The organism is Streptomyces sp. UC4497 (assembly GCF_054871485.1).
In genome coordinates this window covers 57,672-287,273 of record NZ_JBTYHB010000002.1, presented here as the reverse complement: position 1 = coordinate 287,273, position 229,602 = coordinate 57,672, and the positions used below count along the sequence as shown (strand labels likewise).

Sequence of the window (229,602 nt, the reverse complement as noted above, 5' to 3'; positions counted from 1 at the left end):
TCGGAAAATGATCCAAACCGTGCCGTCGAACCCCGTTTCAGCTCGGGGGATCGGGCGTAATGTTCAGTCATGGACCGCCGCATTTTCGGGCTGGAGAACGAGTACGGCGTCACGTGTACGTTCAGGGGACAGCGCCGCCTGTCTCCTGACGAGGTGGCGCGGTACCTCTTCCGCCGTGTCGTGTCATGGGGCCGCAGCAGCAATGTCTTTCTGCGGAACGGCGCCCGCCTTTACCTCGATGTCGGGTCGCATCCGGAATACGCAACTCCCGAATGCGACAACGTGACCGAGTTGGTCACGCACGACAAGGCGGGCGAGCGCATTCTGGAAGGCCTGCTCGTCGACGCCGAACGCCGCCTGCACGAGGAGGGAATCGCAGGCGACGTATACCTGTTCAAGAACAACACCGACTCGGCGGGTAACTCCTACGGCTGCCATGAGAACTACTTGGTGGCGCGGCACGGGGAGTTCTCGCGGCTCGCGGACATTCTCATCCCCTTCCTGGTCACGCGTCAGTTGCTGTGCGGCGCGGGCAAGGTGCTGCAGACGCCGCGCGGTGCGGTGTACTGCGTGAGCCAGCGTGCCGAGCACATCTGGGAGGGCGTCAGCTCCGCGACGACGCGTTCCCGGCCGATCATCAACACCAGGGACGAACCGCACGCGGACGCCGAGCGCTATCGCCGTCTGCACGTCATCGTCGGCGACTCCAACATGTCGGAGACGACGATGCTGTTGAAGGTCGGCGCCACCGACCTCGTGCTGCGCATGATCGAGGCGGGCACGGTGATGCGCGACCTCACCCTGGAGAACCCGATCCGGGCGATCCGCGAGGTGAGTCACGACATCACGGGCCGCCGCAAGGTGCGGCTCGCCAGTGGCCGTGAGGCCTCGGCCCTCGAGGTGCAGCGCGAGTACTACGAGAAGGCCGTGGACTTCTGCGAGCGCAGGGGCATCCGCAGCGGCACCGTGGAGCAGGTTCTGGAGCTGTGGGGTCGCACGCTCGACGCCATCGAGTCCGAGGATCTGGACCGGGTGGGCACCGAGATCGACTGGGTCATGAAGTACAAGCTCATCGAGCGTTATCGCGCGAAGCACAACATGACGATGTCGCACCCGAGGGTCGCGCAGATAGACCTCGCGTATCACGACATCCACCGGCAGCGCGGTCTCTACTACCTCCTGGAGAAGAAGGGCCAGGCCAAGCGGATCTGCAACGATCTGAAGATCTTCGAGGGCAAGTCGGTGCCGCCGCAGACCACGCGCGCGAGGTTGCGCGGTGACTTCATTCGCCGTGCCCAGGAGCAGCGCCGTGACTTCACGGTCGACTGGGTGCATCTGAAGTTGAACGATCAGGCGCAGCGCACGGTGCTGTGCAAGGACCCGTTCCGCAGTGTGGACGACCGGGTGGAGAAGTTGATCGCCGGTATGTGATCGCCGGTAGGTATGCGCACACGCTGAGCAATCCGGCCAGGGGCCTCGTACGAATCATTCGTACGAGGCCCCTGGCCGTCCCTTGGAATGTCGGGGCGAAGGCCTAGAGTGGCCGGACCATATTCGAGCGACTTGAGGACCACTGTGCGACGCCGACTTGCAGCTCTACTGATCGTGCCGGCACTGGCGCTGACCGCGACGGCCTGCGGCAGCGACGACAGCAAGGATTCGGCGGACAAGGCCGACTCGTCGTCCTCCTCGCCGAAGGCGGCCGCGGTACCGAAGGCGGTCGACAAGGCCGACCCGATGCCGAAGGTCTCGGGCGCGTACGGCAAGCAGGCGAAGATCTCGCTGCCGAAGGGCGACCCGAGCGACAAGTTCGTCGTGCACACGCTGTCCCAGGGCGATGGTCCGGCGGTGAAGAAGAACGACCTGGTGTCGATGAACTTCACCGGCAAGGTCTGGAAGGGCGGCAAGGACCTCGGTTCCACGTACGGCTCGCAGGGCGGTGGCGACCAGATGGTGACCGCGGGCGCGGAGGGTCAGCTTCCGGCGTTCTCGCAGGCCGTGCTCGGGCAGAAGGAGGGCAGCCGGGTCCTCGTCGTGGCGCCGCCGGCCGCGGGCTTCGGCAGCCAGGGCAACCAGCAGGTGGGCATCAAGGGCTCGGACACGCTCGTCTTCGCCCTGGACGTCGGCAAGGTCATCCCGAAGAAGGCCGAGGGCAAGCAGGCCTCGATCCCGTCGAACCTGCCGCAGATCCAGGCCGACAAGGAAGAGCCGGCGACGATCTCGATCCCGAAGGGCGACCCGCCGAAGGACCTGGTCGACAAGGTCCTCATCCAGGGCAAGGGTGCCGAGGTCAAGAAGGGCCAGACGGTCACCATGCAGTACAGCGGTGCCGCCTGGAAGGTCAACGAGGGCAAGAAGAAGGCCGAGCTGTTCGACTCGTCCTGGAAGAGCGGCCAGCCGTTCACGACGCCGATCGGCGCCGGTCAGGTCATCAAGGGCTGGGACAACGGGCTCGTCGGCAAGCACGTCGGTGACCGGGTGCTCCTGGTGATCCCGCCGGAGCAGGCGTACGGCAAGAAGGCGCAGGGCAAGACGCTGCCGGCCAACTCGACGCTGGTCTTCACGGTCGACATCCTCGCCGCGCACTGAGCCGTCGCGCAGCGCGCCGGTGAAGATGGCAGACTGTCCCGGTTGCAGAGCAGTCAACAAGCAGGAGCACTTCACGTGAACATCGACAAGCCCGAGGTCGACTTCCCGATCGGCGACCCGCCGGCGGACCTTCAGATCAAGGACCTCTGGGAGGGCGACGGCGCCGTGGCCAAGGCCGGCGACTTCGTGAAGGTCCACTACGTGGGCGTGTCCTTCTCCACCGGCGAGGAGTTCGACGCCTCCTGGAACCGGGGCAAGCCGCTGGAGTTCCAGCTCGGCGCCGGTCAGGTCATCGCGGGCTGGGACAAGGGCGTGCAGGGCATGAAGGTCGGTGGCCGTCGTGAGCTGACCATCCCGGCGCACCTCGCGTACGGCGACAGCGGCGCCGGTGGCGGCCGCATCGCCCCCGGCGAGACGCTGATCTTCGTGTGTGACCTGATGGGCGTCTGAGCCAGTCACACTCCGACCGCAAGCGGTCAACCGAAGGCCCATGCCGTCTGGCATGGGCCTTCGGCTTTTGCCAGGACACGCCCGAGCGGTACGGTCGTCCGTCGGGAGTCACCTTCAGGAAAGGGCGTCGATGGCGATTGCCAAGGCCGAGCGGCTGATGAATCTGGCGCTGTGTCTGCTCGGGACGCGGCGTCCGCTCAGCAAGCGTGAGCTGCGCGGCTCGATCGAGGCCTACCTCGAAGCGGGCAGCGACGATTCCTTCAACCGGATGTTCGAGCGCGACAAGGACGATCTGCGCGAACTCGGCCTGGTCATCGAGACCGTGGAGAACCTGGACGGCGAGGTCGGCTATCTGGCAGGACGCGACAGCAACCGCCTGCCGCCCGTCACGCTCGACGCCGAGGAGGCCGCCGCCCTCGGTCTCGCCGCGAAGGTCTGGCAGCAGGCCCGCCTCGCCGGTGCCGCGAGCGGCGCCCTGCAGAAGCTGCGCGCGGCCGGGATGCCCGAGGACGTGGACCCGTACGAGAGCCATGGCGCGCTCGAACCGAGGATCCCGGCGCACGAGGCGTCCTTCGAGCCGCTGATGCTGGCCTGCCGCGACCGGCGCCCCGTCGTCTTCGACTACCGCAAGGCCACGGCCGCGCGGCCCGGGCAGCGGCACGTGGAGCCGTGGGCCCTGGAGTGCTGGCGCGGCCACTGGTACCTCGCGGGCTGGGACCGCGACCGGCAGGCCGAGCGTGTCTTCCGGCTGTCCCGGATCACCGGCAAGGTGCGCTCGCGGGCGGGTCAGTTCAAGGTGCCGGTGCCGGATGTGGTGACCGTGCGGGAGACCGTCGCGAGCTGGGCGGGGGAGACCGCCGACCGCTCCGCGCTGATCAAGCTCCGGGCGGGTGCCGGTTTCCCGCTGCGCTCCAAGGCCGCCTCCGTGCGCGAGCTCGGCGACGGCTGGGACGAGGTGGAGATCCCGTACGGGCACGGGCTCGACGCCTGGCTGGTGGAGTTCGGCCCGGACGTGGTGGTGCTGGAGCCCGCCGAGCTGCGGGCCGATGTCGTGGACCGGCTGCGCGCCGTGGCCAAGGGCTGAGGGGGAGTACGTACAAGCATGGCTTCCAACGCCATTGACCAGACCCGGCGGATGTTGTCCCTGGTGACGTATCTGCGTGAGCGCCCCGGCGCGCGCGTGGAGGATGTCGCGCGGGCCTTCGGCATCACCGAGGACGAGCTGATCTCCGACCTGGACGTGCTGCCGCTGTGCGGGACGAGCTTCCGCGGCGGCGATCTGCTCGACATCGACACCGACGGCGACCGCATCTGGTGGCACAACCCGGACGATGTCGCGGAGCCGCTGCGGATCGCCGCGGACGAGGCGACCGCGCTTCTGGTGGCCGCCCGCGCGGTGGCGACGCTGCCCGGACTGCGCGAGAGCGACCGTCTTGCGCTGCTGCGGGCGACCGCGAAGCTGGAGACCGCGGCCGGTGAGGTGGCCGGTGCCAGCGCGCGCCTGAGCGTGACCTTCGAGTCGGAGGGCGGCGTCTTCGCGGACGTCGACCGGGCGATCTCGGAGCGGCGCCGGCTGTGGATCCGCTACTACTCGCCCGCGCGTGACGAGGTCACCGAGCGGGAGATCGACCCGATCCGGCTCGTGAGCGTGGGCCACACCTACGTAGAGGCGTGGTGTCGTCGGTCCGAGGCGCGGCGGACGTTCCGGCTCGACCGGGTCGCCGAGATCAAGGTCCTGGACGAGCCGTCGGCGCCGCCGCAGGTCGAACTGCGGGACCTGTCCGAGGGGCTCGTGCAGCCCGCGGCCGAGGACCCCGAGGTGGTCGTCGAGGTCGGGCCCGGTGGGCGCTGGGTCGCCGAGTACTACCCGCACGACAGCGCCGAGGAGTTGCCGGACGGCGGGCTGCGGATCACGCTGCGCACGCCGGACCCGTCCTCGCTGCGCAGGCTCGCGCTGCGGCTCGGCCGGGACGGGCACATCGTGTCGCCCGCCGAGCTGGCGACCAGTGCGCGGGCCGCGGCGCGCGAGGCGCTTTTGGCGTACGACGGGGCGGCGTGAGGGAGTTGGACGCGCCCCCGGATCCCCGGCGACGTATCACGACGTACGGTGCACAACGGACAAATGGTGTGAGGTGTGTGACATGACTGGTGTGGCCGGTTTCACTGACATTGCCGAAATGCCCGCCACGGCGACCACCGTGGCGCCCATCGTCTTCCGGGCCGGCTGCCCCGACTGTCGCGCCCGCTTCGAACTGGCCGCCTCGGCGATCCGGTTGGCGATCGGGGCCAGCAGCCGCACCACGTTCTACTCGTTCACCTGCCCCGAGTGCGAGACCTCGGTCCGCAAGCCCGCCGGTGAGCGCATCATCGAACTCCTCACCGGTGGCGGGGTGCGCACGCTGCGCCTCCACCAGACCGTCTAGGCTCGGCGCATGTTCTGGGCGATGCTGGCGGTTGCTGTGGGGTTCGTGGGGCTCGCCGTGCTGGCGGTCCTCGCGGTGAAGGTCTTCGTCGAGGCGCAGCGCCTCGGCCGTCAAGTGGCCGACACCACACAGCGGATCAACAGTGCGGCGGAGGATCTCGAGCGGGCCGCCGTGGGGGTCGCGAAGGCCGGCGGCGACGTGGTCTGACGCTCCGTCGGCGCACGTGGCGGGAGTGTGGAAAGCGCTTTACCGCCGCGGCCTGTCCCGTTGTCGGGGTCGGCGGGTACGCTCCCTTTGGCGGCCCGGTAGTGAGGCGCGGTCCGCAATTGGGAGGACGCACGGGCATTGCCTCGTGTTTACCCCCACGGGATACGATCGCTGCCAGCACGGTGGTCGGACAACAGTCCGAGGTCCGATCGGTACCGGCAGCCCCGCCCCTGCCGCCTCAGTGAGAAGGTAAACGGATATGTTCGGAAGGCTCGGTGCACCCGAGATCATCCTGATCCTCGTAGTGGTCATTCTGCTGTTCGGCGCGAAGAAGCTTCCCGACATGGCGCGTTCGCTGGGCAAGTCGGCCCGCATCCTCAAGAGCGAGGCCAAGGCCATGAAGAGCGAGGGCGGCGACAAGTCGGCCGCTCCCTCGGACCCGCCGCAGGACGCCACGACGCCTCCGGCGCAGCGCACCATCAAGGCGGCCCCCGGTGACGTGGACAGCTCGCGTCCCGTGAACGAGCAGACGAACCAGACGACCAAGAGCTGATCGAAGGCCGCCCCTGCCATGGCGGCCTGCCGCACGAGATGAGGACGTGGGTTGCTCAAGTCTGCCCGCAAAGAGGAGAAGGATCCCGAGGGGCGGATGCCGCTCGCGGAGCACCTGCGCGAGCTCCGCAACCGGCTCGCGAAGGCGCTCCTTGCCATCGTCGCGATCACCGTCGTCGCCGCGTTCTTCTACAACGACATCATCAACCTGATCACCCGGCCGATCCTCGACTCGGTCGGCTGTGAGCAGTCGTTCTCCGAGCTGGCCAGGTCCACGTCGGACAAGCCCTGCGCCCAGATCACCCTCAACGGTCTGCTCACCCCCTTCACGCTGGCGCTGAAGGTGTCGCTGATGGCCGGTGTCGTGGCCGCCTCCCCGGTCTGGCTGTTCCAGCTCTGGGGCTTCGTGGCGCCCGGACTGCACCGGCACGAGAAGAAGTACGCGTACGCGTTCGTGGGCACGGGTGCCCCGCTCTTCGTGGCCGGCGCCTACTTCGCCTACTCGGTGCTGCCGACGACGGCGAAGGTCCTCATCGAGTTCACTCCGGGCAACGCCCAGAACCTGCTGCCGCTCGACGACCTGCTCGACCTCGTGCTGCGCATGGTGCTCGTCTTCGGCCTCGCCTTCGAGCTGCCGCTGCTGCTCATCTTCCTCAACCTCATCGGGGCGATCACCGGCAGGCGGATGCTCGGCTGGTGGCGCGCGATGATCATGGGCATCACCGTGTTCGCCGCCGTCGCGACGCCGAGCACGGACCCGCTGACGATGCTGGCGCTCGCCGGCCCCATCTGGGTCCTCTACTTCGCAGCGGTGTGCTTCTCGCTCCTCAACGACCGGCGCAGGCGGCTCAGCGAGGCCGCGGGGCCCGATGACGACGAGGCCTCCGAGCTCGACCTGACGCCCGAGGACATCGGCGAGATCGAGTCCGTCCCGGCGAGCCGGGCGCTCCCTGAGCAGGCGACATCCGACGGGGCGGCGCGACCGGAGCGGGTCAACGGTTACGACGATGTGACCTGAGGTAACTCCAGTTCGGGGCGGGGCACTTGTTAGTGTCCGCCCGTGAGCCGTGAGATCACCCTCTTCGTCAATCCCACCGCGGGACGCGGCCGGGGCGCACATGCTGCGCAGCCGGCCGCTTCCGCTTTGCGGGCAGCCGGTTTCCAGGTGCGCACCGTCGTCGGCGAGGACGCCGACGACGCCCTCGCACGCGCGCGTGAAGCGGTGGCGGAGGGGACCGGGGCGCTGGTGGCCGTCGGCGGGGACGGCCTCGTGAACCTCGCGCTGCAGGCCGTCGCGGGGACCGAGACACCGCTCGGGATCGTCGCCGTCGGTACCGGCAACGACTTCGCCCGCGCCCTCGGACTTCCGATACGGGACCCGGCCACGGCCGGGAGACTCGTCGCCGATGCGCTGAAGGGCTCGGGGACCCGCGAGATCGACCTCGGCAGGATCGGCGACCACTGGTTCGGCACCGTGCTCGCCTCCGGCTTCGACTCCCGCGTCAACGACCGCGGCAACCGGATGCGGCTTCCGCTCGGCCGCTTCAAGTACGACCTGGCGATCGCGCTGGAACTGGCCACCTTCAAGGCCGTGCCGTTCAAGCTGACCCTCGACGACGGCTCCGTGCGCGAGGTCGCGGCGACCCTGATCGCCGTCGGCAACGGGACCTCGTACGGGGGCGGCATGCGGATCTGCGCGGAGGCCGACATGAGCGACGGGCTGTTCGACGTGACCGTGGTCGGGGACTGCTCCCGTACGACCCTGCTGAAGGTGTTCCCGCGGGTCTACAAGGGGACCCACCTCGACCACCCGGCGGTCACCGTGTACCGGGCCGCGCGTGTCGAGCTGGCCGCCGAGGCCACCACGGGCTACGCGGACGGGGAGCCGGTCGGCGCGTTGCCGCTGGTCGCGCAGTGCGTGCCGGGAGCGGTGCGGATCCTCGCCTGAGGCCCTACCTGAGGCCTTACCGGATAATGATCGTCCGATGTCAGTGGTCGTCGGTAGGCTGGAAAGCACGATGACAGAGGACCTCTCCCCGGCCGAGCGGTATGCGGCAGCCCGTCAGCGGGCCGCCGAGCAGGCCACCGCGCTCGCGGACTTCCGCGAGATGTACGACTTCGGCCTCGACCCCTTCCAGATCGAGGCGTGCCAGGCGCTGGAGGCGGGCAAGGGCGTCCTGGTCGCGGCGCCCACCGGCTCCGGCAAGACGATCGTCGGCGAGTTCGCCGTCCACCTCGCCCTCCAGCAGGGCAAGAAGTGTTTCTACACGACCCCCATCAAGGCGCTGTCGAACCAGAAGTACCAGGACCTCTCGAAGCGCTACGGCGCGGACAAGGTCGGCCTGCTCACGGGCGACAACAGTGTGAACAGTGACGCGCCGGTGGTCGTGATGACCACCGAAGTGCTGCGCAACATGCTGTACGCGGGCTCGCAGTCCCTCCTCGGTCTCGGCTACGTGGTCATGGACGAGGTGCACTACCTCTCCGACCGCTTCCGTGGCGCCGTCTGGGAAGAGGTGATCATTCACCTCCAGGAGTCCGTGACACTCGTCTCCCTTTCGGCGACGGTGTCGAACGCGGAGGAGTTCGGCGACTGGCTCGACACCGTGCGAGGCGACACCGAGGTGATCGTCTCCGAGCACCGGCCCGTACCGCTGTTCCAGCACGTGCTCGCCGGGCGCCGGATGTACGACCTCTTCGAGGAGGGCGAGGGCAGCAAGAAGGCCGTCAACCCCGACCTGACGCGGATGGCGCGCATGGAGGCCAGCCGCCCCTCGTACCAGGACCGCAGACGCGGCCGGCACATGCGCGAGGCCGACAGGGAGCGGGAGCGCAGGCAGCGCTCCCGGATCTGGACGCCGGGCCGCCCCGAGGTCATCGAGCGCCTCGACAACGAGGGGCTGCTGCCCGCCATCACGTTCATCTTCAGCCGGGCCGCCTGCGAGGCCGCCGTCCAGCAGTGCCTGTACGCGGGCCTCAGGCTCAACGACGAGGACGCGCGGGCCGAGGTCCGTTCGATAGTCGAGGAGCGCACGGCGGCCATTCCCGACGAGGATCTGCACGTCCTCGGCTACTTCGAATGGCTCGAAGGCCTCGAGCGCGGCATCGCCGCGCACCACGCGGGCATGCTGCCGACCTTCAAGGAGGTCGTCGAGGAGCTGTTCGTGCGCGGCCTGGTGAAGGCCGTGTTCGCGACGGAGACGCTCGCGCTCGGCATCAACATGCCTGCCAGGTCGGTGGTGTTGGAGAAGCTCGTCAAGTGGAACGGCGAGCAGCACGCGGACATCACGCCCGGCGAGTACACACAGCTCACAGGCCGCGCCGGCCGGCGCGGCATCGATGTCGAGGGCCACGCCGTGGTGCTGTGGCAGCGCGGCTTCAGCCCCGAGTACCTGGCGGGGCTCGCGGGCACGCGCACGTACCCGCTCAAGTCCAGCTTCCGGCCGTCGTACAACATGGCGGTCAACCTGGTGGAGCAGTTCGGCCGGCACCGGTCGAGGGAACTGCTCGAGACGTCCTTCGCCCAGTTCCAGGCGGACCGCTCGGTCGTGGGCATCTCGCGTCAGGTGCAGAAGAACGAGGAGGGGCTCGAGGGCTACAAGGAGTCCATGACCTGCCACCTCGGGGACTTCGAGGAGTACGCCCGGCTGCGGCGCGAACTCAAGGACCGTGAGACCGAGTTGGCCAAGCAGGGCGCCGCGCAGCGGCGCGCGCAGGCGGCGGCCGCCCTCGAGAAGCTGAAGCCCGGTGACGTCATCCACGTGCCGACGGGGAAGTTCGCGGGCCTCGCGCTCGTGCTCGACCCGGGCATCCCGGCCGGCCGGTCCAACGGGCATCGCGGTTTCGAGCACCACGACGGGCCGAGACCGCTCGTGCTGACCGCCGAGCGCCAGGTCAAGCGGCTCGCCTCGATCGACTTCCCGGTGCCCGTGGAGGCGCTGGAGCGGATGCGCATCCCGAAGTCGTTCAACCCGCGCTCGCCGCAGTCCCGGCGCGACCTCGCCTCCGCGCTGCGCACCAAGGCCGGCCACATCGTGCCGGACCGGCACAAGAAGAAGGGCCGCGCGCAGGCCGCGGACGACCGGGAGATCTCGCGCCTGCGGACCGAGCTGCGGGCACATCCGTGCCACGGCTGCTCCGACCGCGAGGACCACGCGCGGTGGGCCGAGCGCTACTACCGCCTCAAGCGGGACACCGGGCAGCTGGAGCGGCGGATCGAGGGGCGCACGAACACGATCGCGCGCACCTTCGACCGCATCGTCAAGCTGCTCACCGAAATGGACTATCTGCGCGGCGACGAGGTGACCGAGCACGGCAAGCGGCTCGCCCGCCTCTACGGCGAGCTGGACCTGCTGGCCAGCGAGTGCCTGCGGGACGGCGTCTGGGAGGACCTGAGCCCGGCCGAACTCGCGGCGTGTGTCTCGGCGTTGGTGTTCGAGGCTCGGGTCGCGGACGACGCGCTCGCGCCCAAGCTGCCCGCGGGCAGGGCCAAGGCGGCGCTCGGCGAGATGGTGCGGATCTGGGGCCGGCTCGACGCCCTGGAGGAGGAGTTCCGGATCAACCAGGCGGAGGGCGTCGGCCAGCGCGAGCCGGACCTCGGCTTCGCCTGGATCGCGTACCAGTGGGCGTCCGGCAAGGGCCTCGACGAGGTGCTGCGGGAGGCCGAGATGCCGGCCGGTGACTTCGTGCGCTGGTGCAAGCAGGTCATCGACGTGCTGGGGCAGATCGCGGCGGCCGCGCCGACGGAGGGCTCCACGGTCGGGCGCAACGCGCGAAAGGCCGTGGACGCCGTGCGCAGGGGAGTCGTGGCCTACTCGTCCGTCGGATAGCGCGACGGTCAAGACCTGACGGGGTCTCACACAGTTCCCCGCGCCCCTTCGAGGGACGCGGGGAACTGTGCGTTCGCGTGCGCGGACGTCATTGCTCCACGTGTGCGAATCGCGACCGAGCGTGTAAATGGAGCGAGTGTATTCCTGTCGCGGGGCCGATTTCAGGGCCTTGCTGAATATGACCCGGCGATGATCCGGTCGGACTAAGCTCGCTCACAGCGCACCGAGTTGAGATGGATTCGGCCGCTTGTTCCCTTCTGCGCTGAAGCTCCCAGATGCGGCGCAATTGAAGCGTGACGAACCATCCCGAATCTCCGACGTTCCCAGACCCGACCGTTCAGAGGGCATACATGGTGAGTGTTCAATCGCCTCCCGGTGGCCGAGAAGTTCCCTATCTGCGCGTGCTGTTGCTGCCCGCCATGGTCATGGCGGCCGCCACCGGAGCAGCCGCCGCCCTGGTCGCGGAGCCCGCTCGGCCGGCCGTCGCCCTGTGCGGCGTGCTCGGCATGCTCCTCGTGCTCGCCGTCTCCGCCGAGGCCGTCCGCCGCGGCCGCGTGAACCGGGCGCAGCGCGCCCAATACACCCGGCACGTAGCCGAGTTGGAAGCCCATATAGCCGCTCAGGAACACCGCACGATGCGGGTGGCCAAGGAGGTCTTCCCGCACGCGCTGTACCGGATGCACGCCGGTGACAGGCCGCACGACGCCGTCCGCAACACCTGCGACGCCGAGCCCGCCTTCCGTGATGTCACGCCCGGCGAGCGGGACTTGATGAGCGTGGCCCTCAAGGAGATCGACCGAGAGATCACGATGCGGGACGCCGCGCAGCGCGCCTTCGTCTCCGTCGCCCGTCGCGTCCAGGCCATCGTGCACAAGCAGGCCGAGGAACTCCGCGAGATGGAGGAGGACCACGGCCGCAACCCCGAGGTCTTCGACGACCTGCTGCGCGTCGACCACGGCACGGCCCTGATCGGCCGCCTCGCCGACTCCGTCACCGTCCTCGGCGGCGCCCGCCCCGGGCGGCAGTGGCCCAAGCCCGTCAAGCTCTACAGCGTGCTGCGCGGCGCCATGTCGCGCATCCTCGAGTACCCGCGCATCGACCTGCACGCCATCTGCGACGTGGCCATCAGGGGCGTCTCGGTCGAGCCCGTCATCCACGCCTGCGCCGAACTCCTCGACAACGCGACCCGCTACTCGCCGCCGACGACCCGCGTGCACGTCACCGCGGTCGAGGTGCAGACCGGCGTCGCCATCGAGATCGAGGACGGCGGCGTCAGCCTCAGCGAGGACCAGCGCCGCAAGACCGAGGCGATGCTGGACAAGGCCAAGGCCGGCTACGACCTCAACGACCTCGGCGAGAACCCGCGGCTCGGTCTCGCGATCGTGGGCCGGCTCTGCGCGATGTACGACATGCAGATCTCGCTGCGCCAGTCCGCGTACGGCGGCGTGCGCGCGGTGCTCGTCGTGCCGCGCGCCATGATGAGCACCCAGCACGCCCCGGGCCTCGCCCACGGCATCGGCGCCTCCGCCGTGCCGCGCGTCGACCACAAGGGCCTGCCGGTCAAGGAGGAGCCGAGGCTGAAGAAGACGCGCCGCCCCACCACGGGACCGCGTCCCGTCACCGGCCCGCGCCCTTCCGCCCCGCTCGTCGCCGCGATGGAGGACGACGTTCCCGTGGTCACGGAATGGCGGCCCAACGGCCTGCCGCAGCGGCGCAGGAAGTACGACACGAAGGTCATCGAGGACCAGATCATCGTGACCCCCCGCAACCCGGACCTCTCGACGCCGCCACCCGCGGCGGAGCCCGCCCCGGCGGCGTACGGGAATCCGGCACCGGCCACCGCCCCACCCGGGCAGCCGGACCGACACGGCGGGGCCGAACAGCCCGAACCCGGCCTGTGGGTCGAGGCGTTCATGAACGGACTGAAGCCCGAGGGGGGCCAGGCCGAGGCGGCCGACGCGGTGGGGGAGACCGCGCAGGACCCGGAGGGTTCGGCCAAGCCGCATGACGACGCGTACAACCAGCAGGTCGACGAGGGAGACCACCAGTGATCCAGCAAAGGGCCAATTTCGACTGGATGCTCAAGGAGCTCGCCGAGTGCGTGCCCAATGTGAAGCAGGTGGTCGTGCTCTCCTCGGACGGGCTGCGCATCGCCCGCTACGGCGGTGATCCCGACGCCGCCGACCGGATCGCCGCCGCCTGCGCGGGACTTCAGTCCCTGGCCTCCGCAGTCGCCACGGAGATCCCGGAGAGCAGCGGCAAGATGAACATGGTCATCATCGAGGTCGACGGCGGCTTCTTCTATCTGATGGCCGCGGGCAAGGGCGCGTATCTCGCCGTGCTCGCCGACCAGTTCGTCGACGCCGGCCTCGTCAGTCACCAGATGCGCGATCTCGTCATCCGGATCGGCGCGCACCTGACGAGCCCGCCACGGCGCAACGGCCAGACCGTATGACGCACCGTCCTCCCGAACCCCCGTTCAGGGAACCGCCGCCGAAACGGGAGCGGCGGGCGCAGCAGAGCGACGGAAAGCCCGACCCGGAGCGTCTCTACGTCATCACGGGCGGCACCGACGGAAGCGACCGCGCGCCGCTCGACCTGGTGTCCCTGATCGTGGCGCGCGGCGATCCGCCGCCGTCCTCGCCGCCCGAGCAGGCCGCCGTCATCCGCCTGTGCAAGACGCCCCTGTCGACGGCTGAGATCTCGGCCTACCTCCAACTGCCGTTCAGCGTGGTCACCGTGCTGCTCGGCGAACTCCTCGCGGCCGAGCTGGTGCAGGCGCGCGCGCCCGTGATCCGAGGCGCGGTCGCGGACCGTTCCCTTCTCGAAGCGGTGATGCATGGACTACAGAAGCTCTGACAGCACGGCCGGGGACACCGCGATGAGCGTGCACATTCCTGGGCCCCGGGCCGAGGAACGACTGCCCGACACCGTCACGTCCGCCGTCAAGATCGTCATCGTGGGCGGCTTCGGAGTCGGCAAGACCACGATGGTCGGCTCCGTCAGCGAGATCCGGCCGCTCACCACCGAAGAGACCATGACGCAGGCGGGCATCGGCGTCGACGACAACTACGGTTCGGAGACCAAGACCGCCACGACCGTGGCCATGGACTTCGGCCGGATCGGCATCACCGAGGAACTCGTCCTGTACCTCTTCGGCACGCCGGGGCAGGAGCGGTTCTGGTTCCTGTGGAACGGCCTGTTCGAGGGCGCGCTCGGCGCCGTCGTCCTCGTCGACACCCGCCGCCTCGAAGTCAGCTTCGACGTGATCGGGCGGCTCGAGGAGCGCGGGGTGCCGTTCGTGATCGCCAACAACACCTTCCCCGACGGGCCGCGCTATCCCACGGAGGAGCTGCGCAAGGCCCTCGACCTGGACCCCCACGTCCCCATCGTCGAGTGCGACGTGCGCCGCCGGGCGTCGAGCCGCGAGGTGCTGCTCACGCTGATGCGATTCCTGCACGAGATGGCGCTGCACCACGCCTGAGTGCCGCTCGACCGAATTCCCGTTGACCACACCGACCGGAGCGAACCCGTGACGTCACCCTCCCAACCCCCGCAGTCACCAGCCGGATTCGACGCCCCCGGAGACTCCGCGCTCGCGCCGCCGCCCGGCTGCCCCGCACACGCCTTCGGCCCCGACGGCCTTCGCCGGCTCTACGGACCCGAGGCCGACGCCGACCTCGCCGGTGTCTACGAGAAGCTCCGCGCCGAGTACGGCCCGGTCGCCCCGGCGCTCATCCACGAGGACGTCCCCATGTGGGCGGTCCTCGGGCACAGCGAGAACCTCCAGATGGTGAGCACCACGGCCCTGTTCAACCGGGACTCCCGGAACTGGACCGCCGTCAGGGACGGCACCGTCAAGCCCACGCACCCGCTCGCCCCGGTCTTCACCTGGCAGCCCATGTGCGCGATGGAGGAGGGCGCCGAGCATCTGCGGCTGCGCAGCGCGGTCAACGAAGCCGTCGAGACCGTCGAGCACCGTGATCTGCGCCGCGCCATCAACCGGTCCACGCAGGAGATCATCAACCGGTTCTCCGAGCGCGGCCGCTGCGAGGTCGTCAGCGAGTTCGCCGAGCATCTCCCGATGATGGTGATGCTGGAGCTGCTCGGCGCACCCGAGGCCTACAGCGAGCGCATCGTGCAGGCGACCCGCGATCTGCTCAAGGGTGGCGAGACGGCCATCGCGTGCAACGAGTACCTGATGGGGATCCTGATGGACCTCGCCGTGCGGCGCCGCGCCGAGCCGCTCGAGGACGACTTCACCAGCACCCTCATCACCTCCTCCTCCGCGCTCTCCGACGACGAGGTGGCGCAGACTCTGCGGCTCATCCTCATCGCCACGTACGAGGGTTCGGCCAACCTCATGGTGAACGTGCTGCGCGTGGTGCTCACCGACCCCCGGTTCCGCGCGCGGCTCAATGGCGGGCAGATGACGGTGCCGGAGGCGGTCGAGCAGTCACTGTGGGACGAGCCGCCGTTCAGTGCCAACGTCGGCTACTTCGCCAAGGCGGACACGGAGCTGGGCGGGCAGCGCATCCGCGCGGGAGACGGCCTGATCTTCGGCATCCAGCCGGGCAACGCGGACCCGAGGGTGCGCCCCGAACCCGGCGCGCACATGCAGGGCAACCGCTCGCACCTCGCGTTCGGCGGCGGCCCGCACGAGTGCCCCGGGCAGGATATCGGGCGCGCCCTGGCGGAGATCGGGGTCGACGCGTTCCTGATGCGCCTGCCCGATGCCGAACTCGAGATTCCCGAGAGCGATTTGCGGTGGGTCTCGACGATCATGGGGCGGCATCTGGTGGAGCTGCCGGTGGACTTCACGCCGCGGCCGCCGCAGGACGTGAAGTCCCAGCCGGGCAGGCTGCCTTCGCAACGGCCGGACTGGAAGATCTCTTCGGACCTGCCGCCCGTGACGCCGTCGGCCGCGATGCCCGAGGCCGTGCCCGCCGCGTCGGCCGCTCCTGACCCGGCCGCGCAGCCGTCGCACCCGCACGCCCATGCGCACCGGCAGGAGTCGGCCAAGCTCGGCGCCTGGCAGCGCTTCCTGCGCTGGTGGCGCGGTGAGTGAGGCGGTTGCCTAACCCGGACCCTGCTCCCACTCCTCGTACGAGGTCCAGGCCGTGAGTTCCCTCCGGCTCACGAAGCGGTGCTCGCGGCCGCTCACCGGGTCCGTGAACTCCAGGGTCCGGGAGAGGAGTTGGAGGGGGCGCCGGAAGTCGTCGTCCGCCGCCCGGTCGGCGACCTCCGGGAAGAGCGGGTCGCCGAGGATCGGCAGGCCGACGCGGTTCATGTGGACGCGCAGCTGGTGCGTGCGGCCGGTGTGCGGGGTGAGGCGGTAAAGCGCCAAGTCCCCCTTGCGCTCGGCGAGTTCGATGCGGCTCTCGGCGTTCGGCTCACCGCCCGGCACCTCGAACGCGGCGAGCCGCCCTGGCACCTTCTCGATCCGGCCGCGCAGGGTCACGGGGAGCTCAACCCCCGGGTCGTACGCGGCCACGGCCTCGTACTCCTTGGTGACCCGGCGGTCCCGGAAGAGGGTCTGGTAGTGGCCGCGCTCCTCGGGCCGCACCACGAACAGGACGAGCCCGGCCGTGAGCCGGTCGAGGCGGTGGGCCGGGCTCAGCCGCTCGATGCCGAGGTCGCGGCGGAGCCGGGCGAGCGCGGTCTCGGTGACATGGCTGCCGCGCGGCGTCGTGGCGAGGAAGTGCGGCTTGTCGGCGACCACGATGTGCTCGTCGCGGTACACGACCTCGACGGGGAACGGCACGGGGACCTCGGGCGCGAGCTCCCGGTGGAACCACACGGTGCCGCCCGCCTCGTAGGGGCTGTCGGCGGAGACCGGGCGCCCGTCCGCGGTCACGAACGCACCCTGCGCGATCATCCGGTCGATCACCGTGTCCTCGGCAGGGAGCCGGTGCACGAGGTGGTCCCGGACGGTGCGCCCCGGGCCGCCTTCCGGCATCCGTACGCGGACGGCGTCGATGCCTTCGCGCTGCGGGAGCGGGGAGGGCGGCGGGGCGGGGCGCTTGCGTCTTCTCACAGAGGGAAAGGGTACGGCGGCAGGGACGCCGGATCAGGCCTCCTGCTCGGCCTCCACCTGCGCGTTCCAGTCGCGCTTCGAGGCCTGCCAGCCGTCCTCGTTGTGCCCGAGGCGCCAGTAGCCGGAGATCGACAGGTCCTCGCGCGGGATCGCGCGGTCGATCCGCAGGTGCCGGCGCAGCTCCTTCACGAAGCCCGCCTCGCCGTGCACGAACACGTGCGGGCGGCCCTCGGGGAAGTCGAGCCCGGTCACCGCGGAGATGAGCGCCTGCCCGACCGGGCGGCCCGCGCGGTGCAGCCAGGTGACCTCGACGGGGGAGTCGATCTTCTGCTCCTCCTCGGGGCCCTCGACCTCGATGAAGGCGTGCGCCCGCGAGCCCTCGGGCAGCGCTTCGAGGGCGGCGGCGATCGCCGGCAGGGCGCTCTCGTCACCGGCGATGAGGTGCCAGTCCGCCGTGGTGTCGGGGTGGTAGGCGCCGCCGGGGCCCATCAGGTGGATGGTCTCGCCCCCTTCGACGCCCGCGGCCCAGGGCCCGGCCAGGCCCTGGTCGCCGTGCACCACGAAGTCGAGCGTCAGCTCGAGGGTCTTCGGGTCCCAATAGCGCACCGTGTACGTACGCGTCACGGGCCACTGGTCGCGGGGCAGCTCCTCGCGGATCCTGGCCACGTCGAAGGGCTCTTCGTAGGTCACCCCGGCCGGGGTGAAGAGCAACTTCACGTAGTGGTCGGTGTGTTCGAGCTCTTGCGGGAAGTCCGCGAGCCCCTCACCGCCGAGCACCACCCGTCGCATGTGGGGCGTGATGCTCTCGGCGCGCACGACCTGCGCGGAGCGGGCCTTGCGGGGCGGGCGTGCGGGGCGCTCGGCCATGGGCGGTCTCCCTGGATTCACAGTTAGTTAGGTATACCTAAGCTAACACCTCATTCTGAGAGGGTGGTGAGGAGGCGCTGCAAAGAACCTCCCAAGCCCCAGCGGGCCGCCAACTCGTCGAGCGCCGCGGCGTCGTGCGGCTCGCGCGGCAGGGCCGTGTCCACCTCCGGCAGCGGTACGTCCCCGGCGACCAGCACCACCGTCGGCGCCACCGCCAGATACGGGCGCGCCTCGTCGAGCCGCCTGCGCTGCGTCGGCGTCAGCTTCGACTTCGGGTCGTCGACGGCCGCCATGATCCCGGCCAGGTCCCCGTACTGCGCGAGCAGCTTCGCCGCCGTCTTCTCGCCGATGCCGGGCACGCCCGGCAGCCCGTCGCTCGGGTCGCCCCGCATCAGCGCCATGTCCGCATAGCCGGAGCCGTCCACCCCGTACTTCTCGCGGAGCAGGTCCTCGTCCGTCACCTGCAGCGTGCCGACGCCCTTCAGCGGGTACAGCACGCGGCGCTCCAGCTTGTCGTCGACCAACTGGAAGAGGTCGCGGTCGCCGGTGACGATGTCGACAGGCCCCTCGGCCCGGCCCGTGAACGTACCGATGACGTCGTCCGCCTCGTACCCCTCCACGCCCACGCGCGCGATGCCCACCGCGTCGAGCACGGCCTCGATGATCGGGACCTGCGGGGAGAGGGTGTCGGGGATCTCCTCCTCGTCCGGCGTGCCGGCCGCCGTCTCCTCGGCGACGCGATGCGCCTTGTACGAAGGGATGAGGTCGACGCGCCACTGGGGGCGCCAGTCCGCGTCCATGCATGCCACCAGGTGGGTGGGTCGGTGGTCGTGCACGAGGCGGGTGATGAATTCGAGGAGCCCGCGCACCGCGTTCACCGGGGTGCCGTCCGGGGCCTTCACTGAGTCCGGCACCCCGAAGTAGGCCCGGAAGTACAGAGATGCGGTGTCGAGCAGCATCAGGCGCCGGTCGGCCGATCCTGTCGTGGATGTCGTCTGGGTCACGTTCGCATCATGCCGCACCCCACTGACAGTCACCGACCGTAAGTACGCGATCAGTATGAGTGAACTCACTGTGAACTGGGTAACTCCCCCGTTTGTTTGAGATAAACGGGGGCAGGCGCCGCCACGGAGCGGTGCCGGTACGTACTTCAACTAATGGGGTCGACCGGTCAAGCGGACGGATCCGTATCGCTCTACGGCCCGCCGGCGGGGGAGGCGGGCCGTGTTGTTTCGACCCGAGAGGTGTATGTGTCCAGGCTTGAAGCCGAAGACCTGTACAAGGTGTTCGGCAGACGACCCGATGAGGCGGTGGAGAAGCTCCGCGGCGGTGCAGACCGCGAGGAGCTGCGCGCCGAAGGAACCACCGCCGCCGTGATCGACGCGTCGTTCACGGTGGAGTCCGGCCAGATCTTCGTCGTCATGGGTCTGTCGGGATCCGGTAAGTCCACGCTCCTGCGGATGCTGAACGGACTCCTGGAGCCCACCGCGGGACACGTGCGCTTCGACGGGCAGGACCTGACGACGCTGGCTCCCAAGGAGCTGCGCGAGGTCCGCTCGCACAAGATCAGCATGGTGTTCCAGCACTTCGCGCTGTTCCCGCACCGCTCCGTGATGGAGAACGCGGGCTACGGCCTGGAGGTGCAGGGCGTTCCGCGTGCGGAGCGTGAGGAGCGGGCGGTCGAGGCGCTGCGTCTGGCGGGGCTCGAGGGGTGGGAGAAGTCCTTCCCCGACGAGCTGTCCGGCGGTATGCAGCAGCGTGTGGGCCTGGCCCGCGCGCTCGCGACCGACGCGGATCTGCTGCTGATGGACGAGTCGTTCAGTGCGCTCGACCCGCTGATCCGGCGCGACATGCAGGATCAGCTGCTTGAGCTGCAGAAGACGCTGAAGAAGACGATCGTCTTCATCACGCACGACCTCAACGAGGCCATGCGTCTGGGCGACAACATCGCGGTCATGCGCGATGGTCGTATCGTCCAGATCGGTTCGGCCGAGGACATTCTCGTCACGCCGGCCAACGATTACGTGGCCTCCTTCACGCAGGACGTCGACCGCTCCCGAGTGCTCAGCGCACGGGCGATCATGGCCGACGCGGAAGACGGCTACGACATGGCCGACGCCCCGGCGAAGATCCACCAGGACGCGCCGATCATCGACCTGTTCACGCCGTGCTCGACGAGCGAGATACCCGTCGCCGTCGTCGACGACGAGGGCGAACTCCAGGGCGTGGTCCCGCGCGAGCGGCTGCTGGCCGTGCTCGGCGAGCCGATGAAGACCGTCGAGAACGGTACGGACGGTGAGGCCACCGGCCTCACGAAGGACAAGAAGGACGCCGTCCCGTCGCCGCGTGGCGAGGGCGACGAGCCGGCGGAGAAGGTGAATGCCGGTGCCTAGGATCCCCTTTGGTGACTGGGTCAACAGCATCGTTCAGTGGATGCTGACCCATCTCGACTGGCTGTTCGGCTTCTTCGAGAGCATCTTCAACGGTGTCTACAACGGCCTGAGCGAGGTTCTTCAGGCGCCCGAGCCGCTGCTGCTCGCGGGCATCTTCGCCGTCATCGCCTTCTGGCTGCGCGGCACGCTCGGCGGTGTACTGACCTTCATCGGGTTCTGGTTCATCCAGAACCTGGAGCTGTGGGACGACGCGATGCTCACGCTGTCGCTCGTCCTCGTGTCGACGATCATCGCGCTCATCATCGGTGTGCCGCTGGGTATCTGGGCGGCGCGTTCGAACCGGGTCAGCAACCTGTTCCGTCCGGTCCTCGACCTGATGCAGACGCTGCCGGCGATGGTCTATCTGATCCCCGCCATCCTGTTCTTCGGCTCGGGTGCCCCGGCCGGTATCGTCGCGACGCTGATCTTCGCGGTGCCGCCGGGCGTGCGCATGACCGAGCTGGGCATCCGGCAGGTCGACAAGGAGCTGGTCGAGGCCGCCGACGCGTTCGGCACCAAGCCCAGCAACACGCTGTGGCGCGTCCAGCTCCCGCTGGCCCTGCCGACGATCATGGCGGGTGTCAACCAGGTCATCATGCTGGGCCTGTCGATGGCCGCGATCGCGGGCATGGTCGGCACCGGCGGTCTCGGTGGCGCGGTCAACGAGGCCATCGGCCAGCTGAACGTCGGCCTGGGTGCCGAGGCCGGTATCTCGATCGTGATCCTCGCGGTCTACCTGGACCGCATGACCAGCTCGCTCGGCCAGCAGGTCTCCCCGCTCGGCCGCCGCGCGCTGGCGAAGCTGCGCTCCGCGCACGGCCTGAAGATCTGGTCGTACCGTCCCCGTCCGGCCGTCGCCGTGGTCGGTGTCGTCGTCCTCGCGCTCGTCGCGGGCGGCATGGGCATGTTCGGCCAGAACAGCGGTGGGGCCACCCCGACCGCCGCGTCCACGAACGTGGGCCAGGGCAAGAAGATCTCCATCGGCTACATCCCGTGGGACGAGGGCGTCGCCTCCACGTTCCTGTGGAAGGAGATCCTCGAGCAGCGCGGCTTCGACGTCGAGACCAAGCAGTTCGACGCCGGCCCCCTCTACACGTCGCTCGCCGACGGCAGCGTCGACTTCCAGACCGACTCGTGGCTGCCGACGACGCACGCCCAGTACTGGAAGAAGTACGGCAAGGACCTCGAGGACCTGGGCTCCTGGTACGGCCCCACCTCGCTCGAACTGGCCGTGCCGTCCTACATGAAGGACATCAAGTCCATGGAGGACTTGAAGGGCCAGGCGGACAAGTTCGGTGGCAAGATCACCGGCATCGAGGCCAGCGCCGGTGAGATGGGGCTGCTCAAGAGCAAGGTGCTCAAGGAGTACGGCCTCGACAAGGAGTACAAGGTCGTCGACAGCTCGACGCCGGCGATGCTGGCGCAGCTGAAGCGTGCCTACGCGGCGAAGAAGCCGATCGTCGTGCCGCTGTGGTCGCCGCACTGGGCGTACAACGACTACAAGCTCACCAAGCTCAAGGACCCGAAGGGCGCCTGGGGCAAGGGCGACGGGGTGCACTCGCTGGCCCGCAAGGGCTTCGGCAAGGAGTTCCCCGAGGTCAACAAGTGGGTCAAGAACTTCAAGATGAGCGAGAAGCAGCTCACGAGTCTTGAGGCCGAGATCAACAAGGTCGGCAAGGGCAAGCAGCCCGAGGCCGTCAAGGCGTGGCTGAAGAAGAACCCCGGCTTCGTCAACAAGGTCGCCCCGGTCAAGCAGGGCACTCCGGCCGAGGCCAAGCGCCCGGTGAACGTGGCCTGGTTCCCCTGGGACGAGGACATCGCGGTCACGCACCTCTGGAAGCACGTTCTGGAGAAGAAGGGCTACAAGCTCAACCTGAAGCAGATGGACGTCGGCCCGGTCTACACCGGCCTCGCCAGCGGTGACCTGGACGTCAACTTCGACGCCTGGCTCCCGCACGCGCAGTCCAACTACTGGGACAAGAACAAGAAGAACCTCAAGGACCTGGGCAGCTGGTACAGCCCGACCTCCCTCGAGGTCTCCGTTCCGTCCTACGTGAAGGGCATCAAGTCCTACGAGGACCTGAAGGGGCAGGCGTCGAAGTTCGACGGCAAGATCATCGGTATCGAGGCCGGTACCGGCGAGATGAGCCTGCTGAAGAAGGACGTGCTCCCGGCCTACGGCCTGGACAAGGAGTACAAGGTCGTCGACGGCTCCACGCCGGCGATGCTGGCGCAGCTCAAGCGCGCGTACGCCAAGAAGGAGCCGATCGCGGTCGTGCTCTGGTCCCCGCACTGGGCGTACAGCGACTACAAGCTGACGAAGCTCAAGGACTCGAAGAAGGCCTGGGGTCCGGGCGACAAGATCCGCACCATCTCGAACAAGGACTTCCCCAGCAAGTACCCGCAGCTCACGAAGTGGTTCAAGAACTTCAAGATGAGCGAGGACGAGCTGGCGGGCCTGGAGTCCGAGATCAAGAAGCAGGGTCAGGGGCACGAGGAGGACGCCGTCTCCAAGTGGCTCGAGACGCACCAGGACGTCGAGAAGCGGATGACCGCTTCCTGACCACCGCCTGAGGCGTGACCGATCGTGAGGGGCGGGTTCCCGAGAGGGGGCCCGCCCCTCACGGCGTTTGTGGCGCTCACATGAAACCGCGGGGTGAACATGCGTAGGGTGCATTCAAACGAATCGGGCACATGAGGCACCGGGCGCATGAAGTACCGGATTCATGAACATGGAATCGCACAGGGCGACCGGCGGGAGGGAGCGGAAGTCATGGACGAACACAAGGAATCACTTCGCGTGGGCGCGGCCGTCCGCCGCCGCCGTCGCTCCCTCGAACTGACGCTGTCGGCCGTCGCCGGGCGCAGCGGTCTGTCGGTGCCGTTCCTCAGCCAGGTCGAGAACGAGCGGGCGCGGCCCAGCCGCCGCTCCCTGGAGAAGGTCGCCGACGCGCTGGGCACGACAGCCGTCGAGCTCCTCGCCGCCGCCGACCCGGCCCGCACCGTGGACCTGGTGCGCGCGGACGACACGGATGTGTCCGACCATCCGGAGGGCGCGGACTTCGTCGTACGGTCCCTGGTCCGCGGCCACCACCAGATGCACGCCCAGGAGTTCGTCGGGGACCACGACCCGGGCCGCGAGTTCCAGCTCCGCAACGACGTGCTGATGCATGTGACGGAGGGCGCCGTCGAGGTCGAGGCGGAGGGGCGCGCGTACCGGCTCGTCCGCGGTGACACGCTGTACCTGACCGGTGGCGTGCGGCACCGGTGGCGGGCGACCGTGCCGGACGCGCGGGTGGTCGTCGTGGCGGTCGCCGAGCACATCGACGCGGTCGACGAGCCGGGCCCGAAGTAGGCCCGCCGCCGTGCGTGTCGTCTCGCTCGTGCCGTCCCTGACGGAGGCGGTCGCCGTGACGTTGCCGGGGGTGCTCGTCGGCGCGACCGACTGGTGCACACATCCGGCGGACCTCGACGTGGCCCGGATCGGCGGCACCAAGAACCCCGACGTGCGGGCGGTCGTCGCGCTGCGCCCGGATCTGGTCGTCGCCAACGAGGAGGAGAACCGGCCGGTTGACATCGCCGATCTGCGGGCGGCGGGCGTCGAGGTGCTGGTCACCGAGGTACGTGAACTGCCGCAGGCGGTACGGGAGTTGGACCGGCTGCTGCGGGCGTGCGGGGCGGTGGCGCGGCCGCGGTGGCTGGACGAGGCGGAGGAGGCCTGGGCCCAACTGCCTTTTCCCGGGCGCCGGTTGACGGCCGTCGTGCCGATCTGGAGGCGGCCGTGGATGGTGCTCGGCCGGGACACCTTCGCGGGCGATCTTCTGGCCCGGCTCGGCGTCGACAACGTGTACGCGGGCCACGCCGAGCGCTATCCGCGCATCGCGCTCGACGAACTCCGCGACCGGAACCCGGACGTCGTGGTCCTGCCGGATGAGCCGTACCGCTTCACGGCGGACGACGGCCCGGAGTGCTTCGAGGGGCCGAGCGCGCTGGTCTCCGGGCGCCATCTCACCTGGTACGGGCCCTCGTTGGCGCAGGCCGCGGGGGAGCTCAGCGCGGCGCTGCGAGCAGCCGTCCGCTGAGCAGGCCGCGCGCCGTGTGGGCCGCGGCGACCGCCCAGACCGCCACCAGCCCCACGTAGAGGACGATCGCGAGGCCGTCGAACACGGCGAGGCCCGTGTGCTTGCCCAGGCCCTCCGCGCCGGTCACGCAGGTGCCGACGGGGAAGGTGAACGCCCACCACGTCATCGCGAAGCCCATGCCCCGGCGGCGCGCACGCAGGGCCATCGCGAGGGCGAGCGCCAGCCACAGCAGGGCGAAGCCCATCACCGGGACCCCGTACAGGACGGCGAACGCGGTGAAACCGTGCGCGTACGAGGCGGGGAGCACGCCGCCCGCGACGTCGGCGAACTTGTTGGCGGCCGTCGTCGACTGGCCGAGCGGGCCCAGCACGAGGAACAGCGTCGGGGTCAGCAGCAGCGGCAGGGGGCCCGCCGTGACGAGTCGCGCGAAGATCACCGGCAGCATGACCAGGGTCGCGAGCAGGCTCAGTCCGAACATGGCGTAGCAGGCGAACAGCAGGGTCTGCTGCGCCTGCCCGGCCGGCAGGTGCGGCAGCAGCAGAGGTCCCACGGCCGCGGACACCATCGGCGCGACGACCGGCAGCAGCCACACCGGCGAGGCCTCGTCGGCGGCGATGCGGTGGCGGACCACCATCAGGTAGGGGATGGTGACCGCCGCGGCGAGCCCGATGACGGTGCCCGCCGTGAACAGCACGGCGTCCACGGCGACGGCCGCTTCGAGGCCGATCCAGTCCTGTCCCACGAGGATCGTGCCCGCGCCCACCGCGAGGAGCGCCATCGAGAGGCAGCCGTAGAACGGCGCGGCCGTCGGGTCGAGCAGCTGCTGCCTGGCGCGGTCGCGGTGGTGCGTCCAGTGCAGGGCGCGGGCGCCGAGGAGGACGAGGAGCAGCGCGAACGACAGCGCCCACACCGCCGTGAGGGTGGTGCGCAGGCCCGTGAACTGGACGGGCAGCGTGGCGCCGGCGTTGGCGATGATCGCGGTGCCCATGACGGCGGCGTACCAGTTGGGGCCGAGCTGCCGGACGGCGGCGCGGACGCCGGTCAGGGGAAGGGGGAGGGGACGGGGCGCGGGGTGGGCGGCAGTGACCATGGTTCAACGATCACGCCGGCCGACGGCCCCTAGTAGGGATGACCTCGCTATGAGGGCATAACCTGGCCTTATGAGCCAGGAGCAGCAGACAGGGATCACGGAGCAGGCGCCGGACGCGGGGCTCGCGCACCGCGTGCCCGAACTCGGCGCGCTGCAGCTGCTCCTCGCGGTGGCCCGCCTCGGCAGCCTCGGCGCGGCCGCCCGTGCCCTCGGCATCACGCAGCCCGCCGCGAGCAGCCGGATCCGGTCGATGGAGCGGCAGCTCGGGCTGGCCCTCGTCGACCGCTCGCCGCGCGGCTCCCGGCTCACCGACAGCGGGGCGCTCGTCACGGACTGGGCGCGGCCCATCGTGGAGGCGGCCGAGCAGTTCGACGCGGGGGCGTCCGCGCTGCGGGACCGGCGGGATTCGCGGCTGCGGGTGGCGGCGAGCATGACGATCGCGGAGTATCTGCTGCCGAGGTGGCTGATCGCGTTGCGCGCCGAGCGGCCCGACACGGCGGTGTCGTTGCTGGCCGGGAACTCGACGGCGGTGGCGGAGCGGCTGCTCGGGGGTGAGGCGGACCTCGGGTTCGTGGAGGGGCGCACGGTTCCGGCGGGGCTCGACTCGGCGGTCATCGCGCACGACCGGCTGGTCGTGGTGACGGCGCCGGGGCATCCGTGGGCGCGTCGCCGCAAGCCGCTGGCCGCGGGGGAGCTGGCCGTTACGCCGCTCATCCTGCGGGAGGAGGGGTCGGGGACGCGGCAGGTGCTTGACGCGGCGCTGGGTGGGTTGGCGCGGCCGTTGATCGAGTTGTCGTCGACGACGGCGGTGAAGTCGGCGGCGGTGAGTGGGGCGGGGCCCTCCGTGCTGAGCGAGTTGGCGGTGGGGGAGGAGTTGGGGGCGCGGCGACTCGTGGAGATTCCGTTGGAGGGGGCGGAGTTGGGGCGGGAGTTGCGGGCGGTGTGGCCGACGGGGCACCGTCCGGTGGGGCCGGCGCGTGACCTGCTGTCGCTGACCCGTTCTGGGTGAGGCCCCCACGGGGGGTGTGACGGGGGTGTGGTGGGGCGGCGACGGGGTTGCGGTCGCGGGGCTCTGCCCCGGGCCCCGCGCCTCAATCGCCGGCGGGGCTTGAAAGATCGGGGCTCTGCCCCGGACCCCGCGGGCTCTCGTCCAAGAGCGGGGCTTGATTTGGTCACTCGCCGTCGAGCGAGGCGTGGCGGAATTGGGTGGCGGTGGGTGGGGCGTGGCGGGAGTATCGGGGGATGGGGTCAGTGCCTTCTGCCGTCGGTGTGCGTACTCCGTGGAGTGCGCTCCCCGGGTCTGTTCGGCGGGGTGTCGAGGAGGTGCTCGGGGCCGGGGTTGTTGAGGCTGTGACGCAGGGTGGGGGGTTTTCGCCGGGGGTTGCTGCGCGGGTCGTGCTTGATGATGGGCGGCGGGCGTTCGTGAAGGCTGTCAGTGCCGAGGTGAACCCTGTCAGTCCCCGGTTCCATCGGTGGGAGGCCAGGAACGCTGCCGCGCTGCCGGCCGAGGTGCCCGCTCCGCGGTTGCTCGGTGCGTACGACGACGGGACCTGGGTCGCCCTCGCCTTCGAGGACGTGGTGGGGTGGCAGCCTCATGTGCCGTGGAAGGGAGGGGAGTTGGAGCAGGTACTGGAAGCTGTGGGGGAGCTTGCTCGGGTTCTTACGCCCGCTCCGTTCCCCGCGCGTGGCGTCGGGGACGAGCTCGGTGCGGGGTTCAATGGGTGGCGGGTGCTGCTCGACGAGGGGCGGGTGGCGGACGCCGGGCTCGATCCGTGGGCCGTGCGTCATGTCGAGTGGCTCGCCGAACTGGCCGCTCCCTGGGGTACGTTCGCGTCCGGTGACACGCTCGCGCACGCCGATCTGCGGGCCGACAACATGCTGCTCACCGAGCGCGGTGTCGTTTTCGTGGACTGGCCGCATGCTCTGCGCGCCGCCCCTTGGTTCGACCTGCTGATCATGCTGCCGTGCGTACGGGCGCAGGGCGGGCCCGACCCTGAGGGGGTCTTCGCGGGGCATCCGTTGGGGCGTGAGGTCGATCCGGAGGGTGTCACGCGGACGCTCGCCGCGCTCGCCGGGTTCTTCCTGGAGCATGCGGCCCGGCCCGCGCCACCCGGCCTGCCCACGCTCCGGCCCTTCCAGCGCGCGCAGGGCGACGCCGCCCTGGCCTGGCTGCTGACCCGGCTCAGAAGCCGTGCGGCGTACCCGCGGCCCGTACCAGACCTTCCGTGACCCGCGCGTCCTCGCCCATCTCGGGGTGCCACTGCACACCCATCACCCAGGACATGCCGGGGAGTTCGACCGCCTCCACCGTGCCGTCGTCCGCGTGGGCCGAGGCGACCAGGCCCCTGCCGAGGCGGTCGACCGCCTGGTGGTGGTAGGTCGGGACCTCGGTGGGCTCCGGGACGAGGTCGCCGTAGCGGGTGCCCGGCAGCGGAGTGACGGTGTGCGTGCCGAAGGTGCCGATCTCCTTCACGTGGCCCTCGATGTGCTGCGTGAGCGTGCCACCGAGCGCGACGTTGAGAAGCTGCATGCCGCGGCAGATGCCGAGCAGCGGCGTGCCGGACGTCAACGCGGCCCGGATCAGGGCGAGTTCCCACGCGTCCCGCTCCCCGGCGGCCGGCCCCGTGCGCGGATCGCGCTCCGCGCCGTACCGGCCGGGGTCCACGTCGGGGCCGCCCGCCACGATCACCCCGTCGAGCCGGGCCACCACCGACGGCGCGTGCTTCGGGTCGTCCGGGGGAGTCATCGCGGCGAGCCCGCCGGATTGCTGCACGAGCCGGGGGTAGCCGATGGGCAGCAGCGCCGCGGGCAGCTCCCAGATGCCCCAACTGGCCCTGTCCTCCAGGTAGGTGCTGATGCCGATCAGCGGCCTGCTCACCATGGTGTCGCGCTCCCCGATGCCGTTCCCCGATGCCGTACGTACCGAGCACCCGAGCGTACGAGATCACGGCACACGCCACCGGGGCGTTCAGCATGCGGGCAGCGCCACCGGGGCAGTGTCCACTCGGCGTGCCCCGTGGCTGCTTCCCTGGTGGCTGCCCGGCGATTACGTTGTGGTTCCGGTTGACCTGAGGAGGATCTTCCCGTGGCAGACCGACCGTCCCCGCTGACCGTCGAGGAGCTGCACGCCCTCGTCAGAAGCGGAGAGATCGACACCGTGGTCCTGGCGTTCCCCGACATGCAGGGCCGCCTCCAGGGCAAGCGCTTCGCCGCCCGCTTCTTTCTCGACGAGGTACTCGAGCACGGCACGGAGGGCTGCAACTACCTGCTCGCCGTCGACACCGAGATGAACACCGTCGACGGCTACGCGATGTCCTCCTGGGACCGCGGCTACGGCGACTTCGCCATGCACCCCGACCTGTCCACCCTGCGCCGCCTCCCGTGGAACGCGGGCACGGCCATGCTCACCGCCGACCTCGCCTGGGACGACGGCTCCCCGGTCGTCGCCGCGCCCCGGCAGATACTGCGCCGCCAGCTGGAGCGCCTCGCCGATCTTGGGCTCACCGCCCAGGTCGGCACCGAACTCGAGTTCATCGTCTTCAAGGACACGTACGAGCAGGCCTGGGACACCAACTACCGGGGGCTCACACCGGCCAATCAGTACAACATCGACTACTCCGTCCTCGGCACCGGCCGCATCGAGCCGCTGCTGCGCCGCATCCGCAACGAGATGGCGGGCGCGGGCCTCACCGTCGAGTCCGCCAAGGGGGAGTGCAACCCCGGGCAGCACGAGATCGCGTTCCGCTACGACGAGGCCCTCACCACCTGCGACCAGCACGCGATCTACAAGACCGGCGCCAAGGAGATCGCCGCGCAGGAGGGCTGCTCGCTCACCTTCATGGCGAAGTACAACGAGCGGGAGGGGAACTCCTGCCACATCCATCTCTCGCTCGCCGACGCCGAGGGCAAGAACGTCATGGCGGGGTCCGGCGGTGACGGGATGTCCGAGCTCATGCGGCACTTCCTCGCCGGGCAGCTCGCCGCGCTGCGCGACTTCTCCCTGCTGTATGCCCCCAATATCAACTCCTACAAGCGGTTCCAGCCGGGCTCCTTCGCGCCGACCGCCGTCGCCTGGGGCCACGACAACCGCACCTGCTCGCTGCGCGTCGTCGGCCACGGCCGCTCCACCCGCTTCGAGAACCGGCTCCCCGGCGGGGACGTCAACCCGTATCTCGCGGTGGCCGGGCTCGTCGCGGCGGGCCTGTACGGGGTCGAGAACAAGCTGGAGCTCCCCGAGGCCTGCGCCGGGAACGCCTACACCGCCGACTACGCGCACGTCCCCTCCACCCTGCGCGAGGCCGCCGAACTCTGGGAGAACAGCCCGCTCGCCAAGGCCGCCTTCGGTGACGAGGTCGTCGCCCACTACCGCAACATGGCGCGCGTCGAGCTGGACGCGTACGACGCCGCCGTGACCGACTGGGAACTCCGCCGGGGATTCGAGAGGCTGTGAAAGGGAGCGCTTTGCTGCACGTACTGAACCCGGCCACGGAAGAACTCGTGGCCACCGTCGAGCCCGTCACCCGTGAGGACGTCGACACCGCCGTCGTCCGCGCCACCGGCGCGCAGCGCGCCTGGGCGGCGGTCGCCCCCGCCGACCGGGCCCGCCTGCTGCGCCGCTTCGCCGCCACCGTCGACCAACACCTCGAAGAACTCGCCGAGTTGGAGGTGCGTGAGGCCGGGCACCTCATCGGCAACGCCCGCTGGGAGGCCGGCAACGTACGCGATCTGCTGGAGTACGCGGCCGGAGGCGTCGAGCGGCTGACCGGACGTCAGATCCCGGTGGCGGGCGGCCTCGACGTCACCCTCCTCGAACCGCTCGGTGTCGTCGGTGTCATCGCGCCGTGGAACTTCCCGATGCCGATCGCCGCCTGGGGCACGGCCCCGGCCCTCGCGGCGGGCAACGCGGTGCTCCTCAAGCCCGCGGAGACCACCCCGCTGACCGCCCTGCGGCTCGCCGAACTCGCCCTGGAGGCAGGGCTTCCCGAGGGCCTCTTCCAGGTGCTCCCGGGGGAGGGGCCTGTCGCCGGGGACGCCCTCGTCGAGCATCCGGGCGTGGCGAAGATCGTGTTCACCGGCTCCGCCCGCGTCGGCAAGCAGGTCATGGCCAAGTGCGCGGACCGCGTCAAGCGCGTGACCCTCGAACTCGGCGGCAAGAGCCCGAACATCGTGTTCGCCGACGCGGACGTCGAGGCCGCGGCCCTCGCCACCCCCATGTCCTTCCTCGACAACTCGGGCCAGGACTGCTGCGCCCGCACCCGCATCCTCGTACAGCGGTCCGTGTACGAGCGATACCTGGAGCTGCTCGCCCCGGCCGTGGAATCGGTCGTCGTCGGCGATCCGTCCGACGAGAAGACGCAGATGGGACCGCTCATCTCCAAGTCACAACTGGCGCGGGTGCGTTCGTACGTTCCGGCGGGCGCGTCCGCGATCAGGGGCGCGATCCCTGAGGGGGCGGGCTTCTGGTTCCCGCCCACCGTCCTCACCGACACCGCCCCCGACGCGCCCGCCGCCGTCGATGAGGTCTTCGGCCCGGTCGCCGTCGTCCTCCCCTTCGAGGACGAGGCGGACGCCGTGCGCCTCGCCAACGCCCCCGAGTACGGCCTCTCCGGTTCGATCTGGACCCGCGACGTGGGCCGCGCCCTGCGGGTGTCCGGGGCCGTCCGCGCCGGCAACCTGTCCGTCAACTCGCATGCCAGCGTGCGCTATTCGACCCCGTTCGGCGGCTACAAGCAGTCCGGGTTCGGCCGTGAACTCGGCCCCGACGCCCTCGCCGCGTTCACCGAGACCAAGAACGTCTTCATCAGCACGGAGGCCTGAACACCTTATGAGCGAAGACATCATCTGCCGCCGCCTCGTCGGCCGCACCGCCGTCATCACCGGCGCCGGCAGCGGCATCGGCCTCGCCACCGCGCGCCGGCTCGCCTCCGAGGGCGCGCACGTCGTCTGCGGAGACATCGACGAGAGCGCGGGCAAGAAGGCGGCCGAGGACGTCGGCGGCACCTTCGTCCAGGTCGACGTCACCGACGCCGAGCAGGTCGAGGCGCTGTTCAGGACCGCGTACGACACCTACGGCAGCGTCGACATCGCCTTCAACAACGCGGGCATCTCGCCGCCGGACGACGACTCGATCCTCGACACCGGCCTGGAGGCCTGGAAGCGGGTCCAGGACGTCAACCTGACCTCCGTGTACCTGTGCTGCAAGGCGGCCATCCCGTACATGCGCCGCCAGGGCCGGGGCTCCATCATCAACACCGCGTCGTTCGTGGCGAGGATGGGCGCCGCCACCTCGCAGATCTCGTACACCGCGTCCAAGGGCGGCGTCCTCGCCATGTCCCGCGAGCTGGGCGTGCAGTTCGCGCGGGAGGGCATCCGGGTCAACGCCCTGTGCCCCGGCCCGGTCAACACCCCGCTGCTGCAGGAGCTGTTCGCCAAGGACCCGGAGCGGGCGGCGCGCCGGCTCGTGCACATTCCGGTCGGCCGGTTCGCCGAGGCGACGGAGATCGCGGCGGCCGTCGCCTTCCTCGCCAGCGACGACGCGGCGTTCGTGAACGCCACCGACTTCCTGGTCGATGGCGGGATCTCAGGCGCGTACGTGACACCGGCGTGAGAACCCTGTGAGCAACGCGCTCACGCGTGTACGGTCCACTCACATGCGTAACAGACATGTTGCCGCGTGGACCTCGGTCGCGGCCGCCGCCCTCATGGCGGCCGCGAGCCTGACCACTCCTGCGGCCGCCGCCACGTCCGCACAGCCCGCCGGCTCCGCCGCGAAGTGCCCCCAGCTGTCGACGAAACTGCCCTGGTACGGCCAGAACCGGGCCAAGCTCCAGCGCATGATCGACGAACGGGGAATCTGCGGGGGACACAAGGGCCCGCGTCCCGTCGCCGCGTTCGACTGGGACAACACCGTCGCCAAGAACGACGTCACCGACGCGACCATCGCCTGGTCGCTCAAGCACGACAAGATCCTGCGGCCCGCGAGCTGGAAGAAGACCAGCAAGTGGATGACCGACGACGCCGACAAGGCGCTCACCGCCGCCTGCGGCACGGACGTCCCGGTCGGCGCCCCGCTGCCGACGTCCACCGACACCGACTGCACGGACGAGATCTTCAACATCCGTGAGTCCGGCAAGACGATGAGCGGCGCCGCCGCCTTCGCGGGCGAGTGGAACCACCGCCGCACCGTGCCCCAGTACGCCTGGGTGCCGCAGTTGTTCGCGGGCAGCACCGTCCCCGAACTGGAGTCGTACGCCGCCGCCGCCCGCGCCGAGGCGCTCGCCGCACCCGTCGGCTCCACGCAGAAGCTGGGCACGCACACCATCCCCGGCTACGTGCGCTATTACGACCAGCAGCGCAACCTGATCCGTACGCTGCAGCGGGCGGGCTTCGACGTCTACATCGTGTCCGCCGGGTCCGAGCCGGTGACCGAGGTGTGGTCGCGGGGCGTCGGCATCGACCGCAAGCACACCATCGCGATCCGCTCGATCCTCGACCGCGAGGGCCGCATCACCACGTACAACGAGGGCTGCGGCGGCGTCGGGGTGAACCAGGGCGAGGCCATCCCGTACATCGACGGCAAGCGGTGCTGGGTCAACCAGGACATCTTCCACGTCAAGGGGAAGTCGGCCTGGGAGAAGCAGCGCTGGGACAAGCGCATCGCGCTCGGCGGCGGTGACGCCGACACCGACGTGACCTTCGTCGGCGACGCGACCGGCGCGCACCTCGTCCTCAACCGCAACAAGCCCGAGATCATGTGCCGGGCCTACGACAACGCCGACGGACGCTGGGTCGCCAACCCGATGTTCATCGAGCCGATGCCGCAGAAGACGGGCACGTACCCGTGCTCCACGGCCGGGTACAACAAGCCGGAGGGCGGCTTCGGGCCGCTGCTCAGGGACGACGGTTCGGTCGTCCCCGACCAGGTGGACTCGATCTACTGAGCCCTACGTCGGTGGGTGAGGGCTACAAGAACGCGTAGCCCTCGCCCCGGTACGTCGGCACCGTCTCCACGACCCGGTCGCCCGACACCAGGTGCAGCGTCTCGAACCGCTCGCACAGCTCCCCGGCCTTCGCGTGCCGGAACCACACCTTGTCCCCGATGAGCAGATCGTCGGCGGCAGAGCCGAGCAGCGGCGTCTGCACCTCGCCGGGGCCCTCCTGTGCGTCGTAGCGCAGCCCCTCCGGCAGATACGGCACCGGCAGCCGGTCGGTGCCCGCCGCGCCCGAGGCCGGATAGCCGCCACCGAGCACGGTGACCACACCGACGCCCGGCCTGCGCACCACGGGCTGCGCGAACAGCGCGGCCGGACGCCCCGTGAACGACGTGTAGTTGTCGAAGAGCCGTGGCACGTAAAGCCCGGACCCCGCCGCGATCTCGGTCACGGCCGCCTCCGCCGCCGTGTGCTGCACGCTCCCTGTGCCGCCCCCGTTCACGAACTCCAGGTCGGGCGCCACGGACCGCACCGCACGCACCACTTCCGCCCGCCGCACCGCCAGCTCCTTGCGCGCCGCGGCCTGCATGAGGCGGATCGCCCGCGAGCGCACCGGCCGCCCCGCGAGCGAGTCCCCCACGCCCGCCACATGACCCTCGTACGCCATGATCCCCGCGAGCCGGAAGCCCGGGCGGCGGGTCACGACGCGCGCCAGCTCGGCGAGTTGGGAGGGCGTACGCAGGGGTGACCTGAGCGCGCCGACCCGGACCCGGCCGCCGAGCGTCCGCCACGAGGTGTCCAGCTCCACGCAGACCCGGATCTCCTCGCGGCCCCCTTCCCGCGCGCCCTCGATGAGCCGCAACTGGGCCGGGTCGTCGACCATCACGGTCACGGCCGCCGCCAGCTTCGGGTCGTGCGCGAGCTCCGCGAAGCCGGAACGGTCGGCCGAGGGGTAGGCGAGGAGCACGTCGTCGAACCCGGACCGCGCGAGCCACAGCGACTCGGCGAGGGTGAACGACATGATCCCGGCGAAGCCCGGCCTCGCGAGCACCCGTTCCAACAGGGCGCGGGAGCGCACGGACTTGCTGGCGACGCGGATCGGCTTTCCGGCGGCCCGGCGCACCAGGTCGTCGGCGTTGGCGTCGAACGCGTCCAGGTCCACGATCGCCAGTGGGGCGTCGAGATGAGCGGTGGCCCGGTCGTACCGGGCCCGATCGGCGGCGCGCGGTGTCATGGCCGAAGCCTGCCAGACAGGATTACCGCAGGGTAGGGGGACGGATGGTGATGGATCGGTCGATCCCGTGTGCGGAGTACGCGGTGACCTGGCCGGGCCCGTTAGAGTGACGCGCACGTTGGCTTGAGAAGACGGGGGAGGCATGAGTACGGAAGCCCGACGCGTCCCTCCGCGCCCCACGACGCCTCCCCCCTCCACCCAACTTCCCCCCACGGCCCCACCGTTGCCCTCCACGCCTCCGCAGCCGGACCCGACCACGCCGTCGCCGTCGTCGCCTGCCACGCCGCCGCCCCCGGCCCCGTCGTCCCGCCTCCCGGACGGCCCGCCGCCTGCCGAACCCACCAAGGGCTCGGGCGCGCCGCTACCGCCTGCCAAGATCTCGGGCGCGCCCTTGCCGCCCGCCAAGAGTTCTGGTGCGCCGCTGCCGCCCGCCAGGAGTTCGAGCGCGCCGTTGCCGCCGGCCAAGGGCTCCGGTGCGCCGTTGCCGCCCGCGCGTGTTCCCGGTGCGCCGAAGGAAACCCCCGCCGAATCCACCACCCGGCTGCGACCCGTGCCGCCCACCCCTGGTGGGCAAAATCAAGCCCCTGCGGCGATTGAGCAGCGGGGTCCGGGGCAGAGCCCCGCGACCGCACCCCTGGTGCCGCCCATGCCACCCGTGCCACCGCAACCGTCCCGCCGCCCGATAGGCGCCGTCGACCTCACCCCCCACCCGGAGACCGCCGGACGGCCCTTCGTACGGTTCGCGCGCCCGGAGCACTACGACGACAGCACCACGCTCCTGCGCCCCGTCGGCCCCCGCCTCAAGCCGCGGACCGCGGCCATCGCCGCCTGCCTCGTGCTCGGCCTCGGCCTGATCGGCGGCGCCACCACGGGCACCCTGCTCACCGGCGACGACAGCGGCCCGCCCTCCGTGCAGACCGCGTACCGCGAGGCGGGCCAGCTCTGGCACGGCGTCCCGGTCGACCAGCTGTTCCCGCGCACGCTCAAGGGCGAGGGCGCGGGCCCCGGCCGCGCCGACCGCACCTGGACGCGGATAGCGGTCGCCCCCGATACGAGCTGCGCGAACGCCTTCGACCCGCTGCTGCACAAGGCGCTGCGCTCGGCCGGCTGTCTGCGCCTGCTGCGTGCCACGTACACCGACGCCACACAGAGCAGCGTCACCACGGTCGGCCTGATGTTCACCAAGGCCGACGCGGAGGCCACGAAGGCGCTGCGCTCCCGCTTCATGGAGCAGGGCCTGGACCGGCGCGACGACCTCATGCCCCGGCCCTACGCCGCCAAGGGCACCCTCGCCGCCGGCTTCGGAGACCGCCAGCGCGCGTCCTGGGCGATCAACATCCTCACCGACGCCCCCGTCGTCGTCTACGCGGTCTCCGGCTTCGCCGACGGCCGCACCGTCAGCGAGCCGCAACCCGCCGCCGACGCCATGAAGTCCGGTGCCACCAGCGCCCCCGCCCAGGCGGGACTCGGCCACGACGCGCAGGGCGTCGCCGACCGGATCGAACGCGACCTGCGCAAGACGGTCAAGAAGGCCGCGGACCGGGACACGGAGCAGTAGCCATGAACCGCCAGCACACGATCGCCGCGATCGGCACCGCGGCCGTCCTCACGCTGCTCCCCGCCACCGCCGCCCACGCCGACTCGGTCCGCTCCCAGCAGTGGGGCCTCACCGCGCTGCACACCGACGAGGCCTGGGAGACGACCCGCGGCAAGGGCATCACGGTCGCCGTCCTGGACACGGGCGTCGATGACGAGCACCCGGACCTCAAGGGCAGCGTGCTGCCCGGCAAGGACCTCATCGGCTTCGGCGCCGGGCGCGGCGACCGCCCCTGGGCCCGGCACGGCACCGCGATGGCCGGGATCATCGCGGGCCACGGACACGGCAAGGACGACGGCGACGGCGTCATGGGCGTGGCACCCGAGGCGAAGATCCTGCCGGTCCGGGTGATCCTGGAGGACGGCGACCCGTCCCGCGCCAAGGCCAGGGAGAGCCGTGGCAACGCGCTCTCCGAGGGCATCCGCTGGGCCGCCGACCACGGCGCCGACGTCATCAACCTGTCCCTCGGCGACGACTCGAACACCGCCCACCCCGAGGCGAGCGAGGACGCGGCCGTCCAGTACGCGCTGAAGAAGGGCGTCTCCGTCGTCGCCTCCGCGGGCAACGGCGGCGAGCAGGGCGACCACGCCTCCTACCCGGCCGCGTACCCCGGCGTCATCACCGCCACGGCCGTCGACTCGACCGGCGCCCGCGCCTCGTTCTCCACCCGCCGCTGGTACGCCTCCGTCGCCGCGCCGGGCCGGGGCATCGTCACGGCCGACCCCGACCGCAAGTACTACTCGGCGTGGGGGACGAGCGCCGCCTCCGCGTTCGTGTCCGGAGCCGTCGCCCTGGTCCGCGGCGCCCACCCCGGCCTGAGCCCCGCGCAGATCAAGAAGCTCATGGAGGACACGGCCGACGATCCGCCCTCCGGCGGCCGCGACGACTCCCGCGGCTTCGGTCTCGTCGACCCGGCCGCCGCGATCACCGCGGGCGAGAAGCTGAAACCGCAGCGCCTGACCTCGGCCGCGTACGGCGAGAAGTACTTCGGCCCGGGACCCGACGACGACTCGAGCGGTTCCCTCACCACCTGGGTGGGCGTGCTCGCGGGCACCGTCGGGGTGCTGCTGCTCGGCGCGGCCGGCTACCTGTGGCGCGGCCACCGCCTCACGCGCCGCCGCTGACCACCGGCACGGCGGCCTTCGCCACGTCCTCGACGAGATCGATGCCCGCGGCCTTGGTGGCGCTGCCGTTGGAGACGACGGCCACCAGATACCGCCGCCCGTCCACGGTGACCTGCCCGATGCTGTTGATGTCCCACAGCCCCGTGGTGCTGCGCTGGAGCCACCCGTTCTTCAGCGCGGCGCCGCCGTCCCCGGCCGCGGACACGCCCCACGCCTGATCGCTCTCCACGTCGCCCATGAGCCCCTGGACGTACGACCGCGATTCCTTGCTCAGTGCGAGATCGTCGCCGACCCCGAACACCTGCTTGAGCAGGGCGAGTTGATCGTCGGCGGTGGTCTGCGTGAGTCCCCACAGCGATCCGTCGCCACCGCTGGTCCCGGTGAGTCCGAGCCGCTCGTTCGCCGCGTCGAGCCCGTCGGCCCGGCCCAGCTCGTTCCAGAGTGCGGTCGTCGCGTCGTTGTCGCTGCTCACGATCATCGCGGTGGCGTACGTCCGCTCCTGCGCGGTCAGCGCCCGCCCCTCGTCCTGCGCCCGCAGCAGCAGCATGGCGAGCACGTCGACCTTCACGATGCTCGCGGTGTCGTACGTCCCGTCCCCGGACGCGTACGAGGCGCTCGTCCCGTCGGTCTCGTTCAGGACGGTGACGGAGACCTCACCCTCATGCTCCTGAGCGGCCGCCTTCACCGCCTCGGCCAGCTCGGCGTTCGTATCCACGGGTGCACTCTCCTTGGGCGCCGAAGCGGCGTGCGAGACGAGGGCGGCCGCGGGGTGCGGCTGCGTCCGGGCACAGACCGTAGTGCCGGCGATCGCGGCGGCGAGCACGACCGAGGTGACGGCGGCGCAGACGCGGGGGCGCCGACGGGACGGACGGGGCTCTGCGGAACGGGGGGACATGCCGCGATGCTCGGCGGCCACCCTGTGCGGACCATGAGTCGCGGCCCAGGGTCCGCTGAGAATCCGGCCCCGGCCGCTCGGTAGGCTCGGTGAACGTGGCGAACAAGAACATTCCCGACCCCGGCTTCTCCGACGACGACGGTACGGCGGACCCGCGCCTGACCGAGGCCCTGGCCGCGTGGTCGCAGGACCGCACGGCCCACGGCCCGGTCCTGGCGGCGCTCAAGGACACCCGGCTGCTCGTCCCCATCGTCGCGGTGCTCGGCGAGGTCGAGGAGGACGAGAACGGACTTCGCCGCGAGAAGACGAGCGACATGGCGGTCCCGACCCTGAAGGCGGCGGGCCGCAAGGCGCTCCCGGCCTTCACCTCGATCGAGTCGCTCGCCCTCTGGGACCCCGAGGCCCGCCCGGTGGCCGTCCCGCTGCACCAGGCGCTCCAGGCCGCCGCCCACGAGAAGGCCGACACCGTCGTCCTCGACGTCGCGGGCCCCGTCCCGTACGAGCTGACGGGCCCGGCCCTGTACGCCCTCGCGGAGGGCCGCACCGACACCGACCCGCTCGCCGACCCCGCCGTCAGGGAGGCCGCGCGCACGGCGGTCGCCGCCGAGCCGGCCGTGGCCCGCGCCTACCTGGGCCCCGGCCAGGCGGACGGCACCCTGGCCCTGGTCCTCGACGCGGACGCCGACGTCCAGGCCACGGCCCAGGCCCTCGCCGGCCGCATCGCCGCCGACGAAACACTGAGGGCCCGCCTGGTGCGCGGCCTCGATCTGGCACTCCTGCCGACCGAGGCGACGCCGCCGGGCGAGCCCCTCTACGTACGTCAGTGATTTCGGCTACGTACGTAGTACGTAGCCCTTTGATGCTCAGCCGTACACGGCACCCGTGTACTTCTCGCCCGGGCCCTTGCCCGGCTCGTCCGGCACGACCGAGGCCTCGCGGAACGCGAGCTGCAGCGACTTCAGGCCGTCGCGCAGGGGAGCGGCGTGGAAGGAGCTGATCTCCGTGGCGCTGCCGTCGAGCAGGCCGGCCAGGGCGTGGATCAGCTTCCGCGCCTCGTCGAGGTCCTTGTGGGCGTCGCCCTCCTCGGTGAGGCCGAGCTTCACCGCGGCGGCGCTCATCAGGTTCACCGCGACCGTCACGATGACTTCTACGGCGGGCACCTCGGCGATGTCGCGGGTCAGCGCGTCGTAGTCGGGGTTGTCGGTTGCGGGGGTCGCGTCACTCATGGGCCCCACGATATGTCGCGCGCACCCGATTGGGCGCACCCCCCAAGTCCTGCTAACCTTGTGTAACGACCGGCCGGACACACGTCCTCGCGGATGAAGTGACCGGCCCACAAGTGGAGGCTCCGATCTCCCACCTGACCGCCCGACCAGGGCGGTGGGTCACCGGTCAGACGGTCACCGTCGTTCCGTACGGACGACGGAACCGTCCGAGTCTGCGCCCCGCGGTCCACCGTGGTGGTGCTCCGGTAATTCTTGGAGCCCCGCCTGTGTACCGTCCGGGGCATTTTTTGTGTTTCGGCGCGGTTGGTACTTACGTCAAAATACGCGGCGGTCCGCCAGGCCGTCGTGTGGTGCTACCGAGGAGGATCCATCAGCGCCGAGCCCCGCATCAACGACCGGATTCGCGTTCCCGAAGTGCGACTTGTCGGTCCCAGCGGCGAGCAGGTCGGGATTGTTCCGCTTGCCAAGGCCCTTGAGCTTGCTCAGGAGTACGACCTCGACCTGGTCGAGGTGGCGGCGAACGCCCGTCCGCCCGTATGCAAGCTCATGGACTACGGGAAGTTCAAGTACGAGTCGGCCATGAAGGCCCGTGAGGCGCGTAAGAACCAGGCGCACACGGTCATCAAGGAGATGAAGCTCCGGCCGAAGATCGACCCGCACGACTATGACACCAAGAAGGGTCACGTCGTTCGGTTCCTCAAGCAGGGCGACAAGGTCAAGATCACGATCATGTTCCGTGGTCGCGAGCAGTCCCGTCCGGAGCTCGGCTTCCGGCTGCTGCAGCGTCTCGCGAACGACGTCCAGGACCTCGGGTTCATCGAGTCGAACCCGAAGCAGGACGGCCGAAACATGATCATGGTCCTCGGTCCGCACAAGAAGAAGACCGAGGCGATGGCCGAGGCCCGCGAGGCGCAGGCCGCCCGTAAGGCCGACGCGAAGGCCAACCCCGGCAAGTCGCAGAACGTTGCCGAGGACCAGGCCGACGAGGACGTCGCCGAGGCACCCGCGGAAACCCCCGCCGAGGCTCCGGCCGAGGCATGATCCGTGCCGCGCACAGCCCGTGCGCCACGGATGCCAACTGACACAACTGACGTTCCAATACGGCCGGTTCGCGCCATGCACGGACCGGCCGGGAGCGCCACTGACGAGGAGAGAACGGCGCCATGCCGAAGAACAAGTCGCACAGCGGTGCCAGCAAGCGCTTCAAGATCACCGGCTCCGGCAAGGTGATGCGTGAGCGCGCCGGCAAGCGCCACCTGCTCGAGCACAAGTCGTCCCGCGTGACGCGTCGCCTCACCGGCAACGCCGAGATGGCCCCGGGCGACGCCGCGAAGATCAAGAAGCTTCTCGGCAAGTGATGTACGGGCGTCTGCACGCCCTGTACGTCGGCTAGACCGGGACCTATTCGAATTCGGGCCGGGTGACAACAACCCCGGCCCCGCTACAAGGAGTTAACAGTGGCACGCGTCAAGCGCGCGGTGAACGCGCACAAGAAGCGTCGGGCGATCCTCGAGCAGGCCAGCGGCTACCGCGGTCAGCGTTCGCGCCTGTACCGCAAGGCGAAGGAGCAGGTCACCCACTCCCTCGTCTACAACTACAACGACCGCAAGAAGCGCAAGGGCGACTTCCGTCAGCTGTGGATCCAGCGCATCAACGCCGCTGCCCGCCAGAACGGCATGACGTACAACCGCCTCATCCAGGGTCTGAAGGCCGCCAACATCGAGGTGGACCGCAAGATGCTGGCCGAGCTGGCCGTGAACGACATCAACGCGTTCGCCGCCCTCGTCGAGGTTGCGCAGAAGGCGCTGCCGGCTGACGTGAACGCGCCCAAGGCTGCGTGAACGCTCCGCTGAGCCGCATGTGACGTGGGACCCGCAAGCCGGTCGGCTTGCGGGTCCCACGTTGTTCGGGGGCGTCCGTCCCCACGCCACGGGGCTCCGCCCCGGACCCCGCTGCTCAATCGCCGCAGGGGCTTGAAATGCCCACCCGCCACGGGGCTGACAGTGCCGCTCCCGCCTTGCGCAGTCTGCCGCCTGGGGCGGCAGGGTGGGCAAGGCGGCCCACGGTGCCGCGCATCGCTCGTCAGGCCCCAACCCCGTTATCCCGTCCGAAAGTTAGGCGCATGGTCGCAACGCCCGAGTTGATCTCTCCCAAGTCGCCCCGCGTGAGCGCCGCCCGGCGGCTTGCCAAGCGGAATTTCCGGGGGAAGGAGCGGCTGTTTCTGGCCGAGGGGCCGCAGGCGGTGCGGGAGGCTGCCGCGCACGGTGGGCTCGTCGAGATGTTCGCGACCGTGGACGCCGCCGAGCGGTACGCCGACATCGTCGGAGAGGCCAGGGACGCGGGCGCCCGGGTGCACCTCGCCGAAGAGGACGTCATCGCCGACATCTCCACCACCGTCACCCCGCAGGGCCTCGTGGGGGTGTGCCGGTTCCTGGACACGCCGTTCGAGGAGATCCTCGCCGCGCGGCCCAAGCTCGTCGCCGTCCTCGCGCATGTGCGCGACCCCGGGAACGCCGGAACCGTGCTGCGGTGCGCCGACGCCGCGGGCGCCGAGGCCGTCGTGCTGACCGACGCCTCCGTGGACCTGTACAACCCCAAGGCGGTGCGGGCTTCCGTGGGATCGCTGTTCCACTTGCCCGTCGCCGTGGGCGTACCCGTCGAGGAGGCCGTCGCCGGGCTCAAGGAGGCGGGCGTTCGGATCCTCGCCGCCGACGGAGCGGGCGAGGACGACCTCGACGCCGAGCTGGACCAGGGCACCATGGGCGCCGCGACCGCCTGGGTGTTCGGCAACGAAGCCTGGGGCCTGCCGGAGGAGATCCGCGCACTCGCCGACGCCGTCGTGCGCGTGCCCATCCATGGCAAGGCCGAGAGCCTCAACCTCGCGACGGCGGCCGCCGTTTGCCTGTACGCCTCCGCGCGTGCGCAGCGTGCCCCCGGAGGGTGCCGCTCCGTCACTCCCGGCTAGTAGGGTGACTCTTCCGGATCGACCGCCGGGAGGGGGAGCGCGGGAGATGAGCGTCGTCAACGGCAGCGGATCACGCGGCCTGACCGGGTCCGACGCGTCCGGTCCCGACGGGCTCGCGGCGCTCGGCGTGCACCCCGACGACCTGCCCGACGGACTCGTCGTCGCGGACGAGCGCGGCCGTGTCATCTGCTTCAACGCCGCCGCGGAGCGCATCACCGCGGTCCGCGCGGGCACCGCGCTTGACGCCCCGCTCGAGCGCGTCCTCCCGCTGGAGGACCTCGAGGGCCGGCGCTGGTGGCAGCTCACCGATCCGTACGGCGGCCTCGCCATCCGCGGCGGACAGCCCGAGCGGAACCTGCTGCTGCCGGGCGGCCGGGAGGTCCTGGTCACCGCGCGTTACGTGCGCACCCGGCCGAGGGGACCCGTGCGCCGCGTCGTCGTGTCGCTGAGGGACACCGAGGCCCGGCGCCGTACCGAACGCAGCCACGCCGAGCTGATCGCCACCGTCGCCCACGAGCTGCGCTCCCCGCTGACCTCGGTCAAGGGCTTCACCGCGACGCTGCTCGCCAAGTGGGAACGGTTCACCGACGAGCAGAAGCGGCTCATGCTGGAGACGGTCGACGCCGACGCGAACCGGGTGACCCGGCTCATCGCCGAGCTGCTCGACATCTCCCGCATCGACTCAGGGCGGCTCGAACTGCGACGTCAGCCCGTCGACATCGCCGCCGCCGTCTCCCGGCACATCCAGGCGCACGTCGCCGCAGGGCAGTCGGCCGACCGGTTCCTGCTGCGCGTCAAGCATCCGCTGCCCGATCCGTGGGCCGACCCGGACAAGGTCGACCAGGTCCTGAGCAACTTGCTGGAAAACGCCGTGCGTCATGGCGAGGGAACCGTCACCATTGACGTCGAGCCAACCCGGCCCACCGGCACGTCGGTCACCGTGAGCGACGAGGGCCCCGGCATCCCGGAGGAGTCCATGAACCGCGTCTTCACCCGCTTCTGGCGGGGCAGCAAGCGCGGCGGGACGGGCCTCGGGCTTTACATCGTCAAGGGCATCGTCGAGGCCCACGGCGGGTCGATCACCGTCGGGCGGGCGCCCGGTGGCGGCGCCGAGTTCCGATTTACGTTGCCCGTGGCGACGCCGGCGTATCTCACCAGCTGACCGGCCAGGCACCACGGGCGCATTCGCACACCTCACCCCCGTTAGACTCGTCCTTTGGCACGTTTGCGTCCCCGCCACTCGACGGCCGTCGAACGCGTCTGCGGGACCATCAGCCACGCCAATCGGAAGCACGGGAAGAGATGTCGGCACCGAACAAGTCGTACGACCCTGTCGAGGTCGAGGCACTGAAACCGGAAGAGATCGAGCGCGTGCAGGGGGAGGCGCTCGCCGCCTTCGCCGCCGCGGACTCGCTCGAGGCGCTTCAGGAGGCCAAGGTCGCGCACACCGGCGGCACCTCGCCGCTGGCGCTCGCCAACCGCGAGATCGGCGCGCTGCCGCCGCAGGCCAAGGCCGCGGCGGGCAAGCTCGTCGGGCAGGCGCGCGCCGCCGTCGGCCGGGGCCTCGCCGCCCGCCAGGCCGAGCTGGAGGCCGAGCGCGACGCGCGCGTCCTCGTCGAGGAGGCCGTGGACGTCACGCTGCCCCACGACCGCGAGCAGGCCGGCGCCCGGCACCCGCTCACCACGCTCTCCGAGCGCATCGAGGACGTCTTCGTGGCCATGGGCTACGAGGTCGCCGAGGGCCCGGAGATCGAGGCCGAGTGGTTCAACTTCGACGCGCTCAACATCGGCCCGGACCACCCCGCCCGCGGCACCCAGGACACCTTCTTCGTCCAGGGCGCCCAAGAGGCGCGAGGCGCCGGGGATGATGCCGAGGCCGGTCTCGTGCTGCGCACGCACACCTCTCCCGTGCAGATCCGCTCGATGCTGGACCGCGAGCCGCCGGTCTACGTGATCTGCCCCGGCCGCGTGTACCGCTCCGACGAGCTGGACGCCACGCACACCCCCGTCTTCAACCAGGTCGAGCTGCTCGCCATCGACGAGGGCCTGACCATGGCGGACCTCAAGGGCACCCTCGACCACATGGTCCAGGCGCTCTTCGGCCAGGGCATGAAGACGCGGCTGCGCCCGAACTTCTTCCCGTTCACCGAGCCGTCCGCCGAGATGGACATGGTCTGCTACGTGTGCCGCGGCGAGTCCGTGGGCAACGCCGACCGCCCCTGCCGCACCTGCTCCTCCGAGGGCTGGATCGAGCTGGGTGGCTGCGGCATGGTCAACCCGAAGGTGCTCGTCGCCTGCGGTGTGGACCCCGAGAAGTACAGCGGATTCGCCTTCGGGTTCGGCATCGAACGGATGCTGATGTTCCGCCACAACGTCGAAGACATGCGAGACATGGTCGAGGGTGACGTCCGCTTCACCCGGCCGTTCGGGATGGAGATCTGATGCGTATCCCGCTTTCCTGGCTGCGGGAGTACGTCGACCTCCCCGCCTCCGAGACCGGCCGCGACGTGCAGGCCAAGCTCGTGTCCGCCGGCCTCGAGGTCGAGACGGTCGAGCAGCTCGGCGCAGGCCTCAAGGGCCCCCTCGTCGTCGGTCAGGTCAAGACCATCGAGGAGCTGGAGGGCTTCAAGAAGCCCATCCGCTTCTGCACCGTCGACGTCGGGCAGGCCAACGGCACCGGTGAGCCGCAGGAGATCGTCTGCGGCGCCCGGAACTTCGCCGTCGGCGACAAGGTCGTCGTGGTCCTGCCGGGCGCTGTGCTGCCCGGCGACTTCGCGATCGCCGCGCGCAAGACGTACGGCAAGACCTCGCACGGCATGATCTGCTCCACCGACGAGCTCGGCATGGGCGACGACGGCACGCACGGCATCATCGTGCTGCCGCCGGAGCACGAGGTCGGCACCGACGCGATCGAGCTGCTCGAGCTGGTCGACGAGGTGCTGGACATCGCGGTGACCGCCAACCGCGGCGACTGCCTGTCCATCCGCGGTGTCGCCCGCGAGACCGCCATCGCCTACGGTCTGCCGCTGCGCGACCCGGCCCTCCTCGATGTGCCGACGCCGAACGCCGACGGCTACCCGGTGCAGATCACCGACCGTCTCGGCTGCGACCGCTTCACCGCGCGCACCGTCGCCGGTCTGTCGCCCGAGTACCGCTCCCCGATCTGGCTGCAGCGCCGTCTGCAGAAGGTCGGCATGCGCCCGATCTCGCTCGCCGTCGACGTCACGAACTACGTGATGATGGAGCTCGGCCAGCCGCTGCACGCCTACGACCGCACCCTGGTCCAGGGCGCGATCGGCGTCCGCCGCGCCGAGCAGGGCGAGCAGCTCACCACCCTCGACGGCACCAAGCGCAAGCTCGACGCCGAGGACCTGGTCATCACCGACGAGCGCGGCCCGATCGGCCTCGCCGGCGTGATGGGCGGCGCCAACACGGAGATCGCGGACCACGCCGAGGACGCCGGTACCACCGACGTCGTCATCGAGGCCGCGCACTTCGACGCCGTCTCCATCGCCCGCACCGCGCGCCGCCACAAGCTGTCCTCCGAGGCGTCCAAGCGCTTCGAGCGCGGCGTCGACCCGCAGGCCGCCTCGGCCGCCGCCCAGCGCGCCGTCGACCTTCTCGTGCTGCTCGCGGGCGGCAAGGCCGAGCCCGGTGTCACCGAGGTCGTCGCCCCGTCCGGGCCGCACACCATCACCGTCCCGGCCGACCACCCGGACAAGGTGGCGGGCGTGACGTACGGCCGCGAGACCGTGGTGCGCCGCCTCCAGCAGGTCGGCTGCGACGCGTACGGGCAGGACGTCCTGACGGTCACCGTGCCGTCCTGGCGCCCCGACCTCGTGGACCCGAACGACCTCGCCGAAGAGGTCATCCGCCTGGAGGGCTACGAGAACCTGCCCTCCACGCTGCCGAAGCCCCCGGCGGGCCGCGGCCTGACCGCGCGCCAGCGCCTGCACCGCCGTGTCGGCCGTGCGCTGGCCGGTGCCGGGTACGTCGAGGCGCTCAACTACCCGTTCCTGAGCGAGGGCGTCTTCGACCAGCTCGGCCTGGAGGCGGACGACGCCCGCCGCAACGTGGTCAAGCTGATCAACCCGCTCAACGACGAGGAGCCCGCGCTCCGTACGACGCTGCTGCCGGGGCTGTTGAACGCGCTGCGCCGCAACGACGGCCGCGGGAGTCACGACCTGGCGCTCTTCGAGACCGGCCTGGTGTTCCGGCCGACCGGCGAGGAGATCGCCCCGGTCCGCCTCCCCGTCGACCGCCGCCCGACCGACGAGGAGATCGCCGGTCTGAACGCCGCGCTGCCCGCGCAGCCGCGCCGTGCCGCCGTCGTCCTCGCGGGCGCCCGCGAGCAGGCCGGCTGGTGGGGCAAGGGCCGCCCGGCCGACTGGGCCGACGCCATCGAGGCCGCGCGCACCCTCGCCCGCGAGGCGCACGCGGAGCTCACGGTCCGCGCCGACCGGCACGAGCCGTGGCACCCCGGCCGCTGCGCCGCCCTGTACGTCGACATCGACGGCACGGAGACGCTCGTCGGCCACGCCGGTGAGCTGCACCCGCGCGTCGTCAAGGCGCTGAGCCTGCCCGAGCGCACCTGCGCGATGGAGCTGGACCTCGACGTCCTGGAGCGGGCCGGCACCGGCCTGATCGAGGCGCCGCGGATCTCCACGTTCCCCGTCGCCACGCAGGACGTCGCGCTGATCGTCGACAAGACGGTTCCGGCCGCAGAGGTCGAGAAGGCGCTGCGCGAGGGCGCCGGTGAACTCCTGGAGTCCATCCGCCTGTTCGACGTGTACGAGAACGCGGAGCAGCTCGGCGACGACAAGAAGTCGCTCGCCTATGCGCTGTGCTTCCGGGCCGGCGACCGCACGCTGAAGGCCGACGAGGCGTCGGCCGCCCGCGACGCCGCGGTGGCGCTCGCCGCCGAGCGTACGGGCGCGGTGCTGCGCGGCGCGTAACAACGCAGGCGCGTATCAGTGCCGGCGCGTGACAGCGCGCAAAGCCGCACCTGAGGGGTGCATCCGGGAGACCGGGTGCACCCCTCACTCATTCGAGTGACGATTCGCGATGATCCGGTCCCGAACGGGCAGGCGGTGGACAGAATCGATGCGGTCGCCGGGCCGACCGGCGAGCGCGCTGCAGTGGGAGGCCTAGGGGGCCGTCGGCATGATCCGTATCAAGACCAAGGCGCCCACGGGACTCCAACCGAGGCGCGCCCGGCGCACGTTGATGCTGGGCCTGCCGACCGTGTGGGGCGCGGTCGCCATGACGTACAAGTTCGTCTGTCCGCTCGCGCAGTTGGACGGGTTGGGTGCGCGGATCGCGACCAGCGCCGTCTTCTTCGCCGTCGGCACCGGGCTGATATTGCGCGTGCGGCACACCCTGATGCGGGAGTTGAGCGAGGCGCGGGCCGTCGCGGACGCCGCGCAGTCCGCGCTGCTGCGCCCGCTGCCCTCCCGGCTCGACGGTCTCGCGCTCGCCGCGGGACAGCTCTCCGCCGACCGCGGCGCCAGCATCGGCGGCGACCTGTACGACGTCGTCGCCACCGACCACGGCGTCCGCGTGGTCATGGGCGACGTACGAGGGCACGGGATCGCGGCGCTCGGCACCGTCGGCGCCGTCCTCGGCAGCTTTCGCGAGGCCGCGCACGACGAGGACGAACTCGGGGCGCTGCTGCGGCGGTTGGAGCGCGCACACGCCCGCTATCTGCGACAGCGCGCCCGGGAGGAGCATCCCGCGGCCGGGGGAGGGGAGCCGGAGAACCCGGTCGCGGAGGAGTTCGTGACGGTGCTGCTCCTGGAGATCCGGCGGGACGGCGCGGTGCACGCCCTCAACTGCGGTCACCCGTGGCCGTATCTGCTGCGCCCCGGCACCGTGCGCTCCGTGGAGCCCATGAGCGGTGGCGACCCGATGCCTCCGCTCGGCCCGTTCCCGCTGCCCGCCGAGCTGCCGGCCGTGCGCTGCGGGCGGATCCTGCCCGGCGAGGGCCTCCTGCTGCACACCGACGGCATCGAGGACGCCCGCGATCACCACGGCCGGTTCTTCCCGCTGCGCTCCACGCTCGACGGGGCCCTGCGCCGCGGCCCCATCACGCCCCAGGCCGTCATCCACGCCGTCTACAGCCGGCTCCTGTGTCACGTCGGCGGCCCGCTCTGCGACGACGCCGCGCTGCTCGTGCTGCGCAACGACCGGAGCCGGGTGCCCGCCCAGCACCCCGGGCCCGTCGTCCGCGCCGCCCACAAGGTGCTCTGAAATCCCGGCCGTTCACGACCGTACGAGGGCGTGACCATACGAGGCCGGGTGCCGCGTCGTCCGCCCGTCGCGGAGTGTGTCGGGCAGGCGAGCGGGCGGACGACGCGGGGTTCGGGCCGCCGCGCTGTACGAGGGGGAGCCGACGGCCCGGCCGGCCTCTTGCGAGGCAGTTCAGTCAAGCGGGTCCCAACCAGCCACAACAGCGCGCACACGCCACGGACTTGGGCATTCCGATCACACCCCGTGTGAACGCTGCTCGACTAGGCTGGCGGCACCGGGCCAATGCCGGGCGACGGAGGCTCTCCATGCAGCCCAACACCCTGCTCGACGCGATTCTCGACGAGGCCGGGATCTCCCACGCGGGACTCGCGGCGCACGTCAACCAGGTGGGCAAGGCGCGCGGCCTCGCCCTCCGCTACGAACACACCGCGGTCGCCCGCTGGTTGAAGGGCCAGCGGCCGCGCGGCCAGGTGCCCGACCTGATCTGCGAAGTGCTGGCGGCGCGGCTCCAGCGGCACGTCACCCTCGACGACATCGGACTCGGCATCTCCTGCGAGCCCGCCACGGCGCACGTGACGACGCTGTCCGGCTTCGTGGAGCGGGCCACCGCTCTGTGGCGCTCCGACGAGCAGCAGCGCCGGCACATCCTGGACGCGCCCGCGGTCACCGGCACACCGGCCGTGATGCCGGTGTGGGAGTGGGAGAACCCGCCCGAGGACAACGACGTGTCGCGCGGTGGCCGCCACCCGGTCAGCGTCGCCGACCTGGAGATGATGCGCTCGGCCCGCGCCCACTACGAGCAGATGTACCGCAAGGCGGGCGGCATCGCGACGCGCAGCCGCATCGTCGGCTTCCTCAACACCGAGGCGGCGCCCCTGCTGCGCGGCAGCTACACCGACGACACCGGACGCCAACTGCACCGCGCCACGGGCGGGTTGGTGGCCATCGCGGGCATCTGCGCGTACGACTCCGACGCGCACGGGCTCGCGCAGCGCTACTTCCACCAGGCGCTGCGGCTCGCGAAGGCCAGTGGCGACAGGGGACTTGGTGCCTATGTCATCGCGCTGCTCGTCAACCAGTCGCTGCACATGCGCGACCACCGGCAGGCCGTCGCCTTCGCGGAGGCCGCGCTGCGCGCCGCGGGGCGGCACATCACGCCCGCGCTCGCGTCCGATCTGTACGCGATGCAGGCGAAGGCGTACGCACACCTCGGTGACGGCACGAGCGCCCTGGAGTGCATCCGGCGTGCCGAGTCCGCCGCCGATCGCATCCGGCGCGGGCACGAGCCGGACGAGACGGGTTACGTGCAGCCGGGATTCGTCAACGTACAGGTGGCGGAGGCCCTGTTGAGTCTCGGGGACTACGCGGCCGCCAAGGAGCACGCGCAGGAGGCGGTGCACACTCCGGCGCACGATCGGGGTCGGGTGCACCGGCTCGCCGTACTCAGCCAGATCCAGCTCAGACAGGGGAACGCGGAACAGGCCGTGGCCACCGCCGTGGAAATGGCCGAGACCGCTCGGGGCATGGAGTCGCAGCGCTTGCGCGACAGACTCCGGGCCGTCCGCGAACACCTCGTGCGCAGCGGATGCGCAGGTACGGCCGAGGCCGCCGAACTCATCGATGGAGCGTTGCGCGTACCACTGTGAGCCTTTACGCGGGGAGCCCGCGGACGCCACTGCTGCGATATTGCCAGCAACTCGGCGGAAGGTGGCAGAACCGTGCAGTGGACGAAACAGAACGAACAAACTGTGTATGCAAACCGATGGTTCAGCGTCAACCTGGCAGACGTCGCTCTGCCGGACGGCCGGCACCTCGATCACTTCGTGATACGCCTGCGCCCCGTGGCCGTCGCCACGATCGTCAATGAGGCGCACGAAGTGCTCCTGCTGTGGCGGCACCGCTTCATCACCGACAGCTGGGGCTGGGAACTCGCCGCGGGTGTCGTCGAGGACGGGGAGGACATCGCGTACGCGGCGGCAAGGGAATTGGAGGAGGAGACCGGCTGGCGGCCGGGACCGCTGCGGCACCTGATGAGCGTCGAACCGTCCAACGGCCTCACGGACGCCCGGCACCACATCTACTGGACCGACGAGGGAACGTACATCGGCCACCCCCAGGACGATTTCGAGTCGGACCGCAGGGAATGGGTCCCGCTCAAACTCGTCCCCGACATGATCGCTCGCGGAGAGGTCCCGGCCGCCAACATGGCGGCGGCACTACTTCTCCTGCACCACCAAAACCTCGGCTAGCACCCTTCGGGGGCTAGTGTCCGAGGGCCTGCCACACCGTGATGGCCAACGCGCCGACCGAGGTCAGCGCGGCCACCGTGGGCAGCGGCCAGCGGGTGTTCTCGAGCGCGCTGAGCCGGGTACTGAGGTCGTCCTGATCCTTGGCGGTCTGGTCGTCGCGGTGTGTGTGCAGGGCCAGTTGACCGTCGATACGGGCCAGTTGAACCTCGAAGACCCGTCGTAACTCTGCGAGTTCTTCCGGGACCACGGGATTATCCGGGTCGGTGGTCACGAGTTGGCTCCTTTCTCGATCGTGGCATCAGTCGTGTCTTCACTGATGTACAGCCGGAAGTCAACTCGCCTGGTGGACGCGGCGGGAGCGTGTGCGAACGGCATATGCGGGTCAGCCGCGCACTCCCCGTGCGAACGCAGTGGGCCCGGTGCTCCGAAGAACACCGGGCCCACTTACGGATTACGCTGCGTGGTCAGGCGTAGGTGTAGAAGCCCGAACCGCTCTTGCGGCCGAGCCGGCCCGCGTCGACCATCCGCTGCAGCAGCGGGGGAGCGGCGTACAGCGGCTCCTTGTACTCGTCGTACATCGAGTCCGCGATGGAGACGATGGTGTCGAGGCCGATCAGGTCGGAGAGCTTGAGCGGGCCCATCGGGTGGGCGCAGCCGAGCTCCATCCCGTTGTCGATGTCCTCGCGGCTCGCGATGCCCGACTCGAACATCCGGATGGAGGAGAGCAGGTACGGCACGAGCAGCGCGTTCACCACGAAGCCCGAGCGGTCCTGGGCGCGGATCGCGTGCTTGCCGAGGATCTTCTCCACCATGACCTGGGCGCGGCTGATCGTGCCCTCGGACGTGGTCAGCGCCGGGATCAGCTCGACGAGCTTCTGCACCGGCGCCGGGTTGAAGAAGTGGATGCCGACCACGTGGTCCGGGCGGGACGTCGCCACGGCCAGCTTCACCAGTGGGATGGAGGAGGTGTTCGACGCGAGGATCGCGTCGGGCCGGGTCACGACCTGGTCGAGGACCTGGAAGATCTCCGTCTTCACCTGCTCGTTCTCGACGACCGCCTCGATGACGAGGTCGCGGTCGGAGAACTCGCCCAGGTCCGTGGTGAACGTGAGGCGCTCCTGCGTCTCGGCCAGCTCCTCCTCGGTGATCTTGCCGCGCGAGGCCGCCTTCGAGAGGGAGCTCAGCAGTCGCGTGCGCCCGTACTCCAGGGCCTCGCCGGTGGTCTCGGCCACCTTCACGTCGAGTCCCGCACGGGCGCAGACCTCCGCGATTCCGGCGCCCATCTGGCCGCAACCCACCACGCCGACGCGTTGGATGTCACTCAAGGGGTCCGTCACCTCGTGCCTTTCGCTCTTCTTCCGGGGATCACCGATGCCAGGGCACAGTGTCTCGCCGGGGGCTTCCGGATCCGCACGTTACCCCGTAGACATGAGTGGGGTGGAGCCCGGGTTAACGGCTGTTCATGCCGTCAACACCGTGTCACACGAGGTTGGGGGGAACCTATGGGACGTATCTCACGTATTTCGCGGCGCGGTTTCACGCTCGGGGCGGTCCTCGCGCTGACCGCGGCGACGGCGGCGGACGCCGCCGCCTCGGCGCCGGTGCGGCCGCGGCGGCGGGAACTTCGGGGGATGTGGCTGGCCACAGTGGCCAACCGGGACTGGCCCTCGCGGGCGGGTCTTGGCGCCGCCGAGCAGCGCGCCGAACTGATCGCGCACCTGGACACGGCCGTTCGCCGCCGGCTCAACGCCGTGATCTTCCAGATCCGGCCGACGGCCGACGCCCTGTGGCCGTCCGATCACGAGCCGTGGTCCGCCGTCCTCACCGGAACGCAGGGGCAGGACCCCGGCTGGGACCCGCTGGGCACGGCGGTGGCAGAGGCGCACGCGCGGGGCCTGGAGCTGCACGCCTGGTGCAATCCGTACCGGATCGCCAACCACACGGACCCGGGCCGGCTGATCCCCACCCATCCGGCGCGGCTGCACCCCGAGTGGGTCGTGCCCTACGGCGGCAAGCTCTACTACAACCCCGGTCTGCCGGAGGTCCGCCGCTTCGTCGTGGACGCGATGCTGGACGCGGTCGAGAAGTACCCCGTCGACGCCGTGCACTTCGACGACTACTTCTACCCGTACCCCGTCGCGGGCCAGACCTTCGACGACGACGCGGCCTACGCCACGTACGGCGGCGACTTCCCGGACCGGGCGGCCTGGCGGCGCGACAACATCGACCGGCTGATCCGGGAGATGGCGGCGCGCATCAGGAAGACCCGGCCTCGGACCCGGTTCGGCATCAGCCCCTTCGGGGTGTGGCGCAACAAGGCCACCGACCCGAAGGGTTCCGACACCACGGCCGGTGTGCAGACCTACGACGACCTGCACGCGGACACCCGTAAGTGGGTGCGCGAGCGGTGGATCGACTACGTGGTGCCGCAGGTGTACTGGAACATCGGCTTCGCGGCCGCCGACTACGCGAAGCTCGTGCCGTGGTGGGCCCGGGTCGTACGGGGGACGGGCGTGCGCCTCTACATAGGCGAGGCGCTCTACAAGGCGGGCGATCCGGCGCAGCCCGCCGCCTGGCAGGACCCCGCCGAGCTGTCCCGCCACCTCACGCTGGCGGACCGCTACCCGGAGGTGCGCGGGCACGTCTTCTTCTCGGCCAAGGAGGTCGGGCAGGACAGGAACGGTGCGATGGCCCGCGTGGTGGCGGACCACTACAGCTGACCGACAGGCCCTACGCCGGGGTCAGGCCTTCTTTGTGGCCGAGTGCTTTGTGGTCGGGTGCCGGACGACCGCGTCCGGGCCCGGCGACATGATCGCCTCGTGGCCGTCCTCGAACCGCACGCGGAACGGTGGATCGCCGTCCGCGCCGAGCACTTCGATGACCTGCGCCACCCGGTCGTGCTGTCCGACGATCCGGCCGTGGACCAGGAGCTGATCCCCTACGGTTGCGCGCATCAGGAGTGACCTCCTCAACGTGCCGTTGCGTTGCGGCAAGTGTACGGCGGTACAAGGAACTTGGACCCGTCCTCAGCCACGCGCGCGTTGGGTGGCCGCGATGCACAGCAGGACCGCCACCGCGGTGAGCGGCGCCGCGACCGGCAGCGCCTCGCCGAGCAGGGCGACCGACCAGACGAGGGTCAACAGCGGCTGCGCGAGCTGGAGTTGGCTCGCCTTCGGGATACCGATCAGCGCCATGCCCTTGTACCAGACGACCAGTCCGAGGAACTGCGAGCCGACCGCCACCCACAGCAGCCCGGCCACGGCGTGCCCGGTCAGGTGCACCGGCTCGTACGGGAGGGAGATCGCCGCGCCCGCCACGGCGAGGGGCAGGCACAGGACGAGCGCCCACGCGATGACCTGCCAGCCCGGCATCACGGACGCGAGTCGGCCGCCCTCGGTGTAGCCCGCCGCGCAGATCAGCAGCGCACCGAACAGGAGCAGGTCGGCCCGGGTGAGGGCGCCGCCGCTCTGCTGCACCGTGAACGCGATGACGGCGGCAGCGCCCACACACGCGGCGACCCAGAACGTGCGCGAGGGCCGGGTCCCGGTGCGTATCGACGAGAAGACGGCGGTGGTCAGCGGCAGCAGGCCGACCACCACCGCGGAGTGCGCGGTCGTCGCCGTCTCCAGCGCGAGCGTGGTGAGCAGCGGGAAGCCGACCACCACTCCGGCGGCGACGACGGCGAGGCCCGCCCAGTGCCGCCGCTCGGGGACGCGGACGCGCAGGGCCAGCAGACAGGCGCCCGCGACGAGCGCGGCCAGGGCGCAGCGCACGCTGATCAGCGAGTAGGGGCCGAAGCCTTCGAGACCCCAGGCCGTGGCGGGGAAGGTAAGTGAGAAGGACGTGACGCCGATGGCGGCGAGCACGGTCCCGGCGAGCCTGCCCGGCCGGACCTGGGGTGCGAGCGGGGCCGCCGCGGTGGCCGCGGCGGTCTGCCGGTCGGCAACTGCTACCCGGTCCGGCTCGATAGCGCTATTCTGTGCTCTCATGCAACAGAGTAGCAGTGTGGGCGAACTGGCGAAACGGCTCCGAACCGAGCTGAACCGCTACTCGCCGGGTGAAAAGCTGCCGTCGAGCCGCGCCCTCGTCGACCGCTTCAAGGTGAGCCCGGTGACGGTCTCCCGCGCGCTCGCCCAGCTCGCCGCCGAGGGCCTCGTCGTCACCCGCCCCGGCGCCGGCGCCTACCGGGCCGAGGCGCGGGCCTCGGCCGGGCCCGTCGGCGACACCTCCTGGCAGGAGGTCGCGCTGAGCGCCGACGCCGCGACGGAGGTCGTGCCGCGCGCGGTCGACGCGGCGGGCGTCCTCGTGACGCTCTCGTCGCCGCCACCCGGCGTCATCGAGCTCAACACCGGCTATCTGCACCCGGTCCTGCAGCCGGGCGCCGCCATGTCCGCCGCCCTCGCGCGCGCCGGACGGCGCCCCGGGGCCTGGGCCAAGCCGCCCGTCGACGGTCTGCCCGAACTGCGTGAGTGGTTCGCGCGCGGCATCGGCGGGGCGGTCTCCGCCTCGGACGTTCTGATCACGTTCGGCGGGCAGTCGGCGCTCACCACCGCGCTGCGCGCACTCGCGCCGCCCGGCGCCCCCGTCCTCGTCGAATCGCCCACGTATCCGGGCATGTTGGCGATCGCGCGGGCGGCCGGGCTCCGGCCGGTGCCGGTGCCCGTGGACCGGGACGGTGTGCGCCCCGAACTCCTCGCGCAGGCGTTCAGGGCGACCGGCGCCAGACTCTTCGTGTGCCAGCCGCTGTTCCAGAACCCGACGGGGGCGGTGCTCTCCTCCGACCGGCGGCCCGAGGTGCTGCGGATCGCGCGGGAGGCCGGGGCGTTCATCGTCGAGGACGACTTCGTGCGCCGCCTCGTCCACGAGGACGCGGGACCGCTGCCCCGGCCCCTCGCGTCCGACGACCCCGACGGCGTCGTCGTGCACGTCTGCTCGCTCACCAAGGCGACGTCCCCGAGCCTGCGCATCGGCTGCCTCGCCGCGCGCGGGCCGGTCCTGGAGCGGCTGCGCGCGATCCAGGTCGTCGACCACCTCTTCGTCCCGCGCCCCCTCCAGGAGGCCACGCTCGAACTCGTCGGTTCCCCGGCCTGGCCGCGCCATCTGCGCACGCTGGCGGGGGAGTTGAGGGGGCGCCGCGACATCCTGGTGGCCGCGATCACCACGGACCTCCCTGCGCTCGACCTCACGCACATCCCGGCCGGCGGCTACCACCTGTGGTTGCGCCTGCCGGAGGGCAGCGACGAGGCGGCGCTGGTTGCGGGCGCCCTGCGCGCGGGCGTCGCGGTCGCCCCGGGCCGCCCGTACTTCTCGGCCGAACCCCCGGCGCCGCACATCCGGCTGAGCTTCGTGGGCGTCGCGACGACCGCGGAGCTCACCGAGGGCGTACGCCGCCTGAAGGCGGCCTGCGCGGAGCTGCTGCCCCCGAATCCGCTCGACGCGCCCGCGTCCGACCTGTGAGGATCCCCGCATGACCAGCCCACTGCCCGACGGCTACGAGATATCCACCGACCCCGCCCGCATCGACACGGACCGTGTCCACGCGTGGCTCTCGGAGGACGCGTACTGGGCGCTCGGTCGCCCGCGCGCCCAGCAGGACAAGGCGCTCGCCGGTTCCCTCAACTTCGGTGTGTACGACGCCGCTTCGGGCGAACAGGTCGCCTACGCGCGCGTGATCACGGACGGGGCCACGTTCGCCTGGCTCTGCGACGTGTACGTCGACCGCTCGGTACGCGGCAAGGGCATCGGCAAGGCGATGGTGACGACGGCCCGCGACCACCTGGAGCCGCTCGGCATCCGCCGCATCCTCCTGGCGACGCAGGACGCGCACGGGGTGTACGAGGAGGTGGGCTTCAAGCCCTTGGAGCATCCGGATCAGTGGATGGCGTTGTACTTCACCTGATCAAGCCCCTGCGGCGGTAATCCGTCGTGAGCAGCAGGTCCTTGGCCGGCCCCTTCACTCGCCACACGGTCCGCCACCGCTCCGCGTCGTACACGGAGAACTCGCCCCGGTAGAGGTCGGCCGAACAGGGATGGTCGGCGACGTGGTGCCCGGTCCGCAGGTCCAGGTCGTGGAAGAACCGCCCGTCGGCGAACCGCACGACCGCGGTACCGGCCTCCTCGCCCGGCAGGTACCGCAGCGTGCGCTCGGCGGGCCGGGCGACCCCGTGCCACTCGAACGTCCCGGACTCGAAGTGCAGCAGCCCTTCACCCTCGTCCGTGAACGCCGTGGTCCCGCTGAACACCCCGGTCACATCCTCGGAGAGGTCCCGCACGGTCCGCTCGACCTGCCAGCGCCCCGCCAGGAACGCCAACACGTCGGAAACCGGCCAGAGTTCACTCGTCACGCACACCACTCCCGCTCACCTCTGCGCGAACCGTTGACGCGCGTACCGCTGCTTCCTATGTTGCCGTTCGCAGTTTAGGACGCCGTACGAAATCCCGAACAATCCGAGGGAGTGCGCATGACGCGTGGACGACGCAGAGGCTGGAGACTGGGGCTCGGGGCGGCGGTGGGATCCCTGCTGGTGGGCACGGCCGTCCTGCCGTCATCAGCCGCTGGGGCCGACACGAAGGCCGACGCCACCGACTACTCCGTCACCGTCGACCCGAGCCGCTCGGGCGCGGCCATCGACGACACGATGTACGGCGTCTTCTTCGAGGACATCAACCGGGCCGCCGACGGTGGGCTCTACGCCGAGCTCGTACAGAACAGGTCCTTCGAGTACTCCACCGCCGACAACGCCGCGTACACCCCGCTCACCGCCTGGAGGACGAGCGGCACGGCGAAGGTCGCCGACGACGACGGGCGGCTCAACGCCCGCAACCGCAACTACCTCTCCCTGTCGGCCGGTTCGAGCGTCACCAACTCCGGCTACGGCACCGGCTACACCCTCAAGAAGGGCGCCACGTACGACTTCTCGGTCTGGGCGCGCGGCGACTCCGAGCTCACCGTGACCCTCGGCGACGCCGACGGTGCCCTCGCCACGCCGCGCAAGATCCGGACGCGCGGCGGCTGGGCCCAGTACAAGGTGACGTTCACGCCGGCCCAGGACACCACCACGGGCCGCCTCTCCGTCGCCACCGCGAAGGACGCCGCGCTCGACATGGTGTCGCTGTTCCCGCGCGACACCTACAAGGGACGCAAGAACGGCCTGCGCAAGGACCTCGCCCAGAAGGTCGCCGACCTCAAGCCGGGCTTTGTCCGCTTCCCCGGTGGCTGTCTCGTCAACACCGGCTCCATGAAGGGGTACGACGAGGCCTCCGGCTACGAGCGCAAGCGTTCGTACCAGTGGAAGGACACGGTCGGCCCGGTCGAGCAGCGTGCCACCAACTCCAACTTCTGGGGCTACAACCAGAGTTATGGCCTCGGCTACTACGAGTACTTCCAGTTCGCCGAGGACACCGGCGCGATGCCGCTGCCCGTCGTCCCGGCCCTCGTCACCGGCTGCGGCCAGAACAAGGCCACCGACGATGATGCGCTCCTGAAGCGGCACATCCAGGACACGCTCGACCTCATCGAGTTCGCCAACGGCCCCACGAGTACCAAGTGGGGCAAGCTCCGCGCCGACATGGGCCACCCGAAGCCGTTCCACCTGACGCACCTCGAAGTCGGTAACGAGGAGAACCTTCCGAAGGAGTTCTTCGCGCGCTTCAAGCAGTTCCGCGCCGCCATCGAGGCCAAGTACCCCGACGTCACGATCATCTCCAACTCCGGCCCCGACGACAGCGGTTCGGTCTTCGACGAGGCCTGGAAGCTCAACAAGGACGCAGCAGTCGACATGGTCGACGAGCACTACTACAACAGCCCGCAGTGGTTCCTCCAGAACAACGACCGCTACGACTCCTACGACCGGCAGGGCCCCAAGGTCTTCCTCGGCGAGTACGCCTCGCTCGGCAACCAGTGGTCCAACGCCATGTCCGAGGCCTCCTACATGACGGGCCTCGAACGCAACGCGGACGTCGTCAAACTCGCCTCGTACGCCCCGCTGTTCGCCCGCACAGACACCGTGCAGTGGAAGCCCGACATGATCTGGTTCGACGACCAGAAGTCGTGGGGCTCGGCCGACTACGAGGTGCAGAAACTCTTCATGCGCAACGTCGGCGACCGCGTCGTCCCCTCGAAGGCCACCGCCACGGCGTCGACGCTGGAGCCGATCACCGGCGCCGTGGGCCTGTCCACGTGGGCGACCAGCGCCGCGTACGACGACGTGAAGGTGACGGACGCCGACGGGAAGACGCTGCTGAGCGACGACTTCAGCGGTGACGCCTCGAAGTGGACCGGTACCGGAAGCGGCAGCTGGAGCGTCCAGGACGGCCAGTACGTGCAGTCCGACGCCGCCGCCGAGAACACCCTGGTCACAGCGGGCGACCCGAGCTGGTCGAACTACGACCTGCATGTGAAGGCCACCAAGAAGTCCGGCAAGGAGGGCTTCCTCGTCGCCTTCGGCGTCAAGGACACCGGCAACTACTACTGGTGGAACCTCGGCGGCTGGAACAACACCCAGTCCGCCGTCGAACAGGCCGTGAGCGGCGGCAAGTCGACGCTCATGTCCAAGGCCGGATCCATCGAGACCGGCCGCGCCTACGACGTCGACATCAAGGTGCGCGGCCGCCAGGTGACCCTGTACCTCGACGGCCAGGAGTGGGGCTCCTTCAAGGACGACAAGCCGGCCGAGCCGTTCCGCCAGGTCGTCACCAAGGACAAGGAGACCGGCGACCTGATCGTCAAGGTCGTCAACGCGCAGGACTCCGCGGCCCGTACGAAGGTCGACCTCGGCGGCGCCGACGTCGCGGACTCGGCGGCGGTGACGACGCTGACCGCGGCGCCCGACGCCGAGAACACGGCGACCGACCGTCCCGTGAAACCGGTGACGTCGACCTTCGACGGCGTCGCCGACAGGTTCACGTACACGTTTCCGGGGAACTCGGTGACGTTCCTGAGGATCAAGAAGGGCTGAGCCCTTCCGATCCCGAGGTAGAGGTACGCGCGCGGTGCCCGGCGGCCAGGAGGGGAGCACCCGGGACCCCCGTCACCGCGCGCGTCACCCTCGCCGTACGGCCGGGGGGCCTCAATCCCGTGGCTCCGCTCCTGGCGGTCGAGCGCCACCGCCTTGGGCAATCTGCCGCCTTGGGCGGCAGGGTGGGCAAGGCGGCCCCCGGTGCCGCGAATGCATCGGGGAGGCGCTCACCCCGCCTCGCGTACCCGTTCTACGGCTCGTCTCAGCGTCGCCGGCCGGGCGTGGGTGGCACTCGACTTGCCGGCGCCGGGCGCGCCGCCCAGCCACAGGACGTGAGCCACCCGCTCAGCCGTTCACGAACTTCATGCTGCCCGCGTCGTAGCGGTCACCGGCCACCTCGCCCGCCGGAGCCACCGCGTCGATCGCGGCCAGCTCGTCCGCCGACAGCTCCAGCGTCGCCGCCGCCACGTTCTCCTCCAGGTACTTCTGGCGGCGCGTGCCGGGGATCGGCACCACGTCGTCGCCCTGGTGCTGCACCCAGGCGAGCGCCAACTGGCCCGCCGTGACGCCCTTCTGAGCCGCAAGCTCCTCCAGCCGCGCGACGATCGCGAGATTGCGCTCCAGGTTCCCGTCCGTGAAACGCGGCTGGGAGCGGCGCACATCGCCCTCCTTGAACTGCTCCGTCGACTTGTAGGCGCCGGTGAGGAAGCCGCGCCCCAGCGGCGAGAACGGCACGAGCCCGATGCCCAGCTCCCGGCACACCGGCAGGATCTCCGCCTCCAGGTCGCGCGTCCACAGCGAGAACTCGCTCTGCAACGCCGCGATGGGATGCGTCGCGTACGCCTTGCGCAGCGTGTCCGCGCCTGCCTCCGAGAGGCCGAGGTGGCGCACCTTGCCCTCCTTCACCAGCTCCGCCATGGCGCCCACGGTCTCCTCGATAGGCACGCTCCGATCGACGCGGTGCAGGTAGTACAGGTCGATGTGGTCGACGCCGAGCCGGCGCAGCGAGGCCTCGCAGGCCTGGCGTACGTAGGCGGCGTCACCGCGGATCTCGGTGGGCTCGCCGAGCTTGTTGGCGAAGCCGAACTTCGTGGCGAGGACGGCCTGTTCGCGGCGGCCCGGCGCGGCGAGGGCGCGGCCGATCAGCTCCTCGTTGTGCCCGGTCCCGTAGAAGTCCGAGGTGTCGAGCAGGGTGACACCGAGGTCGAGTGCGCGGTGGATCGTGCCGATCGACTGCTCGTCGTCGGACGGGCCGAAGCCGTGGCTCATGCCCATGCAGCCGAGGCCCTGCGCGGAGACGGTGAGCGCGCCCAGGCGGCGAGTGGGAAGGTTCGACATGGGGTGCTGCCTCCTGTGATGGTGCGGGTGCCGTACGCGTGTAATGGTGCCGGTGCCGTACGCGCTCGACGGTATGACCTGGAGTGCGCTCCAGGGCAAGCGCCGCACCTCCGGGTACGCTGCCCGCGCGTCGGGCGGGCCGGCGGGCGACAAGGGGGAGCGGTCATGAGCGCAGCGCGGATCCGGTGCCGAGGGGCGGCGGTGTGCGCCGCTTTCGTGGCCTCCTTGCTGGCCGTCGCGGGGTGCGGGACGCCAGGCGGGCAGGCCAAAGCCCCGGCTCCGTCGAAGGCCCAAAAGGCGGAACTCTCCTGGAAGTTCGAGCACATCGCGGACTTCAACGGCGAGCTGACCGATGTCGCGGTCCTCGCCGAGGACGACATCTGGGCGACCGGAGCCGAGAACGACGGCAACTACGCGTCCCTGCTCCTGCACTACGACGGCCAGCGGTGGAGCCGCGAGCCCCTGCCCGACGCGCTCGGCACAGGTGAGGGCTACCCGCCGATGCTCGAAGAGATCGGCGACAAGGGCCTGTGGATGCGGTCGATGCCGCGCAAGGAAGGCGTTCCGCAGGCGGACGCGGCGGCCGCCAAGTGGGCGCAGTGGGACGGCACCCGCTGGTCCCCGGTGCCGAACCCACCGCCCGGAGCGGCGGGCGACCTCGACGCCACGTCGCCCGACGACATCTGGACGCTCACCGGCGAGCAGACCGCCGCCCATTGGGACGGCACGCGCTGGACCACGACCCGGCTCCCGTACAAGGTGAGTGACCTGGCCGTCGCGGGCCCCGACGACGTCTGGGCGGTCGGCAGCCGTTCCACCGGACCCGGCACCGAGACCGTGCACGGCGAGCCGTACCCCCAGCCCGCTTCCGCGCACTGGGACGGCACGACCTGGAAGCCGGTGGACACGCCGCAGGCCCGCTTCGAGGAGCCGACCCCTCCCGAGCCCGCCGCGGGTCTGGGCCGGGTCGTCGCACTCGAAGGCGGGGAGGTACGCGCGTACGGCGGCAACTCCTTCAACCACGGCGAGGGCGGGCCCGAACCGGAGGAGCAGCACATCCGGCTGCGCTGGGACGGCGCGAAGTGGGCCGACCAGGACCCGGCCCCCGGCCAATGCGAGCTGCGCACCCCGGTCGGTCAGGAAAAGGGCGGCCTCTTCCTCGACGGCAACTGGTACCTGACCGACGACAACCGCTGCGTGAAGATCAAACGCGAGCGGCTGCCCCTGTCGACCGGCGCCCGCAAGGCCTCGAACCAGATGCTGTGGCTGAAGGAGCTCCACCGGATCCCGGGCACCGACGAATGGATCGGCGCCGGAAAGGTGGAGGTCATGCAGAGCGGCGACCCGTTCGGCGCGCCCGTCGTCGTACGCCTGGAGCGCGGCTGAGCGGCGGGCGCCGCCTCCCACGGCCACCCGGTACCGGTCACCCCACTCGTTGCATAAACGTGCACAGCGACGTATAGTCATGCCATCCAAGAGGAGGGTTCCATGGCGGTACGCGCAGCAGTGGCGGGAGCGAGTGGATATGCGGGCGGCGAAGTGCTGCGCCTGCTGCTCGCCCACCCCGAGGTGGAGATCGGCGCCCTGACGGGCAACTCGAACGCGGGGCAGCGCCTGGGCGCGCTCCAGCCCCACCTCTTCCCGCTCGCCGACCGAGTCCTCCAGGAGACCACGACGGAGGTGCTCGCGGGGCACGAGGTCGTCTTCCTGGCGCTGCCGCACGGGCAGTCCGCCGCCGTCGCCGAGCAGCTCGGCCCGGACGTCCTCGTCGTCGACATGGGCGCCGACTTCCGGCTGAAGGACGCCGCCGACTGGGAGACGTTCTACGGCTCGCCGCACGCCGGCACGTGGCCGTACGGCCTTCCCGAACTGCCGGGTGGCCGCGCCGCGCTGGAGGGGTCCAAGCGCATCGCGGTGCCCGGTTGCTACCCGACGGCCGTCTCGCTCGCCCTCGTCCCCGCGTACGCGGCGGGGCTCGTGGAGAGCGAGGCCGTGATCGTCGCCTCCTCCGGCACCTCCGGCGCGGGCAAGGCGGCCAAGCCGCACCTGCTCGGCAGCGAGGTCATGGGGAACATGTCGCCGTACGGGGTGGGCGGCGGTCACCGGCACACCCCCGAGATGATTCAGAACTTCAGCGCCGCGGCGGGGGAGCGGGTCTCCGTCTCCTTCACGCCGACGCTCGCGCCGATGCCCCGCGGCATCCTCGCCACGTGCAGCGCCAAGGCGAAGCCCGGCGTCACCTCCGAGCAGGTGCGGGCCGCGTACGAGAAGGCGTACGGCGAGGAGCCGTTCGTCCATCTGCTGCCTGAGGGCCAGTGGCCGCAGACGGCCGCGGTGTACGGGTCGAACGCGGCGCAGATCCAGGTCGCCCACGACGAGGCCGCGGGTCGCGTCATCGTCATCAGCGCGATCGACAACCTGACCAAGGGCACCGCCGGCGGTGCCATCCAGTCCATGAACATCGCCCTCGGTCTCGACGAGACCACCGGGCTCTCGACGATCGGAGTCGCGCCGTGAGTGTGACGGCAGCCAAGGGATTCCAGGCCGCGGGCATCGCCGCCGGAATCAAGAACAGCGGGAACCCGGACCTGGCCCTCGTGGTCAACCGCGGCCCCCGCCTGGCGGCCGCGGGCGTCTTCACCTCCAACCGCGTCAAGGCCGCCCCGGTCCTCTGGTCCGAGCAGGTCCTCAAGGGTGGCCTCGTCTCCGCCGTCGTCCTCAACTCCGGTGGCGCCAACGCCTGCACGGGCCCCAAGGGCTTCCAGGACACGCACGCGACGGCCGAGAAGGTCGCCGAGGTCCTCGAGGTGAACGCCGGGGAGGTCGCCGTCGCGTCGACGGGCCTCATCGGCGAGCTGTTGCCCATGGACAAGGTGCTGCCCGGCGTGGACAAGGTCGCGGCCCAGCTCTCCGAGCACGGCGGCGAGAAGGCCGCCATCGCCATCAAGACCACCGACACCGTGCACAAGACGGCGGTGTACGAGGGCGAGGGCTGGACCGTCGGCGGCATGGCGAAGGGCGCCGGCATGCTGGCCCCCGGCCTCGCCACCATGCTGGTCGTCCTCACCACGGACGCCGACCTCGACACCGAGGTCCTGGACAAGGCGCTGCGCGACGCCACCCGCGTCACCTTCGACCGGGTCGACTCCGACGGCTGCATGTCGACGAACGACACGGTGCTGCTGCTCGCCTCCGGCGCCGCCGAAGTCACCCCGGAGTACGAGGAGTTCGCCAAGGCCGTCCGCCTCGTCTGCGACGACCTCGGCCGGCAGCTCATCGGCGACGCCGAGGGCGCCAGCAAGGACATCAAGGTCGAGGTGATCAACGCCGCGAGCGAGGACGAGGCCGTCGAGGTGGGCCGCTCCATCGCGCGGAACAACCTCCTCAAGTGCGCCATCCACGGCGAGGACCCCAACTGGGGCCGGGTCCTCTCCGCGATCGGCACCACGAAGGCCACCTTCGAGCCGGACGAGCTGAACGTCGCGATCAACGGCGTGTGGGTCTGCAAGAACGGCGGCGTGGGCGAGGACCGCGACAAGGTCGACATGCGCTACCGGGAGGTCGTCATCACCGCCGACCTCGCCGCGGGCACCGAGACCGCGACGATCTGGACGAACGACCTGACCGCCGACTACGTCCACGAGAACAGCGCGTACTCCTCATGAGCGAGACGAACGACACCAAGCAGGCCACCGCGCGGAAACACACCGCGCTCCCCAAGGCCCAGACGCTCATCGAGGCGCTGCCCTGGCTGACCCGGCACAACGGCAAGACGGTCGTCATCAAGTTCGGCGGCAACGCCATGGTCGACGAGGACCTGAAGGCCGCCTTCGCCCAGGACGTCGTCTTCCTGCACCACGCGGGGCTCAAGCCCGTCGTGGTGCACGGCGGCGGCCCGCAGATCAGCAGGGCGCTGGACCGGCACGGCATCGTCAGCGAGTTCAAGGCGGGCCTGCGGGTCACCACCGAGGACGCCATGGACGTCGTACGGATGGTGCTCGCCGGACAGGTGCAGCGCGAGCTGGTCGGCCTGCTCAACCAGCACGGGCCGCTCGCCGTCGGCATCACCGGCGAGGACGCGCACACCATCACCGCCACCAAGCACCAGCCCCGCATCGAGGGCGAGCTGGTCGACATCGGCCGGGTCGGCGAGATCACCGAGATCGACACCGGCGCCATCGAGGCCCTGCTCGCCGACGGCCGGATCCCGGTCGTCTCCTCGATCGCCCGTTCCCAGGACGATTCGCATGTCTACAACGTCAATGCTGATACGGCGGCTGCGGCACTCGCTGCTGCGCTGGACGCCGAGACGCTGATGGTGCTGACCGACGTCGAGGGCCTCTACGAGGACTGGCCGAACTCCGACGAGGTCATCAGCCGGCTCACCGCCACCGAGCTCGAGAAGCTGCTCCCGGAGCTGGCGAGCGGCATGGTCCCGAAGATGGAGGGCTGCCTGCACGCCGTGCGCAACGGGGTGCACACCGCCCGCGTCATCGACGGGCGGGTCCAGCACTCGATCCTGCTGGAGATCTTCACCGACGAGGGCATCGGCACGATGGTCATCGCCGACAAAGAGGTCGACAAAGAGGTCGTGAAAGAGGGGGAGGACAACTCGTGACGGATAACCAGGAGTTGACGGAGCGCTGGCAGGGCGCCCTGATGAACAACTACGGCACCCCGAGGCTGCCGCTGGTCAAGGGCGCGGGCGCCAAGCTGTGGGACGCCGACGGCAAGGAGTACCTGGACTTCGTCGGCGGCATCGCGGTCAATGCGCTCGGCCATGCCCACCCGGCGATCGTCGAAGCGGTCTCCACGCAGATCGCCTCCCTCGGCCACGTCTCGAACCTCTTCGTCGCCGAGCCGCCCGTCGCACTCGCCGAGCGCCTCCTCCAGCTCTTCGGCCGGGACGGCGCGGTCTTCTTCTGCAACTCGGGCGCCGAGGCCAACGAGGGCGCGTTCAAGATCGGCCGGCTCACGGGCCGGACACACATGGTCGCCACGACCGGCGGCTTCCACGGCCGCACCATGGGCTCCCTCTCGCTGACCGGCCAGGCCGGCAAACAGGACGGCTTCACCCCGCTCCCCGGCGACGTCACCCACGTCCCGTACGGAGACGTGGAAGCGCTGAGGACAGCGGTCACCGACGAGACCGCCTTCGTCATCATCGAACCGATCCAGGGGGAGAACGGCGTGGTCGTACCCCCCGCCGGCTACCTCAAGGCGGCCCGCGAGATCACCCGGGCCACCGGCACCCTGCTCGTGCTCGACGAGGTGCAGACCGGCGTCGGCAGGACCGGGCACTGGTTCGCGTACCAGGCGGAGGAGGGCATCGAGCCCGACGTCGTCACGCTCGCCAAGGGCCTCGGCGGCGGCCTCCCGCTCGGCGCGACGGTGGCCTTCGGCGAGACGGCGAAGCTCCTCAAGCCCGGCCAGCACGGCACGACGTTCGGCGGCAACCCGGTGGCCTGCGCGGCCGGCCTCGCGGTCCTCGACACGATCGCGGGCGAGGGCCTCCTGGAGAACACCAAGGCGGTCGGCGAGCGCATCAAGTCCGGCGTCGAGGCCCTCGGCCACCCGCTGGTCGGCCACGTCAGGGGCGAAGGCCTGCTGCTGGGTATCGTGCTCACCGGGCCCCGCGCACCGCAGGTGCAGCAGGCGGCCCAGGACGCGGGCTTCCTGGTGAACGCGCCCGCACCCGACGTCGTCCGGCTCATGCCGCCGCTGAACCTGAGCGACGCCGAGGCGGACGCGTTCCTCGCGGCACTGCCCGCCGTACTGGACACGGCATCGACCGACGCGGAAGGGCGATCCTGAGGAGAATGGGACGACGATGAGCAGCAAAGCGGAGAGAGACGTATCCGCGGCCACGAACCTGGCGCACGCGGCGTCGGCCGTACCGCAGACCCGTGCCGCGCGGCACCGCCGGATAGTGGACATCCTCAACCGTCAACCCGTGCGCTCCCAGAGCCAGTTGGCGAAGCTGTTGTCCGACGACGGGCTGACGGTCACGCAGGCGACGCTCTCCCGCGACCTGGACGAGCTGGGCGCGGTCAAGATCCGCAACACCGGTGGTGAGCTGATCTACGCCGTGCCCAGCGAGGGCGGCTTCCGCACCCCGCAGGCCCCGCTCGGCGAATCGGCCAAGGAGGAGCGGATGCGCCGCCTGGCCGGCGAGCTGCTCATCTCGGCGGAAGCCTCGGCGAACCTCGTGGTCCTGCGCACGCCCCCGGGCGCAGCCCAGTTCCTCGCCTCCGCCATCGACCAGGCCGAACTCCACGTCATCCTCGGCACGATCGCGGGCGACGACACGGTCATGCTGATCAGCCGCGACCCGGCCGGCGGCCAGTCCCTGGCAGACCACATGCTCCGCGTGGCCCAGAACGACCACTAATCTCAGCCCCGCCGGCGTTTGAGGCGCGGGGTCCGGGGCGGAGCCCCGGTTTTCGGGAAGGGGCGGGTTGGGGGAAAGAATCCCCTCAGCCCACCCCCACCGAACGCGCCCCGTCCTCCCCAAGAAACGCCACCAACTCCTCCACGGTGGGCCCGGTCGCAGGCCCCCTCCGCGTCACCGCCAACGCAGCAGCCGCATTGGCCCCCCGGGCAGCGTCATACGCCGACACCCCCCGCCCAAGCAGCGCCAGAAACGCCCCGACATGCGCATCCCCCGCGCCATTGCTGTCCACGGCCTCCACCGCAAACCCGGGCACGTGCACCACATCCCCCGCCCCCGGCGCAGCCAACCAGCACCCATCCTTGTCGGCCCGCACCAACACCCCCGCCCCCTCCCGCAACCGCCCCCGCAAGGCCTCCGCCGCCTCCCGCGGCTCGGCACCCCCGGCCAGGATCCCGGCCTCACGCGCATTGCAGCTCAACCAGTCCGTCCGAGCGAGAACCGGCTCAAGGGCCTCGGCCGGAATGTCCGCCACCAACGGCGCCGGATCGAAACAAACCCGTACGTCATCGGGGAGACCCGCCACAAGGGCGGCCAGCAACGGCCCATTGACCTCCATGACCAGCCCGTACCCGGACACCTGCACCAGGTCACCACCGCGCACGGCTCCCGCGATCGCCGCCGCCTCGTCCGCCGTCATCCGCGCGTCGACCCCGAAACTGGTCACGAACGTCCGCTCGCCACCCCCGTCGACGAGGGCCACACAGAACCCGGTGTCGCCGTCCGTCCGCGCCGCAAGCACCGTCCCGATACCCTCCGCGGCGAGCGCGGAACGCACCAACTCCCCGTAGGGGCCCGTGCCGTGAACCCCCGCGTACACCGCCTCGGCGCCCAGCCGCCGCGCCGCCGTGAGCGCGTTGAAGCCGCCGCCCGCGTACAACTCCGTACGCGTACCGATGACATCGCCACCCCGCTCCGGCAGGGCGGGCACGTCGATGACGAGATCGGCGATGACGTTCCCGGCGAGAACGACACGGGAGTCGGCGGTCATCGTGTGGCCTCCTTGAAAGCGGCGGAATCGGTGTCGGGGGAGTCGAGGGTCACCTTCGTGCGGCGCCCGAGCAGCGCGTACAGCACACCGCCCACGACGATCGCGACGAGCCAGCCGAGCCCGTTGGCGCCGAGCCAGGACCCGGCCAGCGGGCCCTTGAACCACACGTCGTCCGCGCTGGTCGAGGCCGTGGTGAACAGCAGCCCGGCCACGATCGCCACCACCCACGCGACGACGGCGGGCAGATGGAAACCGCCGGTGTACCAGTAGCGGCTGGTGCGGCCGGTGTTCATCACGGCTTCGGTGTCGTACTGCCGGCCTCGGGCCATGTCGACGACGATGATCCCGATCCACGCCGAGATCGGCACGGCGAGCAGCGTCAGGAACGTACTGAACGGGCCGTAGAAGTCGCCCGCGATCAGCATGAAGTAGACGCCGCCGAGGAACATCAGGGCGACATCGATGCAGACCGCCCAGGCCCGCGGCACCCGCAGACCGAGCGTGATCATCGTCAACCCGGCCGAGTACGTGGACAGGTGATTGGACATCAGCAGTCCGCCGAACGCCGCGATCAGATACGGCACGGCCATCCACGACGGCAGCATCGCGTTGATCGCCGCGACCGGGTCGGACGAGGTCGCGAGCGTCGGATCGCCCGCCGTGAGCAGCGAGCCCAGCGAGATCAGCAGCACCAGCGGGATGCCCGCGCCGAACGCGGAGGCCTGCACGAGCCGCCCGCCCGGGATGGACCGCGGCAGGTAACGGGCATAGTCCGCACCGGCGTTGGCCCAGCCGATGCCGGTGCCCGCGGCGATGAAGCCGATGCCCGCGATGACACCGCTGAGTGGTCCGGCCGGGGCGTCGAGGACCTTCGACCAGTCGACGGTCGCGACGAGGAAGCCCATCACGACCAGGTTCAGGATCCCGAAGGCCACCGTCGCCCACTTGTTGATCCACATGATCGTGGCGTGCCCGAGCCCGCTGATCAGCAGCGTGCAGGCGATGAAGACCAGCAGACAGATCAGGGTGAGTACGGTGCCCTGGCCGAACCCGAAGAGCGTGTTGAGCAGAGCGAGCAGCGCGTACGCCGCCGTGGTCGTGGTGATCGTCTCCCAGCCGACCCGGCTGAGCCAGCTGATCAGCGTGGGCCCGTGGTTGCCGCGCTGGCCGAACACCGCGCGCGACAGGGTCAGGGCGGGCGCGCCGCCCTTCTTGCCGGCCAGGCTGAGGGCGCCGACGAGCGCGAAGGAGCCCACCGAGCCGACGATCGCGACGATCACAGCCTGCCAGATGTTCAGGCCGCGGAAGGCGACGAGCGTCGCGCCGAGCGGCAGCCCGAGGATCGAGATGTTGGCGGCGAACCACGTCCAGAACATCTGGCTGGCGTGGCCGTGCCGCTCGCTGTCGGGGACCGGTTCGATCCCCCGGGTCTCCACGGTGCCGACGCGGTCGTTCTTCGTTGAATCGGCCATGGCGGAACCTCCTTGCTCTTGCTCGGTGCGGACGGGTCTCGGTACAGGCGGGTGAGGTCCGTCAGCGGTTGGTCCGGTAGGTGAGCAGCTGCCTGGTCAGCGGCTCCAGGTCGAGCCCGTTGACCTCGCGCAGGGTGCGTACGGCGTCGGCGGGCAGGGCGGTGAGGCCGTGCAGGGAACCGGCGATCGCGCCGGCGATCGCGGCGATCGTGTCGCTGTCGCCGCCGAGGTTCGCCGAGAGGAGCGTGGAGCGCCACGGGTCGCCGCCGGTCAGCGCGAGCACCGCGAACGCCGCGGGGACCGACTCCTGGCTGGCGACGCTGGTGCCGATGAGCGCGACGACACGGTCGAGCGCCGCGGTCTCGTCGAGGCCCGCGACCAGCTCGCGCACGGAGGCGATCCGTGCCGAGATGCTGGCGCCCGCGACCCAGTGACCGCGCCGCGCACCGGCCGCGGAGGCGGCGATCGCGGCGTCAAAGACGTCGTCGAGGGTGCCGCCCGCGACACCGGTGGAGACCGCCGCGGCGACGGCCGCCGCGCCCGCGATGCCGATGTTCGTGTCGTGCGTGACCTGGCAGGACTCGACGACCCGGTCCAGGAAGGCCTCAGTGCCGCCAGGGGTGTAGGAGAAGGCGATGCCGACCGGCGCGACGCGCATCGCGGAACCGTTCGTCGTGCCGTACTTTCCGGCCTCCTTGGGGTCGGCGCCCCGGTCCACGGCGTCGAGCGCCGCCTTGGTCGAGGGGCCCAGCAGGTCGAACGACCCCTTGGCCTTCATCTCCCGCTCCCAGGACAGGAGTTCCTCGGCGAACCGCAGCGGGTCCACGTGCCCGCCGCCCTCCACGATCAGCCGCGCCACGATGACGGCCTGGTCGGTGTCGTCCGTGACGGACCCGGCGGGCATCCCGGCGCTGACCGGGTTGTCGGGCCGCGCGGGCTCGAAGCCGCTCAGCGTGCCGTAGACGCGGACGACGTCCTCACGGGACATGACCTGGGTCGGCATGCCGAGCGCGTCGCCGAGCGCGAGCCCGTAGAAGGCACCGGCGGCACGGTCGAAGAGGGCGGGATCGGGGGTGGTACTCACGGTTGGCCTCCTCGGCCGGTACGTACGTGCAGTTGGAACCGGGACGGATCGAGCAGGCTCGTGACCTGCTCGACCACGCCCCCGTCCGCGTCGCGGAACACCTGGGCGACGCGGAGGAAGGAATCGCCGGGGGAGCGGCGCAGGGCCGCGGCGTCGGCGTCGTCGAGTCCGGCGACGGCGATGTGCGCGTCACTGGAGGCGCGGACCCGGCCCGCCGCGGCGAGCGTCTGGTCCAGGGAGCCGCCGTCGAGCCCGCGCTCGACCAGATCGGCCAGCGGCCCGACGGCGGGCACCCGGCTGAACTCCAGCGAGACGCCGTGCCCGTCGGGCAGTCGGCGTACGCGGTCGAGAGCGATGAACTCCGGGAAGTCCAGGCCGAGTTCGGCGGCGAGCGCCGCATCCTGTATCCGCTCGAAGCGCAGGGTCTGCGTCGTCAGCTCGGTGCCCTGTGCGGCCAGCGCCCTGGTCCAGCCGAGATGCTGGTCGAGCGGGGCGCCGTCGAACGTGACGATCGACCCGATCCCGGCGTGCGTCTCGATGAGCCCCTGCTCGCCGAGGACGCCGAGGGCCTGCCGCACGGTCGTCCGGCTGACCCCGAAGCGCTCCCGCAGCGCGTGCTCACCGGGCAGCTTGCTGCCGTCGGCGTGCACGCCCGTACGGATCTCCTCGGCGAGGACGTGGGCGACGCGGTGATGCTTGTGAACCTGTCCAGGCATGTCTAGAAGGTAGACACGAAGAAGCCGACCTGTCTACACCTGTCCAGTCACCTTTTCGGTTACCTGGTCGGTGTCGACCTGGTCGGCTTCTTGAATGCGTGCGCGGGGCCTACTTCTTCTCGGCCGCCCTCGCCCGGTATGACATCCACGCCGCGACCAGCGCGCCCGACACGTTGTGCCAGACCGAGAACACGGCGGCGGGCAGCGCGGCCAGCGGGCTGAAGTGGGCCGTGGCCAGGGAGGCCGCGAGGCCCGAGTTCTGCATGCCGACCTCGAAGGCCATGGCGCGCGACGCGGGCTTGCCGAGCCGGCCGAGCTTTCCCGCGCCGTAGCCGAGCGCGAGACCGAGGCCGTTGTGCAGCACCACCGCGACCACGACGAGGGCGGCGGCCGACTTGATGGCGTCGGCGCTGCCCGCCACCACCACGGCCACGATCACCGCGATGGTCAGCGCGGACAGCCACGGCAGCACCTTGAGCAGCCGGTCGACGTAGCGGCCGAGCGCGAGACGCACGACCAGGCCCGCGATCACGGGGAGCAGCACGGTCTTCAGGATGTCCGTCATCATCGACCCGGCGTCCACCGGCAGGTACGCACCCGCGAGCAGCAGCGTCAGCGGCGGCGTGATCAGCGGCGCGAGCACCGTGGAGACGGTCGCCACGGACACCGAAAGGGCGACGTCGCCGCGCGCCAGATACGTCACGACGTTGGACGCGGTGCCGCTGGGCGCGCAGCCGACGAGGATGACACCGGCCGCCAACTGCGGGGACAGGCCGAGAGCGTGGGCGATCGCCCAGCCGAGCCCCGGCATGATCACGTAGTGCGCGACGAGCCCGAGTCCCACGGCCCACGGCCGCTGCGCGACGCCCTTGAAGTCCGTGAGGGTCATGGTGAGGCCCATGCAGAACATCACGACGCCCAGCAGGTAGGGCACGTTGGTGCCCCAGCCGGCGAACGTGCCGGGGGAGGCGAGCCCCCAGGCGCCCGCGACGAGGACGAGCGCGGGGAAGACGGTGACCGCCAGTCGGGCGGCGCGGTCGGTGGCCCCGCTCGTCGTGGGGGAGGTGGGGCTCGTGTGTTCGGTTTCGCTTCGCACCGGGCGATGCAACGCCCCGGCGGCGAATCCACGCAACCCCGTCTCGTTATGTGGTCCCTACACGAGAGCCGGTACCGGCATAGGTGTCCATGTCCGTATACGTATCAGTACCGGGCGATTGGTAGTACCCGGCGATTGTCAGTACCTGGTGATCGCCGTCGCTCCGCCAGCCGTCCCGATCGCGATGTGCGGGGACTGCCCGGGGTTCGCCCAGGTCAGGATCCGGCGCATGGCGTCCTTCGGTACGGACACGCAACCGGCCGTAGCCCCGCGCCCGTTGACGTGCAGGAAGATTCCGGCTCCGCGGCCGTGCACGGGACGGTAGTAGTTGAAGCCGACCACGAGCGCATGCGCGTACTGCGTCGCGTAGTCGGCGAGGCGCTCGGACTCGGCGGCGCGGCAGTCGCGGGGGCGCGGCTCGGTCCAGCGGTTGTACGAGCGGGAGGCGTTGTCCTGGCACCACCAGGAGTCGCGGTGCACGCGCCGGTACGTCGTCCGGGTCCCCTCGGGTGCCGCCTTGACGCCGAACGCGAAGGGCAGGTCGTAGAGGCCGGTCGGCGTCGTGTTGGTGCCCTGCTTGCGCTTGCTCCCCGCCACGAGCCCCTTCGCCCCGAACCGCGCGGGCGCCGAACCGGCCTTCACCCAGCGGCCGTTCGCGCCCCGGTCCCACCAGGTGACGGTGCCGGTGGTCGAGGACGTGCGGGGCGCCTGCGCGGTGATCAGCTGGCGGCCGCCGCCCGTGTCCGCCATGCGGGCGGGCAGCGGGTCGGCGGCGGAGGCGGGGGTGGAGGGGGCCGCACCGAGGGCGGCGCAGGCGGCGACGGCGGTGGCGATACCTGCTCGAATAGGGCGCATGGGTCAGAACGTAGCGGGCGGCAGCGGCAACGGCAGCCCGGGCAGTCCGTCCAGGCTCTTCGCGATGTACTCCTTCTTCTGGAAGTACGCGTCGAGCCCCGCGTCGTCCTCGCGCTCGAAGCGCCTGCCGTGCAGGTCGCGGTCCTCGTCGTACGTCATGAAGGGCACGGCGTAGCCGCAGGTGTCGCGGATGTGTTCGGCGTGCACGACGATGATCGCGCGCAGGCCGTTGCGGGTCGGGTCGATGTCCGGGAAGCGGCCGACCAGCTCGGCGAAGCGCGGGTCGTCGCGGAACACGGGCTCGCCGCGGCCGTGCACCCGGACGATGTTCGGCGGGCCCTGGAACGCGCACCACATCAGCGTGATCCGGCCGTTCTCGCGCAGGTGCGCGATGGTCTCCGCGTTGGAACCGGCGAAGTCCAGGTACGCGACGGTCCGTTCGTCGAGCACGGCGAAGGAGCCCTTGAGGCCCTTGGGGGAGAGGTTGACCGTTCCGTCGTCGGAGAGCGGTGCCGTCGCGGTGAAGAAGACCGGCTGGTCCTCGATGAACGTGCGCAGCCGCCCGTCTATGCGTTCATGACTTTTTCCCATAGCGGGATGATGCCCGGTTCACGCTTCCTTCGGGGGAGGTGTCCGTACGGCGAAATATCCGCCGGCCAACAGGAGGGCGCATCCGGCGAGTTGGAGCGGCGTGGGGCGCTCGCCGAGGGCGACGGCACCGAAGGCGAGTGCGCCGACCGGAGTGAGCAGAAGCAGCACGGCGCCGACGTGGCTCGCCAGGCGCGGCGAGTACACCGCGACGAGCAGCCACCCGATCACGCCGCTGGTCAGCGAGGCCGCCGCCAGCCAGCCGAGGGCCGCCCACCCCGGCGCGAACGTCACACCGCTCCACAGCGCACCGCCCGCCAGCGAGACCAGGGCGGCCGACGCGGTGACCACGAGATACGTCTGCCGGATCTGCCCGGAGAGCCCGCCGCGGCGCAGCAGGAACAGGAAGCCCGAGTAGCAGAGGGCGGCGAGCAGCGCGTGCACGGTCCCCAGGAAGGGGTCGGCGCCGACCGCCTTGGACAGCACGCCGCCGGTGAGCGCGACGCCGACGACGAGCGGCGGCAGCCACAGCAGGAAGCGCCGCGCGACCCGCTCCCCGTCCACCAGCCACGCCAGCAGCGGTACGAGCACCACCTGGACATTGACCAGGACCGTGGACAGGCCGGCCCCGACCTCCCCGATGGCCGCCGTCCACAGCAGCATGTCGCCCGCGAACAGTGCCCCTGCCAGTACCGCGAGCGCGAGGTGGCGCGCGCCCGGCGCTCCCTCCTTGCGCCGCTCCGGCGCGCACAGGAGGGCGAGCAGTGGCAGGGCCAGCGCGCAGCGCAGATAGGAGGCCGTGCCCGGCGACGTGCCGGAGAGGTCGATGAAGACGGGCGCGAGGGAGAGCGAGAGCGCGCCGACACCCATGCCGATCAGGGCGCGGGCGCGCGTCGGGGCAGCGGGCCGCTTGATCATGACGCTGCCGGGTACCCCTCCGACCGGCCGGCCATGCGGTGTCCGTATCGGTAGCGCCGTATCGGTGGCGCTGTATCGCCGTCCCCGAACCGGCGGCCCGAGGCACGATTGACGAATCATGCAGAACCCTGCATAATCATGCACAACGACGAACGCACCGGCATTCAGATCCACCGGCCCGAGGAGCAGAGCACGTGAGCAGCAACACCGGCGATGTCCGCCTCTGGGGCGGCCGGTTCGCCGACGGCCCGGCCGAGGCCCTGGCGAAACTCTCCGCCTCCGTCCACTTCGACTGGCGCCTCGCCCCGTACGACATCGCGGGCTCCCGTGCCCACGCGCGCGTGCTCAACAAGGCGGGACTGCTCACCGAGGACGAGCTGACCCGCATGATCGCCGGCCTCGACCAGCTGGAGACGGACGTCGCGGACGGCTCCTTCGTCGGCACGATCGCCGACGAGGACGTGCACACCGCCCTCGAGCGTGGCCTCCTCGAGCGCCTCGGCCCGGACCTCGGCGGCAAGCTGCGTGCGGGCCGCTCGCGCAACGACCAGGTGGCGACGCTCTTCCGGATGTACCTGCGCGACGAGGCCCGCGCCATCGGCGGCCTGATCGCCGACCTCCAGGAGGCCCTCGTCGGCCTCGCGGAGGCGCACCCCGACGTCGCGATGCCGGGTCGTACGCACCTCCAGCACGCCCAGCCGGTGCTCTTCGCCCACCACGTCCTGGCGCACGTCCAGTCCCTGTCCCGGGACGCGGAGCGGCTGCGGCAGTGGGACGAGCGGACGGCCGTCTCGCCGTACGGCTCCGGCGCCCTGGCCGGCAGCAGCCTCGGCCTCGACCCGGAGGCGGTGGCGCGCGACCTCGGCTTCGAGCACGGCAGCTCCGCCAACTCCATCGACGGCACGGCCTCCCGTGACTTCGTCGCCGAGTTCTCCTTCATCACCGCGATGATCGGCGTGAACCTCTCCCGGATCGCCGAGGAGGTCATCCTGTGGAACACGAAGGAGTTCTCCTTCGTCACGCTCCACGACGCCTTCTCCACCGGCTCGTCGATCATGCCGCAGAAGAAGAACCCGGACATCGCGGAGCTGGCGCGCGGCAAGTCGGGCCGCCTCATCGGCAACCTCACGGGCCTGATGGCGACGCTCAAGGCGCTGCCGCTCGCGTACAACCGTGACCTCCAGGAGGACAAGGAGCCGGTCTTCGACTCCTGCGACCAGCTGGCTCTCCTGCTCCCGGCGTTCACCGGCATGCTGGCCACGCTCACGGTCAACCGGGAGCGCATGGAGGAGCTGGCCCCGGCCGGCTTCTCGCTCGCCACGGACATCGCCGAGTGGCTCGTGAAGCAGGGCGTCCCGTTCCGGGTCGCGCACGATGTCGCGGGGGAGTGCGTCAAGGTGGCGGAGTCCGAGGGCAAGGAGCTCGACGACCTCACCGATGACCAGTTCGCGAAGATCTCCGAGCACCTCACCCCCGAGGTCCGCACGGTGCTCAACGTTCCGGGCGCCCTGGCCTCCCGCTCGGGCCGCGGTGGTACGGCGCCGAGCGCGGTCGCCGTCCAGCTCGCCGAGGTCAAGCAGGACCTGACGGTGCAGCGCACCTGGGCCGACGCGAAGAAGTAGGCCCACGCGGGTACCGAGAAGGGCCCGGTTCGTCCATCCGTGGACGAACCGGGCCCTTCGGCGTGTACGCGTATGTGCCCGGGTGGGGCGTCAGCGGCGCGCCCGCGCCCCGCCTCCGTAGCTCGACAGGTCGAGCAGCAGACCGAAGACGATGACCACCCAGCCGATCCCGCGGACACCGACCACGGGGGCGTACGCGAGGACGTACCCCAAGGTCGTCCACGGCAGCAGGATCAGGCCGGCGAGCGGCAGCAGAACGCCGGTGAAGGCGCGGTCCACGAGGTTGGTGAACAGCCACGTGATGACCAGGGCCACCCGTGGCCCGATGGCGGCCATCGCCGCGAAGATGCAGCACCCCATGCCGGTACCTCCAGAGAGTCGGACGTCCCGACAGTCGTAACACTGGGTGAGGGCGACGGCTACTGGAGTACCGGCCAGGCGTGACGACCTCCCCTCGAAGGGCCGCCCCCTCGGATGGCCGCCCCGCAAACCAATGAGACATTCATGTCTCATGTGACGTACTCTTGTCTCATGACAGTCGATCGCGCTCAGGTACTGCACAGCGCTGCCGCCCTGCTGACCCGCAGGTCCACGGCCACGATGGACGAGGTGGCGCGGGCCGCCGGCATCAGCCGGGCGACGCTGCACCGCCAGTTCGCGGGCCGGGACGCGCTGGTCCGCGCGCTGGAGGAACTCGGTATCGCCGAGTGCGAATCGGCGCTCGACCGTGCCCGGCTCGACGAGGGGCCGGCCGCGGACGCGTTGCGGCGTCTCGTCCGTGAGGTCGAACCGTCGGCGCCGCTCCTCGCCTTCCTCGTCACGGAGAACCAGCTCTTCGAGGGGGAGCAGCAGCACGAGGGCTGGGCCCATCTGGACTCCCGCATGGAGGCACTGTTCCGGCGCGGGCAGGAGGCGGGCGAGTTCCGGATCGATCTGACACCCACCTGGCTGACCGAGGCGCTCTACGGCCTCATCGGCAGCGGCGCGTGGGCCGTACAGGACGGCCGCGTCGCGGCGAAGGACTTCCAATTCATGATCGTCGAGCTGCTGCTCGGCGGCGCACTTCGGAGAGTGGAACCATGACCAGCACATCACAGCGCACCCCTGCGGCGGAGGTGGTGGAGTCCCGTCCCGCGCGGTGGCTCGCCCTCTCCGTCCTCGTGCTGGCCGTGCTGCTCGTCGCCGTGGACGCGACCGTCCTCGGCCTCGCGACCCCGTACATCAGTGAGGACCTGAAGCCTTCCGGCACGCAGCTGCTCTGGATCGGTGACGTCTACTCGTTCGTCATCGCCGGACTGCTGGTGTCGATGGGCAGCCTCGGCGACCGCATCGGCCGCAAGAAGCTGCTCCTTGTGGGAGCGGTCGCGTTCGGTGCGGTCTCGGTGCTCAACGCGTACGCGACGACGCCCGAGCTGATGATTTTGGCGCGCGCCCTGCTGGGTGTCGCGGGCGCGACCCTGATGCCGTCCACGCTGGCGCTGATCCGCAACATCTTCCACGACCCGCGCGAGCGGTCGCTGGCCATCGGCATCTGGGGTGCGATGGCCTCGGCGGGTGCGGCGGTCGGTCCTGTCGTCGGCGGGTTCCTCCTCGAGCACTTCTGGTGGGGCTCGGTCTTTCTGATCAACCTGCCCGTGATGGCGATCCTGGTGGTCGTCGGCGTGAAGCTCATCCCTGAGTCGAAGAACCCGGTGCCGGGTCCGTGGGACCTGCTGAGCGTGGTGCTGTCCCTCGTCGGCATGATCGGCGTCGTCTACGCGGTGAAGGAGGCGGCCGCGCACGGCCTCGGCCTCGGTGTGGGCGCGTCGGGGGTGGTCGGCGTGGCGGCGCTCGTCTGGTTCGTCCGGCGCCAACTCACACTCAAGGCGCCCCTGTTGAACATGCACCTGTTCCGCAACCGCGGCTTCTCGGGCGCGGTCCTGGCCGACCTCCTGACGATCCTCGGCCTCGCGGGCCTGGTCTTCTTCCTCTCCCAGTTCCTGCAACTGGTGCAGGGGCGTGCGCCGTTCGAGGCGGGCCTCGCCGAACTCCCCGCAGCGGTGGGGGCGGTGGCGGCCGGTCTGGTCGCCGGTACGGTGGCGCGGCGCTTCTCGGTACGTTCCGTGGTCGCGGGCGGGCTCGCGGCGGTGGGCCTGGCGCTTGCCGCGCTCACCACGCTGAGCCAGTCGACCGGGTATCCGCTGCTGGGTGTGGTGCTGCTCGTCGTCGGTGTCGGCGCGGGCTTCTCGTTCACGGTGACGGCGGACGTGATCCTCTCCAGCGTGCCGAAGGAGCAGGCGGGTGCGGCGTCGGCGGTGTCCGAGACGGCGTACGAACTCGGTACGGCGCTGGGTATCGCGCTGCTCGGCTCGATCGTGACCGGCGTCTACTCGGGGTTCACGGTTCCGGCGGGCACGCCGGAGGACGTCGCGGTGGCGGCGCACGACTCGCTCGGCGGAGCGGTCGAGGCGTCGGCCGGCCTCCCGGCGGCCCAGGGCGAGGCCCTCCTCACCGGCGCGCAGTCCGCCTTCGTGGACGGCCTCCAGGTGGCGGCGGGCGTCGGCGCGGTGGTCCTGCTGGCGACGTCGGTGGCGGCCTGGTTCCTCCTGCGCGGCCAACGCCTGGAACAGTAACCCGTCCGCCACTCACGGGGCTCCGCCCCGGACCCCGCGCCTCAATCGCCGGCGGGGCTTGATTGACCGGCACCGGCCCACCCCGGCCGCCTTGGGCAATCTGCCGCCTGGGGCGGCAGGGTGGGCAAGGCGGCACCCCGGTGCGGCGTGTCGAGAAGTCAGGGGCCGGCCCCCGCCGCGGCAATGGGCCCCCCGGTGCCGCGCGCCCACCAGGACGGCCCCGCCCCGGCGCAGCAAAAAACCCGGTCGACCGGAAAGATCCGGTCGGCCGGGCCCACGCACCCGTAAAAAGGACTACGCCGCCTTCGCCTTCGAGGCGTACATGTCCACGTACTCCTGGCCGGACAGCCGCATCACCTCGGTCATGACCGAGTCCGTCACGGCCCGCAGGACGTAGCGGTCACGCCCCATCCCGTCGTAGCGGGAGAACTCCATCGGCTCGCCGAACCGCACCGTCACCTTGCCCGGCCGCGGAATCCCCGCACCCCCGGGCTGCAACTTGTCCGTGCCGATCATGGCGAAGGGCACGACGGGCGCACCCGTCATCAACGTCAGACGGGCGATACCCGTCCGACCGCGGTACAGGCGGCCGTCGGGGGAGCGCGTGCCCTCGGGGTAGATACCGAAGATGTTGCCCTCCTCCAGGATCCGACGGCCGGTCATCAGCGCGGCCACACCGCCGTTCGCCCCGTCGCGGTCGACCGGAATCATGCCGACCCCGGTGAAGAACCACGCCATGAGGCGGCCCTTGAGGGACTTCCCGGTGACGTACTCGTCCTTGCCGATGAAGAAGACCTGCCGGTCACAGACGAGCGGCAGCAGCATCGAGTCGATGAACGTCAGGTGGTTGCCCGCCAGAATGACGGGACCGCTCCCCGGGATCTTCTCTGCGCCTTCCACACGCAGGCGGAACATCAGGCGCATGATCGGACCGAGCACTGCCTTGATGAGCGCGAAGCGGGACAACGAGCCCTCCGATGTCAAGGAATGAGCAGGGATGGGTACCTGTTTTGGACTGAGGAGTCTGTGCAGGTGAGGACGATACTCGCGGACGAGTACCCGTTGCACATCGGGTTCACCGACTGGATACGCGGAGTTGACCGAAGTTTGCGCCCCGTTGATGCGCGTGCAACGCCCGGACGCCATGCCGCATCACCCTGACGTTCCGTCCAGGGTCTCCCACTCGTCACTTCCCCACGCCTACGATCGGTCTCGCTTTGACAGGTGCAAGGCAGTACTTGGTGGGAGGAGTGCTTCATGGGGAACAAGGGGAACGAGCAGTCACAGGCCGCACAGGGGGAGCAGCAGCCGCGGGGCATCGCGGCGCTCGGCCGGCGCTCGCTGCTCGGCGCGGCGGTCCTCGGCGCGGGAGTCACGGCACTCGGAGCGGCCGGAACGGCGAGAGCCGCGGACAGAGAAAGTGGCGCGAATAACATGAACAAGGGCCTCGCAGGTCTCCCCGTGCCCACGGTCATCGCGCACCGCGGCACCAGTGGCTACCGGCCGGAGCACACCCTCGGCTCGTACCAGCTGGCGCTCGACATGGGCGCGCACATCATCGAGGCCGGCGACCTCTGTCCGACCAAGGACGGGCATCTCGTATGCCGTCACGAACCGGAAATCGGGGGCACGACAAATGTGTCCGAACACCCCGAGTTCGCCGACCGCAAGACGACGAAGAGCCTCGACGGCGTGGCCACCACCGGCTGGTTCACCGAGGACTTCACGCTCGCCGAGCTGAAGACGCTGCGGGCCAAGGAGCGCATCCCGGGCACCCGCCAGCACAACACGATCTACGACGGCCGCTGGGAGATCCCCACCTTCGAGGAGGTCCTGCGCTGGCGCGCCGAGCAGAGCAAGAAGCTCGGCCGCGAGGTGTGGATCTACCCGGAGCTCAAGCACCCCACCTACTTCCGCAAGCAGAACCTCGCCCTGGAGGAGCGCATCGCGAAGGTGCTGCGGGCGCACAAGCTGAACAGGCGCAACTCGCCCGTCATCATCCAGTCCTTCGAGCCGACGAGCATCCAGCGCATGAACAAGCTGGTCGACAACCCGCTGGCCGTCCTCCTGTCCACGGCGAAGTCGCGCCCGTACGACTTCGTGGACAGCGGTGACCCGCGCACCGTCGCCGACCTGATCACGCCCAAGGGCCTCGCGGAGATCGCGACGTACGCGAACGGCATCGGTCCGACCCTCGACCTGATCATCCCGAAGGACGCGTCGGGCAAGCTGACCCAGCCCACGACCCTGGTCAGGGACGCGCACAAGGCGGGCCTCGTCCTGCACCCGTACACGATGCGCAACGAGAACACCTTCCTGCCGGCCGACTTCAAGAAGGGCACCGACCCCAACGCGTACGGCGACGCGTTCGGCGCCTTCAAGGCGTACTACGAGACCGGCATCGACGGCATCTTCTCGGACAACTGCGACACGGCGCTCCTCGCCCGCGAGGACTTCGTCAACGGGTGACCCCCGGCGTCAACGGGTGACCCCCGGGCGCCGGTTGGAGTGAGACCCGGCCGCCCCGGCAACCGGCCGCCGGGGCGGCCCCGTCCCGCCGTACATGACGTACGACACCGTGATCGAGCCCCTGCGGCCCCTCCTCGCGGCCGAGGTCCGCGCCGAACTCCCGGGCGGCGCCGCCGACCCGGGCGACCTCGAACAGGCCGTCTGGGTCCGCCTCCTGGAACACCTCGGCACCCGGGGCGCACCGGACGACCCGGCCGCCTGGCTGCGCGAGGCGGTCCGCGCCGAGGCCCGCCTCCAACGGAGTACGGAACTGCGCGAGCTTCCGTACGGCCTGCGGCCCGCCCCAGACCCGGCCGCCGTCGATCCCGAGTGCCGCGCGCTCGCCCGCGAACGCGACCGGGCGCTGCGGAGTGCGGTGCGCCGGCTGCCCGGCCGCTGTCGGCGCCTCATCGACGCGCTGCTGTCGCCGCAAGACCTCACTTACCGTGAGATCGCGGGCGAGTTGGGTATCTCACAGGGCAGCCTTGGGCCGGAACGTTCCAGATGTCTGGGATGCCTGCGCAGAATCCTGCCCTCCGAGGTTGCGCTCACGGCCCGCCGGGGAAAAGGGTGAAGGACAACCGGCGAACAGGTGAGCGGGAGGCATGCACACATGGGCATGAGCGTGACCATCTCTGCGGCGACCGAAGCGGATGCCGAACAGATCCTCAAGCTGCAGTACCTCTGCTACCAGAGTGAGGCGCAGCTCTACGGGGACTACTCGATCGAGCCGCTCACACAGTCCCTGACCTCGATCAGGGCCGAACTCGACAGCGGCACCGTGCTCGTGGCGCGCCTCGGCGACGAGGTGGTGGCGTCCGTGCGCGGCACGGTCGACGCCGACGGCACGGCGCACATCAACAAGCTGATCGTCCATCCGCGCATGCAGCGGCACGGCCTGGGCGGCCGACTGCTCTCCGCCGTGGAGAACGCGCTGGGCGAGAAGGGCACCGCCAAGCGCTTCCAGCTGTTCACCGGGCACCGCAGCGACCACAATCTGCGCCTGTACCGCCAGCACGGCTACGCGGCCGTGTCCACGCAGCGGGTCGACGACCGCCTCACGGTGGTGACGCTCGCCAAGGACACCGAGGGCCAGGGCGCCACGGCGAACGCGTTCGCGGCGAGCGCCTGAGGGTCAGCTCTCCGGCTGCTGCCGCTGCAGCACACCCTTGCGCAGCCAGTACATCGCGCTCAGCGGCAGCAGCACCGGGATGAACAGATAGCCGACCCCGAAGTCCGACCACACGGTCGCGTCCGGGAACGCGGACGGCTCCACCAGCGTCCACGTACCGACGATCAGCACGCCCGCCAACTCCAGGGCGCAGCACACGAACGCGGCCCTGCGCGCCGTGTCCCCGCCGCGCACCAGCGAGTACGTGATGAAGGCGTACACGAGCCCCGCCACCGCCGACAGCGAGTACGCCAGCGGTGCCTTGTCGAACTCCGTGGAGATCTGCACCGCCGAGCGCGACACGGCGCCGACGACCATCACGCCGTACAGCCACACGAGCAGCATGCCGGGTCCGCTGATGAGGCGGCTCCGCTTGTTGTCCTTCTCTTCAGCGGTCACAGCCACCTCAGCCTCCCCAGATGTCAAAGAGCCGCACCTCGAGAACGGCGAGCACCACGCCGCCCGCGGCGACCGTCACCGAACCCCAGCGGGTCCGCTCGGCGAGCGACATGAAGCCCGCGGCCGGAACGCAGGCGAACGCCCCGATCAGATACGCGACGAAGATCGTCGTGCCCTGGTCCGGCTTCTCGCCACGGGCGAGCTGCACGATCCCGACCACCAGCTGCACCAGCGCGAGCACCGACACCACGGCCATGCCGATGAAGTGCCAGTCCTTGGTCGGCTGGTCGCGATACGCGGCGAAACCGCACCAGGCCGCGAGCGCCAGCGCGGCGAGACCCGTCACCAGGGTCAGGACATCAAGCATGGCCGTGAGCCTATTACGGGCCAAAAGACCCGATGCGCTCGACCCCGGTATGGCCCGTACCCTCGGTGACCATGAAGATCACCGCTGAAGCCCTGCTGTTCGACAACGACGGAACCCTGCTCTCGTCGATGGAGTCGGTGTACCGCTGCTGGACCCGCTGGGCCGAGGAGTACGGGATCACCGCCGAGGCCTTCGCAGCCGTCGAGCTGCACGGCCGCCCCGCCGCCGAGATCGCGGCCGACCTGCTGCCCGCCGAGAAGGTCCCGGGCGCCGTCGCCCGCATCGAGGAGCTGGAGGTCGAGGACGTGCCCAACGGCGGCACCCACGTCCTGCCCGGCACGCTCGACCTGCTCACCTCGCTCCCCGACGAGCGCTGGGCCGTCGTCACCTCCGCCACCCGCCGCCTCGCCGAGGCCCGCCTCGCGGCCGTCGGGATCAGGACGCCGCTGCTGATCGCCGCGGACGACATCACGCACGGCAAGCCCAACCCCGAGCCGTTCCTGCTCGCCGCGGGAAAGCTGGGCGTGGACCCGGAGCGCTGCGTCGTCTTCGAGGACGCCCCGGCCGGTCTCACCGCGGGCCGCGCCGGCGGCATGAAGACCGTGGCGTTGACCACAACGCACGAGGCGGACGAGCTCTCCGCCGACGTCGTGGTGAAGGACCTCTCCGCGGTGTCCGCGCAGGTCACGGACGCGGGCGTGGAGATCTCCGCCGAACTCTGAACCCACCCGGAACACCGGCCCCTGCTGTCCGAATAGCGGACAGCGGGGGCCTGGCGCGTCCTCACGTCTGCTTTACTTGCCCGCATGACCACGACGAGCAGCCGCACCCTTGCGACCGAGGCGACCATGACGCCCGGTGCTGCTTGTATGTGTCGAATGTGCGCCTTCTGAGGGCCCCCACCACGCCTGTACTCGCGCCCCGAAGCGAGACCCGCGCGCCCTGTTCCGTAGGGAGTGACTCCGCAGGGAGAAACCGTCCGCCTACGTGACCGGGCCTGCCCCGCGCACAGCTTCTCCTCACCGGTTCAACCGCCTCTGTGAGACCTGTCGCGCGCCCGGAAACTCCGAAAGTTCCCGAACGAATGCCCCGTGCCCGGCGCCACCCGTGCCGCGCACTCGACAGCTACGGAAACCCACGTGATCACCACCAAGGGCCTCACCAAGGTCTACCGCTCGCGCGGCCGAGAGGTCACCGCCCTCGACGGCGTCGATCTGCACGTGCGCGAAGGCGAGGTGTACGGCGTCATCGGACAGTCGGGCGCCGGCAAGTCCTCGCTGATCCGCTGCGTGAACCTGCTGGAGCGTCCGACCTCCGGCACCGTGACCGTCGCAGGACAGGACCTCACCGCCCTCGTCGGCCGCGGCTCGCGCGCCGGCAAGGAACTGCGCGAGGCGCGCAGCCGTATCGGCATGGTCTTCCAGCACTTCAACCTGCTGTCCTCGCGCACCGTGCAGGACAACATCGAGCTACCGCTGGAAATCCTCGGCAAGTCGGGGAAGGAACGTTCCACCAAGGCGCTGGAACTCCTCGACCTGGTCGGCCTCGCCGACAAGGCCAAGTCCTACCCCGCCCAGCTCTCCGGCGGCCAGAAGCAGCGCGTCGGCATCGCCCGCGCGCTCGCCGGCGACCCGAAAGTGCTGCTCTCCGACGAGGCGACCAGCGCCCTCGACCCGGAGACCACCCGCTCGATCCTCCAGCTGCTGCGCGACCTCAACCGGCAGCTCGGCCTGACCGTGCTGCTCATCACGCACGAGATGGACGTCGTCAAGACCGTCTGCGACTCCGCCGCCCTCATGGAGCGCGGGCAGATCGTCGAGTCCGGCACCGTCAGCGAGCTCCTCGCGACCCCCGGCTCCGAACTCGCCTCCGCGCTCTTCCCGGTCAGCGGCGAGGCCTCCGGCGACGACCGCACCGTCATCGACGTCACCTTCCACGGCGAGTCGACGACCCAGCCGGTCATCTCGCAGCTCTCCCGCACGTACAACGTCGACATCTCGATCCTCGGCGCCGCGATGGACACCGTCGCGGGCAAGCAGGTCGGCCGCATGCGCATCGAACTGCCCGGCCGCTACGACGACAACGTCGTGCCGATCGGCTTCCTGCGCGAACAGGGCCTCCAGGTCGAGATCCAGGGCGCCGCGCCCGCCGCTCTGCAGAAGGAAGGTGTCACCAAGTGACCTGGTCGGAGATGCAGCCGCTGCTGTCCCAGGCGTGTTGGGACACCTTTTACATGGTCGGCTGGTCCACGCTGATCGCGATCGTCGGCGGACTCCCGCTCGGCGTGCTCCTCGTCCTCACGGACCGCGGCGGACTGCTGCAGAACGCGTTCGTGAACAAGGTCATCGGGCAGGTCGTGAACATCGTCCGCTCGATGCCCTTCATCATCCTGATGGTCGCCCTGATGGGCTTCACGCGCGCGGTCGTCGGCACCACGATCGGCCGCGAGGCCGCCATCGTGCCGCTCGCCATCGGCGCCATCCCGTTCTTCGCGCGGCTCGTCGAGACGTCCGTGCGCGAGGTCGACGGCGGCCTGATCGAGGCCGTGCAGTCGATGGGCGGCAACACCTGGACCGTCGTACGCAAGGTCCTCGTGCCCGAGTCGCTGCCCTCGCTGATCTCGGCGACCACCACGACGATCGTCGCGCTCATCGGCTACTCGGCCATGGCCGGCACCGTCGGCGCGGGCGGCCTCGGCGACATCGCGATCCGCTACGGCTACCAGCGCTTCGAGGCCAACCTGATGTGGATCACGGTGGCGATCCTCGCCGTCGTCATCTCGCTCATCCAGTTCGCGGGCGACAGCGGCGCGCGCGTGCTGCACCGCCGCGCGGGCAAGGGCGGCGACCCGATCCGCTTCAACCTGTTCGCCGGCCGTACGGCGGTCACCGCCACCAAGTCCGGCTGAATCCTGTTCTCCCCGTCCTACCGGCGGGTTGCACCACTGATGGAAAGGCACTTTTCGTGCGTAACACCACCAAGATCACCGCAGCTGTCCTCGCCACCGGCGCCCTCACCCTGGGCCTGACCGCGTGCGGCTCCGACAAGGCCGACACCAAGGCCAAGGCCTCCGACCCGCTGGTCGTCGCCGCGACTCCCGTTCCGCACGCCGAGATCCTCAACTTCATCAAGAAGGACCTGGCGAAGAAGGAAGGCCTCAAGCTCGAGGTCAAGGAGTTCACCGACTACGTCACGCCGAACAACGCCACCGAGGACGGTTCGGTCGACGCCAACTACTTCCAGACCACGCCCTACCTGGAAGACTTCAACAAGAAGAACGGCACGCACCTCAAGTCGGTCGCCACCGTGCACCTGGAGCCGCTCGGCCTCTACTCCCAGAAGGCCAAGAAGCTCGACGGCATCAAGAAGGGCGGCACCGTCGCCCTCCCGAACGACGCCGACAACGAGAGCCGCGCCCTGCGCTTCCTCGCCGCCAACGACCTCATCACCCTCAAGAAGGGCTCCGAGGCCACCGCGACCCCGCAGGACGTCGCGAAGAACCCGAAGGACCTCCAGTTCAAGGAGGTCGAGGCGGCGCAGACCCCGCGCTCCCTCAAGGACGTCGACGCCGCGGTGATCAACGGCAACTACGCCATCGGTGCCGACCTCAACCCGGCCAAGGACGCCCTCGCCCTGGAGTCGACGAAGAACAACGAGTACAACAACGTGCTCGCCATCAAGGACGGCAACCAGGACGACCCGCGCATCAAGAAGCTCGCGAAGCTCCTGACGTCGCCCGAGGTGAAGAAGTTCATCGAGACCAAGTACAAGGGCTCGGTGCTCCCCTCCTTCTGATGCCGAATCCGTTGAAGTCCACGATTCCCGCCGCCGTGATCGCCGGGGCACTCGTCCTCGGCCTCACGGCCTGCGGCAGCGACAAGGCGGACGCGAGCGAGAAGCTGGTCGTCGGAGCCACCCCGACCCCGGCCGGCGAAGTCCTCACGTACGTACAGAAGAAGCTGGCCAAGAAGGCCGGACTCGACCTGGAGATCAAGGAGTTCACGGACTACGTCCTGCCGAACACCGCGCTCCAGCAGGGCGAGCTCGACGCCAACCTGTTCCAGCACACGCCGTACCTGAAGGACTTCAACAAGTCCAAGGGCACGACGCTCACGCCGGTCACGCAGGTCTATCTGCCGCCGCTCGGCTTCTACTCGAAGAAGACGAAGGACGTCACCAAGCTGCGCGCCGGGGCGACCGTCGCGCTGCCGAACGACATCACCAACGAAGGCAGGGCGCTCGAACTCCTCGCCTCCCAGGGCGTGATCGGGCTCAAGAAGGGCGCCGGGATCAACGCGACGCCCAAGGATGTCGCGAAGAACCCCAAGGGCCTGAAGTTCAAGGAGCTCGAAGCGGCCCAGCTGCCGCGCTCGTTGGACGACGTCGACGTGGCCGCGGTCAACAACAACTTCGCGATGGACGCGGGACTGAACCCCAAGAAGGACGCCATCCTTCTGGAGTCCGTCCAGGACAATCCGTACAACAACATTCTCGCCGTCAAGAAGGGCGACGAGAACGATCCGCGGGTCAAGAAGCTGGCGAAGCTGCTGACTTCACCCGAGGTCAAGAAGTTCATCGAGACCAAGTACAAGGGTTCGGTGCTCCCCGTCTGAGGGACCCGACCGACGCCCTTCCATGGGGGCCGCACCTGGCAACAGGGGCGGCCCCCATGTGCAGTTACGTGTCTTCATGCTGCATGCTGGGCAGTTCACGAGGCCCGACGCGAAGGTAGAAGGCCAACGAAGGTTACGGAGCGGCGCATGACGAACACCTTCCCCGAGATCTCCATCAGCACGGAGCGCTTGGTCTTGCGTCCACTCGACGAGGACGACGTACCCGCGCTCGCGGAGATGATGAACGACGAGCTGGTCACCGCCTGGACCTCGGTGCCGCAGCCGTTCACGGAGGAGGGTGCCCGCCGTTGGATCGCCGAGGGCGTGCCGAGGCGGCGGGTGCGCGGCGCCGGACTCGACCTCGCCGTCACCGAGTTCCTCACCCAGCGGCTCGTCGGCACCATCCGCCTCACCAAGACCAACTGGCACGTGCGCTCCACCGAGCTCTCGTACATCATCGCCCCCTGGGCGCGCGGCGAGGGCTATGCGTCGGAGGCCGCGCTCGCCACGGCCCAGTGGCTCTTCCGCGACCAGCGCCTGGAGCGCATCGAACTGCGCACCGCCGCCGACAACACCGCGGCCCAGCAGGTCGCCCAGAAGATCGGCTGCATCAGCGAGGGCGTGCTGCGCAACGCGTGCATAGCGCGTACGCGCACCGAGGACGGCGGCCTGGCCGAGGCCCGCACGGACTTCATCGTGTGGAGCCTGCTGCCCGAGGACCTGGAGGGCGTCACCGAGCAACTGGCGGAGGCCGGGGGTTTCACCGCCTTCTCGGACTGGAACTGACCTCACGGGTGATCGCGGGGCCGGGCAGGTACGCTCACGGTGCCCCGACACCGGCGGCACCCCCGACCTCCGTGCCGCATGGGCACGTACGTACCCGAGCACACCCAGGAGACTGACGACGATGGCCGACCGGGTCACGGTGATCGGCTGGGACGGTTCGCCGCTGACGGACGCGGCCCGCTCAGCACTCGGCGCGGCCACGCTCGTGGCGGGCGCCGCGCACCACCTGGCGCTGCCCGAGGTGCCCGAGCGCGCCGAGCGCGTCCGGCTCGGCAGCGTGGCCCTCGCCGCCCGCCGCATCGCGGGCCACCGCGGCACGGCCGTCGTGCTCGCGGACGGCGACCCCGGCTTCTTCGGCGTCGTACGCACCCTGCGCGCGCCCCAGTACGGCCTCGAGGTCGAGGTCGTGCCCGCCGTGTCCTCGGTCGCCCAGGCGTTCGCCCGCGCGGGCATGCCCTGGGACGACGCACAGGTGGTCGTCGCACATCGCCGCACCCTGCGACGCGCGGTGAATGTGTGCCGCGCCCACACCAAGGTCGCCGTCCTCACCTCACCGGGCGCAGGACCCGCCGAACTCGGCCTGCTCCTGGAAGGCGTCCACCGCACCTTCGTCATCTGCGAGGAACTCGGCACCGACCGCGAACAGGTCACCGTCGTCACCTCCGACAAGGCCGCCGACCACGCGTGGCGCGACCCCAACGTCGTCATCGTCATCGGAGGGCCCGTCACCGGCGCCCCCGCGAGCGGCAACTGGCTGGCCGGCGGCGACCCCGACGCGGGGCCGCGCGGCTGGGCGCTGCCCGCCGAGGAGTACGCGGGCCCCTTCGGCGAGGGCGAGACCGAACAGCTGCGCGCCGCCCAACTCGCCCGCCTGGGACCGCGCGCGGGCGACCTCGTGTGGGACATCGGCTGCGGCAGCGGGGCGTTCACGACGGAGGCCGGGCGGTTCGGCGCCGCCGTCATCGCCGTCGACCGGGACGCCGACGCCTGCGCCCGCACCCTCGCCGTCGCCCGCCGCTTCGGCATCCAGGTCCAGATCGTCCACGGCACGGCGCCGCACGCCCTCGAAGACCTCCCGGAGCCCGACGTCGTACGCGTCGGGGGCGGGGGAGCGGCCGTCGTCTCGGCCGTCGCGGACCGGCGCCCCGCCCGCATCGTCACGCACGCCGCGACACGCGACGACGCCGAACTCATCGGCAGGGACCTGACGGAGCACGGATACGAGGTCGAGTGCGCCCTCCTGCAATCCGTCGAACTGGACACTCGCGCCTGGACGGAGAAGGAGCGGACCGTGGGGTTCCTCCTCTCGGGGCGGCTTCCCGTCCGCCACCCGTGACCCTGGCGGCGCGCCGCGCGCGGTAGGCTGGCCGATCGTTGTACCGCACCGGGACGTTCGGTTCTTCGTACGCCAATGTCCCGAAAACGCACCACTTTTGAGGTGCGTGTGGTACGGCAGCGACCGGAGGACGCGCAACGTGGCGCAGTCCACAGAAGGCCATGGTCGAACTACGTTCCGTGGCCGCGGTCCGACCGGGACAATGCCTGTTGTCCGGAGCGGTTCGTGCCGCGTGGCACGCACGCTCGTTCTTGTTGACGGGCGGTCGACGCGTCGCCCCGGACAGCGAAACAGTGATGCATGAAGGTGCTCGCAGTTCCGGCGGACGGCCGGGGGCGGCCAGGAAGTTCTCATTCGATGGGCGAGGGGTAGGCATGACCGACACCGGTCAGGTTCCGGGCGAAGGGCTGCCGGAGGACGCAGGCACGGCGGAGCCGCCGGGCGTTCCCGCACCCGGCGCGTACACCTACCTCGATCCCACCGACGCCGCGCCCGAGGACGACGAGATCCTCCTGATGCCCGGTTCGCAGGGCGCCTGGGGCCAGCAGCCCACGGACCACAGCCAGGGCCACGGCCAGCAGTACGCCAGCCAGGGCCAGGGCCAGCAGTACGCCCAGGCCCAGCCCCGTCGTCCGCTGCACATGGGACCGGCCGTCCCGGACACCAACGGCAGCCCCGTCCGCTCGCTCGCCGACCGCGGCCCCGCCCAGCAGAACCCGATGCCGACCCGCCAGTCGGGCCCGCCCACCACCGGCCCGGAGTACCTGGACATCCCGCCGCAGGGCGCGGCCCCGTGGCAGCCGGCCCAGGCGCAGCAGCAGTCGGCCCCCGCAGAAACGGTCGCTCCGCAGTACGGGCAGCCCGAAACGCCCGCGCACGCCCAGGAGTTCGCCCAGGTCGGCGCTTACGCGGGCCAGGCCCCGTACGCCGGACACGAGCAGGGCCAGGGCGGCTACGACTACCCGCAGCAGCAGGACTACGCCCCGCACGGCTACGCCCAGCAGCCCGCCGCGGACCAGACGCTCGGCCAGTTCGTCCCGGTGGACGGCATCGTCCCCACGACCCCGCACCTGGCCCCCACCCCGCCGCAGGCGATGGTGGTCCCGCCGCTCCCGGAGGAGCAGGTGGCGCAGCAGGAGGGCGTGGCGGAGCAGTACGCCGACGTCGACGAGCAGTACGCCGCGTCCGGGCATCAGGGTGCCGCCGCGCAGGCGGCGGACGCCGGTCAGCAGGCAGCAGCCGATCAGCTGGGTGCCGTCGGGCCGCAGGGCACCGCGGCGCAGCAGCCCGGTGCCGCGGAGCAGGGCGTTCCCGGGCAGCCGGGCGGCCCTGGCCAGCAGGTCGGAGCCGACCACGAGGCCGTGGCCGAGCAGCAGGGCGCGGGTGTGCAGGAGACCGGCACGGGCCAGCACGCTGTGGCCGAGCACGAGGGTGCCGCCCAGCAGGGCGTTGCCGCACAGCCCGCCGCTGCGGAGCAGGTCGGTACCGGTCAGGTGGCCGGCCAGCAGGACACGGCCGAGCAGCAGGCCGGCACCGGCGAGCAGCCTTTCCCCGGCACACCGGGCGCGGTCGACCAGCAGGCCGCTGCGGACGAGCAGGGAATGGTCGACCCGCAGGCCGCTGCCGGTCAGCAAGTCCTCGGCGACCCGCAAGGTGTGGCGGACCAGGAAGCCGTGGGCGACCACCACGTAGTGGCCGACGCGCAGGACCCGCACGCCATGGCCGAACCGCAGCCCGCCGAACAGGCCGCTGCCGGTCAGCAGGTGCTGGGCGACCAGCAAGCCGTAGGCGATCACGGAGACCCGCAGGCCGCTGCCGACCAGCAGGCCCCGGCCGACCAGCAAGCCGCAGGCGATCACGCTGCCGTGATGGACCCGCAGACCGCTGCCGATCCGCAGGCCGTCGGCGACCAGCAGTCTGCTGCCGGTCAGCAGGCCGTTGGCGACCCACAGATCGCTGCCGACCCGCAGGCCACCGCCAGCCAGCAGGCCGCCGGCGACCAGCCGGCCCCCGCCGCCCCCCACGCCGTGGCCGACCAGCCCGCCCCCGGCCAGCAGGACGTTGCCCACCCCCAGGCCACGGCCGACCCGCAGGCCGCAGCCGACCCCCAGGCGGCAGCCGATGCGCAGGCCACCGCCGACCCCCAGTTCATCGCGGCCCCCCAGGCCGTTACCGATACGCAGGACCCGCACGCCATGGCCAACCAGCAGTCCGCCGAACAGGCACCCACGGTCGACGAGTCGGCCACCCCGGCGCACACCGCGGAGTCCGTCGTCGCACATCCCGGCACCGTTCCGGGCCCCGAGTCCGCCGAGGTCCTCCCGGAGGAGGCCGCGAGCGTTCCCGCCCCGCGCGAAGGCGAATCCGGCGCGATCCCGCTGCCCGAGTCCGCCCACCCCGAGGACCCCGCGGAGCAGACCGTCGCGCCCGCCGAGCTGACGGGCGAGCCCGAACACCTGACGCCGGAGCCCGAGGCCGCCGAGGCGCACCCCGCCGCTCCCGCCTACGACGACACCGAGCGCGAGGCGGTGCTGCGCGTGATGCGCGAGCGCCGCGACATCCGCAACGGCTTCCGCAGCGACCCGATCCCGCACGAGGTGCTGCTGCGCGTCCTGGAGGCGGCCCACACGGCGCCGTCCGTGGGCCACTCGCAGCCCTGGGACTTCGTGGTCATCCGTTCCGCGGACACCCGCCGCGCGATGCACGAACTGGCCATGCGCCAGAAGGACGCGTACGCCAAGTCGCTCCCCAAGGGCCGCGCGAAGCAGTTCAAGGAACTGAAGATCGAGGCCATCCTCGACACCCCGGTGAACATCGTCGTCACCGCCGACCCGACCCGCGGCGGCCGCCACACGCTGGGCCGCCACACGCAGCCGCAGATGGCCCCGTACTCCTCCGCGCTCGCGGTCGAGAACCTGTGGCTCGCGGCCCGCGCCGAGGGCCTCGGCGTCGGCTGGGTCAGCTTCTTCGACGAGCGCGAGATGGTCCGCTCCCTCGGCCTGCCCGAGCACCTGGAGGTCGTGGCCTACCTCTGCGTCGGGTACGTCGACGAGTTCCCGGAGGAGCCGGAGCTGATGCAGGCCGGCTGGTCCAAGCGCCGCCCGCTGTCGTGGGTCGTGCACGAGGAGACGTACGGCCGCCGCGCCCTGCCCGGCGAGGACCCGCACGACCTGCTCGCGGAGACCGTCTCCAACATCCGCCCGCTGGACGCCAAGGCGCTCGGCGAGGCGTGGGAGCGGCAGAAGCGGATGACGAAGCCGCCGGGCGCGCTCGGCATGCTGGAGATCATCTCCGCCCAGCTGTCCGGCCTGTCCCGCGTGTGTCCGCCGCCGATCCCGGAGCCCGCAGCCGTCGCGATCTTCGCCGGTGACCACGGCGTGCACGCCCAGGGCGTCACCCCCTGGCCGCAGGAGGTCACCGGCCAGATGGTCGCCAACTTCCTGGGCGGCGGCGCGGTCTGCAACGCGTTCGCGAACCAGGTCGGCGCCGAGGTCTGCGTCATCGACGTCGGTGTGGCCGGCGAACTCCCCGCCACGCCCGGCCTGTTGCCCCGCAAGGTGCGCGCCGGTACCGCCGACATGACGACCGGTCCCGCCCTGACCCGTGAAGAGGTCAAGGAGGCCATCGAGGTCGGCATCGAGACGGCCCGCGACCTCGTGGCGGCCGGCAACAAGGCGCTGCTCACCGGCGAGATGGGCATCGCGAACACGACGGCGTCCGCGGCCCTCATCTCGGTCTACACCGAGGTCGACCCCTCCGAGGTCACCGGCCGCGGCACCGGTATCAACGACGAGACGCACGCCCGCAAGGTCGAGGTCGTGCGCCGCGCCCTGGACCTGCACAAGCCCGACCCGGCCGACCCGCTCGGTGTCCTCGCGGCGGTCGGCGGCCTGGAGCACGCGGCGATGGTCGGCCTCCTCCTCGGCGGCGCGTCGCTGCGCACCCCGGTCATCCTCGACGGTGTCAGCGCCGGTGCGGCCGCCCTGGTCGCCCGCGCCATCGCCCCCGAGGTCCTCGCGGCCTGCATCGCGGGCCACCGCAGCGCCGAGCCCGGCCACGTGGCGGCCCTCAACAAGCTGGGCCTGCGCCCCCTGGTCGACCTCGACCTCCGCCTCGGCGAGGGCACGGGCGCCCTCCTGGCCCTCCCGATCGTCCAGAGCGCGGCCCGCGCCATGCACGAGGTCGCCACGTTCGACTCGGCCGGCGTCACGGAGAAGTAGCCCCACCCCACCCCTTCCCGAAACTCCTCAAACGCCGGAGGGGCTGAATATTCAGCCCCTCCGGTGTTTGAGGAGCGGGGGTCTGGGGGCGGAGCCCCCCCCAGTTTCGGGAAGGGGCGGGGCGGGGGAAACCTCCTCGTTACGCCCACGACGTACGCTCACACCAAACCCGCCGCACGCCAGAGGACACCGCATGCCCGCCGCCGACCACCCCGCCTACCCCGTAGGCCTCCGCCTCACCGGCCGCCGAGTCGTCGTCCTCGGCGGCGGCCAGGTGGCCCAGCGCAGGCTCCCCGCCCTGATCGCCGCGGGCGCGGACATCACCCTGATCTCCCCCTCCGCGACCCCTTCGGTCGAGGCGATGGCGGACGCCGGTGAGATCACCTGGACCCGGCGCCGCTACGAGGCGGGCGACCTCGCCGACACCTGGTACGCCCTGGTCGCCACCAGCGATCGTCAGACGAACGACGCGGCCTCGCGGGAGGCGGAGGAGACCCGCACCTGGTGCGTCCGCTCCGACGACGCCGACGAGGCGACCGCCTGGACCCCGGCGACGGGCCGCGCGGACGGCGTGACCGTCGCCGTCCTGACGACCTCGGCCGCGGACCGCGACCCCCGCCGCACCGCCGCCGTCCGCGACGCGATCGTCGAGGCCCTCCACGACGGCACCGTCGCCGTGCAGCGCGACCACAAGCCGGGCGTGGCCCTGGTCGGCGGCGGCCCCGGCGATCCGGACCTGATCACGGTGCGCGGCCGCCGCCTCCTCGCCGAGGCCGACGTCGTGATCGCCGACCGCCTCGGCCCGCGCGACCTCCTCGACGAGCTCCCGCCGCACGTCGAGGTGATAGACGCCGCGAAGATCCCGTACGGCCGCCAGATGGTCCAGGAGGCCATCAACCAGGCGCTGATCGACCACGCCAAGCAGGGCAAGGCCGTGGTCCGCCTCAAGGGCGGCGACCCGTTCGTCTTCGGTCGCGGCATGGAGGAGGCCCAGGCGCTGGCCGCCGAGGGCATCCCGGTCACGGTCGTGCCCGGCATCTCCAGCTCCATCAGCGTCCCCGGCGCCGTCGGCATCCCGGTCACGCACCGCGGCGTCGCCCACGAGTTCACCGTCGTCAGCGGCCACGTGGCGCCGGACGACGAGCGCTCCCTGGTCGACTGGGAGGCGATGGCGAAGCTGACCGGCACCCTCGTGATCCTCATGGGAGTCGACAAGATCGCAAAGATCGCCGAGGCCCTCGTCTCGTACGGCAAGGCCCCGGAGACCCCCGTCGCCCTCGTCCAGGAAGGCACGACGGCGGCCCAGCGCCGCGTCGACGCCACCCTCGCGACGGTCGGCGAACGGGCCGTCTCCGAAGGGGTCAAGCCCCCGGCCGTCATCGTGATCGGCGACGTGGTGAACGAGAACCCGCAGAAGCAACAGAAGTAACCAGCGGTAACGCAACTCGTTCCGAGCCGTTGGCACCACACCCAGAACAAGGCAGTATCGACCCGTGGCTGAAGCTGAATCTCGAGGGCTCATCACCATCGAGGACCCCGACGACCCGCGCCTGTCCGACTACACGGGCCTGACCGACGTAGAACTGCGTCGCAAACGCGAACCGGCCGAGGGCCTGTTCATCGCCGAGGGCGAGAAGGTGATCCGGCGCGCGAAGCTCGCCGGGTACGAGATGCGCTCGATGCTGCTGTCCGCGAAGTGGGTCGACGTCATGCGCGACGTCATCGACGAGGTCCCCGCCCCGGTCTACGCGGTCGCCCCGGACCTCGCCGAGCAGGTCACCGGCTACCACGTGCACCGCGGCGCCCTCGCGTCCATGCAGCGCAAGCCGCTCCCCACGGCCGACGAGCTGCTCACCACCGCCCGTCGCGTCGTCGTCATGGAGTCGGTCAACGACCACACCAACATCGGCGCGATCTTCCGCAGCGCCGCCGCCCTCGGCATGGACGCGGTCCTGCTCTCCCCGGACTGCGCCGACCCGCTCTACCGCCGCTCCGTGAAGGTCTCGATGGGCGCGGTCTTCTCGGTGCCGTACGCGCGTCTGGACGCCTGGCCGAAGTCCCTGGAGACGGTCCGCGACGCCGGCTTCGAACTCCTCGCGCTGACCCCGGCCGAGCAGGCCAAGTCCCTGGACGAGGTGGCGCCGCACCGCATGGACCGCGTCGCGCTGATGCTCGGCGCGGAGGGCGACGGCCTGTCGACCAAGGCCCTGATGGCGGCCGACGAATGGGTCCGCATCCCGATGGCCCACGGAGTCGACTCGCTCAACGTGGGCGCGGCGGCCGCCGTCGCGTTCTACGCCGTGGCGACGGGCCGCCCCGAACTCTGACGCTCAGCCTTCTTCGGCAAGGCTCTGCGGCAGCGCCCGCGCGGACGTCGTCTTCTGTACGTCGCTGTCACCGAGGCCGCGCGTCGGCCCCTGGCAGCCCTGCGCCGCCGCGATGGCCAGCGCCACGAGCAGCGTCACGACGACGAACACGAAGAGCCGCTGCCGCAGCAGCCGCGGATTCGCGGGCCGCAGCTTCTTGCCACTGCCCGTGCCGTTCGTCCGCGGCGCCGGGCGCCCCGCACCACTGCGCGGCCCCGACCTGCTGTTGCCGGAACGGCTGTTCGTGTTCCGGCCGGGCGCCGACCCGTGGTTGCTCCTGCCGTTGCTGGGGCGCGACGTCGGAGTTCCCGGCTGCGTACGCCGCTGGGTGCGCTGCCCCTCGTACGTGTCGGAGAGCCGTCCGGTCGGCCGGTCCTGCTCCGCGGTGCGCGGCGCGGGCGGGCGCGGCTCCGCGACGATGCCCTGCGCCTCACGGGCCGCGATCTCCTTGAGCCGCAGCGACAGTTGCAGCGTGCTGGGCCGCTCCTCCGGGTCCTTCGCGAGACACGCGCGCAGCAGCGGCGCGAGCGCGTCCGGCACCCCGGCCAGCTGCGCCTCCTCGTGCACCACCCGGTAGAGCATGACCTCGGAACTGCCGTGCCCGAAGGGCGAGTCGCCCATGGCCGTGTACGCGAGCGTGGCCCCCAGGGCGAACACGTCGGTCGCGGGGGTCACGGCGGCGCCCCGCACCTGCTCGGGCGCGAGGAAGCCGGGGGAGCCGACGGCGGTGCCCACGTGCGTCAGCGTCGAGGCGCCGGTCGCCCACGCGATACCGAAGTCGATGATCCGCGGCCCCTTCGGGGACAGCAGGATGTTCGACGGCTTGAGATCCCGGTGGACCACGCCCGCCTCATGGACGGCGACGAGCCCCTCCGACAGCGCGGCGCCCACGGCTGCCACGTCCGAGGCCGCCAGCGGACCTTCCTCCGCCACCTTGTCGTGCAGCGAGGGACCCGGCACGTACTGCGTCGCGAACCACGGCCGCTCGGCCTCCAGATCGGCGGCGACGAGCCGGGCCGTGCAGCCGCCGCGGATCCGCCGGGCGGCGGACACCTCGCGCGCGAACCGCGACCTGAACTCCTGGTCCTCCGCCAGATCCGGCCTGATCACCTTGAGCGCGACCCGCTGGCCACGCCGGTCGGACCCGAGATAGACCACGCCCATCCCGCCGGCTCCGAGGCGTCTGTGAAGCCTGAACGAGCCGACGACGCGCGGGTCCTCGCGCCTGAGGCGCATCATCGCCATGTTCATCCCCGCTGCTGCCCGGTCCGTCTGACGAGCCACAGCTTACGTTTTCGCGCACGGCGGCGCGCAAAGGCCGCGCCCTCGCGGCCGATTCGATTGTCAGTGCCCGGTGGGAAACTTGAAGGGTGGTCAGGGAGCGCGGGAGCAGGGCGGCTTGCCGCGGGCCCGCGGGCCAACACGGCGGCGTCAAAGGGGGATTGGACCCATGAAGGGTGACCGGGTCGAGATAGTCGTGGATGCCGGGGACACGACGCGTACGTACGAGGTGACGGCGGGCCGGGCGGGCCGCAGGGTGGAGACGGCGGTGCGCAGAGGGGTGGTGGAAGTGAGCGAAGTCACCCGATCCGGATCCGTGGTGCGCACCGCGCGCTTCATGGCCACCAGGGTGCTCGCCCTGGTAGAACACCCGGTTCCGCGCGAGGAGCCCGCCGAGCGCGAGGCCCGCATCGGCCGCCCCCTCCGGGATGACCCCGAGGCCTAGGTCCTCTTCTCCACCCAGGGGAGTACGCCGACCGCAGGTGGTCATCCTCGGGGAGGCCCGGCAATCGGTACGAGGGCATGACGTCTCGGGCGCCCGCCACTCATAGATTTGAGGTCAAGCGGCGGGTGCAGCACTCGTCCCCCGAGGTCAGGCACTCGCCGCTTGCCAAAGACGCAAGAACCCACGACGCACTTCACGAAGCAAGAACTCAAGATTTCGACCGGGGAGAGGACCATGGCGGACACGGCACCGCGGACGACAGCGTTCCGCACAGTGGCCCGCAGGGCGGGTCTTTTCGGTGGCCCCGCGACCGAGCGCCGGCATCCGCTGGTGGCCGCGGCCATGGTCCTCCCTCTCGCGGCCCTGCTCGTCGTCGTATTCGGCGGCTGGGACGCGATGGTCACACAGGCGTCGTCCGTGGGCGTGATGCTGGGGCGCTGAGCGGCGCTCCCAGGCCCGGATGAGCGGTCCGGGCGGGGACATCCGGCCATGAAACCCCGTGGGGACGGGGGTGCGGCGGACGGCACAGATGCTGCGCGCAGCTGGGGAGCTGCGCGCAGCATTATTTTGTGCCCGCGGCACCCGTAGGCTGCGGCCGTGACCACGCTCATCGTTCCCGCGCTCAGGGCCGAGGCCCGGGACGCGGCCCATCCGCCGGGGATCGCCTGCGTCTGCGGCGCCACGACCCTCGCCGACCGCCCCGACGCCACGGTGGTCAGGCACGGCGACACCGTCGTCAAGGCGCACGCTCCCGACACCGACCCGGCCGAGCTGGACCTGCGCCTGGCCGTGGCCGCCCACCCGGCCCTGGCCGGCGTACTGCTGCGTCCGCTGCGCCCGGCGGCGGCAGCCCTGGATGACCGGCTTGTCACGTTCTGGCCGCACGGCACCCCCGTGGACCCCGAGCACCCTGAGCACGCCCCCTGGGAAGCCGTGGGCGCCCTCCTCGCCCGTCTGCACTGCACGCCGGCGCACGAACTCCCGCCCGCGCTCCCGCCCATGCGCGGCCCGCTCAAGGCGGCCCACGCCGTGGCCCGCCTCCAGGCCTCGGCCCCCGACCACCGGGCCGCACGGCCGATTCTCGACGCCTGGCGCACCCTGCCGCCCTGGGCCCGCGCCGAAGCCCCGTACGCGCACGCGAGCACCCTGTGCCACGGCGATCTGCACCTCGGCCAGCTGGTCCGCCACCCCGCCGACTCGGCCGACCCCGACGCATGGACGCTGATCGACGTCGACGACCTCGGAATCGGCGACCCCGCCTGGGACTTGGCCCGCCCCGCCGCCTGGTTCGCCTGCGGCCTGCTCTCCGCCGAGGACTGGACCCGCTTCCTCGGCGCCTACCAACGCACAGGCGGCGCAAAGGAACTGTGCGTCCCCGACCCCTGGCCCGTCCTGGACGTACCGGCCCGCGCCCTCACCGTGCAGACCGCCGCGCTCGCCGTCGCGAAGGCCACCGACGCGGGCCGCTCGCTCGACGAGGTGGAGGAATCGGTCGTCGACGCCTGCGCCCGAATGGCATCAGTGCCGCCGCAGTTCGAGGAAGAACCGGCCAAGTAGGGTGCGGGGGACGGAAGCCGGGAAGTGTTCCGGCGAAGCAGCACCGAACGGCGAGGAGTTGAGCCGAGCATGCAGTGTCCGAAGTGTCACGCACCGATGCACACGTACAACCGCAATGGCGTCCAGATCGAGCAGTGCAGCGGGTGCCGCGGGATATTCCTGGACTACGGCGAGCTGGAGTCGCTGACCCGCATGGAGTCGCAGTGGCAGCAGCAGGCCCCGCCGCCCCCGCCCGCCCCGCAGGGCTACCCGGCCCCGGCGGCCCCGGCGTGGGGAGCCCCGCAGCACGGCGGTCACCACGGTGGGCACCACGGCCACCACGGTCACCACAACCGTGGCTTCGGCCGGATGCTGTTCTCCTCCTGAGGCGCTGAGCGGCTCTTCTCGCGAAGAGCCGCCCCGCTCGCCCAAGAGCCGTTCGACACGAAGAAGCCCCCGGCCACGAGGACCGGGGGCTTCTTGATGGTGCGCGATACTGGGATTGAACCAGTGACCTCTTCCGTGTCAGGGAAGCGCTCTCCCGCTGAGCTAATCGCGCGGGAACCCACAGGGGGCAGTGGACGATACTGGGATTGAACCAGTGACCTCTTCCGTGTCAGGGAAGCGCTCTCCCGCTGAGCTAATCGTCCGGGATGGAAGCCTTGCGGCCTCAGTGCGCGATACTGGGATTGAACCAGTGACCTCTTCCGTGTCAGGGAAGCGCTCTCCCGCTGAGCTAATCGCGCTTGGAGGTGGAGACGGGATTTGAACCCGTGTAGACGGCTTTGCAGGCCGTTGCCTCGCCTCTCGGCCACTCCACCAGGAGCGTAGGGGTTCGGGAAGATCCCCCACATCCTGAGCGAACGACCGGGTTCGAACCGGCGACCTCAACCTTGGCAAGGTTGCGCTCTACCAACTGAGCTACGTTCGCGTGTCTTTCCGGTCCGCTTGCGCGTCCCGGCGACGTGTTGAACTCTAGCGGATTCCTGGGGGAGGTCCAAAACGCGTTTGCGCAGCGTGCTGCGGTGCGACCGACGAAGGTCCTGCTCAGGTGGGCCCGTCGTCATCAGCCATAGACTCGAAGGTGTGCACGACCTCCCTGCTCTGGCCCGCTTCGGCGGGCTCGTCGCGACCGATCTGCGCGACGTCACCAGCGATCCCGCGGCCCTCGACTCCACCGGCTTCTGGGCCGTCTGCGCCGATTTCGAGGGCCGCCTCGTCTGTGCCCGCTTCGGACACGTGCGTGAGGAGGCGGTGCCCGCCCCGCGGCCCGGCTCCTGGCCCGGACCTGCAACGACGGACTGGACGTCGTCGCTCGACCACGCCGCGTACACGGGTGGCGTGCGGCGCATCCGCGCGCACATAGCGACCGGCGAGGTCTACCAGGCCAACCTCTGCCGTGTGCTCTCCGCGCCCATATCCCCGGACGCGGACGTGGACGCCCTCACCGCCTTCCTCGCGCGCGGGAACCCGGCGCCGTACGCGGGCACCATCCGGCTCCCGGACCACGGCGTGGAGGTCGCGACGGCGTCGCCCGAGCTGTTCCTGCGCAGGGACGGCCGGGTCGTCGAGTCCGGGCCGATCAAGGGGACCGGGCGCACCGAGGCGGACCTCCTCGACAAGGACCACGCCGAGAACGTGATGATCGTCGACCTGGTCCGCAACGACCTGGGCGTCGTCTGCGCCACCGGCAGCGTGACCGTGCCCGAACTGTGCGTGGTCGAGAAGCACCCCGGCCTCGTCCACCTCGTCTCCACCGTGCGCGGCGAGCTGCCCGAGGCGGCCGGCTGGCCGGAACTGCTCGACGCCGCGTTCCCGCCCGGCTCCGTCACCGGCGCCCCGAAGTCCAGCGCCCTGCGGATCATCGACGAGCTGGAGACGGCGCCGCGCGGCCCCTACTGCGGGGGCATCGGCTGGGTGGACGCGGACCGGGGGAGAGGGGAACTGGCCGTCGGGATCCGCACGTTCTGGATCGACCGCGGACCGGACGGCGACTTCCTGCGCTTCGGTACCGGCGCCGGGATCACCTGGGGCTCGGATCCGGAGCGGGAATGGCGGGAGACCGAGCTGAAGGCGGCGCGGCTGTTGGCGGTAGCGTCGGGAACGTACACGGACTCATGAGGAACAGCGGTCCGGGCAAGTTGGAGGGAACGTAGTGAAGATCTGGCTCGACGGCCGACTGCAGGACACCGAGGCGGCGCGCGTCTCCGTCTTCGATCACGGGCTCACCGTGGGCGACGGCATCTTCGAGACGGTGAAGGCCGTCGAAGGGAAGCCGTTCGCGCTCACCCGCCACCTCGACCGACTCGCCCGCTCGGCCCGCGGGCTCGGCCTGCCCGAGCCCGACCTCGACGAGGTGCGCCGCGCCTGCGCCGCCGTCCTCGAGGCCAACCCGATGGCCCTCGGCCGGCTGCGCATCACCTACACCGGCGGCCTCTCGCCGCTCGGCTCCGACCGCGGCGACCAGGGCACCACGCTCGTCGTCGCCCTCGGCGAGGTCAAGCGGCGCCCCGACACCACCGCCGTGATCACCGTCCCCTGGACCCGCAACGAGCGCGGCGCCCTCGCGGGCCTGAAGACCACCTCGTACGCGGAGAACGTCGTCGCCCTGGCCCGCGCCCACGAACACGGCGCGTCCGAGGCCCTGTTCGCGAACACGGTGGGGCAGCTGTGCGAGGGCACGGGCTCCAACGTCTTCGTCGTCCTCGACGGCGAGATCCACACGCCGCCGCTCACGGCGGGCCCGCTCGCCGGCATCACGCGCGCCCTCGCCGTCGAGTGGACCGGCGCCAAGGAGACGGACCTGCCGCTGTCCGTGCTGTCGGAGGCCGACGAGGTGTTCCTGACGTCGACGCTGCGCGACATCCAGGCCGTGCACCGCGTCGACGACCGGGACCTGACGGACGCACCGGGCCCCGTCACCGCGAAGGCGATGCGCGTGTGGGACGAGCGGGCAGCAGACCGCCTCGACCCGTGCTGATTTCTTTCGGGGGGCAACCCCCGAACCCCCGGCCGGAACGGCAACTCACCCGGAGCGGCCGGGACGGGTCGTCAGCAGACCGACCGGACCCGTAAATCCGTTGTCGCGTTGGGGGCACGTACGGGTACAACACCCGTGATGACCACGACCCTGCGGCCGACCGAGCCGCTCCAGCGCACCCCCGACGGCTCGCGCTCCCGCCACTACGCGGTGTGTGTGAACAGCCGCCCCGTCGGCGCCCTGCACCTCGCCACGCACCCGGTCTTCGGCCCGTCCGTCGCCCAGATACTCGAACTGCGCATCGACGAGAAGGACCGGGGGCGCGGCCGTGGCACGGTCGCGGCGCTCGCCGCCGAGGAGGTCGCCCGCTCCTGGAACTGCCGCCGCCTCGAGCTGACCGTCCCCGCCGACGCACAGGGCATGCTCCGCCTCGCGGGCGCCCTCGGCTACGTGGAGCGCAACCGCAACATGGCGAAGGCGCTGCCCGAACAGCCGCCCGCCCTGCCCGGAGGCAGCGTGGGGCGGCGCATGACGGAGGCCGAGTACGGGCCGTGGCTCGCGCACACCAAGGCGGGGTACGCGCGCACCTGGGTCGAGCGCGGCGCCACCGAGGAGGAGGCGCGGCGGAAGGCCGAGCGCGATCACGCCGCGCTGCTCCCGGACGGCGTCGCCACCCCGGACGTCCTGCTCAGCGTGCTGGAGCACGACGCCGAGCGGGTCGGAACGCTCTGGGTGGCGCAGCGCCCCGACGGGGCGTTCGTCTTCGACGTCGAGGTGTCGGCCGAGCACCGGGGGCGCGGCCACGGGCGCTCGCTGATGCTGCTCGCCGAGGCCGACTCGATCGCCGCGGGCGCCACCCGGATCGGCCTCAACGTCTTCGCGCGCAACGCGACCGCACAGTGCCTGTACGACTCGCTCGGCTACGAGCCGACCGGCTACTACCTCTACAAACAGCTGCTGTGAGGGTTATGCCTGCTCGGCGAGCAGGCGGTCCGCGATCGCCTCGATCCGCTCGCGCAGCCCCTCCTGGCTCTTGCCGCCGTGCAGCAGCTCCCCGCCGATCTCGTACGTGGGCGTGCCGGTCACGCCGATGACCTTGCCCTCGGCCTGGTCGGCGTCGACGATCAGGATGTGCCGGCCGTCGACGAGCGCGGTGTCGAACTCCTCGGCGTCCAGGCCGAGTTCGCCCGCCACCTCGACGAGGAACTGCTCGCCCTTGCGGTCGAACTCCTCGACCCGGCCGAGCACGGCCTCCACGTACGGCCACCCCTTGCCCTGCGCGAACGCCTCCTCGGCGGCCTGCGCACCGGCGAAGGAGTGCTTGTGCTTCTCGAGCGGGAAGTGCCGCAGGCGCAGCTCGACGCGGTCGCCGTAGCGCTCGCGCAGCGCGCGGAGGTCGTCCAGGGCCGAGCGGCAGTCGGGGCACTGCAGCTCGCACCACACGTCAAGGATGGGGTTCGGGGCGTTCATGGGGGTCAGTCTCCCAGGACCGTCCGCCGGGCCCAACCTGGACCTGCGGAGGAGCCCCGACCCCGAGATGTCCCCCAGATGTGGCCGAGGTGGGCCCGGGGCGTGGCCCGCGGACCCCCGGTCGGTGCAGGATGGGAGAAGGGGGGAAGCGCCCCACGATGTCCGAACTCGGGAGGACCGGATGATTGCCGAGACCGTGTGTTCCGCCGTTGCCGTGGCGGGCCTGGGCATCGCCGGGGTTCTCGCCTTCCGCAAGCGGTTCCTCAAAGCCGCCCGCACCGCCGCCTACGCCCTCGTACCGCTGGGCCTGGTGATGACGGGCGCGGTCGAGTGGGCCGTGGACACGGCGTTCAGTCCGACCGCCTGGGCCGGCTTCGGCGTGCTCGGCGCCGCCTGGCTGATGTTCATGGGAACGCGGGCAGTCGAGCGGCGCCGCTCCGGCCGCCCCGCCAAGGAGAGCGAGGCCGCCATCGCCCCCGCGGCGTCCGCGCCCTCGCTCGGGGAGAGCCGGCGCCCCACGCCCGCGGCGCAGCCCAAGCAGGCGAAGCAGCCGAAGGCCGAGCCCGCGGAGGACTTCAGCGACATCGAGGCGATCCTCAAGAAGCACGGCATCTGAGGGGGCACAGCATGTGACAGCAGCACGGCATCTGGCGTCAACCGGCGCCCGCGCCACGCTGTCACGGGTTCCCGCCAACTACCCCTCGAAAGTGGTCGGTTGAGTGCCCATCACCCGATAAGTGCGCCATCATCGCGACGAGATGCTGGACACACCGCAGCTGCCCGACCAGCTGGACGCCGACCAGGGGCAGGCGCTCCACAGCGAGCCCGCGCCGCCCGTGCCCGTACGAACCGAGGAGCGGACCGAGAGCCCGCGAGGCTGCCTCTTCGCGCTCTCCCAACCCCCGCTGATGATCTTCCTGGGGGTGATCGGCAGCCTGCTCCTGATGGCCGCGCTGCACGACCTCCTGCTGCTGTGAATGCTGCCGGGGCGCCGCCTGGAACGCCGCTGTGAACGGTTTCAGCCCGTGGCTTCCTTGCGGCGCGCCCGGTACGCCGCGACATGCAGCCGGTTCCCGCACGTACGGCTGTCGCAGTAGCGGCGCGAACGGTTGCGGGACAGATCGACGAACGCGAACCGGCAGTCGGGCGCCTCGCAGCGCCGCAGTCGCTCCTGCTCGCCGGCGACCACGAAGAACGCCAGGGCCATCCCGCAGTCGGCCGCCAGGTGGTCGGCGACGGAGGCACCGGGCGCGAAGTAGTGCATGTGCCAGTCGTAGCCATCGTGGTCCGTAAGGCGGGGAGTGGTGCCCGCCTCCGCGACCAGTTCGTTGATCACCGTCGCCGCCGCCCGCTGGTCACTCGCCGCGAACACGGCCGCGAAGCGGTCACGCACAGCACGCACCGACTGGAGATCATTTTCTGCGATCACGCCAACATCGCTGACATCGTTCCTTCGTACGAAATCCGTCAGCGCGGCCAGACTCGCGAGCCCGTCCGCCTTCGCGTCGCCGTCCGGTGTCGTGTTCACCAGATCGACCACGGTGTCGAGCGCGCACCGGGTGTCGTGGGTGATCAGCACGATTCGCTCCCTGGCCTGGGGTAGGGCTCCCGCCCACCGATGCCGCACGAGCCTAGTACCTGCGGGCCGCCAGGAACGCACCTGCGCCGCCACCGTGGAAACTCCCACGGCGGCGGCGCCGGTGTATGCCGTATGCGGTTGTCCCGACCGTTGTGCCGTGCCGTTCCCCGAGTGGACGGCACGGCATGCTCTCGCGCTGCTCACGCCGACCGGGTGCCGGCGCGGGCTCCTCGTTCCGCGGCGCTAGTTTTCCGCGAGGATGTGCGACAGCTCCTGGTCGAGGTCGAAATGGCGGTGTTCCGTGCCGGGTGGCACGGCGGCGTCCGTCCGCTTGAGGAACGACTCCAGAGCCCGCGCCGGGGCCTCGAGCAGAGCCTCGCCCTCGGGAGAGCTCAGGGCGATGCAGACAACGCCCTGACCGTGGCTACGGGACGGCCAGACTCGGACGTCTCCGGTGCCGGTCGGCCGGTGAAGGCCTTCGGCGAGGAGGTCGCGGGCAAACACCCATTCGACTGTCTCCTCGGCTCCGGTGTGGAAGGTGGCGTGCACGGCATAGGGATCGGCCGTGTCATACCGCAGACCTGCGGGAACGGGCAGTGAGGACTCGCTCGACACAACGAGGCGCAGGTGCAGCTCGCAGCTGACCGTGGTGTTCATAAGCGCCAGGGCCTTTCGCTCAGTGTGCGCTCGGGGATTCGCACGTCGGCGAAATCGACATGCCACCTACGGTGCCGTTGTAAACCCCTCTGAGTGTTTTGAGCGTCTTTAGGTAGCTCGTACGGCCGAGTCTTATCTGTGGGAGAACGGCCATTCCGGTGACGAGAAAGAGTCGGGTAGGTTTGAGCGTATGAATACGGGGAGTGACAAGGGGGCCAAGGAGCCCGAGGCGCCCGAGACGGCCGATGCGGCCTCCGGGGCCGGTGTCGACGGTGCGGCTTCCGAGGGGAAGCCGCTCGGATCGCGGGCGCCGGGGTTCATCCAGGCCAGGCGGACGCTGCATCTGAGCTGGCAGGTCGGCGTCTTCATCGTGGGGCTCGCGGTCGTCGTGGGTGGCGTGATCATGCTGCCGCTGCCGGGGCCCGGCTGGCTGGTGATCTTCGGCGGCATGGCGATCTGGGCGACCGAGTTCGTCTGGGCGCAGCTGGTCCTGCGCTGGACGAAGCGGAAGGTCACGGAGGCGACGCAGCGGGCGCTCGACCCGAAGGTGCGGCGGCGGAACATCATCCTGACGACGATCGGCGTCGTGATCATCGCCGTGCTCGGCGGGGTCTACGTATGGAAGTTCGGGCTCGAGATGCCGTGGAACATCAAGCAGTGACCGCAGGGGGCGCAGAGTGGTCCCAGGCACCCCCTGACATGGGGTAATGTTCTTCCTGCGCCCGGGCGATTAGCTCAGTGGGAGAGCGCTTCGTTCACACCGAAGAGGTCACTGGTTCGAACCCAGTATCGCCCACCCGGACCGACGGCCCCGGAGACATCGAGTCTCCGGGGCCGTCGGCGTTTTTCGTGGCTGACCTGGGCGTTCGAGGCGCTCCGGCCCAAATCTTTGTCCGAACTGTTGACGCACCCCCCACCCGTCTCTACTTTTGCTCGGCAAGCGCTTACCTAAAACGATTCAATGCACGGGTGGAGGGGCTGGCTGTGCCTATGAACAGGGATCTTGGTCGAAGAGGCGTACTGAAGGCGACCGGGGCTTCGGTCGCGGTGCTCGGCCTGACGGCGGCCGGCTGCGGTGGTGACGGTGGGTCAGGAGACGCGGGGAACGCGGACGGTCCGGCGACCCTGCGGTTCGCCTGGTGGGGCGGCGAACCGCGTGCCGTGAAAATCAAGAAGGCGATCGCGCTCTTCGAGAAGAAGAATCCGAAGATCAAAATCAAGCCGGAATTCACCGATTACCAGGCATTCTGGGAGAAGTTCCAGACGCAGGCCTCGGGCGGAAATCCTCCGGATGTATTCCTCAACTCCGTTGCCTTCCTTGCGAAGTACGACAAGCGCGGAGTTCTGCTCGACCTCAAGTCCCAGGTGGACGCGGGGAATCTGAGCCTGAAGAACTTCCGCGGCGGCGTCGAGACGGCCGGACAGGTCTCCGGCGGCAAGCAGGTCGCGGTTCCGGTCGGCGCCAACACCATGTCGCTCGTCATCGACAAGAAGGCCTGGGACAAGGCGGGCGTGGAGCCGAAGTTCGGCTGGACCTGGGACGAGTACTTCAAGTCGCTCCAGACCATCCAGGACAAGCTGAAGATCGCGGGCGACACGGGCTACGCAGGGGTCATGTACCTCTACGACCTGTATCTCCGTCAGAACGGCAAGGCCTTCTTCAAGGACGGCAAACTCGGCTTCACCCAGGACGATCTGACGCAGTGGTGGGCGGACTACTTCAAGCGCGTGAAGTCCGGGATCGTCGCCGACCCCAAGAAGATCGAACAGGTCAAGCCGAAGTCCGGGCTCTCGGCCGGGCTCGCGGGCGCCGAGTTCACCTGGGACAACTTCTCGGTGCGCTACGAGGGCGAGGGCGACTCCGACTACGCGCTCGCGCCGATCCCGACCACCGACGGCAAGGACACCGGGCAGTACCTCGGCTCGCTGATGCTGTCGATCTCCACCAAGTGCAAGGCCCAGGCGCAGGCCGCCAAGTTCATCGACTTCATGGTCCACGACCCCGAGGTCGGCAAGGTCATGGGCTACGACATGGGTGTGCTCGCCACCGACGAGCAGTTCGAGGCGTACAAGCCGGGCGCGGAGGCCGACAAGGCGGTCGTCGAGGCCAACAAGGGCATCGCCGCGTACGAGGACGAGGTCGAGAAGGCCGGTGTGCTCGGCAAGATCACGCCGCACCCGTCGGGCGCGGATGTCGTGGAGGCCGCGTTCCTGCGCATCGCCGGTGACGTCGCCAACGCCAAGCAGAAGGTCCCGGCAGCGGTGAAGCAGTTCTTCAGCGAGGCCGAGGCAGCCTTCCAGGCCTGACAGCCCCTACGTTTCCGAGGGGAAACAGCACCATGTCGCTCGTCAAGGACCCCACAGTCCTGGCCGAAGAGGTGAACGTTGTCCGACCCGTCGCACAAAAGCGACGGGGGCGGCGCGACAACCTCGCCGGCTATCTGTTCATGTCGCCGTGGCTCGCGGGGTTCCTGCTGCTCACGGCGGGGCCGATGATCGCCTCGCTCTACTACGCGTTCACGGACTACAACCTGTTCGCGGCGCCGAAGTGGATCGGGTTCGACAACTTCACGGCCATGTTCGACGACCCGCGCTGGCAGAAGTCCGTGCAGGTCACGCTCAAGTACGTGGTCATCGGCACCCCGTTGAAGCTGCTGCTCGCGCTCGGCGTCGCGCTGCTGCTCAACCAGAGCCGACGCGGCCAGGGCCTGTACCGGGCCGCGTTCTACGCGCCGTCGCTGATCGGCGCCAGCGTTTCGGTCGGCTTCGTCTGGCGGGCGCTGTTCTCCGACAACGCCGTCGTCGACAAGGGGCTCGGCTCCCTCGGCCTGAACCTCGGCGGCTGGATCGGCGACCCGGACATGATTCTCTACTCGCTGGTGGCGCTCACCGTCTGGCAGTTCGGCGCCCCGATGGTCATCTTCCTGGCCGGCCTCAAGCAGGTGCCGCGCGAGCTGTACGAGGCCGCCGCCGTCGACGGGGCGGGACCGCTGCGCCGGTTCTGGAACATCACCCTGCCGATGATTTCCCCGGTGCTCTTCTTCAACGTCCTGCTGGAGTCGATCCACTCGTTCCAGATCTTCGGCTCCGCGTACGTCGTCTCCAACACGTTCTGCGGACCGGCCGACGCCACCCTCGTCTACACCTGCTACCTGTACCAAAAGGGCTTCCAGCAGTCGCAGATGGGCTTCGCGTCCGCCATGGCGTGGATGCTGCTGCTGGCCGTCGCGCTCGTCACCGTCGTCCTGTTCTGGTCCCAGAAGAAGTGGGTGCACTACGAGGAGGACGTCAAGTGACCACCCTGACACCCCAGTTGAAGAGTGGCGCCAACCCGCGCAAGCGCACCGGCTCCCTCGTCTGGCACGTCTTCGCGATCGCCGTGCTCTGCGTCGTCCTCTACCCGGTCGTCTGGGTGATCGGCGCCGCCTTCAAGCCCGGCAAGAAGATCGTCGGCTCGCTCGACCTCTTCCCCGCCGACCCGATCCTCGACAACGTCAAGGGCCTCGCCGACGGCATCGCGGGCATCTCCATCAGCACGTTCTTCACCAACTCGCTGTTCTACGCGGGCATGGCCGTCATCGGCGTCGTCATCTCCAGCTCGCTCACCGCATACGCCTTCGCCAAGATCCCCTTCCGCGGGCGGAAGCTGCTCTTCGCGCTGATGATCGGCACGCTGCTGCTGCCGTACCACGTGCTGCTCATCCCGCAGTACGTGATGTTCCAGAAGCTGGAGCTCATCAACACGTACGTGCCGCTCCTCGCGGGCAAGTTCCTGGCGACCGAGGCGTTCTTCGTCTTCCTCATGGTGCAGTTCATGCGCGGCCTGCCGAAGGAACTGGACGAGGCGGCGCGGCTCGACGGCTGCGGCCATCTGCGGATCTACTGGTCGATCGTGCTGCCGCTGTGCCGGCCCGCCCTGATCACCAGCGCGATCTTCACGTTCATCAACGCCTGGAACGACTTCATGGGCCCGCTGATCTACCTCAACGAGCCCTCCAAATACACCGTCTCGCTCGGCCTGATGATGTTCCGCGACCAGCAGGGCATCTCCGACTACGGCGGTCAGATCGCCATGGCGATGATGGCGCTCATCCCGGTGATCGCCTTCTTCATGGCCTTCCAGCGGTATCTGATCGACGGCATGGCCACGTCGGGGCTCAAGTGAGGGCCCCCGCCCGCGGCGTTGCCCGGAGCGCCGCACGCGGCGGCCCGCGCGTCGAATCGCGGCGGCGGATCGGGTTCTCCGTCTTCGCCGAGTGCCTGCTCACCGGGGTGTGGATCGCGCTCGCGTCCGTGCCCGTCGTCACCGCTCCGGCCGCCTTCGCGGCCGGCGCCCGGCACCTGCGGCGCCGGATCGGTGAACAGAGCGGCGGCTGGCGGGAGTTCGCGGCCGACGTCCGTGTCGCGGCGCGCCGCGGCTGGCTCGTCGGACTCGCCGGGGTGGCCGCCTGGGCCGCCGTCTGGATCGATCTGCGGATGGCGCGAGCCGGGCTCCCGGGCGGTCGACTCGCCGCGGCCGTCGGCATCTTCGCGCTCATCGCGGGTGCCGTGATCGTGCTGCGGGCCGCCGCCGTCTGGGAGCCGGGCCGGTCCTGGCGGTCCCTGCTCGGCGACGCCGCCCGGCGCACCGTACGGACACCCGGCGGGTCCCTGCTCCTGGTGTGCGGGATCGCGCTCGTGCTCCTCAGCGCGGAGTTCCTCGCGCCGCTCGCGGTCCCGGTGCTCGGCATCCTCGCCGCGGCGGCGGTCGCGGTGGAGGAACGCGGCCGCGCCCGCTGAACCGGCGTTATACGTAGAACGCAATCCCGTTATACGTATGACGGAATCCGGTTATACGTAACACCCCCACCCGTCCCCATCTGCCCCACCCCCCCCTTCTCGTACAGCACGTTTGGCATGCACGGAAAGGAACGACGATGTCCCCCATTCCCCGCAGGTCCCTCCTCAAGGCCGCCGCGGTCGCCGGTGCGGCCGCGCAGTTCAGCTGGGCGCTCGGCGGCAAGGAGGCGAAGGCCGCGCAGGCCGCCGCACCCGCAGAGGCCGAGCCGGTCACGCTCGGCTGGCTGGAGGACGGCGGGCTCGGCGCGGCCCCCGGCTCCACCGTCGGCGTGCCCTGGCCCAAGGGCGCGTACGAGAAGGGGCAGGAGTTCGCCCTCACCACCGAGGACGGCAAGCAGGTCCCCGTCCAGACCTGGCCGCTCGCCCAGTGGCCCGACGGCTCACTGAAGTGGACCGCGCACGCCGTGGGCCCCGGCGCCGGGAACGGGAAGCTCTCGCTGAAGGCCGGGAGCGCCGCCGCGCCCGACAAGAAGGTGAGCGTCCAGGCGAGCGGGGGAGTCGTCACCGTCGACACCGGCGTCGTCGTCGCCAAGCTCGGCAAGAGCGGATCGAGCCTGGTCAAGTCCGTCGCCCGCGGATCCACCGAGATCGCCAAGGACGGCCGCCTCGTCCTCCTGCGCCAGGGCGAGATCGAGGACGGCGACCAGGGCACGCAGAAGTACGAGCGGTTCGAGAGTGTCATCGAGGAGACGAAGGTCGAGCAGGAGGGCCCGGTCCGCGCCGTCGTCCGCATCGACGGCAAGCACCGCAAGGGCAGCCGGAGTTGGCTCCCGTTCTCCATCCGGTTCTACTTCTACGCGGGCGCCGAATCGTTCCGCATGGTGCACACCATCACGTACGACGGCACCCAGGAACCCGGCAAGGCCTCGGGGGACTTCATCCGCGGGCTCGGCGTCCGGTTCACCGTGCCGATGCGCGACAAGGCGTACGACCGGCACATCCGGATCGGCGGCGAGGGCACCGGAATGCTGCGGGAGGCGGTCCAGGGCATCACGGGACTGCGCCGCGACCCGGGAGCGGCCGTGCAGGCGGCGCAGTTCGCCGGCGAGAAGCTGCCCGACCCCTCGACCTGGGACCAGCGCGTCACGACCCGCCTCCAGTACATCCCCGAGTGGGGCGACTACTCCCTCTCCCAGCTGTCCGCGGACGGCTTCACCCTCAAGAAGCGCACCAAGAAGGGGCACGGCTGGATCGGCGCCGGCGGCGGCCGACGAGCCAGCGGATTCGGCTACGTCGGCGGCGCGAGCGGCGGACTCTCCTTCGGCCTTCGCGACTTCTGGGAGAAGCACCCGGCCGGCCTCGACATCCGCAATGCACAGACCGACGAGGCCGAGGTCACCCTCTGGCTCTGGTCGCCCGAGGCCCAGCCCATGGACCTGCGCTTCTACCACGACGGCATGGGCCAGGACACGTACGCGGAACAGCTCGAAGGCCTCAACATCACGTACGAGGACTACGAGCCCGAGTTCGGCACCCCGTACGGCATCGCCCGCACCAGCGAGCTGATGTTCTGGGCGAACGGCGCGACACCGAAGCCCGAGGTGTTCGCCCAGCAGGTCGAGGCCGTGCGCGTGCTGCCGCAGCTGGCCGCTCCGCCGAAGCAGCTCATCAAGGCGAAGGCGTTCGGACCCGGCCTGTACTCGGAGCCCGACCGCTCCACCCCCGCCAAGGCCAAGATCGAGGACCACCTCGACTTCCTCTTCACCTACTACAAGGACCAGGTGGAGATGCGCCGTTGGTACGGCTTCTGGGACTACGGCGATGTGATGCACTCCTACGACCCGGCACGCCACCAGTGGCGCTACGACGTCGGCGGCTACGCCTGGGACAACTCCGAGCTGTCGCCGGACATCTGGCTCTGGTTCGCGTATCTGCGCTCCGGCCGCGCCGACATCTTCCGCTTCGCCGAGGCCATGACCCGGCACACCGGCGAGGTCGACGTCTACCACCTCGGCAAGTGGGCCGGGCTCGGCACCCGGCACGGCGTCCAGCACTACGCCGACTCCGCGAAGCAGCAGCGCATCGCCAACACCACGTACCGCCGCTACTACTACTTCCTCACCGGTGACGAGCGCGTCGGCGATCTCATGCACGCCAACGTCGACTCCGACGAGACCTTCCTCGTGCTCGACCCGCAGCGCAAGGTCCGCCCCGACCCGGACTACAAGCCCGACCCGCACGCCCTGTCCATCGGCTTCGGCACCGACTGGAGCGGGCTCGTCTCCGCCTGGCTCACCGAGTGGGAGCGGCGCGGGCCGAAGTGGGAGAAGGCCAAGGCGAGAGTCCTGTCGACGATGGAGACGATCGCCGCCCAGCCGAACGGATTCGTGCAGGGCAGCGGTCTGTACGACCTCGACACCGGCAAGTTCGCCATCGCCGACAAGCCCGTCGTCGGCGTCTCCCACCTGTCGGCGGTCTTCGGCCTCAACGAGCTGTGCGCGGAGCTGATCGACCAGGTCGACATGCCGAAGTTCGAGGAGGCGTACTACGACTACTGCCGCTACTTCAACGCCACGAAGGCGGAACAGAAGGCGCGGTACGGCTCGGACTTCGGCTCGCTCATCCTCTTCCAGGGCCACTCCCGGCTCGACGCGTACGCCGCCGTGCGCACCGGCGACGACAAGCTGGCCAAGCGTGCCTGGGAGAAGTTCTTCAAGAGCGACGGCTACACCGAGGCGTCGCCCTGGAAGACCGAGAAGGTCGACGGTCCTGTCACGCTCGTCGCGGGCACCGAGGCGAACTGGGTCTACACCAACGACACGGCCCTGTACGGACTCGCGGCCATCGAGAACCTGGCGCTGGTCGGGGACAAGATGCCCTGATCCCGGCAGACTCTTGGCATGGACTGGAACCATTACCGCTTTCGCAGCGTGTGGGAACTGCCCGCCCCGCCGGGCGCCGTGTACGCGGTGCTCGAGCGGGCCGAGGAGTATCCGCGGTGGTGGCCCCAGGTCCGCTCGGTGACGCCGCTGGACGGGAGCGCGACCAGCGGCGTCGCCGTCTTCCGGTCCTTTCTTCCCTACGAGCTGCACGTCACGGCGCGCGAGAGGCGTCGTGACCCGGCCGCGGGGGTCCTGGAGATCGCGATGGCCGGGGACCTGGAGGGCTGGGCGCGCTGGACGCTGACGCCGCGGCCCGGCGGCGGCACCCGTGCCGTCTACGACCAGGAGGTCGAGGTGAGCAAACCGCTGATGCGACGGTTCGCGCTGCCCGGCCGTCCGGTGTTCCTGGCCAACCACGCGTGGATGATGCGCGGCGGGCGGCGGGGTCTTGCCGCGCATCTGCAACCGGTTTGAACACAGGGCGCCGCGACCTGTATTGTTCAACGCGTTCCCGGGCGATTAGCTCAGTGGGAGAGCGCTTCGTTCACACCGAAGAGGTCACTGGTTCGAACCCAGTATCGCCCACCCGGAGAATGACCGGTCCGCCGTACAGGCGGGCCGGTTTTTCGTTGTGCCGGTTTTTTCGTTGTGCCGGTACGGAACCGGTGGGCGAGGTGTCGTTTCTGCCTTCGGGGCCCCGACGGGGGAACGATCAGGCCGCCGCCGGAAGTTCCGGGCGCAGCGGCCACGCCGGGTCCACCGTCTCCGGGTTGCCGCTGCGGGCGAACCAGGCCTGCAGTCCGCGGGCCTGCGCCGCGTGCCAGACCGCCTGCAAGGTGTGCAGCTCGGCGGGGGAGAGGCGCTCCAGGCGGGACGCGAACCTGCGGCCCACCTCACGCACCAGGTCGAGGGACGCCTGAGCGTCCGCCGCCGCGTCGTGCGCGTCCGCCAGTTCCACGTCGTAGTGCGCGCACAGATCCGTCAGCGTGCGACGGCCCTTGCGGTAGCGGTCCAGGTGCTTGTCCAGGACGCGCGGGTCGATCACGCACAGGGACGCCGTCGCCAAGTAGAGGGAGAGCGACGAGGCCCGGTGCCGCTTCAACTCGCGGTCCAGCAGCGTCAGATCGAACGGGGCGTTCATCACGACCAGCGGGCGGCCCGCCGCGGCCTGCTCGGCGAGCGCCCGCCCGACTTCCTCCATCACCGGCGCCGGCCAGCGCCCGTTGAGCTGCAGATGTTCGTCGGTAAGCCCGTGCACCTCGGTGGCGCCCGGCGGCACCGGCACCCCGGGGTTCACCAGCCAGCGTGATACCCGTGGGCGTGTTCCCGCCGCGTCCTGCACCACGATCGCGGCGGACACAATGCGATCGTTCTCCACGTCCACGCCGGTCGTCTCGGTGTCGAAGGCGGCCAGTGGACCCTCGTACCAGCACGTCATGATCTCTCAACTCCTGGTTCCCGCGCGGCAGATGACGTCCCGTCGACGTGTTGTCCCTGCCCCAAGCGGTGATACCCGCGCTGTTTGCGTCGTACGCCGAGCGGTGACAACACAGGTACGAGTCATGGCAGTTCAGCGGGGTGCCATCGGCGTGAACCCGCATTCCCGGAAGGTCATTCGGCCCATGGCGCTCGCGCGGCCCGAACAAGGCGGGCTGCTGCCCGAGCGGATCGCACCGCCGCGCGGCACACTCGCCACCACCGCCTGCATGGAGACCCTGCAGGTGGGTTATCTGCACGCCGTGGCCGCCGCCGCGGGGTGCTCACTCTCGCAGCCCTTTCCGGACAACGGCATCGACTGGCACGTCAGCCACAGTTCGCCCGGGCATGCGATCGACGACGAGGTCACCATCAAGGTGCAGCTCAAGGCGACGTACCAGGTCGCGCCCGATCCGCCGGGCCCTTCCTTCGCGTTCACGCTCGACAACGCGCACCTGGAGAAGCTCGCCCGCACCCCGGTCTCGGTGCACAAGATCCTCGTCGTGATGCTCGTGCCGCGCTCCCAGGACGACTGGCTGCGGGCCGCCCACGACCGGCTCGACCTGCGGCACTGCTGCTACTGGATGAACCTCGCCGGACACCCGGTCACCGGGCGGCGCAGAACCACCGTGCGCGTCCCGACGACGCGGATCTTCGACGACCGCGCGCTCTGCGAGATCATGGCCAGGGTGGGCGCGGGTGGACGGCCCTGACGGTCCAACTCGGCCCGGGCCGAAGGGAGTTGTGTGATGCAGCATCGCCCGATCGAGGAATCCCTGCGCCCGCTCGGCGCGGGCCGCGGCCACCCCGTCGACCTCGTCGGACCCGAGCCGGGGCAGGTCGATCCCGCGGTGCTCGGCGCCCTGCTCGACCGGCACGGCTGGCGGCGGCGCGGCGGGGCCGCCGGGCGGTACGCGCGCTGGACGCTGCCGGGGGCCGGGAGCCGGACCAGCCTGCTCGTGCCGGAGAGCCGGGCCTTCCCGGACAGCGAGGAACTGCTCGGAGAGGCGATCATCGCCCTCGAACGCAGCGGTACGCCGTCCGCGCGCGAGGTGCTGGTCTCGCTCGCCGTGCCGAGTGACGAGATCCGCTGGACGCGCGATGTCCCGGCGGGTCCCGCGGGCGCCTCGACCTGGCCCGCCGAGGAGCAACTGCGGGGCGCGGCGCGGCAGATGATGCTCGCGGGCGCCCTCGCCGCGCGCGGCCGCGCCGGGTACTACGGGGCCAGGCATCGGCGGCCCGCGGCCGCGGCCCTGGAGAACGTACTGGTGCAGACGGCGTCCGGCGGGCGCCGTCTCACCGCGTTCGTGCCCGTCGCCACGGGGCGGGCGCTCGCCGTACGGCTGCACCAGGCGCTGTACGCGGTGCGCGAGGCCATCGACTACCGGCGGGCCACCGGCGGCATGGACGCGTTCGACGGCGCGATCGAGGCGGGCGTCAGCCATGAACTGACCGAGGCGCTCGTCGCGCTGGTGCGGGGCACCGAGGGCGCGCGCGTCGGCGTGGCCTGGGCGCCCGCCGCCGGGGTGCCCGAGGAGTGCACGGACGGCGACGCCCCCGTCGAGTTCTCACCCGGCGACCTCGACGTACTGCGCGAGGCCGGCGCCCGCTTCCTGCACGCCGAACCCGCCGTCTCCGTCCGCGTCACCGGCACCGTCGTCCGCATGCGCAGGACGGGGCCGCGCGGCGCGGGCACGGTGCGGATGCGGGTGCTCGCGGGCGTCGAGGTGCCGCACGTACGGATGACGCTGGACGAGGAGGCGTACCGGATCGCGGGGCACGCGCACCTGGTGGGCCTGCCGATCCGTGTGCACGGGCGCCTGGAGAGCCGGGGCGGATTCCGCCGCCTCACCGGCGCGACCGGAGTCGTACCCGTACAGGTGGAGGAGGCCGAGCGGGACCGGATGATGAAGTCGCTCCAGGAGAACCTGGACTTCTTCGAGGAGGCGTGCGCGGGGGAGGACTAGCGGGGCCGGTCAGTTGCTGGAGCGGTGCGCGTACAGGTCTCTGAGCAGGGCGATCTCCGCGCCGTGGTGCAGCATCTCGCGGTTGATGTGGAGGATGAGCCGCGCCATCGGATCCTTGGCGAACTCGCCCTCCGCCGGCCCGCACGGGCGGGCGAGCCCCTCCTCGCCGAGGCCGCGCACGCCGTCGGCCCACTGCGCGTACGCCGCGTCGAGCCGGTCGAGGGCGTCCGCCGCCGTCCCCGGATACACGTACGACTCGTAGTCGACGGGCGCCGCCCCGAAGTGCGACGCGTTCCGCGCGCCGAGCACGCCCACCAGGATGTGGCCGAGGCGCCAGGCGATCGTCGTCACCGGCGCGGGGACCGGCTCCGGGTACGCGAAGTCGATCGTGAACTCGCCGGAGCCGACCTGCATGGGTGCGGTGCCGGTGCCGCGCGGGCGGACGTTCCAGCAGTCCGCCACCGGTTCCCAGAAGTACTCGTCGTCGGTGAGCCCCGCCAGGCGGTCGCGGAGCTGGTGTCGCCAGTGCCAGTCGAGCTGGTCGGCGAGGAGCGGATTCCAGTCGAGTGTCATACGTCTCACGCTAGAGCCCGGCACTGACAGTCGCCCGGCCTGCGGGCCGTCCCCGCGGTTAACCGTTTCGCGAGCGGCCCTGGTGACTCGGTACGATCGTGGCTGCGCGCGTCACAGGTAATGGCGCGGCGTTCCATCTTCAGGTAGGAGAAGACCGGTGTCTGACGTCCGTGTGGCCATCCAACGCGATTCCGAGCGGGAAGAGCGCGTGGTGACGACGGGCACTACGGCCGCCGAGCTCTTCCCCGGCGAGCGCAGCATCGTCGCGGTCCGCGTGGCCGGTGAGCTGAAGGACCTCGCGTACGAGGTCGTCGACGGCGAGACCGTCGAGCCCGTGGAGATCTCCTCCGAGGACGGCCTGAACATCCTGCGGCACTCGACCGCGCACGTCATGGCGCAGGCCGTGCAGGAGCTGTTCCCCGAGGCCAAGCTCGGCATCGGCCCGCCCATCAAGGACGGCTTCTACTACGACTTCGACGTCAAGGAGCCGTTCACCCCCGAGGACATCAAGCGCATCGAGAAGAAGATGCAGGAGATCCAGAAGCGGGGGCAGCGCTTCTCGCGCCGTGTCACCACTGACGCGGACGCGGCGGTCGAGCTGGCCGACGAGCCGTACAAGCTGGAGCTCATCGGCCTCAAGGGCAACGCGGCGCAGGCCGCCGACGGCGCGGACGCCGAGGTGGGCGGCGGCGAGCTGACCATCTACGACAACCTCGACGCCAAGACCGGCGAGCTGTGCTGGAAGGACCTCTGCCGGGGCCCGCACCTGCCGACCACCCGCGTCATCCCCGCGTTCAAGCTGATGCGCTCGGCCGCCGCCTACTGGCGCGGCAGCGAGAAGAACCCGCAGCTCCAGCGCATCTACGGCACCGCGTGGCCGTCGAAGGACGAGCTGAAGGCGTACCTGGAGTTCCTCGCCGAGGCCGAGAAGCGCGACCACAGGAAGCTCGGCGCCGAGCTGGACCTGTTCTCCTTCCCGGACGAGCTGGGCCCGGGCCTCGCGGTCTTCCACCCCAAGGGCGGCGTGATCCGCAAGGTCATGGAGGACTACTCGCGGCGCCGCCACGAGGCCTCCGGCTACGAGTTCGTGAACACCCCGCACATCTCGAAGGAAGCGCTCTTCGAGACCTCGGGCCACCTGCCGCACTACGCGGAGGGCATGTTCCCGCCCATCCAGTTCGACGAGCAGAACTACCGCCTCAAGGCGATGAACTGCCCGATGCACAACCTGATCTTCAAGTCCCGCGGGCGTTCCTACCGTGAACTGCCGCTGCGGCTCTTCGAGTTCGGCACCGTGTACCGGTACGAGAAGTCGGGCGTCGTGCACGGCCTGACCCGCTCGCGCGGCTTCACCCAGGACGACTCGCACATCTACTGCACCAAGGAGCAGATGGCGGAGGAGCTCGACAAGCTCCTCACCTTCGTCCTCGACCTGCTGCGCGACTACGGCCTGACCGAGTTCGAGCTGGAGCTGTCGACCCGCGACGACTCCGACAAGTTCATCGGCACGGACGAGGACTGGGCCGAGGCCACCGAGGCGCTGCGCTTGGCCGCCGAGAAGCAGGGTCTGCCGCTCGTGCCCGACCCGGGCGGCGCCGCGTACTACGGCCCGAAGATCTCCGTGCAGGCCAAGGACGCCATCGGCCGCTCCTGGCAGATGTCGACCCTCCAGGTCGACTTCAACCAGCCCAAGCGGTTCGGCCTCGAGTACACCGCGGCCGACGGCTCGCGTCAGCAGCCCGTCATGCTGCACCGCGCCCTCTTCGGTTCGATCGAGCGGTTCTTCGGCGTGCTCCTGGAGCACTACGCGGGCGCGTTCCCGGCGTGGCTCGCCCCGGTCCAGGCCGTCGGCATCCCGATCGGCGACGGCCACGTGACGTACCTGGAGGAGTTCGCCGAGAAGGCGCGCGCCCAGGGGCTGCGCGTCGAGGTCGACAAGTCCTCGGACCGCATGCAGAAGAAGATCCGCAACCAGCAGAAGGCCAAGGTGCCCTTCATGGTCATCGCGGGCGACGAGGACATGAACGCCGGTTCGGTGTCCTTCCGTTACCGCGACGGCTCGCAGGAGAACGGCATCCCGGTCGACGAGGCCATCGCGAAGATCGTGAAGGTCGTCGAGGAGCGGGCGCAGGTCTGACGCCCGGTCCACGGGTCTGACGCCAGGTCCGCAGGCCTGACGCCCGGTCCTTCAGACCTGGCCGTCCTTGTTGTCGAAGGCCCCTGGGGAGTTCCCCGGGGGCCTTTCCGCTTCCCGTTCCCCCTCCCGCGCGAACACCTGAAGCAGCCAGGAGGAGAACGAACCGGTGACCGCGCCGAGCAGGGCGAGGCCGCAGGCCATCACGCCCACCGCCACCAGCCGGCCGATCGGGGTCACCGGCGCCAGGTCGCCGTAGCCCACGGTCGACAGCGTCGTGCAGGTGAACCACACCGCGTCGCCGTACGTACGAATGTCCGCGCCGGGCGCCGCGTGCTCGTGCTGGTAGAGCGCCAGCGACCCGGCGAAGCCGAGCAGCGTCACCGAAAGGCCCGCGTACGCGATCACGCGCGCGTGCAGCGAGAGCCGCGGCTCGTTCTGCCGGCGCTGCACCGCCTCGTAGGCCTGCACGATCCGTACCGGGCGCAGCAGCGGAAGCAGCAGGACCAGCGTGTCCAGCCAGTGCGTGCGGATGAAGCGCGGCCAGCGCTGTCCGCTCAGGTGCCAACGGGTCACGTAGTCGACGAGGAACACCGCCCACGCGGCGAGCGCGAGCGCCAGGCAGAGGGTCCGCACGGCGCCGGGCAGGCCGTGGCCGAGGACCCGGACCGCGTACGCGGCGAGGAAGACGAGCGAGGCCACCGCCAGGACGGCGCCGTTGTGCCGCTCCCAGCGGGCGAGTGGGGTGTCGGTCATCCCGACAGCATCGCCCGCGCCGACCTGGGGTGGTACCCGCCGACACGCCTCCGTGAGGTGACGCAATATGCTGCATTGCATGACGAGTGAGCCGGAGCAGCAGGTCGGTCCAGTGGGTGAGCCGGACGGATTCGGGCGTCTGTGGACCCCGCACCGCATCGCGTACATCCAGGGCGAGGGCAAACCGAGCGGCCCCGGGGCCGACGACGGCTGTCCCTTCTGCACGGCTCCCGGCAAGTCCGACGAGGATGCGCTGATCGTGGCCCGCGGCGAACACGTCTTCGCGATCCTCAACCTGTACCCGTACAACGGCGGGCACATGATGGTGCTGCCCTACCGGCACGTCGCCGACTACACCGACCTCGGCCTGAACGAGACCGCGGAGCTCGCCGACTTCACCAAGCGCGCCATGGCGGCACTGCGCTCCGCCTCGGGCGCGCACGGGTTCAACATCGGCATGAACCAGGGCGCGGTCGCGGGCGCCGGCATCGCGGCCCATCTGCACCAGCACATCGTTCCGCGCTGGGGCGGCGACACGAACTTCATGCCGGTCGTCGGCCACACCAAGGTGCTGCCGCAGATGCTCGCCGACACCCGCACCGCCCTGGCGAAGGCCTGGCCGAGCGAATAGGGCAGCGAATAGTAGGGCCCCGTCGGCGCAGGGCCGGCGCGTCCCTACGCGTCGTACGTGTCGGCCTTGCCCGGTGACGGGTCCTGAACCGCGCCGCTGAGGAAGCCCGAGCGGGCGCCGAACTTCTCGGTGTCCACGCCGTTCTCATCGAGCACCCTGATCGCCGCCGCGTGCACCACGCGCAGGACGGGCGTGGCCGTGCGCAGCGCGTCGTCCGCCATGAAGCGGTGCCGCCACGGCTGGTCCGCCCAGGCGTGGCGCAGGCCGAACGGCTCGGGCAGGACGAGCTTGCCGCCGAGGTGGTCCAGGAGCGGCGGATACCAGGTGAAGGGGGCGCGGACCGCGATCCGCACCGCTTCGTCCGAGGTGATCAGCGGGAGCGTCTTCTCCGTGGTCTCCCAGAACCGTATGGGCTTGGAGATCACCTTCGTCCTCGGCTCGGGCTTCGACGTGAACAGGGAGTGCACCGGACCGAGCGCGTGCCCGGTGACTTCTATCCGCAGTGTCTGGTGCAGCACCGTCACCGTGATCAGCATCGTGATCACCAACTGGCCGTCCCAGAGCGTGAACTGGCAGCCCAGGTAGTGGCGGCTGCCGCCGCCGAACTGCTGCTCGTTGCAGATCCGCTCTATCTCGTGCGTCCTGGTCTCGAAGGCGTCCACGGTCACGCCCGAGGGGCGGGTCACGCTCTTCGCGTTCTCCCCGACCGGCGAGACGATCCAGTGCTTCACCGAAGGCGTGGGGAAGCCGCCCGTGTGGATGGGCTTGCGCTCCAGGAGGCGGAGCTGGTCGTGGATCGCGCGGATCACGTCCCAGCTGCGGAACGGGTGGATGTCCTTGCCGGGCTCCTTGGACACCAGGTCCTCGGCCAACTGCCAGCCGCCCCAGCGCGTGCCCATGCCCAGAATGCCCTTGGGGCCCGCGTAGAACACGGAGTTCGACTGCTGCTCGGCGGACAACTTGGCCAGATTCTGCCGCAGTTGCTCGGCGGCGGTCTCGCCGGGACTGCCGGGGACGGCCTCCGGGATCTTCGCTCCGATCCCGCCGCCGGACAGCAGGCCGCCCCACCGGTCCCGCAGGTCGTGCGCGGTGCGCTCGCAGATTCGCCGCGCCCAGAAGCCGCCTATCACGGGCGCGATGAACGAGGCGCGCAGATACCAGGTCCAGCCGCTGCTGGACGGAAGCTTGACGAGCACGATGATGACGGCGACGAACACGACGGCCAGCACCGCCATGGTGAAGGCGGACCGGCCGCGCACCGCGCGCTCGTGCTTCTTCGCCTCGCGCTTCTCCTTGGTGCTCTTGCCCTCGGCCTCCTTGACCTCTTTCTCGGCCACGGCCACGCGGATGGCGTCCCTGCGGCGGATCTCGAACGCGGTCACCCACAGCAGGAAACCGGGCAGGAACAGGAAGCCGAACACCACCGTCACCAGCGTGAGCAGGCTGTCGCGCTGGCGCCGGATCCGGTTGGCCGCGAGGCAGTGCTCCACGACGACCTGCGGTTCCGTGCCGAACGACTGGATGAGCGGCTTGCGCGCGCCACCCAGCATCCGCACCTGCACCGCACGCGCGAACGCCTCACCGAGGTTCGGCGCGAACAGTGACCACATCCCCTTCTTCACCTGGGACTTGTGCCACTCGTTGTTGGTCTCCTCGATCTTCACCGCCGGGTCGTCCCGGTACGCGGCCGAGGCGATGGCGAACGTCGCGGCGGTCTGGCCCGCGGAACCCTGCAGCGGGATCTGCGCGCCCGGTCGGAAGTCGAATGCTCCGTCGGCCGAAGCCGGCTTCATCGTGTCCGCCACTGCCACCCCCATCACCGCACGCCGTCGCTGCGGCTTTTCCCGACTTGCCCGCCCCGCACACCTGTTGGGCGCGCCGTCGGCCGGATCCGGCTGATCTTCGACCAGCGTAGCGGCCGCCACCGACACCGGCCCCGAGGAACGGGAAGCCGGTGCCGGTGAGCGGTCCGATGCGCGGTCCGGGCCCGACTACGGGACGTCCTGGGCCTGTTCGCGGATCCGCTCGCTCAACTGGGCGGGCATCGGCTCGTGCCGGGCGTACGCACGGCTGAAGCGCGCGGTGCCGTGCGACAGCGAGCGCAGGTCCACCGCGTACCGGCCGATCTCGATCTCCGGCACCTCGGCCCGGATCAACGTCCGCCCGCCCGAAGCCTGTTCGGTGCCGACGACGCGGCCGCGCCGCCCGGACAGATCGCTCATCATGGTTCCCACATAGTCGTCGCCGACGAGGATCTCGACCTCGGCCACCGGCTCCAGGAGATGGATCCGGGCGTCGGCCGCCGCCTCGCGCAGCGCGAGCGCCCCCGCCGTCTGGAACGCCGCGTCGGACGAGTCCACCGAGTGCGCCTTGCCGTCGAGCAGCGTCACCCGCACGTCGATGAGCGGATATCCGGCCGCGACGCCCTTCGCCGCCTGCGCCCGCACGCCCTTCTCCACGGACGGGATGAACTGCCGGGGCACCGCGCCGCCGACGACCTTGTCCACGAACTCGATGCCCGAGCCGCCGGGCAGCGGCTCCACCTCGATCTCGCAGATCGCGTACTGACCGTGGCCACCGGACTGCTTCACGTGCCGGCCGCGCCCCGCCGACTTGCCCGCGAACGTCTCCCGAAGGGAGACCTTGTGCGCGATGACGTCGACCTGCACCCCGTACCGGCTGCGCAGCCGTTCCAGGGCGACGTCCGCGTGGGCCTCGCCGAGGCACCACAGCACCACTTGGTGGGTGTCCTGGTTCTGTTCGAGGCGCATCGTCGGGTCCTCGGCGACCAGGCGTGAGAGACCTTGCGAGAGCTTGTCCTCGTCGGCCTTGCTGTGCGCCTGGATGGCCAGCGGCAGCAGGGGATCGGGCATCTCCCACGGCGACATGAGCAGCGGCGCCTCCTTCGACGAGAGCGTGTCCCCGGTCTCCGCCCGGCTCAGCTTCGCGACACACGCCAGATCGCCGGCGATGCAGTGGGTCAGCGTGCGCTGCTGCTTCCCGAAGGGAGCCGAGAGCGCGCCGATCCGTTCGTCCGCCTCGTGCAGGGCCCGGGTCTCGTGCCCGTGGTCGGAGAGCCCGTGGCCCGACACGTGCACCGTCTCGTCGGGCCGCAGCGTGCCGGAGAAGACGCGGACGAGCGAGACCCGCCCCACGTACGGGTCGGACGCGGTCTTCACGACCTCCGCCACCAGCGGCCCTTCCGGGTCGCAGGCGTGGATGTCGAGCTCCTTCCCGTCGCGCCCGCGCACGTCGGGAGCGGTCCGCTCCAGGGGGGTCGGGAAGCCGCCGGTGATCAGCTCGAGGAGTTCGACGGTGCCGATGCCCTGCCGTGCGCCCTCCGCCGCCGGAGCCGCCGCGAGGACGGGGTGGAAGACGCCGCGCGCGACGGCCCGCTCCAGGTCGTCGACGAGCGTCTTGACGTCGATCTCCTCGCCGCCGAGATAGCGGTCCATGAGGGTCTCGTCCTCGCTCTCCGAGATGATCCCCTCGATGAGCCGGTTGCGGGCCTCCTCGATCAACGAGGCCTGGTCGGCGCCCGGTTCCGACTCCTTGCGTTCGCCCGACGCGTAGTCGAAGAGGCGCTGCGAGAGCAGCCCGATCAGGCCCGTCACGGGCGCGTGCCCGTCCGGCGCCTGTGCGCCGCGCAGCGGCAGGTACAGCGGGAGCACGGCGTCCGGGTCGTCGCCGCCGAAGACCTCGGCGCAGGTCCGCGTCATGTCCTCGAAGTCGGCGCGCGCCGCCTCCAGGTGCGTGATCACGATGGCCCGCGGCATGCCGACCGCCGCGCACTCCTCCCACACCATGCGTGTCGCGCCCGCCATCGTCTCGGGCCCGTCGGCCGCCGAAACGATGAAAAGGGCCGCGTCCGCAGCCCGCAGACCGGCCCTCAACTCCCCGACGAAATCCGCGTAGCCGGGGGTGTCCAGGAGATTGATCTTGAATCCGTCCCACTCCAAAGGGACGAGCGAGAGCTGGACCGAGCGCTGCTGGCGATGCTCGATCTCGTCGTAGTCCGAGACGCTGGTGCCGTCCTCGACGCGCCCGGCCCTGTTCACCGCCCCCGCGGTCAGCGCGAGGGCCTCCACCAGGGTGGTCTTGCCCGATCCGCTGTGGCCGACCAGCACCACATTCCGTACGGACGCGGGATGGTCGGCCGTCGCTGCCCTGCCGGCGGCTCCGGGGTGTCCGTTGCTCTTGTCGCCCATGCCTTGGCCTCCCGGTTGCTTGCTGCTCGGTGAGGTGGTCCTAGGTCCTTGTCGGCCTATGGGCGCGGACACGCGAATCCGCGTGCGGAGGCGGCTTCGGCGACGCCCGCGGTGTCTTCGAGCTTTCCACTCGGGTCACTGTGCGTCCATACGTCGTACCGGATCGCACGCCCACGCGAGCGGCCCGTCGGCGGTTCGCACGTGTGCGTGGCTACGATGGGCCAGCCGGTGGCCAGAGGGGCCGCGCGGCCACCGACCATCGGGAAGGCCATGCTGAACAAGTACGCGCGTGCATTCTTCACGCGTGTCCTCACACCGTTCGCCGCGTTTCTCATCCGCCGCGGAGTCAGCCCCGACGCGGTCACGCTCCTGGGCACCGCCGGAGTCGTGGCCGGTGCGCTGGTCTTCTATCCGCGCGGTGAGTTCTTCTGGGGAACCGTCGTCATCACGCTGTTCGTCTTCTCGGACCTCGTGGACGGCAATATGGCGCGCCAGCTGGGCCGCTCCAGCCGCTGGGGCGCCTTCCTGGACTCCACGCTCGACCGTGTCGCGGACAGCGCCATCTTCGGCGGCCTCGCGCTCTGGTACGCGGGTGGGGGCGACGACAACGTCCTGTGCGCCGTGTCGATCTTCTGCCTCGCCAGCGGCCAGGTCGTGTCCTACACGAAGGCACGTGGCGAATCGATCGGCCTGCCCGTCGCCGTGAACGGTCTGGTGGAGCGCGCCGAGCGGCTCGTCATCTCGCTCGTCGCCGCGGGCTTCGCCGGGCTGCACAAGTTCGGGGTGCCCGGCATCCAGTACCTGCTGCCGGTCGCCCTGTGGATCGTCGCCGTGGGCAGCCTCGTCACGCTGATCCAGCGCGTCGTCACGGTCCGCCGTGAGGCCGCAGAGGCCGACGCGGCGGCCCAGGAGGGGGCCACCTCGTGAGCGGGACGCAGGAGCGGATCACCGACGCGCTGTACGGGCTCGGCTGGGCGGGCGTCAAGAAGCTTCCCGAGCCGGTGGCACAGCGCCTGGGCCGCACGATCGCCGACGCCGCCTGGAAGAAGCGCGGCAAGGGCGTGCAGCGTCTGGAGGCCAACCTCGCGCGCGTGGTGCCCGACGCCACTCCACAGCGCCTGCAACAGCTCTCCAGGAAGAACATGCGCTCGTACCTGCGCTACTGGATGGAGTCTTTCCGGCTCCCCACGTGGAGCAAGGAGCGCATCAGCGACGGCGTCTCGGTCAAGGACATTCACTACCTCACCGAGGGCCTGGACGCCGGCAAGGGCGTCGTCCTCGCGCTGCCCCACATGGGCAATTACGACCTGGCGGGCGCCTGGGTCACCACCAAGCTGGACACCCCGTTCACGACCGTCGCCGAGCGGCTCAAGCCGGAGACCCTGTACGACCGTTTCGTCGCCTACAGGGAGGGCCTCGGCATGGAGGTGCTGCCGCACACGGGTGGCGCCGCCTTCGGGACGCTCGCACGGCGGCTGCGCGCGGGCGGCCTGGTCTGCCTGGTCGCGGACCGCGACCTGTCGTCCTCCGGTGTGGAGGTCAAGTTCTTCGGCGAGACGACCCGGATGCCCGCGGGGCCCGCGATGCTCGCCCAGCAGACCGGGGCGCTGCTGCTCCCGGTCACCCTCTGGTACGACGACTCGCCCGTCATGCGGGGTCGTGTCCACCCACCCGTCGACGTGCCGGAGACAGGCACGCGGGCCGAGAAGACGTCTGTCATGACGCAGGCGCTGGCCGATGCCTTCGCCACGGGGATCGCGGACCATCCGGAGGACTGGCACATGCTGCAGCGGTTGTGGCTCGAAGACCTCGGGACCGCCGACAAATCCGAAGAGAGGTCGGCGTGAGGATCGGAATCGTCTGCCCGTACTCCTGGGACGTGCCGGGCGGCGTCCAGTTCCACATCCGCGATCTGGCGGAGCACCTCATCCGCCTGGGGCACGAGGTGTCCGTCCTCGCGCCCGCGGACGACGAGACCCCGCTGCCGCCGTACGTCGTGTCGGCAGGCCGCGCGGTTCCCGTGCCGTACAACGGCTCGGTGGCGCGCCTGAACTTCGGCTTCCTGAGCGCCGCGCGCGTGCGCAGGTGGCTGCACGACGGCACGTTCGACGTGATCCACATCCACGAACCGGCGTCCCCGTCGCTCGGCCTCCTGACGTGCTGGGCCGCGCAGGGCCCGATCGTCGCGACCTTCCACACGTCCAACCCGCGCTCGCGCGCGATGATCGCCGCGTATCCGATCCTGCAGCCCGCCCTGGAGAAGATCAGCGCGCGCATCGCGGTGAGCGAGTACGCGCGCCGCACCCTGGTCGAGCACCTGGGCGGCGACGCGGTCGTCATCCCGAACGGTGTCGATGTCGACTTCTTCGCCCGCGCCGAGCCCAAGCCCGAGTGGCAGGGCGACACGATCGGCTTCATCGGCCGCATCGACGAGCCCCGCAAGGGGCTTCCGGTGCTCATGAAGGCGCTGCCCAAGATCCTCGCGGAGCGCCCGCAGACCCGGCTCCTGGTCGCGGGGCGCGGCGACGAGAACGAGGCGGTGGCCTCGCTGCCCAAGGAGATGCGCGACCGGGTCGAATTCCTCGGCATGGTCAGCGACGAGGACAAGGCGCGCCTCCTGGCGAGCGTCGACGTCTACGTCGCGCCCAACACCGGGGGCGAGAGCTTCGGCATCATCCTGGTGGAGGCGATGTCGGCGGGCGCCCCCGTGCTCGCCTCCGACCTGGACGCCTTCGCGCAGGTCCTCGACCAGGGCGCCGCCGGTGAACTCTTCACCAACGAGGACGCGGACACCCTCTCCGTCGCCGCCCTGCGCCTCCTGGGCGACCCGGAGCGCCGCGCCGAACTACGCGCGCGTGGCAGCAAGCACGTCCGCCGCTTCGACTGGTCCACGGTCGCCGCGGACATCCTCTCGGTCTACGAGACGGTGACCCAGGGCGCGGCCGCGGTCGCGGCGGACGAGCGGACGGGCCTCAGGGCGCGCTTCGGCTTGGCGCGGGACTGAGGCCCTGTCGTCACACTCCCGTCTGCCTGGCGACGCCTGGCACGCACGCTCGCGGCGTTGCCGAAAAGCCCGAGTAGCTCCGCTACGAGGACTCTCCGGCGCCTTGCGATCGCACGCACCAGACGCCGCCAGGCCGCCCTCCGGGCGACGACGCGAGTGTGACGACAGGACCTGGGCCCGCCGCGACCCCGGTAGCCTTGCCGCCCGTGACCGTCACCCTCATCTGGATCGCCGTAGCCCTCTTCGCGATCGGGCTCTACCTGAGCTGGACCGCAGGAAGGCTCGACCGCCTGCACGCCCGTATCGACGCGGCCCGCGCCGCCCTCGACGCCCAACTCCTGCGCCGGGCTTCGGTCGCCCAGGAACTGGCCACGTCGGGCGTGCTCGACCCGGCCGCGTCGATCGTGCTGTACGAGGCGGCGCACGCCGCGCGCCAGGCCGAGGAGGAGCAGCGCGAGGTCGCGGAGAGCGAGCTCAGTCAGGCGCTCAGGGCGATCTTCAACGAGCCCGACCAGGTCGAGGTGGTCCGCGAGGCCCCCGGCGGCGAGGAGGCCGCCGAGGAGCTCGCCCAGGCGGTCCGCCGCGTCCCCATGGCCCGCCGCTTCCACAACGACGCCGTACGTGCCGCCCGCGCGCTGCGCCGCCACCGCACGGTCCGCTGGTTCCGGCTCGCCGGGCACGCCCCGTTCCCGCTGGCCTTCGAGATGGACGACGAGGCGCCGGTGGCGCTGGCCGACCGCGCCACCAACTAGATCCACCCGGATCCACCAGACCTGGATCCACTGGATCCCAGGCCAAAAGGAGCCACCGGCTGTCCATTGGCCCTTGTAGTGGCCTGCTGTCCAGAGGTTTCCTCGGTGCTGCAAAAGCTTTCTTCACCGAGTGAGGTCACCCGTGTCCACTTCTGAAAACACCGCCACCGGCACCGCCCGCGTCAAGCGAGGCATGGCCGAGCAGCTCAAGGGCGGCGTCATCATGGACGTCGTCACGCCCGAGCAGGCGAAGATCGCCGAGGACGCCGGCGCCGTCGCGGTGATGGCACTGGAGCGGGTGCCGGCCGACATCCGCAAGGACGGCGGCGTGGCCCGGATGTCCGACCCGGACATGATCGAGGGCATCATCGGCGCGGTCTCGATCCCGGTGATGGCCAAGTCCCGCATCGGCCACTTCGTCGAGGCCCAGGTGCTCCAGTCGCTCGGCGTCGACTACATCGACGAGTCCGAGGTCCTCACCCCGGCCGACGAGGTCAACCACAGCGACAAGTTCGCGTTCACGACCCCGTTCGTCTGTGGCGCCACCAACCTGGGCGAGGCCCTGCGCCGCATCGCCGAGGGCGCCGCGATGATCCGCTCCAAGGGCGAGGCCGGCACCGGCAACGTCGTGGAGGCCGTGCGCCACCTGCGCCAGATCAAGAACGAGATCGCCAAGCTGCGCGGCTTCGACAACAACGAGCTGTACGCCGCCGCCAAGGACCTGCGCGCCCCGTACGAGCTGGTCAAGGAGGTCTCCGAGCTGGGCAAGCTGCCGGTGGTCCTCTTCTCCGCCGGTGGCGTCGCGACCCCCGCCGACGCCGCGCTGATGCGCCAGCTCGGCGCCGAGGGCGTCTTCGTCGGCTCGGGCATCTTCAAGTCCGGCGACCCGGCCAAGCGCGCCGCCGCCATCGTGAAGGCCACCACCTTCTTCGACGACCCGAAGATCGTCGCGGACGCGTCCCGCAACCTCGGCGAGGCCATGGTCGGCATCAACTGCGACACGCTGCCCGAGGGCGAGCGCTACGCGAACCGGGGCTGGTGATGACCACTCCCGTGGTCGGAGTGCTCGCGCTCCAGGGCGACGTGCGGGAGCACCTCGTCGCCCTGGCCGCGGCCGACGCCGTGGCGAGGCCGGTGCGGCGCCCCGAGGAACTGGCCGAGGTCGACGGGCTCGTCATCCCCGGCGGCGAGTCGACCACCATGTCGAAGCTGGCCAACCTCTTCGGTCTGATGGAGCCCCTTCGCGCGCGCGTGCGTGACGGTCTGCCGGTCTACGGGACGTGCGCGGGCCTGATCATGCTCGCCGACAAGATCCTCGACCCGCGCTCGGGCCAGGAGACCGTCGGCGGCATCGACATGATCGTGCGGCGCAACGCCTTCGGACGGCAGAACGAATCCTTCGAAGCGGCGGTCGACGTCCGGGGCGTCGAGGGCGATCCTGTAGAGGGCGTCTTCATCAGGGCTCCGTGGGTGGAGTCCGTGGGCGCCGAGGTGGAGGTGCTCGCGGAGCACGAGGGGCACATTGTGGCCGTGCGCCAGGGCGACGCCATTGCGACGTCCTTCCACCCGGAACTCACCGGGGACCACCGGATCCACGCCCTGTTCGTGGATATGGTGCGGGCGAAGGACGCTCCGGGTTCCTTGTAGGATCTCTGGCGTTCGTAAATTGGTTACGCGAAGGAGACAGGCAGATGTCCGGCCACTCTAAATGGGCTACGACGAAGCACAAGAAGGCCGTGATCGATGCCAAGCGCGGCAAGCTCTTCGCGAAGCTGATCAAGAACATCGAGGTCGCCGCACGCATGGGCGGCACCGACATCGAGGGCAACCCGACGCTTTACGACGCCATTCAGAAGGCGAAGAAGCAGTCGGTCCCGAACAAGAACATCGACTCCGCGGTCAAGCGCGGCGGCGGCCTCGAGGCCGGCGGCGCCGACTACGAGACGATCATGTACGAGGGCTACGGGCCGAACGGTGTCGCGGTGCTCATCGAGTGCCTCACCGACAACCGCAACCGTGCCGCCTCCGACGTGCGCGTCGCCATGACCCGCAACGGCGGCAACATGGCCGACCCGGGTTCCGTGTCGTACCTGTTCAACCGCAAGGGCGTCGTGGTCGTCCCCAAGGGCGAGCTGTCCGAGGACGACGTCCTGGGCGCCGTGCTCGACGCGGGCGCCGAAGAGGTCAACGACCTGGGTGAGTCCTTCGAGGTGCTCTCCGAGGCCACCGACCTGGTCGCGGTCCGCACCGCGCTCCAGGAGGCCGGCATCGACTACGACTCGGCCGACGCCAACTTCGTCCCGACCATGCAGGTCGAGCTCGACGAGGAGGGCGCGCGCAAGATCTTCAAGCTGATCGACGCGCTCGAGGACAGCGACGACGTGCAGAACGTCTTCGCCAACTTCGACGTCTCCGACGAGGTCATGGAGAAGGTCGACGCCTGACGCGACATCAGCGGCGGGCCGATGGGACACACCCCGTCGGCCCGCCGCTTTGTCAGTGGCACCCGATAGCCTGCACAAACAGGCGATCGAAGGTTGGGGGCAGGCGTGCGCGTTCTCGGGGTGGACCCGGGTCTCACCCGGTGCGGTGTCGGCGTGGTCGAGGGGATCGCGGGACGGCCGCTGACGATGCGCGGCGTCGGTGTCGTACGGACGCCCGCGGACGCCGAGTTGGGCCACCGCCTCGTCGCCATCGAGCAGGGAATCGAGCAGTGGCTCGACGAGCACCGTCCCGAAGTCCTCGCCGTGGAGCGGGTGTTCAGCCAGCACAACGTCAGTACGGTGATGGGCACCGCCCAGGCCAGCGCCGTCGCCATGCTGTGCGCCTCGCGCCGCGGCATCCCCGTGGCGCTGCACACGCCCAGCGAGGTCAAGGCCGCCGTCACCGGCACGGGCCGCGCCGACAAGGCACAGGTGGGCGCCATGGTGACGCGCCTGCTGAGGCTCGACGCCCCGCCCAAACCGGCCGACGCCGCCGACGCACTCGCCCTCGCCATCTGCCACATCTGGCGGGCCCCCGCGCAGAACAGACTCCAGCAGGCCGTGGCACAGCACGCGGCCCAGGCGTCCAGGACCCCCCAAGCCACCCGCGCTTCTCACGCACCGAAAGGCCGTACCGCATGATCGCCTTCGTCAGCGGCCCCGTCGCCGCCCTCGCCCCCGACGCCGCGGTGGTCGAGGTGGGCGGTGTCGGCATGGCCCTCCAGTGCACGCCGAACACGCTGTCCACGCTGCGTATCGGCCAGCAGGCCAAGCTCGCCACCTCTCTTGTCGTACGCGAGGACTCGCTCACCCTGTACGGCTTCGCGGACGACGACGAGAAGCAGACGTTCGAGCTGCTGCAGACGGCGAGCGGCGTCGGCCCGCGCCTGGCGCAGGCGATGCTCGCCGTGCACAGCCCGGACGCGCTGCGCAGAGCCGTCTCCACGGGTGACGAGAAGTCGCTCACGGCCGTCCCCGGCATCGGTAAGAAGGGTGCCCAGAAGCTGCTCCTGGAGCTGAAGGACCGGCTCGGCGAGCCCCTCGGCACGGGCGGCCCCGCCATCGGGGCGCCCGTCAACAGCGGCTGGCGCGAGCAGCTGCACGCCGCACTCATCGGCCTCGGCTACGCCACCCGCGAGGCCGACGAGGCGGTCGACGCGGTCGCCCCGCAGGCCGAGGCCGCGGAGGGCACGCCGCAGGTCGGCCAGCTCTTGAAGGCGGCCCTGCAGACCCTCAACCGCACCCGTTAGCCCCGCCGCCCCGACCGGGCATCCGAAGCCGACCGCCCCTCCGAATCCGTAACGCGAGGCACCACACATGAACTGGGACGAGACCGCCGAAGACGCCGCGACGCCGCAGGCCGACCGGCTCGTCGGTGCGTCGGCCGACCACGAGGACCAGGCCGTAGAGGCGGCCCTGCGCCCCAAGGACCTGGGCGAGTTCATCGGCCAGGAGAAGGTCAGGGAGCAGCTCGACCTGGTCCTGCGCGCCGCCCGCGCGCGCGGCGCCACCGCCGACCACGTCCTGCTCTCCGGCGCCCCCGGCCTCGGCAAGACCACCCTCTCCATGATCATCGCGGCCGAGATGGGCGCCCCGATCCGCATCACGTCCGGCCCCGCGATCCAGCACGCGGGCGACCTCGCGGCGATCCTCTCCTCGCTCCAGGAGGGCGAGGTCCTCTTCCTCGACGAGATCCACCGGATGTCGCGGCCCGCCGAGGAGATGCTCTACATGGCGATGGAGGACTTCCGGGTCGACGTCATCGTTGGCAAGGGCCCGGGCGCCACCGCCATCCCGCTGGAGCTGCCGCCCTTCACCCTCGTCGGCGCGACCACGCGCGCGGGGCTGCTGCCGCCGCCGCTGCGCGACCGCTTCGGCTTCACCGCACACATGGAGTTCTACGGGCCCCCGGAACTCGAGCGAGTGATCCATCGCTCGGCGAGCCTCCTCGATGTGGAGATCGACACGGAGGGCGCCGCCGAGATCGCAGGACGCTCCCGCGGCACGCCCCGTATCGCCAACCGCCTGCTGCGCCGCGTCCGCGACTATGCGCAGGTCAAGGCCGACGGACAGATCAACAGGGACATCGCGTCCGCGGCCCTCGGCGTCTATGAAGTGGACGGCCGCGGCCTCGACCGCCTGGACCGCGCCGTGCTCGAAGCCCTGCTCAAGCTGTTCAGCGGTGGCCCTGTGGGACTTTCGACACTCGCCGTCGCCGTGGGGGAGGAGCGTGAGACCGTGGAAGAGGTCGCCGAGCCCTTCCTCGTCAGAGAGGGACTCCTGGCGCGCACCCCCAGGGGGCGCGTGGCGACTCCCGCCGCGTGGGCCCACCTCGGACTCACCGCACCCCAAGGGAGACCTGGGGCAGGCGGACAACAAGACCTCTTCGGGGCATGACGGCGCGCGTGCTCGCCGGGGCTGGAACCCCGGTGCCATGCTGAGCGTTGTTCCCACAGTGCGGACTCGCTTAGACTCCGCCGACGTCGCCTTTACAGCGGCGTAATACCCCATCATCGATGCGGCCGCATCTCGACGCGGCCGAATGAAGGAAGTTCCTACCCGTGAGTCCTGTGACCCTCCTCCCGTTCATTGTGCTCATCGGGGCCATGTTCCTGATGACCCGGTCTGCCAAGAAGAAGCAGAAGCAAGCCGCGGACATGCGCAATGAGATGCAGCCCGGCTCCGGCGTCCGCACGATCGGGGGCATGTACGCCACGGTCAAGGAGGTCCACGACGACGCGGTCCTCCTCGACGCCGGCCCCGGGGTCCACCTCATGTTCGCGAAGAACGCCATCGGCGCCGTACTCACCGATGACGAGTACAACCGCATCGTCCACGGCGAGGAAGTCGTTGGTGATGATGAGCTGACCAACGACGCCGTCGTGCCGGACGACGCGTCCTCCCTCACCGAGAGCGACGAGACCGCCGCTGACGACTCGCGCATCGACCTCGGCAAGAAGGACGAGCCCGCCGAGGCCGAGAAGGCCGAGAAGGCGGAGCCGGCCGAGAAGGCCGACGACGTCGAGGTGAAGAAGACCGACGGCGAGTCCGACGCGAAGTAGTACGGCCGGAACCGTGGGGCGTCCGCTCGATGTGCCCCGCGGTTCCTGTTCGTGCGTGACCCGCGCGGACTCTCGACCATTTCATGGCCGCCTGGGCACCCAACCCCGATGCCGGGCGGATGGAGAGGGAGTACGAGAAGGTGGCCACACCTAAGAAGAGCCGAGGGGCAGGTGCCCCGTCGAAGCCGGGGCGCGCCCTGGGCCTGATCGTGATCATCATGGTCGCGCTCGTCGGGGGGATGTTCGCCTCCGGCACGTTCACCCCGCGCCTTGGTATCGACCTCGCGGGCGGCACCAGCATCACGCTGGAGGCGAAGAACGAGCCGGGCAAGCCCAACGCGATCAACAAGACCAACATGGACACGGCGGCGGACATCATCAACCGCCGTGTCAACGGCATGGGTGTCTCCGAGGCCGAGGTCCAGACGCAGGGCAAGAGCAACATCATCGTCAACATCCCGCGAGGGACGAACGAGAAGCAGGCCCGCGAGCAGGTCGGTACGACCGCGCAGCTCTACTTCCGTCCGGTGCTCACGATGACCTCCGGCCAGCCGGCCGGCAAGGGTGACAAGTCGGCCACCCCGTCCCCGAGCGCCTCCACGGGTGGCAAGGCGACCGACAAGGCCACCGGCTCGGACAAGGCGACCGACAAGTCGACGGTCACGCCGTCCCCGAGCGCCACGACGCAGGGCCGCGCCGTCACCGACAGCCTCAAGGCCGACGCGACGCCGAGCGCCTCCGCGAAGACCGGCGACGACCCGCAGGCCACCCCGAGCGCAAGCACGGACCCGGCGACCACCGCGCTGCAGAAGAAGTTCATGCAGCTCGACTGCACGGACAAGGCCGCCCGCACCAAGATCAACGAGGGCGCGAAGTCCTCCGACCCGATCATTGCCTGCGGTCAGAGCCAGGGGCAGTGGCAGAAGTACATCCTCGGCCCCTCCGAGGTGGGCGGCAAGGACGTCAAGAAGTCCCAGGCGACCATCAACCAGCAGAACGGCCAGTGGGTCGTGAACATGGAGTTCACGGGCACGGGCTCGAAGAAGTTCGCCGCGACGACCAGCAAGCTCAAGACCCAGCAGTCGCCGATGAACCAGTTCGCCATCGTGCTCGACGGCGATGTGGTCTCCGCTCCCAGCGTCAGCTCCACCCTGAGCCAGAACGCCGAGATCTCCGGCTCCTTCACCCAGGAGTCCGCCCAGGACCTCGCGAACGTGCTGTCCTACGGCGCCCTGCCGCTGACCTTCCACGAGCAGAGCGTCACCTCGGTGACCGCCGCGCTCGGCGGTGAGCAGCTGAACGCCGGCCTGATCGCGGGCGCCATCGGCCTCGCGCTGGTCGTCCTCTACCTGGTGGTCTACTACCGGGGCCTGTCGGTCGTCGCGCTGGCCTCGCTGCTCACCTCCGGCATCCTCACGTACACCCTGATGACGCTGCTCGGCCCGGCCATCGGCTTCGCGCTGAACCTGCCGGCCGTCTGTGGTGCCATCGTGGCCATCGGTATCACCGCGGACTCGTTCATCGTGTACTTCGAGCGGATCCGGGACGAGATCAGAGAGGGACGCTCCGTGCGTCCCGCGGTGGAGCGCGCCTGGCCGCGGGCCCGGCGCACCATCCTGGTCTCCGACTTCGTGTCGTTCCTCGCGGCCGCGGTGCTCTACATCGTGACCGTCGGCAAGGTGCAGGGCTTCGCGTTCACGCTCGGCCTGACCACCCTGCTCGACATCGTCGTGGTCTTCCTCTTCACGAAGCCGCTGATGACGCTCCTGGCCCGCACCAAGTTCTTCACGGGCGGGCACAAGTGGTCCGGCCTCGACCCGAAGCGCCTCGGCGTGCAGCCCCCGCTGCGTCGCACCCGCCGCGCCACCCGCCCTGTCGACCCGAAGGAGGCGTGAGATGTCGAAGCTGGGCAATCTCGGCGCCAGGCTGTACCGCGGTGAGGTCGGTTACGACTTCATCGGCAAGCGAATGATCTGGTACGGCGTCTCGATCCTCATCACCATCACGGCCATCGTCGGCCTCGGGGTGCGCGGCCTGAACATGGGCATCGAGTTCGAGGGCGGCGCGGTCTTCACGACGCCCAAGACGAGCGTCTCGGCCCAGAAGGCCGAGGAGTACGCGTCGGAGGCCTCGGGCCACCCGGCGGTCGTCCAGGAGCTCGGCTCGGGCGGTCTGCGCATCCAGGTCGCGGGCGTCGACACCGGCAAGTCGGACCAGATCAAGGCCGAGCTGTCCAAGGACATGGACATCCCCGCCGAGGACATCAACGCCGACCTGGTGGGCCCCAGTTGGGGCGCCTCGATCGCCAACAAGGCATGGCAGGGCCTGGCCATCTTCATGGTCCTGGTCGTGATCTATCTGGCGATCGCCTTCGAGTGGCGGATGGCGCTCGCGGCACTCGTCGCGCTCATCCACGACATCACGATCACCGTCGGGATCTACGCCCTGGTGGGCTTCGAGGTCACGCAGGGCACGGTGATCGGTCTGTTGACCATCCTTGGTTATTCGCTCTACGACACGGTCGTCGTCTTCGACTCGCTCAAGGAACAGACCAAGGGGCTGGAGAAGCAGACCCGCTGGACGTACAGCGAGGTCGCCAACCGGTCGATCAACAGCACGCTGGTCCGCTCGATCAACACCACGGTCGTGGCGCTCCTCCCGGTCGGCGGCCTGCTGTTCATCGGCGGCGGCTTCCTCGGCGCGGGCATGCTGAACGACATCTCGCTGTCGCTCTTCGTGGGCCTCGCCGCCGGTGCGTACTCGTCGATCTTCATCGCCACTCCGCTGGTCGCCGACCTCAAGGAGCGCGACCCGAAGATGAAGGCGCTGAAGAAGCGGGTGCTCGCCAAGCGGGCGGCCGCCGCGGCGAAGGCCGACACGGCCGTCGTGGGCCACCAGGCCGACGGCGGGCTGGACACGGAGGCCGAGGAGCCGCAGGACGCCGCCCCCGCGGGCGCCGGTCCCGCCGCCTCGGGTCCGCGCAACCAGCCGGCCCGTAACCGCGGCCGCGGCCGCCCCTCGGGCAAGCGCCGCTGAGCCGGACCGTCACGGACGCCACAAGGGCGCCAGGAGCCTTCGAGGCCCTGGCGCCCTTGGCGTTTCTCCACAGCGGCGACTGCTAGGGTTGGCGGTCGCCGCAAAGCGGTCGAACCTCCAGGAAAAACTCTTCACATACTCGCTGAGGTGCAGAAATGACCGACATCAAGGAGCTGCTCCTCAGCCGCATCCGCGATGTGCAGGACTATCCGGAGCCCGGTGTCCTGTTCAAGGACATCACCCCGCTGCTCGCGGACCCGGCGGCCTTCACGGCCCTCACCGACACGCTCGCCGAGCTCTGTGTCCGCAACGGGGCGACGAAGATCGTCGGCCTGGAGGCGCGCGGCTTCATCCTGGGCGCCCCCGTCGCGATCCGCGCGGGCCTCGGCTTCATCCCCGTACGCAAGGCGGGCAAGCTCCCCGGTGCGACGCTCGCGCAGTCGTACGACCTGGAGTACGGATCCGCCGAGATCGAGGTGCACGCCGAGGACCTCGGCGCCGACGACCGCGTCATGGTGATCGACGACGTGCTGGCCACCGGCGGCACCGCAGAGGCCGCGGTGCACCTGATCCGCCGCGCCGGCGCCGAGGTCGCGGGCTGCGCCGTCCTCATGGAGCTGGGTTTTCTGCCGGGCCGCGGACGACTCGAATCCGCGCTTCAGGGTGCGCCGCTCGACGCCCTGCTCGTGGTGTAAAGCCGCAGCTCACAGCCCTGGCGGCGGGTCCGGAGGAATCCGGTGCCCGCCTCTGGTGTTTCACCAGTACGAAGGCGTCCCGTCGGCCCGGGGCGAGCCGAGGACGCCGGATCGATACCATGGGCTCTCCGGGACCTGAACGGGGGACCCGTCGCGCACGAGGAGCGCCGTTGCCAGACGAGGCCAAGCCACTCTCCGCCGCCACGCATGACGAACAGGCCACTGCGGCCGCGGCTCCTTCCCGCACGCCCGAGAAGGACGCGAAGACGGCGAAGCCTGCGCCGCCGAGCGGCACGGCGGCCGAGCAGCCGCGCACCAAGCCTCCCGCGGGCCAGCCGCGCCCCACACCACCGCCGGCGATCCGCGCCGCCACGAACCAGCCGGCCGCGCGCTCCGGCTCCTCCAATCGCGTCCGCGCCCGCCTGGCCCGCCTCGGCGTGCAGCGCTCGAACCCGTACAACCCGGTCCTGGAGCCGCTGCTGCGGATAGTGCGCAGCAACGACCCGAAGATCGAGACGTCCACGCTGCGCCAGGTCGAGCGCGCCTACCAGGTCGCCGAGCGCTGGCACCGCGGTCAGAAGCGCAAGAGCGGCGACCCGTACATCACGCACCCGCTCGCGGTGACGACGATCCTCGCCGAGCTCGGCATGGACCCGGCGACGCTGATGGCGGGCCTGCTGCACGACACGGTCGAGGACACCGAGTACGGCCTGGACACACTCAAGCGCGACTTCGGCGACCAGGTGGCGCTCCTGGTCGACGGCGTGACCAAGCTGGACAAGGTCAAGTTCGGCGAGGCCGCGCAGGCCGAGACCGTGCGCAAGATGGTCGTCGCGATGGCCAAGGACCCGCGCGTCCTGGTCATCAAGCTCGCCGACCGCCTGCACAACATGCGCACCATGCGCTACCTCAAGCGCGAGAAGCAGGAGAAGAAGGCCCGCGAGACGCTGGAGATCTACGCTCCGCTGGCGCACCGCCTGGGCATGAACACCATCAAGTGGGAGCTGGAGGACCTCGCGTTCGCGATCCTCTACCCCAAGATGTACGACGAGATCGTGCGGCTCGTGGCCGAGCGCGCGCCCAAGCGCGACGAGTACCTGGCCATAGTGACCGACGAGGTGCAGTCCGACCTGCGCGCGGCCCGCATCAAGGCGACCGTCACAGGCCGCCCGAAGCACTACTACAGCGTCTACCAGAAGATGATCGTCCGCGGCCGTGACTTCGCGGAGATCTACGACCTGGTGGGCATCCGCGTCCTCGTCGACACGGTCCGCGACTGCTACGCGGCACTGGGCACGGTCCACGCCCGCTGGAACCCGGTTCCGGGGCGGTTCAAGGACTACATCGCGATGCCCAAGTTCAACATGTACCAGTCGCTGCACACGACGGTGATCGGCCCCAACGGCAAGCCCGTCGAGCTGCAGATCCGTACGTTCGACATGCACCGCCGTGCCGAGTACGGCATCGCCGCGCACTGGAAGTACAAGCAGGAGGCCGTCGCCGGCGCCTCCAAGGTGCGCACCGACGCGCCCAAGTCGTCCGGCAAGGGCAAGGACGACCACCTCAACGACATGGCGTGGCTGCGCCAGTTGCTCGACTGGCAGAAGGAGACGGAGGACCCGGGGGAGTTCCTGGAGTCCCTGCGCTTCGACCTCTCCCGCAACGAGGTGTTCGTCTTCACGCCGAAGGGCGACGTCATAGCGCTCCCGGCCGGGGCGACGCCGGTGGACTTCTCGTACGCGGTCCACACGGAGGTCGGCCACCGGACCATAGGAGCACGCGTCAACGGACGCCTGGTGCCCCTCGAATCCACGCTGGACAACGGCGACCTGGTGGAGGTCTTCACCTCCAAGGCGCAGGGCGCGGGCCCGTCCCGCGACTGGCTCGGCTTCGTGAAGTCGCCGCGTGCGCGCAACAAGATCCGGGCCTGGTTCTCCAAGGAGCGCCGCGAGGAGGCCATCGAGCAGGGCAAGGACGCCATCGCGCGCGCCATGCGCAAGCAGAACCTGCCGATCCAGCGGATCCTCACGGGCGACTCTCTCGTGACGCTCGCGCACGAGATGCGCTACCCGGACATCTCGTCCCTGTACGCCGCCATCGGCGAGGGCCACGTCACGGCGCAGTCCGTCGTGCAGAAGCTCGTGCAGGCCCTCGGCGGCGAGGAGGCGGCCAACGAGGACATCGCGGAGAGCGCACCGCCCTCGCGCGGCCGTTCCAAGCGCCGGTCGAACGCCGACCCGGGCGTCGTGGTCAAGGGCGTCGACGACGTCTGGGTGAAGCTGGCGCGCTGCTGCACGCCGGTGCCCGGTGACCCGATCATCGGCTTCGTCACGCGCGGCAGTGGCGTATCGGTTCACCGCAGCGACTGCGTCAACGTGGACTCGCTGTCCCGCGAGCCGGAGCGCATCCTCGAGGTCGAGTGGGCGCCCACGCAGTCGTCCGTCTTCCTGGTCGCCATACAGGTCGAGGCCCTCGACCGCTCGCGGCTCCTGTCCGACGTGACCCGGGTCCTGTCGGACCAGCACGTGAACATCCTGTCCGCGGCGGTCCAGACGTCCCGCGACCGGGTGGCCACATCCCGCTTCACGTTCGAAATGGGCGACCCGAAGCACTTGGGCCACGTCCTGAAGGCGGTCCGGGGCGTGGAGGGCGTGTACGACGTGTACCGGGTGACGTCGGCGCGGCGGCCGTAAATCCGGCCCTGCGGCCGGGTGAGCAAATCAAGCCCCTGCGGCGATTGAGCAGCGGGGTCCGGGGCGGAGCCCCGTGGCATAGGAACGGCCCCCGAGCACAGTGCTCGGGGGCCGTCCACGTTCCGGCCGCAGCGGAGGGGCTCAGCCTCCGAACTCGTGCAACCCCTTGACCGCCTGGTCGAGCAACGCCTGACGCCCGTCAAGCTCCTTCTGGAGCTTGTCCGCCTTCGCGTTGTTCCCCTGCGCCCGCGCCTGCTCGACCTGACCGCGCAGCTTGTCGACCGCCGCCTGCAGCTGACCGGTGAGGCCCTCGGCACGAGCCCGCGCCTCCGGGTTCGTACGGCGCCACTCCGCTTCCTCGGACTCCTGGAGCGCACGCTCCACGGTGTGCATCCGGCCCTCGACCTTCGGGCGGGCGTCCCGCGGGACGTGACCGATGGCCTCCCACCGCTCGTTGATCGAGCGGAACGCGGCACGCGCCGACTTCAGGTCCTCGATCGGCAGCAGCTTCTCGGCCTCGTCCGCGAGCGCCTCCTTGAGCTTGAGGTTCTCGCCCTGCTCGGCGTCGCGCTCGGCGAACACCGCGCTGCGGGCCGCGAAGAAGACGTCCTGGGCGCCGCGGAAGCGGTTCCACAGGTCGTCCTCGTGCTCGCGCTGCGCGCGGCCCGCGGCCTTCCAGTCCGTCATCAGGTCGCGGTAGCGGGCCGCCGTGGCGCCCCAGTCCGTCGAGTTCGACAGCGACTCGGCCTCCGCGACCAGCTTCTCCTTGGTCTTGCGGGCCTCCTCGCGCTGCGCGTCCAGCGAAGCGAAGTGGGCCTTGCGGCGCTTGGAGAACGCCGAGCGGGCGTGCGAGAAGCGGTGCCACAGCTCGTCGTCCGACTTGCGGTCGAGGCGCGGCAGACCCTTCCAGGTGTCCACCAGCGCGCGCAGCCGCTCGCCGGCCGCCCGCCACTGCTCGGACTGGGCCAGCTCCTCCGCCTCGACGACCAGCGCCTCCTTGGAGTGCCGCGCCTCGTCGGACTGCTTGGCCTTCTGGACCTTGCGCTCCTCGCGGCGGGCCTCGACGCTCTCCACCAGCTTGTCGAGCCGCTTGCCGAGCGCTTCCAGGTCGCCGATCGCGTGGGCGTCCGTGACCTGCTCGCGCAGGTGCTCGATCGCCGTCATGGCGTCCTTGGCCGACAGGTCGGTCGTCTTCACCCGGCGTTCGAGGAGCCCGATCTCGACGACCAGGCCGTCGTACTTGCGCTTGAAGTAGGCCAGGGCCTCGTCAGGAGACCCCGCCTTCCACGAACCGACCTCTCGCTCGCTGCCGTCGGCCGTACGCACGTACACGGTCCCCGTCTCATCGACGCGGCCCCACGGGTCGCTGCTCACAGCGCCTCCTCCACATGATGCCTGCGCGGGGCGTCCCGCCCCGGGGCATCGTCCACAGTTTCCTGGCGGGCCCGGCCCGCCCTCCACAACGCGGCTCGAATCCGCGCCGCTCGAAGCCAATCTAGGCGACCGGCCACCCCACTGTCCGCACTCAGCGCGGCTCAATTCCGTGCCCGCACGCGCGTGGGGTGGCCCTTTGGCCTTACTTCTTGCTGACCGTCGCCTTGCTGACCTTGACGGCCTCCTTCGGAGCCCCGTCCTCCGAGCCGCCGCTGACGCCCTTCGCCGCGACGTCCTGGACGACCTTGAGGCCCTTCGCGTCCATCGTGCCGACGGGCGTGTACGTAGGCGTCAGCTTGCTGTCCTTGTAGACGAGGAAGAACTGGCTGCCGCCGGAGTCGGGCTGGCCGGTGTTCGCCATCGCGACCGTGCCGGCCTTGTAGGTCACCGAGCCGTCCTTGGCCGGCTTGCCGAGCCCGCCCAGGTTCTCATCGGGGAGCGTGTAGCCGGGGCCGCCCGCGCCGGTGCCCTCGGGGTCGCCGCACTGCAGGACGTAGATGCCCTTGGTGGTGAGGCGGTGGCACTTCGTCCCGTCGAAGAAGCCCTTGTCCGCGAGGTGCTTGAACGAGTTCACGGTGTGCGGGGTCTTCGCCGCGTCCATGGCGATGGTGATGTCACCGGCGCTCGTCTTGAAGGCCATGTCGTACTTGGCCTTCTTGTCGATCGCCATCTTGGGTTCGGACGCCTTCTTGCTCGCCGAGGGCGACGGGCTGTCCTTCGCCCCCGCGGTGTCCTTCTTGCCGTCACCGCTGAAGGCCCCGGCGGCGTACGCGCCGCCCGTGCCGAGGACGGCCACCGCGAGCACGGAGGCGATCACGGTGTTGCGGGTGCGCGCCTTGCGTCGAGCGGACTCGCGCCGCTGCTGCTGGCGCAGGAACTTCTCCCGGGCGAGCTGACGCTGCCGCTGATCCTTGCTGACCACCGGGTCTTCTCCTCGTACGTCTCGTGACCTTCATGGGCCCTGATTGGTGCCCGTACCGTATATGGGTTCGCTGTGGAATCGGCCGCGCCGGTAGGCTCTGATCCGCCGCATTCCGTTTCGACGACATACGAAGGACGAACGTGCTGATTGCCGGGTTCCCCGCCGGGGCCTGGGGCACCAACTGTTATCTGGTTGCCCCCGCCGCGGGTGAGGAGTGCGTGATCATCGACCCCGGCCACCAGGCCGCTCAGGGAGTCGAGGAAGCGCTCAAGAAGCACCGCCTCAAGCCGGTGGCGGTCGTCCTCACGCACGGGCACATCGACCATGTCGCATCGGTCGTCCCGGTCTGCGGGGCGCACGACGTCCCGGCCTGGATCCACCCCGACGACCGCTACATGATGAGCGATCCGGAGAAGGGCATCGGCCGCTCCATCGGCATGCCGCTGATGGGCGAGCTGTCCGTGGGGGAGCCGGACGACGTGCGGGAGCTGTCCGACGGCGCTCGGCTGAAGCTCGCCGGGCTCGACTTCAGCGTTGCGCACGCGCCGGGCCATACCAAGGGGTCGGTGACCTTCCAGATGCCCGAGGCGGCGGACATCCCGTCCGTCTTCTTCTCGGGCGATCTGCTCTTCGCCGGCTCCATCGGACGCACCGACCTTCCCGGTGGCTCCATGGACGACATGCTCGAATCGCTGGGCCGTGTGTGCCTGCCGCTCGACGACTCGACCGTGGTGCTGTCCGGACACGGCTCCCAGACGACCATCGGCCAGGAGCGCGCCACCAACCCGTATCTGCGGCAGGTGGCCGCCGGCCAGGGAACCTCCACCGAGGCTCCCCGACGAGGAATGTGACGAGAAACCTCCCGTGAGTACCTTCCAGGCCCCCAAGGGCACCTACGACCTGCTTCCGCCGGACTCCGCGACGTACCTCGCGGTCCGCGAGGCCATCTCCGCCCCGCTGCGGAACTCCGGCTACGGCTACATCGAGACGCCCGGCTTCGAGAACGTCGAGCTCTTCGCGCGCGGTGTCGGCGAGTCCACGGACATCGTCACCAAGGAGATGTACGCCTTCGAGACCAAGGGTGGCGACCGGCTCGCGCTGCGCCCCGAGGGCACCGCGTCCGTGCTGCGCGCCGCCCTGGAGGCCAACCTCCACAAGGCGGGCAACCTCCCGGTCAAGCTCTGGTACTCGGGCTCGTACTACCGCTACGAGCGCCCCCAGAAGGGCCGCTACCGGCACTTCTCCCAGGTGGGCGCCGAGGCGATCGGTGCCGAGGACCCGGCCCTGGACGCCGAGTTGATCATCCTGGCCGACCAGGCGTACCGCTCGCTCGGCCTGCGCGACTTCCGCATCCTGCTGAACTCGCTCGGCGACAAGGAGTGCCGTCCCGTCTACCGGGAGGCGCTGCAGACGTTCCTGCGCGGCCTCGACCTCGACGAGGACACGCTGCGCCGCGCCGACATCAACCCGCTGCGCGTCCTCGACGACAAGCGGCCCGACGTGCAGAAGCAGCTCACCGACGCGCCGCTGCTGCGCGACTACCTGTGCGACGCGTGCAAGGCGTACCACGAGCAGGTGCGCGAGCTGCTGACCGCCGAGGGCGTCGCCTTCGAGGACGACGAGAAGCTGGTCCGCGGCCTGGACTACTACACGCGTACGACCTTCGAGTTCGTCCACGACGGACTCGGCTCGCAGTCCGCGGTCGGCGGCGGCGGTCGCTACGACGGCCTGTCCGAGATGATCGGCGGCCCCTCGCTGCCGTCGGTCGGCTGGGCGCTCGGCGTGGACCGTACGGTCCTGGCCCTGGAGGCGGAGGGCGTCGCGCTCGAACTGCCCGCCACCACCAGCGTGTTCGCGGTGCCGCTCGGCGACGAGGCGCGTCGCGTGCTGTTCGCCAAGGTGACCGAGCTGCGCAAGGCCGGGATCTCGGCGGACTTCTCCTTCGGCGGCAAGGGCCTCAAGGGCGCCATGAAGAACGCCAACCGCTCGGGCGCGCGGTTCACGCTCGTCGCCGGTGAGCGGGATCTGGCCGAGGGCGTCGTGCAGCTCAAGGACATGGAGTCGGGCGAGCAGGACGCCGTCGCGGTCGACGAGATCGTCAATGTGCTCACCGCGAAGCTGAAGTAGACAGATTTTGCACACCTGATGTTCGAGGCCCCGGAACACGCTTCCGGGGCCTCGAACATTTTCGCCCCCAAGGGCGTACATGCTTATGTCCAACGAACGGTGGACACAGCGGCCGGTGCGGCAGAATGAGGGCGACCGCAGCACACCCACTCGCGTACTCACCTACGGATCGGCGTGATGAGCAAGACGACCACAGCAAGCGACACCGTCTCCCGTGACTCCGGAGCCGATCCCGCACCGCGCTCCGTCGGCGGCAGCCGAGCCTTCGGGCTGCTCCTGGTGATCACCGGGGCGGCCGGGCTGCTCGCTTCGTGGATCATCACGCTCGACAAGCTCAAGCTGGCCGAGGACCCGAACTTCACGCCGGGCTGCTCCCTGAACCCGGTCATCTCCTGCGGCAACATCATGAAGAGCGAGCAGGCGACGGCCTTCGGCTTCCCGAACCCGTGGCTCGGCCTCGTCACCTACGCCATCGTGATCGGCGTCGGCATGAGCCTGCTGGCCAACGCGAGGTTCCCGCGCTGGTACTGGCTGACCTTCAACTTCGGCTGCCTCTTCGGCGTCGGATTCGTGACCTGGCTGCAGTTCCAGTCCCTGTACCGGATCAACGCGCTGTGCCTCTGGTGCTGCCTCGCCTGGGTCGCCACGATCCTGATGTTCTGGTACGTCACGTCGTCCAACATCCGCAACGGCTTCCTGCCGGCGCCGCGCCCGGTCAGGACGTTCTTCGAGGACTTCACCTGGGCCCTGCCGGTGCTGCACATCGGCATCATCGCCGTGCTGATCTTCACGCGCTGGGGCTCCTCGCTCTGGGCCTGAGGGGCCCGTGCCCGCGGCGTTGTCAGTGGCGTGACTTAGGGTTTTGACCGTGGAAGCCGACCTGTTCACCGCCGCAGCCGAAGAGCGCCAGGAGAAGGACCCGTCCGCGAGCCCCCTGGCCGTCCGGATGCGCCCGCGCGTCCTCGACGAGGTCGTCGGCCAGCAGCACCTGCTCAAGCAGGGCTCGCCGCTGCGCCGACTGGTCGGCGAGGGCGGGTCAGGACCCGCGGGCGCCTCCTCGGTGATCCTCTGGGGCCCGCCCGGCATCGGCAAGACCACACTCGCGTACGTGGTGTCCAAGGCGACGAACAAGCGGTTCGTGGAGCTGTCCGCGATCACCGCGGGCGTCAAGGAAGTGCGCGCCGTCATCGAGGGCGCCCGCCGCGCGCTGGGTGCCCACGGCAAGGACACCGTCCTCTTCCTCGACGAGATCCACCGCTTCAGCAAGGCCCAGCAGGACTCGCTGCTGCCCGCTGTCGAGAACCGCTGGGTGACGCTGATCGCGGCGACCACGGAGAACCCGTACTTCTCGGTGATCTCCCCGCTGCTGTCCCGCTCCCTGCTGCTCACCCTCGAATCGCTCACCGACGACGACCTGCGCGGACTGCTCGCGCGTGCCCTCACCGAGGAGCGCGGTCTCGACGGCGCGGTGACGCTCGCGGAGGACGCCGAGGACCACATCCTGCGCGTGTCCGGCGGCGACGCGAGACGCGCGCTCACCGCCCTGGAGGCGGCGGCCGGAGCGGCCATCGCCAAGGGCGAGGAGACCATCACCCTCGAAAGCGTCGAGGAGTCGGTGAACCGCGCGGCGGTGACGTACGACAAGGGCGGGGACCAGCACTACGACGTGGCGAGCGCCCTCATCAAGTCCATCCGCGGCTCGGACGTGGACGCGGCGCTGCACTACCTGGCCCGCATGATCGAGGCCGGCGAGGACCCCCGCTTCATCGCCCGCCGCCTGATGATCTCCGCGAGCGAGGACATCGGCCTCGCGGACCCGACGGCGCTGCCGACCGCCGTGGCCGCCGCACAGGCCGTCGCGATGATCGGCTTCCCGGAGGCGGCGCTCACCCTGAGCCACGCGACGATCGCCCTCGCCCTGGCCCCGAAGTCGAACGCGGCGACGACGGCGATCGGCGCCGCCATGGAGGACGTACGCAAGGGCCTGGCAGGACCCGTGCCGCCGCACCTGCGCGACGGGCACTACAAGGGCGCCGCCAAGCTGGGCCACGCGCAGGGCTATGTGTACCCGCACGATGTGCCCGGCGGCATCGCCGCCCAGCAGTACGCGCCGGACGCGATAGCGGGCCGCCGCTACTACCAGCCGACGCGCTACGGGGCGGAGGCCCGGTACGCGGACGTGGTGGAGCGGGTCCGCGAGCGGCTCGGAGGCCCTGGCGGCGAGGGGTCCGACTGATCCGGTAGACTGCCCCGAAGTGCTGTGTCCCGTGCCCGGGATCCCGAAAGGGAAACCGGCACCACCAGAGCGGGACATCAAGCCGGATCCCCCGAACCGTGCGTTCGCCGCACGGCACAGGAGATCCAGGAGCGTCGCGCACCGTCGAAGGTGTCGCGGGCAGCCCACCACCAGCCCGGCCCGCAAGGGCCCGGAGCCCGGTCGGTGGGCCACTCGCGTGCTGCACGTATGTGCCCAGACCTGGGAGCGGCTGCCCTGCCGTCCGCAAGGACAGCGGTGGGGTTTCCCGGGCTGCGGATTGCGACCTCCCCGAACCCTGGTGAAGCCGTATTCGCATCAGAAACACGAGGTGTTTGGTTCATGCCGAACCAGTCCCGCCCCAAGGTCAAGAAGTCGCGTGCCCTCGGCATCGCGCTGACCCCGAAGGCCGTCAAGTACTTCGAGGCCCGCCCCTACCCGCCGGGCGAGCACGGCCGCGGCCGCAAGCAGAACTCGGACTACAAGGTCCGTCTGCTCGAGAAGCAGCGTCTGCGCGCCCAGTACGACCTGAGCGAGAAGCAGATCGCCCGCGCCTACGACCGCGCCAAGAAGGTCGAGGGCAAGACGGGTGAGGCGCTCGTCATCGAGCTCGAGCGTCGTCTCGACGCCCTGGTTCTCCGTTCGGGCATCGCCCGCACGATCTACCAGGCCCGTCAGATGGTCGTTCACGGCCACATCGAGGTCAACGGCCAGAAGGTCGACAAGCCGTCCTTCCGCGTGAAGCCGGACGACGTCGTCATGGTCCGCGAGCGCAGCCGCAACAAGCCGCTGTTCCAGGTCGCGCGTGAGGGTGGCTTCGCCCCCGAGGGCGAGACCCCGCGTTACCTCCAGGTGAACCTGAAGGCCCTGGCCTTCCGCCTGGACCGTGACCCGAACCGCAAGGAGATCCCCGTGATCTGCGACGAGCAGCTCGTCGTCGAGTACTACGCCCGCTGATCTCCCTCACCGGAGTCTCCCTCAGGGGAGTGCGGACGTAGTCTCACCTGCGTTTCAGCCCGCCGTCTCGCCGCCCTTCCAGGTGTGCGAGGCGGCGGGTTCGCGTTTCCCCCGGGCCGGTTCCGCAGGGCGGGCCGGATGCGGGACCACCGCGGCCGGGCGCTGCCGCCGGCCGCTGCTCAGCGCGCGTGCCACCGCCTCGTCGTGCTCCAACTGCTCGCCCGAGCGCGCGAGTTCGGCGAACCGGGCATCGCCGAGCGCCTGCCGTGCCTGCGTCTCGCACCGCTTGTGCGGCGTGCTGTAGTGGGCCGAGCCGAACAGCGGCAGCCCCACGGAGGTCCACATCCGGGCCGCCGCCCCTTGCAGCACCGCCGCCTCGGCGGCGTCCCCCTCCTCGACCGTGATCAGGGCGAGCAGCTCCATCGACAGCACCGTGCCCAGCAGATCGTGGAACTCGTGGCCGATGGCCAGGCACTCGTCGAGCAGCCGGCGCGCCTGCGTGTAACCGCCCTCCGTCCACTGCTCGAACGCCAGCACATAGAGCGCGTACGCGAGGGTCCAGCGCTCCCCGTGGTCCTCGCACACCTGTCGTACGTCCGTGCACAGCGTCACGGCCTCCGCCAGGTCGCCCTGGAAGGCGAGCGCCATCGCCAGCTCGACCTGGCCCATCAGCACGTTGCTGTTGAGCTCGCCGATCTCCCGGTAGCTGGACAGCGCGGTGCGCAGCAGGTCCTCGGCGCGCGGCAGGTCGTCGGCGACCAGGGCCAGGCACCCGGTGCGGTGCACCGCATAGGCGAGCGCCGTGGCGTCGCCGGCGCGCTCCGCCTCCTCGCGGCACTCCTGCAGCGCGGCGAGCGCGGGCACCGTGTCGCCCTGAAGGATCGCGACGTAGCCGAGTACCCACAGCGCCTTGAGGCGCGAGGTCCCGTACTCCATGTCCTCGCCCACAAGCCCGGGGCAGACGTCACCGTCGTCGAACTCGACGTCCAGGCCGACGCTGCGGTCCAGCCAGTGCCGCCCCTCGGAGAGCCGCCCGCAGCCCGCCCAGTAGAACCAGAGCGTGCCCGCCAGGTACTGGCCCAGATGCGTCTCGCCCGGTTCGGTCAGGCAGTGTTCGAGGGCCGCCCGCAGATTCGGCAGCTCCGCCTCGATCCGGGTCGCCACCTCGCCCTGCCGCGGCGAGAACCAGTCCAGCTCGCACCAGGTGGCCAGGCCCATGTACCAGTCGCGGTGCCTGCGCCGCATCCGGCGGCCGTCGCCCAGGTTGTCCAGCCACTCGGCCCCGTACGCGCGCACCGTGTCGAGCATCCGGTAGCGCACCTCGCCCCGGGCCTCCTCGCGGACGACCACGGACTGCGCGAGCAGCTCGTCGAGGACGTCGACGACGTCGTCCGCGGGCAGGCTCTCGCCACCGCACACGTACTCCGCCGCCTCCAGGTCGAACGAGCCGGAGAACACCGAGAGCCGCGCCCACAGCAACCGCTCCTGCGGCGTGCACAGTTCATGGCTCCAGCCGATCGTGGTGCGCAGCGTCTGGTGGCGGGGCAGCGCATCCCTGCCGCCACCGCGCAACAGCCGGAACCGGTCGTCGAGCCGCTCCATCAGCTGCGGCGGCGACAGCACCCGCAGCCGCCCGGCCGCGAGCTCCACCGCGAGCGGCAGACAGTCGAGGCGGCGACACACCTCCAGTACGTCGACCAGCATCCGCCCGTCCAGCTGGAACCCGGGCAGCAGCGCCGTGGCCCGGTCCGCGAACAGCTCCGCCGCGTCGACCGGCGGCAGGGGGGCCAGCGGGAACACCTGCTCCCCGTCGACGGCGAGCGGTCTGCGGCCCACCGCGATCACCCGGAGCCCCGGCGCCGCGCGCAGCAGGTCCCGTATGAGGGAGGCGCACGCCTCGACGAGGTGTTCGAACCCGTCGAGCACGAGGACGATCCGGCGCTCGGCGAGGTGGTCCACCAGCACCTGGCGGGGCGCGCGGGTGGTGTGGTCGGTGAGGCCGAGGGCCTCGGCGAGCGTGTACTCGACGAGCTCCGGCAGCCGCACGGTCGCCAGCTCCACGCGCCACACCCCGTCGGGACACAGGGTGCGCGGGACCCGGGCGGCGGCGTGGGCGGCGAAGCGGGACTTGCCGACGCCGCCGACTCCGGTGACCGTGACCAGGCGGCCCGACTCGAGCGCCGCCGTCAGCGCCGTGAGCTCGGCGCCGCGGCCGACGAAACGATTGAGTTCGTGGGGGAGGTTGCCGGGGTGTGGGGGACCGGCGGGGACATCTGTGGGGCGCGAAGTGCGTCGCATGGGGCACAGAGCGTACTCAGGCGTGCGCGGTCCGTACAATCGCATCGTCGAATGTCCACCGCTCGGGACGCGAATGCGGTACGGAGCGCGGGGTCGGGCGCGATAGGCTCGGGGGACGACTTTTTGATGTTCAGAAGCTGTGCGTTCGTACAGAGCTTTCGTACCGAGCTAGGGAGCGGTGCCACGTGTCCGGTGGAGAGGTTGCCGGGATTCTGGTGGCTGTCTTCTGGGCGATCCTGGTCTCCTTCCTCGCGGTGGCGCTCGTGAGGCTGGCCCAGACGCTCAGGGCGACCACCAAGCTGGTCGCGGACGTGACCGAACAGGCCGTCCCGCTGCTCGCCGACGCCTCCGCCGCGGTGCGCTCCGCGCAGACCCAGATCGACCGCGTCGACTCGATCGCCTCGGACGTCCAGGAAGTCACGTCGAACGCGTCGGCGCTCTCCTCCACCGTGGCCTCCACCTTCGGCGGCCCGCTGGTCAAGGTTGCCGCGTTCGGCTACGGAGTGCGCCGGGCCATCGGCGGCCGGGGCAAGGACGCGCCCGCCAAGGAGTCGCGCCGTACCGTGATCGTGGGGCGCCCGCTCCCCGAGGCGCGGCGCGCCAAGCGGGCCAACCGGAACAAGAGGGACTGACCGCAGACATGTTCCGCCGTACGTTCTGGTTCACCGCGGGCGCAGCCGCCGGCGTATGGGCCACCACGAAGGTCAACCGCAAGCTCAAGCAGCTGACGCCGGAGTCGCTCGCGGCCCAGGCCGCCAACAAGGCGGTCGAGGCGGGCCACAAGCTCAAGGACTTCGCTCTCGACGTCCGCGACAACATGGCCGAACGCGAGGCCGAACTGGGCGACGCCCTCGGTATCAACGAGGCGCCGGATCCCGAACCGCTGCCGCAGAGCCGCTTCGCGGTCATCCAGAACACCTTCGCCGCGAAGCAGACCAAGCAACTCAAGCAACCCAAGTACCTCGAGAACACGCGGTACTCGATCAACAATCGGAATGAGGACCACTGATGGAGTCGGCTGAAATCCGTCGCCGCTGGCTGAGCTTCTTCGAGGAGCGTGGCCACAAGGTCGTGCCCTCGGCGTCGCTCATCGCGGACGACCCGACTCTGCTGCTCGTCCCCGCAGGCATGGTCCCGTTCAAGCCCTACTTCCTGGGTGAGGTCAAGCCGCCCGCGCCGCGCGCCACTTCGGTCCAGAAGTGCGTGCGCACGCCGGACATCGAAGAGGTCGGCAAGACCACCCGCCACGGCACGTTCTTCCAGATGTGCGGCAACTTCTCCTTCGGCGACTACTTCAAGGAAGGCGCCATCAAGTACGCCTGGGAGCTGCTCACCAGCTCCGTGGCGGACGGTGGCTACGGTCTGGAGCCCGAGAAGCTCTGGATCACCGTCTACCTCGACGACGACGAGGCCGAGCGCATCTGGCACGAGGTCGTCGGCGTGCCGAAGGAGCGCATCCAGCGCCTGGGCAAGAAGGACAACTTCTGGTCCATGGGCGTCCCGGGCCCCTGCGGCCCGTGCTCCGAGATCAATTACGACCGCGGCCCCGAGTTCGGCGAAGAGGGCGGCCCGATCGTCAACGACGAGCGCTACGTGGAGATCTGGAACCTGGTCTTCATGCAGTACGAGCGCGGCGCCGGCATCGGCAAGGAGGACTTCGAGATCCTCGGTGACCTGCCGTCGCAGAACATCGACACGGGTCTCGGCCTCGAGCGCCTCGCCATGATCCTGCAGGGCGTACAGAACATGTACGAGACGGACACCCTGCGCGTCATCATCGACAAGGCCACCGAGCTGACCGGCGTCGCCTACGGCAGCAAGCACGAGTCGGACGTCTCGCTGCGCGTCGTCGCCGACCACATGCGTACGTCGACGATGCTCATCGGCGACGGCGTCACGCCCGGCAACGAGGGCCGCGGCTATGTGCTGCGCCGCATCATGCGCCGCGCCATCCGCAACATGCGCATCCTCGGTGCCACGGGCCCCGTCGTGCAGGAGCTGCTCGACGTCGTGATCGACACGATGGGCCTGCAGTACCCGGAGCTGATCTCCGACCGCAAGCGCATCGAGCAGGTCGCGCTCGCCGAGGAGGCCGCGTTCCTCAAGGCCCTCAAGGGCGGCACGAACATCCTGGACACCGCCGTCACCGAGACGAAGGCCGCCGGCAAGTCGGTCCTCGCCGGCGACAAGGCGTTCCTGCTCCACGACACGTGGGGCTTCCCGATCGACCTCACCCTGGAGATGGCCGCCGAGCAGGGCCTGTCCGTGGACGAGGACGGCTTCCGGCGCCTGATGAAGGAGCAGCGGGAGCGCGCCAAGGCGGACGCCCAGGCCAAGAAGACCGGCCACGTCAACGCCGGCGCGTACCGCGAGATCGCCGACGCCGCCGGTGCCACCGACTTCATCGGCTACTCGGCCACGCAGGGCGAGTCCACGGTCGTCGGCCTGCTGGTGGGCGGCGTCTCCTCGCCGGCCGCCACCGAGGGCGACGAGGTGGAGGTCGTCCTCGACCGCACCCCGTTCTACGCCGAGGGCGGTGGCCAGATCGGCGACACCGGCCGCATCAAGCTGGACAACGGCGCGATCGTCGAGGTCCGCGACTGCCAGAAGCCCGTTCCCGGCGTGTACGTCCACAAGGGCGTCGTGCAGGTCGGCGAGGTGACCGTCGGCGCCCCGGCCCAGGCGATCATCGACGTGACCCGCCGCCGCGCCATCGCCCGTGCCCACTCCGCCACGCACCTGACCCACCAGGCGCTGCGCGACGCGCTCGGCCCGACGGCCGCGCAGGCCGGTTCCGAGAACCAGCCGGGCCGCTTCCGCTTCGACTTCGGTTCGCCGTCCGCCGTGCCCACGGCCGTGATGACGGACGTCGAGCAGAAGATCAACGAGGTCCTGGCCCGCGAGCTCGACGTGCACGCCGAGGTCATGTCGATCGACGACGCCAAGAAGCAGGGCGCCATCGCAGAGTTCGGCGAGAAGTACGGCGAGCGCGTCCGCGTCGTCACCATGGGCGACTTCTCCAAGGAGCTGTGCGGCGGCACGCACGTGCACAACACCGCCCAGCTCGGCCTGGTGAAGCTGCTCGGCGAGTCCTCCATCGGCTCCGGCGTGCGCCGCATCGAGGCCCTCGTCGGCGTCGACGCGTACAACTTCCTCGCGAAGGAGCACACGGTCGTCGCCCAGCTCCAGGAGCTGGTCAAGGGCCGCTCCGAGGAACTGCCCGACAAGATCTCCGCGATGCTCGGCAAGCTGAAGGACGCCGAGAAGGAGATCGAGAAGTTCCGCGCGGAGAAGGTCCTCCAGGCCGCCGCCGGTCTCGCCGAGAGCGCCAAGGACGTCCGCGGCGTCGCCGTCGTCACCGGCCAGGTCCCGGACGGCACGTCCGCCGACGACCTGCGCAAGCTGGTGCTCGACGTGCGCGGCCGCATCCAGGGCGGCCGCCCCGCGGTCGTCGCCCTCTTCACCACGGCCAACGGCAAGCCGCTCACGGTCATCGCGACCAACGACGCCGCCCGCGACCGCGGCCTCAAGGCCGGCGACCTGGTCCGTACGGCCGCCAAGACCCTCGGCGGCGGTGGCGGCGGCAAGCCGGACGTCGCGCAGGGCGGCGGCCAGAACCCGGCCGCGATCGGCGACGCCATCGACGCCGTCGAGCGCCTCGTCGCGGAGACCGCGAACTGATGCGCCGAGGCCGCCGTCTGGCGATCGACGTCGGGGACGCCCGGATCGGGGTCGCGTCCTGCGACCCCGACGGGATCCTCGCGACTCCGGTGGAGACCGTGCCGGGACGTGACGTCCCGGCCGCCCACCGGCGGTTGAAGGCCATCGTCGAGGAGTACGAGCCGATCGAGATCGTCGTCGGGCTCCCTCGCTCCCTCAAGGGGGGCGAGGGCCCGGCGGCCGCCAAGGTCCGCGGCTTCGCGCAGGAACTCGCCCGAGGCGTGGCACCCGTTCCGGTGAGACTTCTCGACGAGAGGATGACCACAGTGACGGCCAGTCAGGGACTGCGCGCCAGCGGTGTTAAGTCCAAAAAGGGCCGCTCTGTCATCGACCAGGCGGCCGCCGTCATCATCCTCCAGCAGGCCCTGGAGTCCGAACGGGCGTCAGGAACCGCTCCCGGCGAGGGCGTCGAAGTGGTTGTCTGATCGCGATACGGTAACGTTCCGCGCGACCGGCGGTGTTCGAATAGCCGCCGCACAGCATCAAGAGGCGGAACGGTTGCCCTTCCTGATCAGGCTTCCTGAGGGGACTTCCTGATCGGACAGCGGCCCATCCCGCCTCGCGGCTTGTAGGGGACCGATGACTGAGTATGGCCGGGGCCAAGGCTCCGAACCGTGGCATCCCGCGGACCCGCTGTACGGGGACCAGGGATGGGGGCAGCAGGCCGGGCACGGCCAGGCTGCCTACGGAGGCCAGGGGAGTTACGACCCGCAGCAGGCCTACGGCGGTGACTGGGACACGTCCGGTCAGCAGGGCTACGGCTACGGCCAGGACCCCGGCCATGGCCAGGACCCCGGCTACGGGCAGGACCCCGGTCACGGTCAGGATCCCGGTTACGGCCGGCAGTCCTACGGCGGGCAGCAGGGCCAGAACGGTGGCTGGGACTGGGACACCGGCTCGCAGGGCCAGCCGCCCTACGGCGTCGACCCCGCGGACCCTTACGGCACCGGTCAGCACGCCGCGTACAACGGCGAGGAGCCGGACTACTACAACACCCCCGGCGCCTACCCGCCGCCGGAGCCGCCCGGCCAGCGCCGTCCGCAGCAGGACCCGGGGACCGGCTGGGACGCAGGACCCGACCAGGGCGAAGAGGCGTTCTTCAACGGCGGTGGCGACGACGAGGACGAGTACGACGAGGGTCGCGGCGGGCGTCGCGGACGCGGCGGCAAGAAGCCGAAGAAGCGGCGCAGCGGCTGCGCCTGCCTGGTCCTCACGGCGATCTTCGCGGCCGGTGTCGGCGGCGTCGGCTACTTCGGCTACCAGTTCTACCAGGATCGTTTCGGCGCGGCCCCCGACTACGCGGGCGAAGGCAACGGCGAGCAGGTCACCGTCGTCATCCCGCAGGGCTCCGGCGGTTACACGATCGGGCAGAAACTCAAGGACGCCGGCGTGGTGCAGAGCGTCGACGCGTTCGTCGCCGCCCAGTCGGCGGACCCGAAGGGCAAGTCGATCCAGGACGGCGCGTACGTCATGGAGAAGCAGATGTCCGCGTCGAGCGCCGTCGACATGCTGCTCAGCCCGTCGAGCCGCGCCAACCTCACGATCCCCGAGGGCACCCGCAACGCGGCCGTCTACGCGAACATCGACAAGAAGCTCAAGGTCGCCAAGGGCACCACGGCCAAGGTCGCGAAGAAGGACTACAAGGACCTCGGCCTGCCCGACTGGGCGCTGAACCGCCCCCAGGTGAAGGACCCGCTGGAGGGCTTCCTCTACCCGTCGAGCTACGCGGCGGCCAAGGGCATGAAGCCCGAAGAGGTCCTCAAGGACATGGTCTCCCGGGCCAACAACAAGTACGAGGCCCTCGACCTGGAGGGCGAGGCCAAGAAGCTCGGCCTCAAGAACCCCTGGCAGGTGCTCACCGTCGCGAGCCTCGTACAGGCCGAGGGCAAGACGCACGACGACTTCCGCAAGATGTCCGAGGTCGTCTACAACCGCCTCAAGACGACGAACACGGAGACCAACCAGCTCCTGCAGTTCGACTCGACCTTCAACTACCTCAAGGGTCAGAGCAACATCAACATCGGCGAGTCCGAGATCAACAGCAACAAGGACCCGTACAACACCTACACGCGCAAGGGCCTCCCGCCCGGCCCGATCGACAACCCCGGCGATGTGGCCCTCGCCGCGACGCTCAACCCGACGGACGACGGCTGGATCTACTTCGTGGCCACGGACGGCATGCACAAGACCGAGTTCGCGAAGACCGGCGCCGAGTTCGAGAAGCTGAAGGACAAGTTCAATGCCAGCCAGGTCAACTGACGTGCGCAGGGCGGCAGTTCTGGGCTCGCCCATCGCCCACTCCCTCTCGCCGCAGCTGCACAACGCGGCGTACGCGGAGCTGGGTCTGGACGAGTGGCGGTACGACCGGTTCGAGACCGACGAGGCGGCGCTGCGCGGCTTCCTCGCCGGGCTCGGGCCCGAGTGGGCCGGGCTCTCGCTGACGATGCCGCTGAAGCGGGCGGTGATTCCGCTGCTCGACGAGATCACCGAGACCGCGCGCTCCGTGGAGGCCGTGAACACGGTTGTCCTCAAGGAGGACGGCCGCAAGATCGGCGACAACACCGACATCCCGGGGCTGATCGCGGCGCTGCACGAGCGCGGCGTGGAGAAGGTCGAGTCGGCGGCGATCCTCGGCGCGGGCGCTACCGCGTCCTCCGCGCTCGCCGCGCTCTCCCGGATCTGCACCGGCGAGGTCGTCACCTACGTACGCAGCGAGCAGCGGGCCGAGGAGATGCGCGGCTGGGGCGAGCGGCTGGACGTGCGGGTGCGCACGGCCGACTGGGCCGACGCGGCCGCGGCCTTCGAGGCCCCGCTGGTCATCGCCACGACGCCGAAGGGCGGCACGGACCACTTGGTCGAGGCGGTGCCCGACAGCGTCGGCACGCTCTTCGACGTCCTCTACGACCCGTGGCCCACGCCGCTGGCAGCCGCCTGGGAGCAGCGCGGCGGCCCGATCCTCAGCGGGCTCGACCTGCTCGTGCACCAGGCGGTCTTCCAGTTCGAGCAGTTCACCGGGGACACCCGCCCGGTGCTCGCCGCCATGCGCGCGGCGGGCGTGAAGGCGCTCGGCTGACTTCTCGGCGTGGGCCCTCGGCGTGTGGCTCGCGTCTCATGTGCCGTCCTGTGGCGTCCGCACCCCGGACACCGGAAACGTCGGGCTCTGCGGGCATGGGAGGATCGTTCCCATACACAGAGCGCGAGCATGAGGAGCACCGTTGAGCAGGTTGCGCTGGCTGACCGCGGGGGAGTCGCACGGCCCCGCACTCGTCGCGACGCTGGAGGGACTTCCCGCCGGCGTTCCGATCACCACGGAGATGGTGGCGGACCACCTGGCCCGGCGGCGCCTCGGCTATGGCCGCGGCGCGCGGATGAAATTCGAGCGCGACGAGGTCACCTTCCTCGGTGGCGTCCGGCACGGACTCACCCTCGGCTCCCCGGTCGCGATCATGGTCGGCAACACCGAGTGGCCCAAGTGGGAACAGGTCATGTCCGGTGACCCGGTCGACCCGGAGATCCTCAAGGACATGGCGCGCAACGCGCCGCTGACCCGCCCGCGCCCCGGCCACGCCGACCTCGCGGGCATGCAGAAGTACGGCTTCGACGAGGCCCGTCCGATCCTGGAGCGCGCCTCCGCCCGCGAGACGGCCGCCCGGGTCGCGCTCGGCGCGGTCGCCCGGTCGTACCTCAAGGAGACGGCCGGCATCGAGATCGTCAGCCACGTCGTCGAGCTGTGCTCGGTGAAGGCCCCGCAGGGCGTCTACCCGACCCCGGCCGACGTCGAGAAGCTGGACGCCGACCCGCTGCGCTGCCTGGACGCCGACGCGTCGAAGCAGATGGTGGCCGAGGTCGACCAGGCCCACAAGGACGGCGACACCCTCGGCGGTGTCGTCGAGGTCCTCGCCTACGACGTGCCGGTGGGCCTCGGCTCGCACGTGCACTGGGACCGCAAGCTGGACGCCCGTCTGGCCGGTGCGCTCATGGGCATCCAGGCCATCAAGGGCGTCGAGATCGGCGACGGCTTCGAACTCGCGCGCGTGCCCGGTTCGCAGGCCCACGACGAGATCGTGAAGACGGACGACGGCATCCGCCGCGTCACCGGCCACGCGGGCGGCACCGAGGGCGGCCTGTCCACCGGCGAGCTGCTGCGCGTGCGCGCCGCGATGAAGCCGATCGCGACCGTGCCGCGCGCCCTCAAGACCGTGGACGTCTCCACCGGTGAGGCCACGCAGGCCCACCACCAGCGCTCCGACGTCTCCGCCGTGCCGGCCGCCGGCATCGTCGCCGAGGCCATGGTCGCGCTCGTCCTCGCGGACGCCGTCGCGGAGAAGTTCGGCGGCGACAGCGTGCCGGAGACCCGGCGCAACGTCACGTCGTACCTCGACAACCTCCAGATCCGGTGAGCGGCCCGCAGGTCGTCCTCGTCGGACCGATGGGGGTCGGCAAGTCGACGGTGGGCGCGCTGCTCGCCGAGCGGCTCGGCTGCGCCTACCGGGACACCGACGACGACATCGTCACCGCACAGGGCCGCACCATCGCGGAGATCTTCGTCGACGAGGGCGAGGAGCACTTCCGAGCCCTTGAGAAGGCCTCCGTGGCGGCCGCGCTCGCCGACCACGAGGGCGTGCTCTCGCTCGGCGGCGGCGCGATCCTCGACGCCGACACCCGCGCCCTGCTCGCCGCCCACCCGACCGTCGTCTATCTCTCGATGGACGTCGAGGAGGCGGCCAAGCGGACCGGTCTGAACGCGGCCAGGCCGCTGCTCGCCATCAACCCCCGCAAGCAGTGGCGGGAGTTGATGGAGGCGCGCCGGCATCTGTACACCGAGGTCGCCCAGGTGGTCGTGGCCACCGACGGCCGCACCCCCGAAGAGGTCGCCGAAGCGGTCCTCGACGCACTGGAGTTGAAGCAGGCATGAGCGAGGATGTGACCCGTATCCACGTCGGCGGCACCGCCGGCACGGACCCGTACGAGGTCCTGGTGGGGCGTCAACTCCTGGGTGAACTGGGCTCGTTGATCGGCGACAAGGTCAAGCGCGTCGCCATCGTGCACCCGGAGGCGCTCGCCGAGACCGGCGAGGCGCTCCGCGGCGACCTGGCCGACCAGGGCTTCGAGGCCATCGCCATCCAGGTGCCGAACGCGGAGGAGGCGAAGACCGCCGAGGTCGCCGCGTACTGCTGGAAGGCCCTCGGGCAGTCCAACTTCACGCGCTCCGACGTCGTCGTCGGCGTCGGCGGCGGCGCGACCACGGACCTCGCCGGTTTCGTGGCCGCGACGTGGCTGCGTGGCGTGCGCTGGATCGCCATCCCGACGACCGTGCTTGCCATGGTTGACGCGGCGGTCGGCGGCAAGACCGGCATCAACACGGCCGAGGGCAAGAACCTGGTGGGCGCCTTCCACCCGCCGGCCGGCGTCCTGTGCGACCTGGCCGCCCTCGACTCCCTCCCGGTGCACGACTTCGTGTCCGGCCTCGCCGAGGTCATCAAGGCCGGCTTCATCGCCGACGAGAAGATCCTCGAACTCGTCGAGGAGGACCCGGAGTCGGCCCGTACGCCCACGGGCAAGCACACCGCCGAGCTGATCGAGCGCGCCATCCGGGTCAAGGCCGAGGTCGTCTCCTCCGACCTCAAGGAGTCGGGCCTGCGCGAGATCCTCAATTACGGGCACACGCTGGCGCACGCCATCGAGAAGAACGAGCGCTACAAGTGGCGGCACGGCGCGGCCGTCTCCGTCGGCATGCTCTTCGCCGCCGAACTCGGCCGCCTGGCAGGCCGGTTGGACGACGCGACGGCGGACCGCCACCGCACGGTCCTGGAGTCGGTGGGTCTCCCGCTGACCTACCGCTACGACCAGTGGCCCAAGCTCCTCGAAACGATGAAGGTCGACAAGAAGTCCCGCGGGGACCTGCTGCGCTTCATCGTCCTCGACGGCCTCGGCAGGCCCACCGTCCTGGAGGGGCCCGACCCCGCCGTGCTGCTCGCCGCGTACGGCGAAGTGGCGGAATAGGGCGGTCCGTTCACGTTCGGGCACGTCATGACCTCCCCGGCCGTTCACACAACGGCGGCCGGGGACGGTACCTTTCAGTGGCGCCCCGTTCGCCGGCGCCCTAGGGTCTGTCCGGCGGATCAGGTCGCTTCCGGGCGGCCGTCATCGATCGGTGCCGGTGAGCGGGGGTTGGTGCGTGCAGCTGCAAGGCGGACGATTGAGGCATCGCGGAGCGATGGCGATTGAGGACAACGCCGCAGATGTGCGTGCCAGGGCCCGCGACCGCGACATGATCCGCCGGACAGACCCTAGTGACCGTCGTACGAGATGGAGTGGCACCGGATGCAGCAAGCAGGGGGGTCTCCGCTGCCGCCGCCCCACCGGCCGGAGCACATGCCGGCCGGCCCCTTGCCGCAGGCGAGTCACGCACCGCAGCCGCCCGGCCTCCCGGGCTTCAGCGGAGCGCCGCCGCACCACCCGCCCGCCCAACCGCCGCACATCCAGGCGCCGCAGGCCCCCGCCCCGCCACCGCCACAGGCCGCGCATCCGCCGCAGCAGCCGCCGCAGCCGCCGCGTGAGACCACCGGCCATGTGCAGCTCCCGACCGGCGCTCCCGTCGCGGTGCCGAGTCCGCCGCCCGCGCAGGCGCCTGCCGACGCGACCTCGACGACGCTCGCCGTGCTGCTCATCGGTCCCGCGGGTGCGGGCAAGACGAGCGTCGCGAAGCACTGGGCGGAGAGCCGGCGGGTCCCGACGGCTCACATCAGTCTCGACGACGTACGGGAATGGGTGCGCTCGGGCTTCGCGGACCCGCAGAGCGGCTGGAACGACAACAGCGAGGCGCAGTACCGGCTGGCCCGCCGCACCTGTGGGTTCGCCGCGCGCAACTTTTTGGCGAATGGAATCTCCTGCATCCTCGACGATGCGGTGTTCCCGGACCGGCCGGTGGTCGGGCTCGGCGGCTGGAAGCGGCACGTCGGGCCTGGGCTGCTTCCGGTGGTCCTCCTGCCCGGCCTGGAGATCGTCCTGGAGCGCAACTCCCGGCGCAGCGGCAACCGGCGTCTCACCGACGAGGAGGTCGCCCGGATCCACGGGCGGATGGCGGGCTGGTACGGCTCGGGCCTCCCGATCATCGACAACTCCCAGCTCGACGTGCCCGGCACGGCGCGGGTCCTGGACGACGTCCTGGCCCGAGCGATCACGAGCCCACCGAAGTGGTAGGCCCCCCGGTGGGGCGGGTGGGTTCTGCGGGCCAGGCGGGTTGGCTGGGTCGTCGGGGCTGCCTACGGGGGCGGTGGGCTTGATAGCGGTGGGCTCTGCGGGGAGGGGTCTGCGGTGCCCGCGTGGCGGTTTTCTCCGGCGGACGAGGGCTTGGGGCGTCCCGTGCCGGTTCCCTCCGGTCGACGGGGGCTTGGGGCGTCCCGTGCCGGTTCCCTCCGGGTGACGAGGCTCTGCGGTGTCCCGTGCCGGTGGCGAGGGCCTGCGGCGTCCCGTGCCGGTTCCTTCCGGGTGACGAGGCTCTGCGGTGCCCCGTGCCGGTTCCCTCCGCCCATCTCCCACCCACCCGCCCCCTCCGGGGGCATCGGCCCCACGGGGTGTCGTCCGTGGCGTGGGCAATCCCGCCCGCTGGCCCGGTTTCTGCCTGTTGCGGTCGATCGGTCTGCGCCCTGGGGTTCTGCCCCGGACCTCGCGAGTCTCGTCCCGGGGCTGGGCTTGAGTTGTCCCGCCCACGCGCAGGCAATGGCCCGGCTCCCTCCTCTGTCCTGCCCACCCGCCCCTCCGGGGACGTCGGTCCGACGGGGACCGCACCCGCCCTGGGCTATCCGCCGCCGAGCACGGCTCCCCACCCATTCGCGGTTGACGTCGCCCCCCGCCTCGTGCAATCCGCGGGCATCACGGCTCCCCACCCCGGCGGTCGGCCGCCACCGCCTTGGGTAATCCGCCGCCAGCCACGGCTCCCCACCCGTGGTGGTGGGCCGCAACTGCCTTGGGGGGCGGCGACTACGGTTCCCTCCGGTGGTGGTGGGCTGCAACTGCGTTGGGTGATGCGGCCACCACGGCTCCCCCCCCCCGTTGCGGTCGGCCGCACGCGCCTTGGGCAATCTGCCGCCTGGGGCGGCAGGGTGGGCAAGGCGGCGCCCGGTGCCGCGCAACGAACACGGAGGCCCCGGCCCCAGCGCAGCGGGCTAGGCCCCGGGTGGGCTGGAAGCCCCCGGATGGGGCGGGTGGTGGGAGATGAGCGGGCATTGGCGCAGCCGGGGGTGGTGTGGTGCCGTGGGCCGGCCCAGGGGTGTGCCGGTCGCGGCGAAGTTCGGTCCCTCGGTGCTGCGCAGGCATCACGGCAGACGCCACCCCTGAGAGAGCCGGGCCCGGGGCCCACTCCCGTCACGATGTAGGCCCCGACGCGGTGGGCCGGGCCCGGGTGGGCCGAAGCCCCCGGTGGTGGCGGGGAGATGAGGTATGGCCGGGATTCGGTGCAGCCGGAGAGGTGTGGAGCCGTGCCCCGGTCCAGTGGCGCGTCGGTACCGGTGAAGCTCCGTGCTCGGCGCTGCCCACGCGTCACGGCAGACGCCAAGCCTGAGGGAGCCCGGGCCCGGGGCCCGTACCTGTCACGAGCCGGGCCCCGGCACCGCGGCCGGCCCCCGGGCGGGCCGAAGCCCCCCGGAGGGGGCGGGTGGGCGGGAGATGAGCGGGGACCGGCGCAGGTCAGGTCCGGGGGTGGTGCGGAGCCGTGCAATGAGAGCGGCAGACGTTGTCCCGGTAAGGCGCCCAAGCCCCGACGCCGTGCCCGGGTCGGGTAGCCGCGAACCCCAGCAATGTCCGAACCACGTTGCCGCGCACCAACCAGGCAGGAGCGGCCCCCGGCAAGGCTCCAACCCGCGGTACCTCGCACCGGTCAGGCGAACGCGCTCCCCGGCAGGGCCCCCGTGCCGCACACCCATCGTGCGGTCCCGCCCGGGCACGGCCAGTCCCTGCCCTCGCGCCGATCGTGCGGTCCCGCCCGGGCAAGGCCGGCCCCTGCCCCCGCGCCCATCAGGCGCGCCCGCCTCGACAAGGCCCGATACCCCGATTCCGTACCCACCGTTGGGGCCTGCCCCCCCCGGCACCGCACCCGCATGATGCGGGCCCCGCCCCCGGCAAACCCCCACGCCCCGCGCACCACCCGCCCCGCGCCCCCGGCACAAGCCCACCCGCCCCACCCCCGGAGGGACCCGTCCGGACGCGCTTGGACGGCCGTCGCCCGGGCCCGCTCGTACGCTCGCGTCATGGCAGAGGTGTACGCGGCCCGACGGGACCGGCTCAGAGAGCGCGCTACGGCGGGCGGCAGCGCGGCCGCCCTCGTCTCGCGGCCCGCCAACGTCCGCTATCTGGCGGGAACGGCACCGAACGGCGCCGTCCTCCTGCTGGGCCGGGACCTCGGCGGCGGCGACGACCTCCTGCTGTGCGCGCGAGCGCCCGGCGACGAACCCGTCGACGGGCGGATGGACGAGGCGCTGCGCGTGCAGGTCCTGGACGTGCCCGCCGGGGATCCGGCCGTCGCCGCCGCGGACGTGGCCGCTGCCCGCGGGGCCGACTCGCTCGCCGTCGAGGAGCACCACCTGACCGTGGCCCGGCACCGCGCGCTCGGCTCCGTGGCCCCCCGCCTCCGCCTGCTCGACCTCAACAGCGGGGTCGAGCAGCTCCGCCTCGTCAAGGACGAGGACGAGATCTCCTGTCTGCGGATAGCGGCAGAGATCGCCGACCAGGCGCTCGGTGAGCTGCTCGAATCCATCCTCGTCGGCCGAACGGAGCGGCACCTCGCCCTCGAACTGGAACGTCGACTTGTCGATCATGGCGCCGACGGCGCCGCCTTCCCCACCTCCGTGGGCACGGGCCCGAACTCGGGGCGCGTGGCCCACCGGCCCACCGACCGCCGGGTCGAGGAGGGTGATTTCCTCTCCGTGTGCCTGGGCGCGACGTACCGCGGCTACCGCTGCGAGATCGGCCGTACGTTCGTCATCGGAACCTCGCCCGCGGACTGGCAGATCGAGCTGTACGACCTCGTCTTCGCCGCCCAGCGGGCCGCCCGCGAGAGCCTGGCGCCGGGCGTCGAGTGCCGCGAAGTGGACCGGGCCGCCCGCCACGTCCTCGACGCGGCAGGGTATGGTGACGGGCTCGCGCCGCTGACCGGACACGGTGTGGGACTCGAAATCGACGAGGACCCGCAGTTGGCCCCCGCAGCCATGGGTAAACTGGACACTTGTGTGCCGGTCACCGTCGAGCCGGGGGTCCACCTCCCGGGTCGGGGCGGCGTCCGGATCGATGACACGCTCGTCGTCCGCCCAGAGGCGGACGGCGGACCCGAGCTACTCACCATCACGACCAAGGAGCTGCTCGCGCTCTAGCCCGCAAAGGCTGCTCGCGTGCCCCTGGGTCGTCCACGTCAGTCCAGGAGATTCCGCAACCGTGGCTTCCACGAACGACCTCAAGAACGGCCTGGTGCTCAAGCTCGACGGGGGCCAGCTCTGGTCCGTCGTCGAGTTCCAGCACGTCAAGCCCGGCAAGGGCCCTGCCTTCGTGCGCACCAAGCTCAAGAACGTGCTCTCCGGCAAGGTCGTCGACAAGACGTTCAACGCCGGCGTCAAGGTCGACACGGCCACCATTGACAAGCGCGACATGCAGTTCTCGTACATGGACGGCGACTACTTCGTCTTCATGGACATGCAGACGTACGACCAGCTGCACGTCGACCGCAAGGCCGTCGGCGACGCCGCCAACTTCCTGATCGAGGGCTTCGAGGCCACGGTCGCCCAGCACGAGGGCGAGGTGCTCTTCGTCGAGCTGCCGGCCGCCGTCGAGCTGGTCATCAAGGAGACCGAGCCGGGCGTCCAGGGCGACCGCTCCACCGGCGGCACCAAGCCCGCCATCCTGGAGACCGGCCACCAGATCCAGGTGCCGCTCTTCGTCACCCAGGGCGAGAAGATCAAGGTCGACACCCGCTCCAGCGACTACCTCGGCCGGGTGAACAGCTAACCGTGGCTGCCCGTAATACGGCCCGCAAGCGCGCCTTTCAGATCCTCTTCGAGGCAGACCAGCGCGGCGCCGACGTCCTGACGGTTCTCGCGGACTGGATCCGGCACTCCCGCAGTGACACGCGGCAGCCCCCGGTCAGCGAGTACACGATGGAGCTGGTCGAGGGATACGCCAAGCAGGCGTCCCGGATCGACGAGCTCATCTCGCAGTACTCCGTCGGGTGGACCCTTGACCGGATGCCGGTCGTCGACCGCAACATCGTGCGGCTCGGCGCCTATGAGCTGGTCTGGGTCGACGGGACCCCGGACGCCGTGGTGATCGACGAGGCCGTGCAGCTGGCCAAGGAGTTCTCCACCGACGAGTCACCGGCGTTCATCAACGGACTGTTGGGTCGCTTCAAGGACCTGAAGCCGTCCCTGCGCCGCGACGAGGCCTGAGCCCCGCCGCCGAGCGCAGCACCGTTCCGCGGGCCCGGAGCAGAACATGAACAATGTTCTGCTCCGGGCCTGGTGCGTTTCCGGGGATCTTCACTAGGTTCTGGTCATGTCACCGACAGGCCCGGACTCCCTCCCCGCGCGCGTGCGCATCGGCTACGGGCTCGGCTCCCTCGCCACCGGCACCTTCGGTACCGTCCCGGGCCTGTTGCTGCTGTACTACCTGACCGATGTGCTCGGCGTCGCGGCCGGTCTGGCCGGACTGCTCGTCTTCCTGCCCAAGGCGTGGGACGTGCTGCTCAACCCGTGGGTCGGCGGCCGCTCCGACCGCAGCACCCGCTCGCGCCTGGGCCCGCGCCGCTCCTGGATGCTGCTCGGCGCGCTCACTCTGCCGGTCTGTTTCGCGGGCATGTTCGCGGCGCCCGCCGGCCTCGAAGGCGGGCCCGCCGCCGCGTATGTGGCCGTCCTGTTCCTGCTCAGCGCCTCCGCGTACGCCTGCTTCCAGGTCCCGTACGTCGCCCTGCCCGCGGAACTGACGGCGGATCCGGACGAGCGGGCCCGCGTCATGGCCTGGCGGGTCGCCTTCCTCGCCGTGGCCATCCTGCTGTCCGGCTCCCTCGCCCCGGTCCTCGCGGGCGCCACCGGCGACGACCGGGGGAGCGCGGGCGGGTACCGCCTGATGGGCGTGGTGATCGGCGGGCTGCTCGCCGTGGGCATGCTGGCCGCCGTGCTCGCTACGGCGGGAGCGCCCAGCGTTATACGTAGTACGCGGAACGTCATACGTACAACGCGTGACGCCACACCAGCACCAGCGGACGTCATACGTACAACCAGCGAGTCGAGCCTGCGCGCGCAGCTGCGCGCCGCCCGGGGCAATGCGCCCTTCGGCTGGCTGTTCGGCGCGTACGTCGTGCAGGCCGCCGCGTCCGGCCTGATGCTCGCCGGCACCCAGTACTTCGCGACGTACATCCTCGGTCGGCCGGGCGCCACCACCGTGCTGTTCGCCTGCCTCATCGTGCCGTCGCTCCTCGCGATGCCCCTGTGGCTGGCCATGGGACGCCGAACGGGCAAGCGGAACGCGGCAGTCGGGGCCTCCGTGTGCTTCCTGCTGGGGGCGCTCGGCGCCGCCGCGGGACGCGAACTGCCGGCGGCGCTGGTCTACGTAGCCGTGGCCGTGGCGGGCATCGGGTACGCGGGCATGCAGATGCTGCCGCTCGCGATGCTCGGCGACGCGATCGCCGCCGACGCCTACACCAGCGGGCGGCGCAGGGCCGGAGTCTTCACCGGACTGTGGACCGCCGGTGAGACGCTCGGACTCGCCCTGGGCCCCGGCCTGTTCGGGCTGGTCCTCGCCCTGGGCGGGTTCGTCTCGTCCGATGCCACCGACCGTGTCGCGCAGCCCGGCTCGGCGCTGACCGCGATCGTCATCGGCTTCGGCGCGCTGCCCGCCCTGCTGCTCGCGTTCAGCCTTCCGCTGCTGGCCAGGTACCGCCTCACCGAGTCCGAACTGCTCCGCCTGCGAACCGACTTCGACGAGTCCTTCGCGCCGGGCGAGCACCCAGAGCCCACCCAGCGAGACGAGGAGTCCGCATGACGACCGACGACCCGATCCTGGCGCGGCTGACCGCACTGCGCGCGGGCGACCTGCCCGTGCACGGCGGGCGCACCATGGCGTACGTCTACGACTCCGGGCTCGAAGGCCTCGACGAACTCGCGAACGCCGCGCAGGCCGCCTTCGCCGGGGTCAACGGGCTCGACATGACGGCGTTCCCGAGCGTCGTGGAGCTGGAGAACGACCTGGTGCGGCGCGGCACCGCACTGCTCGGCGGCAGCGCCGGCACGTTCACCAGCGGCGGCACCGAGAGCTGCCTGCTCGCCGTCCTGACCGCGCGTCAGTACGCCCGCAAGGAGCGCGGGGTGACCGAGCCCGAACTCGTGCTGCCGGAGACGGCGCACGCCGCCTTCCACAAGGCCGCCGAGCTCTTCGGCCTGCGCGTGGTGAGCGTCCCCGTCGACCCGGACACCTTCAAGGTGCGCCCGGCCGACATGGCCGCGGCGATCTCCGACCGCACCGCCCTGGTCGTCGTCTCCGCCCCCTCGTACGCGCACGGGGTCATCGATTCGGTCGTCGAGGTGGCGCGCGAGGCGGAGCGGCGCGGGGTGCTGTGCCACGTCGACGCGTGCATCGGCGGGTGGTACCTGGGGCATCTGCGGCATGCCGCGCGACAGGGGGAGGACGTACCGGCCGTCCCGGAGTTCGACCTGACCGTCCCCGGCGTGACGTCGCTCTCCGTCGACCTGCACAAATACGCGTACACGGCGAAGGGCGCCTCGCTGCTCCTGTTCCGCGACGCGGGGCTGCGCCGCCACGGCTGGTTCGCGCACGCCGCCTGGCCCGGCTACCCCGTGGTCAACTCCACGCTCCAGGGCACCAAGTCGGCCGGGCCCCTCGCGGCGGCCTGGGCGGTGACGGAGCGCGTCGGCGCCGAAGGTTACGCGGTGCTGTCGACGCGCGTACACCGGACGACCCGCGCGCTCGCTGACGGTGTCGAACGGATCGGTGGTCTGCGGCTCGCCGCGCGGCCCGAGGCGTCCCTGATCGCGGTGGCCTCCGACGACCCGGACATCGATGTCTTCGTGGTGGCGGACGAGCTGCGGGGGAGCGGCTGGTATCTGCAGCCGCAGCCGGCGTTCGGGTCCTCGCCGGCCACGCTGCATCTGACGGTGACCGCGGCGGTCGCGCAACAGGAGACGGCGCGGATGTTGCTTGCCGAGCTGGAGAAAGCGGTGGAACGGGCCCGTGAGCTGGGGCCCGTTCGGGTGGATCCCGAGGTCGTCGAGGCCGCGGCCACGCTGGATCCGGACGCGCTGACCTCGGAGGAGGTCGAGATCGCGCTCGCGCTCGCCGGGGTGGGCGAGGGCGGCCGGCTGCCGGAACGGATGGCGCCCGTGCTCGCGGTACTCCAGGAGCTCCCGCCGAGGCTGAGCGCGCGCCTGCTGCCCGAGGTGATCGGGCGCCTGTTCCGGACCTGAGGGAACGAACCGGGCCGGGCTACACCTGCTTAAGGGAGCGAACCCGGTCCCGGAAACGCCTGAGGGGACGGAGCCCAATCGCTCCGCCCCCTCAGGGCTGTGACGTTTCTGCGGCTCCTGGCCGAATCAGACGTCGTCGTGCGCCACCGCGCGACGCGCGTCCGCGTCGAGCACGCCCCAGCTGATCAGCTGCTCGGTCAGGACCGAGGGCGACTGGTCGTAGATGACGGCGAGGGTGCGCAGGTCGTCCTGGCGGATCGACAGCACCTTGCCGTTGTAGTCACCGCGCTGCGACTGGATCGTGGCGGCGTAACGCTGCAGCGGGCCCGCCTTCTCCGGCGGCACGTGGGCCAGACGCTCCAGGTCGAGGCGCAGCTTCGGCGGCGGCTCGGCGGCGCCACCCGGGGTGGTGCCCGGCAACAGTTCCTGCACCGGCACGCCGTAGAAGTCCGCCAGTTCGGCGAGACGCTGCACGGTCACGGCACGGTCGCCGCGCTCGTACGACCCCACCACGACCGCCTTCCAGCGTCCCTGGGACTTCTCCTCGACACCGTGGAGGGAAAGGCCCTGCTGGGTACGGATCGCGCGGAGCTTCGCCCCGAGCTGTTTGGCGTATTCGCTGGACATATAGCTCCCCGGACACTGCATCACTAAGCGGCTGCGCCGCGTGGCTGTAACTCACTGTGAGGTTACGCAGCGTTACTTGGCCGCGTCAAGCCGAATGGTCCGTACCGACCTTCTCGTGAATTCCGCGCTCTCGCACCTCCAGGCGGGTGATCAGCGATGTTGTGGAGGCTGGTAGTGTTGACGACGCAAATCCGACGTCCTTTAAGGTCCGTCCCGTGAGGCGGAGAAGGGGGTCCGTTTCGTATGGACACGCAGCAGTCCGATGCCCGGCCGGTACTCGAAGGCCCTGACATCGCGCGGGTACTGACCCGTATCGCCCATGAGATCGTCGAGCGCGCCAAGGGCGCCGAGGACGTGGTTCTCCTGGGCATTCCCACGCGAGGCGTCTTCCTCGCCCGCCGCCTGGCCGAGAAGCTCGAAGAGATCACCGGCCGCGCCATCCCCGTCGGCTCGCTCGACATCACGATGTACCGCGACGACCTGCGCATGCACCCGCCGCGCGCGCTCGCCCGCACCGAGATCCCGGGTGACGGCATCGACGGCCGCCTCGTCGTCCTCGTCGACGACGTGCTCTTCTCCGGCCGCACCATCCGCGCCGCCCTCGACGCCCTGAACGACATCGGGCGCCCGCGTGCCGTGCAGCTCGCCGTCCTCGTCGACCGCGGCCACCGCGAACTCCCCATCCGTGCCGACTACGTCGGCAAGAACCTCCCCACGTCGCTGCGGGAGACGGTCAAGGTCCAGCTCGCCGAGGAGGACGGCCGCGACGCCGTGCTGCTCGGTGCCAAGCCGGACGCCCAGGCGGCCGAGCAGTAGCACCCCTTCCTGCCGTGCGCGCGCCCGCGTACGGCCCGACAGGTGTGCCCTCGCGCGCCCGTATGTCCTGAATCTCCTGAACTGCCTTACGGAGCACCCCAGATGATGCGACACCTCATCTCGGCCGCCGACCTCTCCCGCGACGATGCCGTGCACATCCTCGACACCGCCGAGGAGATGGCGCGCGTCGCCGACCGGCCCATCAAGAAGCTGCCCGCGCTGCGCGGCCGGACCATCTGCAACCTGTTCTTCGAGGACTCGACGCGTACGCGGATCTCGTTCGAGGCCGCCGAGAAGCGCCTGTCCGCCGACGTCATCAACTTCGCCGCCAAGGGGTCGAGCGTCTCCAAGGGGGAGTCCCTCAAGGACACCGCCCAGACTCTCGAGGCCATGGGCGTCGACGCCGTCGTCATCCGGCACGGCGCGTCCGGCGCCCCGTACCGGCTCGCGACCTCCGGCTGGATCGACGCCCCCGTCATCAACGCCGGTGACGGCACCCACCAGCACCCCACGCAGGCGCTGCTCGACGCCTTCACGATGCGCCGCCGCCTCATCGGCCCCGACGCCGGCATCGGCCAGGGCCTCGACGGCAAGCGCGTCACGATCGTCGGCGACGTGCTGCACAGCCGTGTCGCCCGTTCGAACGTCGACCTGCTGCACACGCTCGGTGCCGAGGTCACCCTCGTCGCGCCGCCCACCCTGGTGCCGGTCGGCGTCGAGACCTGGCCGTGCGAGGTGTCGTACGACCTGGACTCCACGCTCACCAAGTCCGACGCGGTGATGATGCTGCGCGTGCAGCGGGAGCGGATGAACGCCGCGTTCTTCCCGACCGAGCGCGAGTACTCCCGCCGCTACGGGCTCGACGGCGACCGCATGGCGCGGATGCCCGAGCACTCCATCGTGATGCACCCGGGCCCGATGGTCCGCGGCATGGAGATCACCGCCGAGGTCGCCGACTCCGACCGCTGCACGGTCATCGAGCAGGTCGCCAACGGCGTGCACACGCGGATGGCCGTTCTCTACCTGCTTCTCGGCGGCAACGAGCCCGCCGTCAGCCACACCCGCCCCACCACCACCGAGGAGACGAAGTAACCATGAGCAAGACCCTTATCCGTGGTGCGAAGGTGCTCGGCGGCGAGCCGCAGGACGTGCTGATCGACGGCGGCGTGATCGCCGAGGTCGGCACCGGGATCTCCAGCGAGGGTGTCGACACCGTCGTCGAGGCCGAGGGCAAGGTGCTCCTGCCGGGCCTCGTCGACCTCCACACCCACCTGCGCGAGCCCGGCCGCGAGGACTCCGAGACCGTCCTGACCGGCACGCAGGCCGCCGCCTCCGGTGGCTACACGAACGTGTTCGCCATGGCCAACACGTTCCCGGTCGCCGACACCGCCGGCGTCGTCGAGCAGGTCTACCGGCTCGGCCAGGAGCACGGCTACTGCGACGTGCAGCCCATCGGCGCCGTCACCGTCGGCCTGGAGGGCGTCAAGCTCGCCGAGCTGGGCGCCATGCACGAGTCCGCCGCCGGCGTCACCGTCTTCTCCGACGACGGCAAGTGCGTCCACGACGCCGTGATCATGCGCCGCGCCCTGGAGTACGTGAAGGCCTTCGGCGGCGTCGTCGCGCAGCACGCGCAGGAGCCCCGCCTCACCGAGGGCGCCCAGATGAACGAGGGCACCGTCTCCGCCGAGCTCGGCCTCGGCGGCTGGCCCGCGGTGGCCGAAGAATCGATCATCGCCCGGGATGTCCTTCTCGCCGAGCACGTCGGCTCCCGCGTGCACATCTGCCACCTGTCGACCGCAGGATCCGTCGAGATCATCCGCTGGGCCAAGTCCCGCGGCATCGACGTCACCGCCGAGGTCACCCCGCACCACCTCCTGCTCACCGACGAGATGGTGCGCTCGTACAACCCGGTCTACAAGGTCAACCCGCCGCTGCGTACCGAGAAGGACGTCATGGCGCTGCGCGAGGCGCTGGCCGACGGCACGATCGACATCGTCGCCACCGACCACGCCCCGCACCCGCACGAGGACAAGGACTGCGAGTGGGCCGCCGCCGCCATGGGCATGGTCGGCCTGGAGACCGCGCTCAGCGTGGTCCAGCAGACGATGGTCGAGACGGGCCTGCTCAGCTGGGCCGGGGTCGCCGACCGGATGTCCGTGAAGCCCGCCGAGATCGGGCAGGCCCACGGCCATGGACGTCCCGTCTCGGCAGGTGAGCCCGCGAACCTGGTTCTCGTCGACGCCGACTACCGTGGTGACGTGGACCCCGCGGGCTTCGCCTCCCGCAGCCGCAACACCCCGTACGAGGGCCGTGAGCTGCCGGGGCGCGTCACCCACACCTGGCTGCGGGGCAAGGCCACCCTCGCCGACGGGAAGCTCGCGTGACACCTCTGCAACCACTCGCCGTCCTCGCCGCCGAACAGAAGTCGGCGGAGGTCACCGACTGGCCGAACCGGATCGGCTGGATCGTCGGACTGCTGCTCTTCATCGCGCTCGTCTACTGGCTGATGCGCCAGGGCTGGAAGTGGCGCGGCACCCTGCAGGGCGACCTGCCGCCGCTGCCCGACGCGCCGTCGGAGCAGGGCCCGGCGAAACTGGAGCTGAGCGGCCGGTACCACGGCTCCACCAGCGCCGGGCAGTGGCTCGACCGCATCGTGGCGCACGGTCTCGGCACCCGCAGCCGCGTGGAGCTGACGCTCACCGACGAGGGTCTGACCGCCGTACGCCCCGGAGCGACGGACTTCTTCGTCCCCGCGGACGCGCTGCGCGAGGCCCGGCTCGACAAGGGCATCGCCGGCAAGGTCCTCACGGAGGGCGGGCTGCTGATCGTCACCTGGGCGCACGGCGACAAGCTGATCGACTCCGGATTCCGCTCCGACCACGCCGCCGAGCAGGCGGAGTGGGTCACCGAAATCAACAACATGATCGACAAGAACACCACGCACGTCACGACGGAAGGCACCGCACGATGACCACCTCCACCAGGGGAACTGCGAAGGTTCCCGCCGTGCTCGTCCTGGAGGACGGCCGGGTGTTCCGCGGCCGCGCCTACGGGGCCGTGGGGGAGACCTTCGGCGAGGCCGTGTTCTCCACCGGCATGACCGGCTACCAGGAGACCCTCACCGACCCGTCGTACGACCGCCAGATCGTGGTCGCGACCGCCCCGCAGATCGGCAACACGGGCTGGAACGACGAGGACGACGAGTCGAAGCGCATCTGGGTCTCCGGCTACGTCGTGCGCGACCCCGCGCGCGTGCCGTCCAACTGGCGCGCCAAGCGCAGCCTGGACGACGAGCTGGTCGCGCAGGACATCGTCGGCATCTCCGGCATCGACACCCGCGCCCTCACCCGGCACCTGCGCGAGAGCGGCTCCATGCGCTCCGGCATCTTCTCCGGCGAGACGCTCCCGGCCGACGCCGAGCTCGTCGCCAAGGTCCAGGCGCAGCCCCAGATGAAGGGCGCCTCCCTCTACGAAGAGGTCGCCACCAAGGAGGCGTACGTCGTCGAGGCCATCGGTGAGAAGAAGTTCACCGTCGCCGCCGTCGACCTCGGCATCAAGGGCATGACCCCGCACCGCATGGCCGAGCGCGGCATCGAGGTGCACGTGCTGCCGGCCACCGCGACGCCCGAGGACGTGTACGCCGTGAACCCCGACGGCGTGTTCTTCTCCAACGGCCCGGGCGACCCGGCCACCGCCGAGGGCCCGGTCGCGCTGATGACCGCCGTGCTGGAGCGGAAGACGCCGCTGTTCGGCATCTGCTTCGGCAACCAGATCCTGGGGCGCGCCCTCGGCTTCGGCACGTTCAAGCTGAAGTACGGCCACCGCGGCATCAACCAGCCGGTGCAGGACCGCACGACCGGCAAGGTCGAGGTCACCGCCCACAACCACGGCTTCGCCGTGGACGCGCCGCTGGACAAGGTGAGCGACACCAAGTTCGGCCGCGCCGAGGTCTCCCACGTGTGCCTCAACGACAACGTCGTGGAGGGGCTCCAGCTGCTCGACCAGCCGGGCTTCTCCGTCCAGTACCACCCCGAAGCGGCGGCCGGTCCGCACGACGCCGCGTACCTGTTCGACCGCTTCGTGTCTCTGATGGAGTCCGCCCGTGCCTAAGCGCAACGACCTGAAGTCCGTACTCGTCATCGGCTCGGGCCCGATCGTCATCGGCCAGGCCGCGGAGTTCGACTACTCCGGCACCCAGGCCTGCCGGGTGCTGAAGAAGGAGGGCCTGCGGGTCATCCTGGTCAACTCCAACCCGGCGACGATCATGACCGACCCGGAGATCGCCGACGCCACGTACGTCGAGCCGATCACCCCCGAGTTCGTCGAGAAGATCATCGCCAAGGAGCGCCCCGACGCGCTCCTGCCCACCCTCGGCGGCCAGACCGCGCTCAACACCGCGATCTCCATGCACGACCAGGGCGTCCTCGAGAAGTACGGCGTCGAGCTGATCGGCGCCAACGTCGAGGCGATCAACAAGGGCGAGGACCGCGACCTCTTCAAGGAGGTCGTGGAAGAGGTCAAGAAGAAGATCGGCCACGGCGAGTCCGCCCGCTCGTACATCTGCCACTCCATGGACGACGTCATGAAGGGCGTCGAGGAGCTCGGCGGCTACCCCGTCGTCGTCCGCCCCTCCTTCACGATGGGCGGCGCGGGCTCCGGCTTCGCGCACGACGAGGAGGAGCTGCGCCGCATCGCGGGCCAGGGCCTCACGCTCTCGCCGACCACCGAGGTGCTCCTGGAGGAGTCCATCCTCGGCTGGAAGGAGTACGAGCTGGAGCTGATGCGCGACAAGAACGACAACGTCGTGGTCGTCTGCTCCATCGAGAACTTCGACCCGATGGGCGTGCACACCGGTGACTCGATCACCGTCGCCCCGTCGATGACCCTCACCGACCGCGAGTACCAGCGGCTGCGCGACATCGGCATCGCGATCATCCGCGAGGTCGGCGTCGACACCGGCGGCTGCAACATCCAGTTCGCGATCAACCCCGAAGACGGCCGCGTCATCGTCATCGAGATGAACCCGCGCGTCTCCCGCTCGTCCGCCCTCGCCTCCAAGGCCACTGGCTTCCCGATCGCGAAGATCGCCGCCAAGCTGGCCGTCGGCTACACGCTGGACGAGATCCCGAACGACATCACCGAGAAGACGCCGGCCTCCTTCGAGCCGACGCTCGACTACGTGGTCGTGAAGGCTCCGCGCTTCGCCTTCGAGAAGTTCCCGAGCGCCGACTCCACGCTGACCACGACCATGAAGTCGGTCGGCGAGGCCATGGCCATCGGCCGCAACTTCACCGAGGCGTTCCAGAAGGCGCTGCGCTCGCTGGAGAAGGCGGGCTCGCAGTTCACCTTCGTCGGCGAGACCGGCGACAAGACCGCCCTCCTCGAAGAGGCCGTCCGCCCGACCGACGGTCGTATCAACACCGTCATGGAGGCGATCCGCGCCGGCGCCACGCCCCAGGAGATCTTCGACTACACGAAGATCGACCCGTGGTTCGTGGACCAGCTCTTCCTCATCAAGGAGGTCGCCGACGAGCTCGCGGCCGCCCCCGAGCTGACGCGCGAGCTGATCGCGGAGGCCAAGCGCCACGGCTTCTCCGACCAGCAGATCGCCGAGATCCGCGGCCTGCGCCAGGACGTCGTCCGCGAGGTCAGGCACGCCCTCGGCGTCCGCCCGGTCTACAAGACGGTCGACACCTGCGCCGCCGAGTTCGCCGCCAAGACGCCGTACTTCTACTCCTCGTACGACGAGGAGAGCGAGGTCGCGCCGCGCGAGAAGCCCGCCGTGATCATCCTCGGCTCCGGCCCGAACCGCATCGGCCAGGGCATCGAGTTCGACTACTCCTGCGTCCACGCCTCCTTCGCGCTCAGCGACGCCGGCTACGAGACCGTGATGGTCAACTGCAACCCGGAGACGGTCTCCACGGACTACGACACGTCCGACCGCCTCTACTTCGAGCCGCTGACCCTCGAGGACGTCCTGGAGATCGTCCACGCGGAGTCGCTCGCGGGCCCGATCGCGGGCGTCATCGTGCAGCTCGGCGGCCAGACCCCGCTGGGCCTCGCGCAGGCGCTCAAGGACAACGGCGTGCCCGTCGTCGGCACGCCCCCGGAGGCGATCCACGCCGCCGAGGACCGCGGCGCCTTCGGCCGCGTGCTCGCCGAGGCGGGCCTCCCGGCCCCGAAGCACGGCACCGCCACGACGTTCGCGGAGGCGAAGACGATCGCCGACGAGATCGGCTACCCGGTCCTCGTCCGCCCGTCGTACGTGCTCGGCGGCCGCGGCATGGAGATCGTCTACGACGAGGAGCGCCTCTCCTCGTACATCGAGGAGTCGACGGAGATCAGCCCCTCGCGGCCGGTCCTCGTCGACCGCTTCCTCGACGACGCGATCGAGATCGATGTCGACGCCCTGTACGACGGCGAGGAGCTCTACCTCGGCGGTGTCATGGAGCACATCGAGGAGGCCGGCATCCACTCCGGCGACTCGGCGTGCGCCCTGCCCCCGATCACCCTCGGCGGCTACGACATCAAGCGCCTGCGCGCCTCTACGGAGGGCATCGCCAAGGGCGTCGGCGTGCGCGGACTCATCAACATCCAGTTCGCCATGGCCGGGGACATCCTCTACGTCCTCGAGGCCAACCCGCGCGCCTCCCGCACGGTCCCCTTCACCTCGAAGGCGACCGCGGTGCCGCTTGCGAAGGCCGCCGCCCGCATCTCGCTGGGCGCCACCGTCGCCGAGCTGCGCGCCGAGGGCCTGCTCCCGAAGACCGGCGACGGCGGCACGCTGCCGATGGACGCGCCGATCTCCGTCAAGGAGGCCGTCATGCCGTGGTCGCGCTTCCGCGACATCCACGGCCGCGGCGTCGACACGGTCCTCGGCCCGGAGATGCGCTCCACCGGCGAGGTCATGGGCATCGACTCCGTCTTCGGCACGGCGTACGCCAAGTCGCAGGCGGGCGCCTACGGTCCGCTGCCGACGAAGGGCCGGGCGTTCATCTCCGTCGCCAACCGCGACAAGCGCTCGATGATCTTCCCGGCGCGCGAGCTGGTCGCCCACGGCTTCGAGCTGCTGGCCACGTCCGGCACCGCCGAGGTCCTCAAGCGCAACGGCATCAACGCCACGGTCGTGCGCAAGCAGTCCGAGGGCGAGGGCCCGAACGGCGAGAAGACGATCGTCCAGCTGATCCACGACGGCGACGTCGACCTGATCGTCAACACCCCGTACGGCACCGGCGGCCGCCTCGACGGCTACGACATCCGTACGGCGGCGGTCTCCCGCTCCGTGCCGTGCCTGACCACGGTCCAGGCGCTCGCCGCGGCCGTCCAGGGCATCGAGGCGCTCGGCCACGGAGACGTGGGCGTGCGCTCACTGCAGGAACACGCGGAGCACCTGACGGCGGCCCGCGACTAAGGATCCAGCAGCCCAAGAGGGGGACACCACAACGGTGTCCCCCTCTTCATGAGGCCACCGCCTCATGAAGACCTATAGGACTTCAGGCATGTACAAGCTGTTCTTCAACCTCGTCTTCAAGCGCATGGACCCCGAGAAGGCCCACTACCTGGCCTTCCGCTGGATCCGTCTCGCGGCCCGCACGCCCGTTCTGCGCACCTTCGTAGCCGCGTATCTCGCGCCGCGCTACAAGGAGCTGCGTACGGAAGCCCTGGGCCTGCGTATGCACGGCCCCTTCGGCCTGGCCGCCGGCTTCGACAAGAACGCCATCGCGATCGACGGCATGTCGATGCTGGGCTTCGACCACGTCGAGATCGGCACCGTGACCGGCGAGGCCCAGCCGGGCAACCCCAAGAAGCGCCTGTTCCGCCTCGTGCAGGACCGCGCGCTCATCAACCGCATGGGCTTCAACAACGAGGGTTCGCTGGCCGTGGCGGCCCGCCTGGCCTCCCGCAACCCGGTCTTCAAGACCACGGTCGGCGTGAACATCGGCAAGACCAAGGTCGTGCCGGAGGCCGAGGCCGCCGCCGACTACGTGAAGTCGACCGAGCGGCTCGCCGCGTTCGCCGACTACCTCGTCGTGAACGTCTCCTCGCCGAACACGCCGGGGCTGCGCAACCTCCAGGCCACCGAGGCGCTGCGGCCGCTGCTCACCGCCGTGCGCGAGGCGGCGGACCGCACCGTGAAGTCGCGCCGCGTCCCGCTCCTCGTGAAGATCGCGCCCGACCTCGCCGACGAGGACGTCGACGCGGTCGCCGACCTGGCCGTGGAGCTCGGCCTCGACGGCATCATCGCCACGAACACGACGATCACCCGCGAGGGCCTCGCCACCAAGGGCGACGTCGTGAACGAGACCGGCGGCCTGTCCGGCGCGCCCCTCAAGGAGCGCTCCCTGGAGGTACTGAGGCGCCTGTACGCGCGCGTGGGCGACGATCTCACCCTCATCGGGGTGGGCGGCATCGAGAACGCCGAGGACGCCTGGCAGCGCATCCTCGCCGGTGCCACGCTCATCCAGGGCTACTCGGCCTTCATCTACGAAGGCCCCTGCTACGCCCGCGCGATCCACAAGGGCCTCGCCGCCCGCCTGAACGACTCCCCGTACGCCACGCTCGCCGACGCGATCGGCGCCGATGTCAGGAAGAAGGCTTCCGCATGACTGTCATGGAGCCCTTCGGCGCGCGCCTGCGCCGCGTCATGGACGAGCGCGGTCCGCTGTGCGTCGGCATCGACCCGCACGCCGCCCTGCTGTCCTCCTGGGGCCTGAACGACGACATCGCGGGCCTGGAGACCTTCACGCGCGCGTGCGTCGAGGCGCTGGCCGACACGGTGGCCGTGGTGAAGCCGCAGATGGCCTTCTTCGAGCGGTTCGGCTCGCGGGGCGTCGCGGTCCTGGAGCGGGCCGTGGCGGACCTGCGCGCCGCCGGGACCCTCGTCGTCATGGACGCCAAGCGCGGCGACATCGGCTCCACCATGGCCGCGTACGCGGAGACCTACCTGCGCAAGGACTCCCCGCTGTTCGTGGACGCCCTGACGGTCTCGCCGTACCTGGGATACGGGTCCCTGAAGCCGGCCGTCGACCTGGCGCGCGAGTCCGGAGCGGGCCTCTTCGTGCTCGCGCTCACCTCGAACCCCGAGGGCGGCGAGGTCCAGCACGCGGTCCGTGCCGACGGGCGCAACGTAGGGGCGACGATGCTCGCGCACCTCGCCGAGGAGAACGCGGGGGAGGACCCCATGGGCTCCTTCGGAGCCGTGGTCGGCGCGACGCTCGGCGATCTGTCCTCCTACGAGCTCGACATCAACGGCCCGCTCCTCGCCCCCGGCATCGGGGCGCAGGGTGCCACGGCGGCCGATCTCCCGTCCGTGTTCGGCTCCGCCGTGCGCAATGTCGTACCGAATGTGAGCCGCGGAGTTCTCAAGGAGGGGCCCTCGGTCGCCGCCCTTCGGGACGCCTCCGTGCGGTTCGCGGACGAGGTGCGCGAGGCCGTCGCGGGGGCCTGACGCGAGATGTTTAGGGGTGGCACTCCGTGCCGACCTTGGGTTTTGCGTCCGAATCCTGTCCTGTTTAGCGGTCGATTTGTCCAGAATGTACGGCTCGACAGAGGCTGACCAGGACTTTTCGTCTGTTCTCGCTGACTCTGGCGGCCATGCCCGCTAGTCTCCGTCGAGAGTCAACGGTCAACTGCACGCCAGCGGGTTGTTCGTTGCTCACCAGGTGTGGGGCGACTAGGTTCCTCACCGGTCCGTATCCGACAGTTCGACATCCGAGGTGACGTAGGCGTGGCTCTTCCGCCCCTTACCCCTGAACAGCGCGCAGCCGCGCTCGAAAAGGCCGCCGCGGCTCGCCGGGAGCGGGCCGAGGTCAAGAATCGACTCAAGCACTCCGGCGCCTCCCTCCACGAGGTCATCAAGCAGGGCCAGGAGAACGACGTCATCGGCAAGATGAAGGTCTCCGCCCTCCTCGAGTCCCTGCCGGGCGTGGGCAAGGTCCGCGCCAAGCAGATCATGGAGCGGCTCGGGATCTCCGAATCCCGCCGGGTGCGCGGTCTCGGTTCCAACCAGATCGCCTCCCTGGAGCGCGAGTTCGGCAGCACCGGAGCCTGAGCGGCCGAGCCCGCCCCGGGGTGATTCCCGGGGCTGGTCCGGGCACTCCGGAACAACTGGAATAATCGCTGCATGAGTGAACGTCCGCGGCTGACCGTGCTCTCCGGCCCCTCGGGGGTCGGCAAGAGCACGGTTGTCGCCCATATGCGCAAGGAACACCCCGAGGTCTGGCTCTCGGTGTCGGCCACGACCCGCAAGCCGCGCCCCGGCGAGCAGCACGGTGTCCAGTATTTCTTCGTCACCGACGAGGAAATGGACAAGCTGATCGCCAACGGTGAGCTCCTCGAGTGGGCCGAGTTCGCGGGGAACCGGTACGGCACCCCGCGCCGGGCCGTGCTCGACCGCCTGGAGGCGGGGGAGCCGGTGCTGCTCGAGATCGACCTCCAGGGTGCTCGCCTGGTCCGGGAATCGATGCCCGAGGCGCAGCTGGTCTTTCTGGCCCCTCCGAGCTGGGAAGAGCTGGTCCGCCGGCTCACCGGGCGCGGTACGGAGGCGCCGGAGGTCATCGAGCGCCGTCTCGGGGCCGCCAAGGTGGAGCTCGCCGCCGAGTCGGAGTTCGACACCACACTTGTCAATACCTCCGTCGAGGGTGTGGCCCGTGAGCTGCTAGCCTTGATGAAAGTTCTTTGATCTTTAACCCCATCGGAAGGCAGAGAGTGTCCTCTACCATCACCGCGCCCGAGGGCATCATCAACCCGCCGATTGATGAGCTCCTCGAGGCCACCGACTCGAAGTACAGCCTGGTCATCTACGCCGCCAAGCGCGCGCGTCAGATCAACGCGTACTACTCGCAGCTCGGTGAGGGCCTGCTCGAGTACGTCGGCCCGCTGGTGGACACGCACGTCCACGAGAAGCCGCTCTCGATCGCTCTTCGTGAGATCAACGCGGGTCTGCTGACGTCCGAGGCCATCGAGGGCCCCGCGCAGTAAAGCTCGTAGATTCGGTACTTCAGGCCCGGCAGCGCAGCTGTCGGGCCTGTGGTGTGTCATGGAGTCGTACGTCTTTTCGTTCGTACGTGTTCGAGTCAGGGGAGAACCGGTGTCGTCGAAGCCGAAGGTCGTTCTGGGGGTCAGCGGCGGAATCGCCGCCTACAAGGCGTGTGAGCTGCTGCGTCGGCTGACGGAGTCCGGCCACGACGTGCGCGTCGTGCCGACCGAATCGGCGCTGCACTTCGTCGGCGCCGCGACCTGGTCGGCACTCTCCGGCAACCCCGTCTCGACGGAGGTCTGGGACTCGGTCCACGAGGTGCCGCACGTGCGCATCGGCCAGCACGCGGACCTCGTGATCGTCGCGCCGGCCACCGCCGACATGCTCGCCAAGGCGGCCCACGGGCTCGCCGACGACCTCCTGACGAATACCCTCCTCACCGCCCGATGTCCGGTCGTGTTCGCCCCCGCGATGCACACCGAGATGTGGGAGCACCCGGCCACCCAGGAGAACGTCGCCACGCTGCGCCGCCGCGGCGCCCTCGTCATCGAGCCGGCCGTCGGCCGCCTCACGGGCGTCGACACCGGCAAGGGCCGCTTCCCCGACCCGACGGAGATCTTCGAGTACGCCCGCCGGGTGCTCGCGCGCGGCGACGCCCCGCAGGACCTCGCCGGCCGCCACGTCGTCGTCAGTGCCGGCGGCACCCGCGAGCCCCTCGACCCGGTCCGCTTCCTCGGCAACCGCTCCTCCGGAAAGCAGGGGTACGCGCTCGCCCGCACGGCCGCGGCGCGCGGCGCCCGCGTCACGCTGCTCTCGGCGAACGCGGACCTGCCGGATCCGGCGGGCGTCGACGTCATCCATGTAGGAACGGCCGTTCAGCTGCGCGAGGCGGCCCTCAAGGCGGCCGCCGACGCCGACGCGGTCGTCATGGCCGCGGCCGTCGCCGACTTCCGCCCCGAGGCGTACGCCACCGGGAAGATCAAGAAGAAGGACGGCGAGGAGCCTGCGCCGATCGTCCTCGTGCGCAACCCGGACATCCTCGCCGAGCTGTCCGCCGACCGGGCCCGACCGGGACAGATCGTCGTCGGCTTCGCCGCGGAGACCGACGACGTCCTCGCGAACGGCCGCGCCAAGCTCGCCCGCAAGGGCTGTGACCTGCTCGTCGTCAACGAGGTGGGGGAGCGCAAGACCTTCGGCTCCGAGGAGAACGAGGCCGTGATCCTGGGCGCCGACGGGCACGAGACGCCGGTCCCCCACGGCCCGAAGGAAGCGCTCGCCGACCGCATCTGGGACGAGGCGGCGCGCCGCTTCGCGCCTGCGACGGACGGCTGAATCTTTGTGTAACACGCGCGGAACCGCACCGGTGCGTGAAATTCACATCCGGCACTTCTGACGCATGGAAAGCCCGAAAACACGCCAATTTCGGGCGAGCAGTACCCTTCCGAAGACCGATCGTCGTATCGCAGAATGCGGTGTCGCAGGTCACAGCACTCCCAGTGGGCGAGACACGTGACCCGGCGGCCGAGTACGACCGATAAACTGTTCCCGGACGGTGCCGGGCGCAGCCCCCCGCACCAACCGTCAAATGATCAGCCAGCAGCCGCTGCAACCACAGGGAGCGTTGTGTCCCGTCGCCTGTTCACCTCGGAGTCCGTGACCGAGGGTCACCCCGACAAGATCGCTGACCAGATCAGCGACACCATTCTCGATGCGCTGCTCCGCGAGGACCCCTCGTCCCGCGTCGCCGTCGAGACGCTGATCACCACTGGCCTCGTGCACGTCGCCGGCGAGGTGACCACCAAGGCTTACGCGCCGATCGCGCAGCTCGTGCGCGACAAGATCCTCGAGATCGGCTACGACTCGTCGAAGAAGGGCTTCGACGGCGCGTCCTGCGGCGTCTCGGTCTCCATCGGCTCGCAGTCGCCCGACATCGCGCAGGGTGTCGACACGGCGTACGAGAAGCGTGTCGAGGGCGATGAGGACGAGCTCGACAAGCAGGGCGCGGGCGACCAGGGCCTGATGTTCGGCTACGCGTGCGACGAGACGCCGGAGCTCATGCCGCTCCCGATCCACCTCGCGCACCGCCTCTCGCGCCGCCTCTCCGAGGTGCGCAAGAACGGGACGATCCCCTACCTGCGCCCCGACGGCAAGACCCAGGTCACCATCGAGTACGACGGCGACAAGGCGGTCCGTCTGGACACGGTCGTGGTCTCCTCGCAGCACGCGAGCGACATCGACCTGGACTCGCTGCTCGCCCCCGACATCCGCGAGTTCGTGGTGGAGCCGGAGCTGAAGGCGCTGCTCGACGACGGCATCAAGCTGGAGACCGAGAACTACCGCCTGCTGGTCAACCCGACCGGACGCTTCGAGATCGGCGGCCCGATGGGCGACGCCGGTCTGACCGGCCGCAAGATCATCATCGACACCTACGGCGGCTACGCCCGTCACGGTGGCGGCGCCTTCTCCGGCAAGGACCCGTCCAAGGTCGACCGCTCGGCCGCGTACGCGATGCGCTGGGTCGCCAAGAACGTGGTGGCCTCGGGTCTCGCCTCGCGCTGCGAGGTCCAGGTCGCGTACGCGATCGGCAAGGCCGAGCCGGTCGGTCTCTTCGTGGAGACCTTCGGTACGGCGACGATCGACACGGACAAGATCGAGGCCGCGATCTCCGAGGTCTTCGACCTCCGCCCGGCCGCGATCATCCGCGACCTCGACCTGCTGCGTCCGATCTACTCCCAGACGGCCGCGTACGGCCACTTCGGGCGCGCGCTGCCCGACTTCACGTGGGAGAAGACCGACCGCGTCGACGCGCTGCGCAAGGCCGCGGGTCTGTAGGCCCTGAGCCAGTGACCGGTGGGCCTTGAGCCACTGATCGGTCCGTGGGGCCCGGTTCTCCTTCGGGAGGGCCGGGCCCTTCGGCGTTTCCGGGCCGCTCCGGGGCCGCCCCGGTGTCAGTCCCCTCTGGTAGGAATGCACGTGTGAGCAGCGAGAACGACAGGGGCGACGAGGGCGGGGAGCCGGAGCAGCTTGCGTTGATCCGGGAGAGCGTGCGGGCTGCCAAAGTGCCGAAGGCGAAGCCGCGGACGTGGCGGGGGGCGCCGTTGGCCGAGGAGTTGCCGGTGGCGCGGGTGCTCGTGGACAAGGGGGTGCTGCATCTCGACCGGTACTTCGAGTACGCGGTGCCGAAGGACCTGGACGCCGCCGCGCAGCCGGGTGTGCGGGTCCGGGTGCGGTTCGGGGCGGGGAACCGGAATGTGCGCGACGGGCGGCGTGAGGGGGGTGGGCTGATTGACGGGTTTCTGGTCGAGCGGGTGGCCGAGGCCGAATACCAGGGCCCGCTGGCCGCGCTCGCGCAGGTCGTGTCGCCCGAGCCCGTGCTCGACGCGGAGCTGCTCGGACTGACCCGGGCCGTCGCCGACCGGTATGCGGGGAGCCTCGCCGATGTGCTGCAGCTCGCGATCCCGCCGCGCCATGCCAAGGCCGAGGCCCGGGAGTTCGCTGCTCCGCCCGCGCCCCCGGCGGCTCCGGAGGCGGGTTCCTGGGCGCGGTACGAGCGCGGCGCCGACTTCCTGGCCTCGCTGTCCGCGGGCGGCGCGCCGCGCGCCGTGTGGACCGCGCTGCCCGGGCCCGAGTGGGCCGACGAGATCGCTCGGGCCGTGCGGGCGACGCTCGCCTCGGGACGGGGGGCCCTCGTCGTCGTGCCGACCGTGCGGCTCGCGGCGCGAGTCGATGCCGCGCTGCGGGAGGAGTTGGGGGAGGGGCAGCATGCCCTGCTGACGGCCGACGCCGGGCAGCAGCGGCGGTATTCCGAGTGGCTCGCCGTGCGGCGGGGGGCCGTGCGGGCCGTCGTCGGGACGCGGGCGGCCATGTTCGCCCCCGTACGGGATCTGGGACTTGTCGTCGTGTGGGAGGACGGGGACCAGCACCACAGCGACGATCACGCGCCTTTCCCGCATGTGCGGGAGGTCCTGGAACTGCGGGCCACGCGCGACAAGTGCGCGTTCCTGCTGGGGAGTTGGAGCTGCACGGTCGAGGCCGCCCAGCTGGTGCGCAGTGGCTGGGCCGCCGCCGTGAGCGCGCCGCGGGACGTCGTACGACGGGTCGCTCCGCTCGTACGCACCGTGGGGGACCGGGACGTCGCGCGCGACGAGGCGGCGCGGGCCGCCCGGTTGCCGAGCCTCGCGTGGGAGGTGGCGCGGACCGCGTTGCGCGACGGGCCCGTGCTGGTGCAGGTGCCGAGGCGGGGATACGTGCCGCGGCTCGCGTGTCAGCGGTGTCGTGAGCCTGCCCGGTGCCGGCAGTGCGCCGGGCCGTTGGAGGCGCGGGAGGCGACCGGGGTGCTCGCGTGCGGGTGGTGCGGGCGCGAGGAAGGGCGCTGGCAGTGCGCCGAGTGCGGGGGTACGCGGTTGCGGGCGCAGGTCGTCGGGGCGCGGCGCACCGCCGAGGAGTTGGGGCGGGCTTTCTCCACCGTGCCGGTGCGGACGTCGGGACGTGAGCAGGTGCTCGACACGGTTCCGGGGACGCCCGCGCTCGTCGTGAGTACGCCGGGGGCCGAGCCGGTTGCCGAGGGCGGGTACGCGGCGGCGCTGCTGCTCGACGGGTGGGCGATGCTGGGGCGGGCCGACCTGAGGGCGGGGGAGGAGGCGCTGCGGCGGTGGATCGCGGCGTCCGCGCTGGTGCGGCCGCAGGAGGTGGGCGGCGCCGTGGTCGTGGTCGCCGAGCCCACGTTGCGGCCCGTGCAGGCGCTGGTGCGGTGGGACCCCGCGGGGCACGCGGTGCGGGAGCTCGCGGATCGGGCCGAGCTCGGATTTCCGCCCGTGTCCCGGATGGCGGCGGTCACGGGGACGGCGGAGGCGGTCGCCGGATTCATGGGGGCCGTGGAACTTCCGGGAGACGCCGAGGTGTTGGGGCCCGTGCCGGTGCCCGAGGCGATACCGGGTGGCGGGCGGCGGGGCGGAGGGCCGCCGGCCGGGGAGCAGTGGGAGCGGGTGCTGGTGCGGGTGCCGCCGGGCAGTGGCTCCGTGCTTGCGCGTGCCCTGAAGCAGGCGCAGGCGGCGCGGATGGCGCGGGGGGCGGGCGAGCCCGTACGGGTCAGGGTGGATCCGCTCGACATCGGGTGAGCGGCGCGGCGCTCGGCGCCCGTGCGCTCCCGTCGCGCGGCACGACCGAAGTCGCGGTCACATGCCGCTGCCTCCCAGTACGCGACCTGGCGTACGGGGAGGCAGCGGCATGTGGCGCCGCGGCTCAGCCGTGGCGCGGGCCGGGGAAGGCGCTGGGGCGCGTCTCGTCCCGCAGGCCCGTGGTGCTCGCGGTCGGCTGGGTGGGCAGCGCGCGGGCGGCGGGAACCGCCGACAGCGGGCCCGCTCCCATCGGCACGGCGGGACGCGTGGCCCCCGCCGGGGACGGCACGGTGGGCGTCGGCGACGCCGGGACCTCCGCTCCGCGCTCGGCCTCGGCCGCCGCCTGGGTGGCCGCCCTGCGCGCCCCGTACCTGCGGTGGACCGCCTGCTTGGTGACGCCGAGCGCGGAGCCCACCGCGTCCCAGGAGAAGCCCAGCGAACGGTCGAAGTCCACGGCCGCGGTGACCAACGTCTCGACGCTGTCGCGCAGTTCCTGGGCGAGACGGACGGTGGGGGCGGGCGCCCTCCCGTAGACGACGAACCCCGCGGAGGGGCCTGAGCGGCGCGGGCGGTAGACGTTGCCCAGCTGTGCGGTGAGGGTGCGCAGTGCGTCCACCTGACGGCGGACCCGCTCGATGTCGCGCACAAGAAGATGCAGGCTGGCCCGTGCCTGGGCGTCGTGGGTTGCGTGGTCGGCCATGAACAAGCCTCTCGAACCGGCGATAAAAAAAGGATCGGGCCACGCTCGCGTCACACGACACCGACGAAGCCAGGTGAACGATGACGGATGACCGATTGCGGCCCATTGACTGGTCAACTCTTTCTTGACCAACGCGCCATCCGGTGAGGGGTCACGCTGTTCGGGCGCATCCGCATATGCGAGGGGCGCACGTCACGGCGTGCGCCCCGTGCGCGCCCGCCACGCGGCGCCCATAGACTGGTGCGCTGCCCGTGACCCTGCCCCGAGAGGCTGTACGCCAACGATGAAGCTCGTCTTCGCAGGCACCCCCGAGGTCGCCGTTCCCGCCCTGGACGCCCTGATCGCCTCCGACCGGCATGAGGTCGCCGCGGTCGTCACCCGGCCCGACGCACCGGCGGGGCGCGGCCGTCGACTGGTCGCGAGCCCGGTCGCCGAGCGGGCCGAGGAGGCCGGCATCGAGGTGCTCAAGCCGGCCAAGCCGCGCGACGAGGAGTTTCTGGCGAGGCTGCGGGAGATCGCTCCCGACTGCTGCCCGGTCGTCGCGTACGGGGCGCTGCTCCCGAAGATCGCGCTGGACGTGCCCGCCCACGGCTGGGTCAATCTGCACTTCTCGCTGCTGCCCGCGTGGCGGGGCGCCGCGCCCGTGCAGCACGCGGTGATGGCGGGTGACGAGATCACCGGCGCGTCCACGTTCCTCATCGAGGAGGGGCTCGACTCCGGGCCCGTGTACGGGACGGTGACCGAGGCGGTCCGTGCCACCGACACCAGCGGCGACCTGCTGACCCGGCTCGCGTTCGCGGGCGCCGGGCTGCTCTCCGCGACGATGGACGGGATCGAGGACGGCACGATCGAGGCCGTGCCGCAGCCCGCCGACGGCGTCACCCTCGCGCCGAAGATCACCGTGGAGGACGCCCGTATCGACTGGAGCGCGCCGGCCCTGCGGGTCGACCGGGTCGTCCGTGGCTGCACGCCCGCGCCGGGTGCCTGGACCGAGTTCCGCGGCGAGCGGCTCAAGGTGCGCACGGCCGTCCTGGCGCCCGACCGGACCGACCTGGCGCCGGGCGAGATCAGCGCCGGCAAGAAGAACCTCTACGTAGGCACCGGTTCGCACGCCGTCGAGCTGCTCTGGGTGCAGGCGCAGGGCAAGAAGCCGATGGCCGCGGCGGACTGGGCGCGGGGCACCCGGATCGCCGAGGGCGAGACCCTGGGCTGACGCCGGGGCGGGGGCCCGGGCCGGACGGGCCCACGAGGACCGCTGTCGGCGCCGGGTCGTACCCTGGGAGGGTTCATCCCGGCGTACGACCCGTGCGTAGCGCCCGTACGATCCCAGCAGCGGAGCACCTTTGAGCGACCAGCCCGGCCGGCCCCCTCGTAAGCCCGGCAAGCCCCACCGTCGTCCCAAGAAGGACCCCGTGCGCATCCTCGCCTTCGAGGCGTTGCGCGCGGTGGACGAGCGGGACGCGTACGCGAACCTCGTGCTGCCGCCGCTGCTGCGCAAGGCCCGCGAGAAGGGCGACTTCGACGGGCGCGACGCCGCGCTCGCGACCGAGCTCGTGTACGGGACGCTGCGCAGGCAGGGGACGTACGACGCGATCGTGGCGGCCTGTATCGACCGGCCGCTGCGCGAGGTCGATCCGCCGGTTCTGGACGTCTTGAACCTCGGCGTGCATCAGCTGCTCGGGACCCGGATCCCGACGCACGCCGCCGTGTCCGCGTCGGTCGAGCTGGCGCGCGTCGTGCTCGGTGACGGGCGGGCCAAGTTCGTCAACGCCGTGCTGCGGAAGGTCTCGCAGCACGATCTCGACGCGTGGGTCGAGCGGGTCGCGCCGCCGTACGACGAGGACCCCGACGACCATCTGGCCGTGGTGCATTCGCACCCGCGATGGGTCGTCTCCGCCTTGTGGGACTCGCTGGGCGGCGGCCGTGCCGGGATCGAGGACCTGCTGGAGGCCGACAACGAGCGGCCCGAGGTCACGCTCGTGGCGCGCCCTGGGCGGACCACGGCCGAGGCCGTACTCGCCGAGGTGGGCGAGGAGTCGGCGCTTCCGGGACGCTGGTCGCCGTATGCCGTGCGGCTCGCCGAGGGTGGCGAACCCGGCTCGTTCGACATCGTGAAGTCGGGGCGGGCCGGTGTGCAGGACGAGGGCAGCCAGCTGGTGGCTCTTGCGCTTGCGAACGCTCCGGTCGAGGGCCGTGACGAGAAGTGGCTCGACGGTTGCGCGGGCCCCGGCGGCAAGGCGGCCATGCTCGCCGGGCTCGCCGCCGAGCGCGGCGCGACGCTGCTCGCGTCGGAGAAGCAGCCGCACCGGGCCGGGCTCGTCGCGAAGGCGCTGGCCGGGAACCCGGGGCCGTACCAGGTGATCGCCGCGGACGGGACGCGGCCGCCGTGGGGGCCCGGGACGTTCGACCGGATCCTGATGGACGTGCCCTGCACCGGACTTGGCGCGCTGCGGCGGCGCCCGGAGGCGCGGTGGCGGCGGCGGCCCGAGGACCTGGAGGGGTTCGCTCCGCTGCAGCGGGGGTTGCTGCGCAAGGCGCTCGAGTCCGTGCGGGTGGGGGGTGTCGTGGGGTACGCGACGTGCTCGCCGCATCTCGCGGAGACGCGGGCGGTCGTCGAGGACGTGTTGAAGGGGGTCGGCGGGGCCGAACTCATTGATGCGCGGCCTCTGTTGGAAGGTGTGCCGGGGCTCGGGGAAGGGCCGGATGTGCAGCTCTGGCCGCATCTGCATGGGACCGATGCGATGTATTTGGCGTTGATTCGGCGTATCGCGTAGGTCTTGTTGCGGTCGTGCGGGGCTGGGGTCGCGGGGCTCTGCCCCGGGCCCCGCTGCTCAATCGCCGCAGGGGCTTGATGTGGTCACCTTGCGCTGATGTGCTCACTTCGCTTCTGGAGGAGTGTGCGTTTTTGCCAGCTTGTTGGGCCACCAGACCTTTGGGCCCACGTCCAGGAACAGGGCTGTCACCAGGACGGACCTGACGACGAACGTGTCCAGGAGGACGCCGATCGCCACCGCGAAGCCGATTTCGGCGAAGGCGACCATGGGGAGCGTGCCGAGGGCCGCGAAGGTGCCCGCGAGGACCAGGCCCGCCGACGTGATCACCGCGCCGGTCGCGGCCAGGCCCGTGACGACGCCGGGGCGTGTGCCCTGGCGCGCGGCCTCCTCACGGATGCGGGTCGTGAGGAAGATGTTGTAGTCGATGCCGAGCGCCACCAGGAACACGAAGACGAAGAGCGGGAAGTCCGTCGATTCGCCCGCGTAGTCGAAGAGGTGGCGGAAGGCGAGCGCGCTGATGCCGAGGGCCGCCGCGAAGGACAGGACGACCGTCCCGATCAGCAACAGGGGTGCCACCAGGGCCCGTAGCAGCAGGCACAGGATCAGCAGGACGACCACCAGGACGAGTGGGATCACCAGCTTGTTGTCGTGCGCCGTCGCCCGGTCCATGTCGAGCAGCGCCGCCGTGCCGCCGCCCACCTTGGCGTCCGCCCCGTCCACCGCGTGCACCGCTTCGCGCACCCGGTCCACCGTGTCCTTGGCGGCCTGGCTGTCGGCGGGCGCGGTCGTCGTCGCCTCGAACAGGACTTGGCCGTCGGCCGCGCGTTTCGTGTTCGGGGGTACGCCGATGCTGCCGCGTACGACGCCGTCCGTCGCGGCGACGGCGCGGCGCACCTCCAGGCCCTGCCCCTGGTTCGCGACGATGACGAGCGGGTCGCCGGCGCCCGCGGGGAAGTACTCCGCCGAGACTTCCTGGCCCACGATCGAGTCGGGTTTGTCGGTGAACGAGTCGGCGTTGCTGATGCCCTCCGCCTTGAGTTGGATCAGGCCGAGGGAGAGCAGCGCGAGTGCCGCGGCGGTCGCGATCCAGATCAGGCGCGGGCGGCGCGCGATCCGCTGTCCGGTGCGCGCCCACACGCCGCGCTCGGTGGGTTCCGCGCTGCCCATGTGCGGGATCAGCGGCCAGAAGATCCAGCGGCCGAAGATCACGAGCAGGGCGGGGAACAGGGTCAGCATCGCGAGCAGGGCGACGGCGACCCCGATCGCGGCGACCGGGCCGAGCCCCCGCGTCGAGTTCATCTCGGCAGTGAGCAGCATCAGCATGCTGAGCACCACGGTCGCGCCGGAGGCCAGGACCGCCGGGCCCGCCCGGTGCAGGGCGAGCGCCATCGCCTCGTGCCGGTCCTCATGGCGGCGCAGCTCTTCCCTGTATCGGGCGACGAGCAGCAGCGCGTAGTCCGTCCCCGCGCCGAACACGAGGACGGTGAGGATGCCCGCGCTCTGCCCGTTCACGGTGAGCCCCGCGTTCTCCGCGAGGAGATAGATCAGCGCCTGCGCGGTGAAGAGCGCCGCCACCACGCTCAGTACCGGTACGAGCAGCAGGGACGGGCTGCGGTACGTGAACAGCAGGATGACGATGACGATGCCGAGCGCCGAGAGCAGCAGCGTCGAGTCGATGCCCGAGAAGGCCTCGGAGAAGTCCGCCGACGTGCCGCCGGGACCCGTGATGTGGATCTTCAGGTCGCCCACGGACGTGCTGGTCGCGTCGCGGATGGAGTCAACGGCGGGGGTGATCCGCTCGAAGCCCGTGGCGTCCATCGTGACCGGGACGTAGACCTGGGCCGCCGACGGGCCGGGCCGCTTGTCGAAGACGGGGCCGCGGGTCTCCGTGCCCCGTACCCCGTGCGCGCTCAGTTGCTTGATCTGGGCGACGTCCTTGGCGATCCGGGCGCGGTCCGCGACGGTGAGCCCGCCCTCGCGCGCGTAGATCACCACGGCGGGGATGGTCTCCGGCCTGAAGTCCTTGGAGATGTCGAGGACTTGGGTGGACTCGGCGGAGCCCGGCAGCCAGGACTGCGCGTCGTTGTCCTGTGCGTCGGTGAGTTTCTGGGCGAGCGGCGCGGTGCCGACGATGATCACCAGCCACAGAAGCAGCATCAGCCACTTGCTGCGCCGCCCGCACACCAGCCACGCGACACCACGGCGCCCGGGCGCCGTGCTCACCGTGCTCCGTACGTCCGCCATGGCGTCCCCCGCTGCGTCGTGCGCGGTACTCCCGGGGACCGATCGCCGGCCCCCGCTGCGAGCCGCCCAGAATGGCACGGGCGGGCACGGCTCGGTATCGGTCTGGGGGCTTGGTCCGGACCGAGGCGGGCAACCGGCGCCGGGCATGGCACGCTTGGGTCATGGCCGTGCAGATCAACCCCAGCATCCTGTCCGCGGACTTCGCCCGCCTTGCCGACGAGGCAAAGGCCGCCGAAGGCGCCGATTGGCTCCATGTCGACGTCATGGACAACCACTTCGTCCCGAACCTGACCCTCGGGGTTCCGGTCGTAGAGTCGCTGGCGCGGGCGACGGACACCCCGCTGGACTGCCATCTGATGATCGAGGACCCCGATCGCTGGGCCCCTCAGTACGTCGAAGCGGGTGCCGGGTCCGTCACCTTCCACGCGGAGGCGGCCGCCGCCCCCGTCCGGCTCGCGCGTGAGATCCGCGCCAAGGGCGCCCGCGCCTCGATGGCTCTGAAGCCGGCGACGCCGATCGAGCCGTACGAGGATCTGCTCCCCGAGCTCGACATGCTGCTGATCATGACGGTTGAGCCGGGATTCGGCGGGCAGGCGTTCCTGGACATCATGCTGCCCAAGATCCGCCGCACCCGTGAGCTGATCGGGAAGCACGGTCTGGAGCTGTGGCTGCAGGTCGACGGCGGAGTGTCCGCCGCGACGATCGAGCGGTGCGCCGAGGCGGGCGCCGACGTCTTCGTAGCCGGTTCGGCCGTCTACGGGGCGAAGGACCCGGCGGAGGCGGTACGTGCACTGCGCACCCAGGCGGAAGGCGCTACAGCGTCCGCGGCCTGGGCGTGCGACCACTGAGCCACCGGTACGTGAACGGCGTCCATCGGGGCTGATCAACCGCGTCGGATCTGCAAGGATGAACGGCGTATCCAGGTTGTGAACAGCAGGCGGTTCCTGAGCTGGTTCGTGAGCCGATTCGTGAGCAGCAGTCGATCTCATGACTTAAGAGAAGTTTCGTGACGTAAGAGAAGTGAGGAGAACGCCGTGTCCGCATCATCGGCGGGACGGGCGGCCCTGCGGATGGGACCCGCGGAGCTGGTGCAGGCGGCGGCCATGGCCCGTCGCTTCTACCTCGAGGGCAAGTCCAAGATCCAGATCGCCGAGGAGTTCGGCGTGAGCCGCTTCAAGGTGGCACGGGTCCTCGAGACCGCCCTCGAGCGGGATCTCGTACGCATCGAGATCCGAGTCCCTGCCGAGCTGGACGCCGAGCGCTCCGACGCGCTGCGGGCCCGTTACGGCCTGCGCCACGCGGTCGTCGTCGAGTCGCCCGCGGAGATCGACGAGTCGCCCGACCCGGAGAACCTCGGGGAGGTCGCCGCCGATCTGCTCGGCGAGCTGGTCACCGAGGGCGATGTGCTCGGCCTCGCGTGGGGCCGCTCCACCATCCACATGGCGGCCGCCCTCGACCGGCTTCCGCCGTGCACCGTGGTGCAGTTGACGGGCGTGTACGACGCGGGGACCGCGGAGCGCGGCTCCGTGGAGGCCGTGCGGCGTGCGGCGCAGGTGTCGGGTGGCGACGCGCACCCGATCTACGCGCCGATGCTGCTGCCGGACGCGGCGACGGCGGGGGCGCTGCGCAACCAGACGGGGATCGCCCGCGCCTTCGAGTACTTCGACAAGGTCACCGTCGCGTGCGTGTCCATCGGCTCCTGGGAGCCGGGCATCTCGACCGTGCACGACATGCTGAGCGACGAGGAGCGCGCGCACTATGCGTCCCTGGGGGTCGCGGCGGAGATGTCTGCGCACCTGTTCGACGCGCAGGGGCGGCGGGTCGGGCGTGACCTCGGGGAGCGGTGCATCACCGTCGAGGCGGATCGCCTCCGGCGGATACCGGAAGTCGTCGCGATCGCGGGTGGCCAGCGGAAGGCTGCCGCCATTGATGCGGTGTTGCGGTCGGGGCTTGTGACCAGTCTGGTCACGGACACGGCTGCGGCTGATTTCTTGCTGGCGGCCGGGTCTGCACCTAAGCCGGCGTTGCAGCGGGCCGATCCGGATGGTGTGTGAGGCCGGAGGCGGGGTTGGCGTCGCGGGGCTCTGCCCCGGGCCCCGCGCCTCAATCTCCCCCAGCTAACGCTGGGAGGTGCCCCCTGCGGGGCTTAAATTGGGGAGGCTTCGGTGGGTGTGCGGCGGATTGATCTTCAGGGCGTCGTCGACAAGGACGGGTTCATGGACCGGTGCGCCGCCGCGCTCGACCTGCCGTCGTGGTTCGGGCGGAACTGGGACGCCCTCGCCGACGCCCTCGGCGATCCGGGGCAGCTGCCCGACGCCCCCGAGGGCGCGCCGCTCGTCGTTGTCGTGACCGGGTGGGCCGGGTTCGCCGAGCGGCAGCCCGGCCAGTGGGAGACCGCCCGTGAGGTGTTCGCACAGGCCTCGGCCGCGCAGATCCGCGTGGAACTCGGAGGATCGTCCAAGGAACAGCTCTGACCTTGGGATGTTCGGCCCGGAGACTCGACTTCGGGATACATGGGAAAATGAAGTACGTGCTTTGTGCTCCGGGAGCAGACTTCTGGGGCCCCCTTCTACCGACTGGGATGTCCGCACGTGCGTTTCCTCAATGACATCAAGCCCGCGTACGACCTGACGTACGACGACGTCTTCATGGTGCCGAGCCGGAGCGCGGTCGGCTCCCGGCAGGCCGTCGATCTTTCGTCGCCGGACGGCACGGGCACCACGATCCCGCTGGTCGTCGCCAACATGACCGCGATCGCCGGGCGTCGTATGGCCGAGACCGTCGCCCGCCGCGGTGGCCTCGTTGTCATTCCGCAGGACATTCCGATCGAGGTCGTCACCGAGGTCATCTCCTGGGTCAAGACGCGCCACCTGGTGCTCGACACCCCGATCGTCCTCGCGCCGACGCAGACCGTCGCGGACGCCCTGGCGCTGCTCAACAAGCGCGCGCACAACGCCGGTGTCGTCGTCGACGACGAGCAGCGGCCCGTCGGTGTCGTCACCGACCAGGACCTGACCGGCGTCGACCGCTTCACGCAGCTGTCCGAGGTCATGTCCAAGGACCTGCTGCTGCTCGACGCGGACATCGACCCGCGCGACGCCTTCAACAAGCTGGACGGCGCCAACCGCCGCTACGCCCCGGCCGTCGACAAGGAAGGCCGCCTCGCCGGCATCCTGACGCGCACCGGCGCCCTGCGCGCGACCCTCTACACCCCGGCCACCGACGCCAACGGCAAGCTGCGCATCGCCGCCGCCGTCGGCATCAACGGCGACGTGGCGGGCAAGGCCAAGCAGCTGCTCGACGCCGGCGCCGACACGCTCGTCATCGACACGGCCCACGGCCACCAGGAGTCGATGATCGAGGCGATCAAGAAGGTCCGTGCGCTCGACCCGCAGGTGCCGATCGTCGCGGGCAACATCGTGGCCGCCGAGGGCGTCAAGGACCTGATCGAGGCCGGCGCCGACATCATCAAGGTCGGTGTCGGACCCGGCGCCATGTGCACCACGCGCATGATGACCGGCGTCGGCCGTCCGCAGTTCTCCGCCGTCCTGGAGTGCGCCGCCGAGGCCAAGAAGTACGGCAAGCACGTGTGGGCCGACGGTGGCGTGCGGCACCCGCGCGACGTCGCCATGGCGCTCGCCGCCGGTGCGTCCAACGTCATGATCGGTTCGTGGTTCGCGGGCACGTACGAGTCCCCGGGCGACCTGCAGCACGACGCCAAGGGCCGCGCCTACAAGGAGTCCTTCGGCATGGCCTCGGCCCGCGCCGTGAAGAACCGGACGAGCGACGAGTCCGCGTACGACCGTGCCCGCAAGGCGCTCTTCGAGGAGGGCATCTCCACCTCGCGGATGTTCCTCGACCCGGAGCGCCCGGGCGTCGAGGACCTGATCGACTCGGTCATCGCGGGTGTCCGCTCCTCCTGCACGTACGCCGGTGCCAACTCGCTCGCCGAGTTCGAGGAGCGGGCGACCGTCGGCATCCAGTCCGCCGCCGGCTACGCCGAGGGCAAGCCGCTGCACGCCAGCTGGAGCTAGAGCAGCACGAAGCATCGCGAACCCCGCGTTCCTCTTCGGAGGGGCGCGGGGTTCGTCGTTTTCGCCTCATGGGGAGACCGAACCAAACACACCCGGGCGCAACGGACCAAACGGACCGCGCAACGATCGTCCGCGTCCGGGGCGGTAGCGCAACGATCATGCGCGACTGCGCAAGGTTGCTGCATTACTCCTGGGAACAGAACTCCTCTAGAGTCATCCGCTGTACGTTGCGTGGCGGGGTTCGGCCTGCTCGGCGGGACCCGTCCGACGGGTGTGCTCCGCCGCGTCCCCTCGCTGCGGTCAACCTCACCCGGCAGCGATCAAGGAGCCAGTCCGTGCTCGACCACGGCGCACCCCCGCGCACCCCGCAAGCCGCCCCCGCGCCCGCCGGGTTCGGCGCCCGCCTCATGCGGCGCAAACCGGTGGATCTGCTGGTCGCGGAGGGCGGCCAGGGCGAAGGCGGATCGCTGCGGCGCTCCCTCGGCCTCTGGCAGCTGACCATGATCAGCATCGGCGCCACGCTCGGCACCGGCATCTTCGTGGTGCTCGGTGAGGCCGTCCCGAAGGCCGGTCCCGCCGTCACGCTGTCCTTCGTGATCGCCGGTCTCACCGCGCTCTTCTCGGCGCTCTCGTACGCCGAACTGGCCGGCACCATCCCGGTCGCCGGCTCCTCCTACTCGTATGCGTACGCAACGATGGGCGAACTTCTCGCCTGGGTGTGCGGCTGGTGTCTGGTCCTGGAGTACGGGGTCTCGGTCGCCGCGGTCGCCGTCGGCTGGGGCGAGTACCTCAACGAGCTGCTCGACGGGACGATAGGCGTCACCATCCCGGCCGCCCTGTCCGCGCCGCCCGGTGACGGCGGGATCTTCAACCTGCCCGCGCTCATCGTGGTGCTGCTCGCCATGGTGTTCCTGCTGGGCGGCGCCAAGGAGTCCGCGCGGGCCAACACCATCATGGTCGCCGTGAAGATCGCGGCCCTGATCCTCTTCTGCGTCATCGGCTTCATGGGCTTCAAGTCCGGCAACTACGAGAACTTCATGCCGCTCGGCATGGCGGGCGTGAGCGCCGCCGGTGCCACGCTCTTCTTCTCGTACATCGGCTTCGACGCCGCCTCCACCGCCGGTGAGGAGGCGAAGAACCCGCAGCGCGACCTGCCGCGCGCCATCATGCTGTCGCTGATCATCGTCACCGCGCTGTACGTCCTCGTGGCCGCCGTCGCCGTCGGCGCCCGCCCCTGGACGCACTTCACCGACTCCGAGGCGACGCTCGCCGCGATCATGAAGGACGTCACGGGGCAGCCCTTCTGGGGCACGGTGCTCGCCGCCGGCGCCGTCATCGCCATCGCGTCCGTCGTGCTCACCGTGCTCTACGGGCAGACCCGCGTGCTGTTCGCGATGTCCCGCGACGGCCTCGTGCCCAAGGTGTTCGCCAAGGTGCACCCGAAGACCGGGGCGCCGCGCGCCAACACGATCATCGTGTCCCTGTTCTGCGGCATCCTCGCCGCGGCGATTCCGCTCGGCCAGCTCGCCGACGCCACCAGCATCGGCACGCTCTTCGCGTTCGCCCTGGTCAACATCGCCGTGATCGTGTTGCGCCGGACCCGGCCCGACATGAAGCGCACGTTCCGCGTGCCGCTGTCGCCGGTCCTGCCGATCGCCGGCTTCGCGTTCTGCATCTGGATGATGGGCAGCCTGTCCGCTATCACCTGGATCGTCTTCGGTGTCTGGATGGCCGTCGGTCTCGTGTTCTACTTCAGTTACGGGATGCGCCGCTCCCGCCTGGCCGCCCCGGACACGGGCCTCGTAGACGCAGAAAAGTGAACCTCCTGCCTTGCTGAACGATCTCGACGAACGCATCGTGCACGCCCTCGCCGAGGACGCCCGCCGCTCCTACGCGGACATCGGCCAGATGGTGGGCCTGTCCGCGCCCGCCGTGAAGCGCCGCGTGGACCGGCTGCGGGCCACCGGCGCGATCACCGGGTTCACGGTGCGCGTTGACCCGGCCGCCCTGGGCTGGGAGACCGAGGGGTTCATCGAGATCTACTGTCGCTCCAACACCTCGCCGGAGTCGATCCGGCGGGGCCTGGAGCGCTATCCCGAGGTCGCGTCCGCCTCCACCGTCACCGGTGAGGCGGACGCGATCGTGCAGGTCTTCGCCTCCGACATGCGGCACTTCGAGCGGGTCCTGGAGCGGATCGCGGGGGAGCCGTTCGTCGAGCGGACGAAATCGGTGCTGGTGCTGTCGCCGCTGATGCGGCGCTTCACGTCGGGATCGCCCGCGTAGCGAGGCCTGAGCGAGATCTACGGCCCTCGCGCAACGAATCGCCGTTCAGCGGGAAAATCACGCAACGAACAGCTCGGCAGCGTGCAACAGGTGCTTCTTGTCCGGGGCGACGGGCGACCGCAGACTCTATGTGACCCCAAACCCTGCCCCGTACCGGTTGAGGACACGCATGCGTACCGCCCTGTTCCAGAGTTCAGGACACCCCGGCTCGACCGCCGCGAACCTCAAGGTTCTCGACGCCGCCGCGGGCCGGGCCGCCGCCGCGGGCGCCGGGGTCCTCGTGACCTCGGAGATGTTCCTGACCGGGTACGCGATCGGTGACGACGTGGCCCGGCTCGCCGAGCCCGCCGACGGGGACGCGGCCGACGCGATCGCCGAGATCGCGCACCGGCACGGCCTCGCCGTCGCCTACGGCTACCCGGAGCGCGCGGGCGACGCCGTCTACAACTCCGTACAGCTGATCTCCGCCGAAGGCGCCCGCCTCGCCAACTACCGCAAGACACACCTCTTCGGCTGCTTCGAACGCGAGCAGTTCACGCCCGGGGAGCAGCCGGTCGTGCAGGCCGAGGTGAACGGTCTGCGGGTCGGCCTCATGATCTGCTACGACGTCGAGTTCCCGGAGAACGTACGGGCGCACGCCCTCGCCGGCACCGACCTGCTGCTCGTGCCGACGGCGCAGATGCACCCCTTCCAGTTCGTCGCCGAATCGGTCGTGCCGGTGCGTGCCTTCGAGAACCAGATGTACGTCGCGTACGTCAACCGGGTCGGCGCGGAAGGGGAGTTCGAGTTCGTCGGACTCTCCACGCTCGCCGGACCCGACGGGGTGGCCCGCGCCCGCGCGGGGCGTGGCGAGGAGCTCGTGCTCGCCGACGCAGACCCCGACTTCCTCGCCGCCTCCCGCGCCGCCAACCCGTATCTGAGCGACCGCCGCCCGGGACTTTACGGCTCGCTCGCCTCCTGAGGCCCGGCCGCAGCCGCCTCAACTCCCGCTTCCTGCCCAGCACTTCAGTACCCGCAAGGAGTCCGTACCCCATGACGTCCACGGTGCCCACCGCCGCCCAGCACACCGAGGGCCAGCCGCCCATCACGATGTTCGGGCCGGACTTCCCGTACGCGTACGACGACTTCCTCGCCCACCCGGCCGGCCTCGGCCAGATACCCGCGACCGAGCACGGCACCGAGGTCGCGATCATCGGCGGCGGCCTGTCCGGCATCGTCGCCGCGTACGAGCTGATGAAGATGGGCCTCAAGCCCGTCGTGTACGAGGCCGACCAGATCGGCGGCCGGCTGCGTACGGTCGGCTTCGAGGGCACCCCGGCGGGGGCCTCGGAGCTGACCGCCGAGATGGGCGCGATGCGCTTCCCGCCGTCGTCCACGGCGCTGCAGCACTACATCGACATGGTCGACCTGAAGACGAGGGCGTTCCCCAACCCCCTCTCGGAGGCCACGCCTTCGACCGTCGTCGACCTCAAGGGCGAGTCCCACTACGCCGAGACGATCGCCGATCTGCCGCAGGTGTACCGGGACGTCGCCGAGGCGTGGAACAAGTGCCTCGACGAGGGCGCCGACTTCTCCGACATGAACCAGGCGATGCGCGAGCGCGACGTGCCGCGCATCCGCGAGATCTGGGGCAAGCTCGTCGAGAAGCTCGACAACCAGACCTTCTACGGGTTCCTGTGCGAGTCCGAGGCGTTCAAGTCCTTCCGGCACCGGGAGATCTTCGGCCAGGTCGGCTTCGGTACGGGCGGTTGGGACACGGACTTCCCGAACTCCATCCTGGAGATCCTGCGCGTCGTCTACACGGAGGCCGACGACCACCACCGCGGCATCGAGGGCGGCTCGCAGCAGCTGCCGCTGCGCCTGTGGGAGCGCGAGCCGGAGAAGATCGTGCACTGGGCGCAGGGGACCTCGCTGTCCACCCTGCACGTGGACGGCAAGCCGCGCCCGGCCGTGACCCGGCTGTCCCGCACCGCCGGCAACCACATCACCGTCACGGACGCCGACGGCGACATCCGCACGTACAAGACGGCGATCTTCACCGCGCAGTCCTGGATGCTGCTGTCCAAGGTGGACTGCGACGACGAGCTGTTCCCGATCGACCACTGGACGGCGATCGAGCGCACGCACTACATGGAGTCCAGCAAGCTGTTCGTGCCGGTCGACCGGCCGTTCTGGCTCGACAAGGACGAGGACACCGGCCGTGACGTCATGTCGATGACGCTCACCGACCGCATGACGCGCGGTACCTACCTGCTCGACGACGGGCCGGACAAGCCCGCCACGATCTGCCTCTCCTACACGTGGTGCGACGACAGCCTCAAGTGGCTGCCGCTGTCGGCGAACGAGCGCCTCGAAGTCATGCTGAAGTCGCTCGGCGAGATCTATCCGAAGGTCGACATCCGCAAGCACATCATCGGCAACCCGGTGACCGTGTCCTGGGAGAACGAGCCGTACTTCATGGGCGCGTTCAAGGCGAACCTGCCCGGCCACTACCGCTACCAGCGCCGCCTGTTCACGCACTTCATGCAGGAGACGCTGCCCGAGGACCGGCGGGGCATCTTCCTCGCCGGTGACGACATCTCGTGGACGGCCGGGTGGGCCGAGGGCGCCGTGCAGACCGCGCTGAACGCGGTGTGGGGCGTCATGCACCACCTGGGCGGCAGCACGGACGCGTCGAACCCCGGCCCGGGCGATGTGTTCGACGAGATCGCGCCGGTGGAGCTCCCGGAGGACTAGGGGACCGGGGGGCCGAGGGACCGGAGGACTAGACGCCCGCGGCGCGCGCCTTCTCGTACAGCTCCGCCGCGACGTCCTTAAGCTCCTCCGCGTCGCGGGTCTGGCCCTGGAGTTCGATCAGGATCTCCTCCAGGCCCACCTCGTCGTGCGCGACCAGGTCCTCCACGATCTGGTCGACGCTGCCCTGGAACGGTTTGCGGTCCTCGCCGGTGTACGGCTCGGGGGTGTGGACCGTGTTGACGCGCAGCACGGTCTGCAGGGGCGCGGTGCGGCCGCGCTCCTCGGCGAGTGCCTGGAGGTCGGCCCACTGCTGCTTGAGGCCCTCGGCCCCCATCGCCGCGGGCATCCAGCCGTCCGCCTTGTCGACCATGCGGCGGGCCGCCCGCGGGCTGTTCGCCGGGAGCAGGATCGGCAGCGGCCCGGCCGGCTTGGGGCCGACCACGGACGGCGCGATCGTCGTCAGCTCACCCTCGTACGACACCGGGTCCGGGCCCCACACCGCGCGGCACACGTCGATCAGCTCGTCGAGCACCTTGCCGCGCCGCTCGAAGGGCGCCACGCCGGCCGCCGCGTACTCGTCGTGCGACCAGCCCGTGCCGAGCCCCGCGACGACGCGGCCCCCGCTCACCGCGTCCAACGAGGCGAGGGAACGGGCGAGTTGGAAGGGGATGTGCAGCGGCGCCACGAGGACGCTGGTGCCGAGCCGCGCGCGGGACGTGGCGGACGCCGCCAGGGTGAGCGCGACGAGCGGGTCGGCGACCGAGCGGTACTGATCCGGCCAGGGCAGGCCCGGGATCCCGTACAGGCCCTGGGTGGCGGGCTCGGGGTACAGGATCCGCTCGAAGACCCACAGGCTGTCGTAGCCCACGGCCTCCGCCGCGCGCGCCACGTCCGGGATGTCCCTGCCGAGGTCGTACTGCTTCATCTGGGGCAGTCCGAGGCCGAGTCGGGTCGTCGTCGCCATGCGCGTGCTCCTTTGCTCGCCGGGTCTGTTCGACAGCGTGGATCTCTGTGTCGACGTGGATCTCTGTGTCAACGTACCGACGCCGTACGGGTGTTCCGTCGGATTCGGCAGAGTCAGTCGGGCAGAGGGGTGAGCAGCATCCGGCCGACCAGCCCCACCGACGCGTCGAGTCGGTGCGCGAACTCGGCCTCCACGGACGGCAGATCGCGCAGTGCCCACAGGGCGCGGGCCGCTCCCCACGCGCCGTCGCGGGCGCGCTCCAGGCTCCATGCGCCGAGCAGATGGGTCAGTGGGTCGGCGACCTGAAGCAGGTCGGGTCCCGGCATCAGCTCTTCACGGATGCGCTCCTCCAGCGAGATGAGCAGGTCGCCTACGCGCTCGAACTCATCCTCCAGGGCGTCCGGTTCGCAGCCCAGCGTGCGACACGCGTCCACGACGGCGAGCGCCAGGTCGTGCCCGATGTGCGCATTGATGCCCGCGAGCGCGAACTGCAACGGGCGTACGCCGGGATGCCGGCGGAGCTGGAACAGGGGCCGCCAGCAGGCGGGCGGGCGCGCGCCGTGGGCCGCCGCGTCGACCGCCGCGAGATAGCGCTCGGCGAACCGGACGTCCAGCGTGACCGCCGCTCCCCGGTCCTGGAAGCCGCCGGTGAGCCCACCGTCGATGGCCCGGTCGACCTCCTCCGTGACGGAGAGATAGACCCGGTTGAAGACGGCCACACCGTCGCGCGGTGGCAGATCCGCGCCGAGCGCGCGCATCCGTGCGATCACGATGTCGACCCCTTGAGCGGGGATCCGGGCCTGTGCGAACCGCTCCAACTGCGCCATGCACGCAGCGTCCCAGCCGTAGCCTTGCGCGGACGTCGGCTGGCCGGGGGCTTCCCCAGAACGAGGGAACGGCGGACCTGGAGGGGGAGGGTGGGTGCGGTGTCGGGCTTACGCGCGCGGCGACTGGCCGAACGGCGGGCGGAGCGGCGCCGCAGGGCGGTGCGCGGAGCGCTCGCCGCGGCGGCCTCGACCGTGGTGGCGGTCGGCACCGTAGCGGGCCTCATGTCCGCCCTCGACCGCGACAGGGCCGAGGCCGACGAGGCGCGCCCGACCGTCAGCGCGACGCCCAGCCTGCGCCCACTGCCCGCGCTGCCGACCGCATCGACGACCAGCAACACACCCTCACCGTCGAAGAGTTCGAAGCCGAAGCCCAAGCCCAAGAAGACGGCCCCCGCCCGGCCGAAGCCGTCGAGCGCCCCGCCCGCCGCGAGCGGCCTGTACCGGTACGGCGACTCCCAGGTCCTCGACTGGGTGCGGGCCAACCGCTCCGACCCGCGCCGCCCGCTCATCGAGTCCCGGATAGCGAGCCGCCCGGCCGCCGTCTGGTTCGCGGACTACGCGCCCGACACGATCACCGCGCGGGTGCGCGCGGTCACCTCGGCCGGGGCGCGCGCGGGACAGGCGCCGGTGCTCGTGCCCTACGCCGTCCCCGACCGTGACTGCGGCGGACACTCCGAGGGCGGGGCGCCCGACCTGGACGCGTACGCCGACTGGATCGAGAGGTTCGCGCGGGGACTCGGCTCCCGCGAGGTCATCGTGATCCTGGAGCCGGACGCGCTGTCCCAGACCGAGTGTCTCTCCAAGGGCCAACAGGCCGACCGTTACGCCGCGTTGGCGCACGCGGGCCGGGCCCTCAAGTCCGCGAACCCGCGCGCCCGCGTCTACTACGACGCCGGACACTCCGCCTGGAACCCGCCCGGCACCCAGGCCGGGCGCCTTCGCGCGGCGGGCGCCGCGTCGGCCGCGTCGTCCGACGGCGTGTTCACCAACGTCTCCAACTTCCACCGGACGTCGGACGAGATCGCGTACGCCCGCAAGGTGCTCGCCGCGATGGGCGGGCCGAGCGGCCTGGGCGCCGTCATCGACACGAGCCGCAACGGCAACGGCGCCCCGGCCGACGGCGAGTGGTGCGACCCCGACGGCCGCACCCTGGGCCGGCCCCCGACGCTGCGGACCGGCGAGGCCGGGATCGACGCGTACCTGTGGGTGAAGCTGCCCGGAGAGTCGGACGGGTGCAAGGGGGAGCCGGGGACGTTCACGGCGGACTACGCGTACGAGTTGGCGGACTGAGGCGTGGACCGGTGGGCGGGCGGGTGACTACTTGTCGCCGGCCGGCTTGTCGGCGGCCCGCTCCTCGTCGTACGACGACGTGCCCTCGTCGAGCAGCGGCGTTTGCGTCTTGAGGTGCGCGGGGGCCATCGCCCGGAGTGCGTGATAGCCGGTGATCACGACGATCGTGCCGAGGGCGATGCCGCTCAGCGAGAAGGTGTCGGTGAACTTCAGGGAGACGTCGCCGATGCCGATGATGATGCCCGCGGCGGTCGGGACCAGGTTCAGCGGGTTGCGCAGGTCGACCCCGGCGTTGATCCAGATCTGCGCGCCGAGCAGGCCGATCATGCCGTAGAGGATGACCGTGATGCCGCCGAGCACGCCGCCCGGGATCGCCGCGACGATCGCGCCGAACTTCGGGCACAGGCCGAAGAGCAGTGCGAATCCGGCCGCCGCCCAGTACGCCGCCGTCGAGTAGACGCGGGTCGCGGCCATCACGCCGATGTTCTCGGAGTACGTGGTGTTGGGCGGGCCGCCGACGGCCGTGGAGAGCATCGAGCCGACGCCGTCCGCCGAGATGGCCGTGCCGAGCTTGCCGTCGAGGTTGTCGCCGGTCATCTCGCCGACGGCCTTGACGTGGCCCGCGTTCTCCGCGATCAGCGCGATGACGACCGGCAGGGCCACCAGGATCGCCGACCACTGGAAGGACGGGGCGTGGAAGGTCGGCAGGCCGAACCAGTCCGCCTGGCCGACGGCCGACAGGTCGAGGCGCCAGTGGTCGACGGCCTTGCCGCCGCTGTTCGGCGAGTGGATCTTGCCGAAGATCTGGTCGAGGACCCAGGAGAGCGCGTAGCCGAAGACCAGGCCCAGGAAGATCGCGATGCGCGACCAGAAACCGCGCAGGCACACCACGGCCAAACCGGTGAACAGCATGACGAGCAGCGCCGTCCACTGGTCGGTCGGCCAGTACGTGGTGGCCGTGACCGGCGCGAGGTTGAAGCCGATCAGCATCACGACCGCGCCGGTCACCACCGGCGGCATCGCCGCGTGGATGATCCGCGCCCCGAACTTCTGTACCGCGAGGCCCACCAGGAACAGCGCGACACCTACGACGAAGACCGCGCCCGTCACCGTCGCGCTGGTGCCGCCCTGCGCCCGGATCACGGCCGCGACGCCCACGAAGGAGAGCGAACAGCCCAGGTAACTGGGGACCCGGCCGCGCGTCGCGAGCAGGAAGATGATCGTCGAGACGCCGGACATCATGATGGCGAGGTTCGGGTCGAGCCCCATCAGGACGGGCGCCACGAAGGACGCGCCGAACATCGCGACCACGTGCTGTGCGCCGAGCCCGATCGTGCGCGGCCAGGAGAGCCGCTCGTCGGGGCGGACGACCGCGCCGGGAGCCGGCGTGCGCCCGTCGCCGTGCAGTTTCCAGCGCACGCCGAGGTCCATGAGAGTTTCCGCCTTCTGTGGGGGCCGTGAGGTGGGTGGTGCCTGTGCGGCTCGAAATGATCGCTTCATGTTAATGCGACGTAAGTGCGAGCTCGCACCGAGCCACCGCCCACCTGTCCGGTCCTACGAGGCGTGATCCGCCGCCCGTGCGGCGTCGGGCTCCGCCGCCCCCGTCTTCGTACGGTCGCCGCCGCGCAGCACCTTCGCGAACACCACGAGCCCGGTCGCCAGCACCGTCACCAGGCCGAACGAGACCACCAGGCTGGTCGCGTCGGCGATCGTGCCGATCGCCGAGGGCGCGATCAGGCCCGAGGTGTACGTGATGGTGGCGACGCCGGCGATGGCCAGGCTCGGGTTCGGGCCGCTGCGCCCGGCCGCGGCGAAGCAGAGCGGCACCACGACCGCGATACCGAGGCCCACCAGGCCGAATCCGGCCATCGCGACGCCCGGGTTCGGCGCGACCACCACGAGCAGCGCGCCGAGTGTGGCCACGACGCCGCTGACCCGCACCGTGCGCACCGCGCCGAACCGGTCCACCACCGCGTCGCCCGCGATCCGCGCCACCGCCATCGTGAGCGTGAACGCCGTGGTGCAGGCCGCCGCGAGCCCGGCCGACGTGCCGAGCACATCCCGCAGGTACACCGCCGACCAGTCCAGGCTCGCGCCCTCCGCGAACACCGCGCAGAACCCGACCGCCCCGATGAGGAGCGCCGACTTGGGCGGCAGCGCGAAGCGCGGCGGCGCCTCCTCTTCCTCCGTCGGCCGCAGATCGAGCACCCAGCGGCAGACGACCAGGCCCGCCACGGTCAGCACGACCGCCGCGATCGCGTGGTGCAGCCGCGCGTCCGAGCCCAGATGCGCGGCGAGGGTGCCGCCGAGCGAGCCGAGCAGGGCGCCCACGCTCCACAGCCCGTGCAGCCCCGACATGATCGATTTGTCGAGCCGGGTCTCGATCTCGACGCCCAGCGCGTTCATGGCCACGTCCGACATGCCCGCGGTCGCCCCGTACACGAGCAGCGCGGCGCACAGCGTGAGCAGATTGGGCGCGAGCGAGGGCAGGATCAGGGCCAGCGTCCACAGCGCGAGCAGTCCGCGCAGCCCGGCGCGGGCGCCGAAGCGGTGGGTGACGCTGCCCGCGAGCGGCATCGAGAGCGAGGCGCCGATCGCGGGGAAGGCGAGCGCGAGGCCCAACTGCCCCGCGCTCACGCCCGCGTGCTCCTGGATCCAGGGCACCCGCGTCGCGAACGACCCCGTCACGGAGCCATGGATGCAGAAGACGGTGGCGACGGCGTACCGCGCCCGCTTCAACTCCCTTGGTGCGTACGTCACTTCCTGCATCCCGCGAGCCCTCCCCAAGTCTCCCTTGTGTGCCGCCGTAAACTATCAGGAACCCTGCCTGATAATGCCAGTGATATCCGCGTAGGATCCCGCCATGCCCGCATCGCCCAGAACCGCCCGAGCCATCAACGACCGGCTCGCGCTGCGCCTCCTCCAGGAGGAAGGGCCGCTCACCGCAGGGCAGTTGAAGGAGCGCACGGGCCTGTCCCGGCCCACCGTCGCCGACCTCGTCGAGCGGCTCACCGCGGCGGGCCTCATCGAGGTGGTCGGCGAGGCGGGCGCCCAGCGGCGCGGCCCCAACGCCCGGCTCTACGGGATCGTCGCCGACCGCGCCCACCTCGCCGCGCTCGACGTGCGCACCGGGGGCGTACGGCTCGTCGTCGCCGACCTGTTGGGCACGGTGCTCGCGGAGGCATCGGTGCCGGTCGGGACGGGGGAGGAGGCGGGCGCCGCCGTCGAGCGCACCGTCACGACGCTGGAGCGCACGGCGAAGGAGGCGGGCGTCGAGCGGCTGCACACCGTCGGCGTCGGCGCCCCCGGTCTCATCGACCCCGCGACCGGCGACCTGCGCGACTCCTCCGGCCTGCCGCAATGGCACCGCCGCCTGGTCTCCGCGCTGCAGGAACGGCTGCCCGCACGGGTTTTGGTGGAGAACGAGACGAACCTGGCCGCCCTCGCCGAGCGGCGGGACGGCGCCGCCCGCGACCGTGACACCTTCGCGCTGCTGTGGCTGGGCCTCGGCATCGGCGCCGCCGTCGTCCTGGACGGAAAGCTGCGGCGCGGCGCGTCGGGCGGCACCGGAGAGGTCGGGTTCCTGCCGGTGCCGGGGACGGCCGGGCTGCCGTCCGCGTCCGGCTGCGACGGAGGCTTCCACTCGCTGGCCGGCTCGGCGGCGATCCTCGAACTGGCCGCGGCACACGGCCTCGTGGCCCCGGGCGAGCCCCTGGAGAAGGCGGCCGACGTGGTGCGTGACGCCGACGAAGCCTTCCTGGACGCGCTGGCCGACCGGGTGGTGCTCGGGGTCGCCGCCGTGGTCGCCGTCCTCGACCCCGGTTGCGTCGTACTGGCGGGCGAGGTCGGCCGCGCGGGCGGCGCCGCGCTCGCCCGGCGCGTGGGGGAGCGCGTCGCCGCGATGTCACCCCTGTTCACCGACGTGCGCGCCGGTGAGCTGGGCGGCGGGGCGGTCCTGCGCGGCGCGCTCCTGATGGCACGGGAGGCCGCACAGGAGCAGGTTTTCGCTCCGTAGCGGCACCCCCGTACCACCGTCCGGCGACGCCGGGTGTCAGGAGCGGCGTCAGCGGTTACGGGCTCCGCGTGCCAGGAGCACGAGTGCGCCGCCCGCCACCACGAGGGCCCCGGTGGCCCACAGGGCCCAGCGGTTCCAGGACGGGGCGCCGGTGTTCGCCAGGACGGGCGGCTTGGACGCGTGCGGAGCGCTCGGCGCGGATGGAGTGGCCGGTGGCGTGGTGCTCGGCGCGGGCGTCGGCGTGCTCGTCGACTCCGAGGGCGTGGGCGTCGGGGTCGGGGTGTCGGAAGGTGTCGGCGTCGGTGAAGGCGACTCGCAGTCGTGCCACTCCAGGGCCACCTCGCCGTCCCCGGCGCGGGCCCCCGTGGTGAACGTCGCGCCCGCGGGGCCGAGGCTGGAGCCACCGCCGCCCCCGCCCGCGTGCATGGTCGCCCCGGTGGAGGACCCGCCGGCGCCACCGCCGCGGGCCCCGCCGCCGCCCCCGCCACCGGTGCCCATGTGCGGGTCCCCGACGTTCAGGGCGCCGGAACCGCCGGTGGTGCCCACGGCCGCGCCGCCCGCGAAGCCCGCGGTGTCGTCGTCCGACTCCGGGACGCCGCCCGCGCCACCGGTCCCGCCCGCGCCACCGGCCGCTCCGCCCTTCCCGGAGGTCGGGTCGCCGTTGTCCGAGCCCGAGGTGCCGGTCTCGCCGCCGGCGCCGCCCTGGCCCTCGGCCCCGGCCCAGCTGCCCGCCCCGCCGCCCCCGCCACCGGCGACGATCAGTGTCCGGTCCGCGGTGGCGACGGTCGTGGCGCCGCCACCGCCCGCCGCCGTGGCGCCGTTGCCCGCCGAGGGATCGGCGTTGTACGCGCCGGGCTCGCCGCCGCCGTTGTAGCCGCCGCGGGCCGTCGGGTCGGCGTCGGTGCCGCCGGTCCCGGCGCCGCCGACGTTCACCGTCAGCACCTGTCCGGCCCGGACGTCGACGGTGGCACGCACCTGCGCGCCCCGGCCGCCCGCACCGCCGTAGGCGGCGTCGCCACCAGCGGCGCCGAACGCGTCGATGGTGACCCGGCAGGTGTTCTCGGGCACGGTGACGGTCTGTTCGGAGCCGCTGAACGCCACCGTCTCGCTCCCGGCGGCCAGGGCCGCGGAGGCGGTGACTCCGGTGAGTGCGACAGCGGTGGCGAGAACGAGTCCGCGCGAGGCATGGCGTCCGATGGTCATACCGACGACCCTGCCGACTCCCACGGCGCCTCCTCGACAGCCACGGCGGTCGCCGGCCGACGGAACCACTCGCCTGGCGGGACGGGGTCCAGTGAGACCGCCCCGGCGGGACAGGCCAAGCGGGCCCTGACTCCTCAGGCCAGGACTCCTCACGCCTTGACTCCTCGGGCCAGGACTCCTCAGGCCAGATACTCCGCGAAGGTGCGCTTCCCGACCGCCCGCTCCGGCGCCAGATGCCCACCCGCCCTGAACGCCCGGTACGCCTTCCCGGCCAGCGGCACCGACACCACCGCGCGCCGCTTCCCCGCCGCCTTGAGATACGTACGCGCAAGATCCGCGAACGCGAGAACCTCGGGACCGCCCATGTCCTCGACCCGCCCCGCCGGAGGCGACTGCGCCAACTCGGCCAGCCGATCCGCGACTTCGGCCACCTCGATGGGCTGATCGCTGACACCGGAGGGCAACACCACCACCGGCAGCTTCGCCGCGACCCGCACGATCGTCGCCACCAGATCGTGGAACTGCGTCGCCCGCAGCACCGTCCACCCGAGCCCCGACTCCTCGACGAGACGCTCCACCGCGAGCTTCGCCTTGTAGTAGGGGAACGGGACCTCGTCCACGCCGACGATCGAGATGTAGAGAAGGTGCGGGACCTCCGCTCGCCGCGCCGCCTCGATCAACTTGGCGGCAGCCTTCTCGTCGCCGCCGGTCTGCGTCGTCGCGCAGTGCACGATCGTGTCCACGCCGGTCACGGCCCGGTCGAGCGCGGGCCCGCCCTCGCGCAGGTCCACGGCGTACGGCTCGCTGTGCCTGCTCAGCACCCGCACCTCGTGCCCCGCCCCGCGCAGCCGCTCGGTGACGAGCCGGCCGAGCGTTCCGGTTCCGCCGGTCACCAGGATCGTGGTCATCGCCGTCTCAGCTCCTTCGCAACCGGGCGTCCCCCTGCGGAACGCCCGTCGTCAGCTGAGAACCGGCGAGGGCCCGCGTTTGTGACAGCCCTACGCGGCCATCCCGAGCTGACGCGTCACGAACCCCAGCTTGTCCGGGTTCAGGATCGTCCGCCCGACCGAAACGCGCCCTTCCCGCACCTCGAAGCAGACCACCGCGAACAGGCCCCCGTCGGGCCGCCGCGCGATGATCCCCGGCTCCCCGTTGATCTCCTCGACGAACAGCTCCACGCCCACCAGGTACTTCTCGGCGATGCCCTCCAGGAACCGCAGCACCTTCTCGCGGCCCGCGACGGCCTTGCGGGCCGCGGTGACCTTGCCGCCGCCGTCGCCCCACCACTGCACATCCGTGGCGAGCATCTTCTCCAGGCCCGCCAGATCGCCCTCGCGCGCCGCCCCGACGAACGCCTCCACCAGCTCACGCCGCACCCGCTCGGACGGCTCGAACCGCGCCCGGTCCTCCCGCAGCCGCGCCACGGAACGCCGGTACAGCTGACGGCAGTTGGCCTCGCCGAGGTCGAGCACCCCGGCGATCTCCCGATACCCGTACGCGAAGGCCTCCCGCAGCACGTACACCGCCCGCTCCGTCGGTGTGAGCCGCTCAAGGAGCACCAGCAGCGCGCACGACACCGAGTCGAGCTGCTCGGCCGACTCCAGCGGGCCGAGCGTGCCGTCCGAGGTGAGGACGGGTTCGGGCAGCCAGGGGCCCGCGTACTGCTCCCGCCGGACGCGCGCGGACGAGAGACGGTTCAGGCAGAGGTTCGTGACGACCTTGGCGAGCCAGGCCCCGACGTGCTCGACGGACCCCGGCTCGGTGGCGCCGAACCGCAGATACGCGTCCTGCACCGTGTCCTTGGCCTCCTCGGCGGAGCCGAGCAGCCGGTAGGCGAGCCCGAACATCCGGGCCCTGTGGTTCTCGAACTCGGCGGCGCGGGCCGCGTGTTCGGTGGATGGCGTGCTGGTCACGCCCTCAGACTGCCAGAACGTTGCCTGCCAGAACGGCGTCGTATTCCCGCCGGCGGGCGGAAACCAGCGCCACGGCCTGTGAGTCAGCCCACAGCGTTCGCATGCGTGCACGTCGGAGAGACGTGGCAGACTGGCTCTGTACCAGAAGCAGCGCACTCCGGGGTCGGTGAAAGTCCGAACCGGCGGTTACAGTCCGCGACCCGGTCACGATCCTGTGGCCGGTTGACCAGGTGAAATTCCTGGACCGACGGTTAAAGTCCGGATGGGAGGCAGTGCGCGGCGGGCGGGCACGTGAGTGCGCGTCGCCGGCTGTTTCAGCGGTCCCGCCAAGGGACCGGTGTCTAACGCGGCGTCGCCACAGGTGTCGCAGTCCGTACGTTCTGTCGTCGTCGTACGACAGTGCCCCGGAGTCCAGGCCCGTAAAGGGAGGACCCGGGAAGTGTTCACCGGAATCGTCGAAGAGCTGGGCGAGATCACCGCCGTCGAGATGCTCGACGACGCCTGTCGCTTCCGTGTGCGGGGCCCGGTCGTCACCGAGGGCGCGAAACACGGGGACTCCATCGCCGTCAACGGCGTGTGCCTCACCGTCGTCGAGCACGGGAACGACGAGTTCACCGCCGACGTCATGGCCGAGACCCTCAAGCGCTCCAGCCTCGGCGCACTCGCCACGGGCTCCCGCGTCAACCTCGAACGGCCGATGGTCGCCGACGGCCGCTTCGGTGGGCACGTCGTGCAGGGCCACGTGGACGGCACGGGCACGATCGTCGAGCGGACCCCCTCCGAGCACTGGGAGATCGTCAAGATCTCGCTCCCTGCCGAGCTGTCCCGCTACGTCGTCGAGAAGGGCTCGATCACCGTCGACGGCGTGAGCCTGACGGTCGTCGAGGCCGCCGACGACTACTTCACCATCAGCCTCATCCCCACCACCCTCGCCCTGACCACGCTCGGCGTGAAGCAGGCCGGCGACCCGGTCAACCTCGAGGTCGACATCATCGCGAAGTACGTGGAGCGGATGCTCGGAACCCAGGGCGGTGCGCGGTGAACTGGCTCAACACCGAGGCGTTCACGATCTTCGGCCAGCACATCCTCTGGTCCGACATGATCGGCAACACGATCGGTCTCATCGCCCTCGCGCTCGGCTGGCGCCGCTCCATATGGACCTGGCCCGCCCAGCTGATATCCGGCGCGATCCTGCTCACCGCCTTCGCCACCGCCCACCTCTCGGGCAGCGCGGGCAAGCAGCTCGTCGTCATCGTCGTCGCCCTCTACGGCTGGTGGCAGTGGAACCGCGGCAAGGGCCAGGCGCAGGACGGCTCCATCGCCGTCCGCTTCGCCACCTGGCGCGAGCGCGGCTACCTGGTGGGCGCCGCCGCCGTCGGCACGCTCGCCGTGGGCGGCCTGTTCACCGCGTTCCCGACGCTGTCCTGGGACCCGTGGCCGGACGCGTACATCTTCGTCGGCACCGTCGTCGCGATGTACGCCCAGGCCCGCGGCATGGTCGAGTTCTGGTTCGCCTGGCTGCTCGTCGACCTCGTCGGCGTCCCCCTGAACTTCGCCAACGGCTTCGCCTTCTCCGGCTTCGTCTACGTCATCTACGGCGCGCTCGTCCTGTGGGGCATGCGCGACTGGTGGCTGCGCTCCCGCGCGGCCGCTACCACCGCCCCGGCCCTGGAAGGAGCCCGCGCATGAGCACGGCACCCAACCTCTACGAGGTCGAGGACCTGTCCCTCGACCCGGTCGAGATGGCCGTCCGCGACATCGCCGCAGGACGCCCCGTCGTGGTGGTCGACGACGAGGACCGCGAGAACGAGGGCGACCTCGTCGTCGCCGCCGAGAAGATCACGCCCGAGATCGTCGCCTTCATGATGAGCGAGTGCCGCGGCCTGATCTGCGCCCCCATGGAGGGCGACGAGCTCGACCGGCTCGAGCTGCCGCAGATGGTCGGCCAGAACACCGAGTCGATGCAGACCGCGTTCACCGTCTCCGTCGACGCCTCCGGCGCGCACGGCGTGACGACCGGCATCTCGGCCGCCGACCGCGCGGCCACGCTCCGGCTCCTCGCCTCGGGAAGCAGCGAGCCCGGCGACTTCGTCCGCCCCGGCCACATCTTCCCGCTGCGCGCCAAGGAGGGCGGCGTCCTGGTCCGCGACGGCCACACCGAGGCCGCCGTCGACCTCGCGCGGCTCGCGGGCCTGCGCCCGGCCGGCGCCATCGTGGAGATCGCCGGTGAGGACGGCGTGATGCTGCGCCTGCCCGAGCTCGTCCCGTTCGCCCGCAGGCACGGCCTGACGATCATCTCCATCAAGGACCTGATCGACTACCGCCGCAGTTCCGAGCCCACCGTCAAGCGCGCGGCGACCGTCCAACTCCCCACCGCCTTCGGCGAGTTCACGGCCTACGGCTACCGCTCCACGGTCGACGGCGTCGAGCACGTCGCCCTCGTGCACGGCGAGCTCGGCGACGGCGAGGAGGTCCTCGCCCGGATCCACTCCGAGTGCCTGACCGGCGACGTGTTCCACTCGCTGCGCTGCGACTGCGGCCCCCAGCTGGAGGAATCCATGCGCCGCATCGTCGAGGAGGGCCGCGGCGTCGTCGTCTACCTGCGCGGGCACGAGGGCCGCGGCATCGGCCTCGTCTCCAAGCTGCGCGCGTACGAGCTCCAGGAGCAGGGCCGCGACACCCTCGACGCCAACCTGGAACTCGGCCTGCCCGCCGACGCCCGCGACTACGCCGCCGGCGCCCAGATCCTCGGTGACCTCGGCGTGCGCAGCCTGCGCCTGATGACCAACAACCCCGACAAGACCGACGCCCTCACCCGCCACGGCCTCAAGGTCACCGAGCGGGAGCCGATGCCCGTCACGGCGGGCGAGCACAACCTGCGCTACCTGCGCACCAAGCGGGACCGCATGGGCCACGACCTGCCCTGGCTGGACGCCCCGCGGACGTCCGCCTGCAACAACCAGTAACCCCATTTCGAACGACGTACGTACGAGGAGAAGCGCGTGAGCGGCAAGGGTGCACCCGAACTGAGCGTGAAGAACTGCGGCGACCTGCGCGTGGCCGTCATCGCGGCCCAGTGGCACGAGCAGGTCATGGACGGACTCGTGGACGGCGCCCTGCGCGCCCTGAACGAGCTGGGCATCAGCGAGCCCACCCTGCTGCGCGTCCCCGGCAGCTTCGAGCTGCCTGTTGTCGCGAAGGTCCTCGCGGGCCGCGGCTACGACGCGATCGTCGCGCTCGGCGTCGTCATCCGCGGCGGCACCCCGCACTTCGAGTACGTCTGCCAGGGCGTGACGAACGGCCTCACCCAGGTCACCGTCGACACCGGCGTCCCCATCGGCTTCGGCGTCCTGACCTGCGACACCGAGGAGCAGGCGCTCGACAGGGCCGGCATCGAGGGCTCCAACGAGGACAAGGGGCACGAGGCGGTCACCGCGGCCGTCGCCACCGCGACCACGCTCCGTACGATCGCCGAGCCCTGGCGCTGACGGCCGGCTCGGGACGCGTAAAGTAGACGCCACCATGTCCAATAAGACGTTCGAGGAGCTCTTCACCGAGCTCCAGCACAAGGCAGCCAACGGCGACCCCGCCACTTCCCGCACCGCTGAACTGGTCGGCAAGGGCGTCCATGCCATCGGCAAGAAGGTCGTCGAGGAGGCCGCCGAAGTCTGGATGGCCGCCGAGCACGAGGGCAAGGAGGCAGCCGCCGAGGAGATCTCGCAGCTGCTCTACCACGTGCAGGTGATGATGGTCGCCCGCGGCATCTCCCTCGACGACGTGTACGCGCACCTTTAAGCCCGCGTACCGACCACCCCATCCGCAACTCACCCCTTACGCAAAGGAATCCGACCTCATGCTGCGCATCGCCGTCCCCAACAAGGGTTCACTCTCAGGGCCTGCGTCGGACATGCTGCATGAGGCCGGATACCGGCAGCGCAAGGAGTCCAAGGAACTCGTCACGGTCGACCCGGACAACGAGGTCGAGTTCTTCTACCTGCGCCCCAAGGACATCGCGATCTACGTGTCCTCGGGCAAGCTCGACATCGGCATCACCGGCGAGGACCTGCTGATCGACTCCGGCGCCGAGGCCGAGACGATCCTGCCGCTCGGCTTCGCCCGCTCCACCTTCCGCTTCGCCTCAAGGCCGGGCGCCGTGAAGGACCTCGCGGACCTCGCGGGCAAGACGATCGCCACCTCCTACGAGGGCATCGTCGGCAAGTACCTCGCCGAGCGCGGCGTCGAAGCCAACGTCGTGCACCTCGACGGCGCCGTCGAGACCGCCATCGAGCTCGGTGTCGCCGAGGCCATCGCGGACGTCGTCGAGACGGGTACGTCCCTTCGCAACGCCGGCCTGGAGGTCTTCGGCGAGCCGATCATGCGCTCCGAGGCCTGCGTCATCCGCCGCAAGGGCGAGACGACGGACGACCCCAAGGTGCAGCAGTTCCTGCGCCGCCTGCAGGGCGTCCTCGTCGCCCGGACGTACGTGATGATGGACTACGACTGCCGCGCCGAGCACCTGGAGAAGGCCGTCGCCCTCACGCCCGGCCTGGAGTCGCCGACCGTCTCCCCGCTGCACAACGAGGGCTGGGTCGCCGTCCGCGCGATGGTCCCGGCCAAGGGCGCGCAGCGCATCATGGACGACCTGTACGCCCTCGGCGCGCGGGCCATCCTCACCACGGCCATCCACGCCTGCCGCCTCTGAGGACGTCCACCATGTCCGACCAGCCCAGCCTGCCCGTCACCTTCCGGCCGGGCCGCACCCGCGCCGTCCTGCACACGCTCGGCGCCGCTTCCTTCGTGGTGATCACGATCGTCGCGCTGCTGCTCGGCGGCCTGAGCCCGGGGGAGAAGGCCAGCTTCGTCTTCACCGGGGCGCTGTTCTGGGGCGTGCTCTGGCTGCTGGCCCGTCCCAAGGTCGTCGCCGACACCGAGGGCGTCACGGTGGTCAACGTGGCGCGCAGCCGCCGGCTGTCCTGGGCGGAGATCGTCCGGGTCAACCTGCGCCCGGGCGACCCCTGGGTCTTCCTCGACCTCGCCGACGGCACGAGCATGGCCGCCATGGGCATCCAGCCCGGCATGGCCAAACAATCCGCCATCCGCGACGCAAAGGCGCTCCGCGCCCTGACGGAGTCGGCCCACCAGTCAAGCCCCGCCGGCGATTGAGGCGCGGGGTCCGGGGCAGAGCCCCGCGACGTCAACCCCGGCGCCGCCGACTCCGGGACGAGCAGCCCCTGACACATCGCCCCCCGGCTTGATTAACCTGGTCCCGGGGCGCGCCACAAGTGCCGCCCCGCCCTCACCCCGCCACCGGCGGAGCCAAGGGCTCCTGCGAACCGAGGAGTGACTCCCTCCAGCGATGGACGGATCGTCCGGTAGTACCTGCGCCGCCCCCTCCCGACACGGCACGCCCCGCGCGCTGACGTCCCCGGAGGCGGCGGCATGACCACCCCGTTGCTGCTCCTCGCGGCAGCCTTCCTCCTGATCCTCGCCAACGGCTTCTTCGTGGCGGCCGAATTCGGCCTCGTCACCGTGGAACGCCCCGACGCCGAGAAGGCCGCGGCCGCGGGCGACAAGCGCGCCCGCACGGTCGTGAACGCCCTCAAGCAGCTGTCCTTCCAGCTCTCCGGCACCCAGCTCGGCATCACCATCACCTCACTGGTCGTCGGCATGCTCGCCGAACCGGCCCTCGCCGAGCTGCTGCGCGGCCCCTTCACCGCCGTCGGCCTGCCCGAGGGCGCCGTCGGCGGCATCTCCGTCGTCGTCGGCATGCTGCTGGCGTCCGCCGTGCAGATGGTGATCGGTGAACTCGTGCCGAAGAACTGGGCGGTGTCGAAGCCGCTGCAGGTCGCCCGGTTCGTGGCCGGCCCGCAGCACGCGTTCTCCCGCCTGTTCCGGCCGGTCATCGCCCTGCTCAACGCCGTGGCGAACCGCATCGTGCGCGCGCTCGGCGTCGAGCCCGCCGACGAACTCGCCTCCGCCCGCACCCCGGGCGAACTGGTCTCCCTGGCCCGGCACTCCGCGCAGGCGGGCGCCCTGGAACAGGACACGGCCGACCTCTTCGTACGGACCCTGTCGCTCGCCGAGCTGACCGCGCAGCACGTCATGACGCCGCGCGTGAAGGTCAGCGCGCTGCAGTCGTCCGCGACCGCCGAGGACGTGGTCAACCTGACCCGCGCCACGGGCCTGTCCCGCTTCCCGGTCTACCGGGAGCGGATCGACGAGATCATCGGCATGGTCCACCTCAAGGACGCCCTCGCGATGCCCGCGCACGAGCGGCTGCGCACGCCGGTCGGCCGCATCGCGCAACCCCCGCTGCTGGTCCCCGAGACCCTCCCCGTACAGCCCTTGCTGGCCCGGCTGCGCAGCGAGCAGCCGATCGCCGTGGTCGTCGACGAGTACGGCGGCACGGCCGGGGTCGTCACCCTGGAGGACATCGTGGAGGAGCTCGTCGGTGAGGTCCGCGACGAGCACGACGGTCTCGACCTTCCCGAACTGGCGGTCGCCCCGTCCGAGGACGGCCGTCCCGCATGGGAGGCCGACGGCAGCTGCCGCGTCGACATCCTGCGCCGCATAGGCCTCGACGTCCCCGAGGGCCCGTACGAGACGGTGGCGGGGCTCGTCGCCGATCTCCTGGGCCGCATCCCGGCCCCCGGCGACAAGGCCGAACTTCCGGGCTGGCGCCTGTCGGTGCGAGCGGTGGACCACTACAGGGCAGAGCGCGTTCGCATCGTGAAGACCGCCGACGCGCCCACGCCCGTCCTGGAGGCGGCCCGATGAGCGCGCTGCAACTCGTCTTCGCGGCCCTGCTGGTCCTCGCCAACGGCTTCTTCGTCGGCGCGGAGTTCGCTCTCGTGTCGGTCCGCCGAAGCCAGATCGAACCCATCCCCGGCAAGCGGGCCAAGCAGGTCCTGTACGGCCTCGAGCACCTGCCGCAGATGATGGCGGCGGCCCAGTTCGGCATCACCGTCTGCTCGCTGACACTCGGCGCGGTGGCCGAACCGACCGTGGCCCACCTCCTGGAGCCCGTCTTCGAGGCGGCCCACGTCCCGCACGGCATGATCCACCCGCTCGGGTACGTGATCGCGCTCGCGGCCGTGGTCTTCTTCCACCTCGTCATCGGCGAGATGGTCCCGAAGAACCTGGCGATGGCGGCGCCGGAGAAGACGGCGCTGTGGTTCAGCCCCGGCCTCGTCGCCTTCGCCCGCCTCTGCAAGCCGGTCACGATCGCGCTCGGCGCCTGCGCCCGCCTGATCCTCAAGGCCTTCCGGGTCGAGCCCAAGGACGAGGTGGAGGCGGTCTTCACGAGCGAGCAGCTCAACCGTCTCGTGGAGGACTCGGGCCAGGCGGGACTCCTCGCCCCCGAGGAGCAGGAGCGCCTGGAGGACGCCCTGGAACTGGGCTCACGCCCGGTGACGGACGTCCTGATCGACCGCGCCTCCCTGGTGACGGTCGGCCCCGCGGTCACCCCGGCCGAGATCATCGGACTCACGGCCCGCACGGGCTACTCGCGCTTTCCGCTCTGCTCCGAGGACGGCGCGTTCATGGGCTACCTCCACGTGAAGGACGTCCTCGACCTGATCGACGGCCCCGACATGGACCGCGCGGTGCCGCAGCAGCTCTGGCGGCCCATGGCCACGCTGCGGGCCGAACTCCCGCTGGACGACGCCCTCACGGTGATGCGCCGCGCCGCCACCCACCTGGCCAAGGTCGCGGACGCCTCCGGCCGCGTACTCGGCCTGGTCGCCCTGGAGGACGTACTGGAACTCCTGGTCGGCGAGGTCCGGGACCCGGCCCACCGCGAGACGGACCCGCCCCGCGTCCCGGTGGCCCGAAAGCGCGAGGGGGCGCTGGCGTAACTGTTCCGGGCGGGGGCCGTCCGCCACCGAGTCACCCGGCGGACGGCCCCCGCCCCGACAACACCTCGCCATACGCCTGCATCAGATCCGGCAACCGCAACGTCGCCAGGTCATCCCGAGTGGGCTCCACCGCATACCCGGTCAACCGCAGATCGCGATACGCACACGACTTCTCGTACAGCGTCCGCAGGAACCGCCCGTTCCCGAGCTCGTCGATCCACCCCTGGTCCACCACATGCCCGGCGATCGAGCGGAGCTCGTCCCGCGCCTCCTCGTCCCACACGTCCCCGTTCTCCGCGGCCAACACCTCGCCGATGGAAGTGAGTTCGAGCGGCCGGTACGACGGGAAGTCGACCCGCGTCGTGAACCGCGACGAAAGCCCGGGGTTGGCGGCGAGCAGCCGGTCCATCCCCTCCGGGTACCCGGCGAGGATCACGACCAGGTGATCCCGGTTGTCCTCCGCCCGCTTCAGCAGCACCTGAAGCGCCTCGTCGCCGTACGCGTCGCCCTTCCCGTAGCCGGAGTTGGACAGCGCGTACGCCTCGTCGACGAACAGCACGCCACCCAGCGCCGAGTCGATCAACTCGTTCGCCTTCACGGCCGTCTGTCCCAGATACTCGCCCACCAGGTCCGCCCGCTGCGCCTCGACCAAATGGTCGCCGCCCAGCAGCCCGAGCGCGTAGAAGACCCGTCCCAGAATCCGCGCCACGGTCGTCTTGCCCGTACCCGAGGGTCCGGAGAACACGAAGTGCCGTTTCGGCGGCTGGACCGGAAGCCCCTGCCCCGACCGCAGCCGCGCCATGTTCAACTGGGCGGACAGCGCCTTCACTTGGCGCTTCACGGGCTCCAGGCCCACCATCCGCTCCAGCTCGCTGAGCGCCTCCTCCAGGAGCACCGGATCCGTGCTGCTGGCCGGCGGCGGCGCGGGCACCGGCACCACGGCCTTCTCCCGCACCATGTCGGCGTCATCGGCGGCCGAGCCACCGGGAGGCGGCAGATCGGGGTCGGTGACCTTCAGATCCCGCCCGTCGCTCTCGTACAGCGGATCGCCCATGTCGCCGTCGGGCCCGTCCTGATACCCCGTCATGGACAGGGGCGCGAGGTCCGTCCCGTCGCCGAAGTCCCCGTACCCGTCCCCCTCGGCGATCGCCGCGAGCCGCGCGGAGGTGTCCATGAAGGCGGGGTCGACCCGGTGCACCGCCCGGTACAGGGGGAGCGCGGCCGCCGAACGCCCGGTGCCCTCATGGGCCCTGGCCAGCCAGTAGCGCAGCTCCTTGCGCTGCGGCTGCTCGCTGCGACAGCGCATCAGGGCCGAGGAGAGCAGCGGCTCCGCCTGCCCGTACATCTCCAGGCGCACCCGGGCCATGCCGCCGAAGAGACCGGCCTCGATGCCGAGCATCGGGTCGTCGGTCAACGGGTCGGTGTGCCGGACCAGTTGATCCCAGTCCTTCACCAGGTACGAGCGGCAGGCGTGCAGGAACCGCACCTGTGGATCCGCGTCGAACGGCGGCAGGGTGGCCAACGCCCGGTCCAGGTCCGGGACATGGCGCCCGTCCAGCCAGTGCGAGGCGTGCGCGAGCAGCAGGTCGCGCGGATGCTCGAGCACCGGCTGCACCCACCAGCCCAGCCAGTACCAGGAGTTGAGCGTGCGCCGGTGGCGCATGCGCTGCTCGCCGAACCGGTCGCGATGCCGGAACATGCGCAGCAGCGCCGTCGTCGTGTCGACGCGCAGGGCGTGCAGCCCGAGCCAGCCGTCGGCCATCCCCGGGTCCATCCGTACCGCCGTGCGGAATTCGTCCTCCGCCTGCGGATACGCACCCGTGGTGTAGGCGTCGACGCCTCGCAGCCAGGCGAGGTCGGCCGGGCCGGCCTGTGCACCGGTGCCGAAGTCCATCACGTCCCCCACAAACCGTGCCCCCGATGAACCGCTCTGTCATGGACGGGAGTTGTCACGATGCGGACAGCGAGCCGTCCGTAGACCGCACCGAGGGCATCGTACCCGCGGGGGTGAGCTCGGCCGTAGGGCGCGACCCGGTCGGATCGGGGCCAAGGCAGGGGGATTCGGCGCAGGTGGGCGTGGTTCCGGATGGTGACCCAGGGTGAGCAGATGACGCCTCGGTGCGCCCGGGAAGGGGCCTTGAGGGCAGAACGAAGCCCCCGATCACGGGGGAACAACCGGGGGCTTCGCGTCTGTAGGCGGTCCCGAAAGGCCGCACATTGAGAACGTAAGTCCTGTACGGCCCCTCGGTCAAGCAGAGTTGAGGCTCTCGTGGAAAGTGGCGGAAGGCCGTTTCCACAGGTTCACCGGACCGCTGGCGGTCCATCACTGTGAGTGATGGTCTCGTTCAAGGGTGGGATCCCGTCAGGCCCTTCCCGCATCTCATATCCCTCTGAACACTCGCGTACCAAAAGGTCTGCGAAGGGGAGGGAAGGGTTCTCTTTGAAGTGCTTTTGCTCCGCTGGGATCCAGCCGTCCCAGAACTCCCGTTGCGCCTCGCCGTCCCGCGCCCGCCCCCGCGCCCACGCCGCCTCGCGGGGCATGTCGAGCCACAGCAACATCGCGAGTTCCGGCCGAAGTTCGCTCCGGCCCGCCCCGACGCCCTCGATCAGGACGACGTCCGCCGGCGACAGTTCGCGCGCGGCGGTGTAGCGGCGGGCGTGCCAGTCGTACGTCTCGTAGCGCGCGGCCTCGCCGCGGGAGAGCGGGGCGAGGACCTGGGCGCGCAGCCGCTCGGTCCAGCCGAAGAGCGCGTCGTGGCTCGCGAGGTCGTCGAGCCGCAGGACGGGCGCCCCGCCGAGCGCCTCCGCGAGCCGCACCGCGAAGGTCGACTTGCCGGAACCCGCGTGCCCGTCGATGCCGACGAGCCGCACGGGACCGCAGGAGGGCGGCAGCCGGCGGATCCGGTCGGCGCAGTCGGCGAGGGGCGCATGGTGGTAGCTCACGGCCGCAAGGGTACGACGCCGCCCGGATCGGTTTCGCGCGCGCCGCCGCAGGTCATGCCAGTGGTGAAGACCAATATTCGTGCCGGTGCCCCGCTGCGAAACGCTGGTGGAAATCCCGCCCCGGCGGCCATAGTTGGCGCACTCTGTCACGTCAGTCTCCGTCTCCGTCACGTCCGTCAGCACCGACGACCGAGGGATCAGCCGATGACCCGACCCGAAACCCCCTCCCCGCTCTCCCGGAGAACCGTTCTCGCGGCGGCCGCGGGCGCCGCGCTCGCCACGACGGCCGCGATGGGCTCCGCGCGCGCCGCCACGCCCGCACACTCCACGCGGAAGGGCGCCGTGAACCGCTTCGTGGACAACCGCACCTGGACGACGTCCGCCGACTGGAACTCCGGCACCGCGCACGGCACGCGCGTCGTGAGCGGCGCGCGCCCCGGCGTGACGATCGGCGCGCCCGCCGGCACGACGACGTACAAGGACCCACACCTGAACAAGACGGCCGAGTGGGAGTACGCCGAGTGGCTCTCCCCGGTCCACGCGCTCGCGGTCCCCGCCACCGAGGTCATCGCGTCCTGGAACGCGCGCACCCCGAAGGGCACCTGGATCGAGATCGAACTCCAGGGCACCTACACGGACGGCGCCACGACCCCCTGGTACGTCATGGGCCGCTGGACGGCGGGCGACGACAAGGAAGCCGACATCCGCCGCACGTCCGTGGACGACCAGTCGGACGGGAAGTCGAGCATCTGGACGGACACGTTCTCCATCGACGACCCGGCCTCGGGCCTGCGCCTGGTCTCCTACCAGCTGCGCCTGACCCTGCTGCGCGCGCCGGGTTCGAACGCGGCGCCCACGGTGTGGCGCCTGGGCGCCATGGGCTCGGACGTCCCGGACCGCTTCACCGTCCCCGCCTCCAGGCCGGGCCTCGCCAAGGAGCTGAAGGTCCCGCGCTACTCGCAGAACATCCACGTCGGCCAGTACCCCGAGTACGACAACGGGGGAGAGGCCTGGTGCAGCCCCACGTCCTCGCAGATGATCATCGAGTACTGGGGTCGCAAGCCGACGGCCGAGCAGCTCGCCTGGGTGAACCCCTCGTACGCCGATCCGCAGGTCTGTCACGCGGCGCGTTATACGTATGACTACCAGTACGAGGGCTGCGGCAACTGGCCGTTCAACGCGGCGTACGCGGCGACGTACAAGGACATGCAGGGCGTCGTCACGCGCCTCTCCTCCCTCGCCGACCTGGAGAAGCTGATCGCGGCCGGGATCCCGGCCATAACGTCCCAGTCGTTCCTCAAGGAGGAGCTGACCGGCGCGGGCTACGGCACCTCGGGACACCTGATGACGGTCATCGGCTTCACCGCCGGCGGCGACGTGATCGCCAACGACCCGGCCTCACCCAGCGACGCCGCGGTCCGCCGCGTCTACAAGAGGCGCGAGTGGGAAAATATCTGGCTCCGAACGAAGCGCTACAACGCCGACGGCAAGGTCGTCTCCGGCACCGGCGGCGTCTGCTACCTGTACTTCCCGGCCGCCCCGACCGAGAAGCAGCGCAAGGCGCTGGCGGCGGTGGGCGTGCGCTGACCGCCGCGCGGACCGATGAATCGGACCGCCCACCGTGGTCTCCTCATGTGAAGGGGCGCCCCTGTGCACCCCTGTGCATCCCTGTGAGGAGACCACGGAGACACCATGCGGCAGCAGAACACGAACCACCCGGCTCTGGACACGCTGGACCCGCTCCTCGGCGAGTGGCGGCAGTGGGCACTCGTCGAGGGCGCTCCCGGCGGCCGGATCGGACCGATCCCGACCTCCTACGCGCGCACGCCCGACGGCGGCTTCCTCGTGCAGCGCGCCGACCTCGCGCCGGACACCGCGGCCGCCCTTCCGGAGGGGTGGCGCGAACACCACCCGTTCCCGACCGTCGCCTATATCGGATACGACGACGCCGTAGGGCACTTCACGATGCTCTACGCCGACGGACGCGGCGTCTCGCGTGTGTACGGGCTGCGCCTGGTCGACGGGGAGCTGCGGATCTGGCGGGCGGCCCCGGACTTCCACCAGCGCTTCTCCGCCCGGTTCGACGCGTCGGGGAACACGCTCACGGGCGCCTGGGAGGCGTCGAAGGACGGAGAGGCGTGGCAGACGGACTTCGGGGTCGTGTACGAGCGGGTCGCCGGCCGGTGACGCGGGTCAGCCGGTGACGACCGGTTTCACCACCCAGTCGGGATGGCCCGGCATCGGTGGGGTCTTGGAGCCGTACAGCCACGGGCGCAGGAAGCCCTTCAGATCGTGGCCCGCGACCTTCGAGGCGAGTGCGATGTAGTCGGCCGTCGACGCTGTCTTCCCGCGGTACTGCGTGACCCACGCCCGTTCGATCTTCGCGAAGGTCTCCGCGCCGACCTGCTCGCGCAGCGCGTACAGGACGAGCGCCGAGCCGTCGTAGCGCATCCGCTTGAAGAGGTTCGGCTCGGTGGGCTCGGCGGGGGCGCCGGCGTCGTGGCGCCACTGGTCGTGGTTCTCGTACGCCGTCCTCATCGCGGCCTCGAAGCTGTCGCCGCCGTGCTCCTCGGAGTACCAGCGCTCGTAGAAGCGGGCGTGGCCCTCGCTCAGCCACAGGTCGGACCAGGTGGCGATGCCGACGCTGTCGCCGAGCCACTGGTGGACCAGCTCATGGACGAGATTGCGCTCGGCGTCGACCTTCGTGCCGAGCAGGTCCGCCTTCGGGACGAGCGAGAGGGTCTGTGTCTCCAGGGCGACGCCGAGGTCCGTGTCGCCGACGAGGACGCCGTACCGGTTGAACGGGTAGGGCCCCAACTTCTGCTGGAGCCAGGTCAGATGATCGGGCGTCAGGTCGCGGTACTGCTTGGTCGGCGCCACGAGCGCGTCCGGCACGACGTCCCGCAGCGGCAGCCCGCCCGGGCCCTTGCTGTCGATCAACGTGAAGTCACCGATGGCCAGTTGGACCAGCTGCGTCGCGATCGGCTGCTCGGAGTCGTACGTCCAGCGGACCCGCCCGTCGCTCCGCTCGGTGCGGTCGACGAGGCGCCCGTTCGCGACGGCCGTCCGGTCGGCCGGCGTCGTCACGCGGAACGTGAAGGGGGCGCGCCTGCTCGGGTGGTCATTGGCCGGGAAGATCATCTTGGCGCCGTTGGGCTGCGGGTACAGGACCGTCCCGTCGGGCGTCGGGATCCAGCCGTAGTCCTCGATCGCGTCGTCGCGGTGGCGCACCTGCGTCGGGTCGGCGGTGTACCCGACCTTCACGGTGAAGGCGCTGCCCTTGGGGATCGGCGAGGCGGGCGTGACGATCAGCTCGTCGCCCTCGCGCCGGGTCTGCGCGGCGCGGCCGTTCACGGTCACCGAGTGCAGCTCGTTCCCGGCGAAGTCGAGGTCGAAGCGGGACAGCGCCTGCGTCGCCGTGGCCTTGACGGTGGTGGAGGCGGCGAACGGGGTCCTCGGCGCCCGCCAGTCGAAGTCCAGCGTGTAGTGGCGCACGGTGTAGCCCCCGTTCCCGTCGAGCGGGAACATCGGGTCGCCGAGGCCCGCGGCGCCCGGCCTCGGGGTGTCGGTGGCCGCCCGGGAGACGGCCGCCGGGCCGGTCAGCGCCGCGCTGACGGTGATCGCCGCGGCGAGGACGAGACGGGTTCTGCGGCGTGGTGTCCGGTACGTACTCATCGAGAACCTTCCGGTCGGACGGAACGCGTCGCTGTATGGGACGCACGACACGGCGGCCCGGTTGTACGTGACCAAGGTCTCGGCGGCGCGGCGGCGATCCGATGGCATGGTGGAGAAAGCGCCACAGGGGGCACGGGCGCAGCCGGGGGACTCAGGACCAGCACCGCGACCCGAGCGAGACACCCATGACCGCACATTCCGCCACCGCTTCCACCGCCGCTCCGCGCACCCGCACCGGCGGGCCCGACGACAACGGGCCGAAGATCCTCGAACACGTCCTGGGCTGGACCTTCGTCGTGGTCCTCGCGATGCTCGTCACACAGCTCGGCCTGATGTGACCGGCCCGTCGCCCACGGCGACGTGACACGCACCACCACGGCCCCCGCCGTGCAGCCGTGCGGACGCCCCGGGAAGTGCCATACTGCGGCATTCGCACGGAGTCCGAGACCAGGGCCGGAATTGAACACTAGCCACCAGCGGGTGCGCGGCAGCGAACGCTCCGCCACCCGCCGCGCCGAACTCATCGCCATCGGACGGAAGTTGTTCGCCGACACGTCCTACGACGCGCTGTCCATGGACGACATCGCGCAGCACGCGGGCGTGGCCAAGGGGTTGATCTACTACTACTTCGACTCCAAACGCGGCTACTACCTGGCGATCATCGAGGAGTCCGTCGGTGAACTCGTCGACGGCGCGAGCAGCGTCGGCGACCTGGCCCCGGTGGAGCGGGTGCACCGCACGGTGGAGGGCTATCTGCGCTACGCGGAGCGGAACCAGGCGGCGTACCGCACCATCGTCACGGGTGGGGTGGGCTTCGACGCCCAGGTGCAGGCCATCAGGGACGGGGTGCGCGACGCGCTGATCGCCACCATCGCCCGCGCCGCGTACGGGACTTCGTGGGTGCCGCGGCTCCCGCGGACCGCGCTGCTCGGCTGGCTGTGCAGCGTCGAGGGCATCACGCTCGACTGGATCGGCCACCACGAGCTCGAACGGGACGCGGTGCGCGCCCTGTTGGTGCGCACACTCGGCGAAACCCTGCGCGTGATCGAGGAGTTCGAACCCTCGTACCCCGCGCCAGTGCTCCCCTGACCACGCGCACGTACGCGCGCGTGCGGCCAGGGGAGCGTGTGGGGGGGTGCCTGTAGGGCTAGTTGATCGCCTTGATCAGTTCACCGTCCGAGGTGTCCCCGGACAGCTCCCAGAAGAAGGTGCCGCCGAGGCCCTGCTGGTTCTTGTAGTCCATCTTCCCAGCGATGGTCCCCGGGGTGTCGTAGCTCCACCAGTCGTTCCCGCAGTGCGCGTACGCGGTGCCGCCGACCGTGCCGGTGGCCGGGCACTTGCTCTTGAGCTCCTTGTAGTCGTCGATTCCCTGCTCGTACTTGCCGGCCGCGGGCCCCGTCGCCGTGCCACCGGGAGCGTCCTGCGTGACGCCGGTCCAGCCGCGCCCGTAGAACCCGATCCCGAGCAGCAGCTTGGAGGCGGGCACGCCCATCGCCTTGAGCTTCGCGATGGTGGCCGAGGTGTCCCAACCCGCCTTCGGGATCCCGTCGTACGAGGTCAGCGGCGAGTGCGGGGCGGTGGGCCCCTTCGCGTCCCAGGCACCGAAGAAGTCGTACGTCATCGGGTTGTACCAGTCGACGTACTGGGCGGCGCCCGCGTAGTCGGCGGCGTCCAGCTTGCCGCCCTCGGAGGCGTCGGCCGGGATGGCGGAGGTGATCAGGTAGTCGCCGCCGAACTTCGAACGCAGCGCCGACATCAGGTTCTTGTAGGCGTCGCGCCCGCTGGTGTCACAGGTGAGACCGCAGGCGTTCGGGTACTCCCAGTCGATGTCGATGCCGTCGAAGACATCGGCCCACTTGG

212 protein-coding genes, 7 tRNA genes and 1 riboswitch (2 of these 220 running past the window's edge) are annotated in these 229,602 nt (G+C 70.7%); of the genes, 162 read left to right on the top strand and 57 right to left on the bottom strand.

From position 1 onward, the window contains the following. The 17 genes from ACYSUO_RS04050 to ACYSUO_RS03970 all read left to right on the top strand — a co-directional run. Positions 1-60, top strand: the 3' portion of a protein-coding gene (locus tag ACYSUO_RS04050) for an MFS transporter (protein WP_461774580.1). It extends 1,200 nt beyond the left edge of the window; 60 of the gene's 1,260 nt are visible here — the last part of the coding sequence; its start codon lies beyond the left edge, outside the window; it ends in the stop codon at positions 58-60. A 9-nt stretch (positions 61-69) separates the two neighbouring features. Beyond that, complete coding sequence (gene pafA, locus ACYSUO_RS04045) at positions 70-1,431, top strand: Pup--protein ligase (protein ID WP_385759633.1); 1,362 nt, start codon at positions 70-72, stop codon at positions 1,429-1,431. Positions 1,432-1,575: 144 nt separating this feature from the next. Then, complete coding sequence (locus ACYSUO_RS04040) at positions 1,576-2,589, top strand: FKBP-type peptidyl-prolyl cis-trans isomerase (RefSeq protein ID WP_461774579.1); 1,014 nt, start codon at positions 1,576-1,578, stop codon at positions 2,587-2,589. A gap of 75 nt (positions 2,590-2,664) precedes the next feature. After that, positions 2,665-3,039, top strand: coding sequence for an FKBP-type peptidyl-prolyl cis-trans isomerase (locus ACYSUO_RS04035; protein WP_461774578.1), 375 nt, complete (start codon positions 2,665-2,667; stop codon positions 3,037-3,039). Positions 3,040-3,169: 130 nt separating this feature from the next. Continuing rightward, positions 3,170-4,123 (top strand): helix-turn-helix transcriptional regulator, encoded by a 954-nt coding sequence (locus ACYSUO_RS04030; protein WP_426904837.1) that lies wholly within the window; start codon positions 3,170-3,172, stop codon positions 4,121-4,123. Between the two features lie 18 nt (positions 4,124-4,141). Further along, on the top strand, positions 4,142-5,098 hold the full coding sequence (locus tag ACYSUO_RS04025; protein WP_461774577.1) for a helix-turn-helix transcriptional regulator: 957 nt from the start codon (positions 4,142-4,144) through the stop codon (positions 5,096-5,098). A gap of 118 nt (positions 5,099-5,216) precedes the next feature. Beyond that, positions 5,217-5,462, top strand: a complete 246-nt coding sequence (locus ACYSUO_RS04020; protein WP_461774576.1) for a hypothetical protein — start codon at positions 5,217-5,219, stop codon at positions 5,460-5,462. 9 nt (positions 5,463-5,471) lie between these two features. After that, positions 5,472-5,669, top strand: a complete 198-nt coding sequence (locus ACYSUO_RS04015) for a hypothetical protein (protein ID WP_461774575.1) — start codon at positions 5,472-5,474, stop codon at positions 5,667-5,669. A gap of 259 nt (positions 5,670-5,928) precedes the next feature. Beyond that, positions 5,929-6,222 (top strand): Sec-independent protein translocase subunit TatA, encoded by a 294-nt coding sequence (gene tatA / locus ACYSUO_RS04010; RefSeq protein ID WP_461774574.1) that lies wholly within the window; start codon positions 5,929-5,931, stop codon positions 6,220-6,222. Between the two features lie 51 nt (positions 6,223-6,273). Next, positions 6,274-7,239 carry a twin-arginine translocase subunit TatC gene (gene tatC / locus ACYSUO_RS04005; RefSeq protein WP_461774573.1) on the top strand — a complete coding sequence of 322 codons (966 nt, stop codon included), beginning with the start codon at positions 6,274-6,276 and terminating at the stop codon, positions 7,237-7,239. A 42-nt stretch (positions 7,240-7,281) separates the two neighbouring features. Next, a complete protein-coding gene (locus tag ACYSUO_RS04000; RefSeq protein ID WP_461774572.1) occupies positions 7,282-8,169 on the top strand; it encodes a diacylglycerol kinase in 888 nt (295 codons plus the stop codon). A 70-nt stretch (positions 8,170-8,239) separates the two neighbouring features. After that, positions 8,240-11,050: a DEAD/DEAH box helicase gene (locus ACYSUO_RS03995; RefSeq protein ID WP_461774571.1), complete on the top strand. Its 2,811-nt coding sequence runs from the start codon at positions 8,240-8,242 to the stop codon at positions 11,048-11,050. Positions 11,051-11,400: 350 nt separating this feature from the next. Next, complete coding sequence (locus ACYSUO_RS03990; RefSeq protein ID WP_461774570.1) at positions 11,401-13,101, top strand: ATP-binding protein; 1,701 nt, start codon at positions 11,401-11,403, stop codon at positions 13,099-13,101. After that, positions 13,098-13,505, top strand: a complete 408-nt coding sequence (locus ACYSUO_RS03985) for a roadblock/LC7 domain-containing protein (protein WP_266721521.1) — start codon at positions 13,098-13,100, stop codon at positions 13,503-13,505. The genes ACYSUO_RS03990 and ACYSUO_RS03985 overlap by 4 nt, the downstream gene beginning before the upstream one ends. After that, the gene (locus tag ACYSUO_RS03980; protein WP_461774569.1) at positions 13,502-13,909 is read left to right on the top strand and encodes a DUF742 domain-containing protein; all 408 of its coding nucleotides are present in this window, start codon (positions 13,502-13,504) and stop codon (positions 13,907-13,909) included. Before ACYSUO_RS03985 ends, ACYSUO_RS03980 begins: the two co-directional genes overlap by 4 nt. Then, on the top strand, positions 13,890-14,534 hold the full coding sequence (locus tag ACYSUO_RS03975) for a GTP-binding protein (RefSeq protein ID WP_266721525.1): 645 nt from the start codon (positions 13,890-13,892) through the stop codon (positions 14,532-14,534). The genes ACYSUO_RS03980 and ACYSUO_RS03975 overlap by 20 nt, the downstream gene beginning before the upstream one ends. Before the next feature lie 48 nt (positions 14,535-14,582). Then, a complete protein-coding gene (locus tag ACYSUO_RS03970) occupies positions 14,583-16,118 on the top strand; it encodes a cytochrome P450 family protein (RefSeq protein WP_461774568.1) in 1,536 nt (511 codons plus the stop codon). Between the two features lie 9 nt (positions 16,119-16,127). Here the strand turns inward: ACYSUO_RS03970 and ACYSUO_RS03965 are convergent, their stop codons facing one another. Genes ACYSUO_RS03965 through ACYSUO_RS03955 form a run of 3 tightly spaced genes read right to left on the bottom strand, consistent with a single transcriptional unit; the run spans position 16,128 to position 18,913 of the window. Further along, positions 16,128-17,087 carry a pseudouridine synthase gene (locus tag ACYSUO_RS03965; RefSeq protein ID WP_461774567.1) on the bottom strand — a complete coding sequence of 320 codons (960 nt, stop codon included), beginning with the start codon at positions 17,085-17,087 and terminating at the stop codon, positions 16,128-16,130. A gap of 33 nt (positions 17,088-17,120) precedes the next feature. Further along, complete coding sequence (locus tag ACYSUO_RS03960; protein WP_461774566.1) at positions 17,121-17,954, bottom strand: siderophore-interacting protein; 834 nt, start codon at positions 17,952-17,954, stop codon at positions 17,121-17,123. A 50-nt stretch (positions 17,955-18,004) separates the two neighbouring features. Beyond that, entirely contained in the window at positions 18,005-18,913 is a 909-nt protein-coding gene (locus ACYSUO_RS03955; protein ID WP_461774762.1) for a 5'-3' exonuclease, read from the bottom strand. Between the two features lie 291 nt (positions 18,914-19,204). On the opposite strand from ACYSUO_RS03955, the gene ACYSUO_RS03950 reads away from it, so the two are divergent. From ACYSUO_RS03950 to ACYSUO_RS03935, 4 genes are all read left to right on the top strand, one after another. Continuing rightward, on the top strand, positions 19,205-20,347 hold the full coding sequence (locus ACYSUO_RS03950) for a quaternary amine ABC transporter ATP-binding protein (protein ID WP_461774565.1): 1,143 nt from the start codon (positions 19,205-19,207) through the stop codon (positions 20,345-20,347). Then, positions 20,340-22,949 carry an ABC transporter permease/substrate binding protein gene (locus ACYSUO_RS03945; protein ID WP_461774564.1) on the top strand — a complete coding sequence of 870 codons (2,610 nt, stop codon included), beginning with the start codon at positions 20,340-20,342 and terminating at the stop codon, positions 22,947-22,949. The genes ACYSUO_RS03950 and ACYSUO_RS03945 overlap by 8 nt, the downstream gene beginning before the upstream one ends. A gap of 210 nt (positions 22,950-23,159) precedes the next feature. Continuing rightward, positions 23,160-23,741, top strand: coding sequence for a helix-turn-helix domain-containing protein (locus ACYSUO_RS03940; RefSeq protein ID WP_426904851.1), 582 nt, complete (start codon positions 23,160-23,162; stop codon positions 23,739-23,741). 10 nt (positions 23,742-23,751) lie between these two features. After that, positions 23,752-24,468, top strand: coding sequence for a helical backbone metal receptor (locus ACYSUO_RS03935; protein ID WP_461774563.1), 717 nt, complete (start codon positions 23,752-23,754; stop codon positions 24,466-24,468). Here ACYSUO_RS03935 and ACYSUO_RS03930 read toward each other — a convergent pair. Then, a complete protein-coding gene (locus ACYSUO_RS03930; protein ID WP_461774562.1) occupies positions 24,437-25,558 on the bottom strand; it encodes a TDT family transporter in 1,122 nt (373 codons plus the stop codon). The genes ACYSUO_RS03935 and ACYSUO_RS03930 overlap by 32 nt on opposite strands. 70 nt (positions 25,559-25,628) lie before the next feature. Between ACYSUO_RS03930 and ACYSUO_RS03925 the strand changes: the two genes are divergently transcribed. After that, positions 25,629-26,567, top strand: a complete 939-nt coding sequence (locus tag ACYSUO_RS03925) for a LysR family transcriptional regulator (RefSeq protein ID WP_461774561.1) — start codon at positions 25,629-25,631, stop codon at positions 26,565-26,567. 233 nt (positions 26,568-26,800) lie between these two features. After that, complete coding sequence (locus ACYSUO_RS03920) at positions 26,801-27,787, top strand: aminoglycoside phosphotransferase family protein (protein WP_461774560.1); 987 nt, start codon at positions 26,801-26,803, stop codon at positions 27,785-27,787. Here the strand turns inward: ACYSUO_RS03920 and ACYSUO_RS03915 are convergent. Then, positions 27,741-28,439: a gamma-glutamyl-gamma-aminobutyrate hydrolase family protein gene (locus ACYSUO_RS03915; protein ID WP_461774559.1), complete on the bottom strand. Its 699-nt coding sequence runs from the start codon at positions 28,437-28,439 to the stop codon at positions 27,741-27,743. The two genes, ACYSUO_RS03920 and ACYSUO_RS03915, sit on opposite strands and share 47 nt — an antisense overlap. A gap of 204 nt (positions 28,440-28,643) precedes the next feature. Here ACYSUO_RS03915 and ACYSUO_RS03910 point away from each other — a divergent pair, with 204 nt between their 5' ends. The 4 genes from ACYSUO_RS03910 to ACYSUO_RS03895 are packed head-to-tail and all read left to right on the top strand — an operon-like array spanning position 28,644 to position 33,498. Next, positions 28,644-30,008 (top strand): glutamine synthetase family protein, encoded by a 1,365-nt coding sequence (locus ACYSUO_RS03910; protein ID WP_461774558.1) that lies wholly within the window; start codon positions 28,644-28,646, stop codon positions 30,006-30,008. A gap of 11 nt (positions 30,009-30,019) precedes the next feature. Next, complete coding sequence (locus ACYSUO_RS03905) at positions 30,020-31,375, top strand: aldehyde dehydrogenase family protein (protein WP_461774557.1); 1,356 nt, start codon at positions 30,020-30,022, stop codon at positions 31,373-31,375. A 7-nt stretch (positions 31,376-31,382) separates the two neighbouring features. Beyond that, on the top strand, positions 31,383-32,165 hold the full coding sequence (locus ACYSUO_RS03900) for a 3-oxoacyl-ACP reductase (protein ID WP_461774556.1): 783 nt from the start codon (positions 31,383-31,385) through the stop codon (positions 32,163-32,165). A gap of 43 nt (positions 32,166-32,208) precedes the next feature. After that, positions 32,209-33,498, top strand: coding sequence for an HAD family hydrolase (locus ACYSUO_RS03895; RefSeq protein ID WP_461774555.1), 1,290 nt, complete (start codon positions 32,209-32,211; stop codon positions 33,496-33,498). A gap of 22 nt (positions 33,499-33,520) precedes the next feature. On the opposite strand, the gene ACYSUO_RS03890 is transcribed toward ACYSUO_RS03895, so the two are convergent. After that, the gene (locus tag ACYSUO_RS03890) at positions 33,521-34,723 is read right to left on the bottom strand and encodes an amino acid deaminase/aldolase (RefSeq protein WP_461774554.1); all 1,203 of its coding nucleotides are present in this window, start codon (positions 34,721-34,723) and stop codon (positions 33,521-33,523) included. Between the two features lie 646 nt (positions 34,724-35,369). On the opposite strand from ACYSUO_RS03890, the gene ACYSUO_RS03885 reads away from it, so the two are divergent. Beyond that, a complete protein-coding gene (locus ACYSUO_RS03885; protein WP_461774553.1) occupies positions 35,370-36,281 on the top strand; it encodes a hypothetical protein in 912 nt (303 codons plus the stop codon). Positions 36,282-36,283: 2 nt separating this feature from the next. Further along, entirely contained in the window at positions 36,284-37,444 is a 1,161-nt protein-coding gene (mycP, locus tag ACYSUO_RS03880; protein WP_461774552.1) for a type VII secretion-associated serine protease mycosin, read from the top strand. Here mycP and ACYSUO_RS03875 read toward each other — a convergent pair. After that, complete coding sequence (locus ACYSUO_RS03875) at positions 37,428-38,339, bottom strand: serine hydrolase (RefSeq protein ID WP_461774551.1); 912 nt, start codon at positions 38,337-38,339, stop codon at positions 37,428-37,430. The two genes, mycP and ACYSUO_RS03875, sit on opposite strands and share 17 nt — an antisense overlap. A gap of 95 nt (positions 38,340-38,434) precedes the next feature. Here ACYSUO_RS03875 and ACYSUO_RS03870 point away from each other — a divergent pair, with 95 nt between their 5' ends. Further along, positions 38,435-39,166: an SseB family protein gene (locus tag ACYSUO_RS03870; protein ID WP_461774550.1), complete on the top strand. Its 732-nt coding sequence runs from the start codon at positions 38,435-38,437 to the stop codon at positions 39,164-39,166. Positions 39,167-39,202: 36 nt separating this feature from the next. On the opposite strand, the gene ACYSUO_RS03865 is transcribed toward ACYSUO_RS03870, so the two are convergent. After that, complete coding sequence (locus ACYSUO_RS03865) at positions 39,203-39,565, bottom strand: DUF1844 domain-containing protein (protein ID WP_266721583.1); 363 nt, start codon at positions 39,563-39,565, stop codon at positions 39,203-39,205. Between the two features lie 345 nt (positions 39,566-39,910). Between ACYSUO_RS03865 and infC the strand changes: the two genes are divergently transcribed. From infC to ACYSUO_RS03815, 10 genes are all read left to right on the top strand, one after another. Then, on the top strand, positions 39,911-40,606 hold the full coding sequence (gene infC / locus ACYSUO_RS03860) for a translation initiation factor IF-3 (protein WP_426904867.1): 696 nt from the start codon (positions 39,911-39,913) through the stop codon (positions 40,604-40,606). Positions 40,607-40,728: 122 nt separating this feature from the next. Beyond that, positions 40,729-40,923, top strand: coding sequence for a 50S ribosomal protein L35 (gene rpmI, locus ACYSUO_RS03855; protein ID WP_266721587.1), 195 nt, complete (start codon positions 40,729-40,731; stop codon positions 40,921-40,923). Between the two features lie 99 nt (positions 40,924-41,022). After that, entirely contained in the window at positions 41,023-41,406 is a 384-nt protein-coding gene (gene rplT / locus ACYSUO_RS03850; RefSeq protein WP_266721589.1) for a 50S ribosomal protein L20, read from the top strand. Positions 41,407-41,687: 281 nt separating this feature from the next. Further along, positions 41,688-42,530 (top strand): TrmH family RNA methyltransferase, encoded by an 843-nt coding sequence (locus ACYSUO_RS03845; protein WP_461774549.1) that lies wholly within the window; start codon positions 41,688-41,690, stop codon positions 42,528-42,530. A gap of 46 nt (positions 42,531-42,576) precedes the next feature. Next, positions 42,577-43,692 (top strand): sensor histidine kinase, encoded by a 1,116-nt coding sequence (locus ACYSUO_RS03840; RefSeq protein WP_461774548.1) that lies wholly within the window; start codon positions 42,577-42,579, stop codon positions 43,690-43,692. Positions 43,693-43,832: 140 nt separating this feature from the next. Next, a complete protein-coding gene (gene pheS / locus ACYSUO_RS03835; RefSeq protein WP_461774547.1) occupies positions 43,833-44,972 on the top strand; it encodes a phenylalanine--tRNA ligase subunit alpha in 1,140 nt (379 codons plus the stop codon). Next, positions 44,972-47,485, top strand: coding sequence for a phenylalanine--tRNA ligase subunit beta (gene pheT, locus ACYSUO_RS03830; protein ID WP_461774546.1), 2,514 nt, complete (start codon positions 44,972-44,974; stop codon positions 47,483-47,485). Before pheS ends, pheT begins: the two co-directional genes overlap by 1 nt. A gap of 208 nt (positions 47,486-47,693) precedes the next feature. After that, positions 47,694-48,779 (top strand): PP2C family protein-serine/threonine phosphatase, encoded by a 1,086-nt coding sequence (locus ACYSUO_RS03825; protein WP_461774545.1) that lies wholly within the window; start codon positions 47,694-47,696, stop codon positions 48,777-48,779. 305 nt (positions 48,780-49,084) lie between these two features. Further along, positions 49,085-50,425, top strand: coding sequence for a tetratricopeptide repeat protein (locus ACYSUO_RS03820; RefSeq protein ID WP_461774544.1), 1,341 nt, complete (start codon positions 49,085-49,087; stop codon positions 50,423-50,425). A gap of 72 nt (positions 50,426-50,497) precedes the next feature. Next, the gene (locus tag ACYSUO_RS03815; protein ID WP_426904874.1) at positions 50,498-51,028 is read left to right on the top strand and encodes an NUDIX hydrolase; all 531 of its coding nucleotides are present in this window, start codon (positions 50,498-50,500) and stop codon (positions 51,026-51,028) included. A 13-nt stretch (positions 51,029-51,041) separates the two neighbouring features. Here ACYSUO_RS03815 and ACYSUO_RS03810 read toward each other — a convergent pair whose 3' ends face one another. Further along, positions 51,042-51,299, bottom strand: coding sequence for a hypothetical protein (locus ACYSUO_RS03810; protein WP_327664227.1), 258 nt, complete (start codon positions 51,297-51,299; stop codon positions 51,042-51,044). Positions 51,300-51,492: 193 nt separating this feature from the next. After that, complete coding sequence (locus tag ACYSUO_RS03805; protein ID WP_461774543.1) at positions 51,493-52,353, bottom strand: 3-hydroxybutyryl-CoA dehydrogenase; 861 nt, start codon at positions 52,351-52,353, stop codon at positions 51,493-51,495. Between the two features lie 186 nt (positions 52,354-52,539). Between ACYSUO_RS03805 and ACYSUO_RS03800 the strand changes: the two genes are divergently transcribed. Then, complete coding sequence (locus ACYSUO_RS03800) at positions 52,540-53,748, top strand: glycoside hydrolase family 10 protein (protein WP_461774761.1); 1,209 nt, start codon at positions 52,540-52,542, stop codon at positions 53,746-53,748. A gap of 21 nt (positions 53,749-53,769) precedes the next feature. Here ACYSUO_RS03800 and ACYSUO_RS03795 read toward each other — a convergent pair whose 3' ends face one another. After that, positions 53,770-53,982 carry a DUF1918 domain-containing protein gene (locus ACYSUO_RS03795; RefSeq protein ID WP_461774542.1) on the bottom strand — a complete coding sequence of 71 codons (213 nt, stop codon included), beginning with the start codon at positions 53,980-53,982 and terminating at the stop codon, positions 53,770-53,772. Positions 53,983-54,054: 72 nt separating this feature from the next. Continuing rightward, positions 54,055-55,017 (bottom strand): DMT family transporter, encoded by a 963-nt coding sequence (locus ACYSUO_RS03790; RefSeq protein WP_461774541.1) that lies wholly within the window; start codon positions 55,015-55,017, stop codon positions 54,055-54,057. On the opposite strand from ACYSUO_RS03790, the gene ACYSUO_RS03785 reads away from it, so the two are divergent. Beyond that, entirely contained in the window at positions 55,016-56,485 is a 1,470-nt protein-coding gene (locus ACYSUO_RS03785) for an aminotransferase-like domain-containing protein (RefSeq protein WP_461774540.1), read from the top strand. The genes ACYSUO_RS03790 and ACYSUO_RS03785 overlap by 2 nt on opposite strands. 10 nt (positions 56,486-56,495) lie before the next feature. Further along, the gene (locus ACYSUO_RS03780) at positions 56,496-56,927 is read left to right on the top strand and encodes a GNAT family N-acetyltransferase (protein ID WP_461774539.1); all 432 of its coding nucleotides are present in this window, start codon (positions 56,496-56,498) and stop codon (positions 56,925-56,927) included. Here the strand turns inward: ACYSUO_RS03780 and ACYSUO_RS03775 are convergent. Then, entirely contained in the window at positions 56,920-57,372 is a 453-nt protein-coding gene (locus ACYSUO_RS03775) for a DUF6314 family protein (protein ID WP_461774538.1), read from the bottom strand. The genes ACYSUO_RS03780 and ACYSUO_RS03775 overlap by 8 nt on opposite strands. A gap of 117 nt (positions 57,373-57,489) precedes the next feature. Here ACYSUO_RS03775 and ACYSUO_RS03770 point away from each other — a divergent pair, with 117 nt between their 5' ends. Next, positions 57,490-59,985, top strand: a complete 2,496-nt coding sequence (locus ACYSUO_RS03770; RefSeq protein ID WP_461774537.1) for an alpha-L-arabinofuranosidase C-terminal domain-containing protein — start codon at positions 57,490-57,492, stop codon at positions 59,983-59,985. A 345-nt stretch (positions 59,986-60,330) separates the two neighbouring features. Here ACYSUO_RS03770 and ACYSUO_RS03765 read toward each other — a convergent pair whose 3' ends face one another. Next, a complete protein-coding gene (locus ACYSUO_RS03765) occupies positions 60,331-61,323 on the bottom strand; it encodes an aldo/keto reductase (protein WP_461774536.1) in 993 nt (330 codons plus the stop codon). Between the two features lie 165 nt (positions 61,324-61,488). Between ACYSUO_RS03765 and ACYSUO_RS03760 the strand changes: the two genes are divergently transcribed. The 6 genes from ACYSUO_RS03760 to ACYSUO_RS03735 all read left to right on the top strand — a co-directional run bounded on the left by ACYSUO_RS03760 (position 61,489) and on the right by ACYSUO_RS03735 (position 67,714). Continuing rightward, complete coding sequence (locus ACYSUO_RS03760; protein WP_461774535.1) at positions 61,489-62,709, top strand: hypothetical protein; 1,221 nt, start codon at positions 61,489-61,491, stop codon at positions 62,707-62,709. A 102-nt stretch (positions 62,710-62,811) separates the two neighbouring features. Further along, positions 62,812-63,840: an N-acetyl-gamma-glutamyl-phosphate reductase gene (gene argC, locus ACYSUO_RS03755; protein ID WP_461774534.1), complete on the top strand. Its 1,029-nt coding sequence runs from the start codon at positions 62,812-62,814 to the stop codon at positions 63,838-63,840. Next, complete coding sequence (gene argJ, locus ACYSUO_RS03750) at positions 63,837-64,988, top strand: bifunctional glutamate N-acetyltransferase/amino-acid acetyltransferase ArgJ (RefSeq protein ID WP_461774533.1); 1,152 nt, start codon at positions 63,837-63,839, stop codon at positions 64,986-64,988. The genes argC and argJ overlap by 4 nt, the downstream gene beginning before the upstream one ends. Then, positions 64,985-65,941: an acetylglutamate kinase gene (argB, locus tag ACYSUO_RS03745; RefSeq protein WP_461774532.1), complete on the top strand. Its 957-nt coding sequence runs from the start codon at positions 64,985-64,987 to the stop codon at positions 65,939-65,941. The genes argJ and argB overlap by 4 nt, the downstream gene beginning before the upstream one ends. Beyond that, entirely contained in the window at positions 65,938-67,137 is a 1,200-nt protein-coding gene (locus ACYSUO_RS03740) for an acetylornithine transaminase (protein WP_461774531.1), read from the top strand. The genes argB and ACYSUO_RS03740 overlap by 4 nt, the downstream gene beginning before the upstream one ends. A 16-nt stretch (positions 67,138-67,153) precedes the next feature. After that, entirely contained in the window at positions 67,154-67,714 is a 561-nt protein-coding gene (locus tag ACYSUO_RS03735) for an arginine repressor (RefSeq protein WP_266721634.1), read from the top strand. An 85-nt stretch (positions 67,715-67,799) separates the two neighbouring features. Here ACYSUO_RS03735 and ACYSUO_RS03730 read toward each other — a convergent pair whose 3' ends face one another. The 8 genes from ACYSUO_RS03730 to ACYSUO_RS03695 all read right to left on the bottom strand — a co-directional run bounded on the left by ACYSUO_RS03730 (position 67,800) and on the right by ACYSUO_RS03695 (position 75,494). Then, positions 67,800-68,765: a PfkB family carbohydrate kinase gene (locus tag ACYSUO_RS03730; protein WP_461774530.1), complete on the bottom strand. Its 966-nt coding sequence runs from the start codon at positions 68,763-68,765 to the stop codon at positions 67,800-67,802. Then, positions 68,762-70,237, bottom strand: coding sequence for a purine-cytosine permease family protein (locus ACYSUO_RS03725; protein WP_461774529.1), 1,476 nt, complete (start codon positions 70,235-70,237; stop codon positions 68,762-68,764). Before ACYSUO_RS03725 ends, ACYSUO_RS03730 begins: the two co-directional genes overlap by 4 nt. A gap of 61 nt (positions 70,238-70,298) precedes the next feature. Beyond that, entirely contained in the window at positions 70,299-71,321 is a 1,023-nt protein-coding gene (locus ACYSUO_RS03720; protein WP_461774528.1) for an ADP-ribosylglycohydrolase family protein, read from the bottom strand. After that, positions 71,318-72,037 (bottom strand): GntR family transcriptional regulator, encoded by a 720-nt coding sequence (locus ACYSUO_RS03715; RefSeq protein ID WP_461774527.1) that lies wholly within the window; start codon positions 72,035-72,037, stop codon positions 71,318-71,320. Before ACYSUO_RS03715 ends, ACYSUO_RS03720 begins: the two co-directional genes overlap by 4 nt. A gap of 109 nt (positions 72,038-72,146) precedes the next feature. Further along, entirely contained in the window at positions 72,147-73,133 is a 987-nt protein-coding gene (locus tag ACYSUO_RS03710) for a bile acid:sodium symporter family protein (protein WP_461774526.1), read from the bottom strand. Between the two features lie 138 nt (positions 73,134-73,271). Further along, positions 73,272-73,988, bottom strand: a complete 717-nt coding sequence (locus tag ACYSUO_RS03705; RefSeq protein ID WP_461774525.1) for a L,D-transpeptidase family protein — start codon at positions 73,986-73,988, stop codon at positions 73,272-73,274. 3 nt (positions 73,989-73,991) lie between these two features. Then, positions 73,992-74,579, bottom strand: a complete 588-nt coding sequence (locus tag ACYSUO_RS03700) for a pyridoxamine 5'-phosphate oxidase family protein (RefSeq protein ID WP_461774524.1) — start codon at positions 74,577-74,579, stop codon at positions 73,992-73,994. 18 nt (positions 74,580-74,597) lie between these two features. Next, positions 74,598-75,494 (bottom strand): DMT family transporter, encoded by an 897-nt coding sequence (locus ACYSUO_RS03695; protein ID WP_461774523.1) that lies wholly within the window; start codon positions 75,492-75,494, stop codon positions 74,598-74,600. 194 nt (positions 75,495-75,688) lie between these two features. Here ACYSUO_RS03695 and argH point away from each other — a divergent pair, with 194 nt between their 5' ends. Continuing rightward, positions 75,689-77,116 carry an argininosuccinate lyase gene (argH, locus tag ACYSUO_RS03690; RefSeq protein WP_461774522.1) on the top strand — a complete coding sequence of 476 codons (1,428 nt, stop codon included), beginning with the start codon at positions 75,689-75,691 and terminating at the stop codon, positions 77,114-77,116. 90 nt (positions 77,117-77,206) lie between these two features. Here the strand turns inward: argH and ACYSUO_RS03685 are convergent, their stop codons facing one another. Continuing rightward, positions 77,207-77,476: a hypothetical protein gene (locus ACYSUO_RS03685; RefSeq protein ID WP_426904898.1), complete on the bottom strand. Its 270-nt coding sequence runs from the start codon at positions 77,474-77,476 to the stop codon at positions 77,207-77,209. 171 nt (positions 77,477-77,647) lie between these two features. On the opposite strand from ACYSUO_RS03685, the gene ACYSUO_RS03680 reads away from it, so the two are divergent. Next, entirely contained in the window at positions 77,648-78,199 is a 552-nt protein-coding gene (locus ACYSUO_RS03680) for a TetR/AcrR family transcriptional regulator (RefSeq protein ID WP_461774521.1), read from the top strand. Beyond that, positions 78,196-79,728 carry an MFS transporter gene (locus ACYSUO_RS03675; protein WP_461774520.1) on the top strand — a complete coding sequence of 511 codons (1,533 nt, stop codon included), beginning with the start codon at positions 78,196-78,198 and terminating at the stop codon, positions 79,726-79,728. Before ACYSUO_RS03680 ends, ACYSUO_RS03675 begins: the two co-directional genes overlap by 4 nt. Positions 79,729-80,022: 294 nt before the next feature. On the opposite strand, the gene ACYSUO_RS03670 is transcribed toward ACYSUO_RS03675, so the two are convergent. Then, on the bottom strand, positions 80,023-80,712 hold the full coding sequence (locus ACYSUO_RS03670) for a lysophospholipid acyltransferase family protein (RefSeq protein ID WP_266721655.1): 690 nt from the start codon (positions 80,710-80,712) through the stop codon (positions 80,023-80,025). Positions 80,713-80,985: 273 nt separating this feature from the next. Between ACYSUO_RS03670 and ACYSUO_RS03665 the strand changes: the two genes are divergently transcribed. The 3 genes from ACYSUO_RS03665 to ACYSUO_RS03655 all read left to right on the top strand — a co-directional run bounded on the left by ACYSUO_RS03665 (position 80,986) and on the right by ACYSUO_RS03655 (position 83,368). Further along, positions 80,986-82,197, top strand: coding sequence for a glycerophosphodiester phosphodiesterase (locus tag ACYSUO_RS03665; RefSeq protein WP_461774519.1), 1,212 nt, complete (start codon positions 80,986-80,988; stop codon positions 82,195-82,197). 94 nt (positions 82,198-82,291) lie between these two features. Continuing rightward, the gene (locus tag ACYSUO_RS03660) at positions 82,292-82,810 is read left to right on the top strand and encodes an RNA polymerase sigma factor (RefSeq protein WP_461774518.1); all 519 of its coding nucleotides are present in this window, start codon (positions 82,292-82,294) and stop codon (positions 82,808-82,810) included. A gap of 39 nt (positions 82,811-82,849) precedes the next feature. Beyond that, positions 82,850-83,368 (top strand): GNAT family N-acetyltransferase, encoded by a 519-nt coding sequence (locus ACYSUO_RS03655; protein WP_461774517.1) that lies wholly within the window; start codon positions 82,850-82,852, stop codon positions 83,366-83,368. A gap of 3 nt (positions 83,369-83,371) precedes the next feature. On the opposite strand, the gene ACYSUO_RS03650 is transcribed toward ACYSUO_RS03655, so the two are convergent. Both ACYSUO_RS03650 and ACYSUO_RS03645 read right to left on the bottom strand, forming a co-directional pair. Then, positions 83,372-83,833, bottom strand: coding sequence for a hypothetical protein (locus tag ACYSUO_RS03650; protein WP_461774516.1), 462 nt, complete (start codon positions 83,831-83,833; stop codon positions 83,372-83,374). Continuing rightward, entirely contained in the window at positions 83,814-84,173 is a 360-nt protein-coding gene (locus ACYSUO_RS03645) for a hypothetical protein (protein WP_266721663.1), read from the bottom strand. Before ACYSUO_RS03645 ends, ACYSUO_RS03650 begins: the two co-directional genes overlap by 20 nt. A 71-nt stretch (positions 84,174-84,244) precedes the next feature. Here ACYSUO_RS03645 and ACYSUO_RS03640 point away from each other — a divergent pair, with 71 nt between their 5' ends. The 10 genes from ACYSUO_RS03640 to ACYSUO_RS03595 all read left to right on the top strand — a co-directional run bounded on the left by ACYSUO_RS03640 (position 84,245) and on the right by ACYSUO_RS03595 (position 97,455). Beyond that, on the top strand, positions 84,245-84,895 hold the full coding sequence (locus ACYSUO_RS03640) for an HAD-IA family hydrolase (protein WP_461774515.1): 651 nt from the start codon (positions 84,245-84,247) through the stop codon (positions 84,893-84,895). Positions 84,896-85,312: 417 nt separating this feature from the next. Beyond that, on the top strand, positions 85,313-86,353 hold the full coding sequence (locus tag ACYSUO_RS03635) for a methionine ABC transporter ATP-binding protein (RefSeq protein WP_461774514.1): 1,041 nt from the start codon (positions 85,313-85,315) through the stop codon (positions 86,351-86,353). Beyond that, entirely contained in the window at positions 86,350-87,081 is a 732-nt protein-coding gene (locus tag ACYSUO_RS03630) for a methionine ABC transporter permease (RefSeq protein ID WP_403721638.1), read from the top strand. The genes ACYSUO_RS03635 and ACYSUO_RS03630 overlap by 4 nt, the downstream gene beginning before the upstream one ends. A gap of 56 nt (positions 87,082-87,137) precedes the next feature. Beyond that, positions 87,138-87,968: a MetQ/NlpA family ABC transporter substrate-binding protein gene (locus ACYSUO_RS03625; protein ID WP_461774513.1), complete on the top strand. Its 831-nt coding sequence runs from the start codon at positions 87,138-87,140 to the stop codon at positions 87,966-87,968. Next, positions 87,968-88,786 carry a MetQ/NlpA family ABC transporter substrate-binding protein gene (locus ACYSUO_RS03620; protein ID WP_461774512.1) on the top strand — a complete coding sequence of 273 codons (819 nt, stop codon included), beginning with the start codon at positions 87,968-87,970 and terminating at the stop codon, positions 88,784-88,786. The genes ACYSUO_RS03625 and ACYSUO_RS03620 overlap by 1 nt, the downstream gene beginning before the upstream one ends. A gap of 147 nt (positions 88,787-88,933) precedes the next feature. Next, on the top strand, positions 88,934-89,572 hold the full coding sequence (locus ACYSUO_RS03615) for a GNAT family N-acetyltransferase (protein ID WP_461774511.1): 639 nt from the start codon (positions 88,934-88,936) through the stop codon (positions 89,570-89,572). 121 nt (positions 89,573-89,693) lie between these two features. Next, the gene (gene cbiE / locus ACYSUO_RS03610) at positions 89,694-90,908 is read left to right on the top strand and encodes a precorrin-6y C5,15-methyltransferase (decarboxylating) subunit CbiE (protein WP_461774510.1); all 1,215 of its coding nucleotides are present in this window, start codon (positions 89,694-89,696) and stop codon (positions 90,906-90,908) included. Positions 90,909-91,282: 374 nt separating this feature from the next. Beyond that, complete coding sequence (cobT, locus tag ACYSUO_RS03605; RefSeq protein ID WP_461774509.1) at positions 91,283-95,128, top strand: nicotinate-nucleotide--dimethylbenzimidazole phosphoribosyltransferase; 3,846 nt, start codon at positions 91,283-91,285, stop codon at positions 95,126-95,128. A gap of 193 nt (positions 95,129-95,321) precedes the next feature. Next, complete coding sequence (gene cobA / locus ACYSUO_RS03600; protein WP_461774508.1) at positions 95,322-96,557, top strand: uroporphyrinogen-III C-methyltransferase; 1,236 nt, start codon at positions 95,322-95,324, stop codon at positions 96,555-96,557. A 64-nt stretch (positions 96,558-96,621) separates the two neighbouring features. Next, positions 96,622-97,455: a TrmH family RNA methyltransferase gene (locus ACYSUO_RS03595; RefSeq protein ID WP_461774507.1), complete on the top strand. Its 834-nt coding sequence runs from the start codon at positions 96,622-96,624 to the stop codon at positions 97,453-97,455. A 3-nt stretch (positions 97,456-97,458) separates the two neighbouring features. Here ACYSUO_RS03595 and ACYSUO_RS03590 read toward each other — a convergent pair whose 3' ends face one another. Next, a complete protein-coding gene (locus ACYSUO_RS03590; RefSeq protein ID WP_461774760.1) occupies positions 97,459-98,745 on the bottom strand; it encodes a serine/threonine-protein kinase in 1,287 nt (428 codons plus the stop codon). 199 nt (positions 98,746-98,944) lie between these two features. Between ACYSUO_RS03590 and ACYSUO_RS03585 the strand changes: the two genes are divergently transcribed. The 4 genes from ACYSUO_RS03585 (at position 98,945) to ACYSUO_RS03570 (ending at position 101,143) form a co-directional block, all read left to right on the top strand. Then, positions 98,945-99,220, top strand: a complete 276-nt coding sequence (locus ACYSUO_RS03585; RefSeq protein ID WP_461774506.1) for a hypothetical protein — start codon at positions 98,945-98,947, stop codon at positions 99,218-99,220. 234 nt (positions 99,221-99,454) lie between these two features. Next, positions 99,455-99,661: a hypothetical protein gene (locus ACYSUO_RS03580; protein WP_426904916.1), complete on the top strand. Its 207-nt coding sequence runs from the start codon at positions 99,455-99,457 to the stop codon at positions 99,659-99,661. A gap of 156 nt (positions 99,662-99,817) precedes the next feature. Next, positions 99,818-100,777 carry an aminoglycoside phosphotransferase family protein gene (locus tag ACYSUO_RS03575; RefSeq protein WP_461774505.1) on the top strand — a complete coding sequence of 320 codons (960 nt, stop codon included), beginning with the start codon at positions 99,818-99,820 and terminating at the stop codon, positions 100,775-100,777. 69 nt (positions 100,778-100,846) lie between these two features. Continuing rightward, on the top strand, positions 100,847-101,143 hold the full coding sequence (locus ACYSUO_RS03570) for a TFIIB-type zinc ribbon-containing protein (protein ID WP_266721691.1): 297 nt from the start codon (positions 100,847-100,849) through the stop codon (positions 101,141-101,143). Positions 101,144-101,240: 97 nt separating this feature from the next. Here the strand turns inward: ACYSUO_RS03570 and ACYSUO_RS03565 are convergent. The 5 genes from ACYSUO_RS03565 to ACYSUO_RS03545 all read right to left on the bottom strand — a co-directional run bounded on the left by ACYSUO_RS03565 (position 101,241) and on the right by ACYSUO_RS03545 (position 101,687). Then, positions 101,241-101,315, bottom strand: a tRNA-Val gene (locus ACYSUO_RS03565). 19 nt (positions 101,316-101,334) lie between these two features. After that, a tRNA-Val gene (locus tag ACYSUO_RS03560) sits at positions 101,335-101,406 on the bottom strand. Between the two features lie 24 nt (positions 101,407-101,430). Then, positions 101,431-101,502, bottom strand: a tRNA-Val gene (locus ACYSUO_RS03555). A gap of 1 nt (position 101,503) precedes the next feature. Beyond that, positions 101,504-101,577, bottom strand: a tRNA-Cys gene (locus tag ACYSUO_RS03550). Positions 101,578-101,614: 37 nt separating this feature from the next. Further along, positions 101,615-101,687, bottom strand: a tRNA-Gly gene (locus ACYSUO_RS03545). Positions 101,688-101,842: 155 nt separating this feature from the next. Here ACYSUO_RS03545 and ACYSUO_RS03540 point away from each other — a divergent pair. The 3 genes from ACYSUO_RS03540 (at position 101,843) to ACYSUO_RS03530 (ending at position 104,699) form a co-directional block, all read left to right on the top strand. Beyond that, the gene (locus ACYSUO_RS03540; RefSeq protein WP_461774504.1) at positions 101,843-102,877 is read left to right on the top strand and encodes a chorismate-binding protein; all 1,035 of its coding nucleotides are present in this window, start codon (positions 101,843-101,845) and stop codon (positions 102,875-102,877) included. Positions 102,878-102,911: 34 nt separating this feature from the next. After that, positions 102,912-103,736 (top strand): aminotransferase class IV, encoded by an 825-nt coding sequence (locus tag ACYSUO_RS03535; protein WP_461774503.1) that lies wholly within the window; start codon positions 102,912-102,914, stop codon positions 103,734-103,736. 138 nt (positions 103,737-103,874) lie between these two features. Further along, positions 103,875-104,699: a GNAT family N-acetyltransferase gene (locus tag ACYSUO_RS03530; protein ID WP_461774502.1), complete on the top strand. Its 825-nt coding sequence runs from the start codon at positions 103,875-103,877 to the stop codon at positions 104,697-104,699. 3 nt (positions 104,700-104,702) lie between these two features. Here ACYSUO_RS03530 and ACYSUO_RS03525 read toward each other — a convergent pair whose 3' ends face one another. Then, a complete protein-coding gene (locus tag ACYSUO_RS03525) occupies positions 104,703-105,206 on the bottom strand; it encodes a DsbA family protein (protein WP_461774501.1) in 504 nt (167 codons plus the stop codon). Positions 105,207-105,387: 181 nt separating this feature from the next. On the opposite strand from ACYSUO_RS03525, the gene ACYSUO_RS03520 reads away from it, so the two are divergent. Then, on the top strand, positions 105,388-105,822 hold the full coding sequence (locus tag ACYSUO_RS03520) for a hypothetical protein (RefSeq protein ID WP_461774500.1): 435 nt from the start codon (positions 105,388-105,390) through the stop codon (positions 105,820-105,822). A 142-nt stretch (positions 105,823-105,964) separates the two neighbouring features. Continuing rightward, positions 105,965-106,183: a hypothetical protein gene (locus ACYSUO_RS03515; RefSeq protein WP_461774499.1), complete on the top strand. Its 219-nt coding sequence runs from the start codon at positions 105,965-105,967 to the stop codon at positions 106,181-106,183. A 41-nt stretch (positions 106,184-106,224) separates the two neighbouring features. Here ACYSUO_RS03515 and ACYSUO_RS03510 read toward each other — a convergent pair whose 3' ends face one another. After that, on the bottom strand, positions 106,225-106,785 hold the full coding sequence (locus ACYSUO_RS03510) for a CGNR zinc finger domain-containing protein (RefSeq protein WP_426904923.1): 561 nt from the start codon (positions 106,783-106,785) through the stop codon (positions 106,225-106,227). 243 nt (positions 106,786-107,028) lie between these two features. Beyond that, positions 107,029-107,442 (bottom strand): SsgA family sporulation/cell division regulator, encoded by a 414-nt coding sequence (locus tag ACYSUO_RS03505; RefSeq protein ID WP_010351314.1) that lies wholly within the window; start codon positions 107,440-107,442, stop codon positions 107,029-107,031. A gap of 190 nt (positions 107,443-107,632) precedes the next feature. On the opposite strand from ACYSUO_RS03505, the gene ACYSUO_RS03500 reads away from it, so the two are divergent. The 9 genes from ACYSUO_RS03500 to ACYSUO_RS03460 all read left to right on the top strand — a co-directional run bounded on the left by ACYSUO_RS03500 (position 107,633) and on the right by ACYSUO_RS03460 (position 115,688). Next, a complete protein-coding gene (locus tag ACYSUO_RS03500; RefSeq protein ID WP_461774498.1) occupies positions 107,633-108,103 on the top strand; it encodes a TIGR02611 family protein in 471 nt (156 codons plus the stop codon). Between the two features lie 63 nt (positions 108,104-108,166). Further along, a tRNA-Val gene (locus ACYSUO_RS03495) sits at positions 108,167-108,238 on the top strand. 194 nt (positions 108,239-108,432) lie between these two features. Further along, positions 108,433-109,749, top strand: a complete 1,317-nt coding sequence (locus ACYSUO_RS03490; RefSeq protein WP_461774497.1) for an ABC transporter substrate-binding protein — start codon at positions 108,433-108,435, stop codon at positions 109,747-109,749. A gap of 32 nt (positions 109,750-109,781) precedes the next feature. Continuing rightward, positions 109,782-110,738: a carbohydrate ABC transporter permease gene (locus ACYSUO_RS03485; RefSeq protein ID WP_461774496.1), complete on the top strand. Its 957-nt coding sequence runs from the start codon at positions 109,782-109,784 to the stop codon at positions 110,736-110,738. After that, positions 110,735-111,607, top strand: coding sequence for a carbohydrate ABC transporter permease (locus ACYSUO_RS03480; RefSeq protein ID WP_461774495.1), 873 nt, complete (start codon positions 110,735-110,737; stop codon positions 111,605-111,607). The genes ACYSUO_RS03485 and ACYSUO_RS03480 overlap by 4 nt, the downstream gene beginning before the upstream one ends. After that, positions 111,604-112,221 carry a hypothetical protein gene (locus ACYSUO_RS03475; RefSeq protein ID WP_461774494.1) on the top strand — a complete coding sequence of 206 codons (618 nt, stop codon included), beginning with the start codon at positions 111,604-111,606 and terminating at the stop codon, positions 112,219-112,221. Before ACYSUO_RS03480 ends, ACYSUO_RS03475 begins: the two co-directional genes overlap by 4 nt. Positions 112,222-112,358: 137 nt before the next feature. After that, on the top strand, positions 112,359-115,103 hold the full coding sequence (locus ACYSUO_RS03470; RefSeq protein WP_461774493.1) for an exo-rhamnogalacturonan lyase family protein: 2,745 nt from the start codon (positions 112,359-112,361) through the stop codon (positions 115,101-115,103). 18 nt (positions 115,104-115,121) lie between these two features. Beyond that, entirely contained in the window at positions 115,122-115,577 is a 456-nt protein-coding gene (locus ACYSUO_RS03465; protein ID WP_461774492.1) for an SRPBCC family protein, read from the top strand. A 39-nt stretch (positions 115,578-115,616) separates the two neighbouring features. After that, positions 115,617-115,688: transfer RNA gene (locus ACYSUO_RS03460), tRNA-Val, on the top strand. A 127-nt stretch (positions 115,689-115,815) separates the two neighbouring features. On the opposite strand, the gene ACYSUO_RS03455 is transcribed toward ACYSUO_RS03460, so the two are convergent. Next, complete coding sequence (locus tag ACYSUO_RS03455) at positions 115,816-116,541, bottom strand: exonuclease domain-containing protein (RefSeq protein ID WP_461774491.1); 726 nt, start codon at positions 116,539-116,541, stop codon at positions 115,816-115,818. A 184-nt stretch (positions 116,542-116,725) separates the two neighbouring features. Here ACYSUO_RS03455 and ACYSUO_RS03450 point away from each other — a divergent pair, with 184 nt between their 5' ends. Then, positions 116,726-117,292, top strand: a complete 567-nt coding sequence (locus ACYSUO_RS03450; protein ID WP_461774759.1) for a DUF4365 domain-containing protein — start codon at positions 116,726-116,728, stop codon at positions 117,290-117,292. Positions 117,293-117,328: 36 nt separating this feature from the next. Beyond that, on the top strand, positions 117,329-118,546 hold the full coding sequence (locus ACYSUO_RS03445; protein WP_461774490.1) for a hypothetical protein: 1,218 nt from the start codon (positions 117,329-117,331) through the stop codon (positions 118,544-118,546). Positions 118,547-118,555: 9 nt separating this feature from the next. Here the strand turns inward: ACYSUO_RS03445 and ACYSUO_RS03440 are convergent, their stop codons facing one another. After that, entirely contained in the window at positions 118,556-119,119 is a 564-nt protein-coding gene (locus ACYSUO_RS03440; RefSeq protein ID WP_461774489.1) for a DinB family protein, read from the bottom strand. Positions 119,120-119,276: 157 nt separating this feature from the next. Here ACYSUO_RS03440 and thrS point away from each other — a divergent pair, with 157 nt between their 5' ends. Continuing rightward, complete coding sequence (gene thrS / locus ACYSUO_RS03435) at positions 119,277-121,256, top strand: threonine--tRNA ligase (RefSeq protein ID WP_461774488.1); 1,980 nt, start codon at positions 119,277-119,279, stop codon at positions 121,254-121,256. 51 nt (positions 121,257-121,307) lie between these two features. On the opposite strand, the gene ACYSUO_RS03430 is transcribed toward thrS, so the two are convergent. Next, the gene (locus tag ACYSUO_RS03430) at positions 121,308-122,009 is read right to left on the bottom strand and encodes a potassium channel family protein (RefSeq protein ID WP_461774487.1); all 702 of its coding nucleotides are present in this window, start codon (positions 122,007-122,009) and stop codon (positions 121,308-121,310) included. Between the two features lie 67 nt (positions 122,010-122,076). Here ACYSUO_RS03430 and ACYSUO_RS03425 point away from each other — a divergent pair, with 67 nt between their 5' ends. Next, positions 122,077-122,640, top strand: coding sequence for an HIT family protein (locus ACYSUO_RS03425; RefSeq protein WP_461774486.1), 564 nt, complete (start codon positions 122,077-122,079; stop codon positions 122,638-122,640). A gap of 44 nt (positions 122,641-122,684) precedes the next feature. On the opposite strand, the gene ACYSUO_RS03420 is transcribed toward ACYSUO_RS03425, so the two are convergent. Both ACYSUO_RS03420 and ACYSUO_RS03415 read right to left on the bottom strand, forming a co-directional pair. Next, positions 122,685-124,433, bottom strand: a complete 1,749-nt coding sequence (locus ACYSUO_RS03420) for a hypothetical protein (protein WP_461774758.1) — start codon at positions 124,431-124,433, stop codon at positions 122,685-122,687. A gap of 198 nt (positions 124,434-124,631) precedes the next feature. Continuing rightward, on the bottom strand, positions 124,632-126,848 hold the full coding sequence (locus ACYSUO_RS03415; RefSeq protein ID WP_461774485.1) for an elongation factor G-like protein EF-G2: 2,217 nt from the start codon (positions 126,846-126,848) through the stop codon (positions 124,632-124,634). A 216-nt stretch (positions 126,849-127,064) separates the two neighbouring features. Here ACYSUO_RS03415 and pgsA point away from each other — a divergent pair, with 216 nt between their 5' ends. From pgsA to ACYSUO_RS03340, 15 genes are all read left to right on the top strand, one after another. Further along, positions 127,065-127,775, top strand: coding sequence for a phosphatidylinositol phosphate synthase (gene pgsA, locus ACYSUO_RS03410; protein WP_461774757.1), 711 nt, complete (start codon positions 127,065-127,067; stop codon positions 127,773-127,775). Next, positions 127,772-128,695 (top strand): phosphatidylinositol mannoside acyltransferase, encoded by a 924-nt coding sequence (locus ACYSUO_RS03405; RefSeq protein ID WP_461774484.1) that lies wholly within the window; start codon positions 127,772-127,774, stop codon positions 128,693-128,695. Before pgsA ends, ACYSUO_RS03405 begins: the two co-directional genes overlap by 4 nt. Continuing rightward, positions 128,692-129,852 (top strand): glycosyltransferase family 4 protein, encoded by a 1,161-nt coding sequence (locus ACYSUO_RS03400; protein ID WP_461774483.1) that lies wholly within the window; start codon positions 128,692-128,694, stop codon positions 129,850-129,852. The genes ACYSUO_RS03405 and ACYSUO_RS03400 overlap by 4 nt, the downstream gene beginning before the upstream one ends. A gap of 206 nt (positions 129,853-130,058) precedes the next feature. Further along, on the top strand, positions 130,059-130,604 hold the full coding sequence (locus ACYSUO_RS03395) for a LemA family protein (protein WP_461774482.1): 546 nt from the start codon (positions 130,059-130,061) through the stop codon (positions 130,602-130,604). Between the two features lie 142 nt (positions 130,605-130,746). Next, complete coding sequence (gene pdxS / locus ACYSUO_RS03390) at positions 130,747-131,646, top strand: pyridoxal 5'-phosphate synthase lyase subunit PdxS (protein ID WP_461774481.1); 900 nt, start codon at positions 130,747-130,749, stop codon at positions 131,644-131,646. After that, positions 131,646-132,251 carry a pyridoxal 5'-phosphate synthase glutaminase subunit PdxT gene (gene pdxT, locus ACYSUO_RS03385; protein WP_461774480.1) on the top strand — a complete coding sequence of 202 codons (606 nt, stop codon included), beginning with the start codon at positions 131,646-131,648 and terminating at the stop codon, positions 132,249-132,251. The genes pdxS and pdxT overlap by 1 nt, the downstream gene beginning before the upstream one ends. Before the next feature lie 44 nt (positions 132,252-132,295). Beyond that, the gene (locus ACYSUO_RS03380; protein WP_461774479.1) at positions 132,296-133,048 is read left to right on the top strand and encodes a YebC/PmpR family DNA-binding transcriptional regulator; all 753 of its coding nucleotides are present in this window, start codon (positions 132,296-132,298) and stop codon (positions 133,046-133,048) included. 105 nt (positions 133,049-133,153) lie between these two features. Beyond that, positions 133,154-133,729: a crossover junction endodeoxyribonuclease RuvC gene (gene ruvC, locus ACYSUO_RS03375; protein WP_461774478.1), complete on the top strand. Its 576-nt coding sequence runs from the start codon at positions 133,154-133,156 to the stop codon at positions 133,727-133,729. Continuing rightward, positions 133,726-134,337 carry a Holliday junction branch migration protein RuvA gene (gene ruvA, locus ACYSUO_RS03370; protein ID WP_327654905.1) on the top strand — a complete coding sequence of 204 codons (612 nt, stop codon included), beginning with the start codon at positions 133,726-133,728 and terminating at the stop codon, positions 134,335-134,337. Before ruvC ends, ruvA begins: the two co-directional genes overlap by 4 nt. Before the next feature lie 67 nt (positions 134,338-134,404). After that, positions 134,405-135,484 carry a Holliday junction branch migration DNA helicase RuvB gene (ruvB, locus tag ACYSUO_RS03365; RefSeq protein ID WP_426904945.1) on the top strand — a complete coding sequence of 360 codons (1,080 nt, stop codon included), beginning with the start codon at positions 134,405-134,407 and terminating at the stop codon, positions 135,482-135,484. A gap of 164 nt (positions 135,485-135,648) precedes the next feature. Beyond that, positions 135,649-136,149, top strand: coding sequence for a preprotein translocase subunit YajC (yajC, locus tag ACYSUO_RS03360; RefSeq protein WP_461774477.1), 501 nt, complete (start codon positions 135,649-135,651; stop codon positions 136,147-136,149). 140 nt (positions 136,150-136,289) lie between these two features. After that, a complete protein-coding gene (secD, locus tag ACYSUO_RS03355) occupies positions 136,290-138,044 on the top strand; it encodes a protein translocase subunit SecD (protein WP_461774756.1) in 1,755 nt (584 codons plus the stop codon). 1 nt (position 138,045) lies between these two features. Beyond that, positions 138,046-139,185 (top strand): protein translocase subunit SecF, encoded by a 1,140-nt coding sequence (gene secF, locus ACYSUO_RS03350; RefSeq protein ID WP_461774476.1) that lies wholly within the window; start codon positions 138,046-138,048, stop codon positions 139,183-139,185. Between the two features lie 155 nt (positions 139,186-139,340). Continuing rightward, the gene (locus tag ACYSUO_RS03345; RefSeq protein WP_403848026.1) at positions 139,341-139,880 is read left to right on the top strand and encodes an adenine phosphoribosyltransferase; all 540 of its coding nucleotides are present in this window, start codon (positions 139,341-139,343) and stop codon (positions 139,878-139,880) included. A 170-nt stretch (positions 139,881-140,050) separates the two neighbouring features. Beyond that, positions 140,051-142,573: a RelA/SpoT family protein gene (locus ACYSUO_RS03340; RefSeq protein WP_426904949.1), complete on the top strand. Its 2,523-nt coding sequence runs from the start codon at positions 140,051-140,053 to the stop codon at positions 142,571-142,573. Between the two features lie 141 nt (positions 142,574-142,714). Here ACYSUO_RS03340 and ACYSUO_RS03335 read toward each other — a convergent pair whose 3' ends face one another. Both ACYSUO_RS03335 and ACYSUO_RS03330 read right to left on the bottom strand, forming a co-directional pair. Further along, complete coding sequence (locus ACYSUO_RS03335) at positions 142,715-143,947, bottom strand: DUF349 domain-containing protein (protein ID WP_461774475.1); 1,233 nt, start codon at positions 143,945-143,947, stop codon at positions 142,715-142,717. 202 nt (positions 143,948-144,149) lie between these two features. Next, a complete protein-coding gene (locus ACYSUO_RS03330) occupies positions 144,150-144,929 on the bottom strand; it encodes a peptidylprolyl isomerase (protein WP_461774474.1) in 780 nt (259 codons plus the stop codon). A 140-nt stretch (positions 144,930-145,069) separates the two neighbouring features. Here ACYSUO_RS03330 and ACYSUO_RS03325 point away from each other — a divergent pair, with 140 nt between their 5' ends. From ACYSUO_RS03325 to rpsD, 5 genes are all read left to right on the top strand, one after another. After that, positions 145,070-145,780, top strand: coding sequence for an MBL fold metallo-hydrolase (locus tag ACYSUO_RS03325; RefSeq protein ID WP_461774473.1), 711 nt, complete (start codon positions 145,070-145,072; stop codon positions 145,778-145,780). 13 nt (positions 145,781-145,793) lie between these two features. Continuing rightward, entirely contained in the window at positions 145,794-147,056 is a 1,263-nt protein-coding gene (gene hisS / locus ACYSUO_RS03320) for a histidine--tRNA ligase (RefSeq protein ID WP_461774472.1), read from the top strand. A 177-nt stretch (positions 147,057-147,233) separates the two neighbouring features. Beyond that, on the top strand, positions 147,234-147,875 hold the full coding sequence (locus ACYSUO_RS03315) for a vitamin K epoxide reductase family protein (protein ID WP_426904954.1): 642 nt from the start codon (positions 147,234-147,236) through the stop codon (positions 147,873-147,875). Between the two features lie 49 nt (positions 147,876-147,924). Continuing rightward, positions 147,925-149,292, top strand: coding sequence for a replication-associated recombination protein A (locus ACYSUO_RS03310; RefSeq protein ID WP_461774471.1), 1,368 nt, complete (start codon positions 147,925-147,927; stop codon positions 149,290-149,292). A gap of 360 nt (positions 149,293-149,652) precedes the next feature. Continuing rightward, complete coding sequence (rpsD, locus tag ACYSUO_RS03305) at positions 149,653-150,267, top strand: 30S ribosomal protein S4 (protein WP_327664298.1); 615 nt, start codon at positions 149,653-149,655, stop codon at positions 150,265-150,267. 54 nt (positions 150,268-150,321) lie between these two features. On the opposite strand, the gene ACYSUO_RS03300 is transcribed toward rpsD, so the two are convergent. After that, positions 150,322-152,565, bottom strand: coding sequence for an ATP-binding protein (locus ACYSUO_RS03300; protein ID WP_461774470.1), 2,244 nt, complete (start codon positions 152,563-152,565; stop codon positions 150,322-150,324). A gap of 185 nt (positions 152,566-152,750) precedes the next feature. Between ACYSUO_RS03300 and ACYSUO_RS03295 the strand changes: the two genes are divergently transcribed. The 15 genes from ACYSUO_RS03295 (at position 152,751) to ACYSUO_RS03225 (ending at position 170,747) form a co-directional block, all read left to right on the top strand. Continuing rightward, positions 152,751-153,197 (top strand): DUF948 domain-containing protein, encoded by a 447-nt coding sequence (locus ACYSUO_RS03295; protein WP_267071119.1) that lies wholly within the window; start codon positions 152,751-152,753, stop codon positions 153,195-153,197. A gap of 8 nt (positions 153,198-153,205) precedes the next feature. Continuing rightward, a complete protein-coding gene (locus ACYSUO_RS03290) occupies positions 153,206-153,574 on the top strand; it encodes a DUF6167 family protein (protein ID WP_461774469.1) in 369 nt (122 codons plus the stop codon). Then, entirely contained in the window at positions 153,574-156,246 is a 2,673-nt protein-coding gene (gene alaS, locus ACYSUO_RS03285; protein WP_461774468.1) for an alanine--tRNA ligase, read from the top strand. Before ACYSUO_RS03290 ends, alaS begins: the two co-directional genes overlap by 1 nt. After that, on the top strand, positions 156,246-156,710 hold the full coding sequence (gene ruvX, locus ACYSUO_RS03280) for a Holliday junction resolvase RuvX (protein WP_266721783.1): 465 nt from the start codon (positions 156,246-156,248) through the stop codon (positions 156,708-156,710). Before alaS ends, ruvX begins: the two co-directional genes overlap by 1 nt. A gap of 154 nt (positions 156,711-156,864) precedes the next feature. Further along, positions 156,865-158,544 (top strand): endolytic transglycosylase MltG, encoded by a 1,680-nt coding sequence (mltG, locus tag ACYSUO_RS03275; RefSeq protein ID WP_461774467.1) that lies wholly within the window; start codon positions 156,865-156,867, stop codon positions 158,542-158,544. Next, a complete protein-coding gene (locus tag ACYSUO_RS03270) occupies positions 158,525-159,358 on the top strand; it encodes a shikimate dehydrogenase (RefSeq protein ID WP_461774466.1) in 834 nt (277 codons plus the stop codon). Before mltG ends, ACYSUO_RS03270 begins: the two co-directional genes overlap by 20 nt. A 142-nt stretch (positions 159,359-159,500) precedes the next feature. Beyond that, positions 159,501-160,685, top strand: a complete 1,185-nt coding sequence (gene aroC, locus ACYSUO_RS03265; protein WP_461774465.1) for a chorismate synthase — start codon at positions 159,501-159,503, stop codon at positions 160,683-160,685. Next, positions 160,682-161,200, top strand: coding sequence for a shikimate kinase (locus ACYSUO_RS03260; RefSeq protein ID WP_461774464.1), 519 nt, complete (start codon positions 160,682-160,684; stop codon positions 161,198-161,200). The genes aroC and ACYSUO_RS03260 overlap by 4 nt, the downstream gene beginning before the upstream one ends. Beyond that, positions 161,197-162,288, top strand: a complete 1,092-nt coding sequence (aroB, locus tag ACYSUO_RS03255; RefSeq protein WP_461774463.1) for a 3-dehydroquinate synthase — start codon at positions 161,197-161,199, stop codon at positions 162,286-162,288. Before ACYSUO_RS03260 ends, aroB begins: the two co-directional genes overlap by 4 nt. A gap of 321 nt (positions 162,289-162,609) precedes the next feature. Further along, positions 162,610-163,488 (top strand): AAA family ATPase, encoded by an 879-nt coding sequence (locus ACYSUO_RS03250; RefSeq protein ID WP_461774462.1) that lies wholly within the window; start codon positions 162,610-162,612, stop codon positions 163,486-163,488. Between the two features lie 2,045 nt (positions 163,489-165,533). After that, positions 165,534-166,652 (top strand): M24 family metallopeptidase, encoded by a 1,119-nt coding sequence (locus ACYSUO_RS03245; RefSeq protein WP_461774461.1) that lies wholly within the window; start codon positions 165,534-165,536, stop codon positions 166,650-166,652. Positions 166,653-166,713: 61 nt separating this feature from the next. Further along, positions 166,714-167,280, top strand: coding sequence for an elongation factor P (gene efp / locus ACYSUO_RS03240; RefSeq protein ID WP_385763064.1), 567 nt, complete (start codon positions 166,714-166,716; stop codon positions 167,278-167,280). 2 nt (positions 167,281-167,282) lie between these two features. Then, positions 167,283-167,717, top strand: coding sequence for a transcription antitermination factor NusB (gene nusB / locus ACYSUO_RS03235; RefSeq protein ID WP_461774460.1), 435 nt, complete (start codon positions 167,283-167,285; stop codon positions 167,715-167,717). 106 nt (positions 167,718-167,823) lie between these two features. Next, positions 167,824-169,308, top strand: a complete 1,485-nt coding sequence (locus ACYSUO_RS03230; RefSeq protein ID WP_461774459.1) for an MFS transporter — start codon at positions 167,824-167,826, stop codon at positions 169,306-169,308. Continuing rightward, the gene (locus tag ACYSUO_RS03225) at positions 169,305-170,747 is read left to right on the top strand and encodes a pyridoxal phosphate-dependent decarboxylase family protein (RefSeq protein WP_461774458.1); all 1,443 of its coding nucleotides are present in this window, start codon (positions 169,305-169,307) and stop codon (positions 170,745-170,747) included. Before ACYSUO_RS03230 ends, ACYSUO_RS03225 begins: the two co-directional genes overlap by 4 nt. A 126-nt stretch (positions 170,748-170,873) precedes the next feature. Here ACYSUO_RS03225 and bldD read toward each other — a convergent pair whose 3' ends face one another. Beyond that, on the bottom strand, positions 170,874-171,374 hold the full coding sequence (gene bldD, locus ACYSUO_RS03220; protein ID WP_266721805.1) for a transcriptional regulator BldD: 501 nt from the start codon (positions 171,372-171,374) through the stop codon (positions 170,874-170,876). A 243-nt stretch (positions 171,375-171,617) separates the two neighbouring features. Here bldD and pyrR point away from each other — a divergent pair, with 243 nt between their 5' ends. From pyrR to ACYSUO_RS03150, 14 genes are all read left to right on the top strand, one after another. Beyond that, positions 171,618-172,190 (top strand): bifunctional pyr operon transcriptional regulator/uracil phosphoribosyltransferase PyrR, encoded by a 573-nt coding sequence (pyrR, locus tag ACYSUO_RS03215; protein WP_266721807.1) that lies wholly within the window; start codon positions 171,618-171,620, stop codon positions 172,188-172,190. 102 nt (positions 172,191-172,292) lie between these two features. After that, complete coding sequence (locus ACYSUO_RS03210; RefSeq protein WP_461774457.1) at positions 172,293-173,282, top strand: aspartate carbamoyltransferase catalytic subunit; 990 nt, start codon at positions 172,293-172,295, stop codon at positions 173,280-173,282. Between the two features lie 2 nt (positions 173,283-173,284). Further along, positions 173,285-174,574: a dihydroorotase gene (locus ACYSUO_RS03205; protein ID WP_461774456.1), complete on the top strand. Its 1,290-nt coding sequence runs from the start codon at positions 173,285-173,287 to the stop codon at positions 174,572-174,574. Then, complete coding sequence (locus ACYSUO_RS03200) at positions 174,571-175,161, top strand: PH-like domain-containing protein (protein WP_461774455.1); 591 nt, start codon at positions 174,571-174,573, stop codon at positions 175,159-175,161. The genes ACYSUO_RS03205 and ACYSUO_RS03200 overlap by 4 nt, the downstream gene beginning before the upstream one ends. Further along, positions 175,158-176,300, top strand: a complete 1,143-nt coding sequence (gene carA / locus ACYSUO_RS03195) for a glutamine-hydrolyzing carbamoyl-phosphate synthase small subunit (RefSeq protein WP_461774454.1) — start codon at positions 175,158-175,160, stop codon at positions 176,298-176,300. Before ACYSUO_RS03200 ends, carA begins: the two co-directional genes overlap by 4 nt. Then, positions 176,293-179,601: a carbamoyl-phosphate synthase large subunit gene (carB, locus tag ACYSUO_RS03190; RefSeq protein WP_461774453.1), complete on the top strand. Its 3,309-nt coding sequence runs from the start codon at positions 176,293-176,295 to the stop codon at positions 179,599-179,601. Before carA ends, carB begins: the two co-directional genes overlap by 8 nt. Before the next feature lie 88 nt (positions 179,602-179,689). Continuing rightward, positions 179,690-180,796 carry a quinone-dependent dihydroorotate dehydrogenase gene (locus ACYSUO_RS03185; protein WP_461774452.1) on the top strand — a complete coding sequence of 369 codons (1,107 nt, stop codon included), beginning with the start codon at positions 179,690-179,692 and terminating at the stop codon, positions 180,794-180,796. Further along, the gene (pyrF, locus tag ACYSUO_RS03180) at positions 180,793-181,638 is read left to right on the top strand and encodes an orotidine-5'-phosphate decarboxylase (RefSeq protein WP_461774451.1); all 846 of its coding nucleotides are present in this window, start codon (positions 180,793-180,795) and stop codon (positions 181,636-181,638) included. Before ACYSUO_RS03185 ends, pyrF begins: the two co-directional genes overlap by 4 nt. 279 nt (positions 181,639-181,917) lie before the next feature. Continuing rightward, a complete protein-coding gene (locus ACYSUO_RS03175; protein WP_026246651.1) occupies positions 181,918-182,241 on the top strand; it encodes an integration host factor in 324 nt (107 codons plus the stop codon). Positions 182,242-182,313: 72 nt separating this feature from the next. Further along, positions 182,314-182,871: a guanylate kinase gene (gene gmk, locus ACYSUO_RS03170; RefSeq protein WP_399235355.1), complete on the top strand. Its 558-nt coding sequence runs from the start codon at positions 182,314-182,316 to the stop codon at positions 182,869-182,871. Positions 182,872-182,897: 26 nt separating this feature from the next. After that, positions 182,898-183,170: a DNA-directed RNA polymerase subunit omega gene (gene rpoZ / locus ACYSUO_RS03165; protein WP_326014223.1), complete on the top strand. Its 273-nt coding sequence runs from the start codon at positions 182,898-182,900 to the stop codon at positions 183,168-183,170. Positions 183,171-183,228: 58 nt separating this feature from the next. After that, the gene (coaBC, locus tag ACYSUO_RS03160; RefSeq protein WP_461774450.1) at positions 183,229-184,500 is read left to right on the top strand and encodes a bifunctional phosphopantothenoylcysteine decarboxylase/phosphopantothenate--cysteine ligase CoaBC; all 1,272 of its coding nucleotides are present in this window, start codon (positions 183,229-183,231) and stop codon (positions 184,498-184,500) included. Positions 184,501-184,791: 291 nt separating this feature from the next. After that, complete coding sequence (metK, locus tag ACYSUO_RS03155) at positions 184,792-186,000, top strand: methionine adenosyltransferase (protein ID WP_461774449.1); 1,209 nt, start codon at positions 184,792-184,794, stop codon at positions 185,998-186,000. Positions 186,001-186,143: 143 nt separating this feature from the next. Further along, positions 186,144-188,285, top strand: coding sequence for a primosomal protein N' (locus ACYSUO_RS03150; protein WP_461774448.1), 2,142 nt, complete (start codon positions 186,144-186,146; stop codon positions 188,283-188,285). Between the two features lie 124 nt (positions 188,286-188,409). Here ACYSUO_RS03150 and ACYSUO_RS03145 read toward each other — a convergent pair whose 3' ends face one another. Continuing rightward, a complete protein-coding gene (locus ACYSUO_RS03145; RefSeq protein WP_461774447.1) occupies positions 188,410-188,985 on the bottom strand; it encodes a hypothetical protein in 576 nt (191 codons plus the stop codon). 283 nt (positions 188,986-189,268) lie between these two features. On the opposite strand from ACYSUO_RS03145, the gene fmt reads away from it, so the two are divergent. After that, positions 189,269-190,198, top strand: a complete 930-nt coding sequence (gene fmt, locus ACYSUO_RS03140; RefSeq protein ID WP_461774446.1) for a methionyl-tRNA formyltransferase — start codon at positions 189,269-189,271, stop codon at positions 190,196-190,198. A gap of 130 nt (positions 190,199-190,328) precedes the next feature. Then, entirely contained in the window at positions 190,329-191,759 is a 1,431-nt protein-coding gene (locus ACYSUO_RS03135; RefSeq protein ID WP_461774445.1) for an RsmB/NOP family class I SAM-dependent RNA methyltransferase, read from the top strand. A gap of 102 nt (positions 191,760-191,861) precedes the next feature. Here the strand turns inward: ACYSUO_RS03135 and ACYSUO_RS03130 are convergent, their stop codons facing one another. Then, complete coding sequence (locus tag ACYSUO_RS03130; protein WP_461774444.1) at positions 191,862-194,003, bottom strand: MMPL family transporter; 2,142 nt, start codon at positions 194,001-194,003, stop codon at positions 191,862-191,864. 161 nt (positions 194,004-194,164) lie between these two features. Between ACYSUO_RS03130 and rpe the strand changes: the two genes are divergently transcribed. The 8 genes from rpe to ACYSUO_RS03090 all read left to right on the top strand — a co-directional run bounded on the left by rpe (position 194,165) and on the right by ACYSUO_RS03090 (position 203,056). Continuing rightward, on the top strand, positions 194,165-194,851 hold the full coding sequence (rpe, locus tag ACYSUO_RS03125) for a ribulose-phosphate 3-epimerase (protein WP_385763103.1): 687 nt from the start codon (positions 194,165-194,167) through the stop codon (positions 194,849-194,851). 222 nt (positions 194,852-195,073) lie between these two features. Next, positions 195,074-196,057, top strand: a complete 984-nt coding sequence (locus ACYSUO_RS03120) for a sugar-binding transcriptional regulator (protein WP_461774755.1) — start codon at positions 195,074-195,076, stop codon at positions 196,055-196,057. A gap of 117 nt (positions 196,058-196,174) precedes the next feature. Continuing rightward, the gene (locus ACYSUO_RS03115; RefSeq protein WP_461774443.1) at positions 196,175-196,477 is read left to right on the top strand and encodes a barstar family protein; all 303 of its coding nucleotides are present in this window, start codon (positions 196,175-196,177) and stop codon (positions 196,475-196,477) included. A gap of 117 nt (positions 196,478-196,594) precedes the next feature. Further along, positions 196,595-198,037, top strand: coding sequence for a GuaB1 family IMP dehydrogenase-related protein (locus tag ACYSUO_RS03110; protein WP_426904987.1), 1,443 nt, complete (start codon positions 196,595-196,597; stop codon positions 198,035-198,037). 335 nt (positions 198,038-198,372) lie between these two features. Next, positions 198,373-199,857, top strand: coding sequence for an amino acid permease (locus ACYSUO_RS03105; protein WP_461774442.1), 1,485 nt, complete (start codon positions 198,373-198,375; stop codon positions 199,855-199,857). 10 nt (positions 199,858-199,867) lie between these two features. Continuing rightward, positions 199,868-200,320: an Lrp/AsnC family transcriptional regulator gene (locus tag ACYSUO_RS03100; RefSeq protein WP_461774441.1), complete on the top strand. Its 453-nt coding sequence runs from the start codon at positions 199,868-199,870 to the stop codon at positions 200,318-200,320. Positions 200,321-200,489: 169 nt separating this feature from the next. Continuing rightward, positions 200,490-201,281 (top strand): carbon-nitrogen hydrolase family protein, encoded by a 792-nt coding sequence (locus ACYSUO_RS03095; RefSeq protein WP_461774440.1) that lies wholly within the window; start codon positions 200,490-200,492, stop codon positions 201,279-201,281. A gap of 71 nt (positions 201,282-201,352) precedes the next feature. Beyond that, positions 201,353-203,056 (top strand): flavin monoamine oxidase family protein, encoded by a 1,704-nt coding sequence (locus tag ACYSUO_RS03090; protein ID WP_461774439.1) that lies wholly within the window; start codon positions 201,353-201,355, stop codon positions 203,054-203,056. A 28-nt stretch (positions 203,057-203,084) separates the two neighbouring features. Here ACYSUO_RS03090 and ACYSUO_RS03085 read toward each other — a convergent pair whose 3' ends face one another. Together ACYSUO_RS03085 and ACYSUO_RS03080 are read right to left on the bottom strand one after the other, a co-directional pair. Continuing rightward, positions 203,085-204,020 (bottom strand): LLM class F420-dependent oxidoreductase, encoded by a 936-nt coding sequence (locus ACYSUO_RS03085; protein ID WP_461774438.1) that lies wholly within the window; start codon positions 204,018-204,020, stop codon positions 203,085-203,087. Positions 204,021-204,133: 113 nt separating this feature from the next. Beyond that, positions 204,134-204,847: a DUF5995 family protein gene (locus tag ACYSUO_RS03080; RefSeq protein WP_461774437.1), complete on the bottom strand. Its 714-nt coding sequence runs from the start codon at positions 204,845-204,847 to the stop codon at positions 204,134-204,136. Between the two features lie 99 nt (positions 204,848-204,946). On the opposite strand from ACYSUO_RS03080, the gene ACYSUO_RS03075 reads away from it, so the two are divergent. Next, the gene (locus ACYSUO_RS03075; protein WP_461774436.1) at positions 204,947-206,137 is read left to right on the top strand and encodes a glycoside hydrolase family 6 protein; all 1,191 of its coding nucleotides are present in this window, start codon (positions 204,947-204,949) and stop codon (positions 206,135-206,137) included. 27 nt (positions 206,138-206,164) lie between these two features. Here ACYSUO_RS03075 and ACYSUO_RS03070 read toward each other — a convergent pair whose 3' ends face one another. Together ACYSUO_RS03070 and ACYSUO_RS03065 are read right to left on the bottom strand one after the other, a co-directional pair. Further along, positions 206,165-207,568 (bottom strand): uracil-xanthine permease family protein, encoded by a 1,404-nt coding sequence (locus ACYSUO_RS03070; RefSeq protein WP_461774435.1) that lies wholly within the window; start codon positions 207,566-207,568, stop codon positions 206,165-206,167. 123 nt (positions 207,569-207,691) lie between these two features. Further along, entirely contained in the window at positions 207,692-208,906 is a 1,215-nt protein-coding gene (locus tag ACYSUO_RS03065) for an MFS transporter (protein ID WP_461774434.1), read from the bottom strand. Between the two features lie 94 nt (positions 208,907-209,000). Here ACYSUO_RS03065 and ACYSUO_RS03060 point away from each other — a divergent pair, with 94 nt between their 5' ends. Next, entirely contained in the window at positions 209,001-210,152 is a 1,152-nt protein-coding gene (locus tag ACYSUO_RS03060; protein ID WP_461774433.1) for an ROK family transcriptional regulator, read from the top strand. A 48-nt stretch (positions 210,153-210,200) separates the two neighbouring features. Here the strand turns inward: ACYSUO_RS03060 and ACYSUO_RS03055 are convergent, their stop codons facing one another. The 3 genes from ACYSUO_RS03055 to ACYSUO_RS03045 all read right to left on the bottom strand — a co-directional run bounded on the left by ACYSUO_RS03055 (position 210,201) and on the right by ACYSUO_RS03045 (position 213,268). After that, positions 210,201-211,355, bottom strand: coding sequence for a glycine-rich protein (locus ACYSUO_RS03055; RefSeq protein WP_461774432.1), 1,155 nt, complete (start codon positions 211,353-211,355; stop codon positions 210,201-210,203). A gap of 179 nt (positions 211,356-211,534) precedes the next feature. After that, positions 211,535-212,263, bottom strand: coding sequence for an SDR family oxidoreductase (locus ACYSUO_RS03050; RefSeq protein ID WP_461774431.1), 729 nt, complete (start codon positions 212,261-212,263; stop codon positions 211,535-211,537). Between the two features lie 90 nt (positions 212,264-212,353). After that, a complete protein-coding gene (locus ACYSUO_RS03045; RefSeq protein WP_461774430.1) occupies positions 212,354-213,268 on the bottom strand; it encodes an RNA polymerase sigma-70 factor in 915 nt (304 codons plus the stop codon). A gap of 148 nt (positions 213,269-213,416) precedes the next feature. After that, positions 213,417-213,548, top strand: a riboswitch (FMN riboswitch). Positions 213,549-213,707: 159 nt separating this feature from the next. Between ACYSUO_RS03045 and ACYSUO_RS03040 the strand changes: the two genes are divergently transcribed. The 9 genes from ACYSUO_RS03040 (at position 213,708) to ACYSUO_RS03000 (ending at position 221,124) form a co-directional block, all read left to right on the top strand. Beyond that, positions 213,708-214,310: a riboflavin synthase gene (locus ACYSUO_RS03040; protein WP_266721883.1), complete on the top strand. Its 603-nt coding sequence runs from the start codon at positions 213,708-213,710 to the stop codon at positions 214,308-214,310. Next, positions 214,307-214,957, top strand: a complete 651-nt coding sequence (locus tag ACYSUO_RS03035; RefSeq protein ID WP_461774429.1) for a nicotinamide mononucleotide transporter family protein — start codon at positions 214,307-214,309, stop codon at positions 214,955-214,957. The genes ACYSUO_RS03040 and ACYSUO_RS03035 overlap by 4 nt, the downstream gene beginning before the upstream one ends. Then, entirely contained in the window at positions 214,954-216,234 is a 1,281-nt protein-coding gene (locus tag ACYSUO_RS03030) for a bifunctional 3,4-dihydroxy-2-butanone-4-phosphate synthase/GTP cyclohydrolase II (RefSeq protein ID WP_461774428.1), read from the top strand. The genes ACYSUO_RS03035 and ACYSUO_RS03030 overlap by 4 nt, the downstream gene beginning before the upstream one ends. A 36-nt stretch (positions 216,235-216,270) precedes the next feature. Next, positions 216,271-216,756, top strand: coding sequence for a 6,7-dimethyl-8-ribityllumazine synthase (gene ribH / locus ACYSUO_RS03025; protein ID WP_266721889.1), 486 nt, complete (start codon positions 216,271-216,273; stop codon positions 216,754-216,756). A 34-nt stretch (positions 216,757-216,790) separates the two neighbouring features. Further along, positions 216,791-217,063, top strand: coding sequence for a phosphoribosyl-ATP diphosphatase (locus tag ACYSUO_RS03020; protein ID WP_425836281.1), 273 nt, complete (start codon positions 216,791-216,793; stop codon positions 217,061-217,063). Positions 217,064-217,121: 58 nt separating this feature from the next. After that, positions 217,122-217,970, top strand: a complete 849-nt coding sequence (hisG, locus tag ACYSUO_RS03015; protein WP_461774427.1) for an ATP phosphoribosyltransferase — start codon at positions 217,122-217,124, stop codon at positions 217,968-217,970. Between the two features lie 11 nt (positions 217,971-217,981). Further along, positions 217,982-218,431: a PH domain-containing protein gene (locus ACYSUO_RS03010; protein WP_461774426.1), complete on the top strand. Its 450-nt coding sequence runs from the start codon at positions 217,982-217,984 to the stop codon at positions 218,429-218,431. Between the two features lie 276 nt (positions 218,432-218,707). Beyond that, complete coding sequence (locus ACYSUO_RS03005) at positions 218,708-220,045, top strand: hemolysin family protein (RefSeq protein ID WP_461774425.1); 1,338 nt, start codon at positions 218,708-218,710, stop codon at positions 220,043-220,045. Next, positions 220,042-221,124: a hemolysin family protein gene (locus ACYSUO_RS03000; RefSeq protein ID WP_461774424.1), complete on the top strand. Its 1,083-nt coding sequence runs from the start codon at positions 220,042-220,044 to the stop codon at positions 221,122-221,124. Before ACYSUO_RS03005 ends, ACYSUO_RS03000 begins: the two co-directional genes overlap by 4 nt. A 31-nt stretch (positions 221,125-221,155) precedes the next feature. On the opposite strand, the gene ACYSUO_RS02995 is transcribed toward ACYSUO_RS03000, so the two are convergent. Together ACYSUO_RS02995 and ACYSUO_RS02990 are read right to left on the bottom strand one after the other, a co-directional pair. Then, entirely contained in the window at positions 221,156-223,018 is a 1,863-nt protein-coding gene (locus tag ACYSUO_RS02995; protein WP_461774423.1) for an AAA family ATPase, read from the bottom strand. A gap of 407 nt (positions 223,019-223,425) precedes the next feature. Beyond that, a complete protein-coding gene (locus tag ACYSUO_RS02990; protein WP_461774422.1) occupies positions 223,426-224,067 on the bottom strand; it encodes a uridine kinase family protein in 642 nt (213 codons plus the stop codon). 204 nt (positions 224,068-224,271) lie between these two features. Here ACYSUO_RS02990 and ACYSUO_RS02985 point away from each other — a divergent pair, with 204 nt between their 5' ends. Continuing rightward, entirely contained in the window at positions 224,272-225,654 is a 1,383-nt protein-coding gene (locus ACYSUO_RS02985) for a peptidase C39 family protein (protein ID WP_461774421.1), read from the top strand. A gap of 105 nt (positions 225,655-225,759) precedes the next feature. Continuing rightward, positions 225,760-226,254, top strand: a complete 495-nt coding sequence (locus tag ACYSUO_RS02980) for a hypothetical protein (protein WP_461774420.1) — start codon at positions 225,760-225,762, stop codon at positions 226,252-226,254. 6 nt (positions 226,255-226,260) lie between these two features. Here ACYSUO_RS02980 and ACYSUO_RS02975 read toward each other — a convergent pair whose 3' ends face one another. Beyond that, complete coding sequence (locus ACYSUO_RS02975; protein ID WP_461774419.1) at positions 226,261-227,742, bottom strand: M1 family metallopeptidase; 1,482 nt, start codon at positions 227,740-227,742, stop codon at positions 226,261-226,263. Positions 227,743-227,927: 185 nt separating this feature from the next. Between ACYSUO_RS02975 and ACYSUO_RS02970 the strand changes: the two genes are divergently transcribed. Together ACYSUO_RS02970 and ACYSUO_RS02965 are read left to right on the top strand one after the other, a co-directional pair. Further along, on the top strand, positions 227,928-228,080 hold the full coding sequence (locus ACYSUO_RS02970) for an SCO1431 family membrane protein (protein WP_461774418.1): 153 nt from the start codon (positions 227,928-227,930) through the stop codon (positions 228,078-228,080). 121 nt (positions 228,081-228,201) lie between these two features. Continuing rightward, the gene (locus tag ACYSUO_RS02965) at positions 228,202-228,831 is read left to right on the top strand and encodes a TetR/AcrR family transcriptional regulator (protein ID WP_461774417.1); all 630 of its coding nucleotides are present in this window, start codon (positions 228,202-228,204) and stop codon (positions 228,829-228,831) included. 58 nt (positions 228,832-228,889) lie between these two features. Here ACYSUO_RS02965 and ACYSUO_RS02960 read toward each other — a convergent pair whose 3' ends face one another. Continuing rightward, on the bottom strand, positions 228,890-229,602 hold the 3' portion of the coding sequence (locus ACYSUO_RS02960; RefSeq protein ID WP_461774416.1) for a glycoside hydrolase family 18 protein. Its footprint extends 529 nt past the window's final position; the window shows 713 of its 1,242 coding nt (coding positions 530-1,242); the start codon falls outside the window, past its right edge; it ends in the stop codon at positions 228,890-228,892.

Coding starts and splice junctions, on each gene's coding strand:
- pafA (WP_385759633.1), top strand. CDS start 70: ATGGACCGCCGCATTTTCGGGCTGGAGAACGAGTACGGCGTCACGTGT.
- ACYSUO_RS04030 (WP_426904837.1), top strand. CDS start 3,170: ATGGCGATTGCCAAGGCCGAGCGGCTGATGAATCTGGCGCTGTGTCTG.
- ACYSUO_RS04025 (WP_461774577.1), top strand. CDS start 4,142: ATGGCTTCCAACGCCATTGACCAGACCCGGCGGATGTTGTCCCTGGTG.
- ACYSUO_RS04020 (WP_461774576.1), top strand. CDS start 5,217: ATGCCCGCCACGGCGACCACCGTGGCGCCCATCGTCTTCCGGGCCGGC.
- ACYSUO_RS04015 (WP_461774575.1), top strand. CDS start 5,472: ATGTTCTGGGCGATGCTGGCGGTTGCTGTGGGGTTCGTGGGGCTCGCC.
- tatA (WP_461774574.1), top strand. CDS start 5,929: ATGTTCGGAAGGCTCGGTGCACCCGAGATCATCCTGATCCTCGTAGTG.
- ACYSUO_RS03995 (WP_461774571.1), top strand. CDS start 8,240: ATGACAGAGGACCTCTCCCCGGCCGAGCGGTATGCGGCAGCCCGTCAG.
- ACYSUO_RS03990 (WP_461774570.1), top strand. CDS start 11,401: ATGGTGAGTGTTCAATCGCCTCCCGGTGGCCGAGAAGTTCCCTATCTG.
- ACYSUO_RS03980 (WP_461774569.1), top strand. CDS start 13,502: ATGACGCACCGTCCTCCCGAACCCCCGTTCAGGGAACCGCCGCCGAAA.
- ACYSUO_RS03975 (WP_266721525.1), top strand. CDS start 13,890: ATGGACTACAGAAGCTCTGACAGCACGGCCGGGGACACCGCGATGAGC.
- ACYSUO_RS03960 (WP_461774566.1), bottom strand. CDS start 17,954: ATGGCCGAGCGCCCCGCACGCCCGCCCCGCAAGGCCCGCTCCGCGCAG.
- ACYSUO_RS03955 (WP_461774762.1), bottom strand. CDS start 18,913: ATGCTGCTCGACACCGCATCTCTGTACTTCCGGGCCTACTTCGGGGTG.
- ACYSUO_RS03940 (WP_426904851.1), top strand. CDS start 23,160: ATGGACGAACACAAGGAATCACTTCGCGTGGGCGCGGCCGTCCGCCGC.
- ACYSUO_RS03930 (WP_461774562.1), bottom strand. CDS start 25,558: ATGGTCACTGCCGCCCACCCCGCGCCCCGTCCCCTCCCCCTTCCCCTG.
- ACYSUO_RS03925 (WP_461774561.1), top strand. CDS start 25,629: ATGAGCCAGGAGCAGCAGACAGGGATCACGGAGCAGGCGCCGGACGCG.
- ACYSUO_RS03920 (WP_461774560.1), top strand. CDS start 26,801: ATGGGGTCAGTGCCTTCTGCCGTCGGTGTGCGTACTCCGTGGAGTGCG.
- ACYSUO_RS03915 (WP_461774559.1), bottom strand. CDS start 28,439: ATGGTGAGCAGGCCGCTGATCGGCATCAGCACCTACCTGGAGGACAGG.
- ACYSUO_RS03900 (WP_461774556.1), top strand. CDS start 31,383: ATGAGCGAAGACATCATCTGCCGCCGCCTCGTCGGCCGCACCGCCGTC.
- ACYSUO_RS03895 (WP_461774555.1), top strand. CDS start 32,209: ATGCGTAACAGACATGTTGCCGCGTGGACCTCGGTCGCGGCCGCCGCC.
- ACYSUO_RS03890 (WP_461774554.1), bottom strand. CDS start 34,723: ATGACACCGCGCGCCGCCGATCGGGCCCGGTACGACCGGGCCACCGCT.
- ACYSUO_RS03885 (WP_461774553.1), top strand. CDS start 35,370: ATGCCACCCGTGCCACCGCAACCGTCCCGCCGCCCGATAGGCGCCGTC.
- mycP (WP_461774552.1), top strand. CDS start 36,284: ATGAACCGCCAGCACACGATCGCCGCGATCGGCACCGCGGCCGTCCTC.
- ACYSUO_RS03875 (WP_461774551.1), bottom strand. CDS start 38,339: ATGTCCCCCCGTTCCGCAGAGCCCCGTCCGTCCCGTCGGCGCCCCCGC.
- ACYSUO_RS03865 (WP_266721583.1), bottom strand. CDS start 39,565: ATGAGTGACGCGACCCCCGCAACCGACAACCCCGACTACGACGCGCTG.
- rpmI (WP_266721587.1), top strand. CDS start 40,729: ATGCCGAAGAACAAGTCGCACAGCGGTGCCAGCAAGCGCTTCAAGATC.
- ACYSUO_RS03845 (WP_461774549.1), top strand. CDS start 41,688: ATGGTCGCAACGCCCGAGTTGATCTCTCCCAAGTCGCCCCGCGTGAGC.
- ACYSUO_RS03840 (WP_461774548.1), top strand. CDS start 42,577: ATGAGCGTCGTCAACGGCAGCGGATCACGCGGCCTGACCGGGTCCGAC.
- pheS (WP_461774547.1), top strand. CDS start 43,833: ATGTCGGCACCGAACAAGTCGTACGACCCTGTCGAGGTCGAGGCACTG.
- pheT (WP_461774546.1), top strand. CDS start 44,972: ATGCGTATCCCGCTTTCCTGGCTGCGGGAGTACGTCGACCTCCCCGCC.
- ACYSUO_RS03825 (WP_461774545.1), top strand. CDS start 47,694: ATGATCCGTATCAAGACCAAGGCGCCCACGGGACTCCAACCGAGGCGC.
- ACYSUO_RS03820 (WP_461774544.1), top strand. CDS start 49,085: ATGCAGCCCAACACCCTGCTCGACGCGATTCTCGACGAGGCCGGGATC.
- ACYSUO_RS03795 (WP_461774542.1), bottom strand. CDS start 53,982: ATGCGCGCAACCGTAGGGGATCAGCTCCTGGTCCACGGCCGGATCGTC.
- ACYSUO_RS03785 (WP_461774540.1), top strand. CDS start 55,016: ATGCAACAGAGTAGCAGTGTGGGCGAACTGGCGAAACGGCTCCGAACC.
- ACYSUO_RS03790 (WP_461774541.1), bottom strand. CDS start 55,017: ATGAGAGCACAGAATAGCGCTATCGAGCCGGACCGGGTAGCAGTTGCC.
- ACYSUO_RS03780 (WP_461774539.1), top strand. CDS start 56,496: ATGACCAGCCCACTGCCCGACGGCTACGAGATATCCACCGACCCCGCC.
- ACYSUO_RS03770 (WP_461774537.1), top strand. CDS start 57,490: ATGACGCGTGGACGACGCAGAGGCTGGAGACTGGGGCTCGGGGCGGCG.
- ACYSUO_RS03765 (WP_461774536.1), bottom strand. CDS start 61,323: ATGTCGAACCTTCCCACTCGCCGCCTGGGCGCGCTCACCGTCTCCGCG.
- ACYSUO_RS03760 (WP_461774535.1), top strand. CDS start 61,489: ATGAGCGCAGCGCGGATCCGGTGCCGAGGGGCGGCGGTGTGCGCCGCT.
- argC (WP_461774534.1), top strand. CDS start 62,812: ATGGCGGTACGCGCAGCAGTGGCGGGAGCGAGTGGATATGCGGGCGGC.
- argB (WP_461774532.1), top strand. CDS start 64,985: ATGAGCGAGACGAACGACACCAAGCAGGCCACCGCGCGGAAACACACC.
- ACYSUO_RS03735 (WP_266721634.1), top strand. CDS start 67,154: ATGAGCAGCAAAGCGGAGAGAGACGTATCCGCGGCCACGAACCTGGCG.
- ACYSUO_RS03730 (WP_461774530.1), bottom strand. CDS start 68,765: ATGACCGCCGACTCCCGTGTCGTTCTCGCCGGGAACGTCATCGCCGAT.
- ACYSUO_RS03725 (WP_461774529.1), bottom strand. CDS start 70,237: ATGGCCGATTCAACGAAGAACGACCGCGTCGGCACCGTGGAGACCCGG.
- ACYSUO_RS03715 (WP_461774527.1), bottom strand. CDS start 72,037: ATGCCTGGACAGGTTCACAAGCATCACCGCGTCGCCCACGTCCTCGCC.
- ACYSUO_RS03705 (WP_461774525.1), bottom strand. CDS start 73,988: ATGCGCCCTATTCGAGCAGGTATCGCCACCGCCGTCGCCGCCTGCGCC.
- ACYSUO_RS03700 (WP_461774524.1), bottom strand. CDS start 74,579: ATGGGAAAAAGTCATGAACGCATAGACGGGCGGCTGCGCACGTTCATC.
- ACYSUO_RS03695 (WP_461774523.1), bottom strand. CDS start 75,494: ATGATCAAGCGGCCCGCTGCCCCGACGCGCGCCCGCGCCCTGATCGGC.
- ACYSUO_RS03685 (WP_426904898.1), bottom strand. CDS start 77,476: ATGGGGTGCTGCATCTTCGCGGCGATGGCCGCCATCGGGCCACGGGTG.
- ACYSUO_RS03680 (WP_461774521.1), top strand. CDS start 77,648: ATGACAGTCGATCGCGCTCAGGTACTGCACAGCGCTGCCGCCCTGCTG.
- ACYSUO_RS03675 (WP_461774520.1), top strand. CDS start 78,196: ATGACCAGCACATCACAGCGCACCCCTGCGGCGGAGGTGGTGGAGTCC.
- ACYSUO_RS03665 (WP_461774519.1), top strand. CDS start 80,986: ATGGGGAACAAGGGGAACGAGCAGTCACAGGCCGCACAGGGGGAGCAG.
- ACYSUO_RS03660 (WP_461774518.1), top strand. CDS start 82,292: ATGACGTACGACACCGTGATCGAGCCCCTGCGGCCCCTCCTCGCGGCC.
- ACYSUO_RS03655 (WP_461774517.1), top strand. CDS start 82,850: ATGGGCATGAGCGTGACCATCTCTGCGGCGACCGAAGCGGATGCCGAA.
- ACYSUO_RS03645 (WP_266721663.1), bottom strand. CDS start 84,173: ATGCTTGATGTCCTGACCCTGGTGACGGGTCTCGCCGCGCTGGCGCTC.
- ACYSUO_RS03640 (WP_461774515.1), top strand. CDS start 84,245: ATGAAGATCACCGCTGAAGCCCTGCTGTTCGACAACGACGGAACCCTG.
- ACYSUO_RS03620 (WP_461774512.1), top strand. CDS start 87,968: ATGCCGAATCCGTTGAAGTCCACGATTCCCGCCGCCGTGATCGCCGGG.
- ACYSUO_RS03615 (WP_461774511.1), top strand. CDS start 88,934: ATGACGAACACCTTCCCCGAGATCTCCATCAGCACGGAGCGCTTGGTC.
- cbiE (WP_461774510.1), top strand. CDS start 89,694: ATGGCCGACCGGGTCACGGTGATCGGCTGGGACGGTTCGCCGCTGACG.
- cobT (WP_461774509.1), top strand. CDS start 91,283: ATGACCGACACCGGTCAGGTTCCGGGCGAAGGGCTGCCGGAGGACGCA.
- cobA (WP_461774508.1), top strand. CDS start 95,322: ATGCCCGCCGCCGACCACCCCGCCTACCCCGTAGGCCTCCGCCTCACC.
- ACYSUO_RS03590 (WP_461774760.1), bottom strand. CDS start 98,745: ATGAACATGGCGATGATGCGCCTCAGGCGCGAGGACCCGCGCGTCGTC.
- ACYSUO_RS03585 (WP_461774506.1), top strand. CDS start 98,945: ATGAAGGGTGACCGGGTCGAGATAGTCGTGGATGCCGGGGACACGACG.
- ACYSUO_RS03580 (WP_426904916.1), top strand. CDS start 99,455: ATGGCGGACACGGCACCGCGGACGACAGCGTTCCGCACAGTGGCCCGC.
- ACYSUO_RS03570 (WP_266721691.1), top strand. CDS start 100,847: ATGCAGTGTCCGAAGTGTCACGCACCGATGCACACGTACAACCGCAAT.
- ACYSUO_RS03530 (WP_461774502.1), top strand. CDS start 103,875: ATGACCACGACCCTGCGGCCGACCGAGCCGCTCCAGCGCACCCCCGAC.
- ACYSUO_RS03525 (WP_461774501.1), bottom strand. CDS start 105,206: ATGAACGCCCCGAACCCCATCCTTGACGTGTGGTGCGAGCTGCAGTGC.
- ACYSUO_RS03520 (WP_461774500.1), top strand. CDS start 105,388: ATGATTGCCGAGACCGTGTGTTCCGCCGTTGCCGTGGCGGGCCTGGGC.
- ACYSUO_RS03515 (WP_461774499.1), top strand. CDS start 105,965: ATGCTGGACACACCGCAGCTGCCCGACCAGCTGGACGCCGACCAGGGG.
- ACYSUO_RS03505 (WP_010351314.1), bottom strand. CDS start 107,442: ATGAACACCACGGTCAGCTGCGAGCTGCACCTGCGCCTCGTTGTGTCG.
- ACYSUO_RS03500 (WP_461774498.1), top strand. CDS start 107,633: ATGAATACGGGGAGTGACAAGGGGGCCAAGGAGCCCGAGGCGCCCGAG.
- ACYSUO_RS03490 (WP_461774497.1), top strand. CDS start 108,433: ATGAACAGGGATCTTGGTCGAAGAGGCGTACTGAAGGCGACCGGGGCT.
- ACYSUO_RS03485 (WP_461774496.1), top strand. CDS start 109,782: ATGTCGCTCGTCAAGGACCCCACAGTCCTGGCCGAAGAGGTGAACGTT.
- ACYSUO_RS03470 (WP_461774493.1), top strand. CDS start 112,359: ATGTCCCCCATTCCCCGCAGGTCCCTCCTCAAGGCCGCCGCGGTCGCC.
- ACYSUO_RS03465 (WP_461774492.1), top strand. CDS start 115,122: ATGGACTGGAACCATTACCGCTTTCGCAGCGTGTGGGAACTGCCCGCC.
- ACYSUO_RS03455 (WP_461774491.1), bottom strand. CDS start 116,541: ATGACGTGCTGGTACGAGGGTCCACTGGCCGCCTTCGACACCGAGACG.
- ACYSUO_RS03450 (WP_461774759.1), top strand. CDS start 116,726: ATGGCGCTCGCGCGGCCCGAACAAGGCGGGCTGCTGCCCGAGCGGATC.
- ACYSUO_RS03445 (WP_461774490.1), top strand. CDS start 117,329: ATGCAGCATCGCCCGATCGAGGAATCCCTGCGCCCGCTCGGCGCGGGC.
- ACYSUO_RS03440 (WP_461774489.1), bottom strand. CDS start 119,119: ATGACACTCGACTGGAATCCGCTCCTCGCCGACCAGCTCGACTGGCAC.
- ACYSUO_RS03430 (WP_461774487.1), bottom strand. CDS start 122,009: ATGACCGACACCCCACTCGCCCGCTGGGAGCGGCACAACGGCGCCGTC.
- ACYSUO_RS03425 (WP_461774486.1), top strand. CDS start 122,077: ATGCTGCATTGCATGACGAGTGAGCCGGAGCAGCAGGTCGGTCCAGTG.
- ACYSUO_RS03420 (WP_461774758.1), bottom strand. CDS start 124,433: ATGAAGCCGGCTTCGGCCGACGGAGCATTCGACTTCCGACCGGGCGCG.
- ACYSUO_RS03415 (WP_461774485.1), bottom strand. CDS start 126,848: ATGGGCGACAAGAGCAACGGACACCCCGGAGCCGCCGGCAGGGCAGCG.
- pgsA (WP_461774757.1), top strand. CDS start 127,065: ATGGGCCAGCCGGTGGCCAGAGGGGCCGCGCGGCCACCGACCATCGGG.
- pdxT (WP_461774480.1), top strand. CDS start 131,646: ATGACCACTCCCGTGGTCGGAGTGCTCGCGCTCCAGGGCGACGTGCGG.
- ACYSUO_RS03380 (WP_461774479.1), top strand. CDS start 132,296: ATGTCCGGCCACTCTAAATGGGCTACGACGAAGCACAAGAAGGCCGTG.
- ruvA (WP_327654905.1), top strand. CDS start 133,726: ATGATCGCCTTCGTCAGCGGCCCCGTCGCCGCCCTCGCCCCCGACGCC.
- ruvB (WP_426904945.1), top strand. CDS start 134,405: ATGAACTGGGACGAGACCGCCGAAGACGCCGCGACGCCGCAGGCCGAC.
- secF (WP_461774476.1), top strand. CDS start 138,046: ATGTCGAAGCTGGGCAATCTCGGCGCCAGGCTGTACCGCGGTGAGGTC.
- ACYSUO_RS03345 (WP_403848026.1), top strand. CDS start 139,341: ATGACCGACATCAAGGAGCTGCTCCTCAGCCGCATCCGCGATGTGCAG.
- ACYSUO_RS03315 (WP_426904954.1), top strand. CDS start 147,234: ATGAGCAAGACGACCACAGCAAGCGACACCGTCTCCCGTGACTCCGGA.
- rpsD (WP_327664298.1), top strand. CDS start 149,653: ATGCCGAACCAGTCCCGCCCCAAGGTCAAGAAGTCGCGTGCCCTCGGC.
- ACYSUO_RS03300 (WP_461774470.1), bottom strand. CDS start 152,565: ATGCGACGCACTTCGCGCCCCACAGATGTCCCCGCCGGTCCCCCACAC.
- ACYSUO_RS03290 (WP_461774469.1), top strand. CDS start 153,206: ATGTTCCGCCGTACGTTCTGGTTCACCGCGGGCGCAGCCGCCGGCGTA.
- alaS (WP_461774468.1), top strand. CDS start 153,574: ATGGAGTCGGCTGAAATCCGTCGCCGCTGGCTGAGCTTCTTCGAGGAG.
- ruvX (WP_266721783.1), top strand. CDS start 156,246: ATGCGCCGAGGCCGCCGTCTGGCGATCGACGTCGGGGACGCCCGGATC.
- mltG (WP_461774467.1), top strand. CDS start 156,865: ATGACTGAGTATGGCCGGGGCCAAGGCTCCGAACCGTGGCATCCCGCG.
- ACYSUO_RS03270 (WP_461774466.1), top strand. CDS start 158,525: ATGCCAGCCAGGTCAACTGACGTGCGCAGGGCGGCAGTTCTGGGCTCG.
- aroB (WP_461774463.1), top strand. CDS start 161,197: ATGAGCGAGGATGTGACCCGTATCCACGTCGGCGGCACCGCCGGCACG.
- ACYSUO_RS03250 (WP_461774462.1), top strand. CDS start 162,610: ATGCAGCAAGCAGGGGGGTCTCCGCTGCCGCCGCCCCACCGGCCGGAG.
- ACYSUO_RS03245 (WP_461774461.1), top strand. CDS start 165,534: ATGGCAGAGGTGTACGCGGCCCGACGGGACCGGCTCAGAGAGCGCGCT.
- ACYSUO_RS03230 (WP_461774459.1), top strand. CDS start 167,824: ATGTCACCGACAGGCCCGGACTCCCTCCCCGCGCGCGTGCGCATCGGC.
- ACYSUO_RS03225 (WP_461774458.1), top strand. CDS start 169,305: ATGACGACCGACGACCCGATCCTGGCGCGGCTGACCGCACTGCGCGCG.
- bldD (WP_266721805.1), bottom strand. CDS start 171,374: ATGTCCAGCGAATACGCCAAACAGCTCGGGGCGAAGCTCCGCGCGATC.
- pyrR (WP_266721807.1), top strand. CDS start 171,618: ATGGACACGCAGCAGTCCGATGCCCGGCCGGTACTCGAAGGCCCTGAC.
- ACYSUO_RS03210 (WP_461774457.1), top strand. CDS start 172,293: ATGATGCGACACCTCATCTCGGCCGCCGACCTCTCCCGCGACGATGCC.
- ACYSUO_RS03205 (WP_461774456.1), top strand. CDS start 173,285: ATGAGCAAGACCCTTATCCGTGGTGCGAAGGTGCTCGGCGGCGAGCCG.
- carA (WP_461774454.1), top strand. CDS start 175,158: ATGACCACCTCCACCAGGGGAACTGCGAAGGTTCCCGCCGTGCTCGTC.
- ACYSUO_RS03185 (WP_461774452.1), top strand. CDS start 179,690: ATGTACAAGCTGTTCTTCAACCTCGTCTTCAAGCGCATGGACCCCGAG.
- pyrF (WP_461774451.1), top strand. CDS start 180,793: ATGACTGTCATGGAGCCCTTCGGCGCGCGCCTGCGCCGCGTCATGGAC.
- gmk (WP_399235355.1), top strand. CDS start 182,314: ATGAGTGAACGTCCGCGGCTGACCGTGCTCTCCGGCCCCTCGGGGGTC.
- coaBC (WP_461774450.1), top strand. CDS start 183,229: ATGGAGTCGTACGTCTTTTCGTTCGTACGTGTTCGAGTCAGGGGAGAA.
- ACYSUO_RS03145 (WP_461774447.1), bottom strand. CDS start 188,985: ATGGCCGACCACGCAACCCACGACGCCCAGGCACGGGCCAGCCTGCAT.
- fmt (WP_461774446.1), top strand. CDS start 189,269: ATGAAGCTCGTCTTCGCAGGCACCCCCGAGGTCGCCGTTCCCGCCCTG.
- ACYSUO_RS03130 (WP_461774444.1), bottom strand. CDS start 194,003: ATGGCGGACGTACGGAGCACGGTGAGCACGGCGCCCGGGCGCCGTGGT.
- rpe (WP_385763103.1), top strand. CDS start 194,165: ATGGCCGTGCAGATCAACCCCAGCATCCTGTCCGCGGACTTCGCCCGC.
- ACYSUO_RS03120 (WP_461774755.1), top strand. CDS start 195,074: ATGGGACCCGCGGAGCTGGTGCAGGCGGCGGCCATGGCCCGTCGCTTC.
- ACYSUO_RS03095 (WP_461774440.1), top strand. CDS start 200,490: ATGCGTACCGCCCTGTTCCAGAGTTCAGGACACCCCGGCTCGACCGCC.
- ACYSUO_RS03090 (WP_461774439.1), top strand. CDS start 201,353: ATGACGTCCACGGTGCCCACCGCCGCCCAGCACACCGAGGGCCAGCCG.
- ACYSUO_RS03085 (WP_461774438.1), bottom strand. CDS start 204,020: ATGGCGACGACGACCCGACTCGGCCTCGGACTGCCCCAGATGAAGCAG.
- ACYSUO_RS03080 (WP_461774437.1), bottom strand. CDS start 204,847: ATGGCGCAGTTGGAGCGGTTCGCACAGGCCCGGATCCCCGCTCAAGGG.
- ACYSUO_RS03070 (WP_461774435.1), bottom strand. CDS start 207,568: ATGGACCTCGGCGTGCGCTGGAAACTGCACGGCGACGGGCGCACGCCG.
- ACYSUO_RS03065 (WP_461774434.1), bottom strand. CDS start 208,906: ATGCAGGAAGTGACGTACGCACCAAGGGAGTTGAAGCGGGCGCGGTAC.
- ACYSUO_RS03060 (WP_461774433.1), top strand. CDS start 209,001: ATGCCCGCATCGCCCAGAACCGCCCGAGCCATCAACGACCGGCTCGCG.
- ACYSUO_RS03055 (WP_461774432.1), bottom strand. CDS start 211,355: ATGACCATCGGACGCCATGCCTCGCGCGGACTCGTTCTCGCCACCGCT.
- ACYSUO_RS03050 (WP_461774431.1), bottom strand. CDS start 212,263: ATGACCACGATCCTGGTGACCGGCGGAACCGGAACGCTCGGCCGGCTC.
- ACYSUO_RS03030 (WP_461774428.1), top strand. CDS start 214,954: ATGAGCACGGCACCCAACCTCTACGAGGTCGAGGACCTGTCCCTCGAC.
- ACYSUO_RS03020 (WP_425836281.1), top strand. CDS start 216,791: ATGTCCAATAAGACGTTCGAGGAGCTCTTCACCGAGCTCCAGCACAAG.
- hisG (WP_461774427.1), top strand. CDS start 217,122: ATGCTGCGCATCGCCGTCCCCAACAAGGGTTCACTCTCAGGGCCTGCG.
- ACYSUO_RS03010 (WP_461774426.1), top strand. CDS start 217,982: ATGTCCGACCAGCCCAGCCTGCCCGTCACCTTCCGGCCGGGCCGCACC.
- ACYSUO_RS03005 (WP_461774425.1), top strand. CDS start 218,708: ATGACCACCCCGTTGCTGCTCCTCGCGGCAGCCTTCCTCCTGATCCTC.
- ACYSUO_RS03000 (WP_461774424.1), top strand. CDS start 220,042: ATGAGCGCGCTGCAACTCGTCTTCGCGGCCCTGCTGGTCCTCGCCAAC.
- ACYSUO_RS02995 (WP_461774423.1), bottom strand. CDS start 223,018: ATGGACTTCGGCACCGGTGCACAGGCCGGCCCGGCCGACCTCGCCTGG.
- ACYSUO_RS02985 (WP_461774421.1), top strand. CDS start 224,272: ATGACCCGACCCGAAACCCCCTCCCCGCTCTCCCGGAGAACCGTTCTC.
- ACYSUO_RS02980 (WP_461774420.1), top strand. CDS start 225,760: ATGCGGCAGCAGAACACGAACCACCCGGCTCTGGACACGCTGGACCCG.
- ACYSUO_RS02975 (WP_461774419.1), bottom strand. CDS start 227,742: ATGAGTACGTACCGGACACCACGCCGCAGAACCCGTCTCGTCCTCGCC.
- ACYSUO_RS02970 (WP_461774418.1), top strand. CDS start 227,928: ATGACCGCACATTCCGCCACCGCTTCCACCGCCGCTCCGCGCACCCGC.